Raw genomic sequence first — 201,192 nt, 5'->3', positions numbered from 1 at the left:
ATCTGCGTGGCGGTCAAAGCGTTGACTTGCACCGTCGTCAAATTACCGATCTGGTCGGAGGTGAGCGCACCGATTTGCTCGGTGCTCAGCCCACGCAGGGCGCCGGTGTTGAGGGCGCGCAGGTCATCGGAGACCAAGGCGGCGATCTGATCGGTCAGCAGGCCTGTCACTTGAGCGCTGCCCAGCGAGGCGGCTTGCGCCGTGGTCAGTGCCACGATTTGGTCTGTGGTCAAGGCAGCGGCTTGGGCGGCGGTGAGTCCCCTCATGCCGCCGGTGCCGATGGCGGCGAAGTCATCGGTCGACAAGGACTTGACCTGCTCGGTCGTCAGCGCGGCAATCTGGCCCGAGCTGATGGCCTTGAACTGTGTGGCCGTCAGCGCATTGAGGTCGTCCGTGCTCAGATTCTGGATCTGCGTGGCGGTCAAGGCATTGACCTGGCTGGTCGTCAAGTTACCGATCTGGTCCGAAGTTAGCGCACCAATTTGCTCGGTGCTCAGCCCGCGCAGAGCGCCGGTATTGAGAGAGCGCAGGTCATCGGACACCAAGGCGGCGATCTGATCGGTCAGCAAACCCGACACTTGGGCGCTGCCCAGCGAGGCGCTTTGCGCCGTGGTCAACGCCACGATCTGGTCGGTCGTCAAGGCAGCGGCTTGGGCGGCGGTGAGGCCCCTCATGCCGCCGGTACCGATGGCGGCGAAGTCATCGGTCGACAAGGATTTGACCTGCTCGGTCGTCAGCGAAGCTATCTGGCCTGAGCTGATGGACTTGAACTGCGTGGCCGTCAGCGCATTGAGGTCGTCGGTGCTCAGATTCTGGATCTGAGTGGCGGTCAAAGCGTTGACCTGGCTGGTCGTCAAGTTGCCGATCTGGTCGGATGTGAGGGCACCGATTTGCTCGGTGCTCAGCCCACGCAGGGCGCCGGTGTTGAGGGCGCGCAGGTCATCGGAGACCAAGGCGGCGATCTGATCGGTCAGCAGACCTGTCACTTGGGCGCTGCCCAGCGAGGCGGCTTGCGCCGTGGTCAGCGCCACGATCTGGTCGGTCGTCAGGGCAGCGGCTTGGGCGCCGGTCAAGCCCCTCAATCCCCCTGTGCCAATGGCTGCAAAGTCATCGGTCGTCAGCGACTTGACCTGCTCGGTCGTCAGCGCGGCAATCTGGCCCGAACTGATGGCCTTGAACTGCGTGGCTGTCAGCGCATTGAGGTCGTCCGTGCTCAGATTCTGGATCTGGGTCGCGGTCAATGAGTTAACTTGCACCGTCGTCAAGTTGCCGATTTGGTCGGAGGTGAGCGCACCGATTTGCTCGGTGCTCAGCCCACGCAGGGCGCCGGTATTGAGGGCGCGCAGGTCATCGGAAACCAAGGCGGCGATCTGATCGGTCAGCAGACCCGTCACTTGAGCGCTGCCCAACGAGGCGGATTGCGCCGTGGTCAGCGCCACGATCTGGTCTGTCGTCAGGGCGGCGGCTTGGGCGCCGGTCAGGCCCTTCAGGCCGCCAGTGCCGATGGCGGCGAAGTCATCGGTCGTCAGCGACTTGACCTGATCGGTGGTCAGCGCCGTGATCTGCCCCGAACTGATGGCCTTGAACTGCGTGGCCGTCAGCGCATTGAGGTCGTCCGTGCTCAGATTTTGAACCTGCGTGGCGGTCAAGGCGTTGACTTGCACTGTCGTCAAGTTGCCCAGCTGATCGGATGTCATGGCACCGAGTTGATCGGTACTCAGCCCGCGCAATGCGCCGGTGTTGAGCGAGCGCAGGTCATCGGAGACCAAGGCTGCGATCTGGTCAGTCAGCAGACCCGCCACTTGGGCGCTGCCCAGCGAGGCGGATTGCGCCGTGGTCAGCGCCACGATCTGGTCAGTCGTCAGAGCAGCAGCTTGTGCGCCGGTCAAACCCCTCAGTCCACCGGTGCCAATGGCCGCAAAGTCATCGGTCGTCAGCGACTTGACCTGATCGGTGGTCAGCGCCGCGATCTGGTCAGTCGTCAGACCAGCAGCTTGTGCGCCGGTCCAACCCCTCAGTCCACCGGTGCCAATGGCCGCAAAGTCATCGGTCGTCAGCGACTTGACCTGATCCGTCGTCAGCGCGGTAATCTGGCCCGAACTGATGGCCTTGAACTGTGTGGCCGTCAGCGCATTGAGGTCATCGGTGCTCAGGTTCTGGATCTGCGTGGCCGTCAAGGCATTGACCTGGCCCGTCGCCAAGTTACCGATCTGGTCGGAGGTGAGGGCACCGATTTGCTCGGTGCTCAGCCCGCGCAGGGCGCCGGTGTTGAGCGCGCGCAGGTCATCGGAGGCCAAGGCGGCGATCTGATCGGTCAACAAGCTCGTCACTTGGGCACTGACCAGCGAAGCGCTTTGCGCTGTGGTCATTGCCACGATCTGATCGGTCGTGAGGGCGGCGGCTTGGGCAGCATTCATGCCTCTCAGGCCCCCGGTTCCAATGGCCGCAAAGTCATCGGTCGTCAGCGCCTTGAGTTGCTCGGTCGTGAGCGCCGCCATTTGGACCGAATTGACGGCCTTGAACTGCGCGGCCGTCAGCGCGTTGAGGTCATCGGTGCTCAGATTCTGGATCTGCGCGCTGCCCAGGGCATTGATTTGCACCGTACTCAGCGAGCCCAACTGATCGGTCGTCAAATTGCCCAGCTGTGCATTGCTCAGAGTACGGATGGCAGAAGTGCCGAGTGCTCGCAGGTCGTCGGTCTGTATGAACGCAATTTGATCGCTGCTCAGCGAATTGATGGGCAAAGTGCCCAGCGAAGCGAACTGCCGGGTCGTCAACGCGATGATCTGATCGCTGGTGAATGCACCCCAGTCCTCCGACGTAAATCGGCTCAGTGTTTTCGTTGACAGTCCAGCAATTTGAGCTGTCGAGTAGCTTGCGATCAGAGTGGTCATGTTGAGCTCACTTGGTTTATTTCGTTTGCAACAACCTCGAAGAAGTGCTGCTTGCAGAATTCGGGTTTCTTGAACGTCATCCGTTCTAGCTTGCGCAAAACCAGCTCCGCATCCATAGCAAAGCTGGGTCGAAGTTGGTGGTCAGTGTTTCAAGCTAAGAGTGAATGCGGGGCGGCTTGAACCGACTCATATCTTTCTCATCGTCACTCTGATTTCGACGAGATCTGCGCAAACTTGAGGCAGTCACACGACGCGCAGCTCTTATGGCAAGCCAAGCGAGCAGATTTCTTGAGACTGGGCGCACGCACGAAACTCCCGGGCCAGGCCTTGGTCTTTGCGGTGGGCGAATTGATGTTTCGGGCATGTCGCCACCTCAAATCAAGGGAAGTAGGGGTGTTTCGCCTTCATCTGGAAGACGTTTCAAATGGGGCAAAAACATTGACAGAGAACTAACCATCGCTTGTGTATCCGGTGAGGCCATCAGCTTCTGGGCAGTCGCTTCAAGGCTTGTGTCCCGAACTTCTGCAAGTTGCTCGCCAGGACCATTGAGCACTTCGCCAAGCTTAGGGATTTGCGGCTGCCGCGAAGGCTCGATAAAACTGTCTTTTGCGAACCAAACATCGGCCATGGCGTGGGTCTGGCCGTCATTGGTTTTGTAGTCAGACACCAAGCCCAACAAATTGCCGTGGTCGGCCGAATGCCCGACTTGCGCCCGCAGATTCAACTCGGCAATGCCAAGATCCGGCAATGTCTTCAACTCACCCGCGTCGGTCTTGCCGTCGCCGTTGGCGTCGATCCAAACCCGCAAATCCTTGAAAGCCGGATCGGCACCGGACAGGCGCCCATCCAGGTTGAGGTCAAGCTCCTGCATGGCCAAGTAGCCATGTGCGGCCCGGCGTCCATCGGCCAGCAAGGTCCCCGAGCCAAATAGCTCACGGCCGCTGTTGATCAAGCCGTCGCCATTGCGGTCCATCACCAATAAACCGTCCTGTGGGCCAACCCATCCCCACTTTTGACAGTGGCCGGTGCCGAAAAGATCGAAATGAACCCCATTCGCTGCGGCTTGGGTGCTGACGCCATTGCCGTCCAGGTCCAAGACGATCGGAGAGGCCGCCTGCAGTCCGTCCAATTGCTCACTGCTGAAGACGGCGATGGCGGCGTCCGAGAAGGCCAAGACCTGTGCCATCGACATGGCCGCAAGGTCACTCGACTCAAAACCCGGGATTTGGTCGGTCGTAAAACTTTGGATCTGCTCGGTGGTCAACCCGGCTATTTGCGAAGTCTGCAGGGCTTCGATGTCTTCGGTCTGGAAATGAGTGATCTGGTCCGTACTCAGGCTGCCAAGCTGGGCCGAGCTCAAGGCCGCGATATGTTGCGTTCCCAAGGCCAAAATTTCTGTGCCATCCAGCGTGGCCAATTGTTCGGTCGTCATTGACCGGATGTGGCCGGTGGTGAGGGCGTTGATCTGATCGGTACTGAAGGCTGCGAATTGTTCGGTGGACAGACCCACCAGGGCTTGATTGCCCATGGCATGAATATCTTCCGTCTGTATTGCGGGGATGTCGGCCACCTCAATGCCGAGCATTTGTGCCGAGTTCAGCACCGCGAACTGATTGCTGCTCAAGGCCGAAATCTGCTCGGAGCTGAAGGCAGCCAGGTCCTCGGAGCCCAAGCCCCGCAGCGCGCCGGTCGTCAACGCGGCCATGTCTTCGGTCGCAAAGACCGAAAACTGCGCCGAGCTCATGACGGAGATTTGGTTCGCGCTCAATCCGGCGACTTGTGCACTTCCCAAGGCTTGAACGTCTTCGGTGGCCCAGTTCTGCACCTGCGCGCTGGTCAGCGAGCCCACCTGAGTTCGCGTCAAGGCAGCCACTTGCTCGCTCTGAAAGGCATTGAGTTGCGTGCTGCTGAAACCCTTCAAGGCAAAGATGCTCAGCGCAGCGACGTTGTCGGTGCTCAGGCTGGCCACCATCTCGGTCGAGAAGCCTTGCAACTGCATCGAGGTAAACCCGCGGATCTGTTCGGTGTCGAAGGCATTCAGCTCGTCGGTCCCGATGGTGGCCACTTGGCTTGAGGTCATGGCCCCGAACTGGGTGTTGGTCAACAACTTCAACTGATCGGAAGTCAGGGCCGTGAACTGCTGCGTCGTCAACCCTTGGATCGCAGCGGTCGACAGGGCGCGCAGATCATCACTTTGCAAAATCGATAGCTGTTCGGTGCCGATGCCGGTGATTTGGGCTGAGGTCATGGCCGCAGACTGGGCGCTGGTCATCGCAATGATCTGCTCACTGCTGAGAGCCGCAATCTGCGTCGAGCCGATGCCTCGCCAGGCGGCGGTACTGATGGCCGCGAAGTCCTCGGTTGTCAGGGTTTTGAACTGGGCGCTGCTCAGGGCTTGAATCTGCACCGAATTCAGGAAGCCGAACTGCAGGGTCGTGAGCGCATTCAGGTCCTCACTCCCAAGCCCCAGTACTTGTGTGCTGGTCAGCGCACCGATCTGGTTGCTAGCGAGCGCCTGCAACTGATCGGAGCCGAGAGCCGCCAACTGCGTGTTGCTCAGGGCACGCAAGGCGCTGCTGTTCAAGGCGCGCAGGTCGTCGGTTTCCAACTGCTGAAGCTGGTCGGTTTGCAAGCCTTGAACCTGACTGCTGCTCAGCGCTGCGGCTTGAGTCGTGGACAAAGCCTTGATTTGATCGCTGCCCAACTGCCCCATCTGCTGCGAGCCCAAGCCGCGCAAACCGCCGGTGCCGATGGCCGCGAAGTCCTCGGTGGCCAGCAGTTTGAGCTGATCACTGCTCAAGGCCGCAATCTGGCTGCTGGCCATGGCTTGGTACTGCTCGGTCGTCAAGGCCCGCAAGTCTTCGGAGGTCAAACCGAGCATCTGGGTGCTGGTCAGAGCGTTCACCTGGGCCGTGTTCAGCGCGGCGATCTGAGTCGAGTCCAAGGCCGCAATCTGAGCGGTACTGAGCGCGCGCAAGCTCAGACTGACCAAAGCGCGCAAATCTTCGGTGGCCATGACGCTGACTTGCTCGGTCGTAAACCCAAGCACCTGGGCGCTGCCGAAAGAGCCGAACTGTGCGCTGCTCAGAGCTACGATTTGCTCGCTGCTCAAAGAGCCCAGTTGCGTCGAGCTCAGGCCACGCAGACCCGCGCTGCCGATGGCCCCGAGGTCTTCGCTGCTCATGATTCTGAGCTGATCGGTGCTCAGCGCGGCAATTTGGGTCGAGCCGATCGCGGCGAACTGTGCCGTGCTCAGCGCATTCAAGTCCTCGCTGCTCAAAGCCCGGATCTGCGTGCTGGTCAAGAAGTTGACCTGCGCCGTACTCAGCGCCGCCCATTGCTCCGAGCTCAAGGCGGCCAACTGATCGCTGCCCAAATTCCTCAAAGCTGCACCGCTGAGTACGCGCAAATCGTCGGTCGCAAAGGCGGCGATCTGCTCGGTGCTGAAGCCCTTCATTTGACCGCTGCCCAGGGCGGCGACCTGAGCGGTGGTCAGGGCTCGAATTTCGTCTGTGCTGAGAGTTCCGAGTTGGTTTTGTGGCGCGGTCACCAGTGCCGCCACCTGAGCGGTGCTCAAGGCACTGATCTGCTCACTGTTCAGAGCTTGGAACTGTTCTGTCGTCAAGGCCCTGAGCGTGGCAGTGTTGAGCGCGCGCAGATCATCGGTCTGAAGCTTGAGGACCTGATCGGTACTCAAGCCTAAGATTTGAGCACTCGTCAATGAGGCCGCTTGGGCAGTGCTCAAGGCAATGATCTGATCGGAGCTCAGCGCCGCGAATTGGCTCGAACTCATGCCGCGCAGCCCTGCGGTGCCGATGGCGGCAAAGTCTTCCGTGCCCAGCGTTTTGAGTTGATCGGTGCGCAGCGCGACCACTTGCGCCGAGCCGATCGCTCCAAGCTGCGAAGAGGAGAGGGCGTTCAAGTCTTCGCTACCCAAACCTTGTATTTGAGCGACGGTCAAGGCGTTGACTTGAGTGCTGGTGAGCTGTGCGATTTGGCTCACGCTCAAAGCAGCCAATTGATCGGTGCTGAGCGCACGCAGGGCCGCACTGCCTATTGCGCGCAAATCCTCGCTTTCCAGCTTGCTCATCTGTTCGGTGCTGAAACCCATCACTTGCACGCTGGTCAACGAGGCGGCCTGGGCCGTGCTCAAGGCCATGATCTGATCGGTAGACAGCACCGCCAATTGCGCCGAACTGATGCCCCGCATGCCCGCCGTGCCAACGGCGGCGAAGTCCTCGGTGCTGAGCGTCTTGAGTTGATCACTTGTCAGTGCGGCAATCTGCGTCGACCCGATGGCGCGGAACTGCGCCGAAGTCATTGCGTTCAAGTCCTCACTGACGATGCCCTGAATCTGCGTGCTGCTGAGCGCATTGACTTGCGCGGTGGTCAGCGCCGCCCATTGTTCAGACCCCAAAGCCGCGAGCTGATCGCTGCGCAAGCTGCGCAGCGCGGCTGGGCCGATCGCTTGCAAGTCATCGCTGGCCAAACGGCCCATCTGCTCGGTGCCAAATCCCGGCACTTGAGCCGAAGTCAGTGAAGCCACCTGCGCGGTCGTCAGCGCAATGATCTGCTCACTGCTCAGGGCAGCGAGTTGGGTCGCGCTGAGGCCGCGCATGCCGGCGGTGCCGATCGCTGCAAAGTCTTCGGTGCTCAAGGCTCTCAATTGATCGGTCAGCAATGCTGCGACCTGCGTTGAATTGATGGCCTTGAATTGACTGGTGCTCAATGCCCCCAAGTCCTCGCTGCTCAGGCTCTGCATTTGCGTACTGGTCAGCGCATTGACTTGCACCGTGCTCAGGGAGGCAAATTGATCAGCGCCCAATGCGGCCAATTGATCGGTGCCCAAGGCGCGCAAGGCGGCGGTGTTCAGCGCCTTCAGATCATCGGTGGCAAAGGCGACGATTTGCTCGGTGCTCAAACCCCTGACCTGAGCGCTCCCCAATGCAGCGACTTGTGCCGTGGTCAAGGCGCGGATCTCATCGGTACTGAGTACGGCCAACTGATTGACGGGCGAACTCGTCAGCGCTGCGATCTGGCTGCTGGTCAACACAGCGATCTGATTGGCGTCAATCGCCTGAACTTGTTCACTGCTCAAGGACCGGATCACCGCGCTACCGAGCGCGCGCAAGTCGTCGGTCTGCAAATGGGTGATTTGCTCGGTACTCAAGCCGAGCACCTGTGCGCTGTTCAAGGTCGCGCTCTGTGCCGTGGTCAGCGCAATGATTTGCTCACTGCTCAGCGCCGCGACTTGGCTCGAGCTCAATCCTCTGAGTCCGGCGGTCCCGATGGCGGCGAAGTCGTCGCTACCCAGTGTTTTGATTTGATCGGTGGAGAGGGCGCCTGCTTGCGCCGAACTGAGGCTGCGGAACTGAGCCGTCGTCAGCGCGTTGAGGTCTTCGCTGCCCCAGTGCTGAATTTGGGCGCTGGTCAAGGCATTGACCTGGGTCGTGGTCAATATGCCGATCTGATCGGCGGTGAGGGCGCCAAGTTGATCCGAACTCAATGCGCGCAATGCTGCCGAGTTGATAGCCCGCAGGTCATCGGTGGCCAGCGCTGCGACTTGGTCTGTGCTCAGCCCCGGCACTTGACCGCTCGTCAGCGAGGCCGATTGCGCGGTGGTCAGCGCGACAATCTGCCCGCTGGAAAAAGCCCCAATTTGTGATGAGCCCAGGCCACGCAGGCCTGCTGTACCAATGGCAGCCAGGTCCTCGGTGCCCAGCGTCTTCAGTTGGTCGGTCGTCAGGGCGGCGACTTGGACTGAGGCGAAGTCGCGGAACTGGGTCGAGGTCAGCGCATTCAGGTCCTCGCTGCTCAGCGATTGAATTTGGCGGCTGCTCAAGTTGTTGACCTGCGCGGTCGTCAGCGCGGCGAACTGGTCCGACCTCAGCGCGGCCAATTGCTCGGTATTCAAGGCCTGCAACGTGCCGGTGTTCAAGGCCCTTAGATCGTCAGTGGCCAACTGACTGACCTGCTCACTGCTCAGGCCGCTAACTTGAAGACTGCTCAATGAGGCGGCCTGGGACGTGGTCAAGGCGACCAGTTGCTCGCTGCTCAAGACAGCCAGCTGTGCCGGGCCAAAGCCGCGCAGACCAGCCGTGCTGATGGCCGCAAAGTCCTCGGTCGTCAAGGCCTTCAGTTGATCACTCGAGAGCGCCGCGAGTTGTGCGGCGTTGAGCGCTCTGAATTGAGTCGAGGTCAAGGCGCCCAGATCCTCGCTCGCCAAACTCTGCACCTGGGCGCTGGTCAAGGCACCAACTTGCGCGGTGCTGAGTGCTGCAAACTGAACCGAGCCGAGGGCGGCCAACTGTTCGCTCGCCAGCGCGCGCAAGGCGTTGGTATTCAATGCACGCAAGTCGTCGGTTTGAAAGTGGCTCACTTGCGCGCTACTCAGCGAAGCAATCGCAAACGTGCTCAAGGACGCGAATTGCTGGGTGGTCAGCGAGATGATCTGGGCGCTGCTGAAGGCCGCCCAATCCTCGGTGGTGAACCGAGTGAGTGTGCGGGTATTCAGGCCTGAAATCTGTGTTGTCGACAGACTGGTGATCAGCGTGGTCATAGGTAGCCCGCCGAATGCAATGCACAAGCGCGATACCCAGCGCGAGGGACCTGAGAAGGCGCGCTCGTCGGGGCTATTGCTGAGTTGCTGGCTGGGCTGAACATCACGCTTGTGTTTCGAGGTGGTCCGATGGGTGAGCTACGGCCGCTGGGATCACGTGGGATCCCTGGCTTTCGTTCAAACTCGTCCGTAAAAACCAAAAATAGTTCTAAAGCTTTTGCTGGAGTTGCCGATGCTAGACATTTGCGGCCAAAGCAATGGAGGTAAAAGCGGGGGCATTTATCGGCTGTTCGCGGCGTATGGCGCTGGCCGGGTGGGCTGGATGGCTTGTGTCGGCCCGGTGGCAGAGTCCTTGGTCGGCGCCAACTCAATGAGTTAGCCGCCCGTCGGCGATCACGCCCTTTACACCAGACATCGGCGCCACTGTGGACAGGGCGCCCACCCGCGCGCCTACACGACGCCCGCGTTCGCTGGGCTGAGTGACCGCGAGGTCGCCGAGATTTTCAGCTTCGTGCGCGCAAGCTGGGGTGGCGGAGTTGGCCCGGTGGCCGAGAAGGACGTTGCTGCTGCGCGGGCCAGCCTCGATCCGGAGATTGACAAGTCCCCCTTCGAGAAGCCCCGCCTGGCCGAGTTGCTGGCGGCACCAAATGCCGGGCAGGTGGTGCGTGGCATGCGGCTGAATGCCAAGACTGTCACCTTGCCACCCTATACCTTCGGGCATCAAGCAGCAATTGAGCAAGCTATCGGGAGGAGCGAAAAACTTGACCGGGGCATCGGCTCGGCCAAGTGCAGCTGTTGCTGACCCCGTGGCGACTCCGCCAATGCACACATTCACCCGGTTTCCGCTGCATCCGGCCCCAGGAGTGATGGCTTAAACCACGCTTGATTGCTTGATCGATCAAGGGCTGCTGCAAAGAGAATCGAATGGTGATCGTCCGTCAGGGCGAGACCTGCCTGTCTTTGGACTTTCGGCCTGTTTTGGGTCGGCAAAATGAGTTCGGTGCGCAGACGAAGACCAGCAACCTGAGGTTAATGATAGTGTCCAGTTCTGTTGCAACAATGGTTCATGCCCTGCCAGCCGGGACGACGCTCGTTTTGGCTTTGCCCAAGTCGGCGATTGCCAAAGTCAGCGTATCCGGCACGGACCTGGTCTTGACGACGACCGATGGCACGGTCCATGTGCTGCAAGACTTCGCCATGCGCATGATGACCATGCCGGGTTTGAAGCTGAGCTTCTCCGATCAGTCAATTCTGGCCAGCGATTTGTTCAACGCCATTGGTCGTGTGGCAGTGGCTGATACGGCGGTTCGGGTAGCGCAGTCCTCTGGCGGTGAACAGAGCCCGTCGAGCGAGCCGTCCGCAGCACCGAAACCGCCGGATGCAGAAGACCCCAAGCCTTCGGCCGAAGCGGTCAGCGAGGCTCCGGCCGAAAACGCGCTGAAGGTGCCGGCCATTGAGGGCATTTCGGTACCGGCGGTGATTCCGGCCGCGCAAAAGCTCGCTGACTTCCAAAGCGATGCGATGCCGCCGCCGCCAAGCGTGGTGCTGATGAACCCGCCTGCATCTCCCAAGGCGGCGCCTGGCAACAACAATCCCCCGCCGCCGCCGCCACCGCCGCCGGACACCATCAATATCCAGGCCGCTTGGCACAATATTGCGGGCCAAACCAGTAGCACGCAGGGCAGTGTGACCAGCATCACCGGTGCGGGGGGAAGTGCCCGATCGGCAACCGACTTCAGCCCTCAGGTGCAGGCGGAACGAGAGTTGATCAGCGGCACCAGTGGCAATGACGTCATTGTGGGAGACAGCACCCAATTGCTGGGCAGCGGTTTTGCACGGCAACTGGACTTGCAACTGTCAGCCCGCCTGGACCTGACGGTGGAAGCGGTTCGCGTGACAGGCTTGCCCGCCAACTTTGTGGTGGTGGGCGGCGTACAGAGCGGCGCCGATTGGACCTTGACCTTGCCCGAAGGCTTTGCCGCCGGCGGGAACCGTTTGTCGGTGGTGATGCAGTATCCGGTAGCGGCCGACGATCTGGGTTTTTCGCCCAGCAATTTCACGATTGGGATCAGTGCCAACGGGCAGATGAACAGCCGCGACATTGCTGGCAGCCTGAGTGTTCCCGGCATCTTGCAAGACGTGCAAGGCGCTGCCGATATGAGCTACAGCGCCAATGGCAGCAAGGGCGTTGTGTTTGCCGCATTCGGCTTGGGCGATGAGATTCATGCCGGGGCCGGCAACGACAAGGTCAGCGCCGGCGTTGGCCATGATCTGGTCTTCGGGGATGAGGGTGATGATGAACTCGACGGCGGAGCCGGCAATGACATCCTCGAGGGTGGCTCGGGTGCTGACAAGCTCAGCGGTGGCAGCGGACGCGACACGGCCAGCTACGCCGGTTCTACGGACGGCGTTCACGTCGATCTTGCTGCGGGCACGGCAGTCGGCGCGGACGCGACCGGCGATACCTTCAACAGCATCGAGAATTTGACCGGTTCGGATTACGCCGATGTTTTGGGCGGCAGCAGCGCGGACAACGTGATCGATGCCGGTGCGGGCGACGACGTGCTTGCGGGGCGCGGCGGTTCGGACACCTTGCTTGGGGGCGAAGGCTTTGACATCGCCGACTATGCCGAGTCGGCAGCGGCGGTCAGTATCAATCTGTCGCAAGGCCAGGGCAGCGGTGGCGACGCGAGCGGCGACCTGCTCAAGGGCATCGAGGGCGTGGTGGGCTCCGCTTTTGCCGACCGACTGGTCGGTGATGCGCAGGACAACCTGCTGGACGGCGGCGCCGGTGATGATGTGCTGGACGGCGGTGTGGGCGCCGATCGCCTGTGGGGCGGCAGCGGCACCGACACCGCGACCTACGCCGGCTCTTCGGCTGCGGTATCGGTCAGCCTGGGTACCGGCCAGGGCAGCGGCGGGGATGCCGAAGGCGACCGCTTCCAGGACGTCGAGAACTTGACCGGCAGCCGCTATGCCGATGAATTGACCGGTAACGACGGCAACAATATTCTGAGCGGGGGTGGCGGCGACGATTGGCTGGAAGGCAATGAAGGTGCCGACCAGCTGATTGGCGGCGATGGCAATGACACGGCCAGTTATCTCGAGGCCAGCAGGGGCGTGCTGGTCAGCCTCGAGGCGCCGGCACAGAACACCGGCGATGCCGCGGGTGACACCTTCACCGGCATCGAAAACCTTGAAGGCTCGGAGTTCGATGACACGCTGATCGGCGACGGCGGGGTCAATACCTTGATCGGCGGGCCGGGCAATGACAGGCTCTATGGCCGCGCCGGCAACGATGTGCTGCTGGGCGGCGCCGGGCAAGATCTGCTGGACGGCGGCGATGGCGTCGATACCGTTTCCTATGCAATTTCGAACGAAGGCGTGCAGGTCGATCTCGGCCTGGGAATCGGACAAGGCGGGGATGCCGATGGCGACTCCTTCACCGGCGTCGAGAACGTCACGGGATCACGCTATTCCGATGTCTTGATCGGTGATGCGGCCGTCAACACCTTGCTCGGTGGGCGCGGTGCGGACGTGTTGAACGGCGGCGGGGGCGCTGACGTTTTGAATGGCGGTGATGGCTCGGATACGGCGGACTACAGCGGGTCGGTGCTCGGTGTGCAGGCTGATCTCAATACGAGTTCCGCCACCGGCGGTGATGCCACCGGCGATGTGCTGATCTCGATCGAGAACCTGGCCGGCGGCTTGAGCGACGACACTTTGCTGGGCGACAGCAGTGCCAACCGCTTGAGCGGCAATGAGGGCAATGACCTGCTGTCCGGCGGCGCTGGCAATGATCAATTGGACGGTGGCAAAGGCAATGACACCTTGACCGGCGGTACCGGCGCGGACCGCTTGACCGGCGGCCTCGGTATTGACACGGCCGTCTATGCCAGTTCGGCAACGGGGGTGAGCGTCAACTTGATCACCGGTTTCGGCAGCGGCGGCGAAGCCCAAGGCGATGTGCTGGGCGGTATCGAGAATCTGATCGGCAGTGATGCCAATGACAGCTTCGTGGGCGGCGCTGGCGTCAATCTACTCAGCGGCGGCAAGGGTGACGACCTGCTGGAAGGTGGCGCCGATGCCGATGTGCTGGACGGCGGCCAGGGGCAAGACACGGCCAGCTACGCCGGCGCCGCCGGCGCTGTCATTGCCAGTCTGGCTTCAGCGGCCTCAGCGGCATCAGCGGCCTCCAACAGCGGCGACGCCGCAGGCGATGTGTATATCAGCATCGAAAACCTGCGGGGCTCCGCCTATGACGACCAGTTGGCGGGCGACGGCGCGGATAACGTCATTGACGGTGCTGCCGGCAATGATCGCTTGATCGGTGATCAGGGTGCCGACTCGCTGATGGGCGGCGCGGGCTCGGACACTGCCGACTATCAGCTCTCTGCACAAGCAGTCACGGTCGATCTGCAGGCCGGCACCGGTGTGGGCGGTGATGCCGAGCAGGACACGCTGACGGATATTGAAAACCTCATCGGCAGCGCCGGTGCCGATTCCTTGTTCGGTAGCGCCGGAGCCAACAGCCTGTTTGGAAATGGCGGCAATGACTGGCTTGAAGGCCGGGGCGGGGCTGACGTTCTGGATGGCGGGGAAGGCATTGACACCGCCAGTTACGCCTCGGCGCGTGCCGGGGTGGCGGCCAGTCTGCAGTCGCCCGGCGGCAATACCGGCGATGCCGAGGGCGACAGCTATGTCTCGATCGAGAACATGGTCGGCTCTGCCTTTTCCGATGTGCTGGAGGGCGATGCCGGGGTCAATCGACTGGACGGCGGCGAGGGTGACGACAGTCTGCTGGGCGGCGCCGGGGCCGATGTCTTGGTGGGCGGTTTGGGGCAGGATTCGGCCTCCTATGCCACGGCCGGCGCGGCGGTGTACGTCAGCCTGGCCAGGTCGCAGCTCAATACCGGCGATGCGGCCGGCGACGTGTTCGACAGCATCGAGGGCCTGACGGGTAGCGCCTTTGACGATAGCCTGGTGGGTGACGCCTCGGCCAATCGGCTCGACGGCGGCGCGGGCGATGATCTCTTGATCGGTGGCGCTGGTGCTGACCAATTGATCGGCGGTAGTGGCGTCGATACGGTCAGTTATGCCGCTGCGCTGGCAGGGGTGAGCGTCAATCTGCTCTCCGGCACCGGCTCGGGCAGTGATGCGCAAGGCGACACGCTCAGCGGCGTGGAGAATTTGATCGGCTCGGCACTGGACGATGTCCTGACCGGCAATACCGCCAACAACCGTCTCGAAGGCGGCGAAGGCAACGATGTACTGGACGGCGGCATTGGTGCCGACACGCTCTTGGGTGGCGCTGGCAACGATGTCTATGGGGTCGATAACGGGGGTGACCTCATCACCGAACTGGCCGGTGGCGGCACCGACACTGTCAGGGCGAGCCTGAGCTACACCCTTGCGGCCGAGCTGGAGAACCTGGAACTTAGCGGCAACGCCGACATCAACGCGACCGGCAACAGCCTGAACAATCAATTGACCGGCAATACCGGTGCCAACCAGCTGGACGGCGGCCTGGGCGCCGACACGATGGCGGGTGGCGAAGGCGATGACAGCTATGTGGTGGACAACGCCGGCGACCGGGTCGATGAGGCCTTCAATGCCGGGCAAGACGGCGTCATCAGTTCCATCAGCTACACGCTGAGCGATAACGTCGAAGAACTGCGGCTCAGCGGCAGCGCCGATCTCAATGCCACCGGCAACGCGCTGGCCAATGTGATCGTCGGCAACGACGGCAACAACCGTCTCGACGGCGGGGCTGGCATCGATGTGATGAGCGGCGGCCTGGGTGACGACATCTATATTGTCGACAACAGCGCCGATCAAGTGCGCGAAAACACTGGCGAAGGCAGCGATCTGGTGCGCGCCAGCGTCAGCTACACCTTGAGCGCCAATATCGAAGCGCTGACTCTGACCGGCACGGCCAGCATCAGTGGCACCGGCAATGCGCTGGCCAACTTGATCACCGGCAATAGCGGCAACAACACGCTGGACGGCGGCGCTGGCGCCGACACCCTGGTGGGTGGCACCGGCAATGACATTTATGGCGTCGACAACAGCGGCGACATCATCACCGAGCTGAGTGGCGAAGGCGTTGACACCGTGCGTTCCAGCATCAGCTGGGTGCTGGGCAGCAATCTGGAAAACCTGAGCTTAAGCGGCAGCGCCGACATCAACGCCACCGGCAATGAGTTGGACAACGAACTCAGCGGCAATACCGGCGCCAACGTTTTGAATGGCGGACTGGGTGCCGATTCGATGGCAGGCGGCGCCGGTGATGACAGCTATGTGGTGGACAACGCTGGCGACTTGGTCATTGAAGATTCTGATGCGGGCACCGATCTGGTCAACGCCAGCGTCAGCTATGCCTTGGTGGACAACCTTGAGAACCTGACCCTGACGGGCAGCTCGAATATCGACGCCACGGGCAATGCGCTCGCCAACATCATCACCGGCAATGCCGGCAATAACCGCATCGATGGCGGCGCCGGCTCCGACCGCATGAGTGGCGGCTTGGGCGACGACATCTACACCGTCGACGCTGTCGGTGATCAGGTGTTCGAGAGCGCAGCCGAGGGCAGCGACACCGTGCGCTCCTTGGTCAGCTACACGCTGGCCAGCAATATCGAGAACCTGACGCTGATCGGCAGTGCCAGCAGCAACATCAATGCCAGCGGCAATGAGTTGGACAATGTGCTGATCGGCAATGCGGGCAATAACCGGCTGGATGGCGGCATGGGCGCCGACAGCATGAGTGGTGGCGTCGGCAATGACAGTTATGTCGTCGACGATGTTGGCGACAGCACGACCGAGAACGCCGGCGAGGGCAATGACACGGTGCGCTCATCGGTCGGGTGGACCCTGGCCGACAATACCGAGAATCTGATCCTCACCGGCAGCGCTGATATCAGCGCGACCGGCAATGCGCAAGACAACGCCTTGACCGGCAACGACGCCAACAATCAGCTCGATGGCGGGCTGGGCGCCGACGCCATGGCCGGCGGCATGGGCAATGACAGCTATAGCGTCGACAACAGCGGCGACACCGTCAATGAAGCCTCCGGCGCCGGCACCGATGTGGTCACCGCCAGCGTCAGCTATACGCTCAGCGACAACGTCGAGAACCTGATCCTGAGCGGCAGCGCCGACATCGATGGCACGGGCAACGCGCAAGACAATAGCTTGATCGGCAACGCTGGTGCCAATGTGCTCGATGGTGGTGCCGGCAACGACACCATGGCCGGCGGCGCTGGCAATGACACCTATTGGCTGGACAGCAGCGGTGACGTGGTGGTCGAAGCCAGCAGTGCCGGCACCGACACCGTGATTGCTTCCTTCGCCTATGTGTTGGGCGCCAATGTCGAAAATCTGATTCTGACCGGCACCGACGCCATCGACGGCAGCGGCAACGCGCTGAACAATGCCATCACCGGCAACGACGGGGACAATATCTTGGATGGCGGTGTCGGGATCGACATCCTCACCGGTGGCCTGGGCGACGACGTCTACCGCGTCGACAATGTGGCCGATCAGGTGATCGAGAACGCCGACGAAGGCATCGACTCGGTCATCAGCAGCGTCAGCTACACCTTGTCGGCCAATCTGGAAGCGCTCACCCTGACTGGCAGCGCCAATCTGAATGCCACCGGTAATGCCGGCAGCAATACGCTGACCGGCAACAGCGGCAACAACACCCTGGACGGTGGCGCGGGGGCCGACTCGATGGCCGGGGGCCAAGGCGATGATGTCTATATCGTCGACAACGGCGGTGACACGGTCTCTGAGGCCGTCGGTTCGGGCACCGATACGGTCCGGTCCAGCGTGGGCTGGGTGCTCAGCGCTTCGATTGAGAACCTGCTGCTGACCGGAAGCGCCAGCATCAGCGCCACGGGCCATAGCGGCGCCAACCTCATCACCGGCAATAGTGGCAGCAATTACATCACCGGCGGCGGTGGTGCCGACACCATCAGTGCCGGCGCCGGCAATGATGTCATCGGCGTCAGCGACATCAGCTTTGTCAGCATCGACGGCGGCAGCGGCTTGGACTCGCTCAAGCTCAATGGCGCCGGCCTCAGCAATATTTCTCAAATCAGCGGCAAAGTGCTGAACATCGAGCAGCTCGACTTCAGTGGCGGCACGGCAGACGCCTTCACCCTGCGCTCCAGCGATTTGCAGACCAGCGGCTTTGTCGGCAGCGAAGCCGGCGGCAAGATGGAGGTCCTGCTGGATGGTGCTGGCAGCGCGGGCGGAAGCGACACACTCTTGCTCAATGCCAGCGACTACAACAATGTGGGCAACTATTCGCTCGCTCCCGATGTGCTGCTCAGCAACGGCAATATCGGCAAACTGCTGACGGCGGTGGCGCCGGGCGGTATCAGCCTGGCCATCGACGTCAATGCCTTGGTGCTGCCCAGCGCGGCCGACCTGATGACTATTTGGGGCCGCGTCAGCGACCTGAGTAACAACCCGGCCAGCATTCAAGGTCTCAGCACCTGGCTGGATGCGGCCGACCTCGACGGCGACGGCGTCGCCGAAGGCCTGGGCGAGGCCGGCATCGTCAATGGCGCCGGCAATCTGAATGTCTGGACCGATAAGTCGGGCAAGGGCAATAACTTCGTGCAGGGAGGCAGCGTCAATGCCAATCCGACCTTGTCGCTGACAGGCTTGAACGGCGCCGCGACGGTCAGCTTCGACGGCAATGACTTCCTGACCTCGGGCACGACCTTTGGTCAGAACTACACCGTGATTGTGGTTGGCCAGATGGCGGGCACGCAGAACGGCCGCCTGGTGGCATCGAGCACCGACAACACCTTGATCGGCTGGTACAGCGGCAAGCAAGACCAGCTCTATGTGCAGAACTGGATCTCCAATCCGAACACGCCGGTGCAGGGCGGCGAGGCCAAGCTTTACTCGGTGACCAGTGTGGCCGGCAGCGGCACTTTGTTCAACGATGGCAGCGCGCTGACGCCGACCGGCAGCACGTCGGCTGGTTGGCTGGGCAAGGTGCAGCTGGGCGCCTACGGCGGCGGAACCGCCGAGGCCAGCAAGGGCAGCGTCAGCGAAGTGCTGGTGTTCGACCATGGTCTCAGCGACGGCGAGCGCCGCGTGGTGGAAGCCTATCTGCGCGCCAAATACGCGATCAATGGTGCCCCCAATTCGACCCCGACCGGCATCCTTGGCACCATCGGTCTCGACGCCAGTTGGACCGGCGCCAAGCTGGTGTTCGGCACAGCGGGCATCGACACCTTGAACGTCAACTACGGCATCGCACCGGTGCGCGGCTCGGGCCGGGTTGACTCGGTGGTCTTCGCTGGTGCGGGCAATGACACCCTCACCGGCCTGGACCGCGTGGACGCGCTGTTCGGCGGCGATGGCAATGACGTTATCAATGGCGGCCTGGGCGCCGACTGGATGGCCGGTGGCGCTGGCAATGACAGTTATGTGGTTGACAACACGGCCGACACCATCGTCGAAGAAGTTGGCGCGGGCACCGATCTGGTCACTTCCAGCGTGACCTACGCGCTGTCGCCCAATGTCGAGAACCTGACCCTGTCCGGCACGGCCAGCATCAACGGCACCGGCAATGCGCTGGCCAATACCATCACCGGCAACTCCGGCAATAACCGCATCGATGGCGGCGCAGGTGCCGACACCATGATCGGCGGTGCTGGCAATGATGTGTACTTTGTCGACAACGCCGGGGACATCATCAGCGACAGTGCCGGCACCGACACCGTCTACGCCGGCTTCAGCTACACGCTCGATATCAGCAGCGGCGTCGAGGAGCTGCGCTTGCTGACCACGGGTGCGGCCACCGGCACCGGCAACAGCGCCGACAACGTCTTCTACAGCAGCATCTACGGCGGCGCCGCTACCTTCATCGGTGGCGCCGGCAACGACACCTATTACCTGATCCCCGACAACAGCGGCAACTTCGTGCTGAATATGACGGTGCAGGAGAACGCCGCCGAAGGCACCGACACGGTGGTGCTGCAGCGCACCAGCTACAACGCCACCACGCTGACTTACACCTTGCCGGCCAATGTCGAGAATCTGAATCTCTACTCGAGCTACAACATCGCCGGCATCGGCGGCAGTGGCGACAATGTGATGACGGGCAGCGCCTATGCCGGCTCCAGTACCGGCAACCCGACGACGCTGACCGGCCTGGCGGGCAATGACACCTACATCGTCTACACCCCGCTGACCAGCTTGGTGGAAGCGGCGGGCGAGGGCAGCGACAGCGTCACAGCCTATATCGACTACAGGTTGCCATCCAATATCGAGAACATCAGCGCCGGCAATTCGGTCGGTTACCGGCTGTGGGGCAATGATCTCAACAACACGCTGACCGGCGGCACCGGCAATGACCGCCTGGACGGCGGCGCCGGCAACGACAGCATGGTTGGCGCCGAAGGCAATGACACCTTTGTGGTGGACAGTGCCAGTGACAGCGTGGCCGACACTTTTGGCTTCGACACCGTCGAGACCACGCTGGCCAGCTACACCCTGGGTGCCACGATAGAGCGCTTGAGCTTCAGCAATGCGATTGCCCACACCGGCAATGGCAACGCGCTGGACAACACCGTGATCGGCAATAGCGGCAATGACACGCTCAGCGGCATCGACGGCAATGACACGCTGTATGGCGGTGGCGGCGCCGATGTGCTGAACGGCGGCAATGGCAATGACAGCCTCTATTCGCTGGCGCCCACCACGCTCTTGACCGGCTTGCAGCAAAGCGGGCTGCGTGCCGAGTACTGGAACAACAGCAGCTGGAGCGGCGCGCCGGTGCTGGTGCGGCAAGATGCCGAGATCAACTTCAACTGGGGCGCAGGTAGCCCCGGCACCGGCGTCAATATCGACAGCTTCTCGGCGCGCTGGACCGGCAACTTGTCCATCGACGTGGCGGGTAGCTACGTCTTCTCGCTCAATGGTGACGACAACGTCAGCTTGTATGTGGACGGGCAGCTGGTCGACCAGGTCAATACCAGCAGCAATGTTCGCAGCCTGGGCCTGAACCTGACGGCGGGGCTGCACAGCATCTCGGTGATGATGAACGAGGGCGGTGGCAATGCCTATGCCCAGCTCGCTTGGCAAAAGCCGGGTGATGCGGGCTTCACATCCATTCCCGCATCCCAATTCACCTATGGCGAGCCAGCCTTGACCGATTCGGCCGGCGACACGCTCAACGGCGGCGCCGGCAATGACACCTTGTTCGGCGGGCCAAACGCCGACACCCTGGTGGGCGGCAGCGGCAATGATAGTTACGTCGTGGATGCGACGAATGACACCATCACCGAACTGGCCGGCGAGGGTACGGACACCGTGCAGGCCAGTGTCAGCTACTCGATCGTTTCGCTCGCCAATGTCGAGAACATCAAGCTCAGCGGCAGCAATGCGATCGACGCGACCGGCAATAGCGGCGCCAATGTGCTGACCGGCAATGCCTCGTCGAACATCTTGGATGGCGGCAATGGTGACGACAGCCTCAACGGCGGCGGCGGCGTCGACTCGCTGCTGGGTGGCGCCGGCAATGACAGCTTGGTCGCCGATGGCGGCAGCACCCTGGACGGCGGCGACGGCAACGACGTGCTGACGCTGGGCACCTTGAGCGCCTGGACGCCGGCGGCCTTGAGCGGCAAGGCGCTGTGGCTGGACGCTGCCGATCTGGATGGTGACGGCATCCAGGAAGGCGCCTTGGAATCGGGGCTGGTGAATGGCCTGGTCAATGTCTGGAAGGACAAGAGCGGCAACGCCCGCGACGCGGTCCAGAATACCTGGAACCAGGAGCCTACGTATGTGCTGAACGGCATGAACAATCTGCCGGTGATCCGCACCGATGGCTATGACGATGGCTTGAAGATCAGCAATCTGCCCACGCTAACCGGCAATGTCAACAGCATGTTCTGGGTGCAGAGCACGGCCGACACGCAGTACATGCCCTTTATCGCCGGCACCGGCAATGCCTGGATGCTGATTGGCGACAACGGCAGCGCCAGTGCCGACCCCGTCAACGCGGCCAACACCCATTTGGCCAACTCCTTCTACCGGGACGATGTGCTGGCCAACTGGACCACCCGCGGCACCGTGTTCAGCGGGCTCAATGGCGCCCCGCATGTGGTGGCCTCGGTGAACCAGCCCTTCAATTTCAACAGCACGCTGGTGATGGGCAATGGCTATGGTGGCACCTGGAACTTCAACGGCGACTACAGCGAGGTCCTGATCACGACCAATGCCCTGAGCACGGCGGACCGGCAGTTGATCGACGGCTATCTGGCCTGGAAATGGGGCACGCAGGCGGCGTTGCCGGCGGGCAGTCCCTATCTGAACGCCGCACCGACTCTGACCTTGGCAGCGGTGGCCGGCGGCACGCTGCTGGGCGGCAATGGCAATGACCAACTGACCGGCGGCAATGGCGGCGACTTGCTCGATGGCGGCAGTGGCAACGACGCAATGGCCGGGGGGCTCGGTGACGATACCTATGTCGTCGATTCCGCCAGCGACAGCGTGACCGAGGCGGCCAGTGCCGGCACAGACACGGTGCAAACGGCCCTGGCCTACACCTTGGGTGCCAACCTTGAAAACCTCTTGTTGACCGGCTCGAACGCGGTCAATGGCAGCGGCAACAGTCTCAACAACAACCTCACCGGCAATGATGCCGACAATGTCCTGAGTGCTGGCGCGGGCGATGACATCTTGGACGGCGCCGGCGGCAATGACACCTTGGTGGGCGGCACCGGCGACGACACCTACATCATCGATGCCGGCGACGGCATCATTGAGCTGCCCGGCGAAGGTACGGATACGGTCAAGGTCGGTTTCAGCTATGCCTTGGCAAATGATCTGGAGAATCTGGTCTTGACCGGCAATGCGGCCATCAATGGCAGCGGCAACGCGGCCGCCAACTCCATCACCGGCAATAGCGCCGACAACGTGCTCGATGGCGGCCTGGGCGCCGATGCCATGGCCGGTGGCGCAGGCAACGATACGTATGTGCTCGACAACATCGGTGATGTCGTCACCGAATTGCCCGGCGGCGGCGTCGACACCGTACAAGCCAGTGTCGACTTCACCCTGGGTGCCGAGATTGAGAACCTGATCCTGACTGGCAGTGCCTCCCTGAATGGCGGCGGCAATAGTCTGAACAACACCTTGACCGGCAATAGCGGCAACAACAGCCTGGACGGTGGCACCGGGGCCGACATCATGATGGGCGGCTTGGGCAACGATGTCTATGTGGTGGACAACGCCGGTGATGTCGTCACCGAGTTGGCCGGCGGCGGCACCGACACCGTGCGCGCCTCGATCAGCTACACCCTGGGCGCTACCTTGGAGAATCTGGTGCTGACCGGCTCGGCCAGCCTCAGTGGCACGGGCAATAGCGCTGCCAACAGCATCACCGGCAACAGCGGCAACAACCTGATCGACGGCGGCGCCGGCGCCGACAGCATGGCGGGTGGCCTGGGTAATGACAGTTATGTGGTCGACAACCTGGGCGACCTGATCATCGAAGCCGCCGGTGCTGGCACCGATACGGTGCAAGCCAGCGTCAACTTCACGCTGGCCGCAGAGGTCGAGAACCTGGTGCTGACCGGTTCGGCCTTCAGTGGCATCGGCAATGCCTTGGCCAATACCCTCACCGGCAATGCCGGTGCCAATCTGCTGGACGGCGGCGCAGGCGCAGACACCATGGTTGGTGGTGCCGGCAACGACACTTATGTGCTGGACAACGCCGGCGACGTGATCACGGAATTCAGCGGTGGCGGCAGCGACAGCGTGCAGTCCAGCGTCAGCTACACCTTGGGCGCCGAGCTCGAGAATCTGCAACTGACGGGCAGCGCCACCATCGACGGCAGCGGCAACACACTCGACAACAACCTCAGCGGCAACTCTGCCGACAATATGCTGGACGGCGGCGCTGGCGCCGATGCGATGAGCGGTGGTGCCGGCAACGACACTTACATCATCGACAACGCCGGCGATACCAGCCTAGAGCTGGCCGGCGGCGGCATCGACACGGTCCAGTCCAGCCGCTCCTGGACGCTGGCGGCTGAAGTGGAGCATCTGACGCTGACCGGCAGTGGCAATCTGAGCGGCAGTGGCAATGAGCTGGACAACACGCTGACGGCCAACGCCGGCATCGACTCGCTCTCCGGCGCCGGCGGCAATGACAGCCTGGTGTTCAACGGCATTGCCAATATCGGCAATGCCGACGGTGGTGCAGGACAGGACAGCCTGCGCATCGCCAGCACCGGCTTTTCGATTGACCTGAGCAGCTTGAACACCAAAGTTCAGAATATGGAGTCATTGCTGCTTGACGATGGCCTCGGCGGCATGACGCTGAGCTTGAACGCACTGAACGTTGTCAACATGACCGACGCGCGCCATGAACTCTCGATTCGCCTCGACAACGGGGACGTGCTGAATATCGGCGGCAACTACGAGTTAGTGAGCTCCACCAGCAACCTGGACGGCTCGGTGCATGAGGACTACAGGCTCTATAGCGGGGTCATCAACGGCAGCCCTGACAGCCTGATTCACGTGGACTACCTGCCGCACGCCTGAGGACAGAGGCTGAATTGGCAGATTGAGACCGGGGCTTGGCCTGGCGTTGGCTTGTCTATAGCTTGTCCATGGCAAGGTATTGGCAGCGGTATGCGCAGCATTTCAGCGCTTGGATTCCGCTGGCACTGGCCACAATGCGCTGTATGAGGCTTCTGTACGGAGCGGGCCTCCGTATTGCCTTTTCTTGCGTTCGCGTCTCAGTCGATGCGGCCGCCAAGCTTGCAGCCTATTTGATCTGACCCCTCGGGGTTGCCGAACCCGCCATGCGCCAGTCCTTGTTGCTGTTTTTGCGTGCCAACCGTCGCCATCTGGCTGAATTGCTGCTGGCCGGCTTGATGGTCAATCTCTTGGCCCTGGCCTTGCCGATGTTTTCGATGCTGGTCTACGACAAGGCCATGGGCAACCAGGTTCATGACACTTTGTGGGCGCTTGCCACCGGCATGTTGATGCTGCTGGCCCTGGAACTGCTGTTGCGAACGGTGCGGGTGCTGGTGCTCGAACATGCCGGCGCACGCTGGGACAGCTTCCTGGACGAGCGCCTGATGCGCGGCGTCTTGTCCGCGCCCTTGTCGCGCGCCATCGGCACCGCCGATGTGATGAACAAGTTGCGTGAAATATCGGCCACCCGCGATGTGCTGAGCGCCCAGGGCCTGTTGCCGCTGGCCGATCTGCCCTTCATGCTGGTCTTTGTGCTCGTCCTGGCGGCGGTAGGGGGCCATCTGGTCTGGATTCCGCTCGGTTTTGGGGTTCTGATGCTGCTTGCCGGCGTCGCGCTGCAGCATCTGAGTCAGGACCGTCAGCGTCTGGCGCATGGCGCCAATCGCCTCAAGATCAATACCTTGGTGGATGTGCTGGCCAGCCGTGAAAGCTTGCACGGCCGCCCGAATGCGCGCAGCGCCGAGCGGCGTTGGCGCGAGCAATCGCTGGCCGGCGCGCGTGCGGCAGCGCGCGCCCGTTGGTGGGCGCAAATGAATCAACAGCTGCTGCCTGTGTTGATGTCTGCGGCCTCGGTGGCGCTTTTGGTGGCCGGGGTGTTCCGGGTCGAAGCGCAGGAAATGTCGGTCGGTGGCCTGATCTCGGTCAATATGATTGCCAGCCGTTTCTTGGCGGTGCTGTGCTCGGCGGCGCCGCTGCGCACCCGTTGGGTCGAGTTCTCGCGTGCCTTGGGCAGCCTGGGTGAGACGGTGGAGCTGTCTGCCGCTCCGCTGAGTGAGGATCAAACTCCCATGGGTGCTTTTGCCAGTGAAGGCCTGCGGCTCGAAGAGCTGAACCTGACTTACCCGGCACAGACGCGAGCCGCCTTGGAGGGCCTGAATCTGCAGCTGCGTGCCGGCGAATTGGTGGCCGTGGTGGGCGCCTCGGGTTCGGGCAAGAGCAGCTTGCTGAAGGTCTTGGCCGGCCATTTGCCGCATGCTGGTGGCCGCTTGGTGGTGGCCGGCAATCTTGTGGCCGATGATGCCAGCCGCCATATGCTGTGTCAGCATGCGCAGTACAAGTCGCAAGACCCTTGCTTCCTGGGCGGCACGGTGCGCGAGATCGTGGCAGCGGGCGAGCCCGAGGTGCAGGACGCCAGCGTCGTGGAGGCCTTGCGCATGGCCGGTTTTGGACCGGCACTGGAGCGTGGCGATATAGCGCTCAACACGCCGGTCGGCACCAATGGCCTGGGCTTGTCGGGCGGCCAGCGGCAGATGTTGGCCTTGGCGGTGGCCTTTCATGGTCGCCAGCCCATCTTGCTGCTGGATGAGCCGACGCTGGGCCTGGACCGCAATGCCCAGGAAAAAATCTTGCAAACCCTGCCGGGCTTGAAGGCCGGGCGCTGTGTGCTGGTGGCCACCCATGCCGCCGAGCTGATCCAGCGTGCCGACCGCGTGATCGTGCTGGACCGGGGACGCTTGGTGGCCGACGCGCCACCGGATCGCCTGCTGCCCAGCACAGCGACCTGGCCGGGCCGTGCGCCCGCCGCACGTGCGAATCCTTCCAGTCCCGAATCGAGCGCTGCATGAAGGCCAAGCTGACTCGCGCACGGCTGCGGATATTGGCCGGGCTGAGCTTGAGTGCCAGCTTGCTGGGGCTGGCCTCACCGGCTGCCACGGCTCAAATGAATCCGCCGCAGACTGGCGCCAGCGCTGCAGGCGCTGCCGAGCTATCGGCGCAGGTCTTGCCCAGCGATTCCGACACAGCACAAGAGCCAGAGAAGACTGAAAGCCCGAACCCTGCGAGCCGCACACCTCGCATCGAGGAGCTGCCCGGCCTGCTCGGCCTGCCCGCCACCTTGCCTCTCGCGGACCGAGAGTTGCGGGCCAATAGCGGGCCGCTCACCTTGCATCAGGCCGTGGGCCTGGGTTTAACCAGCAGCCTGGATGTGCAGGCGGCGATGGCGCGCAAAGAGTCCTATGTGCAGACGGCCTTGGCCGCCCGTGGCGCCATGCTGCCGAAGATCGATGCACGGGCCGCGGTCGGGAAGGGGCGTCTCGAAAGTGTCGATCCGCAACTCAAGTTGGAGCGCAAAGAGGGCAATGTGACCTTGCGCCAGGCCTTGTTCGATGTGCCCTCGACACGCGAATACCGCCGCCAGCGCATGCTGGCCGTGGCAGCCACGGTGCAGGGCCAGCAGGCGGTCTCAAGTGCCACGCTTGAAGTCGCCTCAGCCTTTTTGCAAGCGACCCAGGCCAGTCTGAATACCGAGCTGAGTCGCAGTTATGAAGCCTCCTTGCTGGAATTGCTCGAATACGTGAATGCCCGGGCCAAGGCCGGCGGCACCAGCAATGCCGAACGTGATCGGGTGCGAGCCCGGGTGGCCAATGCACGCACCGGCATTGCCGACGCCAAGGCCGCCTTGCGCAGCTTGCTGCGCAATCTGGAAAGCCTGATCGGCGAAGTGCCGGGTCCGCTCAGTTTGGTAGGCATGGCCGGTCTGCAAATCCCGGTGCAGGTGTCCGAAGCACGCCAGGAAGCCGCCGCCGGCAACCATGATTTGCGCGCCGCTCGCGCCGAAGTGCTGGCCTCGGCCCTGGAGGCCGGTAGCGCCAGTGCCCGCGTGTTGCCGCGCATCGATCTGGAGCTGAGCCACAGCCGCGACCTGAACGGTTCTGGCTCGCCCAGCTATCTGCGTGACAACAAGGTGATGGTGGTGGTCAATTGGTCCTTGCTGAATGGCGGTACCGATCTGGCCCAAAGGCGCGCAGCCGACGCCCGCACCAGTGAAAAAAAGTTCCGCGCCGATGATGCCTCGCGCAAGATCGGCCAGGAGCTTGAAACCGCCTACGCCAGCCTGGACTCGGCCAATGAGCGCAATGCGTCCTTGCGTGAAGAATTGAACGCCAACCGTTCGGTGGTGGATGCCTTTCGCGCCCAGCTGGTGGGGGGCAACCGCCCGCTGCTGGATGTGCTGGATGCCTTGCAGCGGCTGCACCAAAGCCGGCTGGATCTGGTGCAGCTGTCGATCGGTGAGATGCAAAACCAGATCAAGGTGGCGCATCTGATGGGCCGTCTGGGTGGATCGCGCGGCGACGGCGATGGCAGCAACAACGACGGCCTCGCGCCTTGAGTCGAGGAGGCTCAGACCATGTCCAGCAGCGGTAAAGGTGATGCCAATTCTTATTGGCCCGGCTTCGTTGACGCCTTGACCAATGTGGTCATCGCGATGATTTTCGTGGTGGTGGTGTTGGCCATCTCGCTGTCTTTTGCGGCCCAGTTGATGGGCAAGAAGCTGGCCGAAAAATACATCAAGGAGCATGCCACCGAAACGGTCAAGCCGCCGCCCGGCAGCCCGGAGCAAGCGCCCTTGTCCGCCCAGCAAAAGCCTGTCGACACCCAACACATCACGGTGGCCGGCAATGAATCTGCCGCCAAAGGGGCCACGGCCAAGATCAGCCAGCGCCAGGCTACGGCCCTGCAACTCGACTACGCCGCCGGCGCCTTGACCCTCGACCCGGCTGCGCTGGATCTGCTCAAAAGCGCTTTGGCCGTGGTGCCGGACGCCGCCACCAAGCGCGTGCAGCTGAGTGCCAGCGGCCCCGATATGGCGCTGACCGAAAACCAACGTGCGGCTTTTTTGCGGGCCATGGCCGTGCGCAATGTGCTGCTGGATGCCGGCTTCACGCCCGCCCATATTTCTATGTCGGTCGATACCGCTCGTGTCACGACGGTCACGGCCGTCAACCTCAGTTTCTCGGACTCGCCATGACAGCCATTTTGAATCCCCCCCCGGCGGCGGCCACCAATCAGGTGCTGGTGCTGGATCTGCTGGCCGCCCACTTTGATGCTTCACTGGGCTTACAGCGGCGCCTGCGCCTGCCGCGAGCCCTTATCTACGGTGTGGCCTTCAGTTTGCTGGCTCTGCTGTTGTGGATGAGCCGGGCCGAGATCGACCGGGTCGTGCACACCCAGGGGCGCGTGATTCCTTCGACCAAGCAGCAACTGGTCCAGCATCTGGAGGGCGGCATCGTCTCCAAGGTGTTTGTGCGCGAAGGCGATGCGGTCAGCGCGGGGCAGAACCTGATTGCCGTGTCGGACTTGCAGGCCAGCTCTTCGCGCGGTGAAAAGCGCGCCCGTCTGGAAGGCTTGACGGCAAGGGTGGCCCGGTTGCAGGCCGAGGCCGGCGGCGCCAACCGCTTTGCTGCGGCCGGTTTGCCCACTGATTCGCCCGAGCTGCGCAATGAGAGCGCGTCTTTCGCCGCCCGCCAAGCCAAGCTGGCGCAGACCCTGCGCGTGATCGAAGAACAGCTGACCCAGAAGCGCCAGGAGGCCCGCGAGCAGGAAGTCCGCCGCAAGGGCCTGTCGGCCGAGTTGGAAGTGGCACGCCAGCAACTCGCGCTGGTGAGCAATATGCTGGCCAAGAATGCGGCCTCGCAGTTGGAGGTGCTGGATGCCCGCGCCAGGGTGGAGCGCCTGGCCACGCAGATCCGCGAGGCCGAGATGGCGGTGCCCCGACTGGAGGCTGCGGCCCAAGAGTTGCAAGCGCGCCTGGCCGAAGTGCAGGCGCAGTTTCGCAGCGAAGCGCGTACCGCCTTGGCCGAGGCGCAGATCGATCTGCAGCGCTTGCAGCAGGAGCTGGGCGCCGACGATGACCGCGTGCGCCGCACCGTGCTGACGGCCTCCGTCAGCGGCACGGTCAACAAAATTCTCAGCAACACCGTCGGCGGCGTGGTTCGCCCCGGCGACACCTTGATGGAGCTGACCCCGGCCGATGCGGCGCTGGCGATCGAATCGCGGGTGGCGCCGGCCGAGCGCGGTTCATTGGCCGTGGGGCAGAAGGCGGTCGTGAAAGTGGCGGCCTTCGACTACACCAGCTACGGTACCTTGAGTGGCAAGATCAACGAGATCAGCGCCGACTCGCTGGTGGATGAGCGCGGTGAGCGCTACTTCCGCATCGGCATCGTGGTGGACCCCGACAGCGTCAAGCAGTTCGGCCAGCCCGTCACGCCCGGCATGACCGTCACCGCCGATGCCGTGACCGGCCAGCGCACCGTTTTGCAATACCTTCTGTCACCCATTCGCGGCCTGGCCGCAACCGCACTCAGGGATCGCAAGTGAGTGAAATCACCGCAAGCAAGAAGCCGCACAAGCGCGGCCGCTACACCCGTGGCAGCCTCGGCAAGGTCCACGCCATCCTGATCTGGCTGCCGCCTTTTGCGATTGCTTTGGCGGCGATCTTTGCCTGGCATTTCGTCAGCTTTGCCTTCACCTCCAACCCGGCGCTGAATGGCCTGATTCTGGCGGTGATGGTGTGGGGCGCCATCACGATGGCGGGCCATGTGCGCCGGACCTATCAAGAGGACCGGGTCTTCTTCAGCGGCATCGAATGGCTGCGCAATGGCGCCTGGAGCAGCGAGCCGGATCCGCACCTCGGCCCGGATGCTTTTGTCTTGGGCATGTTGGGTCGGCTGGATAAATTGGGCCTGGGCCATCAGGTCTATGTGCAGAGTGCGGCGATGGAGCCGGAGCTGGAAGCGCTGGAGCATTTCTTCGAGCAAAAGCAAGAGCTGTCGCAGTTCTTGGTCGGGCTGATGGTGGGCCTGGGTTTGTTGGGGACTTTCATCGGTCTGTTGGAAACCTTGATCGCCACCAGCGAGTTGATCGGCACGATTGCCAATAGCGTCGGCGGCGCGGCGGCCGGTGGCGGCAGTAGTGGCGGCATGGAAGCCGAATTCGCGCACATCGTGGGCGGCCTGCAAAAGCCGCTGAGCGCGATGGGCACGGCCTTCTCGGCCTCGATGTTCGGCCTGATCGGCTCCATCATGCTGGGCTTCCAGATGGTGGTGGTGCGCAAGACCGTGGCGACCTTTGTCGACAATGCGCGCGAAGAAGTCTTGTCCTTGGCCGAGAAGACCAAGGTCAATGCCAATGTCGAGATCACCGAGCGCTTTTTGGCCACGCTGCTGGCCGATATGCTGGAACAGCACCGCCAGTCGGAGCAGCGCCTGGGTGAAGTGGTCAAGCAACTGGCCGAGCTGACGCCAGCTGTGGTGGAAGCAGCACGCTCGAGCGTGCAGTTAGCGGGCGCGGTGGCCGGCCAGCATGAGGCGCTGGACCGCACCACCGTGGCGGTAGGGCAGGTGCGCGACGTGGTGCCGCTGATTTCACAATTGGCCAATGCGTCTTCACAAACACTGAAAGACGGCGCGGTGACGCGCGACAGCGTGGATGTGATCGCCCAGCATCTGCCCGATCAGGTGGCGATGCGTGAAGAACTGAGGGCGGCGCTGCAAGCGATGAAGGAGCTGGTGCGCGAGGTGGGCGAAGCGCGCAACAGCACCCGCGACCTGACGACCGAGGTGCGCCTGCAAGGCTCGGTCGTCAAGCGCCTTGAAGGCGTGCTGTGGAATTTTGAAAAATCGTCGTTGCGCAAGATGCTCGACGCTGACCGCGACCCAGGATGAGCATGAACTTTATTGATGATGTGATGAGTGGGCGGGTGACCCTGCCGATGGTGCCGCGAGTGGTGGAGCATGTGCTGCGCAGCATTCGCAGCGACGATGTCAGCCTGCACAAGATTGCCGAAGAACTGGAGCAAGACCCGGTGCTGAGTTCGCGGGTCTTGCGACTCGCCAATTCCTCCTACTTTGCCGGCCGACGGTCCTTGTCTTCGATCAGTGACGCGGTCGGCATGATCGGCTTTCGGTCTTTGGAAACCTTGGTGGTGGCCAGTGGTGCGGTGGCAGCATTCAGTGAAGTGCCGGCAGTGAATTTGCGGCAGTTCTGGATGATGGCGACGATCACGGCGGCCTCGGGTCGCCAAATCGCCGCACGTCTGGGGGTTGACCGCGAGGCTGCTTACACCGCCGGGCTTTTGCAGGGGGTCGGCCATTTGATTCTGTGCCAATGCAAGCCCGCTGCGGCGCTGGCCGCCTTTCCGGGCTATCGGTCCTACTGGGGGCGCCCCTTGGCGGATCTGGAACGGCAGGCCTTTGGTGTGGCGCATCCGGCCATCAGCGCCCTGTGGGTAGACCGCTTGGCGATGCCGCCTGCTACCGTAGAGGCGATTGCCCATTCGCTGGAGGACGCCGATGCTGACGCGCCTCGCTTGGGGCGGGTGGTTCAACTCGCATGCAGCGTTGCGGCAGCGGTGTCGGCTGGCGCAAGTGTGGCTGAGGCGGTCGCCACCATAGACGCGGTCTTGTTGGAGATGCTGGCCCTGGAAGACTATGTGGTCGGGGCCGACTTTGCCGACGATTTCGCTGAACTGAAGGTCTTGCCATCTCCGCTATGAGCGCCATCAAGCTGTTTAGCGCTATCCGTGGCTCAGCGTCTCGATCGGTCCGGAGGGCGGCGCCATGTCGGTAGTGCGCCGTGCCTGGTTGCTGATCACGGGCGCCTATCTGGCCACCTTGCTGCTGTGTATCGGCTTGGCATTGCCCCAAGTGGCCAGCCATGTCGGGCCGGAGTTATCGGCCCGCAGCAAGGCGGCGGCCCAAGAAGCGGCAGGATTGATGGCCGGCGTCGCAGCCAAGGAAGGCGCGCCGCTCTATGCCTACACCAAGATGATGCGCGCCGGCGTCAGCCGCCACGCCTGGCTGCGCTTTGAGATCAGGGATTTGACCGGGGTGGTGGTGGTGCCAGCGCCCAGCGGGGTTTCGAATTGGGTCGAGCGGATCTTTGGCGCCTGGTCGGATGCGAGCGCGAGCGAAGCTGTCTTGCGCCAAGGCCAACCGTTTGGGCGGGTGCAGGTCTGGGTGTCGGCCGAAACCGCCAATCGCTTTGTGGCGCGCTTTGTGTTGACCATGCTGGCCATCTTCACGCTGGTGGGCGCTGTACTGATGGCATCACTGGCTTGGCTGGTGCGCTGGGCCAAGCACCCCTTGGGCGACTTCCACGAACAGATCCTGGGCTTGTCCGAGCGGCGTTTTGTCGAGCTGAAGGAGCCGCGGGTCAGTGAATGGATTGACCTGTCCAAATCATTGAATGTGATGGTGGCCCGGGTGCGCCGCATGCTGGACGAACGTGATGAGGCGGTCGATAGCCTGGAGGGGCGGCTCGCCAAAGATGAGCTGACCCAGACCGCCAGCCGGCCGCACTTCATGCAGTCCTTGGCGAGCCAATTGAAAGAAGGCACCACCGGTGGCGGCGTGGCGATTGTGCGGGTGCATGACTTGGAAGGCATCAATCGGCGCGCCGGCCGGAGTCGGGCGGATGAATTTTTGGTCGCCGTTGCGACCATGTTGCGCAGCCGCTTTTTGCTGGCAGGCCCGGATGACAGCTATGTGTTGGCGCGGCTCAATGGCGCCGACTTCGGCTTGCTGTTGCCGGGCGGCGATCTGGCTTCTTGGCAAACCCATTTGAATGAGTCCGCCGAAGGACTGGCCACCTTGGCCGATGACGGCTTGACCGACACCCAGCATGTGGCCTGGATTGGCGGCACCACCTTCATGCCGGGTGAAACGGTGTCTGAAGTGCTGTTGCGCGTGGACACCATGGTGATGGCCTCGGAGTCGCAGATGTTGCCGGTCAGTGTGACCGGTCCGACGCAGCGACAGCACGCCATCGCCGTGGCTCAGTGGCGGGTCATCATTGAGAACGGCTTGGATACCGGTCGATTCACGCTCGGCTTTTTGCCCATGGTGGATGGTCATGGGCAGGTGCTTTACCGCGAGGCAATGTTGCGCTTGACCGACTCCGATGGGCGCTTGCTGGAGGCCAGCGACATCAAACCGCCGGCGATTCGCAACGGGCGGATTTCCAATGTGGATCTGCGTGGCGTGCAGTTGGCCCTGTCGGCCTTGGGCGCCGCCGAAGGCCGGCTGGCGGTCAATATCACGCTGCAGTCGATGCGGCGGCCGATCTTCCTGCGCAGCCTGATGGAAATGCTGACGCGACATGCCGAGGTCGCGAGTCGCCTGACTTTCGAAGTCGATGAGCATGGCTTTGATAGCAGCACGCAACTGGCCGTTCAGGCCTTGGTACGCACCCTCGCGCCGTTTGGTTGTGGTTTGGGCATTGCGCAGTTCGGGCTGTCGGCCTCCTTGCTCCCTTTCTTGGAAACGCATGGGGTGGCCTACGTCAAACTGGCGGCCCGTCTGTTGCCAGGCATCGAAGGCAATCCGCGCCTGCAAGCCTTTGTGAAGCAACTTGTAGAACTTGGCCGCAGCCTGGGCGTACCGGTGTATGCCGGCGCGGCGGGGTCGGCCGAGGCGCAGGCCTTGCTGTTGCGCCTGGGGGTTCAGGCTTGCAGTGCCCAGTCCATTGAAGAGGCCCCGGCCGAGAGCGCGCCTGCAGTGGCGTGATGGCGTGATGGCTTGATGGCGCTGGCGCATTCAGCCGCTGCAGAAACTGGATAGATTGCTCGCTGAGCAACCCTCTTAGAAAGGCATGCTGGCCTGCAACCACATTTGATTGCGCGGCGCCGGGCTGTTCAAGTCCAGGCCCAACAGGGCATTGGGCGGTGCACTGCCGACGCGGCGAGCCAAAGTGGCCCGCACATCGATGCCTGCGGGCCCCGACCAGCTCAGGTTCAAACCAAGGCCTTGCATGCTTGCGCGATTGAGTTCCGGGCTCGCTGTAGGCGGTGTTGCCGGAGGTGTTGTAGCGGATTGCGCCGCGTCGCCGTTCACATTGAGTTGAATCCGACCCCAGTCATAGAAGACGGCGGCTCGGAAGTCGCTGGTCAGCTGCGAGCGCAGTTCCACACTCAGCAAAGAACCGGTCGAGCCACCGGCGCCACCAGCGGCATAGGCGCGCACCCCGTATGGGCCACCCAGGTAGAAGCGCTCGGAAGAATCCAAATTCTGCCGGCTGGACTGGACGCTCAGGGCGATGAAGCCTTGCAGGCTGTCGCTCAGTACCTGCTGGCGACTGACATGGAGACGCAGCTTGGTGAAGTTGCTGTTGACGCCTGAGCCGGTGGATCCGGCGGATGGCTTGCTGGGGTCGACCTTGCCTCGGCTCAACTCCATGCTGGCCGTGTTGCTGCCGCCGCGCCCTAGGGCATCGAACCAGTTGCCGGTGAGACCCAACTTGAACAGCAATGTCCGGTAGTCGCTGTCGTTCACCGTGATGCCGGGCAAGTTGTTGCCGTCGCCGCGGTCGCGCAAGCGTCGCCGCTCGAGTCCGAGCTGCAAGTTGAGATTGCGCTCACGCCGTCGAATCAGGGCGTAACTGGCATCCAGACCTATTTGCTCCGATTGGCCGCTGGCCAGGCCTGCGCTGTAGTCATTGCCGATCAAACGGTAGCGCAGCATCGAGATACCGGCCCCAAGTCTCCACCGGGCCAAGGGCAGGCTCGCGGCCAGGCGCAGATAGTCGCTGCCTTTGCTGTGACTGAAGCCGGCTGCGATGGTGTCGCTCATGCCGAGGCTGCCGTCCATGGTGAGCCCGGTATTGAAACGGAACTTCCCGACGGCACTGTCCACATGGTTGTCAACGCCGGCTTGCGCATTGATGTCCGGCAGGTCTGCCAGTGCCAGCAGCAGTTCCCTGTCGACGCTGTCGCTGCTGGCCAAGATGTCGGCACTGCTGCTGCGCCCTGGCAGGTCACCGAACAAAAGCATCCCGTCCTGAGGCGGGGGGCGCTGGGATTTCGCGTTGCTCGGTTGCTGCAGCAAGAAGATCGCATTGGCTCGATTGGCGTCATAGCGGGAAGTCGATCCGTCCAATCGCAAGTCGCCCAAATGCGCCTCGACAATTTGAATCCTGACCAATCCGTCGAGAAATTCTTGTGCAGGCAGGTAGCAGCGGGCCAACCAGCCTGCGCGGGCGTAGATGTTGCATACGCGGTCTGCTGCGGCCTGCAATTGCTGCGCGTCCAGTTTGCGGCCCAGCAGCGCTTTGATCCCCGCTTGCAAGCGTGCCAGTCCGATCTGCTGGTTGCCTTGCAGCTCAAAACTCAGCACCAGCACGGGGGCGTCGTTGGGTAGCTTCAAAGCAGGCCCCGAGCGGTCTGGGGCCACCCATGTTTGTGGGGCAAGACGGGTATCCTGGCCTTGCCAGGCTTGTTGTTGCTGTTGCAGCAAACTGCCAGCATCTGGCGCGCTCAACAGGGCGCTCACGCCAGCGGCCGGTGCTGCAGGGCTATGCAGCGAGGCCAGGCCAAGAGAAAGCGCCAGAAAGCACGCAGTTGTGTTGGGCTGCAGGCTGAAGGCGGCGGCTGCCGCAACCGGGCGGATGCGTAGAGATCGGATCAAAGGGGCTGAATGGCCAGTGGGCATGGGTGGGCTGCGAACGGGCGGGATTCCAGTTCTGCTGCCATTGTGTCGATCGCAGTCACCGGCAATGCCCCGAAGTAGCTGGCTTAGAGGCCGTTGATGCCGCTGGCGGCGGACCCGGCGACCTCTGTCGTTTGGACTGATTCGCTATTGGAGTTAGCTTTGATTGCGAAGAAATCACCCTGTGTTCGAATGCTGTACTTCGCGGAACTGGCCGATTGCGCGAGCAAGTAACGCTGAAGCGAATACCGTCCATGGGCGCGGAGTTGCCCCACGGTTCACTGCCGCGGATAGACAGGACTCGGCGCGCTCGGCCACTTCGTAGGTATCCGTCAATGCTTGGGCAGCCCGCCTTGGCGCTTGGCGCCTGGCGATGACGGGGCTCGCGCGAGATGCTGCAAGGCCGCCTCGGCGAGCGTACGCCACGCCGCTGCATAACTGCCTTGGTGATCGTCACCTTGACACAGAGTCCTGCATCCAGCGCGGATGTCACCGGCGCCGTTCAGCTGCCTTCTTCTTGCTTGTTCGCGCTGGTCTTTCGGCCTCACCTGCCGCCTGCACCAGCTCCAAGACCGCGATCGCGTCCATCTGCGTGAGCAGCCGGTGCAAATAGTCTGGCGCCAGCTGTTGAATCTGCTGGAGCATGCGCGTCGCCAAGGCCTGGCCATTGAGTGGGCCCAGATGCCCGGCGACCGGCGCATGGAGGTCGGCAATGTTGCGTGCGACGCGGAGCTGGCGCCAAGTGCTTTGGTGGATGCGCACTTGGCGCAACTCTTGGCTCGCATCAACTTGCAGCAAGGCGAGCAATTCGGCCAGCGGATTGCCGAGGGCCGGATAGTCCTGCTTCTGCTGCGCCAGTGGTGCTCGCGACGCACGCTGCCGTAAGGTCGCAATCAGCTTGTCTCGCAGAGCGCCCGCAGGCTGGGCTGCCGCACGCAGGGCGAGTGCGTGCAGCATGCGCCGGCGCACAGTGTCAGCTGGCTGCGCAGCGACCCAATTGACAGGATCCTCGATGTTGCTCACGGTACAGACGTAGATGCAGCTGCAGACGCAGCGGCCACAGCCGCAGCCGCCCGCCGTGGCCGCGGTGTGGGTGCGATTTCTACGCGGCGATTGAGCGCACGCCCGGCCGCCGTGTCGTTGCTTGCTACCGGCTGCTGCGAGCCGAATGCAGCAGAAAAAACCGCGTCCGGTGGAAGACCGTCCGCCAACAAGGCCCGCGTCACGTTCAACGCCCGCCTGGCAGACAGATCCCAGTTGTCCGCGAACTGCATGCCCGCCACGACCCCGCGGTCATCGGTGAAGCCGCTGACCATCAGGATCTCATCGCGTTGCGCGAGGTAGGTGCGCAGCGGCGTTGCCAAGGCCCCGAGCAGCGTACGCCCCTCGGCGAGCAGTTGGTCCGAGCCCGTCGCAAAGAGCACCGCGCTGTTGATGCCGATTCGACCTTCGACCAGCGTGATGCGGCCATCCGCCAGCGGGCCGGCCAGGGCGCGTTCCAGCGCTTCCCGCCGGCTCTGCTCGGCCATGCGCTGCTGCACTTCAGCTTGCAATTGGGTGGCGAGATCCAGTTGCCCAACCAGGGCAGCTGCAAGCACCAGCACAAACGCGCCCAGCACGCCGGCCATCAAGTCGCCAAAAGCTGCCCAAGCGGGAGCGGCAGTGCCTTCGTGCTCCATCTCCACCTGGTCATCCATTTGACGCGGCGCCTTGCAGCGCATCCAGGATTTGCTTCTGCGAGCCCAGGCACAGGTCGATGACTTCGCGCGCCTGGGCCACGTAGTAACCCAGTTGGTCGTCGCTGCGCGTGATCGATGCGGACAGGCGTTGCTCCAGCGCAGCCAGATGCTGCACGAGTTGGGCATTAGCCCCCTGGAATTGCTCAATGGCCGCGCCGAAGCCTTCGCCTACGCTGGCGACGTCGGCGGCGCTGGCTGCCAGATTGGTGGCCGCATCGGCAAGGGCGTGACCGGACGCCTCTGCAAGCGATGTGAATCGCTGGCCCAAGGCCTCGATCTGAATTGCAGATCTATCCACGAGCGAATCAATCGCGACGCGCTGCTCGCCAGCGGCTTGCTGCAGCGAGGCGAGCAGCGTCGATACCGTCCCCATCAGCTCGGCCCGCTCAAGCAGAGCCGCGCGGTCCTGCGCCTGGCTTTGGGCGAGCTGCTCGCGCAGCGCGACGACGACCTCGACGGCAGCGCGTGGCGCTTCACCAGCGGCTTGCAACACTGCGCCAGCCTCTGCCAGCGTCCGTTGAGAAGTGGCCTCGGCCTGAGTCACCAAGCTGCGAGTGTTCGCCAACAGGTCATTGGCCAGCACTTGCTGCTGCTGCAACTGCGTGGCTCCAATCGAGGCCAGCTCATTGCGCCATGCCGCAAGCTGCTGCGCGTCATGCGCTTGCTGGCTTGCCTGCAAGCGCGTGAATGCATCGGCCAGGCCAGTGACACCAGCCTGCGTCTGCTCGGCACAGAGGCGGGTGATCTCGGTCAAGGCCTGCTGAGCGCGGCTTGCGCTATCGCGCTGCAGTTGCAAGGCTTCCTCGCGCTGCGTGGCCAGCAACTGCTCGACGCCCTCGCGGTGTTGGCTCATGGCATTCGCATCGGCCAATACCTCGGCGCGGCGCTGAGCGTCGCGCTCAGCCAGCAAGCTGAGATGACGGCTATGCCCATCCGAGACTCGGTCCAGCAGGGTCTGTGTCTGCGCGGCAAATTGCTGGGCGGTTTGCGCAACAAGCTCTCGTGCTGAGGCCTGTTGCTTGGCGAGCGCGCCTAGGTGATCTTGCAGCGAGGCCCAGCGTGCCTGATCTGCCTGAGCTTGCGCTGCCTGGTGGCGGGTGGCCATCGTATCCAGCGCCGTGAGCATCGCTTGCGAATCCGCAGCCCAGCGCTGCCCCTGGAGTTCCATGGCGCGCTGCGAGGCCACGCCGGCATCTTCCAGCAGCTGCAGCGCGAGCTCTCGCTGCTGGTGCAGCGCAGCGGATTGCGCCTGGGCGGCTTCGCTATGCTGAAGTGCGATGCGCTCGGCACCCGCCTCGAAGCGGCTGCTCAGCGCGCTCAGCTGATCGGTCACCGTGTTGCCGACGCGCTCATGCAGGGCTGCGGCCTCGCGGGCTATTGCCCCCATCGCCGCCGTTGCGGCGGGTTGAATGGCGGCACCTGCCTCCCGCGCAGCGTCTGCAAGACTGTTGCGCAGGGTGGCGTCGACGCTGCTGGCCAAGGCGGCATAGGCTTTGCTGGTTTCGCCGTGGAAGAGGCTGTTTTGTGCGGTCAGTTGTTCCGCAATGCGCTCGGTGAATTGCTGGAGCTGGGCAACCATTTCTAGCTGCTTTGCCTTGTCGCGCTCGATCGCAGCCGAAGCAATAGCCTGCTGCTCGATCTCCCGCCGATGGGCAGCCGTCAGATGGCGCAGCCGCCCCAAAATTGCGGCGTCCAGCAGAGCGCCGGCGGCCGAACGTTCCCTGCGGGCGAGGGCCACCATCAGACCCAACATGGCTGAACCGGCGACGCCAGCCACACTGGCACTGAAGGCCAGACCAAGGCCCTGGATCGGGGCCCCCAGCGCATTGCGCAAAGCGGCCAGGTCAGCGGAGGCGCCAAGAGCGCTGGCCGTACTGCTCAAGGTGATGACCAAGCCAATGAAGGTGCCGAGCATGCCCAGCAGCACCAGCAAACCTGCAAGCGCTGGCGCCAATGCCAAACCGGGGAGGCCGACGCGCTGGCCATCCAGACGCATCTGCACAGCGCCGCGCAAAGCGAGGGGCACCGAGGCAATCCAATCGTCGGGCATATCGCCGGGTATATCGCCGGGTATATCGTCGGGCATTGCGGGCAGTTCGCGCTCTGTGGCCGCCGCCAAAGCACGGCTGTCCCGGCGAAAAGTCGCCAGCTCCCACGCGCCAATGGCATAAAAAACAGCAATCAGCCCCGCCATGGCCAGTGCGACGGGGTGATTCCTGGAGGCGGCCATGCCGGCGCCGGCAATGCCGGCCAGACCGGCAGCCATGGCGATGGGGTAGAGGGCGTTGAGAGATCGGTTCATGGGGGACTGTTGGTGTTCAAGGCCTCAATGAGGCCCAGCACAGGTTGAAGTTTTTGGTCCAGCTCGGCCCGCAGCAAGCGCTGCAGGTCTGACCAGAGGCGGGCGCGCCATTGACGCGGATCGGCGGCGTAGTGCTTGCTTGCTCGCGTCTCCAGCAAGGCGGAAAGCCCAGTCATGGCGCGCAATTGGGGCGGGGCCATCGCTCGCTCGATGTAGTCATCCAACTGAGCCAGCCGTGCCAGTTCGTCGCAGTCGCGCGTGAGGCAGGCTCGCAGACGCGTTCGGAACGCGGCAGTGCGACTTTCGATCAAGCGCTGCTGCTGCGCGAAATGCTGCAAATAGGGAACCAGCAGCTCCTTGAGCGCAGCGCCATCGGACATCGAATCGGACTCGCAGGCCAGCTCGGTGTGATTGAAGCTGGCAGCCAATTGGGCCTGGATGCGCGCCAGTTCAGCGTTCGCCCAACACATGGACTCGATTCGAGCAGCCTCACAAGAAAGGGAAGGGCCGCTCCGACCTTGTCCGCCCTCCTCGGAGGGCGGGCGACGAAGGTCGTCGGCCTGGGGGCGCTCAGAATTAGCTCTACCAGGGGATGTAGTCAAAACTTGAGATATCTCGATGGCATCCGCCCAGCAGAACCAAGAGCCCAGCCGTTCAGCTGCCGGTGGCGGGGAGCCTGGCGCGACGCACCATTGCCGCAGCAACCGAGACAGGGACTCGGGCGGGAATGACGGGACTGGCGAAAAAGGCGGTACGGGCTTGGAAATAGGTTGCATTCAGTGAAGCCGACGCCTGCGCTTTTGCTGCTGAAAATAGGGGATTTTAGAGAAGGACCTCGGCATCGCCCAATCGCGCTCAGCCGAAGGCCAGATTCGCACCAAGATTAAGCCGCAACTTGCACGACTGGACGGCCTCATCGCAGCGGCTCATCTGCGGCTTTGACGAACGGCGCGATCAGGGCCGTCCGTTCAGTGCAAGTCCCGGCTCGTGGTCGCCAGCCCGCCCCGCATGGACAACGGATCTTTCAGTCGACCGGCAATAGGGCAGCCTGTCGAGATGCTCCGCTCCTCGCCGGCAGGTGCACTTCACAGCCGCGCGCGACCGCTGAACTCGACCCGAGGAAGCGCCCCGACAGGGACTTCAGCGCTGAGCAGTCTTCTTGTCTGCGTCCGGTACAGGGTTCAGCAAGGAAACGAAGTCACCCGCTGCCTTGCTCACCGCAATCTCAGCCGGTGCCAGCTTGCTGAAGCGCGCCTTGAGCTCGCTGAGCGGTGCGAAATAGCCCAGCCGCAGCGCCGCCAATTGGCGTCCGGTCTGGAGATCAAGCGCCTCGATTTCAAGCGCCGCGCCGCCGCGATCCAAGGGGACGAACAACAGCAGGCTGCTGACTGTGTTGAGAGCAGGTGAGACGGTCTCCACCCGCGTGATGGCGGCACGGATCTGCACCGGCCGGCCCTGCGGCGAAGCCGGCAGCGCTAGCACGCCTTGCTGCAATTCGCGTTTGAGTTGCGCCAGCAGTGCGTCGCGCTCGTCCTTGCCGATGTCGGTGCGCGAATCGACCCGCCAGACGACTTCGGCAATCGACACCTGTATTGGGTCGATGGCCTGTGCCGAGGCCCGGCTGGCAGATGCTGCGTCGGGCGCCTCGACCAGGGCGCCGTAGTCGCTGAGATAGCCGCTCTTGGCGCTGGTCATGACGGTGCTGCAGGCCGACAGTAGGGCGATGGCGGCGATGGCGGCGATGGCGATGATGGTTTGGAAGGATTTCATGAAGGATTCCAGATTGAGGTGGTGGTGAACGGGGAAGAAAAGAGAAGCGCAAAGGAGAGCAGGGCGCAAGACGCGGCAGATTCAGGTGTGCACGAGCCGGCTCAGCGGGCGTCGCGGCGCCGGCTCAGGGCGCGCGGCGTAGCCCAGGCGCACGAACATCTGCACGCGCGCCGGCTGGGCCACGCCCACTACCGCGTGGAAGCGGTCGTACAGCGCCGACATCGCCTCGAACTCCTGCAGCACCTGCGAGTTCGGGTGGATAGCCAGCCCCAGTTGCGCCGCGGCGAGATCGGTGCGCAAGTAAGCTCGGCCGGCCTCGATCTGCGTGCGTCGGCTGTTGTCGGCGCTGCTCAGCCAGGCCCAGGCATGGGTGTGCGCGGCGGCTTCGGCCGAGCTGTTGATGGCTGTCCTGGCAGCCACGCCATCGGTCTTGCGCAGCGCCTCGGGACCGAGCATGCCCAGCTGCCGTCCGAACCAGGCCATGGTGCCCGTGACGGCAACACCCGAAGGCTCGGCCGCGACCGCCGCAGCACCAACTCGCATCAGCTTGGCGCTCTCGGCCCAGGTGGCCGCATTGCCAAACTCCACGCGATAGCCGGCGATAGCCAGCTCGCGCAAGCGCTGCACTTTGGCGGCGTCGGTACTGCTGTGCAACGTGATGCCCGGCCGCCCAGCCGCTTCGGCGAGCTGCGCCAGGGCCTGGGCGTCGGGCACCTGCGCGGTGAAAGGTGCGCGGTTGGTGCGGCGCAATGGCACGGCGGCGAACAGCGGGTCGGGCGGAACGCTGGCATCGGCCGTCAGCCGGACGGTGGCGAAGGGCCTCGCGTCCACGCCGTCGGCGACGTATTCGCCTTCGGGCAGCAGCGTCACCTCGGCGCGCTGGCCTTGCTGGGCAGCAGCCTGGCATAGCAGTTCCAGGAAAGCGCCGCATCCGATCAACACCTGGCGATTGGGCGGGTCGCTGGCCGGCAGCAGACGCTGCAGGTCCACCGACAGGCGGATCAGGCCGGGCTCGCGGATATCGGCCACCCAGCTCTGCAGGTTGTGCGGGTTAGGTGCCAGCAGTGCCCAGGACAGCGCGCGCAGCCGCAGATCGGTCTGCGAGGCGCCGGGTGCCGTCCACGGCGCAGTGGCCGAGGGCGGCATCTGGTCGCAGCCCGGCAGCGCAATCACCGCGCCGCCAGCGGCCAGCACCCGCATGAATGAACGTCGTTTCATGGCACTAAACTCCAGGTCCGTTGTCGATGGAGCCACTGTATGAATCGGTCATTCCGCTGGCTTGTCACGGCGCGCCAGTCTCTGAACATCTGGCGCCATGCCTGAAGTGCCGGCCCGATTGCCCGCGCTGACTCTGCGGCTGCAGTTGCAGGGCCTGGCCACACTGGGCCTGGACGTCGCGTGCCTGCATGCACGCCTGGGGCCGTTGCCGCAAGCGCCGGACGCGCTGGTGCCGGTGCAGGCCTACCTCGATATGTGGGACGAAGCCGAACGCCTGTACGGCCAGCCTGGCCTGCCCAGCGCGCTGGCCCACGCCATCCCCTTCGGTGCCTTTGGCGCGCTGGACTACCTGGTGGGCAGCGCCGACACCGTGGCCGGCTGCTGCGAGTCAGCGATGTTGCACTTCGCGATGGTTTCCGTCGACACGGCGCTGGAAATCGACCTCCTGGGCGACGGAGCCCACGCCTTGCGCGTGCGGGCGCTGACACCGTTGCCTGAGCAGGCGCTGGAATTCACCATCGCTGCATTGTTCAGCCGACTGCGCTATGTCAGCGGCGGCGGCTTCAAGCCACAGTTGCTGGGGCTGCCGCTGGCGCGGCCGACCAATGATGAAGTGCGGTCTCGCCTGTACGGCCTGGCGCCTGCGTATGGGCACCCGTGCGCCGAGATGCTGATCGACGCTGCGACATGGCAGCTGCCAACCCACAGTGCCGACGCCTTTCTGCACGCCACGCTCAAGGGCATGGCGGCGCAGTTGCAGCTGGCTCAAGCGGGCGATTCGACGCTGGAACGCGCCCTTCGAGTACGCCTGCGCGACGCGCTGGCGCAGGGCCGCGCCGACGCCGCACGCATGGCCGAATTGTTGGGCGTGTCAGAACGCACGTTGCAGCGCCGGCTGGCAGACATCGGCCGCAGCTTCAGCGATGTGGTTGAAGAGTTCCGTCGTGAGGAGGCCGCCCGACTGCTGGCCACGCCGGGTTTGCCTTTGGTCGAGGTGGCCAGCCGGCTGGGCTATGCCGAGCAAACTTCGTTCACGCGTGCTTTCCGACGCTGGACGGGCATCACGCCAGGGGCTTGGCGGACCGGACAACGGGTCTGAACTGCGGGCTTCAGAGCAGACAGGTAAGTGCGTCGCTCCTGGCTACTGGCAGCTTCCTTTTTGGGGTCGAAGTCACGAAAACGGCTCAGTGCTGGATTGACCAGGCCGAGGCTCAATACCTGGGTAGCATTTGGTCGTCGACCAGAACTGGGGTTTTCGCATGAAAACAAAAGGGTTGAAGTACCTAGAGTCTAGAGAACAGATCCCTGAGCCCTGATAACGCAACACCGCCACAAGTACCGGGATTATCGACAATGTGTATTATGTAAAATTAGACGGAAACGAATTAGAGCCAATTTGCCTCGTTGTCGGCCCCAAGGAATTTTGGTAACCGCCAGGATTGAGCGCCAAGCGGCAACACATTCAGTTCCTTGCGCGCTCCCCGCCACTGAGGCACAGGCAGATCAGACAACGCCACGAACCGGTTGCAGTGCGTCGGCTCCAGCAGACGCACCATCTCGTGTACCGCCACGTACTCAACTAAGTCCCTCGGGTTTTTTACCTACTCGGTGTTGAGTCGGATATTGCCGGCCTGATGGTTGCAGCTAAGCGCGCAACTCACATCGCCACCACCTGGGGCGCAGCCCATCCGCAGCGCGATATCGCACCGCGATATTTGATCGGCGCATTAGATCCTGCGCTTCCATTCCTTTGGCCAGCCCCTTCAGCCGACTAAGCTTCACAGCACAGCATTTGAATTCGATCTTCAAGGTCGACACAGGGGTAATTGCCATGAGCATCAGCGCCATCAACGTCCGCAACCAGTTTCGCGGCACGATCAAGGAAATCATCGAGGGACCGGTGGTGTCCGAGATCGACGTCATCACGCCCAACGGCACTTTGGTGAGCTCCGTCATCACGACGCGCTCGGTCAAGGAACTGGGCCTTGCCGTCGGCCGCGATGTGGTGGCACTGGTCAAGGCCACCGAAGTGGCTATAGCTACGCTTTAAGTCGGCCCCCAGCCCATCGCCGAGGAAATTCCATGGCCATCTACTCATCACCCCGACTATTGATCGTACCCGGCCTGCACGACAGCGGCGCTGCCCATTGGCAGAGTTGGCTGCAGCACCAGTTCCGCGACGCCAAGCGCGTGGTGCAGCGTGACTTCAGCCAACCTGACTTGGCGCGTTGGTCGGCGCGCATCAGCAGCACATTGGACGCTGCAGTTGGATCTTCGCCCGACGGCGAATGGATCGCCGTGGCGCATAGTTTTGGCTGCCTGGCACTCGCGCACCACTTGGCCGAACATCCCGACTCGCCGATTCGACAGGCGCTGTTTGTGGCGCCGGCCGAGCCCGACAAGTTCGGCCTGGCCGAGCTGCTGCCCCACCACAGGCTGCACATTCCCAGCACCTTGATCGCAAGCCAAAACGATCCCTGGATGAGTGCAGCGAGCGCCTTGCGCTGGGCCAGCCGCTGGGGTGCGAGTTTCACCAACTTGGGCGCCGTCGGACATATCAATACCGAATCCGGCTTCGGGCCTTTTCCGCTGGCCAAGCGCTGGGTCGATTCGGCCCGGGCAAAAGCCGCGCGCGAACGGCGCCCTCAGCACACGAGCTTCCAAGAATGGTCGTTCGCAGTTTGACCTCCACCAGCGTTGCCGCTGATCTCTTTTGAATTTCCACAAACATGGAATTTAGCCATGCCAAGCCTGCGCCTGGGCGATCTCGCCCCCGACTTTGAACAAGCCTCGTCCGACGGCCCTATCCGCTTCCATCAGTGGTTAGGCGACAGCTGGGGGGTGCTGTTCTCGCACCCGGCCGACTTCACGCCCGTGTGCACCACCGAACTGGGAAAGACCGCCAGGCTGAGCGAGGATTTTGCGCAGCGCAATGTCAAGGCTATTGCGCTATCGATCGACCCGGTCGAGTCGCATCTGCGCTGGATTGACGACATCAATCAAACCCAGGGCACAGAAGTGCGCTTCCCCATCATTGCCGACGCCGACCGCAAGGTCTCCGAGCTGTATGACTTGATCCACCCGAACGCTTCCACCACGGCGACGGTGCGCTCGTTGTTCATCATCGACCCGGCCAAAAAAATTCGGTTGATCATCACCTACCCTGCCAGTACCGGCCGCAACTTCGATGAGATCCTGCGTGTGATCGATTCGCTGCAGCTGACCGACAGCAACTCGGTGGCCACGCCGGCCAATTGGAAGGACGGCGACGATGTCGTGATCCTGCCCTCCATCCAGGATCCCGAGGTGCTGAAGCAGAAGTTCCCGCAAGGGTTTGATGTGGTGCGACCCTATCTGCGCTACACCTCGCTGCCCAAGCGCGCCGCCTAAGCTGCGCCGAAACACCGCGGGGAGCTTTAGCGCCCCTTGTGACAAGAAGACATTGAAGTTGCAAGGCAGCCGGGCGCAGACCCGGCTGCCTTTTTTGTTCATTGCAGCCCATCGTGCTGGACTGCATTTGGCGCCACTTGCGTGCCGCCGCTGCAATGCCTCTGTGCGACCGCTCGTCCCAAAAGCCAATAGGTGTTTTTCGCGTTTGGATAGAAGCAAGCCTTCGTTCGCAAATATGCGGGTCAACCCTAGGATGAGAACCATCAAAACTTCTTCTCGGACAGACTCTCATGACTCTCAATCGTCGCAGCTTCAATAAATCCAGCACCGCCGCTGCCCTGCTCGCTCTAACGGCCACTTTATTCGGTGTCAGCGCCGCCCATGCAGATCAGCTGGATGACATCAAAAAGAAGGGCGAGCTAGTTGTCGGCGTGCTCGGCACCGATGAACCCAATAGCTTCATCGACCCCAAGACCCGCGAGATCGTTGGCTACGAGGTCGATCTGGCCCAGGCCGTCGCCAACAAACTGGGCGTCAAGCTCAAGATCAAGCAACTCGCCGTGGCCGCCCGCATCCCCGAGCTGCAGCAAGGCCATATCGACCTGCTGGCCGCCTCGCTGACCCACAACAAGGAGCGCGAAGCCGTCATCGATTTTTCGCTGACCACTTTTGTCACCGGCCAAAAAGTGCTGGTCAAAAAAGACAGCGGCATCAAGAACGTCGCCGATCTGAACGGCAAAAAAGTCGTCACCATCAAGGGCGGCACGCAAGAGCCGAACATCCGCAAGGCGGTCCAGAATGTGGAGGTCGTGACCTTCGAGAACGGCCCGCAAGCCTTCCAGGCGCTGCAGCAAGGCAAGGGCGTGGCCTTTGTCAATGACGAGGTGTCGCTGCTGGACCAGCATGCCAAGCTCGGCGCCCTGCAAGCGCAGTATGTGATCCTGCCGCAAAACCTCAGCGTCGAGCCGCTCGCACTGGGCATCAAAAAGGGCGAGGCCAAGTTCAAACTGCTGATCGACGACACGCTGCGCGGGTTGGAGAAGTCCGGCGAAGCCGAGAAACTCTTCATCAAGTGGTACGGCCCCGACACGCGCCTGAAGTTCCCGGTGCGCAGCTTCAAGATCGAGACCGACAAGGTCGACGCCTGATTTCTGTCTGTTTGACCTTTCATTTCTTGCCTGAAAGGGGGCCGGCCACGCGCAAAGACTAACGCAAACCAACCATGCACAGACGCCCCGCTTGCGGGGCGTTCCCACATGGCCCGAGCCCGTCGCGCAACAAAGCCCGCCCCGGTCAAGCAAAACTGCACACTGCCTTTCAGCACCCACGCCCCTGCTCTCCCCTATGCCGCAACTCGATTTCCAACTGCTGCTGCATGGCCAGTTCTATGACTGGCTGCTCAGCGGATTTTTGTTCTCCCTGCAGCTCACCGGGCTGACGCTGGTGCTGGCCTTGCCGCTGGCCACCGGCGTGGCGCTGCTGCGCCTGGCGCCCTCGCGCATCGCGCAGGCGCTGGGCTTTGCCTATGTGGAAGGGATTCGCAGCGTGCCGCTCTTGGTGCATATGCTGTTCTGGTACTTCGCCGCGCCGGAGGCCTTGCCGGATGGCATCAAACAGTGGCTCTACAGAGGCAATGTCGAAGCGACGGCCGCCGTGATTGCCTTGACGCTCTACACCGCTGCATACATGGGCGAGGACATCCGCTCCGGCCTGCGCGCCGTGCCGCGCACCCAGTTCGAGGCGGCGCGGGCGCTGGGGTTCTCCTATCTGGCCAGCATGCGCCTGGTCGTGTTGCCGCAAGCGCTGCGCATTACGGTGCCGCCGCTGATCTCGCAAACACTCAATCTCTGGAAGAACACCAGCATCGCCACCGTGATCGGTGTGGCCGAGCTGATGTACCAGGCGCAGCGGGTCGAGACCGCCAGCTTTCGCGGCTTTGAGACCTTCGCGCTGGTGACGGCCGCGTACTTGAGCGTGTCGCTGCTGATCACGGCGCTGGCCTGGGCCTTCCAGCAGCGCTATCCGGTGAGGGCCGCCTGATGCTGGAGCTGATCGACACTTATTGGCTCTACTTCCTGGTCGGCCAATATCCCAAGGGCCCGCTGGGCGGCTTGGCACTGACCGTGGTCTTGGCCAGCTTGGGCCTGCTGCTGGCGCTGCCGCTGGGCCTGCTGCTGGGTCTGGGGCGCATCAGCCCGCTGGCCTGGGTGCGCCTGCCGGTCACAGGCTTTGTCTTTGTGGTGCGCGGCACACCCTTGTTGATGGTGGTGTTCTGGGCCTATTTCTTCTTGCCCACCATCACCGGGCACAAGACCGATCAATTCACCACCATGTTGGCCGCGCTGGTGATTTTCGACGCCGCCTATCTGGCCGAGATCGTGCGCGCCGGCCTGCAGGGCCTGCCACGCGGGCAGATGGAGGCCGCCCGCTCGCTGGGCCTGAATTACTTGCAGGCGCTACGTCTGGTGCTCTTGCCGCAAGGCCTGCGCCATATGCTGCCCTCGCTGGTCAATCAATTCATCTCCACCATCAAGGAAACGTCCTTGGGCACCATCATCGGCCTGTCTGAGCTGAGCTTCATCGCCAACCAGATCAATGGCCAAGTGCTGGTCAAGCCGCTTGAGGTCTATAGCGTGCTGGCACTGAGCTACTTCGTGCTGTGCTTCGGCCTCTCGCGCCTGGCCTATGCGCTGGAGCGCCATTTGAGCAAGCCACAAACGCCCACCGGGCCCGCCCCCATAACTTCGCAGGTCCCCGCATGATTGAATTCGACAAAGTCAACAAAAGCTACGGCAATTACAAGGCGCTGAGCGATATCAGCGAGCACATAGGCAGCGGCGAAGTAGTGGTGGTGTGCGGCTCGTCCGGCTCGGGCAAAAGCACCTTGATCCGCACGCTGAACCGTTTGGAGCCGATAGAGTCGGGCCGCATCTTGCTGAACGGCCAAGACATCCACCGCAAAGGCCTGGACGTGAACGCCTTTCGCTCTGGCATCGGTTTTGTGTTCCAGCAGTTCAATCTGTTTCCGCATTTGACGGCACTGGAAAACTGCAGCCTGGCGCCGATCCGCCTGCGTGGCTTGAGCCGCGACCAAGCGCATGAACGCTCACTAAGCTTGCTGCAGCGCGTGGGCCTGGCACACAAGGCCGACGCCCTGCCCGCGCAGCTGTCCGGCGGCCAGCAGCAGCGCGTGGCGATTGCGCGCGCACTGGCCATGCAGCCACCGGTGATGTTGTTCGATGAACCGACCAGCGCGCTCGACCCCGAGATGGTCGGCGAGGTCTTGCTGGTGATGCGTGACCTGGCGGCCGAAGGTATGACCATGATCTGCGTCACCCATGAAATGGGCTTCGCCCGTGAAGTGGCGGACCGGGTGCTGTTCTTGGACGCGGGGCGCATTTTGGAGCGCGCCACCCCGGAGGCCTTCTTCAACCGCCCTCAGCATCCGCGTGCGCAGGCCTTCTTGTCGGATATCCGTACCCCATTTGCCCGGGTCGAATAAGCAAAGCACTTTTCATTGGAGGACAAAGCGGCGGCGTTTGCCAATAATTGGAAAACGAATAAGAAAGCGCCTCTTCCAATGAATTTTCAACAACTCCGCTCCATCCGCGAAGCCCAACGCCGTAATTTCAATTTGACCGAGGTGGCGGCCGCGCTGCACACCTCGCAGCCCGGTGTCAGCCGGCAGATCCGTGAGTTGGAGGATGAGCTGGGCATCGAAATCTTCATGCGCGCCGGCAAGCGCCTGACCGGCCTGACCGAGCCGGGCGCGCATGTGATGCCCATCATCGAGAAGCTGCTCAGCGAGGCGGAGAATCTGCGCCGCGCCGGCGCCGACTACGCCCAGACCGGCGCCGGCAATCTGCGCATTGCCGCCACTCACAGCCAGGCGCGCTATGCGCTGCCACCGGCGGTGCGCGACTTTCGCAGCAGCCACCCGGATGTGGTGTTGAACCTGCACCAGGGCTCGCCGCAACAGGTCGCGCGCTTACTGCTGGACGGCGAGGCCGATGTGGGCATCGCCACCGAGGCCCTGACGCAATACCCCGAGCTGATCGCCCTGCCCTGCTACCGCTGGACCCATGCAGTGATCACACCGGTGGATCACCCTTTGGCGCGCGAGGCCGCCGAGGGTCAGGTCTTGACGCTGGAGCGGCTGGCGCAATTCCCCATCGTCACTTATGAGCTCGGCTACACCGGCCGCTCCCACATCGATGATGCCTTCCGCCAAGCGGGCCTGAACTTGAACGTGGTGCTGGCCGCGATGGACGCGGACGTGATCAAGACCTATGTGGATCTTGGCCTGGGCGTGGGCATCGTGGCGTCGATTGCCTATGACGAAGAGCGTGACCGACATCTGGCCGCCATCGATGCGCGGCATCTGTTTGCCGACAATATGACGCGCCTGGCGGTGCGCCGCGACGCTTATCTGCGTGATTATGTCTATGCCTTCATCGCCACTTTTGCCAGCCCGCTGACGCGCGCCGCCGTCGATGAAGCGCGCAGCGCGAGCAGAACAGAATAGCGCGCAAACCCGCACCCGCTCCTCGCAGGCTGACCTTTGAAGCCACCCTGCCGGCGCCTCATCGAGCGGCTTTCCCCTCCGTCTTGGTCGCCGCCTGGGCTTTGGCCTGCGCTTTGTCCTGGGATTTGGCCTGGGCTTTGGCAATACTGCCTTCCACCTGCGCCGCCAGCTCTGAACCTGGAGGCACCACGGCGAGCACCCGGCGCCAATACGCCACAGCCTCCTCATGATGCCCTTGCTCAAGCGCCACGCTGCCGGCCAGGGCCAAGGACTGCAGATGATTGGGTTGGGCGCTCAGGGCGCGCTGAATCAGCAGCTCGGGCTCGCCTATCAGGCTTTGCCGGCCCAAGCTCATGGCCAGCGTGACCGCATAGTCGCTGAGCATGTCGGCGTCATTGGGTGTGAGGCGCAGCAACTGTTCATAGGCCCGCACGGCATCGCCATAACGCTGCAGGTTCTCATAGGAGCGCGCCAACATACGCCAGCCCTTGGCGTCGTCGGGCTGGGCCTTGAGCTTTTCGGCCAGGCGCGCCACCATGGCAGCAATTTGCTCGGGGCCCACGCCCGCAGCGGCCTTCAGCTCGGGCGCTGGCGCCGCGCTCAGCAGTTCATCTTGCTGCCAGGCGTTGGGCTGGCCCAGCCAAAGGTAGGCGCCTACAACAAAACCGGCCAAACCCAGGGCCAGCAGGCTGCGAGGCCCCGCGCCCAGATCGGCCAGAGCGGGTGCCTGCGACGGGCTGCGCCTAAGCAGCAAGGTCAGCGTCAGCAGCAAAAGCAAAGCCGCCGCGCTGATGAAAACAAAGTTTGCATTCATCTTGATAGTTCCTCGTTCAAAGGCCCTGAGGTGCTGCGCCTTTGCTTTGCCAGTACCCGGTAAAGCCAGCCGCCGCCCAGGCCCAGCAAAAGCAGTGGCCCAAACCAAAGCGCCCAGGTACTGGGCTTTAGCGGCGGACGGTAAAGTACAAAGTCGCCGTAGCGCTGCACCATGAAGGCCAGCACCGCCTCGTCGCTGGCGCCCGCCAGTACCTGCGCTTGCAGCTCGCGCTTGATGTCCTGGGCCAACTCGGCTTGCGAATCGGCCAGGGTCTGGTTTTGGCAGACCACGCAGCGCAGGATTTCGCTCAGATGCTGGACGCGGGCCTGTGCGGCGGCATCAAGCTCGGCCGCGCGCAAGCCAAGAGACGCGAACAACAGGAGCAAGGCCACCGACCACATCTTTCCATCACGTCGCATCACGCAGTCTCCGAATCAAGGGCAGCAGCTCTTGCTGCAACCTCTCTTGGGTCAAAGGGCCGACCAGCTTCAGGCGCACCCGGCCCTGGCGGTCAATCAAAAAGGTTTCGGGCACACCGTAGACCCCCCAGTCCATGCCGGCCCGGCCGTCCAGGTCCAACACAGCGAAGCGAAAAGGGTTGCCCTGGGCCTGCAGCCACGCCGCGCCCTCGCGGTCCTTGTAGTTCAGGCCCACCAGCGTCAGCCCCGGCTCACGGGACAGCGCCAGCACCTGCGGGTGCTCCACCCGGCAAGGCTGGCACCAGGAAGCAAAGACATTGAGCACCCAGACCTGACCCAGCAACTGCTGCGGCGAGAAGCTGCCGCTGGCCCCATTGAGCTCAAGCAGTGGCAGCTCGAAGGCAGGAGCCGGCTTGTCCAGCAAGGGCGAAGGCAAAGTCTGCGGGTCACCGCGCCGCAGGCCCAGGGCCAGCAAGGCGGCCAGGCCCAGGAACAGCGCCAAGGGAATCAGACCCCGCCAGGAGCGGGCCATCACAGCCGCGCTCATGCGGCCTCCAAGGAGCCTGAGGGCGGGGTCTTCTGGCTTACCGTCACCGGAACCTTGCGATAGCGCCTGTCGCTGGCTGCAAGCGCGCCACCCAAGGCCATCAGCAGGCAGCCAGACCAGATCCACGTCATGAAGGGCTTGATCTGCACGCGCAGGCCATAGCTGCCGCCGCTGCTGCGCTCACCCAAGGAGATGTAGAGATCGCGGCTGAAACTGCGGTCAATCGCCGCCTCGCTCATCGGCATTTGCTGCACCGGATAGAAGCGCTTCTCGGGCCGCAGCGTGGCCACCAGCGTGCCCTCGCGGCGTACTTCGAAGCGCGCCTGCGCGGCGATAAAGTTGGGGCCGCTACGGCGTTCAATCGACTCAAAACGGAACTCATAACCGCCCAGATTCAGCGTTTGGCCCGGCTGCAGGCTGGCCTCCTGGCTTTGCTCCAGGCTCTTGACCAGACTGACGCCCAGCACAAACACCGCCAAGCCGCCATGGGCCAACCACATGCCCCATTGGCTGCGCGTGGTCTGGCCCCAGCGTGTGGCCCAGCTGACGGACGATCCCGGTGGCCGCTGCAAGGTGTGTGCGATATGCCAGCCGGTCGCCAACAAGACCCACAACCCCAAGCTCAGGCTGACAGCCGCCAACAGCGAATGCAAAAACGCAAAGCTCAGCAATGCACCGAGCAGAACGCTCGTTAGCAAGGGCAGGCGCAGCTGCTTGAGCAAGGCGCCCGCGCCCCGGCCGCGCCAAGTGGCAAAGGGGCCAAAACCCAGCAAGGCCAGCAAAGGCAGCATCAGCGGCGCGAACACCGCGTCAAAGTAAGGCGGGCCGACTGAAATCTTGGCGCCACTGAGGGCGTCAATCGCCAGCGGATACAGCGTACCCAGCAGCACCGTGCCGGCGCTGACCAGCAGGAACAAGTTGTTGATCAACAAAAGCGTCTCGCGCGAGGCGAGTGCAAAGCCTTCTTCCGCGTGGCTGCGCTGCTCCATCTGTGGCGCGCGCCAGGCGAACAGCGCCAAGGAGCCGCCAATCGCCAGCACCAACAAGGCCAAGATATATAGCCCGCGTTCAGGGTCGGTGGCAAAAGCATGGACCGAGCTGAGCACGCCGGAGCGAACCAAAAAGGTGCCCAGCAGCGACAGCGAAAACGCGCAGATCGCCAGCAACAGTGTCCAGTTCTTGAATACGCCGCGCTTTTCGCTCACCGCCAAGGAGTGGACCAAAGCGGTGCCAACCAGCCAGGGCATGAAGGACGCGTTCTCGACCGCGTCCCAGAACCACCAGCCGCCCCAACCGAGTTCGTAATAAGCCCAGAAGCTGCCCAGGAAAATACCGCCGGTCAGAAAAGCCCAGGCCGCCAGCGTCCAAGGTCTTGTCCAGCGCGCCCAGGCGGCGTCGAAGCGCCCTTCCAGCAAGGCGGCGATGGCAAAGGCAAAGGCCACCGCGAAGCCGACATAACCCATATAGAGCAGCGGCGGATGAAAAATCATGCCGGGGTCTTGCAGCAGCGGGTTCAGGTCGCGGCCGTCGGGGGCGGCCGGCAGCAGGCGCTCAAACGGATTGGAAGTCAGCAGCGTGAAGCTCAAAAAGCCCGCGCTGATCAGCCCCAGCACGGCCAGCACGCGGGCGCGCAGCAGCGTGGGCAGCTCGGCACTGAAACTGCGAACGGCCAGCGTCCACAGCGCTAGAATCGTGATCCACAGCAGCAGCGAGCCTTCATGGCTGCCCCAGACCGCGCTCACTCGAAATTGCAATGGCAGCCGTGAGTTGGAATGCGCGGCCACCAGCTTGAGCGAAAAGTCGTTTTGCGCAAAGGCCCAGACCAGGCCGGCAGCGGCCAAGAACACACACAAGGCCTGCGCCAGCGCCGCCTGGTTCGCAAGCTGCAGCCAGGCCGGCCGCTGCGGCGCCAGCAAGGGCGCCAAGCCTTGAATCACGGCCAGGCCCAGCGCCAAGATCAGCGCCAGATGGGCAAGTTCGGCCGTCATGGTTGCAGCCCCTGCTGCTGCTTGGCCTTGGCGGCAGCCTCCAAGGCCCGCGCCGCCTCGGGCGGCATATAGTTTTCGTCATGCTTGGCCAGCACCTCCTCGGCAACGAAGCCCAAGCTTTCGCTCAGCCGACCTTGCGCCACCACGCCCTTGCCCTCCTTGAACAGATCGGGCAGCAAGCCGCGGTAATGAATTTGCAAGCGCTGCTGCTGGTCGGTCACCACGAAGCGGTTGCCCAGTCCATCGGCCTCGCGCTGCAGGCTGCCGGCCTCGACCAGGCCGCCGACGCGAAAGCTGCGTCCCTTGGGCGCCTCGCCGGCCTGCACCTGGCTGGGCGTGTAAAAGAACACCAGATTTTTGCTGAAGGCCTGCAGCACCAAGGCGGTGGCCAGACCCAGACCGGCCAGGCCCAGCCCGAGCAGCAACAGGCGTTTTTGACGTGGGCTCATAGATCGTCAAGCTGTGCATGCAGCTGCCGCAAGATGCCCTGCCGCTGCCGTAGCAAGCTCCACAGCTCCAGCCCCAAAGCAGCGGCCACCACTCCGAAAGAACCCCAAACATAGCGGCCATAGCCGCCCAGCCATGCAGCGGCCAGCACGCTGTCCCAAACACCCGCATTCATTTCAATTTTCCTTCGCTATTGCGCAGCAGGTCCAACACCCAGGCGCTGCCGGCTTCCCGTTCAAGTATCTTGTTACGCAGGCGCAGCAACACCGCCGCGATCGCATAGGCCCATAGCGCCAAGGTGCAGACCAACATGCCGGCCAGCATGGTGTGTGCCATGCTGGGCGCGGCCGTCAGGCTGACCGAGGCGCCTTGGTGCAAGGTGTTCCACCAGCGCACCGAAAAATAGATGATGGGCACATTGACCACGCCCACCAGGGCCAGCAAGGCGCTGGCCTTGTCGGCACGGCGCGGGTCCTCAATGGCGGCCTGCAAGGCCATGAAGCCGATGTAGAGAAAAAGCAGGATCAGCTCCGAGCTCAGCCGCGCATCCCAGACCCACCAAGTGCCCCAGGTCGGCCGGCCCCACAGCGCGCCGGTCCACAAGGCCAGTACCGTCATCAGCGCCCCGGTCGGCGCCAAGGCGCTTGCCAGCAGCGAGGACAAACGCGTATTGAGCACCCAGCCCAAGCCCGCCCAAAAGGCCATCGCCAAATAGATCAACATGGACAGCCAGGCAGCGGGCACATGCACAAAGATGATGCGGTAGGCCTCGCCCTGTTGGTGGTCGGTGGGCGCCACAAAGAAGCCGATGTACAGGCCCAGCACACCCAGCAAGGCGGCGGCCAGCGCGAAGACGGGCCAGAGCCGGCCGGCCAGCGCATAGCCGCGCGAGGGTGCGGCGAATTGGCGCCAAGCGGCCACGGGCGCAAGGTTTCTGGGACTGGCCGATGCCGGGCCTAAGCTCAAGCTGCTCATGCCGACCTCCGCTGAAATTCACTGTTTGGCATCTTTCATCACTCCAAGGCAATACGCAGGGCCGCTGCCGTCGCCCAGGGCGAGAGCACGGTCACGGTCAAAAACAGGGCGGCCAGCAGGTACAGATGCGGCTCGGCCGACAGCCCCGCCTGCACCGCCGTCGGCGCGCCGGCGCCAAAAATCAAAGCCGGGATGTAAAGCGGCAAAACCAAGAGCGCCAGCAGCACCCCGCCGCCCGGGCCGCCGCGCGCGCCCAGGCTCAGCGCCGCCCCAATGGCACCGATCTGGCTCAGCACCGGCGTACCGAGCAGCAGGCTCAGCCAAAGCACGCCGCTGACGTCGCTAGCCAAATCAAATTGCAAGGCCAGCACGGGCACCAGCAGCAGCAAGGGCAGGCCGGCCAGCAGCCAATGCGCCAGGCCCTTGGCCAGCACCAGCAGCACGGTCGGCTGCGGCGTCAGCAGCAATTGCTCCAGCGTGCCGTCGGCCCAATCCGCCGCAAACAGGCGCGGCAAGGCGATCAGGCTGGCCAGCAGCGCAGCCACCCACAGCACGCCGGGGGCGATCTGGCGCAGCAGTTCCGGCTGAGCGCCGACGGCCAAAGGGAACAAGCTGGCCACCATGACAAAGAAGAACAAGCCGCCCAGCAACTCGGCCGGCCGGCGCCAGGCCAGCAGCAGTTCGCGGCGCAGCAAGAAGAAAAAGTAATTACTCATGCGGCCAATCGCAAGCGCAAAAGCTGCTGAGGCGCCAGCCTCAAGGTCTGCGTTTGATGGGTGGTGTAAACGAGCCGCGCACCTTGCAGCACCAGGTGCGCAAGCCTGTCCTTCAAGCTCAGGATGCCGGCGTCGTCAAGCGCATCAAAGGGCTCGTCCAGTAACAAGATTTGCGCTGCCGCTGGAGCTGCTGCTGCAGGCTCAGGGTCCACAAAAAGGCGCGCCAAGCTGACCCGCTTGCGCTGGCCTTGCGACAAAGCTCGCACCGGCAACAAGGCTTGGCGCGCCAGGCCTATGCGGGCCAGCGCGGCCACGGCCTCGGCTTGCGCGAAAGGCTGGCGCCGGGCACCGCTTAAATTAATCGTCAGGCAGAGGTTCTCCCAGGCTAGCAAATCATCCTTCAAGGCCGGCGCATGGGCGATATAGACCAGCCCTTCGCGCCAAGCGTCCAGCTGCGCCGACAAAGGCCGGCCGCGCCAAAGAATCTCGCCTTGATGCGGCCGACTCAGGCCCGCCAAGAGCCGCAAGAGGCTGGTCTTGCCACTGCCGTTGGCGCCTTCTACCAGCAGCGCCTGCCCGGCAGCAAGGCCAAAACTCAAGCCCTCAAACAGCGGCCGATGGCCATGGCCGAAGGCCAGCGCTTTTGCTTCCAAACCCACGCTCGCCTCCTTGATTGCCAATGAAAATGAATACCGAACCCCAAGAGTTCACCGAGCCCGCACTCTAAAAGTTCCAGTCCTGTACGGGAAGGAAGCGAATCGAGCTTGCATATACGCAGCTTGAATGACTGGATGAAGGAAGGACTGCTAGCGGGGTGGCTAGGCAACAGAAAAGCGGGCCTGCACCAAAGACTTGGCACAGGCCCGCTCAAACACGGCCCATCAGCCCATCAGGCCAAGACAGGCCGAGTCAGGCTCTCAATTTGGTGCGAAGCAGTACAGCAGACCAGCGCCGCCGGTGGACACCAGGTTCGCCTGGCTGCAACCCCGGCTGCCATGGGTGGAGTTCCACGAGGTGTTGCCGCCGCCAGTGCGGTCATGGTGACCCAGTTGCACCGAGCCTTCGGCGCTGCTGCTGTAGTTGCGGCAGGTCTTGTCGGCTGCATCGGTGAACGCGCGTCCGTCTGGCTGGGAGCCGGTCAGGATGTCATGTTCATTGGGGCGGTCACCCACACCTTTGACCGGTTCGTTCTTCTCGGTCAGCGCGGTGGCACGGGTCAGGTTGTTGCCCAGGCGGGCCTCATCCAGCGTGTCGCCGTGCAGATGCGAGAGATTTTTGGCGACGACCGCACCGCGCACATTGGTCCAGGGGCCGTTGCCGATGCGGTCGCGGGCGTTGACGGCCGGCTGGCCGTCCAGCGCCTGCGTGCTCAGATAGGCGCGCCAGGTTTTGCCGCCCTGCCCCGCCGCTGCGGCAAGCTTCTGGCAATGTGCATCGGCACCGGCCAGGCCGCCCAGGTTGGCGCCGTTACCGGCACCGCTGCTGGTCACGAAGAAGCTGAAGTCTTTGACCGCCGCGGGCGTGGCCGGCGCTGATGCTGGCGTCGCCGCAGTAGCCGGTGCAGTTTGGGCTTGCACAAAGCCGCAAAGACCCAGCAAGGCTGCGGCCAGCAGGGTTTGTTTGAGGGACATGTTCTTGCGCATCATCAGTCTTTCGCCTTGTAGTCATCGTGGCAGGCCTTGCAAGTGCGGCCCAGCTTGCCGAACTGCTCTTTGGTCTTGGCCGGGTCACCCAGCAAGGCGACTTCGGCCAGGGCATTGGCTTCGCGGCTGAAGTTGGCGGAATACTCGGCCACCTTGGAGCCGGCGGCCCAGAGCTCGGCCTTGGCTGCGGTGTAATGCCAGCCCTTGCCGGTGTCGGTGCCGGCTGGGAACAAGGAACCCAGACCGGAGTTGGCGAGAGCAGCGATGGTGTTGGCGGCCTTGATGACCTCGTCCTTGTTGTACTGGCCCTCAATATTGGCCTTGACGCGGCCGTTGTTCCAGGCGATCACCTGGTAGGCCGACTGGCGCCACTTGATCTGCTGTTCGGGCTTTGGCGCTGCTTGCGCGCTGGCGGCTCCGCTGGCAGCCAGGGCGCTGAAGGCCAGGCTGGCCAGCAAGGCGAGTTTGAAGGAGCTTGTTTTCATCTACGGGGTCCTAGGTGGGTTGAGGGAAAAAGGGGATTCAGAAAAAAACACGGGGCGCCATCATTTGGCCCGGCCGGCATAACCTGCCGTTTGCGTGGCAATCTTGTAAGCGGCGCCGCGGCCCACGACATACAGCGTGGACTTATCCTGCCCGGCGAAGGCAAGGTTTTGCGGTGCTCGCGGCAACGTGATAACGCCTTGCGCCTCACCCTTGGCATTGAAGACCTGAATGCCCACGGTGCTGGCGACGAAAAGCCGACCCTGGGCATCGACAGCCAGGCCATCGGCGCCGCTGCTGGTTTGGCCGTTGTCGAGCTTGCGCCAGCCTTCGAGCTTGGCGAAGTTGCGACGCGGGCCGATGCTGCCGTCGGCGCGCAAGTCATAGGCCAGCACATATTCGCCGGCGGTGTCGGCTACATAAAGCGTCTTCTCATCCGGGCTGAGCTGGATGCCATTCGGGCGGATGATGTCGGCCGCCAGGCGTTCCAGCTTGCCGGCCGCACTGATGCGGTACACGGCGGCGACCGCATTCTCGGGCTCGCCCGGTTTGGCGATGACCCCCGAGTCGGTGAAGTACACATTGCCTCGGCTGTCCAGCACCAGATCATTGGGTCGGCCAAAAGGCTTGCCTTCCCAGCTGTCGGCCAAGGTGCGGGCCTTGTCGAGCGGGTAGACGACGCCGACGCGGGGCTTGTCCACCTGCACTGCATAGAGCTCGCCGCTGGCGCTCAGCCCCAGACCGTTGGAGCCATTGCTGTTCTCCAGAAAGGGGCTGGTCTGGCCATCGGCCGCAATGCGGGTGATGCGTTTGTCTTGCGTCTCGGTGAAGATGAAACCACCGTCGGGCAGGCCCAGCGGGCCTTCGGTGCCCTTGAAGCCCTGCTTGATGAACTGCACCGGCGTGCCGGCCGCCACCACACCGGCGATGGCCGGGGTTTGGGTAGCCGTGTCGGCCGGCGGCTGATTGGCTGGAGGGGTTTGCTGGGCCTGGGTACTGGCCGTTAGGAGCGCGGCGGCTGCGGCCAGCAAATGTCGGGTGGGGCCAAAGGCAAAGAGAGTCATGGGGGAGATTTTCTTGTGGTTCAAAGGGCGGAGAGATGAGAGATCAAGGCGTCGATGTCGGCATCGCTGAGCTGGCGTGCCACCGGGCCCATCACGGCAGGGGCGACCTCGCTGCGCGAGCCATCACGCAGGGTCCAGAGCTGGCGCTTCAGGTAATTCAAGTCCTGGCCGGCCAGCACCGGTGCTGCTTGGCCAGCGATGCCACGCCCTTGTTCGCCATGGCAGGCGGCGCAGGCGGCGATGCCCTTTGCAGCGTCGCCCTGAGTGAGGAGTTGCTCGGCGCGCGCATTCAGGCCGGACCCCGCTCCGCTGCTGCCACGCATGGGCGGTAGCGACGCAAAATAAGCCGCGATGTCTTGCAAGTCCTCGGTGCTGACGGTGCGCGCCATCAAGGCCATGCTGGCGTTGTCGCGCTTGTTGCTGCGGAAATGCTCGATCTGGCGCAACAGGTAGTCGGCCGGCTGGCCCGCCAGCTTGGCAAAAATACCTTCGCTGTGATGAGCCGGGCCCTGGCCGTTCTCGCCATGGCATTCGAAGCAGCGCTCGGTGTCGCCCTTCTCATGGCCCAACTGGGCGCTGGGCTGGCGAGGCTGAAGCGCGACAGGAGCCGCCACCTTGGCCTGCACTTTCGCTTGCGCCTTGGGAACGGGCTTGGCGGCTGCCCAAGCCATGCCTGCGGGCAGGGCAAGTCCGATGCAGAGCCAGGCCGCCGCGTTTGCTAGGGAATGAATCATCAATGAGCGAAGCTGGAAAGGTTCGAAGTAAGTGAAGAAGGGTCAGGTCTTGCTTCCAGCATCAGCTCAGCGTTTCGAGGCCGACGACAGTTTTTGCACCGTCTGCAGCGCTTGGGCCACGTTCTCGGCCGGCGTCAGGCCGCCCAGCGTGGCGGCGATGCGGCCGTCCGGAGTGACCACAAAGGTGGTGCGCTCGGCAAAGCCATGGTCGATGTCTTGGCCGCGCGAGTCCTTGCGGCCGGCCGCCGCCTCGCGCACATTGAGCTCGTAAGCGCGGGCGATCTTGCCGTCGGCATCGCTGGCCACCGAGAGCTTGCCGGCGCAGTAATCCGGGTCGGCGGAGAATTCTTTCAGCCGGCCAATGCTGTCCAGTGACAGCCCGACCACCGTGGCACCGGCCGCTTTGAACTGGTCGATCTGGGTGGCAAAGGTATGGGCCTGAATATTGCACCCACCGGTATAGGCCGAGGGGTAGAAGTACACGACGACCGGGCCGGCTTTCAGCGCGTCTTTCAGCGCGTAGCTATAAGCCTTGCCGGCCAGCGCAGCCTCGACCTTGAAGTCAGGGGCGAGGTCGCCGGCCTTCAGTGCAGCTTGGCTGGGCAGGACGATGGCCAACAATGTGGTGAGCAAAGCAAGTTTGAGTTTCATGTTGAGGATCTTTCTCTTTTCAGGATTTTTTGTAGAAGGTGTGGCAGCTGCGGCAGGCACGCGAAATCGCGGTGGCCGAGTCGGTGGCGGCATCGAATTGGCTGGCGCCTACTTGCTTGATGATGGCGGCGCTGAGTTCCTTGCTTTTCTTGGCCAGCTCTACCGCATCCAGCGCGTCGCCCTTGGCGCTGAAATGCGCCTCGACTTGTGCGAACAGCGGCTGCAGTTCGCGCGCGTCCGAGCTGCTGGCCTTGACGTCGCGAAGCGCAATATTCGAGGCCAGGCTTTTGTTCAAGTCCTCGATGGTTTGCATCAGGTCAATGTCCAGCTCGCCCTCTGCGGAGCCGGCCAGGCCGCAAGCCAGGCTCAAGCCCAGGCTGAGCAATAGCCGAGGCGCCCAAGCGGCGAGCCCCGGGCGGCGAATTCTTGTGGATCTGTTCAACATAGTTATTGGATCGAAACGAATGGAGCGAAGCGAATAAAGCGAATTGGGCGAATTGAGCAAACAAAGGCAGCATGCGTAGAAATTAAAGGTTAGGCCCGCAGGCCATGTATAAGCACCTGCGGGCATCCCCCTACTTCCTCTCCTTCTTCATCTTCCTCCCCTTCTTCCTTCCTCTCGCTTCTTCCTTCCTCTCGCTTCTTCCCTTCCTCTTTGCTAAGCCAGCAATTCCTTGATGACCTTGCCGTAGACCACCGTCGGGCGCTCGGAGCGGCCGTTGTTCAGATAAGTGGTCTTCAGATGGTCCAGTCCCAGGAGCTGCAGCACGGTGGCATGCAGGTCATAGGTGTCGACCGCGGTGTCCTTGTCGGCCACTTGCAGGCCGATCTCGTCGGTGCCGCCATAGGTCGTGCCGGCCTTGACGCCGCCGCCGGCCAGCCAGGTCGTGTAGCCCCATGGGTTGTGGTCGCGGCCGGAGCCGCTTTCGCCCCAAGGCGTGCGGCTGAACTCCGAGGTCCAGACCACCAGGGTCGACTCCAGCAGGCCGCGCGACTTCAGGTCAGCCAGCAGACCGGCGATCGGCTTGTCCACCATCTTGGCCATCACGCCATGGTTCTCATCCAGGTTGTTGTGCGCGTCCCAGCTGCGGCGGTTCTCGTTTTCCGAACCCTTGGGATAGCCGGACACCACTTGCACAAAGCGCACACCGCGCTCGACCAGGCGGCGCGCGCGCAGCAGAACCTCGCCATAGCTTTCGCTGACCCTATCGTTGATACCGTCGATGCCGTAAAGCTTTTTGGTAGCGTCGCTTTCCGTCGCCAGGCTGACCGCATCGGGCGCGGCCTCTTGCATACGCTCGGCCAGCTCATAGGCACGCAAGCGCGCGCGCAACTCGCTGTCGTTCGGGTAGCGCGCCGCGCTGCTGGTGTTCAAGTGCTTGAGCAGGTCCAACTGGCTGCGTTGCTGCTTGGCCGTGCGCAGCTCGGGGCGATCCAGATAGAGGATGGGCGAATCGCCCTCGCGGAAGGCCGTGCCCTGGTAGACGGCGGGCAAGAAGCCCGAGTTCCAGTTCTGCGAGCCGGCACTGGGTTCACGGTCGCTGTTGTACAGCACCACGTAGGGCGGCAAATTCGGGTTGGCGCTGCCCAGCGCATAGCTGACCCAGGCGCCCAGCGAAGGCCGACCGGGGTTCAGATCGCCCGTGTTGAGCTTGAGGATGGAGATGTCATGCGTGGCGCCTACCGTCACGCTGGACTTGATGAAAGCGATCTTGTCGGCATGCTCGGCCAGATTCGGCAGCAGATTGGAGAACCAGGCACCGCTTTCGCCGTACTGCTTCCAGGTCCGCTCTTTCGACACCCAGAGCTTGTTGACGCCGCCCTGGGTGCTGGTCTTGATGCCCTTCATGAAGGAGGCCGGCACGGCTTGGCCGGCGAGCTTTTGCAGCTCGGGCTTGTAGTCATACAGGTCCAGGGTGCTGGGCGCGCCGTTTTGATGTAGCCAGATCACCGATTTGACCTTGGTGCCGAAATGCGGGCTCTTGGGCGCCAGCGGATCGGCTAGCTCGGAAGCCAGTGCCGCCTGGAATCCGCCCAGGCCGGGGATCAAGCCAGACAGAGCCAGGCCGGCGCCGCCGGTGCGGAGGATGAAGTCGCGTCTTGCGTTGTTATTGCTCATTGCTTTTTCTCGTCGATGTTTGTTGAATGAAGGGCGTTCAGAACCGGTACGCAAAATCGTTGGAATTGGCCACCGTGTGAACCAAGTCCACAAAGGCCGCGGCACGCAGCGGGTTGCCCGCCGCATCGGCCTGCTTCAGGCCGGTAGGCACGGCCACTTCAAACTTGCCGCCGCTCAGGCTCTTGCTGGCGATCAGCTTCTCCTGTTGGTCCAGGAAGGCCACCAGCGCCGCGCGTTCGGCCTTGGTCGGCACGCGGGCAAACAAGGTCTCGTACAAGCGGTCAAGCTGAGCGTTCTCGTCGGCCTTGCCGCCCTTGCTGCTCTTGATCGCTTCATTGATGACGCGGCCGGCCAGTGCTTGCGACCAGGCGAAGGTCACATCGCTGTTGAACAGCGTCAGCGCCTGCAGCGGCGTGGTCGTCACATCGCGCTTGTGATGCGGCTGCACCGGGTTGGCTGGGTCGAAGTTGACGGTCAAGGGGTAAGGCACGCTGCGGCGTACAAAGGTGTAGATACTGCGGCGGCGCGATTCGTCATCATTGCGCGGCTCTTGCCAGAGATTGCCGGCGCCGAGCTGCTTGGGCACGGGCGGGAACACGCCCGGGCCACCGACCTTGTCGACCAACTGACCCGAGGCAAAGAGCAGCGAGTCACGCAGCTCTTCCGCTTCCAGACGCTTGCGCGGGAAGACGGCCAGCAGCTTGTTTTCCGGGTCGATCTTGACCACTTCCTTGCGCTCGTCCGAGGACTGGCGATAGGCGCTGGACAGCAGAATTTCGCGGTGCAGCTGCTTGACGCTCCAGCCCTTCTTGACGAAGTCGGCGGCCAGCCAGTCCAGCAGCTCCGGATGCGTGGGCTTGGCGCCGGCACGGCCGAAGTCCTGTACCGTCGTGATCAGACCCTTGTCGAAATACTGGCTCCAGATGCGGTTGACATAGACGCGTGCGGTCAGCGGGTTTTTGTCGTTAGTCAACCAACTGGCCAATGCGGCGCGGCGACCCGAGCTTTTATCCGTGGGCACGATTTCGGGCTGAGCGCCACCGGCGAGCCACAAAGCCGGAATGCCGGGCTTGACCTCGTCGGTGGGCTTTTCATGCACACCGCCAAAGCGCACAAAAGTCGGCGGCACTTCCTTGCTCAGCTCCAGCGCGGTGGTGAAGTTATTGGTCAAGCCTTCGTTGGCAGGTTTTGGCTTTTGCTTATCGAACTTGGCCAGCTCGGCGCTCAGCCTTTGGTATTCCTTCCAGTCGGCCACGACTTCGGGCGTGTGCGCCTCGAAATTGCTGTCTTCGCCGGCCAGGCGCAAATAAGCCTGCGCCGCCTGTGTATCGGTGGAGACATGCTTGTGGCGGAAATTGACCCAGCGGTCCAGCGCCGTCCATTCCTGCTCGGGCTTGAACAAAGCATCGCGGGTGTCGGTCAGATAGCGCTCTTTTTGGTATTTGACGCCGGCGGCGGTGTACTTTGCCGTGAGCGCGCGCTGCTTGTCGCGGATATCCTTGGTCAGCGCCTGATAGGCTTTTTGCGCCTTGTCGAACTCGGGGTCGACGGCGGGCTTTTCCTTCAGCGCGGAGCGGTCCTCAAACGATGTGTTGGCAAAAAAGGCCTGCAGCTGGAAGTACTCCTTCTGGCTGACCCGATCGGCCTTGTGGTTATGGCAGCGGGCGCAACCGATGGTGCTGGCCAAGAGGGTCTCGCCGACCAGGTCGGTGATGTCGGTCTCGATCTGGTATTTGCGCTGCACCATATCGCGCGAATTGGCGTTGTCCGGATAACCGGCGATGAAGCCGGTGGCAATCTTGGCCTCCTGGTCATCCGGATAGAGCTCGTCACCGGCGATCTGCTCCTTCACAAAGCGATCAAAGGGCTTGTCCTTGTTGAAGGCATTGATCACATAGTCGCGGTACAGATAGTTATTGGGCCGCGTGGTGTCGTTCTGAAAACCTGAGCTGTCGGCATAACGGGCCAGGTCCAACCACCGTCGCGCCTGGCGCTCGCCGAAATGATGCGAGGCCAGCAGCCTGTCGGCCAGCTTCTCGTAAGCCTGCGGCGACTTGTCCTCGACAAAGGCTTTGACCTCTTCGGGCGTGGGCAGCAGGCCCCAGGCATCCAAGGTGGCGCGGCGGATATAGGCGCCACGCTCGGCATCCTTGCTGGGCTTGAGGCCGGCGGTTTCCAGCTTGGCCAGCACGAAGGCGTCGACGGGAGAGCGCACCCACTGAGCCGCTTTGACCGTGGGCACGGCAGGTGCTTGCACCGGCCCGTAAGCCGACCAGGCTTTGGCTGCGGCGGGTTTGGCGCTGGCGGCCGCATCCAGAGCAGCAGCTTTTTCCGGTGCTGCCCAGGCCGATGACAGCGCGAGCAAACCCAGTGCAAGCGAAAAATACAGTTCTTTTTTCTTATTCATGCGTTGACCTCAATCACCTATTTGAGTTTCAAAGATTGGATGGATAGACAGGCTGACAAAACTCTCTGTGACTGAGGTCTTGGTTAGCAAGCTCCGTGCCTGTTTTAAATATTCTGAAATCAAATGAAAAACCAAGCTAAGCCCTTGATTCATCAATATATTCAAAGAGCGCATGAGCTCATTTGATTTATGCAGCCAGTAATTCAACAGCATTCGCTGGTTTTTCAACACCTAGATGCGTGAGCTGCTGCCCTGGCAGCAGCGCTCACACAATGAATTTACCGAGGTCTTGCGAAAAATCGACTGCTGTTTTCTCAACAGCGAAACTCACTTTGCTGCTGCCGCGCTGTTGAATTTTCAGCAGCAGAAATCTCTGAGATTCATAGATTGACTCAGGGATTCAAGTAGCGGTCGAAAACAAGGCAAAAACTCAGATGTTTCTGGCCTGTTGCGCATATGTATATAAGCTTTTCTGCTAGGCACGGCCTGTGCTTATGAGTTCGTTGTACGCAGTTTCAAACTCGACAACAGCACAACCCATAACCAAGAGCAGGTCCTCAGTGAGCAACAAGCATTTCTCTATCCCGTCAAACAACCGCCGCGCCCAAGCCGGCTTCCGTCTGGCACCGATCGCCCTGGCCTTTGTGGGCCTGTTTGGCAGCGCCTCGGTCTTTGCACAAACGGCCGCGACCGAAGCCGCCAACACAGGCACCACAGGCAACACAGCCAAAGCCGCCGACACCGCCAAGGCGGCAGATGCAGCCAGCGGCAGCGATGCCCTGGCTCTGGACGGCATCACCGTACGCAGCCGCGTGCGTATCGAGCGCTTGCAAGATGTGCCCTTGTCGATCTCGGTCGTGCAAGGCACGGAGATCGAACGCCTGAGCGCCTACGGCATCGAGGCCGTGACCCGCCGCGCGGCCAATGTGTCCTGGAACCTGGGCAACCAGCGCACCAGCAGCATCGCAATCCGAGGCATCGGCAAGGTCGGCCAGACCGAGGCGCAAGACCCCAGTGTCGGCGTCATCGTGGACGGCGTGGCCTATGCCTACAACGCGCTGACCTCCAGCTTTGACTTCGTCGACATCGACACGGTTGAAGTTACGCGCGGCCCGCAGGGCACCTTGCTGGGCAAGAACAACAGCGTCGGTACGCTGATCTTCAATACCCGCAAGCCGTCCTTCACTTCGACGGCCGACTACAAGCTGGAGTTCCGCCAGGACCGCGGCCTGTTCGCCTCGGCCGCTGCCGGCGGCGCCGTCATCGATGACTTGCTGGCCTACCGGGTGGCCTTCTCGGTCAATCGCGGCGAAGGCGATATCAAGAATATCTACAACCCCGACGTCACCTACACCAACAAGGACCGCGTGTCCGGGCGCTTGCAATTCCTGCTGACGCCAACCCAGGATTTCAACGCCCGCTTGTCCTTTGACTTGCAGCCACGCGCCGGCGAGTCCACCAACGGCCGCAGCTTCAGCAAGCCCACCCCCCCGACCTATTTGAACGGCGAGCCGGTGGCTACAGCGGTTTCAAAGTTTGAGCGGCGCTGGTTCAAGGACAACAAGGCCTACTCGCCCGAGCTGGCTGACAACAACATCATCAACGACGCGGCTCGCCCGCTGGTCACCGGCAGCAAGGGCGCTACCGCCGACCTGAACTGGAACGTGGGCAGCCATACGCTGACCTCGATCACCGCTTACAAGGACTACCACTTCAACGCCTATAACGACGAGAACTCGCCGTTTGATATTGCGCGCAATGCCGGCGGCTACTGGAACGATTACAGCCAAGTCAGCCAAGAATTCCGCATCACCTCGGCCACCGGAGGCTTCGTCGACTATCAAGCCGGGCTGTATTTGCTGAGCGTCAAGAACGACGCCACCTATAACAAGGGCTTCGGCAACGACGCTGGCGCCAACCTGGCCAGTGACGCGCAATACGCCGCCCTCGACGCCGATGGCAATGGCCGTTATCTGCTGCAAAGCTCACTCGCTCATCTGCGCGGCGGCTTGAGAGATACCGGCGGCGTGCAGGCCATTCAAAACAAGAGTGCGGCGATTTTTGGTCAGGCCAACTGGAATCTCAGCCCGGCTTGGACCGTAACCACTGGCGCGCGCGTCACCCGCGAAGACAGGCAGAACACCGTCGGCTCGCGCATTTTTGAGAACGGCAGCGCGCCTGAGCTGAATGCTTCGTCCATCAATGGCGTCAAGCTCGGTGGCTTTGACTCGTTCTGGAACAACGGCAAGACCGACAAATGGGCCTTGAACGGCAATACGGTGGCCGCTGGCACCCCCGGTGCCACCCTGGTGGCAGCCGGAAAATACGCGCTGACGACCGACAGCCGTGACGCTGCAGCAGTCGCCACCGGCCAAAAGCAAGCCGACTTCGCGGCCAAGAAGTACTTCAACGCCGCCAACTGGGCCGCCTTGACCGACGCGCAGAAGAAGCAACTCTTTTACGCGCAAGCGATCCGCAAGGCTGCCGTCGGCGTGCTGTCCAATGATGTGGAAGCCACACCGTACAAGGCGACCCAGCCGACCCTGCTGCTGAGCCCGAGCTACAAGGTCAACCCGGATGTCACGACCTATGCCTCCTTCCAGCATGGCGAGAAGGCCGGCATCGCGCAGGTCTACAACGGCAAGCCTTACGCGGTTGAAGCCGAGAAAACCGACAGCTTCGAGCTCGGCGTGAAGTCGGCGCTGCTGGGTCGCAGCTTGATTCTGAATGCTGCCGTCTACCAGTCCAGGATCACCAACTACCAACAGTTGGTGCGGGTGATTGATGACTACGCGACCGAACAGGCGGTGGCCGCTGATCCGAAGGCGATTCCCGTCTACGCCGGCATCACCGGCAATGTGCCGCGCGTGAAGCTCTACGGTCTGGAACTGGACGGCTTCTACAGCGGCATCAGGAATACCACGCTGCGCTTCTCGGGCGCACTCAACAACGTCACTTACGACAAGTTCCCTAATGCGGGCTTCCCGGTTGAAGAAGGCAATGTGGCCGTGCCGGCGGGCAAGGATTTGAGTGGTCGCCAGTTGCCCGGCGCGCCGAAGTACAGCTTCAATGTCGGCGGCGACTACAACCTGCCGGTGGCGGGCGACAAGATTGTGCGCGGCAGCGTCAATCTGGCCTATAGCAGCAGCTACTACTCGGATAACGCTTTGTCGATCTATTCGGTGATCCCGTCCAGCTATGTGGTCGATGCCGGCATCGGCTTTGGTCGGCGCGACAAGGGCTTCGAAGTGATGTTGCTGGCCAAGAATTTGCTGAATGACAAGACGCCGCAGTCGCAGACATGGAACAGCACTTCGCCGGCGGTGCCGCGCTCCTTCGCGATCTCGTTCACCGGCAAGATCTGACCTTAGCCGTTTGAAGCCCTGCGCTGTTGCGGTCGCAGCAGCACAGGGTCACTCACTGCTCGAATAACAGCAGCCATCGCCCAATGTGCTGTTGAAAACGAAGCAAATCAGCGCAAGCGCCCAGCAAAAAAGCTGGCGCGGATTTTGCGTACAAGGCTTGAAGCCACCTCTAGCCATCCAAGGTTCAGCCATGAAAAAGACTTTCAGCGCCGCCGTTTTATTGGGTCTCTCGACCCTGTCCGTCCATGCGGCCGAAACCACTTCCGTGCCGGCAGAAGCCGCCGTCGCCAAAGCCCCTGCCGCCAAGGCCTGGGCCTATCAGCCCGTGCAGCGTCCCGCTGACCCTGAGGTCAAGCTCAAGGGCTGGGTGCGTTCACCGATTGACGGCTTTGTGTTGGCCAAACTGGAGGCCAAAAACCTCAAGCCCTCGCCCGAGGCCGACCGTGCCACCTTCATCCGCCGCGCCACGCTGGATGCCTGGGGCTTGATCCCGACGCCCGAAGAAGTCAAGGCCTTCGTCAATGACAAATCGCCCAAGGCACATGAGAAGCTGATCGACCGCCTGCTGGCTTCGCCGCGCTATGGCGAGCGCCAGGGCCGCCGCTGGCTGGACCTGTCGCGTTATGCCGACAGCGACGGCTACAACGCCGACGGCACCCGCCCGAATATCTGGCGCTACCGCGACTACGTGGTCAATGCCTTCAACCAGGACAAGCCTTTTGATCGCTTCATCAAGGAACAGATCGCCGGTGATGAGCTCTGGCCCAATAACACCGAGGCCCTGGTGGCGACAGGTTTTCTGCGCAACTTCCCCGACGAAGTCAATGCGCGCGACCTGAATCTGAAGAAGCAAGAAGTCGCCAACGACCTGACCGACACGGTCGGCTCGGTCTTCCTCGGCACCACCTTCAATTGCGCGCAATGCCACGATCACAAATCTGACAAGATCACGCAAAAAGAGTATTACCAATTCCAGGCCTATTTCGTCAATGCCAGCTGGCGCGATGACGTCAAGCCGCTGCAGGGCAAGGAGCTGGCCGACTACGACCTCAAACTGAGCAAATGGGAAGAGGCGACCAAGGACATCCGCGCCCAGCAGGACGCCTTGCTCAAGCCGGTGATCGAAAAAGCCGAGAGCGACCGCCTGTCAGGCTTTGTGCCCGCGACGCGCGAGTCCATCACCAAGCCCGCCGCCGAACGTAACGCCTATGACCGCTGGATCTATCACCGCAATCTGTGGACGCTGCAGGGCCGCACCCGCAATGCCGCCACCACGCTGAAGACCAAGGACAAGGAAGCCTATGCCAAGTACGAGGCGCTGGCAGCCGAGCTGAAGAAGTTCGACCATCTGAAGCCCAAGGACCCTGGCCAAGTCTCCACCATGACCGAACTCGGCCATGCCGATGCGCCGCCGACTTATGTGTTGTTCAAGGGCATTTTCGACCAGCCCCTGGCCGAGGTGCAGCCCGGTGTGCCGGCGCTGCTGAGCAGCAAGCAGCCCGAGATCAAGCCCTTTCCTAACTCATCGGGTCGACGTGCCGCCTTGGCCGACTGGCTGGCCAGCGCCGATAACCCACTGACCTCGCGCGTCTATGTCAACCGCCTGTGGACCGAGACCTTCGGCACCGGCATCGTCGACACGGTCAGCGACTTCGGCCGCATGGGCTCCAAGCCCACGCACCCCGAGTTGATCGACTACCTGGCGAGCAACTTCGTCAAGAACGGCTGGAGCGTCAAGAAGCTGCAAAAAGAGATTTGGCTGTCGGCCGTCTACCGCCAAAGCTCGCTGCCACGCACTGACACGCAGGTGATTGACCCGGCCAACAAGCTGCTGTGGGCCTTCCCGCGCCAGCGCCTTGAAGCCGAACAGCTGCGCGACTCGCTGCTGGCCGCCTCCGGCCTGCTGGAAGAAAAGCTCGGCGGCCCGGCCGTCTACCCTCCCCTGCCGCCGAATATGGACATCGGCGGCCAGCGCCAGGCCTGGCCCACCAGCGAGAACCCGCATGACCACCACCGCCGCAGCCTCTATGTCTTCGTGCGCCGCAACACGCCCTACCCGCTCCTGGACACTTTCGACTGGGCCAACCCGCAGCTGGTGCACAACAAGCGCGAAGTGACCACCACCGCGCCGCAAGCCTTGACCCTGTTCAACAGCGATCTGGTTTATGACTGGTCCAAGGCGCTGGCCGGCCGCGTGATCCGCGAGGCCCCGAGCAGCGAGACGGCGCAGATCGAGCGGCTGTATCAGATCCTCTATGCCCGCGCACCTGAGAAGGCCGAAGTGGCCCGTCTGCAAGGCTTCTTGAACGCCCAGGAGGCGATCACGCAGAAGCAGATCGCCGACGGCAAAAAGCTGCCCAAGCCGGAAGGTTTTGGGGTCAGCGAAGACGCCAGCAAGCAGATCGACAAGTTCTACCAGGCGATGCTGGGCCGCAGCGCCGACCGCTTCGAGCGCGCCTCCTTCGTCAAACATCTGGAGACCCAGCAGGAAAAACTGGCCAAAGCACAGCCTGGCGATGAAGAAGGCGATGACGCAGCCGCCGGCGGCACTGCCGCCAAAAAGGCCGGAGCCAACAAACTCAATCCGGCCCGCGCCGCCGCCTTTGTGGACATGGTGCATGCGCTGGCCAATGCCAATGAATTCACCTACCGCTTCTAAGCGATCCAAGGACATCAACATCATGAGCAACACGACCTCCCGTCGCAATTTCCTCGGCCAAGCCAGTGCCGCCGCAGCGGCCGCCAGTGGGCTGACCGGCCTGGGTATCTCAGGCGCCGCCTGGGCTTCCGAGCTTGACGACCCGCAAGCACCGAAGCAGCCGCATTTCCCGGCCAAGGCCAAGGCCGTCATCTGGCTGCATATGGCCGGCGCGCCCAGCTCGCTGGACCTGTATGACTACAAGCCCGATCTGATCAAGCTGAATGGCAAGCCGCTGCCGGACTCCTTCGCCAAGAATCTCAAGACCGCCACCGATGGTGGCGTGGGCAATCTCTTGGCCACCAAGCGCACCTGGAAGCAATACGGCGAGACGGGCGCCTGGGTCTCCGATTGGTTGCCCAATATCGCCAAGCAGGTGGACGACATCGCCTTCTTGAAGGGCAGCAAGACCGATGGCAGCACCCATGTGATCGCCTCGCTCAAGCTGCACACCGCCGGCCTGGTGCCGGGCCGCCCGGCTTTGGGCGCCTGGGTGCAATATGCGCTGGGCTCCAACAACCCCGACTTGCCCGCGTTTGTGGTCCTGCCCACCGGCAAGGGCGCGGCCGGTGGCGGCCGTGGCCAGGTGATCTGGAGCTCGGGCTTTTTGCCGGCGGTGTTCCAGGGCACGGCCTTCCGCCAGGGCGATTCGCCGATCCTGCATCTGGCCCGCCCGGACCTGGTCAGCGATGACGCGCAGCGCAATGCACTGAGCCTGCTGAAGGAACTCAATGAGCGCCAATCGGGTAAATACGCCGGCGACACCGAGTTGCAAGCCCGCACCAAGAGCTATGACATGGCTTACCGCATGCAAACCTCGGCGCCTGAGGCGGTGGACCTGAGCAAGGAATCGGCCGCCACCAAGGCGCTCTACGGCATCGGCACCAAGGAAACCGACGAGTACGGCACAGCGCTCTTGCGCGCACGCCGCTTGGTCGAGCGCGGTGTGCGTTTCGTGCATTGCATCTCCGGCGCGCCCGACAACTCGGTCGACAGCTGGGACGCACACAACGGCATCGAGCGCAACCACAGCGTGATGACCAAGCAGGTCGACAAGCCGGTGGCCGCCTTGCTGGCCGATCTGAAGGCGCTGGGCCTGCTGGAAACGACACTGGTGGTCTGGACCAGCGAGTTCGGCCGCACGCCGTACGGCCAGAGCGGCAACGGCCGTGACCACAACCCCTGGGGCTATACGCAATGGGTGGCCGGTGGCGGCATCAAGCCAGGCACCTATGGCGCGACGGACGAGGTCGGCCTACGCGCGGTCAGCGGCATCGTCGACACCTACGACCTGCAAGCCACCATCCTGCATCAGCTCGGCCTGGATCACAAAAAGGTCACTTTCACCTACCAGGGCCGCGCCGAGCGTCCCGCGACGGTGTTCGGCGAAGTGGTGAAAGACATCCTCGCCTAATTTTCAGCCACGCCATTGAAGCCCGGTGATGTTTCACCGGGCTTCGTTTTGTGGGCTTTACCAATTACAACTTTTGCTTGTTTGCTTATGCCTAGGTTTGCTGTATTTCTTCTCGTCACGCTGATGATTTTGGTCGGCCCCGCGGGCTCGGCCGGTTACGAGGTCGATGCCGACAATATGCGTGCCATCGAAGACACGATGAAGAGCCTGGATTCGCATGTCGCGCTGAAAGAGGCCAAGTTAGCCGCTCAAGAGGCCAAAGAATTGGTCGGCGCCTTTGAGCAGGTGCAGGCCTATTACGTCGGCAAGGGCGACGCCGCAGACGGTATCGAGATGGCCCGCAAAACCCATGCGCTGGCCAGGCAGATTCTGCAGTCGGTCGAGGCGGGCGATTTTGAAGCGGCCTCCGGCTCGGTCACCCAGCTGGTGCGCAGTTGCAAGGCTTGCCACGACGTTTACAAATGAAACGTCTCTTGCTGGCATGCATGGCCTGGCTTTGCTTGTGCTTTGCCGTGACGGCCAGCTCGGCCACGCAAGGCGGCAGCTTGCTGGACTTCGGCATCTGGATGCGTGCGATCGACAAGCTCAGCGTGACCAGCCAACAGCGTCTGGCGCGCGGCGAATTTGAAGCGGCCGCGACCGATGCCCGCCGCCTGGGCGAGCTGTATGCGCTGATGGAAACCTTCTACCGCCAGCCGGGCCGCCCGCTGGACGCCGCCGCAATCTCGCGCGAAGGCAAAGAGTTGGCCGCGCAGGCGGTGCTGCAAATCCAGGCGCAGCAGATGGATGCCGCCGCCGATGGCCTGCTGAAGATTGCGCGCGCCTGCAACGACTGCCACGACGAATACAAGCCGGTGCGCTGAAGCGCCGCAACTGCACTCACACGAACCTCATCTTTCTCCATGAACCCGTCCCCAAACAAGCCAGCTCCACCTAAATCAAGCGGGCAAAGAGCCCTGCCCTGGGCCATCGCCACCTTGCTGGCCTTGGGCGCTGGCGGCGCCTGGTGGGCCTATGCCCAACAACGCGGCGAATCGTCCGCTTCCTCAGGCAGCAACGCCTCGGCCAGTGGCGCGGCCAGCGCGCCAGGCAAGCCCGCCAGCGGCGCCCGCTTTGGCGGCGGCCGCGTCCAGCCGGTCAGCGTGGCGAGCGTGGCCAAACGCGATATCCAGGTCACGGTCAGCGCCATCGGCACCATCTCGGCCGCCAATACCGCCGTGGTCAAGGCCAAGATCGAGGGCGAACTCAAGCGCATCCATTTCAAGGAAGGCCAATGGGTGAAGGCCGGCGCGCTGCTGGCCGAGCTGGACGACCGGGCGCTGCAAATCAATCTGGCGCAGACCGAGGGCCAGCTGGCGCGCGACCAGGCCTTGCTGCAAAACGCAAGGCTGGACCTAGAGCGCTTCCGCGAGCTGTTGGCCAAAGACGCAATCGCCAAGCAGCAGGTCGACACCCAAGCCGCCCAGGTGCGGCAATTGCAAGGCACGGTGCAGATCGGCCAGGCCTTGGTGGACAACGCGCGCCTGCAACTGTCCTACACCCGCATCGTGGCGCCGATCGAGGGCCGGGTCGGCCTCAAGCAGGTGGACCTGGGCAATGTGCTCAAGCCCGGCGATGTGGGCGGGCTGATCAGCATTGCGCAGAGCAAGCCGGTCAATGTGGTGTTCGCCGTGCCCGACATCCATTTGCGCCGCCTCAATGAACAACTGGCCGCCGGCCAAAAGCTGCAGGTCGAAGCCTGGGACCGCGAGGGCCTGCGCCGCTTGGCCGTCGGTCAGCTAGGCAGCAGCGACAACGCCATCGATGCCGCGACCGGCACCATCAAGCTGAAGGCGGCGTTCCCGAATGCCGACCTGTCGCTGTTCCCGAACCAATTCGTCAATGTGCGCCTGCAATTGGCGACGCTGGAGAACCAGTTGGCCGTGCCCGCCGCAGCGCTCTTGCGCGACGGCCAAGGCAGTTACGTCTACCGCGTCGGCGAGGACAAAACGGTCAGCGTGCAGCGCGTGCAGGCCGGCGCGAGCGACCAGGGCTGGGTGAGTGTGCAAGGTGCCGGCTTGCAAGTCGGCGAGCGCATCGTCACCGACGGCGTGGACCGCTTGCGCGAAGGCTCGCAGGTCGAAGTGATCAAGCCGCAGTTCAAGGACGGACAGCCCGAGCGTGGTGGCGGGCGCGGCGGCAAGCGCGGGCAGCGCGGTGCTGACGCTGCCAGTGCGCCGGCAGCGGCCTCTAGCGCTGCACCCGCCGCTGACAAAGCGCCCAAGGAGACGGCTCGGAACGAGCACCAGGGCGGCGATGGCCGAGCCAGTGGTCAAGGTGGAGGCCAAGGTGCTGGCCAAGGCGGGCCGAGCGGCCCCGAAGGTTCTATCAGCCGCCTGCCGCCCGAGCTGGCCGAGAAGCTGCGCGCGATGAGCCCGGACGAGCGCCGCGCCTTCATCGAGCAGCGCCGTGCTGAACGCGCCAAGCGCGAGGCAGGTCAGTGAGATGAATCCTTCACGGCTATTCATCGAGAGGCCCGTCGCCACCACCTTGCTGATGCTGGCGGTGCTGCTGTCCGGCCTGCTGGCTTATCGGCTGCTGCCGGTCTCGGCCCTGCCCGAGGTGGACTACCCAACCATCCAGATCACCACCCTCTACCCCGGCGCCAGCCCGGAGGTGGTTGCCTCCGCCATCACCGCGCCGCTGGAGCGCCAGTTCGGTCAGATGCCGGGCCTGGCCCAGCTCAGCTCCAGCAGCTCGGGCGGCGCCTCAAGCATCACCTTGCGCTTCGCGCTGGAGGTCTCGCTCGACGTGGCCGAGCAGCAGGTGCAGGCGGCCATCAATGCGGCCAGCAGTCTGCTGCCGGCCGATCTGCCGATGCCCCCGGTCTATAACAAGGTCAATCCGGCCGATGCGCCGGTGCTCAGCATCGCCATCACCTCGCCCTCGCTGCCGGTGATCAAGGTCCATGACCTGGTGGAAAACCGGCTGGCGCAGAAGATCTCGCAAGTGCCCGGCGTCGGTCTGGTCAGCATCGCCGGCGGGCGCCGCCCTGCCGTGCGCATACAGCTCAACCCCGGCTCATTGGCCACGCTGGGCCTGAGCAGCGAAGACGTGCGCCAGCTGATCAATAACGCCAATGTCAATCAGCCCAAAGGCAGTTTTGACGGCGTGGCGCGGGCCTCGACCATCGACGCCAATGACCAGCTGCGCAGCACGGCGGATTACGCCAATCTGATCCTGGCCTACAGAGGAGGCAATCCAGTGCGTTTGCGCGATGTGGCCAAGCTGGTTGATGACGCTGAAAACGTCCGTTTGGGTGCGTGGGCAAGCGTGTGTGCCCCCACGGATGCTTCGCATCCTCCCCCCGAGGGGGCGCTCGACTGCCTTGGGGCGGCCCGGCGGCTGTCGATGACCCAAGGCGTCATCCTCAATGTGCAACGTCAGCCCGGCGCCAATGTGATCGAGACAGTGGACCGCGTGAAAGCCTTGCTGCCGGTGCTCAAGAGCACGCTGCCGGCATCGGTCGATGTGGCCGTGCTGAGCGACCGCACCGTGACCGTGCGCGCCTCGGTGGCCTCGGTTCAGCATGAGCTGTTCCTTGCCATCGCGCTGGTGGTGATGGTGATCTTTCTATTCCTGCGTAACGCCTCAGCCACGCTGATTCCGGCGGTGGCGGTGCCGCTGTCCCTGGTCGGCACGCTGGGCGTGATGTATCTGCTGGGCTTCTCGCTCAACAACCTGACCTTGATGGCCTTGACCATCTCAACAGGCTTCGTGGTTGACGATGCGATCGTGATGGTCGAGAACATTGCCCGCCATGTTGAGGCCGGCGAAAGCCCCTTGGCCGCCGCCTTCAAAGGCAGCCGTGAAATTGGCTTCACCATCATCTCGCTGACCTTCTCGCTGATCGCGGTCTTGATCCCGCTGCTCTTCATGGGCGATGTGGTCGGCCGGCTGTTCCACGAGTTCGCCATCACGATGGCGGTGGCGATCCTGATCTCGGCCGTGGTCTCGCTGACACTAACGCCGATGATGAGCGCACGCCTGCTCAAGCCCGAACATGACGCGGCGCAGCATGGCCGGCTCTTTCTGGCCGTGGGCCGCGGCTTTGATGCCTTGATTGCGCTGTATGGCCGCGCGCTCAACTTGACCCTGGCGCATCAGCGCATCACCCTGGCCGGCTTCGGCTTGACGCTGGCCGCCACGGTGGCACTGTACTTCTGGGTACCCAAGGGCTTTTTCCCACAGCAAGACACCGGCGCCATCCAAGCCATCACCGAGGCGGCGCCCAGCATCTCCTACCCGGCCATGGCAGCTCAACAGCAGCGCCTGGCAGCTCTGGTGCTGGCTGACCCGGCGGTGGAGTCGGTGGCCTCCTTCATCGGCGTGGACGGCAGCAATGCCACGCTCAACAGCGGCCGCCTGCTGATCAGCCTCAAACCGCATGATCAGCGCGAGGCCAATGTGGCCGAGGTGATGACGCGCCTGCAAGCGGCCAGCCGCGAGCTGCCCGGCATTGCGCTCTATATGCAGCCGGTGCAAGACCTCAGCATCGAGGATCGCATCGCCAAGACCCAGTTCCAGCTCAGCCTGAGCTCGCCCGACTTGGCCGAGCTGGCCAGCGCCAACACTCGCTTGCTGGAACGCCTGCGCCAGCTGCCGCAGCTGCGCGATGTGTCCAGCGATCTGCAGCAGAACGGTTTGCAAGCCTTTGTCGAGATCGACCGCGACGCAGCCGGCCGCCTGGGCGTCAGCGTCGCCGCCATCGACGCAGCGCTCTACAACGCCTATGGCCAGCGCCTGGTGTCCACCATCTACACCCAGTCGGCGCAGTACCGCGTGGTGCTGGAGACCGATCCGGCCTTGCGTAGCAGTGCATTCAGCCTGGACGGACTCTATGTGCCGGCAACCGGCGGCGCGCTGCTGCCGCTGAGTTCGGTGGCGCGTTTGAGCGAACGTCCGACCGCCTTGGCCTTGAACCGCTTGGCGCAGTTCCCGGCCGCGACGCTGAGTTTCAACTTGGCACCCGGCGTGGCACTGGGCGACGCCGTCGACGCGATCCGCGCGGAGCAGGCGGCGCTGGCCCTGCCGGCCACCGTGCAGAGCAAGTTCCAGGGCGCGGCGCTGGCTTTCGAGGCTTCGCTGGGCAATACGCTCTGGTTGATCCTGGCGGCGGTGGTGACCATGTACATCGTCTTGGGCGTGCTGTATGAGAGCTTCATTCACCCGCTGACGATTCTGTCCACCCTGCCCTCGGCCGGCGTCGGCGCGCTCTTGGCGCTCAAGGTGGCGAATCTGGAGCTGGGGCTGATTGCGGTGATCGGCATCGTGCTTTTGATCGGCATCGTGAAGAAGAACGCCATCATGATGATCGACTTTGCGATCGAGGCGCAGCGCGACGGCACGCTGTCGCCGCGCGAAGCGATCTACCAGGCCTGCCTCTTGCGTTTTCGGCCCATCTTGATGACCACGCTGGCGGCACTCTTGGGCGCCCTGCCGATGATGTTGGGCAGCGGGGTCGGCGCCGAGCTGCGCCATCCGCTGGGCGTGACCATGGTGGGCGGCCTGATCGTCAGCCAGCTCTTGACGCTATTCACCACGCCGGTGATTTATCTGCAGTTTGATGCGCTGACCAAGCGCTTCGGTCGCGGCCGAGTCAGCAAGGCGGTGGCATGAATTTTTCGGCGCCCTTCATCCGCCGGCCGGTCGCCACGACGCTGCTGACCTTGGGCCTGCTGCTCTTGGGCGGCTTGGCCTATCTGCTGCTGCCGGTGGCCTCCTTGCCCGAGGTTGACTCGCCCACCATCTCGGTCTCTGCCAACTTGCCCGGCGCCAGCGCCGAAACCATGGCCGCCACCGTGGCCACGCCGCTGGAGCGCGCCTTGGGCAGCATTGCCGGCATCACCGAGATGACGTCCACCTCGTCCCAAGGCAGCGCGCGGGTGACGCTGCAGTTCGACCTCAGCCGCAATATCGACGCGGCCGCGCGCCAGGTGCAGGCCGCCATCAATGTGGCACGCGCGATGCTGCCCAGCGGGCTGCCGGGCAACCCGGGCTATCGCAAGGTCAACCCGTCCGATCCACCCATCATGATTCTGGCGCTGCGCTCCGATACGGTGCCCGTCAAGCAGTTGTTTGATGTGGCATCCACCGTGCTGGCGCAGCGAATCGCGCAGGTGCGCGGCGTCGGCGATGTGGGCCTGGCCGGTGGCTCGCTGCCGGCGGTGCGTATTGCCGTGGACCCCAACAAGCTCAGCGCCCAGGGCCTGTCGCTGGAGCAAGTGCGCCAGGCGGTGGTGGCCAGCAACGCCAATCGCCCCAAGGGCTATATCGAGGAGTTGGATGGCAATGAAGAAGAAGGAGGCGGCCGCCAATGGCAAATTGCCGCTAACGATCAAGCCGCACGGGCGGCCGACTATGCACCGCTGGTTTTGAAGGTTCGCGATGGCGCCGTCGTGCGCCTGCAAGACGTGGCAGAGGTCAGCGACGCGACCCAGGACGTGCGCGCCTACGGCCTGGCCGACGGCGCGCGCGCCATCATCCTGCGCATCCAGAGAGCGCCAAATGCCAATGTGCTGGAGACGGTGGACGGCGTGCACGCCCTCCTGCCGCAGATGCGCGCCGGCCTGCCCGAGGGCGCCCGCCTCGACATGATGATGGACCGCACCTTGACCATACGCGCCTCCTTGCGCGAAGTGCAGATCACACTGCTGATCTCGATCGCCCTGGTGATCGTGGTGGTCTATGCCTTTTTGCGCAGCCTGCGCGCCACGCTGATTCCGGCCGTGGTGGTGCCGGCCTCGCTGGCGGGCACCTTGGCCGTGATGTACCTCTTGGGCTATACGCTGGACAACCTCTCGCTGATGGCCTTGACCGTGGCGACCGGCTTTGTGGTGGACGACGCGATCGTGGTGATGGAGAACATCAGCCGCCATCTGGAACGCGGCAAGACGCCGCTGCAGGCGGCGCTGGACGGGGCACGCGAAATCTGGTTCACGGTGGTGGCGATCAGCCTCTCGCTGATCGCCGCCTTCATCCCAATTCTGTATATGGGTGGCTATATCGGCCGGCTGTTCCGCGAGTTTGCGGTGGTGCTGTCGGTGGCGATTCTGGTGTCCATGTTGGTGTCGCTGACGGCCACGCCGATGATGGCGGCGCGTTTGATGCGCGCCGAGTCGGCCAGCCCCAAAGCGCCTGGATTCTGGCAACGCCTTCTGCGCCGCCTGCAGCGCGGCTACCGGCGCAGCCTGCGCTGGACGCTGCGCCATCAGCCTGTGGCGCTGCTGGCGCTGGCGGGCGTGATCGCGCTGAATGTCCACCTCTATCAAATCATCCCCAAAGGCTTCTTCCCGCAGCAGGATGTGGGCCGGCTGATCGGCGGCATCAATGCCGACCAGGGCAGCTCCTTCCAGGCCATGCAGGGCAAGATGGACGCCTTCATGGAGATCTTGCGCGCCGACCCGGCGATCGCCCATGTGACCATCAGCACCGGCGGCGGCCAGAGCAATGGCGCCCAGGTTTTTGTGGCGCTCAAGCCCTTGGCCGAGCGCAAGGAATCGGTTGATGTAGTGCTAGACCGGCTGCGCCCCAAGCTGGCCAAGGTGCCCGGTGCAGCGCTCTTCCTGCGTGCCGGCGCCGACATTCGCATCGGCGGGCGGCAGTCGGACTCCGAATACCAGTTCACCTTGCAGGCCGATGAGCTGAAGGAGTTGGCGACCTGGGAGCCGCGCATCCGGCGCGGCATGAGCGAGCTGAAAGAGCTCACCGACGTCAGCGGCGACCGCCAGGACCGTGGCCTGCAAACCAGCCTGGTGATAGACCGCGACGCCCTGGCCCTGCACGGCATCAGCATGCGCGATCTCAGCACCGCGCTGAACAATGCCTTTGGCCAGCGTCAGGTCAGCGTGATCTACAACCCGCAAAACCAGTACCGCGTGGTGATGGAGTTAGCGCCCGAGTATCTGCAAAGTGCGGAGGCGCTGCAAAACCTGTTCCTGACCGCGCGCGGCGGCGCGCAAGTGCCGCTGGCCGCCTTGGCGCGCATAGAGCCGACGCTGGCGCCGCTGTCGGTTGCGCATGACAAGGGCACGCCGGCCACCACCTTGAGCTTCAATCTCGCCACCGGCGTGTCGCTCTCGCAAGCAACCGCCGCGATCGACAACTTGGTGGCCGAGCTGGGCGTGCCGGTGGCGGTGCGCGGCGTTTACAGCGGCACGGTCAACGCGTTTCAGGCCACGCTGGCGGATCAGCCCTGGTTGGTGCTGGCAGCGATGATCACCATCTACATCCTGCTCGGTGTGTTGTATGAGAGCCTGCTGCACCCGATCACCATTTTGTCCACCCTGCCCTCGGCCGGCGTGGGCGCGCTGTTGGCGCTGATGGGCTTGGGTTTCGAGTTCTCCATCATCGCGATGATTGGCGTGGTGCTCCTGATCGGCATTGTGAAGAAGAACGCCATCATGATGATCGACTTCGCGATTGCGCGGCAAAAGCTGGCGGCGCAGCAGGGGCGTGAGCTGCGCGCCTCGGTGGCGATTTACCGAGCCGCGCATATGCGATTGCGCCCGATTCTGATGACCACTTTTGCCGCACTGTTCGGCGCCCTGCCGCTGGCCATAGGCATGGGCGTGGGCTCGGAGTTGCGCCAACCGCTGGGCATTGCGGTGGTGGGCGGGCTTTTGCTGAGCCAGTTGCTGACGCTCTACACCACGCCGGTGGTCTATATCTGCATGGACCGCTTGCGCTTGCGGCTGGCGCGGCTGCTGCGGCGCGCTCCTGGCCACCCAAGGGCCTTACCTGTCTCGATCTGAACCATGTCCTCTCTATTGAATTCTTCCCAAGCTCGTCTGGCGCTGTATGGCGCCCTCGGCCTGCTGCTGAGTGCTTGCAGCCTGCCACGCAGCGCCCAGCTGGCCGCACCGCAACAGCCAGCACAGTTCAAGCAAAGTGCCCCGGCAGTTGGTGCAGCAAGCACCACAAGCGACACCGAAGCCATCCCCGCCGCCTGGTGGCGCTTGTACCTAGACCCGACCCTGGATGCGCTGCAAGCCCAGTTGATCATCGGCAACGAGAACCTGAAAGCCGCGCTGGCCCAAGTTGACGCGGCCCGTGCCGCGCTGGGTCAGGTGCGCGCCGCGCAGCAGCCGCAGCTGGGCGGCAGCTTCAACGTCAACCGTGCCGACACCGGCAACGGCGCGCAAACCAATGCCCGCGCCGATCTGGCTGCCAGCTGGGAGCTTGATCTCTGGGGCCGCCTCAAACAAGCCAGCCTGGCCAGCGAGGCGCGCTTGCAGGCGAGCCAAAATGACTTGGCGGCGCTGCGCCTGTCGGCCCAGGCGACCTTGACGCAAAGCTATTTCAGCCTGCGCGTGGCCGAAGCCCAGCAGGCGCTGATCGCGCGCAATATCAGCGCTTTTCAGCGCTCGCTGGACATGACGGTGGCGCGCTACCAAGCCGGCGTCGTGGCAGCCACCGATGTCTTGCAGGCCGAAACTCAGCTCAAGAACGCGCAGGTGCAAAGCCTGGACACGAATAACCAGCGCGCGCTGGCCGAACATGCCATCGCCGTGCTCTTGGGCCAGGCCCCGGCGCAGCTGAGCCTCAAGGAAACCGCCAAGTTACCGCTGCCGCCCAGCACGCCCGAGCTGCTGCCGTCCACCCTGCTGCAGCGCCGCCCCGATATCAACGCAGCCGAACGCCGCGTCGCCGCCGCGCAATCCCAAGTCGGCGAGGCCGCGCTGGCCTTCTTCCCCAGCGTCAGCATCTCGGCCGGCGCGGGTTTGCGCGGCCCTGGTTTGCAAGACCTGTTCAATGCGCCGACGCTGCTGTGGTCGCTGGGCCCGGCCTTAGCACAAAAGATCTTGGACGGCGGCGCCCGCGACGCCGCCCATGCGCAGGCAATAGCGCAGGCCGAACAGGCCGGCGCCGTCTACCGCCAACTGGTGCTGCAGGCCTTTCAAGAGGTCGAAGACAACCTGTTCCTGAGCCGCCAGCTACAGGCCCAGGCGGGGCTGCAGGCCGAAGCGCTCAGCGCGGCTCTGCGCAATTTGGACATTACGCAAGAGCAATACCGCGTCGGCACGGTCAGCTTCCTCAATGTCGTGGTGGCGCAAACCGCCGCGCTCAATAGCGAGCGCAATCTGCTCGACCTGCAAAGCCGGCAACTGACGGCCAGCAACCAGTTGCTGAAGAATATTGCTGGAAGCTGGTAAAACCACACCCTTAGCCCGGAGACCTCCACAATGCCTCAATACACCCTCCAGATCAACGGCCAGCCCAGCAAAGTGGACGTCGCCGCCGACACGCCCTTGCTCTGGGTGCTGCGTGACAACTTGGACTTGACCGGCTCAAAGTACGGCTGCGGCATCGGGGCCTGCGGCGCTTGCACCGTGCACATCAATGGCGTGCCGACGCGCTCATGCATGACGCCGGTCTCCACCGTCGGGCGCAAGCAGGTCACCACCATCGAGGGACTGGACCCCAAAGGCGCCCATCCGCTGCAGCAGGCCTGGCAAGAGCTGGATGTGCCGCAATGCGGCTATTGCCAGGCCGGCCAGATCATGACGGCCGTGGCGCTGCTGAAAGAAAACCCCAAGCCCACGGACGCCGATATCGACGGCGAGATGTCGGGCAATCTGTGCCGCTGCGCCACCTATCTGCGCATACGCGCCGGCATCCACCGGGCGGCCGAAATCCAGGCCAAGCCAGCCACTGCCAAGAAGGTGAAAGCATGATGACTCGCCAAAACCTGACTCCACGCCAAGCGGATCGCAGAAACTTCCTGCGCCGCAGCGCAGTCGGCGGCGGTGGCCTGCTCTTGGGCCTGCAAATCGTGCCCAGCGGCGCGGCCGATCAGGTCGGCAAACCCACCGCGCTGGACGCAGCCGGCACGGCCGTCAACTTCCAGCCCAATGCCTTCATCAGCATCTCGCTGCAAGGCGTGGTGACGCTGATCTCCAAGCAGCCCGAGATCGGCCAAGGCATCAAGACCTCGCTGCCCATGGTGCTGGCCGAGGAGTTGTCGGTCAATTGGAAAGATGTGCGGGTCATACAGGGCGACCTCGATCCCATCTTCGGAAACCAGAGCGCGGGTGGCTCGACCTCGACGCCGAACAATTACAACAACTTCCTGCTGCTGGGTGCCACCGCGCGCATGCTGCTGATCGAGGCTGCGGCTCAGACCTGGGGCGTGCCGGCCTCGGAATGCCGGGCCGAGAACTCGGCCGTGCTGCACAGCCCTAGCAAGCGCCGCCTCAGCTATGCCCAGTTGGTCGCCAAAGCGGCCTCGCTGCCGCTGCCGGATCCGGCCACCGTCAAGCTCAAAGACCCCAAGGACTACCAATTGCTCGGCCGGCGCATCGGCGGCGTGGACAACTTGGCCGTCGTCACCGGCAAGCCGCTGTTTGGCATCGACATCAAACTGCCCGGCATGCTCTATGCCGTCTATGCCAAGTCGCCGGCCTTTGGTGGCAAAGTGATCAGCGCCAATCTGGACGCCATCAAGGCCTTGCCCGGCGTGCGCGATGCGTTCGTGATCGCCGGCACCAATGACCTGCGCGGCCTGCTGCCGGGTGTGGCCATCGTCGCCGATTCCACCTGGGCGGCCTTTAGTGCGCGCAAGCAGCTGAAGGTCCAATGGGACGAAGGCAAGGTTGCCAATGAAAGCTGGGACGGCTTTGTGCAGCAGGCGCAGGCGCTGTCCAAGCAGCCTGGCGCGCAAGTACAGCGAAAGGACGGCGACGTGAATGCCGCCTTGGCTAGTTCGGCCAAGGTGGTCGAGGCAGCCTACAGCTACCCCTTTGTCTCGCACGCCAGCATCGAGCCTCAAAATTGCACCGCCTGGTTCAAGCCCGACGGCAGCCTGGAGCTATGGGCGCCGACGCAGAACCCGGCCGCCGGCCAGAATCTCGTCGCCAGCACCCTGGGCCTGCCCAAAGAAAAAATCAGCCTGCACATCACGCGCAGCGGCGGCGGCTTCGGGCGGCGCCTGAGCGCCGATTACGTCGTCGAAGCGGCGGCGATCGCACAGCGCGTCAAGGCGCCGGTCAAGCTGACCTGGTCGCGCGAGGATGATTTGCAGCATGACCATTTCCGCGCTGGTGGCTTTCACTTTTTGCGCGGCGGCGTTGACGCGGCCGGCAAGTTGACAGCCTGGCACAACCATTTCGTCACCTTTGCGAACCGGGTCGAGCGCGACGGCAAATCGGTCTTGCAGCCCGGCAGCGGCGCCAACCTCTCGGGCGACGAGTTCCCGGGCCGCTGGGCGCCTAACTATCTGCTGGAGCAGACGCCGATCGAATGCGGCGTGCCCATGGGGCCTTGGCGCGCGCCCGGCAGCAATGTGTTTGCCTGGGTCTTCCACAGCTTCATCGACGAGCTGGCCCATGCGGCTGGGCGCGACCCGCTGGATTTCCGCCTCGATCTCTTAGGGCAGCGCGATCTGGTACCCGGCAGCGGTGAGCGCGCCGCGCCCTATGACGTGGGCCGCATGCGCGCGGTGCTCAAGGAAGTCGCGGCCAAGGCGCAATGGGGGCAGAAGAAGTTCGCCCGCGGCCAGGGCGCCGGCATCGCCTTTCACTTCAGCCACCGGGGCTATATCGCCGAGGTGGCCGAAGTGACGGTCTCCAAGGCCGGCGCGCTGAAGGTGGACCGCGTGGTGGTGGTGTCCGATATCGGCAGCCAAATCGTCAATTTAAGCGGTGCCGAGAACCAGGTCGAAGGCTCGGTGATCGACGGCCTGGGCACGCTGATGCATGCCGAGCTGGACATTCAGCGTGGCCGCATTGTGCAGAGCAATTTCGGCGACTACCCGCTGATACGCATCGGCGATGCGCCGCCCAAGATCGAGGTGCATTTCCTGCGCAGCCAGCAGCCGGTCACCGGCCTGGGCGAGCCCGCGCTGCCGCCCCTGGCGCCGGCCGTCTGCAACGCTATTTTTGCCGCCACCGGCAAGCGGGTGCGGCAATGGCCGCTGGCGCGGGTTGATCTGAGCTGGAGCTAATGGTTTGAAGGTTTGAAGTTCAGGCTGCCGCAAGTTGCGGCGCCTGCGCTTGCGCCCATGCCTGCGCGCGCCAGACCGGCTGGCCCTGCACAAAGACAAAAAACTCGCCCGCCGCCATCGCTTGCCAGGGCTCCTCATGCGTGAGCGGCTCGGTGGCCACCAGCACCATGCGGTCATTCGGGCCGTTAGCCCGGCTCAGGTCCAGGCTCAGCTCGGTGTCGATCAAGCGGGCTTGGGCGAAGGGGTGGCAGCGGCTGAGCCAATGCAGGCGCGTGCTGCAATGGGTGTAGACGGCCTCGCCGTCGCTGAGCACGATATTGAAGCTGCCATAACGGGCCAGCTCGGCGCACAGCTCGGCCAGCACCGGTGCCAGCTCGGCCCAGCTGGGTGCCTCAAGGGTACCGGCAAAGCGCTCTTCCAGTTGCTGCAAGAGCCAGCAAAACGCGGCCTCGCTGTCGGTGCTGCCGACCGGCTGAAAGCCCGATTCAAGCGCCGGCGCAAAGTTCTCCAGCGTGCCGTTGTGGCAAAACGCCCAATGCCGGCCGCACCATTGGCGCTGGAACGGGTGGCAGTTGGACAGTTGCACGGCGCCGCGCGTGGCCTTGCGGATATGGGCCAGCACCGAGTTGGCCTTGATCGGATGGCGGCGCAGAAACTCCGCCAGCGGCGATTGACTGGCCGGCTTCTCATCGATAAAGACCTGGCAGCCGCGCTCATCATGAAAGGCCATGCCCCAGCCGTCGACATGCTCACCGGTCGCACCGCCGCGGGCCGAGAAGCCGGTGAAAGAAAAGGTCACGTCGCTGGGCGTGTTGCTATTGAGCGCGAACAGTTGGCACATGGGAGCTCGGTTGGTCTAGGCCGCTACCTTAGGGCTTGCGCTCGCTGCGCAAAAGGACGGATTGCGCATTTGCTCATGCGCTGAACGAGCCAGCTGCCACGCAAAGGCCGCACTCGGGCGCAAGCAAAAAAAGACCCCATAGCGCCAAGACGCCATGGGGTCGAATCAAACCCATGACAGGCTTGAGGAGACAAGCTTCAGCTGCCAGTTCATGCACTGGCAGCTCCAATCTTTCGCGCAGTACAGGTCGGCTCGTTTGCCTTTGCCCAACTACTTTGCGCTTGGGCTCAAGCATAGGGTCTCAGCATTCGCTGTGGAAGGACGCAAATCGAGCTTGCAAATTCGAATAAGTTCTAACTTCGAACTCAGGCGGCGGGTTTGATCAACGCATATTGCGCCGCACCTTCCCGCAGATAGAGCAGGCTCAGCGGCTTGCGCTTGTCGCTATGGGCCAGCAGCAGCTCCAACTGCTTGGCGCTGGCGATATCGCTTGCGCCCAAGGCCAGCAAGACATCGCCCTCACGCAGGCCGGCGCGGGCCGCTGGACCTGCAGCAGCGGCCACCCGCAGGCCGTGGCCCAGCTTGAGTTCCTTGCGCTCAGTCGCGTTCAGCTCGGTCAATTGCAAGCCCAGCGCGGCGATAGGCCCGACTGCCGGTTTGGCCGCAGGTTCGGCCTGCGCCAGCACAGGCGCTTCGGGCTCCAGCTCGGCCACCTTCACCCGCAATACCAGCGGCTTGCCACGCCGCCAAACCTGCAGCTGCTGCTCGCTGCCCGGCGCGCTATTGCTGACGATGCGCGGCAGATCACTGGGCTTCTCGATAGGCTGGCCATTGAACTGGGTGACGATATCGCCCGGCTCCACACCGGCGGTCTCAGCCGGCCCACCGGGCTCCAGGCCACGCACCAAGGCTCCCTGCGCATTCGGCAGACCCAGTGACTCGGCCACCTCCTTGCTCAGCTCGCCAATGCGCAGACCGATGCGCCCGCGCACCACCCGGCCCTTGGCACGCAGCTGAGTGGCCACGCGCTCGACCTCGTCGACCGGAATCGCAAACGAGATGCCCATATAGCCGCCGGAGCGGCTGTAGATTTGCGAGTTGATGCCCACCACCTCGCCGCGCAGATTGATCAGCGGCCCGCCCGAGTTGCCGGGGTTGATGGCGACATCGGTCTGAATCAAGGGCAGCAGCTCACCGGTGTCGCGCGCCTTGGCGCTGATGATGCCGGCCGACACCGAGTTGTCGAAGTTGAAGGGCGAGCCGATGGCGATGACCCATTCACCGACCTTGAGCCGGCTCACATCGCCCAGCTTGACGGTTGGCAGACCGCTGGCCTCGATGCTCAGCACCGCCACATCGCTGCGCTTGTCGGCGCCGATCAGCTTGGCCTTGAACTCGCGCTTATCGCTCAGGCGCACAAAGATCTCGGCCGCGCCGTCCACCACATGGGCATTGGTCAACAAAATGCCGTCGGCGCTGATGATGAAGCCGGAGCCGACGCCGCGCTCTTGCGGCTCGTCATCGGCCGGACCACCCGGCAAAGCACCGCGAGGCGAGCGCCCGCGCGGCACCGGCAGGCCGTAGCGGCGCAGCAATTCGCGCGCCTCTTCTTCCTCGGCCCGCGCCTCGCTGGGCTTGGCTTTGGCGGTGGTGCGGATATTGACCACCGCCGGCCCCACGCGCTCCACCAGTTCGGTGAAGTCGGGCAGGCCTCGCGCCAGACTTGGCGCGACTGCGGAGGGTGCCAGGCTTGGCGCGACCGTGGAGGTCGACAAACTTGGCGTGACCGTTGCGGCCTCCTTGGAGACGGGCTGAGCCACGGCCGAGCTCGTATGCAGAGCAAGAGCGATTGCTGTCAAAGCCAGCGTGTTGCGATAGTGATAGCGGCACATGCGTTCTTTCCAGGTCTGATTCGAATAACTGTGTAGTCCGCAAGTTACGTACCACGCAGGATCGGCGGCTTCGCCTCGAGCCGGCGCGCCCAAGTGCATCAGCCGCAACAGTTGCAGCCCAGCGCTGCTGCCTGTGCAGCAATCCTGCTGGGTTCAGTGCCGCCAGTGCGGCAGAAGCCATGGCCCGGTAGTTGCTTTAGCAAAGCCAAACCTGACAACTATGAAACCCATGTACAGATCCACATTGCCGCCTAGCGGGCCCATTGCTCGCGCCCAATCCTTCGCTTCCTCCATGCTCGGCCTGGCGCTGACGCTGGCCCTGTCTTTTGCCTCGCCAGCCGACGCTCAAGCGCTGGAAGTGCTGCCGCGCCCCGCGGCCCCCTTCGCCGGCAAGATCGCGCCACGCGGTGACGCCGCCACGCCCGCCTTCCCGCAGGCCGCCAAGGCGCCGGCCGGTGCGCCAAATATCGTCGTGGTGCTGCTTGACGATGTGGGCTTCAGCGCCAGTTCCACCTTTGGCGGCCTGGCCAAGACGCCAACGCTGCAGCGCCTGGCCGATCAAGGTATCAGCTACAACCAGTTCCACGTCACCGCTTTGTGCGCGCCGACCCGCGCCGCGCTGCTCACCGGCCGCAATGCGCATCAGGCCGGCTTTGGCCAGGTGGCCACGGCCGGCTACCCCGGCTACAACTCGGTCTGGCAAAAAGACACGGTCGGCGTGGCCGAGGTGCTGCGCCAGAACGGCTACGGCACGGCGGCCTTCGGCAAATGGCACAACACGCCCGCTTGGGAAGTGACACCGGCCGGGCCGTTTGAGCGTTGGCCGACCAGCCTGGGCTTCGAGTTCTTTTTCGGCTTCCACGGCGGCGCCGAGAACCAGTATGAGCCGCGCATCTGGCGCAACACGCTGGCTGTTGAGCCGGATCGCACGGCAGCGCAGGGCTACCACCTGATTGCCGATATGGCCGAGCAGGCGCAGGGCTGGCTGCGCACGCAAGACGCCGTCTACCCCGACAAGCCCTTCTTCCTCTGGTTTGCGCCCGGCGGCACGCATTGGCCGCAGCATGCGCCCAGCGATTGGATCGCCAAGTACAAGGGCCAGTTCGACATCGGCTGGGACAAGTTGCGTGAACAGAACTTCGCGCGCCAACAAAAACTCGGCGTGATTCCCAATGACGCGGTGCTGACCGCGCGCCCGCCCGAACTGCCGGCCTGGGAAAGCCTCTCGGCCGATCAGCAGCGCTTGCTGGCGCGCGAGGCCGAGGTGGCGGCCGCTTTCCTGGCCTTCACCGACCACCAAGTGGGCCGCGTGCTGGACGAGATCAAGGCACTGGGCCGTGCGGACAACACCCTGGTGTTCTTTATTGCCGGCGACAACGGCGCCGCCATCGACAACCCGCTGACCGGCCGTGATGCGCAGGACGCGCAGGGCCGGCCGCGCACGCTGGAGGAGCGCCTCAAACTGATCGATCAGCTGGGCAGCAATGCCTTCGACAACAACTACGGCGCCGGCTGGGGCTGGGCCGACAACACGCCCTTCCAGTACGGCAAGGGCCAGCCCGCTTACCTGGGCGGCATCCGCAATCCGATGGTGGTGTCCTGGCCAGCTCGCATCCAGGCCAAGGGCGAAATCCGCAGCCAATTCGGCCATGCCATCGACATCGCACCGACCATTTACGAAGTCACCGGCATCAAGTTCCCGGATGTGGTCGAAGGGATTGCGCAAGTGCCGCTGGCCGGCCAGAGCCTGGCCTATAGCTTCGCCCGCGCCGATGCAGCGGCGCCGCAACGCGTGCAGTATTTCGAGATCAATGGCACGCGCGGCATTTACCAGGACGGCTGGTTTGCCGGGGTACGACATGTGCGCAAGCAGCCCGGCGCGCTGTGGAGCCAAGAGCCCTTCGGCGACCGCGCCTGGGAGCTCTACAACCTCAACACCGACTACAGCCAGGCGCGCAATCTGGCGGCCGAGCAGCCGGCCCGCGTGAAGGCATTGGAAGCTTTGTTCGACCAGGAAGCGCAGCGCAATGAGGTCTACCCGCTGCAACCCGGCGGCGAGGGGCGACCCAATCCGAGCGCCGGACGCCAGAGCTTCAGCTACCGCGCCGGCGTGCAACGCATTCCTTCCGGCAACGCCCCGCAAGTGGCGCAGCGCGCGCACCGCATCAGCGCCGACTTGCAAGTCGACGGCAAACGCAGCAACGACGGCGTGATCATCGCCAATGGCGGCCGCTGGGGCGGCTACAGCCTCTATGTGCAGGACGGGCGCCTGCACTATGCCGCCAATGCCCATGGACATGCGAGCGGCCATCTCGTCAGCGCCGCCGTCCTGCCGGCCGGCAAGGTGAGCGTGGCCTTCGAGTTCACGCCCGACGCGGCCCAGCCGGTCGCGAATGCAGTGGCCGGCCAAGGGCGGCTGTTTGTCAACGGCCAGCTCGCCGGCGCAGGCGCGATCAGCAAGATTGCTGTGCAAGCCTATGAGTCGCAAGACATCGGCGCCGACCTGGGCTCGCCGGTCACGAGTGACTACGCCGCGCCCTTCCGCTTTGGCGGCCAGATCGAGCGCGTGCTGATCGAGCTCCGCTGAGGTGACTCTGTGGGCATGGGTGTGCCTAGGCTGCTGCGGTAAGCAGCCAACAACGCATAAGCAAGCTCGAATTTCTAACTTCGAGTCACGCTGACTGCTGGCTAGAGTGCAGAGCTGTTTCAGATCCAGCGCGGAGCTGCTGTCCAGGCAGCAAGTTCCGACACTTTCCTGGCAAGCAGAGCTCCGCTCGCTTGCAGCGAACCCTGCCCCAACACCATCATGCCCAGCACCCTCTTGACCCTGCCGGACCCGCAAGCGCTGTCAATTCGCGCCAAGGCTCTGGTGTTTGAAGATCCGATTTCCAAGGCCTTGTTGGCCGAGGCCGAGCTGGTCGCGGCCAGCGAAGCCACTGTATTGATCACCGGCGAAACCGGCACCGGCAAAGAATTGATCGCTCGCCATGTGCACGCCTGCAGCGGGCGTGTGGGGCCCTTTGTGGCCGTCAACTGCGGCGCCTTCAGCGACAACATGGTCGAAGCCGAGCTGTTCGGCCATGAGAGCGGCGCCTACACCGGCGCCTTGCAAGCGCGCGCCGGCTGGTTCGAGACCGCGCGCGGCGGCACGCTCTTCCTCGATGAAATCGGCGATCTGCCGCTGCAGATGCAGGTCAAGCTGCTGCGCGTGCTGCAGGAGCGCCAAGTGGTGCGGCTGGGCTCGCGCAAAGCGATCGATGTCGATGTGCGTCTGGTCGCCGCAACCAATGTGGACCTGGCTCAGGCGGTGGAAGCCGGCCACTTCAGACGCGATCTGTTCTACCGTCTCAACATCGCTACTTTGCATCTGCCACCGCTGGCCCAACGCCCGGCCGACATCCGGGCGCTGGCCGAGCACTTCATTGCGCTCTATAGCAAGCGCCTCGGACGCGGGCCGGTCAGGCTGAGCGACGCGGCTTATTTGAAGCTCTTGGGGCATGACTGGCCCGGCAACATCCGCGAGTTGGAAAACGTCATTCACAGCGCCTTGATCACCGGGCGCGGCGATGAATTGCGACCCGAGGCTTTGAACCTGCACAGCCGGCTGGGTCGCTCGGCACCGAGCCCAAGCGCCCAAGCATCCAGTGCGACCGAAGTACTGACCCAGCAGCTTCCCGCCGCTGCGGATTCCTCCGACAAGGCTCCCCTCGACCTGCTGCGCGCTGCGCTGGAGGCGATCTACCTGTCGCCGCCGAACGACCTGTTTGCCCTGCTTGAACGCGAAATCGTACAAGCCGCCTTCACCCATGTGGGCCGCAACCAAGTTCATGCGGCCGAGTTGCTGGGCGTCAGTCGCAATATCTTGCGCGCCCAGCTCAAACGGGCCGGCTTGCTCGCAGACAGTGGCCGCAGTGCCAACCACGCAGCCCCGGCCTTCGAAGCCTTGACCGACGACGACTGCCAAGCGGCTTGAGTCAGCCGACCCCACTGTTGCTCCAGCAACAGTGGGTCGGCATGGCTTGATGCATCCGCAGCAGCGCTGCCCGCATCAGAGCAGAGATTCGCCAGCACAGAGCCCAAACGTGCTTGAGCAAGCACTTCTCCACACTGCTCAGCCTTGTTTTAAAGCTGGCACTGAACTTGCTGACTTCAAGACCAGAACGCGGACGATCGCTGCGTCATCGATGACGGTCACACAAGACCTTCAGGCGATCGTTCGCGCGTCAATTTGTACCGATGAACATTGCTATTAGGTCCAGGCTCTATAGCGCCACTCAACGCATAAGCATCTGCGAACTTCGTTCTTCACGATTTGACTCCGGCGCAGCAAACTGAGCCCCAAGCTGCCACTCCTTTCTAAGAGCGGTGCCTCCACTTTAACCACGGATTGATTACCTCCATGTCTGCCAAGAACTTCCTGCGCAATACCCTTCTCGTCGCCGCCTTGAGCGCCAGCTCTGCCCTGGCGCTGGCCAAGGACATTTCCCTGCTCAATGTCTCCTATGACCCGACTCGCGAGCTCTATCAGGAATACAACGCAGCCTTCTCCAAGTACTGGAAAGCCAAAACCGGCGACAACGTCGTCGTCAAGGCCTCACACGGCGGCTCCGGCAAACAGGCACGCTCGGTGATCGACGGTCTGGAGGCCGATGTGGTCACGCTGGCTCTGGCCTATGACATCGATGCCATCGCCGAGCAAGGCGGCAAACTGGTGAACGCCGACTGGCAAAACAAGTTCAAGAACAACAGCACGCCCTACTCTTCCACCATCATTTTCCTGGTGCGCAAGGGCAACCCCAAGGGCATCAAGGCTTGGACCGATTTGGTCAAACCAGGCGTAGCCGTGATCACCTCCAACCCGAAGACTTCGGGCGGGGCGCGTTGGTCCTATTTGGCAGCCTACGGCGATGCCTTGTTGCAACCCGGAGGCAATGACGCCAAAGCCACCGAGTTCATTGGCAAGGTCTATGCCAATGTGCCGGTGCTGGACTCGGGTGCGCGCGGCGCCACGGTGACCTTTGCGGAACGCGGCATTGGCGATGTGCTGCTGGCCTGGGAGAACGAGACCGGCCTGGTACTAAAGGAATTTGGCCCGGAGAAATTTGACGTGGTCTACCCGGCCTCCAGCATTCTGGCCGAGCCACCTGTGGCGGTGGTGGACAAGGTGGTAGACAAACGCGGCACCCGCGAAGTGGCGCAAGCCTATCTGGAATACCTGTACTCGCCCGAAGGCCAGGACATTGCCGGCAAGAATTTCTACCGCCCGGTTGATCCCAAGGCACAGGCCAAGTACGCCAAGCAGTTCCCGAATCTGAAGCTATTCAATATCAACGATGTTTTCGGCGGTTGGACCAAGGCTCAAAAAACTCACTTCGCCGACGGCGGCGTGTTCGACCAGATTTACACCAAAAAGTAAGTAAATAAGCGCCCGCAGCCAGCACTTGGACCTCGGCGCTCAACAACTCACCAAAGCTATGAAAACGAAAACACATAACTCTCATATAGCGCGCAATCTGAGCGCCGGACTGATGCTGCTGTGCGCTGCCGGCCTAACGCTGGCACAGCCGAGCACCGTCGCTGTCGACAACCCTTACGGCGTTGGCGCCTTGTGGGCCCAGAGCGACCTGGTCACCAAGACCGTGCTGCTGATCCTGGCTGTCATGAGCATTGGCAGCTGGTACATCCTGATCACCAAGCTGCTGCAGCAAGCCAAGATCGTGCGCCAAAGCCGCGACGCAAAGGACAAATTCTGGGCCGCGCCGACGGTGCGCGAAGGCGCCGAGGGTCTGGGCAAGGACAGCCCCTTCCGCTATCTGGCCGAGGCCGGGCTGGACGCCAGCGGCAAGCACACCAAGCTGCAAAAGCATATCGGCCTGCATGACTGGGTGACGCTGTCGATCGAGCGCGCCGTCGAAAAGGTGCAAGGCGCGCAGCAGCAAGGCCTGGCCTTCCTGGCTGCGGTCAGCTCGACCGCACCTTTCGTCGGCTTGTTCGGCACGGTCTGGGGCATTTACCACGCGCTGACCGCCATCGGTGTGGCCGGCCAGGCCTCGATCGACAAGGTGGCCGGCCCGGTCGGTGAAGCCTTGATCATGACCGCCATCGGCCTGGCCGTGGCCGTTCCCGCGCTGCTGGGCTACAACTGGCTGGCGCGGCGCAACAAGGCCGCCATCGACGAAGTGCAGAGCTTCGGCGATGACCTGCACACCGCGCTGCTGGCGCAGTCCGGTCACTGAAGACCGGCATAGCCCACAGCTCAGGAGCAGACAAAACATGGCCAAGAAATCGCGCCGCCTGGCGGCCGCAGACGAGGTGGTTTCGGCCATCAACACCACGCCCTTGGTTGACGTGATGTTGGTGCTCTTGATCATCTTTCTGATCACCATTCCGGTAGTCAATTACTCGGTGCCGGTGACGCTGCCCAAGGAACGCAACGAGGTGCGCGAAAGCAAGCCCGACAACATCGTCATCAGCGTGGATCCGCAAGGGGGCCTGTACTGGTTCGATGCGCGCGTCGCCGGCACCGAGGCGCTGGTCGAGCGTCTGAAGAAGGTCGCGGTGCAAGACCCGCAACCCGAGGTGCATATCCGCGCTGACCTGGATGCCAAATACAACGCGGTGGGCAAGATCGTCTATGCCTGCCAACGCGCCGGCATCGCCAAGGTCGGCTTCATCACCGAACCACCACCGCGCGGTTGAAACAAGCCGCCGAGGACAAGCCATGGGCATGCATATTCATCAAGCTCGCCGCAAGGGCGACCCCGACATCATCATCGACATCAACACCACGCCGCTGATCGACGTGATGCTGGTGCTCTTGGTGATGCTGATCATCACCATCCCGATACAGCTACACGCCGTCAATCTGAACCTGCCGGTGGGCAGCCCGCCCCCACCGGCGGAGGTCAGGCCCGAAGCGGTCAAGATCGACATCGACGAGCGCAGCACCGTCTTCTGGAACGGTGAGGCGATCGACGAAGTGGCCGGCAGCGGCAGCGGCGGGCGTCAAGTGCTGCAAGCCAAGCTGCAGGCCGCTGCGCATCAGGCGGTGCAGCCGGAAGTGCATCTGCGCCCCAACAAGGAAGCCAAGTACAACACCTTCGCCGAGGTGATGGTGGCGATCAATCAAGCCGGCTTGCAAAAGCTCGGCGTGATCGGCAGCGAGCAATTCATCGACAACTGAGGACTTATTGATCATGAGTGCAGTATTTCCACCCCAAGGCGGTTTTCCGTTCCACAGCAGCACGCCGCAGCTGCGCACACCGGGCACCAAGCGGGGACCGGGCCTGGTCATCGTGCTGGGCCTGCATGTGCTGCTCGCCTGGGCCTTGGCCTCAGGCTTGGCCAAGAAGGCCATCGAGATCATCAAAAAGCCGATCGAGATGTCGGTGATTCAGGAGGCCCCGCCGCCACCTCCACCGCCGCCCAAGGTGGTCAAGCTCAAGGAAGTCGTCAAGCAGCAAACGCCGCCACCTTCCTATGTGCCGCAGGCCGAAGTCACACCGACCGTGACGCCGCCGGCACCGGTGATCACCCAGGTGCAGTCTGAAGCACCGCGCGCGCCGGTGGAGATCGCCCCGCCGGTGATCGCCGCACCACCCGCTCCACCGCCCAAACCGGCCGTCATCAAACAAGAAATTTCGGCCGCCTGCCCGGGCTACCAGAACGTGCTGGCGCAGCACTTGGAGGATGTGTTTGACCGCGTCGGAATCACCGGCACCGTCACCACCTTGCTGAAGATTCGCGGCAACCAGATTGTTGACGTGTCGCAAGTCAGCGGACCGCCGGAGTATTTCAAGTACGTGCAAAACGCCGCCAAGCGGCTGCGCTGCAACGTCAGCGGCGCGGAAGAAGTGCAGGTCTTGCTGCCGGTCAATTTCCGCAAGTGATTCAAGATCAAGTAAATCGTAATTAGAACGGATAAGAAAATGAAGAAATCAATCTCCTTGACCACCTTGGCGCTCGGTTTGGCGCTGAGCCTTGGCGCGACCCTGAGTTTTGCGCAGAACCAGGCTGCTCCAGCCGCCAATGCCGCCCCGGCGGTTTGGAAATACAAGACCAAGCATCTGAACAAAGATGATGTCGACCAGCTCCTGAGCCAGCCCGAAAAAATCGTGCTGCTCGATGTGCGCCGCCCCGATGAGCTGATCAAGTACGGCAGCTTCCCGGTTTACCTGAACATCCAGAACAAGGATGTTGAGAAGTACCTGGCCTATTTGCCCAAGGACCGCGCCATCATCACCGTCTCCAACCATGCGCAGCGTGCCGGCGCCACCGGTGACTTGCTGAGCTCAAAAGGCTTCAATGTCGTGGGCGCCACCGGCTCGGAGGACTATGAGCAAGAAGGCGGCAAGGCCGTGGTGAAGATCACGCCGCCACCGCCGCGCGTTGCTGCAAATGCAGCAGCCACCGCTGCAGCACCCGTAGCCGCGGTGGCCGCAGTCGCCAGCCCCAAGTAAACCAGGCCCAGGCCCGGGAGCATCCTGCGGGTCTGGCCGCACGCTATCGTCTCTATGAACGCCGATTCTCCCTACCTTTCTGAAGTGCTGGCTGCGCAGCCGGCCCAATCTGCGCCCAAGCCAGAAGCCGCCCAGCCGCTTGAAGTCAGGCCCGCAGTGGCCGTGCGCTTATGGGATTTGCCGACACGCATCTTTCATTGGTCGCTTTTGCTGGCCGTGGCAGTGGCAATCACCACCGGCCTGATCGGCGGCAACTGGATGGACTTGCATGGCCAAGCGGGACTGAGCATCGTCGGCCTGCTGACTTTCCGCCTGGTCTGGGGTTTCGTCGGCAACCGGCACGCGCGCTTTCGCAACTTCGTGCCCAGTCCGCAGCGCTTGCTGGCCTATCTGCAAGGGCGCTGGCAGGGTTTGGGCCACAACCCGCTGGGCGCGCTGTCGGTGCTGGCTTTGCTGGGCTTGCTTGCGGCCCAAGCCGTGACCGGTCTGCTCGGCTATGACGAGATTGCCTTCAGCGGCCCGCTGGCCGCCTTGGTCAGCGAAGAAACCTCGCTGCGCCTGACCGGACTGCACCATCAAATGTCCAATGCCTTGTTCGTCTTGATCGGCTTGCACATCGCCGCGATCGCGCTGCACGGCCTGCTGAAGAAAGACAATCTGGTCGGGCCGATGCTGAGCGGCATCAAGCAGGTGCGCAGCAAGAATCTGCAAGCCCAAGCCGCTGCGCCGCGCAGCGCGCTGGCGAGCCTGGCCAGCTTCAGTCTGGCTTTGGCAGTGGCCGCAGCAGCCACCTACTTAGCCAGCGGCGCCACGCTGCATGCACCAACGCCTGCAAGCACTGCATTGACGGACAGCAGCCCTGCAGAGCCAGCTTTGCAAAGTAGAACCGCCCCGCCCGCAGCACCTGCCGCAAGCGCTGCCGTCCCCGGCAGTTGGTGAGTCGGTCGGCATGATGCGATCTAGCAAACAACAAGATTTTCGTTAGGCAGCGCGTGATTTCTAAGGAGTGTCAACGTGCCTTGATTCAGCAAATGGCAAAGGCCAACAAAAACAAAGACCGGCAAACGGTAGCCGCCTACCCCTTGCGCTGTAAGTCTTGGAGGCCATTGCGTTGGCAGGGTCGGATGCAGATGACGGGTCTGCAGCGATAATGCTGACGGTCGCGGCCATCGGCCGTGCGACTGCAAGGTGCCCAATGCTGCCGCTCATCGCGCGAGATCGCCCGCCGCTGGAAGGCTGGCTGCTGACGCTCGGATTCGGCGGTCCAGTGACCCCGCCTTCGATACCGGCCATTGGGCACTTCGTTGAACGGGTGTCAGCTATACCTCCAGAAGCTGCCGATCAACGAAATCCGGGCGCAAGATGGATTTCATTGATCAGGCTTGCCTTTCGAGAACTTCCGCTCGAAGCCGTTGGGAGTGAACCCGACCGTTTCCGCGCGTCGGCAGTAAGGGTGCTTGTCGCCTAGAAAAAAGCGCAACTTGGCCTAGCGAATCGGGCGCGACACCCGTTTTACTATGCAACAAACACCGGCCTCCTTGAGGTCTTGGAGCATGCGCGGGCTGCCATCCAAGCCGCCACTGTCTTCGTACGACCGGCGAATGCTGGTGGCCGCCTCGACGACGCCATCCCCGTGCTCGGTCACCTGTTTCACCGACTTGACCAATTTCCTCTCCTCCGTTTCAAGTTCAACCTTTTCAGGGGTCTACTGAAACGGATGAAATCCATCCCTAGCGAAACCCCAGTCAGAAAGCTAAGACCATCGATGAACAGGGGCGCGAATTTCGCAAGCTGACCGGCACTGCTCAGCGCCATGGGTCCTATTGAATTGCGATCTCGCGCGTACGGGAGCCTTCTCGCTTAGGCAGGGTCAGCTTGAGAACGCCATCCTCCAGCTTGGCCACAACTTCCTTGTCGTCAATCTCATGTCCCAGCGAGAAACCTCGCGAGGCGCTGCCGAAATAGGTTTCCTTGAGCAAGACGCGGCTGCCTGACTTCTCTTCGCGCTCGCGCTTGATGTCGGCGGAGATAGAGACAAAGTTGCCTTCGACCGCAACACGGATGTCTTCCTTCTTGGCGCCTGGTATTTCGGCGCGCACTACATAGTCATGGTCGTTCTCAACCACGTCGATTCGGATATCAGCCGGCGCATCCTCGCTCAATGACATGGGCCGAGCAAAGCGGCGAAACAGGTCGGGGAACATATCGTCAAAGCGTTGCATGCGAGTCAAGGCATTCATGATTGCACTCCAGGTTGGTTGATGTCTGAGGCCACAGCGGTGCCGATCTTTCAAGCATCGAAAAGTGCAGCCCGACAAGCGGAAGTCTAAAAACTGGACCGTGCTCCAGATTGAGCAAGCGCAAGCAAATAGTGCTCAGGCAGAGGAATCCGGATATGCGTGACCGGGCTGCGATTTCTCAATCGTCGGGGCCGCAAGCCGCACTACCTTTGCAGGCCCTATCCAAACCGATAGAACCAGCCCTAACTTGGAGAATGATGATGAGCACTACGGCAAAAACAAGCAGAGCCCCAGCACGAAAATCGCCGCCACCCCGTCAAAAATTGGGCGTGAAGGCTGCATCAGGCAATGGCGAAGCTGTCAAATCGACCATTAGCAAAGCGCGGACAAAGAGGCACAAGTCCGGCATTCCTATGCTCGGCCCTGCCGGCCAATCGATCAAGCAAGGCGTTGCGCTCAGCATGCAAGGCCTGGAAAAGATGGAGGTCGAAATCGCCGATTTGGTGCGCGCAACGGTCGCGCAGACCTTGCGGGCCGGGGGTCATATTGCCCAGGAGTTGAACAGCGTCGTTCGCGATGTCCTTGGCGGCGCCGTTGAGGCCGCAGAACAACTGGGTGCCGAGTTGGCAGTGTCTATCAAGGCGATTGCGCGTGGCGTGGTGAATGGCGTGAACGATGTACAGGGCGATGTCTCGGTGGCGGCCAAAGAAATCATCAAGACCTCGATGCGTCAGGCGCATCTCTTGGGCGCCGATGTCGCGACAGTCGCGCTGCGTGCGATGGGTGGCATCGTCCAGGCAGTCAGCGAAACCGGCGGCAATGTTGCGCTGATCAGCAAGGTGGTGGTCAAGAGCGCAGTCAAAGTGGCCGATGGCATCAGCCATATGACCGGAGACGCCTTGCGCAAGGTGATGGCCGGCACAGCCGAAGGGCTGCGCGATGCGGCTGCCAGCAAGGGCAAGGCCTTGCCCAAGGCTGCCATCGGCAAACCGTCAAAGCCTGTCAAAGCGGTGAAAGTGGTCAAGAGCAAAGCCCGCGCGATGGCACGAACTGCCGCCCAAACTGGCAATGGCGCAGACGGCAAGCGCAGCCTGCCCGCATCGCCAGCGATGTGAGATTGGCTCCATTCTTTGCGTTGATGCGTGCGCTCTGAGCGCTATCCCCATGTGGGCGCCGACTGCGCCGGAGTTGCTCCGTGTTGCCTGCGTTCACGCGGCGTCCTGTGAATTCTCTTAGAGCGCGTATGCATTGACGGTTCGCAATTTTTCCGGTGCTTGGACGGTTTCAATAGAGCTACGGGTCGCTACGCCTTGCCGCCAAGCGACACGACTTGATCGAATTTTGAAAGGACTTGATGCCATGACCCCCGAAAACGAAAAGCAGCTCTTGCAAGCTCTGTATGACCGCATCTTTGACGCGGTGTGCTATTCGCCCGACGGCAAGTCCGGCGTCTTCAATCCGCAGACCACCTTGCTGCAGTTTGCGAAAAACACGGCAATCTCGGCGGCCGATTACAAGCACCAGGCCACGCCGATGAATCCCAATGGCAGCCTCAATGCCGCCTATCAGTTCTCTGCGCTGGTGGACGATATCCCGCAGGTGTCGGTGGAGTTCGTGCCATCCACCGAGATGGTCAGCCTTACCTTCGAGAAAATCGCCCAAGGCGCCAACACCGACGCAAAGCAAGATCCAGCGCAAAAGGCTACCTATGACGCCGCCATGGCTTTCTTGCTTGAAACCAGCAGCATTCCTAACTTCAAAGGCCCACCTACTGTCAGCACAGGGCCGTCCGCCATCGCCAAGGCCTATGACGAGAACCAGACCGCCTATGTCAGCGCCTTCACCGGCTACCGGGTAGCGCAAAACGGCTATGACCTGAGCAAGCCCAAGGACCAGCGTGACTTCAATGCGGTAGCGCCGATGTTGCAGCTCAATATTGATAAAGCCTGGAACACCTGGGTCAGGCAGGGCAAGAACAATGTCGAGGAAGCCACCAACGCGATGGTGGCCACCATCAATGACGTGGTGACGGCCGTGATCGCCGATGCGCAAAAGTCGGTGGCGCCGGATAAATGGCAGACGCCACCTTTGGGTGGTTCGCGCTGGTTGCTTTCCTACCCGCTGCCCGGGGACTGGGCCGACGGCAATAGCGGTGCGAGTGAATTCAAATTGTCGAGCAACTATTTGAATACCAGCAGCGACTCCAAGTCCAATAGCTACGGTGCCAAGACCGCCTTTGGCCTTGGCCTATGGTCGGTGTCGGGCGGCGCCGAGCACAGTGACTCGGAGCAGAATTTTCATATGGATGCCAGCAATGTGTCGATCAGCGCCAAGCTCAAGCTGGTGCGCATCATGCGCCCTTGGCTGAATACGCTGCTGCTGCGCACCGACGGCTGGTGGTTAAAGGGCCAGCCGGCGGGGGCAATCTCGAACGGCGCTTTGGAAGGCAATACCAAGGGCATGCTGCCACTGATACCGGTCGCCTTCGTCGTAATGAGTGATGTCACCATCAAGGCCGACTTCAGCGCGGCGGACAAGAAGCACATCGAAAGTGCCACCAGTGGGGCCGCCAGTGTTGGTTGGGGCCCTTTCTCGGTCAGCGCGCATTACGCGCACAGCGATTCCAAGGACATGGCCAAGGCCAGTTTTGATGAAGGCGGCGTACACATCCCGGGCATGCAAATCGTGGCCTGGGTCAGCGCCATCACGCCCGCTTCGCCGCCAATGGGCACACCCAAGCCCGCATGATTCGGCTCAGCCCTTGCAGGCCCACCCTGCCCTGTGCAATGTCGGACGGAGATGAGGCTTGAGCATGCTGGGCGCGATTGCCGGCGCCTTGGGAGAGGCCCGTCGGCCTCGGCTGGCCCAGCTTGTGCGTCAAGCCCAGCCCCTGGGTCCGACGGACCTGGTGCTGTTTCAATGCAGCAAGGGGCGTGGCGCCAAGATGGCGCCTGCCGCTCCAAGCATCAAACCGGTCTTGCAACTCAATCCCTTTCCGGTGACGCTGCGGCCGCAGAACTACGCAGACCCCTTGTCCTCCGCCAATCCCGGCGGCAGCTTGGCGGCGCTGTGGGCATTCCGACAGTTGGTTGATCCGGTGCCCGTATTCGGTCCTTTTTATGCGGCCAGCCTGGCCTCGACCGAATCGGTCTACCGGCAAATTGCCAAGGGCGCGCGCATGGTGGGCGACAACCCCTTTGTCGCTTCGGTGATCGCTGAGGCCCAGCGGGCGGTGGCCGAGGCGCAGGCCTATACCAACCTGGATCGCACGGCCGGCAGTTGGCTACCGGTGCAGCCGATGCCGGGCGACTGGAGCATGGCGCGTGATGCCTATGATGATTTGGCGATTGACTTGTCGGGCCCTGATGCCGGCAACGGCGCTTTCACATTGCTCGGTGATGCGCACACCGACTTGAAATTGCATATTGGTGGCTCACGCGGCCGTGCGCTTGGGGTTTCGGGTGCGGGCGGCGGTGCGAGGGCAGGCAGCGTGGCGCGCTCCCAAGCGCTCGGGCCAGGCACGACCATGCGCGAAGTCAAGATGAAATATCTGACCGTCAGCCTCGGTCGGCCCTGGCTCAATGCCATGCTCTTCAGCACCAGTGGCTGGACACTTGCCGGTCAAGCGCCGGGCTTTTGTTCATCCGGCGATCCGCGGCAAAACGCCGGCATTTTGCCGCTGATCCCGACCGAACTGTTGGTGGCCGTAGAGGTGCAGGTCGACGGCGATTGGGGGGCGGCCGACAAACCCTTGCTGGCCGCGGCGCGAGCGGGCGATCATTCGCTGGCTGTGGGCCCTTTCCCCATCGGGCGTGAGAGCCATGACGAGTCGATTCACGTCATCGGCTGGATCAGCTCCTTTGTGCCGCGCTCGCCGCAGGCTTGAATCCGGTGGCGTCAAGACAATCGGAGCCGACTTGGAGCGACGCCAGATGTCCTCAGTCCTCAAGCCGGTATGGACAAATGATCGAGAAACCAGGCGCCGGCCAACATTGCGGCTGTGTGCAGGGTGCCGGCCTCCTCGAATAGATGGCTGGCGCGAGGCACCACTTCGATGCGTTTCTCACAACGCAGGTACTTGAACGCCGCCCGGTTCAAGGCCAAAACTTCGCTGTCAGCGCCGCCCACAATCAGCAAACTGGCAGCCCGCACATGCTCCAGATAGTCATGCGCCAGATCTGGGCGACCACCGCGTGAAACCACCACTCGCCAGATTTCAGGCTGACGAGCGGCCGCCACAAACGCCGCCGCCGCACCGGTGCTCGCGCCGAACAAGCCCATAGGCAAAGCCCTTGCCGCAGGCGGCAAGGACTCCGGCACGGCCTGCAGTCGCAGTGCCAGCAACTCGATGTCGAAGACCTGAACAACTTCGGCGGCCTCTGTCTCTGTCAATAGGTCGAACAACAAGGTCGCCAAGCCCAGGCGCTGCAAAGCTTGGGCCACCTGCAGATTTCGCCTGCTGTTGCGCCCGCTGCCGCGGCCATGCGCGAACACGACCAAGCCACGGGATTTTTCGCCCATGCACAAGTCGCCGGCAAGGCGATTGCTACCGATCAGTATCCTGGACTGGCCATTCATGGTGAGGACCTTCCAAAGGCGCCAAGGGCGCCAGCAAACTTGCTCCGATATTTGCAGCTTCGCGACTCGGCGGGTTGAGCTAAATCAGCGCACGATGCGATTGCGAAAAAGAGCCCAAGGCGACCGCCCGCTTGCAATCGAAAGGATTGATTGCGAATCAGCAATTGCACCGATCAGCGTCGCTGCAAACTCTGCTAACGCCTTATCGCCTGGATAGAACCCGGCCAAGGCTTGCTTCGATGCCGACCGTCGCCGCATCGAAGCAGCGGGTGAGCCCGTGGCATGAAGGCGGCGATTCAGCTGAACTCAATCATTCAATCATCAATGGAGATGCAATCATGACCAAGAAGGCATTGCTGGTGGGAATCAACGACTACGCTCCGGCTGGCGCCGGAGGGCCGGATTTGCGGGGCTGCGTGAACGATGTGCGCGATATGGCCAATACGCTTAACGTGCTGGGCATTGTGCCGGCGGCGCCCACCACCATGAGAATACTGACTGACGCTCGCGCCACCAGAGCGGCAATTCTGACCAGCTTTCGCTGGTTGCTGACCGGCGCCAAACGGGGCGATGTGCTGGTGTTCTATTACTCGGGTCATGGCTCGCAAGTGATTGACGTAGGCGGCGAAGAAGTCGATCAGCGCGACGAGACCCTCTGTCCGCATGACTACGCCACTGCCGGCATGATCAAGGACGACGATTTGCGCTCCCTGCTGGCCGCCCTGCCCCCGGGCGTCAACCTCGATGTCATTCTGGATTCCTGTCACTCAGGCAGCGCTACCAGGGAGATGCCGCCGAGCATGATGGCCGATGAGCTGCTGGGTGAACCCGCCTTCGCCACTCGCTACATCGAACCGCCGCTCGACTATGGCTTCTTCCTGGACGCCAACCCCTCGATACCGTTGCGCTCCTTGATGAAACCAGGCGGCATGGAGGGAGGCCGGCGTGACGCCGTCGCCGTGCCGGGCCTGAACCATGTGGTCTGGGCCGGTTGCCGCGACAACCAGACCTCGGCCGAGGCGCCGATCGGCGGTGTCTGGCGCGGCGTGTTCACCTATAACTACTGCAAGGCCTTGCGCGGCGCCGGCCTAGCAGTGACCCGGCGTCGCCTAGACGCTCAGGTAACTGTCAATGTGCGCGGCATGGGTTATGCCCAGGTGGGTCAGCTTGAAGGCACAAACATCGCCTTGGATGAACGCGTCTTCACCTGAGTCGAGCAGGCCGGGCTCGGCAGCTGCTGCCGCTGAGCCTACCGGCCATACCCGATCAGAAATGGCCCAAGTTCTCCCGAGAGGACTGTCTGCATGAGCAAGAGGGTGCCGCATATACGGACCATCGCAGGGCGAGGCAGTTGGCGCACCCGCGCCTTGAATGAGTGGCTACGCTGGGCATCGCGCAAGCCACTCGGCTTTGAAGACGATGTAGCGGCGCTCAGGCGGCGCTATGAGCTGCTTGATGCGCGCCACTTCAAACTTGACCCCTCGGTACGACGCGAAGCCGTGAATTGCAACGGCGTGGCCGCCGAATGGATCAGCGTACCGCAGACGCGGCCTGGTCGCACCATCCTCTATATGCACGGGGGGTCGTTCGCCTTTCGCTTTCCGAATGCCCACGCCAGCTTTGCGGCCCGGCTGTGCCGACGCTTGGGCGCAAGCGCCTTGATGCCCGACTATCGCCTGGCACCTGAGCATCCATTCCCTGCCGCACCGGACGACTGCCAGGCCAGCTATCGCTGGCTGCTCAGCCAAGGCTGCAGGCCCGAACAACTGCTTGTGGTCGGCGACTCGGCCGGCGGCAACTTGGCGTTGGTCACCTTGCATCGCAGTTTGCTGGCCAAGGAGCCGATGCCGGCCTGTGCGGTACTGCTTTCGCCCGCTGTTGATTGCACGCTGGACAGCCCCAGCATGGCGGTCAACGAAGCGCGCGATCCGATGTTCAGCCTGCGCAATCTCTTGGTGCTGCGGCGCCTGTACGTGCCTTCGCCGCAGCTTTACACCCACCCGGATGTGTCGCCCTTGTTCGCTGACTTTGCAGGCTTCCCGCCACTCTTTTTGCAAGCCGGTCAATCCGAAATGCTTTGCGATGAGGCCATCCGCCTCGCCCACAAAGCACATGACAGCGGCGTCGATGTTGAGCTGGAGCTTTGGCCCGAAACTCCTCATCTGTTTCAAATGGCTGCTTTCCTGCCCGAAGCTGCGCGCGCAATGGACGAGATCGAAAAATTCGTCTGCGCCCGCATGGCCTAGTGCTGCCAAGATCAATGCACTCGCTCCACAAGGCCTTGCTCATCGCGATCGCCGCGCCCAAATGAGGCGCACGTCGAGCAGCCAAGAACCATGAAAAGAAGAAACCCGCCTGCGGCGGGTTTCCGAACTTGAGCTTGGATCAGCGATTCGTCGCCGTCGCGCTGGCCTGATTGGACTGGCACAACTCATCCGAGTTGGCCGCCACCCGCCGCACGACATAGTGATAGCTTGTGCCATTCACAACCGTCGCATCCAGCCAGGTCGCATAGTTCGACAACGTCTTGCCGATCAGGCTATAGGGACCACCGTTGAGCGTGCTGCGATAGACGTTATAGCTGTCCACCCCGGCGACATGGCTCCAAGTCAGCTGAATCTTGCCGGGCTTTGCCCGCGCCGCCAGATTGGCAATGCAAGCAGCACAGGCCGGATCGCCTGCGTCGCGCACATTGACATCAGCTCTCGCCACCCCGCTCAGATTGCCCAGACCGCTTGACGGGAATGAGCTGGCGGTGGTGTCGGTGACCTTCAGTTGCACCACGTAGTTACCGACACCCAGACCCTGAAAATAGGCCTTGACATCGGGCTGCGGGCCTGTGGCGCCATTGAATTGGCCGCTACCGTTCAAGTCCCAGGCATAGCTTTGAATGGTGTCGCCGGGGCGGCCGGGCTCGCTTTGCCCTTGGTCGGGGTTGACGGAGCCGGTGCCATCCAGGAACCATTTCGCGGTCGCTGGGCAGAAGTTGTAGGGTCCATTGGCATTGGCGCTAGGTGCCAAGGGCGGAATCGATACCTGCACGACGACCGTGGTGGTGGCCGACTTTTCCGGCGTGGCGTCATCGGTGACGCGCAAATTGACTGGATAGTTGCCCAGCGCCGGGAAGGAGCGCGTGACGACCGGGCCGGTTGCATCCCAAATGCCGTCGTTATTGAAGTCCCATTGCCAAGACTTGATGCTGCGTGCGCCGTCTTGGTGGAAGGAGTCGGCACCGTCCAGGGTGATGGTTTGACCCACCACCGCAGGGTTCGGGATGGCCTTAGCGACGGCCACCGGAACGCCGGATTCGAACACCGTGCGGTTCAGCATCATGATGGCCCAGGCGGTCTCGAACGGATACTGCTGCCCTTCATAATTGTGCCCCGACCAGTAGCCCGCCCCGTTTTGATCTCGAATCAAGGTGCGGGCGATGCCGTCCGAGGTCGCGGCTTGGCCGCTGCAGCTGTCGATCTTGCCCTTCTCCGCGCCATACCAATCGGTCGGTGGCTTGTCAGTGCCCTGCCTGAATGAGGCCAGGCAGGCAATCGGATTCGGGATGCCGTCGCCGTCCGGGTCATGCAGCAGCATCGCCTTGGTGAAGGAGAACAGACCGTAGTAATAAGCCTTGATGCTGTAGTAAGGGTTGCCTGGGTAAATCAGGTCATTGCCCCAGTTCTCACGCATAAAGGTCTCGGCTCCCTCCCAGCTTGGACCGCCTGCGGGCGAGCTGCCGCGCCCAATGCCGTCCATCACCAACTGCACCATGCCGGACGCCGTCACGGCATAAGGCCCCCAGACATTGCTCACCCCCTGATAGCCGAAATAGCCACCGCCATTGTTGTAAGCGGGAGGATTGGCGGCAACTTGCGAGTTTCTGAGCCATACCTTGTTCCACTCCGGCACCACATTGGGAAGCGGTGCACCGCCATGCTGAGGCAGCTGAGCGCCAAAAGAACGAGCACCCAACAGGCCGATGGCCATCCATTGCGAAATCGAGTTGTCATCGTAGCCATTGCAGCTGTAGTACCAGCCGCCACCCGGGGCCGTGTCGAATTGGCAATAGCTGATGTTGTCGACGATGTCCTGGGCGATGTCGATGTACTTGCGGCCGAACACATTGGCAGGGCCGGTCGGCGCGATCGCGTTAGGTGTGCCACTGGCGACGATGGTACTCAGCAGCATACCGGTCTGGTAAGCCTCGTTTTGAGCGTTGTAGATGGCCAAGCCGTTGCCGTTGACATCGGGGTTGTAAGTCCCGCCATTGAGACCATCGGCTTGTGAGCCAATACCTCGCGCACTCAGTTGGGTGAACAAAAAGCGCATGCCTCGCGTGACCGTTTCCGCGTAAGGGTTGTCGGCAGAGCCAGCCACCTGATGCCCGTTCACCATGAAAGCATTCAAGTTTGCGGCGGTGACGCCGTGATAGCCGCTTGAAGCCGCGCCGCCCTGCTGCCAGTTGCTGCAATCGGAGCAAGCGCCGGGCGAGCGGAATTGGGTCTTGTGCAGGTACCACAAGCCCTCGTCGATCGCCACATTGGCCTCGACCTCCAGGCTCTTGGTCTTCATTTCAACGTAGTAGGTGCGGCTGGCCGCCTGACCCGTGTTCAGGTCCGTCACCGTCAGCCGTGCGGACCAGACCTGCCCGGCTGGCCCCGCATAGGTATGGCTGGCATCGATCGCGTTCATATCGCTGACCACACCCAGAGCCGGCGCACTGCCGTCACCGAAGTCCCAGGCATATTGAAAGTTGGCACCCTGTTGACTCGAAGTTCCCTTGAGTCGCACCGCCCTGCCCGGATAGGTGCTGTGCGGGATCTGCGGATGGGTCGCCACCCAGGGCACCGTCTTCACCACCGGCATGACGGCCTGAGCCGGCAGGACCGCGAAAGCCCCGAATGCCCCGGCGGCCAAGACCCCCAGGGTTGCTAAGGAGGCGCGCTTGGCGCCGGGTTTTTTCGAGTTCATTGTTGAATCCTTTTAAACAACAAATGGAGCGAGCAAAGCAACTCCCTGTGCCTGCGGGCTGGCCGCTTGGCACATCTGAGAAGCAGGCAGTGAGGAGCGGCCCGCAGCGCAAGGGCCGCGCCGAGACTCAGCGAGCGGGCGCGGAGGCCGGCAAGCGACGGCTGCTAGCCAGGGCCGCCAGCAAACCCAGCCCGACCAAGCCTAGCGAGGCCGGTTCGGGGATGTGTCCGTCTTGCTCGATAAGCAAGCTGCTGGACATATAGATGGCCGCTTGACTGTCTGGGTCGAACTGCTTCAAGTAGAAGCCTCCAACCGGGGCGATATCGGAAAACAGAAAGCTTATCGTGGCGGTCTCCCCAGCGTTGAGGGCAAAGTGCCAGTCGGTGGCCATCGAGACATCGTCTTCCGAGCCTGCGGGCACACCGTTGAGACCGTCCAGTTGGCCAGCCAGGAAGTTGCCGTAGATATTGCCGAACGTGAAGCCCGGTTCATCAATCTCCCAGCCTTGCCCGGCCGCGGCAATGCCCGAACTGCTGCCGCTTTCATTAAAGAAGGTATTGACGGTCTCATCGATTTCATGATCGACGAACAAACCGGCATAGCGATTGCCCGCGCCGCTCAGCTTGACAGAGATCGAGCCCAAGCCGCTGCTGGTGTTGAAGCCCGCGATATTCACGCCCGCTGGCGCTGCGCCATTGCTGACGGCACCATCGATATTGAAGGCGAATTCGGCCAAGCTGATAACCGCACTCGCTTGAACAGAGCTCATCAGCATCGTTGCCCAGACTGCGAGCCAACCGAAAAGGAATTTCTTCATTGCTGCCACCCTTCTTATGCATCACTTGGTTAGAAATTGCCTGGATTGGGCCGACAAGAAACAGCGAAAGCTCCTGCGGGTACTAACTCAGACATTGGACTGACAGCCTGCAAGGATTGATTGATCGCTCGCTGGGGCCGACGATTGATTGGAGCTTGTAGCTCGCGGTCGAACTTGAGTTTGAGCAACGGCGCATCAAGTCCGAAGCAAGGACTTGCTCAAACCAGCGCCGCGCGGATTGCGTCATCAACATCCTTGAGCCAAACAAACTGCAGGGCTTGACGAGTCGAGTCGGGTACCTCGCGGAGGTCCTTCTCGTTGCGAGCCGGCAGCATCACGACCGTCAAGCCGGCGCGCTGCGCAGCCAGGATCTTGTCTCTGATGCCGCCCACCGGGAGCACCATGCCGCGTAGGCTGATCTCGCCTGTCATGGCGACTTCATGGCGCACCACGCGGTTGGTGAAAAGGGAAGCAAGGGCAATGAACATCGCCACGCCGGCGCTTGGGCCGTCTTTGGGAATGGCTCCGGCCGGCACATGCACGTGGATATCGACGGCGTCAAATGCGCTGGCCGCAATCTCCATGCTGGCGGCGCGCGACTTGACCAGGGTCAGCGCGGCCTGCGCGCTCTCTTTCATCACCTCTCCAAGCTGGCCGGTCAAAATCAGTTTGCCGCTGCCGGCCACACGCATCGCTTCAACGAAGAGGATATCGCCGCCCACCGGCGTCCAAGCCAGTCCGGTCGCCACACCGGGCGAGTTGGTGCGCAGCCCCACCTCATGCTCGAATTGAATTGGCCCGAGGATGGCGTCGAGGTCGGCCGCCTCGATCTGCACCATGGCTAGCTCGCCGCCGGCTACTTGCATCGCTGCATGGCGCATAGTCCGGGCGATCTCGCGCTCCAATTGACGCACCCCTGCCTCGCGCGTGTAGTCGGCCACCAGCGCACGCAGTGCGGCGTCACTGAACTCGCATTGCTCGGCGCTCAGGCCGTTGCGCTCGCGCTGGCGCGGCAGCAGATAGCGGCGCGCGATCTGGATTTTTTCTTCCTGCGTGTAGCCGGGTAGCTCAATGACTTCCATGCGGTCACGCACCGCCGGCGGCACCTGATCGATGACGTTGGCGGTGGCAATGAACACCACCCGACTCAGATCAAAGGGTTGGCCCAGATAGTTGTCGCGGAAGCTTGCATTCTGCTCCGGGTCCAATACCTCCAGCAAGGCGGCCGACGGGTCACCATGTGCACTGGCCGTTATCTTATCGACCTCGTCCAGCATCATCACGCAGTTGCGTGCGCCGGCCTTGCGCAGGCCTTGCAAGATATTCCCCGGCATTGAGCCGATATAGGTGCGACGGTGGCCGCGAATTTCGGCCTCGTCATGCACGCCGCCCAGCGACACCCGCACGAAGGGTCGGCCCAGCGCCCTCGCAATGCTTTGCCCCAGCGAGGTCTTGCCGACACCGGGCGGGCCGACAAAGCACAAGATCGGCGCGCGCCCGCTTGGATTGAGCTTTTGCACCGCCAGGAATTCGACGATGCGTTGCTTGATTCTTTCCAGCCCATGATGATCGGCCTCCAGCACCGCGCGGGCTTCCTTCAGATCGATCTCGCTCGCTGTGGGCGCGCCCCAAGGCAGATCGGTCAGCCATTCCAAGTAGGTGAACTGCATCGAATATTCGCTCGACGCATCGGACATGCGCTTGAGCCGCGCCAGCTCTTTGCGTGCCTGCACTTCAACTTCGCTGGGCATGCCGGCCTTGGCGATCAAGCCTTCGAGTTTCTGCACGTTCTCATCGACGGTGTCATCCTCGCCCAACTCATGCTGAATCGTTTTGAGCTGTTCGCGCAGCAGGAATTTACGCTGCCTGTCGTCGAGCTGTTCCTTGGTGCGGTCGCCAATTTCCTGCGACAGGCGCAAGACCTCGATGCGCCGGGTCAGCATGAGCAAGACCTTGTTCAAACGTTCTTCAGGCTCCAAGGTTTCAAGCAGCGCCTGCTTTTCGGCCAGTTCGCCGTCCAGCAGGCTGGCGACGATATCGGCCAGTTGTGAGCCGTCACGGGTGGCCTGCAAGACATGGGCCAACTCGGCCGGAACGGCCGGCAGCAATTGCAAAATCTCGATTGCGCGCTCGCGCAACTGCAAGCCCAACGCTTCGGCCCGCGGCGTTGAGTGAGTATCCTCATTCACCATTTCCACCCGCGCCGCCAAGAACGGATAGTCGGGCAGCAACTCTTTGATGCGAAAGCGCTGCACCCCCTGGCAGACCGCGTGATGCATCTCGTCGCTGGAGCTGCTGTATTGATAAATCTTGGCCAATGTACCCACCTCGCACAACTCGGCCAGCGAGGGCTCGTCAATGCGAGCATCGCGCTGCAGCACAATCCCTAAGGTCCCGCCATGCTGACGCGCAAACTGCACGGCAGCAACCGACTTCGGTCGCCCGACTGTGATCGGCACCAGCACATGCGGAAACAGCACCACATTGCGCATAGGCACCAAGGCGATCACATCGGCCGGCAGTACCCCTTCAACGTTGGCATTTGACATGGCGCCTCCCACTTGAGCCTTAGTCTGCTCCCGGCATGCAAGCGGCACGCGCCGCCGCGCTATGCGCGGTCTGGCTTGTCATGCCTAGGATTGGCTTAACCTTTGAAACGCTGTCGGCCTTGCTCAAGTCTGGCGCAAGGTGGCCGGCGCCGGGCAATTGGCGCCCAAGCCGATAGAGGCTGGCGCTTGCGTCGCGGCCATGCACGCGGCCCAGCAACTCATCGACCGCACTGCGTGTGCAGTGGGAGAACGCTTTCAAGGCCGGCAAGTCGAGAATTTGGACCTCGCGGTTCTTGACCTGCAAATAGCCCAGCTCGGCCATCATGCTGAAAGAGCGGCTGACGGTCTCATGCGCCACACCAAGGTGGCTGGCGATGTCACGCCGACACATGCGCAGCAACAGGCGCAGTGGCGACTGGCCGCAAGCCTGCATGCGCGCCGACAAATCCACCAGAAAACGTGCCAAACGCACTTCGGCCGCCACTGCAGCCATCAAGTCGGCCACATCGCCTTGCCGGATCAACTGCCGGCTGACAGCCTTGTTCAGCATGCGCTCAAAGCCAGGCACGCTTTGACCAAAAATATGGGCATCCTGGAAACGCACCGCATAGACCGTCGAATCCTCGATTGCGACGGCCTCGGTCGGATGCCTGCCCTGGCAGAGTGCGTCATAACCGAGCAAATCGCCGGCGCTGGCAAAAGCGCGCACTTGCTGATAGCCATCTTCGCAGGTTCGAAAACATTTGAACCAGCCCAGGCTGACAAAGTAGAAGGCTTCGGCCGGGCTGCCCTCATGGAACAAGGTCGCTCCGACGCGCATTTGCCGGGTAAGCACCGGAATACTGTCGCAGCGCGCATTGATCTCGGCTTGCGCGCCCATCAGACGGAACAGGTCCGACAAGCTTTTGCGGCCGGCCGAGGCAGCCCGCGCCGGGCTGCACTCAGGTGCGCACCGGCCGGCGACGGTCAATTCGAGCCTTTGATTCATCATCTGTCTCCTAAGGAATAGTCCCGGTCCCAATGCTTGAAGCATCCAGCCTGAGCGCGTCGGCGGCAATCGGCGCACCGGCAGACAAGCTGTCGGAGTTTCAGCAGCCAGCCGGCGGAATTCCTAAGGCCAATTCGGAAAAGTCCTAACGCCTTTGCGGTACGCAATCCAATTAAGATCGCGAGAAGGCCGATCCGGCCCATACAGTCGCCCTGCAGACTTTCAGTGAAACGCATTCATGCACGAGCTCGAACCGTCCGATCACCCAAGCGAACTGTTGGCCAGCAATGAAGCGGGCTCGCGCGCGAGCCAAGCGGCAGCAGACGCGCTGTACCTTGTCGAGGCCACTTCGAATGAGAGCGCCAAGGCCAACGAGAGCGCGGTCAAGGCGGCCTTCGACGGCATCATCAGCGTCGACGAGCAGCAGCGCATCGTCTTGATCAATCCCGCTGCATTGCGCATGTTCGGCTGCAGTGCGCAGGAGGTGATTGGCTGCGACTTGGCCCGGTTCATTCCGGTCGAATACCGGGCGCGCCATGCCGAGCATTTCCGCAACTACGCGAAACACCCGCAGCCAGACCGCGCCATGAGCCAGCGCGGCGATCTCTTTGCGGTTCGTGCCAATGGTGAACGCTTCCCGGTGTCGGTGACCATTTCCCACTCCCATGGCGCGAACGATCTAGGGTTTCCGCGCATGCTTTCCACTGCCCTGGTGCGTGACCTCAGCGTCGAGCAAGACCTGCGGGCCGAGCTGGCCGGCATGAAGCTTCAGTTCCGGCGTCTGTTCGAACTCGCGCCGGTTGCAATGCTGATTACCGAGGACGACACCATCGTTTTCGCCAACCGCAGCTGCTTGGCGCTGCTCGGCGCCAAGCGGCCGGAGCAGATCCTTGGGCGGCCGGTCTTTGAATTGCTGCACAGGGATTCCCATGCCGTCTTGAAGCAGCAGATGCAAAGAGCCCTGAGGGTGCCTAGCGGCAGTCTTTGCATGATGTCCGAGCAGATCACACGTTTGGACGGGGAACTGCGCAAGGTCGAGATCGCCATTGCGACGCTGCCTGGCGCGCACAAGTCCACCATCCAGATGGTGCTCAGCGATATCACCCAGCAAGAACAGGCCAGCCAAGAACTGCATCACTCGCGCCACGAGTTGCGCCGGCTGTCGGCCAGCTTGATCGACGCCCGCGAAGAAGAGCGTCGCCGCATTGCGCGCGAATTGCATGATGAACTGGGCCAGCGCTTGAGCGCTCTGAAGATGGAGCTGGCGGATGTTGGAGAAGAACTCCATGGCCGTGCCATCCAGTTGCGAATGCACGGCATGCTGGCCATGCTGGACGAAACTGTCGCTTCGGTGCGCCGTATCGCCACCGATCTGCGCCCTTTGATGCTGGATGACCTGGGCCTCAATGCCGCGATCGAATGGCTGGCGCGTGAATACGCCCGCCGCATGGACATCGAGATCACGGTGCGCCTGGATGAAGAGGAACCGCAGATGGAGCCTCGCATGGCCACGGCACTCTACAGGATGGTGCAAGAAGCGCTGACCAATGTGGCTCGCCACGCACGTGCCACCGATGTGCAGATCGAATTGCGGGTTGAGGGCAAAGAGTTGGCGCTGACGATACAAGACAACGGCATCGGCTTCCCCATCAGCGCCAAGCGCAAAGAGAACTCCTTCGGCTTGCTGGGCATGCGCGAGCGGGCCTTGTTGCTGCAGGGCCAGATGCTGACCGACAACCCACCCGGTGGCGGCGGCCGCATCCGCATCCGCCTGCCCTTGCCGCCGCAATTGTCCAAGCAGCAACTGCTGGCGCAGCAACAGAAGGCTTTCGACCAGGAGTTGCATCATATGCAGGCCAGCCAAATCATCGGGCCGGACTCGCCATGAACTCGCCATGAACCCGCCTACATTGCCTACTCAACGCTTGCTGTTGGTGGATGACCATTCGGTCGTCCGGGAAGGCGTGCGGCGCATTCTTGAGGCTCACGAACAAAGCTGGTTGATCGACGAGGCCAGCAACGGCTTTGATGCGCTGGCCTTCTTGCGCCAAAACGAAATCAATTTGGTCATCGCCGACTTGTCAATGCCAGGGCTGAACGGGGTTGATTTGATACAGCGGATTCGCGCGCTATTGCCTCATGTGCGCATTCTGGTGCTGAGCATGCATGCGGAGGAGCAGTATGCGATGCGCGCATTCAAGGCCGGTGCAAATGGCTATTTGACCAAGGACAGCGCCGCCAAAGAGCTGTTGGTTGCCGTCCAGAAGTTGCTGAACGGTGGCACTTATGTCAGCACCACCCTGGCCGAACGGGTGGTGCAGCAACTCAACGGCGGGGTCGACATTCCCAGCCACGCCACACTCTCCAACCGCGAATTGGAGGTCTTGCGCCGCCTCGTCGATGGCCAACGTCTGACCGAGATCGCAGAGGACTTGCATCTGTCGATCAAGACCATCAGCACCCACAAAACCCGTATTCAAGAAAAGCTGCAACTGCCCAATCTCGCGGCTCTCGTGCGCTATGGTCTGGAGAACCAACTGGGCGAGCAGCCAGCGCCCACCGTGCCAGGCCTGCTGAACTGAGGAGGCTCGAAGCCCGCTCGGTCAAGCCAACTCAGCTGTTGCGCCGCCCCCCGGCTTGGCGGCGCAAAGCAACTTGTGCCGAAGCATCCTCCTGTTCGGGCTGCGGCTCGTTTGCGAGTAGTGCTGTGGGTGTCGCTTTCCGCCGATTCTCAAAATTGATCACCTGAGCTGAGACGCGCCGATCGACTACCAAGCCATTGACTTGGGACTGCGTCACGCTAGCGCGTTGACCCCAGGAGACAAAGGCATCGCAAGATTGACCGATGCAGTCGCCCTGCGCCCGCGACACGATGTCATGCCAACGACGAATACCGTCAGCAAGGCGTTCCGCGACGGCCGGGTAAAACATCCCCAGGCGCCAAGGTGCACCGAAGAAGCCGTCAATACTCAGGGGCGGCAGCAGCACCGGTACGCTGTCACTGAGCGTGTCGGCGAACAAGTCGCTTTGCAATTGAAACAATTGCTGCTGGGCGCCGACAACGCTGCCCAGCCAGCGGTCACGCTGGTCCAGCAGCGGTTTCATGGGTTTTAAAAAGGCCGGCAGATCGCCGGCTTGTTGAATTGCGGTCATTGGCGTCACCTGATGAAGCGGATAAGAATCACAAGCCGACTGTCGATGCAGCGCCAACGCCTCGAATTGCGTATCCTCAAGTTGAGCGCAACTTAGGCACACCTCAGGCGCCAATTTGGCGAAAACAGGCCACCTAGGCCGCTGCACCCAAGCTCTCGAAAGTCTGTCGCCTACGCCCGCCAAGCCAAGAGCGCCGGTCTTGCGTCAACTCAATGCCGGCAGCAAAAGTCGCCCTAGACTTGACCGTCGAAATACGGGCTTATGCCCCATCCGTCTTGCGTTGAGGAGCCTACATCTTGCGCGAACCCCGTTTGTCTTTTGTGCTGCTGCATGAGGCGATGGTCTGCATCACGCAGGACCAGATCATCTTGGCTGACCATCCCCCTCGGTGCCACGCCGACCCCGGGCTTTGGCCGCAGCTGCGCGCCCGTCTGCTGGGCCTACGCGCATTCATGGCGCCTCGTGGTGGTGCGAGCGGCGGCCTGGCAGGCGATCAAGCGCAGGGCGTGGCGCGACTTGCTTGCCCGCGTTAGCCCGGACAGCGGCGCCGGATTCGAGGCGCCCTAGGCGGCAGCACCTCTGGTCTGTTCGGCAGGTCCATCTGCCCCGGTTTGCTGGACTGGCAAATCCGGCCAGCCGTCACGATGGCGGGCCAACACCATCGTGGCTTGCGGCACGTTCAATGGCGCACCGAACAAAAAGCCCTGCACGATGTCGCAATGCTGCTCACGCAAGAAATCCATTTGCTCGCTCGTTTCCACGCCTTCCGCCACCACGCCCATGCCCAGGGTATGGGTCATCGAAATCATCGCGGCGGTGATCGCTTGGCTGTCGCCATCGAAGGCCAGATGGCGCACGAACATCTTGTCGATCTTGATCACATCGATGGGCAAATGTTTGAGCAGGCCCAGCGATGAAAAGCCGGTGCCGAAATCATCAATCGCGATGCGCACGCCCAAGCCGCGCAGCTTGCTCAAGACTTCAACGCTCTGCGGCATTGACTGCAAGAGGCTCTCGGTGATCTCGATACCGAGCTTGATGGAGTCGCCGGGCAGTTGGTTTTCGTGCATAGCCTGCGCGATCGAGTCCTCAATTCCGTTGTGCAGAATCTGCCTTGGCGAAACATTGACCCACAGATAGCCCAACTTGAAGCCTTGCTCACGCCAAAGTTTCGCTTGCCGGCAGCCCTGCAGGATGACCCAGCGCCCGATCTCGCTGATCAGGCCGGTCTCTTCGGCCACACCGATGAAGGCATCTGGCTGAACCAAGCCGCGCTCGGGATGGTGCCAGCGCAGCAAAGCTTCCATGCCGACGATGCGGCCGCTGGTCATGTCGACTTGTGGCTGGTAGAAAAGCTCCAACTGCTGTTCGCTCAAGGCCGCGCGCAAGCCGCGCTCAATCAGCACCCGCTCAACCGCGGAGGCCATGATCTCGGTGGAATAAAAAGCAAAGGTCTTGCGCCCGTGTTGTTTGGCGCGGTACATGGCAGCGTCGGCCGCACGGGTCAGATCTTCGATACAGGCGCCATCGGCCGGGTAGAACGCAATGCCAATGCTCGGCGAAATGGTGACCTGATTGCCTTCCAGCTGCATAGGCTCCGACAGCGCCGCGATGATCTTGTGCGCCATGCTCGCCGCATCGTCGGGCGAACCGACATCCTCCAGCGCCACCGTGAACTCATCTCCGCCAAGTCGAGCCACGGCGTCCTGCGCACGTACCGAGTTACGCAGGCGGCGGGCGATTTCATGCAGCAGCTTGTCACCCACCGCGTGGCCCATGGTGTCGTTGATCAGCTTGAAATGATCCAGATCCAGAAACAGCAAGGCAATGCTCTTGCCCCCGCGCTTGGCACGCTCGATCGAACGCGCCAAGTCGTTGGCGAACAACAAGCGGTTCGGCAACCCGGTCAGCGCATCGTGATGGGCTAAATGGTGCAGTCGCTCTTCGGCGTTCTTGAGCGAATGAATATCCGAGAACAGCGCGACATAGTTTTCCACTTGACCTGATGCATTTTTGACGGCGCTGATGGTCTGCCAACTGGGGAAGAGCTCGCCATTCTTGCGCCGATTCCATATCTCGCCTTGCCAATGCCCGCGCTCAGTCAGGCTTTGCCACATATGCGAAAAAAATTCCGCATCATGGCGGCCCGAGTTTTGAAAATGCGGGTTCAGGCCTATCACCTCATCAGCCGTGTAGCCGGTGATGGTGGTGAAGGCGGGGTTAACGGTCGTGACGCGGGCCTGGGCGTCGGTGATCATGATGGCTTCACGGGCATTGTCGAAAACGATGTCCGACTGGCGAATATGCTGTTGCGAACGCTGGCCTTCAGACAGGTCGCGCAGCAGCAACTGCCAGCGCTCGCCCGGCAGTGGGTTGATCACCAACTCAACCGCCAGCATCTGCCCATCTTGGCAGCGCATCTCGGTCTGCCGCAATTCGCCGGCAAGGACGGGCGTCGGTTTGTCACCGATGTCCTCGAACTCGGCCGCCGGCAACAAGTCGGACAAGGGGTGGCCGGATAGATCTAGCGCGCTATAGCCGCTCAAACGCGCCACCAGCGGACTGACCTCCAGCAGCAAGCCATGCGCGCTGAAGACCAATTCGCCGAGCCAGGGCTGTGCCAGCACACGCTGCAGACGCTGTTCGCTGCGCCGCAAACGGCCGGCAAACGTGCCCAGCCCCAAGCCCATCAAGGCCAGCAAGGCGGCAAAAAACAATGCCCAATCAGGCGGACCGAAAGGAGGATGAGGCAGCCATTGCAAGGCGAGCACCAACAAGGGCAGCAGCAATGCCACCACCCACAGCAAGGTGAGCAGCAAGCGCCCCTGATCTTGCAACTCGGTGGCATCGCCAAACGCCTCGCTATGGGCTTGAGCTTCAAAATTTGATAAGGGCATGGTCATCTGCCCATCCTCGGCCTTGCCGCATGACCTGCGTTGACAAGTCTCAATGACCTGCCAATTGGCCAATTGGCCAATTGACCGCTTGACCGATTGACCGATTGACCGATTGGCCAATTGGCAAAATTGGCCAGGCCAACTCCGCCTTAAATCAAACGGCCCCGCTTGAGCCGGACGACGCAGCGACTGGGCCAGCAGTGGCCGATGCATTCGATGCTGGTGCTCGCTGGGCAGCCTGAAGCTTGGCCTCCAATTGCTTGGAGGCACTGATATCGACAAAGGTGATGACCACACCGAGGATCTGATCGTTCAGATTTCGGTAGGGCATGATGCGCACCGAAAGCCAGCGCTGATCGGCGGTGGGCACCTGCTTTTCCGAGCTGGCGAGGCTGCGCAGGGTTTCTCTCGCATCGGTCTGCAGATCGGGAAACTCGAGCGTACTGCTGAGGTCGCCGAGCGGCCGCCCGACATCGCTGTCACGCAGCTTGAAAATCTTCTTCGCCTGCTCGGTGAAGCGCCGCACATTCAGCTCCTTGTCGAGGAAGAGCGTCGCGATCTCGGTGCTGTTGAGCAGATTTTTCATATCGCTCTGCGCCAGTTCCAGCGCATCCAACTTGGTCTGCAGCTCTACATTGATCGCCTGCAACTCCTCGTTCATCGACTGCAGCTCCTCTTTAGAACTGGTCAACTCCTCATTGGTCGATTGCAACTCTTCATTGGTCGATTGCAGTTCCTCGTTCGAAGCCTGCAACTCCTCTTGCGTGACCCTCATGTCTTCACGCAGCAATTGCAGCTCCTGCTTGGTGCGTTGCAGTTCGGCCTCGGACTCCATCAAGGCGGCGCTGCGCCGCCCATGCGTCGTTGGCTTGCCCGCCAAGGCCGTCGCATTGGCGGGCTCGGCTGCAGCCATTGTCGGCATCGGCAGCGCATTGAAGGCGACCAGCAACAGTGCTTGGCCAGCCTCGTCCGCGCCCGGCAGCTTGCGCAAGCTGATGTCAACGCTCAGCCGCAAGGCCCCGTCTTGGACGGACAAACCCTGCAACTGCACCGGGGCCTGCTGTGCCAAAGCCTGGCGTAAGCCGCCGTCCAAGGCACTGCGCAGGCCGTCACGCGCCATCACATGAATATTCCAGTTGGCCCGACCCGCGGCAGGCTCCAGGTATTTGCCGGTACGCCCGTTGATGAAGAGGATGTCGCCCTGCGCGTTGACGACCACGGCCGGCGGCGCGAACTCCTGCAACAGCAAATTCTCGGCCGCGGTTTGCAGACTGGGTGATTTGCGGCTGGCATCGTCGGTCAAAAGAGTCTCCTTGCTTCGGGGGGGCTTGTGCAGCTTGGCGCGAACCGGAAAATCCGCCATCACCTTGCCGCCAACATTGTCGCGCCGGCGATAGATCCGCAGTGATGCGTCCAGCGGCTCGAACAAGGCAGCAAAGCGGCCTATGCTTTCGGACGAGCCCAGCAGCAAGACGCCGCCCTGGCGCAGGCTGTAATGGAAGAGCTGCAACAAGCGATTCTGCAGCGGCGCGGTAAAGTAAATCAACAGATTGCGGCAGCTCAACAGGTCAAGCTTGGTGAAGGGCGGGTCGGCGTTCAAATCATGCTTGGCAAACACCAGCATCTCGCGGATCGAGCCAACAACGCGGTACTGGCCCTGCTCCAGCTTGAAGAAACGCTGCAAGCGCTGCGCCGACATTTCGCCGGAAATCGCCTCCGAATAGCTACCGCGCCTGGCCCGATCTATCGCATCAGCACTCAGGTCAGAGGCAAATATTTGCAGGCTGCTGGCAGAGCGCAAAGGATTGGCCTCTTGCGCCTCGGCGAACGCGATTGCCAAAGAGTAGGCTTCTTCACCCGTCGAACAGCCAGCCACCCAGGCGCGAAACTGATAACCATCCTCTTGCGCGGCCAGCAGCTGAGGAATAACCTCACTCTGCATTCGCTGCCAGACCTGCCGATCACGGAAGAAGCCGGTCACGCCGATCAGCAACTCATTCATCAGCAGATCAAGCTCCTGCGGCTGTTCACTCAAAAGCTTCTCATAGGCTGCGCATGAATCCAGCTTGTGCACATTGATACGGCGCTCAATGCGGCGGCTCAATGTGCTGCGCTTGTAGCGCGAGAAATCATGCCGGCCGGCATTCTTAAGCAAGGTCAAAATACCGTCCAAATTCCGTGCCGACAGCGCGCTCGGATCATGCGTTTGCCCAGCGCTGCCCAAGGGCTCTGTCGCCTCCTGCAGCAGATGTTGGGCCAGCTGCTCCGGGGCGCCCTGAAAGTCGACACAGCCGCTCTTGATAGCGCTGCAGGGCATGCCGTCGAACTGCGCCGATGCCGGCGCCTGCACCATCGTCAAGCCACCGGCTGCTTTGACCCGCCGCAGCCCGCTTGTGCCGTCTTCGCCCATGCCCGTCAACACAATGGCCACGGCGCGTGCCCCCCATGCCTGGGCCAGCGAATCGAACAAGATATTGATAGGCAGGCGCAGACCGCGCGGCTGCAGTGGTTCGGCCAATTGCAAGCGGTCGTCCGTCAGCGTCATCGACTTGTTGGGCGGAATCACGTAGACATGATCCGGCGAGATCCGCAGGCCCTGCTCGGCCTCCCTGACCGGCAAGGCCGTGACACGCTGCAGCAACTGCGCCAGCATCGCCGGCTGGGTCGGGTCCATATGGGTTGCGACCAGAAACGCCATACCGGTATTGGCAGGCAGTCCGGCGAAGAACTGCTCCAGTGCAGCCAGTCCTCCGGCCGACGCGCCCAGGGCCACCACGCGCTTCAAGCGGGCAGCGGCCGGTGCAAATTTTGGCGGCAGTTCGGTGCTCATGGGGCATGAATGTAGCTGCATTCGATGCACGACCCGGCCGCCCATTTGTATGGCTTCACTCCGTCGTGGCGCTAGGACATCAAGAGCACCGCCGCTCCTTGGACTTGACCCTGACACAAGTCGCACTGAGCCTGCTCGGCGTCCCGCAAGGCATAGCTTTTCGTATGCACTTGCAAGGGTATGCGTGCAGCCAGACGCAGGAAGTCTTCGCCATCAGCCCGGGTCAGATTGGCGACCGATTGCAAGCGCCGCTCACCCCACAGCCAGGCATAGGGGAACGAGGGGATATCGCTCATATGGATGCCGGCGCACACCACCGTGCCACCCCCGCGCACCGCCCGCAAAGCCGTCGGCACCAGACTGCCCTGCGGCGCAAACAGCAAGGCCGCGTCCAGCGCCTGCGGCGGGGGCTGCTCCGAGTCACCCACCCATTGCACGCCCAAGGCGCGCGCCAAGGCCTGCGCCCGCTTGTCGCCCGGCCGCGTGAAGGCGTATACCTCCAAGCCCTGCGCCAGCGCCAGTTGCGCGAGCAAGTGGGCAGCCGCGCCAAAGCCGTAAAGACCGAGCCGGCCGGACTTCGCCTCGGCAAGGCCGGACATCCGGTAGGCCCGGTAGCCGATCAGCCCGGCGCAGAGCAAGGGGGCCGCATGCTCATCGTCATACGCGGGTGGCAGCTCGAACACATAGCGCGCATCGGCCAGCATGTACTCGGCGTAGCCCCCGGCAACTTGCCAACCGGTGAAACGAGCCATCTCACAGAGGTTCTCGCGGCCCTGCAGGCAATGCGAGCATGCACCGCATGTCCAGCCCAGCCAAGGTACGCCGACGCGCGCACCCATTTCGAAACCACCCACGCCTAGGCCCAGCGCATCGACGCGCCCGACCACCTCATGGCCGGGAACTACCCCCTTGGCGCCCAAGTCCGCAGGAAAAGGCAATTCCCCATCGAGGATGTGCAGGTCGGTGCGGCAGACCCCGCAAGCCGACACCTTGATACGCAACTGCCCGGCCGCGGGCTGCGGCAAGCCCTGCTGCCAGACTTCGACCAAGCCGCGACCTGGGGCCTGCATGGCCATGGAAAGCCAGCGCCGTGCAGCTTGATCCGCCTTGGTGGGCATGTCGGCCATATCGGCCATATCAGCCATATCAGCCATATCGGCTATCGACCTCAGCGGCGACTGATCAGCATGCCCAATAGCAAGCCGATGCCGGCCGTGGCGGTAATGGCCTTCCAGGGATTTTCATGCACATAGCCATCGGTCGCTTGACCGGCGGCGCGCGCTTGCTCAAGCGCGAGATGCGGCAATTGCGCCAGGCTGGTCTTGGCGCGTTGCAAATTGCCCTGCATGCGCAGACGCAATTCGTGCATCTCTTCACCGGCCTGTCCAGAGGTAGCGCGCAAGACCTCCTCGGCGTCGGCGATCAAGACACGCAAATCGTTTTTCAATTTGTCGGTATGGATTTCATGAACTTGGGGCATGGCAAGGCTCCTGATGTGAATCTCGGTTTCAAATCTAAAGCAGGACTTGGGCTTGCCAATGAGCAGAATCAATCGCGCCCACAAATGAGCAGCCTCAATCTGCGAGCCAGGCCTTGGCCGCAGACTGTGCACCAGGCCTAGCGCCGTACCAGCACCGCTCTTAAAACAAGCCAGGGAGCAGCCCCCATGCCAAGCGTAGTACCGAATATGTCTGCGGACGACTCCCCTCGTCATCTGCTGGCCCTTGCCGGCGGGGGCTTTCTCGGGCTCTATACCGCAACGCTGCTGGATGCGCTGGAGGCAGGCGCTGAGCGCCCGCTGGCGCGCCATTTCGACCTGCTGGCCGGCAGCTCAATCGGCGCAGTGCTGGCTCTGGCGCTGGCATTTGAGCTGCCGATGAATCGGCTCGTCAGGCTGATCAGAGATCATGGCCCGGAGGTGTTCTCAAGCCGCCCATTGCCGGCAAGTACGGTCAGTCGCCTGCTCGACATGAGCCGCTCTGTGCTCGGGCCGAAGTACAGCGGTGCTCGCCTGCGCGAGGCACTTCAAGCTGAATTCGGCGACTTGAGGCTGGGCGAGGCCCTGCATCCGGTGGTGGTGCCCGCGGTCGACATTGGCAGTTGCCATGCCAAGATCTTCAAAACGCCGCATGCGCCAGGCTCGCTAGGCGATGGTGAGTTGCGCGCAGTGGATGTGGCGATGGCCGCATGCGCCGCACCAGCCTACTTCCCCTCGGTACGCATTGGCACGCGCTTGTATGCCGATGGTGGCTTGTTTGCCGTCGCGCCCGACCAAGTCGCTTTGCATGAGATCGAATATTTCGTCGGCATCGATCCGGCACGCGTGTCCATGTTGTCGATCGGCACGGCGGCCGCGCATTACCAGCCCAGCGAGGGTCTGGATGAAGCTGCCGGGGCTGTGGGTTGGCTGACCGATGGCCGCTTGCTGATGACCTTGATCAGCGTGCAACAGCAACATGTCAAAGCGATGATGGAAGACAGGCTTGGCGAGCGCTATCTGCATTTGGACGCTGACTGGCCAAGCGACGCCGGCTTGGGCATCGACGTGGCCACGCCGGCAGCCAGCAAGCTTCTGACGAAGCTGGCGCGCGAAACCTTGCAGCCCGAACTGCTGTTGCAACTGGACCGTTTCTATGCCCACCTTAGTGATTCGACGCCGTTCACGGCCGTGGATCGGCGTACATATGAGCCCGATTGAAGTGGTAATCGGACTGCGCACCGGGCAGCGCGGCGGCGGCGCTTGAGTCGGACTCGACCATCACCTTACCGTCCGCTTTGGCCGCCAGCAATTGGTAAAGCGATAGCCAACCCTGCTCGAAACTCATGGCCGAGCCGGCCAGATACAGACGGTAGGCGCGCACTTTGGCCTCGTCCGTCAACCGACGCGCTGCGTCCAGCTGACGCTCCAAACCATCCGACCAGGCCCACAGGGTGCGAGCGTAATGCGGACGCAGGTTCTCGACATCCAGCAGTTCCAGGCCGCCTTGCGCCAAGCTCTGCGTCACCGCTGCCACATGGACCAATTCTCCGCCCGGGAAGATGTGCCGCTCGATGTAATCGCCTATGCCCGCACCCAGGCTTTCATTGCTTAAACCACCCGCCGTGATGCCGTGATTTAGCACCAAACCGCCCGGGCGAAGATGGCGGCAAAGGCGGGCGAAATAGCTGGGCAGATGAGCATGACCGACATGCTCGAACATGCCGACGGAGGCGATACGGTCAAAAGTCTGCGCCTCGGGCAACTGCCGATAGTCGAGTAATTGCACCTCGACACGCCCGCTCAAGCCACGCTCGTCAATCAGGCGGGAGACGTAGCGGTGCTGGTTTTTCGACAAGGTGATGCCGGTCGCGTGCACGCCGTAATGTTCGGCCGCCCAAAGCAGCAGGCCGCCCCACCCGGCGCCCACGTCCAGAAAGCGCTGACCCGGAGCCAACTGCAATTTGCGGCAGATGTGCTCAAGCTTGGCCTCCTGCGCCTGCGCCAAGTCCATGGCAGGGTCGCTGAAATAGGCACAGGAATAGACCCTGCGCGGATCCAGCCAGAGTGCAAAGAATTCGTCAGACAGGTCGTAATGTGACTGCACCGAACGCGCGTCGCGCAACTGGTGGTGGCGCCAGCGTGAACGCCATTGCCGGATCGGCGCCGGCCACAGGCCGCGCTCGCCGCGCTTGACCGGATTGCCGACCAAATGTGCGGCGACCTTCATCACATCGGCAAGCGAGCCCTCAATATCCATACGGCCGCGCACATAGGCATCGGCCAAGTGACCGATTTGCCCACGAGCCAAGCCCAGCAGCAATGGTCGGTCATGCAAGGTCAGGCGAACATCGGCGGCCTTGGCCCCCAGACCGCCACCCGGCCAAGCCAGCGCCAACTTGCAGGGTAGCGATTCGAAGATTCGCGTGTCGACCATGCCCGCAATGCTGCGCGGACCCAAGCGCAGGCCAAGGCTTCGGCGCTCGCTCATGTTTCGACCGAGATCCGATTGATCACCCCGGTTACACCGGGTGCGGACCAGACAGCGCCCTCCACTGCGTTGCGCTCGGCCCAGGAATGCACCGGACCTTCCAGGGTCACCAAGCCTCCTTGACCGACCGTCAACTGCACACGTTTGGCCTCGCGCATCGCCTGCCGGGTCAGCGCGCCCTGAATCCGTTCAGACAGGTCGCTGGGCAAAGCACGTGGCCGGATGGTGATGCGATTGCTGATGCTGGTCACGCCGAGCAAGGGCCGGATGACCGTCTCGGCGCTGCGGCGCTGAAAGCCCCAGTCCAGCTCGCCCTCCAAGGTGACATGGCCGCCCTCCACTTTGACGGTCACCCGGTCATCCGGCACTTGTGTATTCCAACTCAAGGCGCTGCGCGCAGCGCTGGCGATCTCGGTGTCGCTGCGCCGGTGCGGCCCTGTTGGCGTCACCTCGACCTCCATAGCCAAGGCCTTGACGCCAAAGACCCGCTTCGCGGCCCGTTCAGCCGCAATTTTTTCAGCGAAGCTGTCCAGATGGCCGGTTAGGGTTACAACGCTGTCCTTGACGGCAACGCCGATCCGCGTTTCATCCACATTCGGATCCCAAGCCAACTCGGCCTGCACATCCTGCTTCAGTACTGCATCTGTTTTCATGTTGAGTCCTTTTCACCAAAAAAGCAGGCGCGCCAATTGCGCGTCCAACTTGAAGATAGGCGAGAAGTCCAGCAAGGACTTGAGCGGGCGCAACTCTTGGGTAGGTATGCACTGCGCTGCAAGGTTATGCCACCTACCTTGAACTACCTGCCTCTGCCAGGGCATTGAGTTCAATCAATTTTCTGGCGCGCCGGGCCATCAACATTTGGCTTGCAGCTTTGCACGAGAGCGCACTTTCAGCGCTCAGGTGACTTTGGCTAGGAGTCTTAGCTCGGGTCCAGTTTTTGCAAAAGGAAGGAAACCATGTCCACCAAGCTTTTACGCCCACAAGCCACCCGCATGATTGGAGCTGGCCTGCTCTTGCTCAGTTTGGCGGGCTTCAATCACGAAGCCCAGTCAGCGCCTGTGACCTTCAACTTTGCCGGCCAGGTCACTCAAACCGTATTCGATCCCTTCGACCCTTTGGGTGGAGCGGTTCAAGTCGGTAGCCCGATGTATTCATATATGAACTTCGATACGTCGGCAACCGACATCAATCCAGCAGCCAACATAGGAACATACGAATGGAGTGGCGGCACCTACGGCTTTGCCGCCTTGCTCGGCTCTGTCCTATTCCCGGTCATGCATTCGCTGAGCATTTCCGTCGTTGACGGCGCACCCGGCGGGATTGATCAGTGCTTGGTCTACGCGTGGGAGGGAACGCAAGGCGGCTTGAACGACTATTTCAGTATTTCAATGACGCTGCAAGACGACACCGGCACGGCCTTCAGCAGCGACGCCTTGCCCACAACGCGGCCGGATCCTGGCAAATTTTCAGTGCGTTCTTTTGTCATGAGCGGCCAATACACCGATCTGAATAACAACTTCATCCAGTATGAAGTTCAGGGCAATCTGGTGCCTGAACCCACCACGCTTGCGCTGGCCGGTTTGGCCTTGTTGGGCTGCGTCGGTTTCAGCCGGCAGGGGAAGAAGTTGCAATAAGGGCAGTCGGCCAGCAGGAATCCGGGAAGGCGAGCTGCTCGCTTGAATCGTTCAACTATTTACCAAAGGAGTTTTGAAAATGAATACATTGCGTTTGAAGACCATCTTTACGCTTTTGGGCGCCACGATGGGGCTAACAGTGACAAGTCAGGCTCTGGCTGTTGACGGGGTCATCCTGATTGACCAAGCTCGCGCGATGGCGGGAGGCGTGACAACAGACGACGCACCAGGCTTCCCAGTAACGATCGGTACTTCGGGCAGCTATCGCCTGGCGAGCAACCTCAACTTGGGTATAGGCGGGGGCAACACCACAGCGATCGAAATTCGGTCTCCGGCCGGCAGCGCCTTGAACGTAACCCTTGATCTGAATGGATTCATGATTTCTGGTCATCCCTACTGCGACTTCAACGGGCAGAGCGACAACACCTGCTTTCCGAGCGGTACCGGTGTGGGTATCCGGGTTGAGAACGGCGCGAGTGTCACTATCAGTAACGGGGGCATTCGCGGCATGGGCCTGCACGGCATATTTTGTTTGGGCGCATGCAAGGTGGACGGTATGACTATTGCCAACAATGGCGGCAGCGGCATGGCGGCTTCAGGCCCAGGTGCCGCCAGCTTCACCCTAACCCGCAGTACGGTCTTATTGAATCGCACCGGCATTTCGGGTAGCCGAGGCCTTGTCCAGAGCAATGTCCTGGAGTTCAATCTTGGCAATGCGATCGAAGCGAATAACAGCGCGCTGTTGAACAATTTGATCAGCGGCAATGGCGGGCTCGGCTTGGCTGGCACCGGCAATGGCTACGGTGCCAATGTCTTCACTTTCAACAACGGCGGCGATGGCCTGCCTCAGGTCAGCGCGGGCAATATCCAGACCGCCACCAATGTCTGTGGAGCCGGCCCCTGTTAAGACAGCGTTCACTTGCAGCCAGGTCAGCGCAAGCAAGCAAATGAAATGGCCCCATGAAAAATCACGGGGCCATTCATAGGCAAAGTTCAGGCTCTGTTCGCCCCTGCGCTTCAATGCAAGAGCCTAAGGCAGGGCCATCCTTAAGCAGGCATGCCGACGGTCTGCGCCAGCAGCAACTCTTCGTCTTGCGTCAAACCCATTGCCTTGGCCAAAGCGTCGCGATCTATCCAGGCCCGGATCACCGTGGCCAAGCCCGCTGAGGCGCAATACAAATAGGCGTTCTGCGCCATCGCACCGGCGGCCGCACTGGCATAGGCACTGCGCTGCTTGGCCGGCACCAGTTTCATGCGTCTATGGTCAGCCACGAAGATCAGATCGAGCGGCGCCGTATCGACAAAGTCTTGATAGCCAGTGACAGTCCGGACATCCTTGGCCTGCTGCAATTGCAATTGGTGCGCTACGGCCTCATAACGGTACAGCCCCTCGGGCAAGGCCACATACAGATCGACCTCTTGCGCATTCATAGCACTCGGTGCGGTCCGCCCGCCGAGCTTGGGTCGGTTGACGCCCGCAGTGGCCCAGAGCAGGTTGCTTAAGCTTTGAGCCGGCAAGGCGCTAGGCGAAAATTCACGCTGCGATTGACGCCGCTGCAAGGCCTGCATCAAGGGCAGGCCACCGTCGAGTTGCGGCGGTAGCAGAGTCAACGTTTCAAGCGCCTCGCCGGCGGCTGCTCTGGCCACGCTCTGCCCCATCAGGCCGAGAGCCAATTTGGTCAAGGTGTTCATCGGCAAGCCCTCACTTCGATGAAATGGCGAGGCGCTAGGCGAGCGGGCAACAGCCCGTCACATTGCGCCTCTTGCTATTCAGCCCGGCCGGTCTCAGGCCTTCTTCTTGTTGCCGCTGATGCAGCGCCGGCTATAGGCCAAACCAGCTAAGCCGGCAAAGGCCAGCGCAATGCCGCTGGGCTCGGGCACAACGCTGATGCGCACACCCATGTCCTGGAAGTCATGATCGCTGGCAGCAGGCGCGTCGGTCAGGCCGGCATAGACTGAGCTTCCTGACGTCTGATATTGCCCGGCGGCTTGGTAGGGGTCGACGCCGAGGAAGTAGCCAGGCAATTGCCCCGGCGCAGTGTCCGGGTTGCCGTTGCCGGCACCGGAGTTTTCCAGCAATACTCCGGAGCCGGTCATATAGGCAAACGAGATCCGCCCAGCTTTCAGGCTGAAGGTGAACTCGTTTCCACCTGCCACATTCTTTTTGTCGCAAGAGGGCGTGGTGCCACCGAACATGGCGCAGGAGGTGGTTACGCCGCCGCGGAACAGTTCTACATAGTTAACAATGTTGTCATCCGTTGCATCAACATAGAAATGGTTGGTCGATGTCGCATCCCCTTTTCCCATAAATTGGAAGGTCACATCGGCATCCTTGCTCACGTTCAGATAGGAAGCGTGCCAACCCGTCGTTCCCATGGATCCGCCGAAAGAAGGATCCGGTGCGAATCCTGGGCCGCCGGGCCACCCCGCACCGGCTGAGGGCAGGCCAGGACCGTTGAAAGTACCATAACCCACTCCATAGTTGGTACCGCCTGGATCTCCCGTCACTTCCTTGTGCGCCGGATTCGAGGCCGGATTATTGGCGGCGTCAACGATCGTCAGTATCGGTGCCGCCATGACCGCTCCGCCCATGCCCATGCCGGACATGGTCATCAAGCCCAGCATAGTGCCAGCCGCCATGGTTAGTTTGAATTTCAGTGGCTTCATGAAGAATTCCTTTTTAGGACTAGGTTGGTAAATAATGATTTAGGCCCCGGCCATCGGACGCGACCAAAATCACTCTAGAAGCGACATCCGGTCAAATATTGCGCAGGCTCAACGCTGCCGCTGCACTTAGAGTCGCCCCCCCTTGAACGAGGGGGCAGAAAAGGCATGCATTCGGTGGCTGGAGGCGCAGCTGCGCATCGGAATCGAAAATTGAGTTCGCTCAATCCTCTCAGCAAAAGCGGTTGACCGGCGCGGTCAGTCTGCAATCATGAACAATGAGTTCCAAACCCAGTACTTGTACCAGCACAGCTGCGGCTGTGGCTGTGGCTTGCTTCACATGGTCGAAAGGAGGGCGATGGTTCAAAAGCAATTTCTCCCCGCTTTTCCTGCTTACTTTGATGCTTTTGGGCGGCTGTGGTCAGTCGAGTGACGACAGTAGCGCCGGCCTGTTGGTCTCGGCCAAGTCCTACATCGAAAGGAAGGATCCAAAGGCCGCCGTCATTCAACTCAAGCGGCTGCTGCAAAAGAACCCCGAATTGGCCGAGGCGCGATTTTTGTTGGGGCAGATCTTGCTGAACAATGGTGACGCAGCTGTGGCGGAGGTAGAGCTTCGCAAGGCGCTTGAGCTCAAACACCCACGAGACTTGACGCTGCCACCATTGGCCAGGGCCATGTTGATGCAAGGCGCCAGCCTCAGAGTGATTGAGTCATATGCGTCAACTGAACTGACCCAGCCGACTGCAAGCGCCGACCTACAAACCTCGCTGGCCAAGGCCTATTTCAACAAGGGCGACAGACTGCGCGGGGAAGCAGCGCTGACCGCAGCGCTGAAGTTGGCGCCCCGGCACGCACCGGCACGCATGTTGCAAGCCCATCATCTGGCCGCCAACGGACAAAACGAGGCCGCCTTGGCCGTGGTAGCCGAGTTGATCAAATCCGTGCAAGAGGATGCCGACGCTTGGCTGTTACAAGGCGAATTGCTGGCCACCACCCAAGCCGTCGCCAGCCAAGTGGCAGTGGCCAAGGCGATTGAATCCTTCCAGCAGGCCTTGCGACTGAAAGCTGATCTGGTGGGGGCGCATACCGGCATCATCTCGACCCGGATGGCACAACAAGACTATGCCGCCGCGCAGACCGCTTTCAAGGCCATGGCGAAGGTCTTGCCCGCGCACAGGCAGACGCTGCACTATGAAGCCCTTCTAGCGCTGCACAACGGTGACTTGCGCGGCGCCCAACAACTGGCCGACAAAGTGTTGAGCACGGAGCCATCCAATCCGACCTCGATGCAATTAGCCGGCACGGTGGCTCTGCAGGCGGGCAACTTGAACAAGGCAGCGGCGCTGTTCGCCAACGCGCTGCAGATCACGCCGGGCAATCCGGTATTGCGCCGCCTGCTGGCCCGCAGCTATCTGCGCTCATCGCAACCGGCCTTAGCGCTGGCAACCTTGCAGCCACTGCTACTGAAGGGCGATGCGGATGCGGAGCTTTTGACTCTCTCTGGCCTGGCTCATCAGCAGTCCGGGCAGCCGCAACAAGCCAAAAAATTATTCGCCGCAGCGGCCAAACTCAAACCCGATGATTCGCGACTGCGTGGCGTCCTCGCCTACAGTCGCTTGGGCGAAGGTGAGGACGAGGCGAGTCAGGCGATCAAAGACTTGCAGGTCCTCGCTGCGGCCGACAAGGCCGGCGGCGAGTCCGACCAGGCTTTGATTACCGCGCTGCTGCAACGCCGAAAGTTCGAGACGGCCCTGCGGGCGTTAGATGCGCTTGAAAAGAAGCAGCCCGACAAGGCGCTGGCCTCTTTGCTACGCGGTCAGCTGGCACTGGCTCGCGGCGACATCGCCGCGGCACGCACAAATTTTGAGCGCGCAATTGTGATCGCGCCGAGCGACTTCCCAGCCTATGCAGCGCTGGCGGCGCTGGACTTACAAGACCAGGATGTCGACCATGCGCGCAAGCGTTTCGAAGCATTGTTGAAACATGACGCGCAAAGCCCGCGCGCGTTGGTGGCTTTGGCAGGCTTTCGCGCACGCGACTCCGGCAGCAAGGAAGATGTAAACAAGCTGCTCGCCGGCGCGGTCAGCGCCGACCCCACCAAGCCCGAGACCAGGCTGCTGCTGATCAATCAACACCTTCAAAACCAAGATCTCAAGCTCGCCTTGGCAGCAGCGCAAGACGGCGTTGCCGCATTGCCCAACGAGGCAATTATGATCGACGCCTTGGGCCGAGTGCAACTGGCCGCCCGTGACTTCAACCAAGCCGCCGTGGCCTTCAAGCAGTTGGCGGCTTTGCAAGCCAAATCGCCGCTGCCGCTGATGAGTTTGGCTCAAGTCAGCGTAGCAATGAAAGATCTGCCCGCTGCGATTAACCACCTGAACCGCGCCTTGGCATTGCGTCCCGGCTTCTTGCCCGCGATGCAGGGATTGATTGACTTGCAGCTTGCTTCTGGCCATGCAGAACAGGCATTAAAGCTTGCCCGCGAAATTCAAAAATTGCAGCCTCAGGAGGCTGTGGGCTACGCGGCCGAGGCCGCTGTGCAGACCAATTTAAAACAATGGGACGCCGCCGCAGCCACCTACCGTATGGCGCTGCTCAGGGCCAAGTTCGCCAATGGCTTGGCTATCAAGCTGCACACAGTCTTGGTGGCCGGCGGCAAGACCAGCGAAGCCGAAAAATTCGCGGCTGACTGGTTGAAAAGCTATCCCCAAGACGGATTCTTCTTGCTCTATTTGGGCGAATTGGCAATGACACGGCAAGACTACCCCTCGGCGGAAACCAGGCTGCTGGAAGTGGCGCGCCTTGACCCCGACAACGCGGCCGTGCAAAACAACCTTGCGTGGGTGCTGATGCAACTGAAGAAGCCCGGTGCCGCCGCTCACGCTGAGAAAGCCAACAGTTTGAGGCCTAAGCAGCCTGCCTTCTTAGATACCTGGGCTCAGGCCTTGGCCGAAGAAAAGCAATTCGCCAAGGCCGTGGCGGTGCAGGCGCAAGCTCTTGAGTTGCAACCGGACAACCCAATAATTAAGCTGAGTTTGGCTCGCCTCTATCTGAAGGCTGGCAACAAACCTATGGCCAAGGCGCAACTGGATCAATTGGCCGCTTTGGGCAATCTTTTTGCTGGCCAAAATCAGGTCGACGAACTGCGCAAATCGCTGTGACTTGAGGTGCCGGGCCTTGAAGTCGGCGGCGACCCTGAGCATGCTCAACTGTTCGACTCCATACTGCACCGATCCTGGCGGAGCGCTGGCTTCAGCCCGCGCCGGCGCACGGCAACCCCGTGGATGATGATGGATCGAGCATGTCTGCTGTTACATGGCAATCTCTGGCTGCGGGGTCAAAAGATAGCTGTTCAGTTGGAGCAGCGTTGCGCCCTCTCGGTGCCTGATTACTGCAGGCCTGCTCCAACGAACGGTGCGCCCTTGTTATCCGTTGTCGTATCGACCTTCAACGCGCGAGGCAGTGTTTCCAAGTTGGTCGCAGGCTCACCTTTGAGTTGCGGGAGTTAGCCCCGGACGTCTTCTTCGTCGATGTCGACTCGCCTGACGGCACGGCTAAACTGGCGCGCTTGGTGGCTTGCGCCGACTCGCATGTGCGTTGGCTGCCCCGACTGGGACGGCGCCGCCTTTCTTCGGCCTGCGTCGAAGGGGTGAGGTCTGGCAGCGCCCCTATGCGATCTGATCATGGGCGAAGAATTGCTGCATGACAAGTCTATCCACTGCGCATGATGCAGGCGCTGATCAGCGGCGAGGCCGATGTCGCCATCGGAAGGCGTTATGTTGAGGGCGGTAGCATCGGGCATTGGGACGGCAGCCGGGCCATGATCATCCGCTTCGCCACCCGCCTTGAAAGATCCAATGAGCTGCTTCTTCATGATGCGGCGCGAGGTCTTCCTGGCCAAGGCGCGAACTCTATTGTCAACGGGCTTCAATATCTTGGTTGATCCGTGCGCGTCTGGTCGAGAACCGCTGCGCCTTGTAGAGATTGCCTATCAATTCCGCAACCGCCAACAAGGCGAAAGCAAACTCGACAATCAAGCGGCATGGGGCTATCAGATGCTGCTGCAGGACAAGTTGGTCGGCCACCCACTGCCCGTACGCTTCATCGCCTTCACCGGCATCGCAGATTGCCCGGTTTCTACACCCACAATGGTTTGATCCCGGCCAGCAATCCTTTTTTTCCTTGCGTCTTGCCCGGCGGCCCGCCAAATGGCATGTACAACCCGCCGCCGGGCGCGCGTCGGGCGGCATTGCTCAAATGGGTCCACAGATACGCAGACGCGGCGACGCACCCCGCCCCTCTCCATCGCCGTGATGGAAGTCATGGCTGTCAAGTCGAACTCCAAAAACATTACCGTTGTGGCCTTCATAGATGAATATGTGCTGCGCCATGGCGCCTTGCTGATTCGGGATAAATCCGAAGGCGCTCCGGTTTCCACGCAAAATCAATGCCGCATCTGCCACGACGCCGACGGCCCGAGCTGCGAAGGCCTACCTTCGGCCAGGCAGGCTGACCTGAAAATCATCAACCTGTTTAGTGCATTGCCTCACCAGTAGCGACTGCATCTCATCAATGTTGACGACGCGCGACGCAACAGAGCTCCGAACGATGCTCCCCGCCGCGCCACGGCCATCGGTGCCAAGTACGATTTCAACAACCTCCGCTGGCGCGGCCACACGTCGATCTCGGGCGCGACCAGGTCGGGCCGTGCGCACGCGATCCTGCATCGTGAGGCTCGCCGCATTTAGACAATGCCAGGTCTTCCTCAAAAGCATTTAACTGTTTGAGGTGAACGGTGGCTTCTGTATGGTCAAAGGAATGTAGCGCCATTTCTCCTTAGAAGGTCAGAGCGGGTCGATCATTCAACAAGGTCCAGAGCAGGTGAATCGAGGCATCGGCGAGTTTGCCAACGGCCGCTCTGGCAAGTTTTGGCTTGGTTGGATCCTTCGACGGCGAACCTGATGATTGGCTCGCATTGGAGCTCGCTGAATTTGGTATGTTTCAGCGCAAGCGACCGCCTGGGCTGATTGCACTCAATCATCAAGATTCCGCTAGGTGCAAGCAGTCAAGACCAAGCTGCTGCACCCGCGCTCGTCACCGCCCCTGCCGTCCGGCGGCGGGAAGTCGATGACGATTCGGCCGACCGTAGTGCCAGTGCGTAGCCGCGCCACGCGGCTATTGCCCGCTCCAATTCGACCCCTGTGATGCAGCTCCTACATTCAACCGACTTCGATGTCGAACAGCGCGCGCTGCTCGGTCCCGCTGCCGAACGAGGGGATGACAGAACTGACTGGCAGCTGCAGCACCTCAGGCAGGCCGCTCGCGATTTTTTTCAGCGCCCTCCGGTAACGTCGCTGAGCCGCTGACGACGTTTACCGGATGGCAGTCAATTCGACAATGGCGGACACCCGGGGTTCCTCCACCCTCAAGGCAGAAGCCTTAATAGAGGCCCCCTCGTCGACCTAGCTGACCCTCCCATACAAGGGCCGCGGCCTGACCATGACGATCGCCTCGGCCACCGTCACTGGATGACAGGGGATTTCGGTCATCAGCGCAAATTGACTCGTCATCGTTCAGGCCTGGAATCCGTTTGTAGGACGGGAAGTCGATGCTGCCATGTTCGCGCGGCTGGAGAGTCATTTCGGTCTCGGAGACGCAGCTGGGTCGGTGGTCAGCGCAGTAAAAACACTGATGTGCGGAATGTCGAAATCGCCCAGAATTTTCAACTGCGTCGAATTGCCGCTGTGCGACACGCCGAGCAGCACAATTGATCCACCCGTCGCAATTTCCAGGCCGACCCCGGCGGATGCGGATACCTCCAAATTGTCTCCGCCGGAAACCTTGCAGGTGCCTTTGGCGCGGAAGACGCTTGACATGCCCAGCAGGCCGCTAACCTACAAACCGCACGCTAAGCTCGTTGCATGAACTCGCGATCGCGCCCGCCCCGCAGAGCTTCAGCCAAGTCACTCAGCTCGCGCGCCAAAAACTCCAGTACATCCTCCATTGCCACGATACCGACCAAACGTTCAGCCTTGTCGGCAATGACGAGGCGCCGCAGACGATGCTGACGCATCAGGAACACGGCCTCCATCAGGTCCATTTCAGGGTGGCCGAGTACCAAGTCCACCGACATGATGTCACCTGCAGTGAACAGCTCGGGGTCAAGCCCTTCAGCCATCAAAGCCAGCACCAGATCACGGTCGGTGACGATACCGATTGGCCGGGTCTGCTCGCTTGCATCAACCACGACCAGGGAGCCGATATGGTGTCTGCGCATCAGCTGCGCCGCCACCAAAGCTGGCGTTTCGGGTTCAACCACCGCCACGATTGAGGTCGCGATGTCCTTCAAGCACGCTTTCTTTTTGTCCATATTTTTCAGCCCTGCAGAGCTAGCTCCAATTGATGGTCTTAACTAGGACGATCGGCCAATCAATGACGCTCACTTGATCAACAGGACCGGCACGGTCGCCAAGTGAACAACGCGCTGTGCGACCGAGCCGATCAACAGGCTGCCGATTGCGCTCATGCCGCGTGTACCCAGCACGATCTGGTCAACCTGATGTTCTTCAGCAAATCGAACGATCTCCGGGGCAGGCAGTCCCTCCGAACGCAGACAGTCGCGCACCACCAGACCACATTCCTTGGCCCTATCCTTCGCTTGCGTCAGCAGTTGGTCTTGGCGCTTGAGCTGAGCCGCCTCGATATCGTCGGCACTCAAGGCCGTCAGCTCGCCGTAATAGACCGGGCCGTCTCGCACATTGAGCAGCAGAACTTCCAAGGACACCGTAGCCTGCGCCAGCTTGCCTACGGCATCAATGGCGTGCATCGATGTTTCAGAGCCATCTATCGCAATCAATAGTTTCAACATAACGATCTCCTTCACAGCCTGCCAATAGCCCATCGACCAACACTGCAAGCAGCTTGCCCAAAAAAGGTTTGTCTGCATTGAGCCGGCGCAACGTTGGGCAGTTCGGCTGACTGCCTCGACCTAGCCCGCCGCACGCCGACGAACACAAGGCGCAGTCACGCACACAGAACAGTTGCGCTCGCTCAAGTTCGGCGCTGCGCTTCGGCCTAGCATTGAAGACCACCTACTGCCGAGGAGCTGCGATGAACACAAGCACTCGTCCTGCGACCCAAAGCGGCTATTTCTATCCCGCCGAGCCGCAAGACTTGCGTGGCCTGCTGGATCGCCAGTTGGTCGCTGCCAGCCCGTCGAACAGCTCGCAACGGTGCCCCAAAATGCTGCTGGTGCCGCATGCCGGCTATGTCTATTCTGGCGAGGTGGCGGCAGCGGCATTTGCCTGCTTGCGCCGCTGGCGCAAGCAAATCGAGCGGGTGGTATTGCTTGGCCCCGCGCATCGTGTGCCGGTCCGCGGCTTGGCCGCGCCGACGGTCGGCGCATTCGAGACACCGCTCGGTCGCATACCTCTTGATCTGGAAGTTATGGCAGGGCTGAAGGACTTGCCGCAAGTCGAATGGCTAGACCTGCCGCATGCTCAGGAGCACTCACTGGAGGTGCAGCTGCCCTTTTTGCAAAGCGTGCTCGGAGATGGCTTCGAGTTGCTGCCCTTGCTGGTTGGCGGCGCCGGCCCGGCGCAAGTGGCCGAGGTGCTGGAGCGCGTCTGGGGCGGGGACGAAACGCTGATCCTGATCAGCAGCGACCTGTCGCATTTCTTGACATACGGGGAGGCTCAGGCGCGAGATCAGGTCACGGTCGAGCGCATTCTTCATTTCGCCACCGATTTGAGCGGCGAGGAGGCCTGCGGCGCGGCGCCACTCAATGGCGCGCTGGCAGTGGCGGCAAGGCATGGTCTGCAAGCGCGTCTGCTGCGGCAGCGCAATTCCGGCGATATCCAGGGCGGCGACCATCGACGCGTGGTCGGCTACGCGTCGATCGTTTTCGAAGCCGCCCCCGTCGCTGGCGACTTGCTGGAAGGCGAGCAAATGCGGTCCAACGATCAGGGCTTGGGCAAGCTGCTGTTGGCCGTTGCGCGCCAGACCATCGCGCACCGTCTTGGCGTTGGCCTGGGCCTGCCGAGCCTGCCAGCGCTGGATGATGACGCTCACCCGGCGCTTGCTCGCCCAGGTGCGAGCTTCGTCAGCCTGCATGATGCTCAGGGCCATCTGCGCGGCTGCGTGGGCAGCTTGCAGGCGCGACGACCCTTGATTGAGGATGTGCGCGCCAATGCTATTGCCGCCGCGTTTTGCGACCGCCGCTTCGCGCCGCTGCAAGCCGAGGAATGGCCAGGCTTGCAGGTGGAGGTGTCGCTGCTGGGAGCGGCCGAGCCGATGCGGGTCCAGAGCGAAGCCGAGGCCGTGGCCGCCTTGCGTCCCGGCGTTGACGGCTTGATTCTGGCCTGGCAAGGCAGACAAGCGACCTTGTTACCGCAAGTCTGGGAGCAATGCCCGCAACCCGCGCAGTTTCTGGCCGCACTCAAACACAAGGCCGGTCTGCCACCAGACTTCTGGGCCGCTGATCTGCGACTGTCGCGCTACCAGGTGCGCTGTTTCAAACAGTTAGCCCATGCCGACGGTGTCGCATCATGAGGCCAATGCCTGGCGAAGATGAGGACGTGCCAGCCAGCGACCCGCTGATGCTCGAGAACGGCGCGCCGGCGCGCTGGTGGCACCGACTGCCCGACGATCGCATCCAATGCGATCTTTGCCCGCGTGATTGCAAGCTGCACGAGGGCCAAGCCGGCATGTGCTTTGTGCGCCAACGCATTGGCAATGAAATGCGTTTGATGACTTATGGCCGCAGTTCGGGTTTTTGCATCGACCCGATCGAAAAAAAGCCCTTGAATCATTTTTTCCCCGGCTCCAGCGTATTCTCCTTTGGCACCGCCGGCTGCAATCTGGCCTGCAAGTTCTGCCAGAACTGGGATATTTCCAAGAGCCGCGAGATGGACAGACTGATGGATGCAGCCAGCCCGCGCCAAATTGCCGAAGCGGCCCGCGAGCAAGCAGCACTCAGCGTCGCCTTTACCTACAACGACCCGATCATCTTTGCCGAATATGCCCTGGACACCGCCGATGCCTGCCACACGCTGGGCCTCAAAACGGTGGCGGTGACGGCCGGCTATGTGCATGCCGAGCCACGACGCGAGTTCTTTGCCAAGATGGACGCAGCCAATGTTGATCTGAAAGCCTTCACCGATGAGTTCTATCAGCAGCAGACCGGCTCCCACTTGGCGCCGGTGCTGGAGACGCTGCTACATATCCAGCATCGCAGCTCATGCTGGCTGGAAATCACCACCTTGCTGATTCCTGGTCTGAATGACAGCACGCCCGAGTTGGAGGCGCTGACGGCCTGGGTCGCCAAGGAGCTGGGGCCGGACGTGCCGCTGCATTTCAGCGCCTTCCACCCCGACTACAAGATGAGCGGGATCGCCACCACGCCGGCAGCGACCCTGAGGCGTGCGCGCCGCATCGGGCTGGACAAAGGCTTGCGCTATGTCTATACCGGCAATCTGCACGATGCGGATGGCGGCACCACCTTCTGCCCCGGCTGCCAGGCCAAGCTGATCGAACGGGACTGGTATGACTTGCTGCATTACGAACTGGATGCCGAAGGCAAATGCCCCCATTGCGGCAGTCGCATCGCGGGCCATTTCGCCCCACAGGTGGAACGCGGCTTTGGCCGGCGTCGCATCCCGGTGCATATTGGCCGCGGCAGGCTGCCCTGAGCCTGGGTTGTGGCTGGCCATCGCGGCTTGGCGCCTAGCTGTTACGAGGCAAACAGGAGATCAAGTGCTGGCCGCACGGTCGAATTTTTCTTGTTTGCCCATAGGGGGTCGGGCGATGCCTGGCCGCAAAGTTGAATCCCTTTATCACCGACTCACTGAAAGGAAAACTGACATGCTGCCCATCCTGATCGCCTATGGCACCACCGAAGGCCAGACCCGCAAAGTGGCCGAATTCATCGCTGAGCGCGTGCGCATTCGCGGCCATCAGGCTGACCTGCTTGACACGGCCAGCGCTGCCGCCGATCAGGTACAGCCTTTTCAAATGGCCGTGATTGCCTGCGGATCTTTGCACCTCGACCGGCATCAGAGTTCGCTGGCGCATTTCCTGAAATCGAATCAGGCATGGTTGAAGACGCTGCCGATCGCCTTCTTCTCTGTCTCCCTGAGCGCTGCTATGCCCGATGCCGAGAGCCGCAAGGAAGCCCAACAGGCCGCCGCTCACTTCATGCAGCAGTGCGACTTGCAGCCACTGCTGACGCGCTGCGTTGCCGGCGCGCTGAGATACACGCAATACGACTACTTCAAGCGCGCGATGATGCGCTTGATCGCGAGCCACCATGGGCAGTCCAGCGACAGCAGCCATGACCACGAATACACCGATTGGCAGCAACTGGAAGCAGATGTCGATCAGTTTCTGAAGACTGCAGGGCTGGGGCCCAAGGCTCACTCTGCCTAATGAGTAGGCAGCTTGCAGCCGTATGAGCTGGAGGTGATGCTGCGGCATCACTGCATGCAGCAGTAGTTCAATCTAAGTGAACAGGCATGGCCGAAGCGCTGCACGACATGAACTTATTCCGCGACTTCGCGGGCCCGGCTGGCGGCGATGAATGGGTAGCGTCAATGATGTCACCGAGACAACGCGCTTTTGCAGGGTGACCGGACCGAAGTCTGCGCAGCCATGGGCGACCAAGGTGAAGACACGCGCCATCGATGCGAAGGCAACTATGCGCAGGAACACAGCGATGCGGCCCGGCACGCGCCTGCGGCTCGGCAGGCCGCTGACGACTCTTGCCAAGTCAACTTGTGCTTTCGCATTCGAAGCCCCACTGCTACGGCGTGAACAAGGAGAGCTTTCCAGCGCATTGCGTTGCGTCAATGTCGCCGGCTGATGCGCAACCGAACATGAACGAATTCATACCCCGGGCAGCGGGTCCGCGCCGCAATTGCTGCGGGTACCAGGCGACCAAAAGGCATATTCGAGGACTCCAACATGCAATTCAGATTCGGCAATCCTTGCGCCGCCACCGCTGACGATGCCGCTTTGGTTTGGACTTGCCGGCGAGCACTGGCTCTGGCGCTGGTCTTGACGCTACCCACGCTGGCCGACGCCGGTGGCCCACCGCAAAGCTGGAGCACCCGCAGCGCGCCCACGGTCGAAGATCTGGACGGCGTGGCCTTCGGCGACGGTATGTTCGTGGCGGTGGGCAACAAAGGCACGATCCTGACTTCGCCTGACGGCACGGCATGGACGCAGCGGGCCTCGGGCATTACGCAAAGGCTGCGCGGCATCACTTACGGCAGCGCCGGCCGCATCTTTGCCGCCGTGGGCTTTGGCGGCACCGTGCTGCACTCGACCGACCGCGGCCTCACCTGGACGGCCAACAATGTCTCGGCCGGCACCGATCTGCAGGGCATCGCGGCCGGGCCGGTGGTCAACGGCGGTACCCGCTTCGTGGCCATAGGCAGCAGCCGCAAGGTACTGATGGCCAACAGCCCGGTGCTGCCTTTCACTGAACAGGCCTTGCCCGGGACGGTGCCAGCCTCCGCCAGCTTATTTGCCGTGGCCGGGCTGGATCAGAACGGCAGCAGCACACCGTTCTTCGTCATCACGGGCTCGGCCGGACTGGTACTCAGTTCCACTGACGCCATGACTTGGACCAAGTTGGCCTGCGGCTATACCGGCAACATCACTGCAGTGGGGCGCCAATTGGGCCAGAACGCCGTGGCCGCTGGTGAGCAGAGCGGGGCCGGCGGCTTAACCAGCAAGCGCGTCACCGTCTCGGGCAGCGCCTGCAGCACCGCCGCCGCAGCAGCCAATGCACCCATAGCCGGCATCACTTTCGGCGACGGCTACGGCGTGGCAGTGGGCTACGGCAGTATTCAGTACAGCGCTCAGAACAGCATCAGTAGTTGGACGGCGATCAGCGCGCCCAACAACGCCGATTTGCACGCGGTGGCCTATGGCAACGGCAGCTTTGTGGCAGTGGGCGGGCGAGGCTCCATCGTGCAATCAGCCGGCGGCGTAGCCAACACCTGGGTGGGCTGCTACACCGACGACGAAGCCCGCGCTCTGCCGGTGCAGCTGATGAGCAGCGGCGCCACCCCGGCCAGTTGCATCGCAGCGGCCAAGGCGCGCGGCTTTGCCTATGCCGGCGTGCAGGCTGGCAGGCAATGTTTTGCAGGCAATACGCTGGGCCATGTCAAAAAGGACGACAGTTTGTGCAAGAAGGCTTGTACCGCTGCCGCCGGCGAATGGTGTGGCGGCGACTGGCTGAACGGCGTCCATGCCACCGGTCTAACACCCACTCCCTCGCCCGCTCCACAGTACATGGGATGCTTCACCGACAAGCCGCAGCGCGCCTTGCCGGTGATGCTCCAACAGGCCAACGCCACCCGCGACAGTTGCGTCGCCGCAGCCCGGGCCCGCGGCCTGCGTTATGCCGGTCTGCAGTACAAAGGCCAGTGTTTTGGGGGCAACACGGCGCAATACCTGAAGGAAAAAGACGACAAGCTGTGCAACACGGTGTGCAGCGCCAACCAGCAGCAGTCCTGCGGCGGCGAATGGCACAACAGCGTTTGGGCCACCGGCGCTACGCTGCCGCCTGCGCCGGCCCCAAGCAGCAAAGTTGGCTGTTACGCTGACCCCGATGCCTCTAACCGAATGCTACCGGTGATGTTGATGCCCTCGGGCGCTACCCCGGCCACCTGCGTGGCTGCGGCCCGTGCAGCCGGGCTGGCCTACGCTGGCACGCAATTCGGGGGGCAGTGCTGGGGCGGTGACAAGCTCAGCGGTACGTCAGCGCCGAACGAATGCACGATGAAGTGCACAGCCGATATCAACCAGCCCTGCGGCAGGGACTGGTTCAGCGACGTGTTTTCGACACGCTGAGCGACGTTGGACCCTACGGACGGCACAAGCGGGCGGGCATCAAAATGGTTTGAGTTGGATCAAGCAGGCAGTCTCGGGTTCCGGGTCTGTACATTTGCCGATGTCGAACATTTCAGCGTCCACGAATGCAGGCAGGCGCCATGAATCCATCCGATGCCCCTCAACGTTCATCGATTCGCGTTTCACTGACTGTGCCCTTCCGCTCCGTCGAGGTGGCCGATTACCTGTTTAGACCCGAGGTGCTGGTTTACTGGCTGGGCAAAGATTCGGTGTTGCAGCCCGAACCGGCCGCGCTCGCTCGATTGCCGCACGCTACCGTTGTCGGCAGAGGCATTGAATACAGCGAGCCGCTGAGCGGCAAGGTGTCTTCTCTCGCTTGGCCGGCTGTGGAGAAGGACGCAGCCAAGGAAAGTGCCACCGGCAAGGGCCAAACAAGCTCCGGCGCGCGCTTCGAGTTGCTCGTCACGCTGGACCCGCCCTTCGCAAACAGGCGCATCAGGTTCAGCTTGACGCCCCGGTCCAGACAATCCACACGAATCAGCATCGTACTTAGCGGGCTTGCCAACTGCGCTGAAGCACATGCCGGCGTCAAAGCCTGGCAGAGTGCTTTGAATCGGATAGCCCGATTGATGGCGCGGGCAGAGCAAGTTCGCCGCCGCGAACGCCAGGCCGTGATCGTCGTGCACGGAATTGGCGAGCAGCGCCCGGGCCAGTTGCTTCGGCAATTCGTCTTGAACGTGTTCGACCGAGACGGCGGCGAACTGCATCACGTCAAGCCCGACTACGTCTCCACGCTGTTCGAAATGCGCATGGCGACCGTGCCCCGCAATGAAGGCACGCGGCCGACAACGGACGTCTACGAACTCTATTGGGCCCACCTGATCCGCGACACCACAGTGGCGCAGGTGTACGGATGGATATTCCGACTGGCGACTTCGCCTAAGGACAAAATCCCGCGCACCTTGATCAACTGGGTCTGGGCGCTGAGGGCCAGCATCGTGGCTGCGCTGCTGGCCTTCGCTTGGCTGATGACGCAAGATCTGCCCGGCTGGCTCACGGGACTGGGCCTGGGTTCGCTGGCCGCCTTGCCGGCTTTGCTCGCTCTCGGTCTGAAGGCCTTGCGGGACCATTTCATCGTAGGCTATGCGGGCGATGCGGCACGCTATCTCGAGCCCAGGCCAGAAAACATCGCACGGCGACAGGAGATACGAGAGGCCGGCATGCAGTTGCTTGACGCTTTGCACGACAAGCATCGCTACTCGCGGATCATGGTCTATGGGCACAGCCTCGGCAGCGTTATCGCCTACGACATCTTGAGCTATGCCTGGGCGCAGCGCTCACGGCGCCACGGTGCGCAGTCGAAAACGAGCAGCCGCGCCCTGAGGGCGCTCGAAGACCTGCTCAATCCGCGCGCCGGGGCTGCCGCTGCTGTCAGCGCCGATAACGTGCAGCCTATGCAGCATGCCGCATGGAACGAGTATCGGCGCAACGGTTTCGACTGGCTGGTCAGCGACTTCGTGAGCGCAGGATCTCCACTCACCCACGCGCAATGGCTACTCAATCTGGACGAGAAGACCCAGTTTGCGGAACTCGTTCGCGATCGCTCATTCCCGAGCTGCCCGCCGCAAACCGAGGCCATCAAGAGCCCGGTGCCAGATGAGCAGCGCCGGGCCTTTACCTTCACCCATGCCTATGTGGACGAACAAAACCCGGCGGCAAAGCGTTCGGTCCAAGTGCCCCATCACGCCGGACTGTTCGCGCTCACGCGCTGGACGAATTTGTATTTCCCTTATTCTGGACTGATCGATGGCGACCCTATCGGCGGACCGCTCGCTCATCAATTTGGTACCTGGGTCCGGGATATCCGGCTCGATGAAACCAAGGGCTTCGCGCACAGCCGGTATACGGACCGAGACCTAGACCCGGAGGCTGTATTGCAGGTACGTGCCGCCTTGCACCTGCCCTTCCAGCGCCCGCTCGCCGCCTATGCGCCGGAGCGTCTCCACCCTTCGGTGTTGGAGTAGTTGCTGCCGGGGCGCCACGACATCGCGTCCCGCAGGGCACGAAACAGATGAGTCGAAACTCCAGGCTACCGTCGGCAGCAGCGGAAAGTCTAGCCGACCCGGGAAGCTGACTGTTTAAGTAGACTTTGGGCAACACAGGGCTCGGCGACCCAGCCAGTAGCCATGCTTGCTGTTGCATCAGGGCCAAAGCGCTAGTGCTGAGTATTGGGCGGCAACACCATGGTTTGCTATGCAACTTGAGCCCCGAGGAAAACATCCCGGGCCTTCAAATTGGCGAGGCCGCAGCCGGGCAGCTTGCTGTCGATGCCCACATTGAAGTGAGCGAATTCAAGCACTAGGTTCTCCATCTGAAGTCGAACACGAAGTGCCCAAATGTCCTTGAGCTTGAACCTTCCCTCTTGGCCGGTGATCTTGCACTTGTTTGACCTCCTATCTACTTGAGGGCTGATCAAGATGCGCCGGTGCGCTGGCCGCATCCTTCTTATCGGTTGATCCTGCCTCATAGCGGACTGTAGGACTGCAAGGTCAAGCAAGCGTTGGAGGCGACGGGGTGACTCACGCTCTCGGCCATCAGCCATCGCTGCCTTCGAGTAGCCGCCGGACATCTCGCCCAGCCATGCTCCAGCGCTTGGGCAAGAAGCGTGGGAGGGTCGCGCAGTGAAGTTGCACAGGCACCCAAGGGACCAGGTGCGGCCGAGATCGAAGGTGCACCGTTGACGCAGATCAGCACGCGGGTACGCGGTCATGCGGGTATGCGGGTATGCGGGCATGCGAGGATTCAGTCATTGCAAATGCGGGGATATGGCAATGACCGACCGTCCGGCGATGCTTGCTTGGTTTGGCTTGGCCTTGCTACTGTGCCTCTGCACCGGGGTGGTCACGTTCGCCTATCAGCGCGACATGCGTCACGCCTACGAACGCATCGGCGCGCGGGGCCAAGTAGTCGCGTCACCGTTGGGCGACATCGAGTTCGTGCAAGGAGGCCGGCAGGACGCCGCCACAGCCGTACTGCTGGTACATGGCAGTGGTGGCGGCTGGGACCAGGGCGAGTTGCTGGCGCGCGCAGCACTCGGCGAGGACACCATCCTGCGCTGGATTGCCCCATCCCGATTCGGCTACCTGCGCTCAACGTTCAAGCCTGCCGCCACCTTCGACGACCAAGCCCACGCCTATGTGCATCTGCTCGATCACCTCGGCATCAAGCGCGTAGCCGTGGTGGCGCTGTCGCACGGTGGCCCTTCTGCCTTGCTTTTCGCCGCGCTGCACCCGGAGCGGGTGTCGTCGCTGACGCTGGTGTCTGCTGGGGTCGCGGCGTCTGCTGCGGCCGAACAGTCGGCGGCGAGCGATAAGGGCTGCATGCTGACCGCAATCTTCCAGCAGGACTTCCGCTACTGGGCAATGACGAAGGCGCTGCGGCGCCAGTTCATGGAACTGATGGGCGCAAGCCCGGCCGTGAGCCAGAGCCTCACCACAGAGCAGCGCCGCCTTGCCGACGAAGTGATTGACTTCATGAACCCGGTGTCGCGCCGCGCTGCGGGCACGGTATTCGACAACCGTGCCGCGATGCCCAATGAACGTATTGCTGGGGTCCGTGCGCCTACGCTCATCCTGCACGCCAAGGACGATGGCTTGCAGCTGTTCCACAACGCCGAGTTCGCGAGCCGGCATATCGTGAACTCGCGCTTGGTCGCCTTTGAGCGTGGCGGCCACCTGCTGCTGGCGGTGGAGCAACCGAAGCTGCAGCGCCTGGTTGTCGAGCACATCTCCGCGCATGCGGGCAGCGATGCATACCGCGAGGAGCCTTGCACCGCACCTGCATTTGCGGCGGCGCGGCATTTCACCAAGCCCTGCGAAAGGTGTATCCGATAGAACAGTCAGCGCCGACACAGGGTGGGTTGCATGGCAACGAGTCGCTATATTCGACGGGCGCCGATGGGTCGACAGCGACTATTCGTCTGATCAAGCTGCAGCCTTTTGACCTCGATGTATCTGGGCCTCGTGAGCCGCCGGCCCCTATGACAGCTGCACACCCGGTACCCGACATTGGCGCTGCCAACTCTTTGCGAGTCAGTGACTGCTACAGGGCGGGCACAGTGAGTCCGATTCTTAGCCACGAAGGACTGCACCGAATGCTGCAGCGACCGTGAACGCTGGAGTTGAATTTCGGCTTTGGGCACATTGCCGCCTCACGACTGACGAATCCGAGCGACAGCAACCAGCCTTGAACCGCCACAACTTACTAGGTCATCGGGTGTGCTGCATTGTGCACATCGGCATGGTTCGCGACAATTTCCTTGGCTGGTCAAGCGCTTGGGGATTTCGGATAAGAGTTTGGATATGTGGATCAAGCAGCCCAAGGAACAGGACTTCGGTCCTGCGGCCACTGAGGCGACATCGCTGCGCAGCGAAATGGCCAAGCTCAAGGCAGCCTGCTGACCGAAAAAGAAGAAAAGGCCGACCCTTGGTTCGGCCTTTTCTTGCTGAAGGGATGACCTAGCTCAGAAGCCACCGCCTTCATGGTGATGATCGGCATGCGGCGCCTCGACCTTGGGCTCGGGCAGCTCGGCCACGATGGCTTCGGTGCTGAGAATCAGGCTGGCAACAGAGGCTGCGTTTTGCAAAGCACTGCGCGTCACCTTGGCGGGGTCCAGCACGCCCCGCTCGACCAGATCGCCATACGTGCCATTGGCGGCGTTGTAGCCCTCGTTGCCGCTACCGGCCAATACCCTGGCCACCACGACCGAGGCCTCGCCACCGGCATTGCTAACGATCTGCCGAAGCGGCTCCTCGATCGCGCGCAAGACCAGCTTGATGCCGGCGTCCTGATCGGCGTTGTCGCCCTTGAGCTCACCCTTGGCCAAGAGCGCCTGACGGGCGCGCAGCAAAGCCACGCCGCCGCCAGGCACGATGCCCTCTTCCACCGCCGCGCGCGTGGCGTGCAAGGCATCTTCGACCCGCGCCTTCTTCTCCTTCAGCTCCACTTCGGTGGCCGCGCCGACCTTGATGACGGCCACGCCGCCGGCCAGCTTGGCCACGCGTTCCTGCAGCTTTTCGCGGTCATAGTCGCTGGTGGCATCGGTGATTTGCACCCGAATTTGCGCCACCCGGCCCTGGATTTCTTCAGCCTGGCCGGCGCCGTCGATCAGCACCGTATGCTCCTTGCCGACCTCGACCCGCGCGGCCTGGCCCAGCTCGGCCAGCGTCACCTTGTCGAGCGTCAGGCCGACTTCCTCGGCAATCAGTTTGCCGCCGGTCAGCACGGCGATGTCTTCCAGAATCGATTTGCGGCGATCGCCAAAGCCCGGCGCCTTGACGGCCACGACCTTGAGCACGCCGCGAATGCTGTTGACCACCAAAGTGGCCAGCGCTTCGCCTTCGACATCTTCGGCAATGATCAGCAAGGGACGGCCGGCCTTGGCCACCGCTTCCAGCGTGGGCAGCAGCTCGCGGATATTGCTGATCTTCTTGTCGAACAAGAGGATGAATGGCTGCTCCAGCACCGCGGTCTGCTGCTCGGGCTGGTTGATGAAATAAGGGCTCAGATAGCCGCGGTCAAACTGCAAGCCTTCGACCACGTCGAGCTCGTTGTTCAAGCTCTTGCCGTCTTCCACGGTGATCACGCCTTCTTTGCCGACGCGGTCGATCGCATCGGCAATGATGCGGCCGATGTCGTGGTCGGAGTTGGCCGAAATCGCGCCGACTTGGGCGATCTCTTTGGACGTGGTGGTGGGCTTGGCGATCAGCTTGATCTCGGCCACCAAGGCGGTCACGGCCTTGTCAATGCCGCGTTTCAGATCGGCCGGGTTGAGGCCGGCGGCAACGTACTTAAAGCCTTCGCGCACGATGGCCTGGGCCAGCACGGTGGCGGTGGTGGTGCCGTCACCGGCGTTGTCGCTGGTCTTGCTGGCGACTTCCTTGACCAGCTGGGCGCCGATGTTCTCCAGGCGATCTCTCAATTCGATTTCCTTGGCGACCGAGACGCCGTCCTTGGTGACGGTGGGAGAGCCGTAGCTGCGCTCCAACACGACGTTGCGGCCTTTGGGGCCCAGCGTGACCTTGACCGCGTCAGCCAAGACATTGACACCGCGAACGATCTTGGCGCGGGCGTCGTCACCGAATACAACTTGTTTTGCTGCCATTTGTTTTCTCTCTTGAATCTCTAAAAATTAAGTCACTTACTCGATCACAGCAAAGACGTCTTCTTCGCGCAGCACCAGCAACTCGTCGCCGTCCAGTTTGATAGTTTGGCCGGCGTACTTGCCGAACAAGACTTGATCGCCGGCCTTCAGGCTCAAGGCCTGGCGTACGCCGTTGTCGAGCAATTTGCCAGGGCCGACGGCCAGCACTTCGCCCTGTTCGGGCTTCTCGCCGGCACTGTCGGGAATGAAGATGCCAGAGGCGGTCTTGGTTTCGGCGTCCCGGCGCTTGATCAGCACTCGGTCATTCAAGGGACGGATGGACATGCTTGAGGCTCCTTCAATAAATCGATAGTGGGAAAACCTGGATGCTGGCAGCGCGCCCGCCTCTCCACAAGGAAGCAAAGCGCGCAAGCATGTGCGGAAATCTTGTGAACCACGGCGGCCGGCCGGCAGCGGTTTGATATTCGCTTTTCAACTATGAATGGGCGCAATCGGCAGTTCCAGGCATGCCCTCAAGTTCTTAAGCTGACGACACTCTCACTTCAATTCAAAGCGCCCGCCGAAAGCTTGCTGGCCGGCGTGGGAAGGTTCTGTCACATCATGTCAGCCGTACTCGAAAGTCCCTTGCTCAGCCCCGAACTGCGTCAAGTCTTGGAAGCCGCCGAGCAACAAGCAGGCGCTGAGGGCCTGGCCTTTGCAGGCAGCCTGCCGCCCCAGCAAGCCTGGGCGCTGGTGCAAGCCGGTGCGGCCACGCTGGTGGATGTGCGCTCGCCCGAAGAATTCAAATTTGTCGGCCATGTGCCGGGCAGCTTGGCCGTGCCCTGGGCCAGCGGCACCAGTCTGACCCGTAACCCGCGTTTCACGCGGGAGCTGGAAGCCAAGCTCGGCGGCAAGCAATCGCTGGTCTTGCTGCTGTGCCGCAGCGGCAAGCGCTCGGCGCTGGCAGCCGAAGCCGCAGCAAAGGCCGGCTTCACCCGGGTCTTCAATGTGCAAGAAGGCTTCGAGGGCGAGCTCAACGAAGCCGGCCAGCGCGGCCATAGCGACGGCTGGCGCGTTCGTGGCCTGCCTTGGAGCCAAGACTGATGGGCGCGCAATTGCATAACGTGCAAAACGTGCAAGACCTGCAGGCCACGCCAAGAGCGCCCGCCGACGGCGATTTGCAACTCGGCGGCGTGGTCGCCGCGCTGCGCCGCGCCCGCCATGATTGGCGCGAACAGCAGCTGCGCCCACGCGAACCGGGCGGCCGCGAACTGCCTTCTGCGCAGGCATTGGGCACCATCGTTGAAGGCCTGCGCGGCGCGCTGTTCCCGATGCGCCTGGGGCCACCTGATTTGCGGCAGGACGGCGAGGACTTTTTCGTCGGCCATACCCTGCACACCCAATTGCATGCATTGCGCGCTCAGATCTTGCTGGAGCTGCGCTATGTCGACCGCCATTCAGGGCGGGCCGGCCCGGGCAAGCCGGAAGCCGATTTGGAGCATTTGGCCTCGGCGCTGACGCGCGAGTTTGGCCAGAAGCTGGCGCCGATCCGGCGCTTGCTCGACAGCGATGTGATGGCCGCCTTTGACGGTGACCCGGCCGCCCGCAGCGTCGACGAGGTGCTGCTTTGCTATCCCGGCATCACCGCGATGATTCATCACCGGCTAGCGCACGCGCTTTACGGGCTGGGCGTGCCGCTGCTGGCACGCATCGTGGCTGAGTTGGCCCATGCCAGCACCGGCATCGACATCCATCCCGGCGCTCGCATCGGCGCGGGGCTTTTCATCGACCATGGCACGGGCGTCGTGATCGGTGAGACCGCCGTGATCGGCGAGCGCGTGCGCATCTACCAAGCGGTGACCTTGGGCGCACGCAGCTTCCCCGTCGACGCCGAGGGCCATGTGCAAAAGGGTTTGCCACGCCATCCGGTCGTCGAAGACGAAGTGGTGATTTACGCGGGCGCCACGATTCTTGGCCGCATCACCATTGGGCGCGGCGCCACCATTGGCGGCAATGTCTGGGTCACGCGCAGCGTGCCGGCCGGCAGCCACATCAGTCAAGCCAACTCGCAAAGTGAGGCCCAAGCCTGAAATCGCCTGCTTGCCCTTTCAATAGACGTTTAGTTAACCATTTACCTACCACCACCCCAGGAGAAGCCCCATGGCCGAAAGCCAAGAAGCCCAATTGGCGCTCAGCGATTCCGCTGCGCGTCAGTTAGCCAATGCCACCAAGACCGTTCCGCAGCTGGAGACCATCAGCCCACGCTGGCTGGTGCATCTGCTGCAATGGCTGCCGGTCGAGGCCGGCATCTACCGCCTCAACAAGGTTAAGAACGCCAAGGACATCCGCGTTACTTGCGCCAAGCGCGACGAGAGCGAGCTGCCGCAGACCTTTGTCGACTACGAAGACAGGCCGCGCGAGTATTTCCTCAATGCCGTCTCCACGGTCTTGGACGTGCACACCCGCGTGTCCGATCTCTACAGCAGCCCGCATGATCAAATCAAGGAACAACTGCGCCTGACCATCGAGATCATCAAGGAGCGCCAGGAGTCCGAGCTGATCAACAACCCCGATTACGGCCTGCTGTCGTCCGTCGCACCGGATCAGATCATCTATCCGCTGACCGGCGCGCCCACACCCGATGATCTGGACGAGCTGCTGACCAAGGTCTGGAAAGAGCCGGCCTTCTTCCTGACCCACCCGTTGGTGATCGCAGCCTTTGGCCGCGAATGCACCCGCCGCGGTGTGCCGCCGCCGACTGTCAGCTTGTTCGGCTCGCAATTCCTGACCTGGCGCGGCGTGCCGCTGGTGCCTTCGGACAAGGTGCCTGTGGCCGACGGCAAGAGCAAGATTTTGTTGATCCGCGTCGGCGAAAAGCGCCAAGGTGTGGTCGGTCTGTTCCAGCCTGGCCTGGCCGGCGAGCAAAGCCCGGGCCTGTCGGTCCGCTTCATGGGCATCAACCGCAACGCGATCGCCTCCTACCTGATCTCGCTGTATTGCTCGCTGGCCGTGCAGAGCGATGACGCACTGGCCCTCTTGGATGATGTGGAGATCGGCAAATACCATGAGTATCCAGATACCTACAAGTGACAGCGCAAGTCTCAACTTGCCGGATGTGGGTCTGCTAAGCCGCCTGGCCGGTGAGTTCTTCTCCGCTTTGCCGAATGGCGAACCGGGGCCGAACTTCGCTGCGAAAACCTCGCCTAGCAAACCCGATCAGGACCTGGACTTGCGCGAGGACCTGACGCCGCAGCTTGAAGCAGCGCCGGCCGGCCAGGCCCATGCCGCTCAGGCGCCGCGTCAGGGCGGCGTGGCGCAGGGCGTGCCCGAGGCCTATGCAGCGGCGCTGCCGTCCATACTGCCTTCGACCTCGCACCCCAAGGAGCCGCAAGCGGGGGGCGCACCGGCGAGTTCATCGCCGGGCGGCTACTACTTCGTCAACGAGGCCACGCATCCGATCACGGCTGCGGCGGCTCCCTTGCCGGAGCCGGAAGACCGCATCAGTGCCCAAGCTTTTGGTCTGCCGGGCCAGGATACGCTGAGGGCCCTGCTTGGCAACGTGCACAGCAGCCAGCCTGGTACTACCGAACTGAGCGGCAAGCGGGATGAGTCCGGCGGCTACTACTTTGTGCAGCCCGGTCAGGTGCAGGCGCACGAGTCTCGCGCCGGTGCCCCGCAGACACAGCCTCGCAGCGCCCCAGGCGGCTTCGATGTGCAGGCAGTGAGGCGGGACTTCCCCATCTTGCAAGAGCGAGTCAAAGGCAAGCAACTGGTCTGGCTGGACAACGCGGCGACCACGCAAAAGCCCCGCCAGGTGATTGAGCGGCTCTCGTATTTCTACGAACACGAGAACAGCAATATCCACCGCGCGGCGCATGAACTGGCGGCACGAGCTACCGACGCCTATGAAGGCGCGCGCGACACCGTGGCGCGCTTTCTGGGGGCCGCCTCGAGCGAAGAAATCATCTTCGTGCGCGGCGCCACCGAAGGCATCAATCTGGTCGCCAAGAGCTGGGGCGCCAAGTACATCGGTGCCGGCGACGAGATCATCGTCTCGCACCTGGAGCATCACGCCAATATCGTGCCCTGGCAGCAGTTGGCGGCCGAAAAAGGCGCCAAGCTGCGGGTGATTCCGGTCGATGACACGGGCCAGATCCTGCTGGACGAGTACCGCAAACTGCTCAATCCGCGCACGAAGTTGGCGGCGGTGACGCATGTCTCCAACGCTTTGGGCACGATCACGCCGATCCACGAGATCGTGGCACTGGCCAAGGCCGCCGGAGTTCGCACGCTGGTGGACGCGGCGCAGTCGGTCTCGCATCTGCGTGTCAATGTGCAGAGCTTGGGCGCAGACTTCCTTGTCTTCTCGGGCCACAAGGTCTTCGCGCCGACCGGCATCGGCGTCGTCTACGGTCGACGCGAAGTGCTGGAGGAGACACCGCCTTGGCAGGGCGGCGGCAATATGATTGCTGACGTCACTTTTGAGCGCACGGTATTCAACCCACCACCCTCGCGCTTCGAGGCCGGAACAGGCAATATCGCCGACGCGGTGGGTCTGGGAGCTGCCTTGGACTATCTGCTAAAGCTGGGCCTGGAAAACGTCGCCAAGTATGAGCATGACCTGCTGGACTACGCGACTCACCAACTGCTGCAGATCCCGAAAGTGCGCTTGGTGGGCACGGCCTTGCGTAAAACCAGCGTCTTGTCCTTCGTGATCCCCGGTCACAAGACCGAAGACATTGGCCGTGCGCTGAACGAGGAAGGCATCGCGGTGCGCTCCGGCCACCACTGCGCCCAGCCGATTCTGCGCCGCTTCGGCCTTGAAGCCACGGTGCGGCCTTCGCTTGCTTTCTACAACACCAGCGAGGAGATCGACCATCTCGCGGCGGTGGTGCGAAGAGTCGCAGGGCGATAGGCCCAGCTAAGCCCAAAGCCAAAAGCCAAAAGCAGCAAAACCCTACAGGACGGCGAGTGCGAACTCAGCCGTCCTTTTCTTTTTAAAGGGCCAACAGCGTAGGCTGCTCTGTAAAGTTGAAGACCGATGACTGGGTGCTGTAGTCAACGCTGTGGCGCCAGCATTGCAATGGGGCCTCATCGGTCCAAGAGGCGATTGCTCTATCTAGTATTTGATAAATCCGACAAGCTAGCCCATTGTCTGAACCGCCAAATTACAAAGGTAGCAGGCTGTGGAAGCCTATGGAGTTGACCGCCGAAGGGCCAACCTACGGCTCTGGTGCCAGATTTCCATGCGGCGCAATCGACGGCCTCATTGCAGTTCGGTCCGCGCGTGCTCCATGATCTCAAAGAGGTTGGCGGTCGTTGCAGCGTCAAACGTGTGGCACGCCTGATTCGTAAAGCCAAACTGCGTTCCTTGCGGGGCAAGAAGCGCCCGCGTTAGCTACGCGGGGAGACCACCGAGGTCGTGCCAAGCCGAAACAAGCGCAGAGCCGGATCAAACGAATGAGGAGCTTGCTAAGCATTCAGCAAAACCAAACGCAACGCAACGCAACGCAGAGCTGGTGTCGCGAAATGCCACGGACTTGGCGCAGATTTCACCGTTTCTTCTGAGGCGGCCAACGCAGCAGTGAACCCCAAGTACCGGGCTTCGCCGATATGGCCACTTGTGGAAACGCTGAATCACCTGATGCTGAAGCTATTGGATTAAGCAGCAAGCGGTGCATACGCGCTCATGGGCAAGCCAAGGGCGGTACGTCGCCGCCGGTGTCGATGAAAGGAATCAGCGCTGCGGGTGCTGCCAAGGCGCCCAGTGCAATGGCAGCAATCAGCTTTGCGCCCAGAGCGCTTCCTTCCAAGGCCAGGTGCGGCATAGCCAGCGACCCTTCCACGCGCAAAGGAGCGCGCAAACTCAGCGGCGAAAAATCCTTGGGTTGAGCGACGACGCGCAAATGGATTTGTTCGGTCGCCAGGTTGATATTGCCGCTCATATCGATGCGGCTGTCATTGCTGTCAATCACCGCCCACTTGGGATGCACAACACCGGCACGCACACGCCCCTTGACGACGGCGCAGTTCAAGGCCAAGTTGTCGTCGCCGCGCAACCAGATACCCAGGCCTTGAGCGATATCCAAGCCCATCCCCTCGGTGATCAGATGTGACAGAGACCCTTTGCGGAGCACCGCATCGAATTCCCCGTCCAGCGTGGCCAATAATTCCGCCACACTACGGCCCCGGCCGCGCATCTGGGCATTGGCCTCCAACTGACCCGTGAGATAGCTTTTGGCCATGCCTGGCCCCGCCTGGCTGTGTTGCAGCACCGGCAACCAGCGGTCAATGGCCAAGCCTTGCATCATCAATTTGGCCGTCCACTGGGGCGGGCTGGTCTTGGAGTCAAGCGTCGTTTCCCCGGTCAGCACGCCGCCGCCCACACCGGCACGGAGTTGGCTGATGCGAAGCACGCCGTCGTCAAGCACCAGCACCGCGTCGACCGGCGTCAAGGGAGCAACCGCCGCAGTGCCCGAATCCAGCGATGTCAAGCTGACACTCAGCTGCGCATCCATGGCGGAGAGCGCCGGAATATCGAAGGGGCGATCGGGCAGGACCCGATCGGCTCGTTTGGGTTTTTCGTCGGTGCCAATGGCCGAGCCCAGATCGGCCAGCATCAAGGGTCCGCCGCGCAAGGTGCCGGTGAGTTTGGGGCGGGCAAGGCCCGGCATGAAAGCAAAATCTCCTGCCAGACGGCTGCGGCCCACGCGGGCCTGCGCAGCGGTGAGACGCCAAACCCCGGCTCGGTGCAGCAAGCCGCCTTGGAGCTCAAAAGCCTGGCTCCGCGGCAGACTCAGCCCCAAGGGTTTGCCCACAGCCGCCAGCGACGCCCCGGAGACCCGTATCTGTCCGTTGAGCTCTTGGGCATCGAGCAGCGAAGCTGCGGTACCGTCGAATTCCAGCGTGCTGCTGCCCTGCCTCAGGCTCGCTTTGAGCTGAACCGGCGGGCCGCCCTGATGGCTCAGCAGCGGCAAATTGGCACTGGCGCTCGCCTGCAGGCTCAGCACTTGTTGGCGCAAACTGCCCTGCACATCGGCATGCCAGCCGCCCTCGGTGCTGGTATGGAACTTGGCCGTCGCCTTCAGTTGGAGCGGTTGATCGTCGACGGTCAGACTGCCATTGGCAATGCGCAAATGTCCAATCTCTGGCAGGGCCAAGGGAGCATCTTCACTGCCCGCGCCCTGCTGCGGCCTGTTCCCTTGGCTGTGCCCTTGCCAATTGCCGCGCAAGGCAGCGTCGCGCGTCCAGCTCAGCTGCAAATGGTCAACCTCGACGGCCTGCAAACGCAGCGCTTGCCCGTGCTTTTTCCAGCGCCACACATCCGTCCAGAGCCACTCCAGCTCAAGCGCCTCGGCGACGGCCAAAGTGCCTGCCTCGCCGGGCCGTGCAAGGGTCAGGCCGATCGCAATCAAGCGGGGTCTGAGGATCAAATGGATGCGGCTGCCCTCCCCTAGCGCGACCTGGGGGCCAGCGCTGTCTTGCGAATTGAAGCGCTGAGCCAGCCAAGGCGCCAAACCGGGCCAACCCGCCCATTCCGCCAGGGCAATGCCGCCCAACAAGCTGGCGAATATCAAACCCACCACCAGCGGCCATCGCATCCGCCTCGCGCCGCGCGCGGCCATGCCTGCCGGCTCAGCCATGCAGCCCTGGCAAAGCTGCAGTTTTGCGCCCGTACAGCGGCTGCCGGCGTGGGCATTTGATTGGCATTGTCATGCTGCCATCTTGCCCCCAGCCAAGCTTCGCGCCCGTGGGAAAGGAGGCTTTGCCGGCGTAGGACGGCACCGCGCCAAGGGCCAGGCTACTCGAAGCTTGCTGCTGGAGGGGTAGCACTTGCGATGGACAGGCAAGGGCCTCCCTGAGCTCGCAAAGGGCCGGCAAGAGCCACCAAGGGCCGAAATTCACGCCACCGAAGGCACGGCGCCGCTGCATCACCATCGCCTCAACACCATCGGCGTGCGACAGGCAACCCATGCTGGGACATTTGCCAATGGTCAGGGCTGGGAACACTCGCTAAGCTACGCCAGCCTTTTCGTCCTGCACATCCACGCACCCTCAATTCGGCCCTTACCCTGGGCTCACTCATTCCATGCAAAAGAATATTCTGCTGCGCCATCTGGCCGCAGCGCTCACGGGCTTGAGCCTGTGCTCAAACGCTGCCTTCACTCACGCGGCCGAGGTGGCACCGGCAGCGTCAGCTGGGTCCACGGCGAATACAACAGCCACCGTAGCCGCAGCGGACAAAAAAGTCTGGAATGTCAATCAGCCGCCAGGCCAGGCCAAGCTAGTCAATATCGACACCCGCAGCGGTACCTGGATGAGTGTGGACGTCAGCCCGGACGGCAAACAAATCGTCTTTGACCTGCTGGGCGATCTCTATGTGATGCCGATTGAAGGCGGCGAAGCTCGCGCCTTGACGCATTCGATTGCCTGGGAGCAGCAAGCGCGCTTTTCGCCCGACGGCAAGCAGCTGGCCTTTCAGAGCGACGCCGGCGGCGGCGACAACATCTGGGTGATGAATGTCGACGGCACGGGTGCGCGCGCCGTCACCAAGGAAGACTACCGCCTGCTCAACAATCCGGTCTGGCATCCGAGCGGCAAATACATTGCCGCCCGCAAGCATTACACCGGCACCCGCTCGGCCGGCTCGGGCGAGATCTGGCTCTATCACGTCGACGGCGCGGCGGCTGGCAATAAAGGCGTGCAGTTGAACGAGAAACCCAACTGGCAAAAAGACCTGGGCGAGCCCGCGCTGTCGCCGGACGGCAAGTTCCTCTACTACTCGCAAGACACGACGCCCGGCCGATATTTTGAATACAACAAGGACGCCAATGGCGAGATCTTCAAGATCTTCCGCCAGGACCTCAGCGACGGCAGCGTCGAGCCCTTTGTGCAGGGCCCCGGTGGAGCGATCCGCCCTACGCCGTCGCCGGACGGGAAATACCTGGCCTTTGTGCGCCGCGTGCGTATGCAAAGCACGCTGTTTTTGAAAGACCTGCAGACCGGGCGTGAAAGCCCTGTCTGGGGCCATCTGGAGCGCGACCTGCAAGAGAGCTGGTCGGTCAACGGCGTCTACCCGGCTTTTGCCTGGACGCCCGACGCCAAGAGCGTGGTGCTCTGGGCCCAGGGCAAGCTGTGGCGGGTCGACCCCTTCAAGCAAAGTGCGGCCGAGATCCCGTTTCATGTGAAAGACCAGCGCGAGGTGCGCGAAGCGCTGCGCCAGCCGCAGGTGGTGGCGCCGGATCAGTTCGACGTCAAGCAACTGCGCTGGGTCACGGTGGCGCCCGATGGCAGCAATGCCGTCTACTCGGCGCTGGGCCATCTCTATCTGAAGGATCTGCGCGCCGGCAAAGAGGCTGCGCCGCGCCGTCTAACTCAGCAAGCCGACGGCTTTGAATTCTTCCCCAGCTTTTCGCGCGACGGCCGCGAGCTGGTTTATGTGACATGGCACGACGAGAAGCTTGGCAGCGTGCGCAAGCTCGATCTGGCCAGCGGGCGCGAGACTTTGATCACCAAAGCGCCGGGCAAGTACCTGTCGCCCAAGTTCTCGCCCGATGGCAAGAGCATTGCCTACAGCAAGGTCAAGGGCGGCTACCTGACCACGCCGTGGCATGGCTTGGACAACGGCATTTTCCTGGCCGCCGCGGACGGCCGCGGCGAGCCGCAACGCATTGCCAAAGACGGCGAATCGCCGCAGTTTGGCGCCCGCAATGACGCGGTGTTTGTGAGCCGCTTCAGCATGAGCAATGAGGTCGACTCGCGCCGCGCGCTGTGGCGCATCGAGCTGAAGGATCGCAGCGAGACCGAGGTCGCGCGCGGCGAGTTCGTCAGCGACTTCAGCCTCTCGCCCGACGGGCAATGGCTGGGCTTTGTCGAGCGCTCGCATGCTTATGTGAGCCCACTGCCGCTGGCCGGCAAGACCATCACAGTGGGGCCCAAGATGGACGCGCTGCCGGTGCGCCAACTTGATGTGGTCGCTGGTGACAATATGCAGTGGAGCGGTGACAGCCAGCGCGTGCTGTTCAGCTATGCCGATGAGTTGTTCAGCACCAGCTTGGCCGAGGCTTTCCCGCCGCCGACACTCGATGCCGAGGGCAAGCCGCTGCCGGGCAGCTTCAAAGCGGCGGAGGTGCAAAAAGCCGGCCGCAAGATCGGCTTCAGCCAGGCCAGCGACAAGCCGCAAGGGCGCATTGCCATCACCGGTGCGCGCATCGCCACGATGAAGGGGGATGAGGTGATCGAGGACGGCGTGATCGTCGTCGAGGGCAACCGTATTGCCACCATCGGTGCGGCTGCGCAGGTGAGCATTCCGCTTGACGCCAAGCGCGTGGATGCCAAGGGCAAGACCATCATTCCCGGCTTGATCGATGCGCACTGGCATGGCGGCATGGGCGAGAACGAAATCATTCCGCAGCAAAGCTGGATCAACTATGCCTCGCTGGCCTTTGGCCTGACCACGATCCATGACCCGTCGAATCGCAATGGCGACATCTTCACGCAGGCCGAGATGCAGCGCGCCGGCCTCGTCACCGGCCCGCGCATTTATTCGACCGGATCGATCCTGTATGGCGCCAAGGCCGGCGTGACGGCGGTGGTGAACAGCCTCGACGATGCCATCAGCCACTTGAAGCGCCAGCAGTCGGCCGGCGCCATCAGCGTCAAGAGCTATCAGCAACCGCGCCGTGAGCAACGCCAGCAAGTGATCGAAGCGGCACGCCAGACCGGCATGATGGTGGTGCCCGAGGGCGGCTCACTGTTTCAGCTCAATATGAGCATGATCGTCGACGGCCACACCGGCATCGAACATGCGATCCCCTTGGCCTCGGTTTACGACGATGTGCACCAGCTTTGGACGCAGACGCAGGTCGGCTACACGCCGACCTTGAACGTCGGCTATGGCGGCCTCGACGGCGAGCATTACTGGTATGCCCGCACCGAGGTCTGGAAACACCCACTGCTGACCAAGTACGTGCCACGGGCGATGTTGGAGGCCCGCGCGGTGAGGCGGCCGACCGCGCCGGACGAAGACTTCAACATCCTGCGCGTGGCCAGCACCGCGACCGCCTTGCAGCGCGCCGGCGTGAAAGCCAATATCGGCGCCCATGGCCAGCGCGAAGGCCTGGGTGCGCATTGGGAGATGTGGATGTTTGGCCTGGGCGGCATGACTTCGCTGGAAGCCATCCGTACCGCTACCGCCAACCCGGCCCATTACCTGGGGCTGGACAAGGATCTGGGCTCCTTGGAGGTGGGCAAATTGGCCGATCTGGTGATCATTGACGGCGACGTCTTGAAGGACATTCGCCAGAGTGACCGCATCAGCCATGTGATGCAAAACGGCCGCCTGTTCGAGGTCGGTACGATGAATGAGTTGCTGCCGCGTCAGAAGGCACGCAAGCCCTTCTTCTTCGACGGCGCCGACGGCCGCAGCATGCCGATTGATGCCGAAGGGCTAGGGGCCAGCCACGGCGAGGATTGAGCCCCGCGACTCCAAAATCCAAATTCGAACTAGTTTATTGATTTAATTCGACGGCGAACTTATACTTCCATCATCGCCAGCCCCCCGCTGGCCAAGATCTTTGGAGGGCCGTGCCATGGTTGCTTATGCTGCTTCACCATCGCTGACGCGCGAGGCTGGATTCGGGAGCGAACAGGGCCGCTTCAAACGGAGCGCCAATGGCGGACCGGAGCTTCAATCGCCAGAGGCCGCGGCGGCCGCTTTGCGCGGCTTCTTTCGCATTGCGCAGGCCTGGGGCTTGAGCAATGACGAGCAGCAGCGCCTGCTGGGCTGCGGGCGCACCACGTTTTTTGACTGGAAGGCCGGGCGCATCAAGAACGGCTTGGACGCGGCCACGCTGGAGCGGCTCTCGCATCTGTTCGGCATCTACGCCGGCCTGCAAATACTGCTGCCCGTGCCCGAACGTGCGGACGCCTGGATCAAGAAGCCCAATAGCGCGCCGCTGTTTGGCGGCAGCAGCGCCCTGGCAAGGATGCTGGGCGGCCAGGTGTCCGATCTATTCGTGGTGCGCCAATACCTGGATGCCCAGCGCGGCGGCTGGGCCTGAAGCCGCAATTGATGAGCGCAGCGAAGCGGGACGCCTTGCCCAGCACCGCCCTCTTCTGGGTGGATTCCTGCCGCCTGCTGCCGAGCCGCTATCCGCCGATTTCGTTGTTCGAACGGGTCGCCGACGCGGCGGACCTAGAGGTTATTTTCGCGATCGAATCGCTGGGCAACCCGCGCCTGCGCGACGAAATCGGCGAGCTGAGCTTGGTGCCTCCCGATCAACGCATCAGCGGCCCCGGCTGCAGCCCCATCATGGCGGCCTTCACCCACCTGAACCCGGAGGGCAGCCGCTTTTCCGACGGCAGCTACGGCGTCTATTACGCGGCCAGCGAGTTGGAAACGGCGGTGGCCGAAGTCAGTCATCACCGCGCGCTCTTTCTGGCCCGCACGGCCGAGGCCGCCATCGATGTCGATTTGCGCTGCTACCGGGTCAGCGTGAGTGCGAGCTTGGGCGACTTGCGCGGCCTGCAGCAGGCGCCGGCCTTTGCGGCTTTGTATGAGCCGAATTCCTACACCCACTCGCGGCCCTTTGCGGCCGCACAGCGCACGGCTGGCAGTGCCGGCTTGGTCTATGACAGCGTGCGTCGCGCTGGGGGTCAATGCGTGGCGCTGTTCACGCCGCAAGCCACCCTGCCGCCGGCGCGTCAGGCCGAGCATGTCACGCTGCGCTGGAATGGTGAACGTATCGGGGACTGGTATTTGAAGTCCGAGCTACATCAGCTCTGAACCTGCTCGGGCATCGGGCCCAAAATTTCTAGCCGGTGGGCCTTTTCGATGAACCACGAATTGACTACATTGCGACCTCACTCCGCCTTAGCCCGCCTTAGCTCGCAAACACATTGCCATGTACGTCCCACCCTATCATGCTCAAACCGAGCTCAACTCAGTGCAGTCCTTGATCGAGGCGCAGCCGCTGGGTGCCTGGGTCATCTCGGGTGCAGAGGGCTTGATCGCCAATCACATCCCTTTCATTCTCGACCGCAGCCGCGGTGAGTTTGGAACTTTGCGCGCGCATGTCTCCCGCGCCAACCCGGTTTGGCAGCAGCTTGCGGCCTCGACGGACTCCTTGGTGATGTTTCAAGGGCCGCAGTCCTACATCACGCCGTCCTGGTACCCGACCCGGCTGACCGAGGGCAAGGTCGTGCCAACCTGGAACTATGTCGTCGCACATGCGCATGGCAAAGCCAGGGCGGTCGAAGATCCGCGCTGGATTTTGCAACTGCTTCGTGACTTGACCGAGCACAGCGAGGCCCAGCAGGCGCTGCCTTGGAAAATTGAAGATGCGCCGCTAGACTTCATCTCCCGGCTGGCCCGGGCCGTGGTTGGGATTGAAATCCCCATCAGCAAATTGCAAGGCAAGTGGAAGCTCAGCCAAGACGAGGCGATGCCGGATCGGCTGGGCACGGCCGACAAATTGCTGGCGCTGGGCGATGCGAATTCGGTCGCGTTGGCAGGCTTGGTCACGGAACAAATCAATCACAGCAAACAAGGCCTATGAACACCCTCACGACCCGCCGAGCCGACTTGTCCGACCTTGATGTCCTCGCTCCGATGTTCGACGCTTACCGGCAATTCTATGAACAGGTGGCTGACTTGGAGTTGGCCAGAAATTTCATTGCATTGCGCCTGCAACGAAGTGAATCGCTGCTTTTTCTAGCCGTCAATTCAAGCGGACAGGCGCTGGGTTTTTGCCAACTCTATCCGAGCTTTTGCTCGGTCGAGGCCAAGTCCATCTGCACACTTTACGACCTGTATGTGCGTCCCGAGGCTAGGCGCAGCGGCGCCGGCAAAGCGCTGCTGCTGGCGGCGCATGACTATGCGAAAGCCGCAGGTGTAGCCAGGCTTGACCTCACCACCGCCAAAACCAATTTGGCGGCGCAAGCGCTGTATGAATCCTTGGGCTGGGTGCAAGACCAGATCTTTCTGACCTACAACAAGCGGGTCTAGATAGGCGGGACTAAATGAAAGTCTGAAAGTGCATTGGCCCCTAAGCCCCCTCACTCGGCAGCGGGGCCTTGAGCGGCAGATCCAGGGTAAACACCACACCGGCGCCGAGCTCACTGGCGACAGAAATCTCCCCGCCCAGAATCGAATGGACGAGGTTGTAGCTGATGCTCAGACCCAAGCCGCTGCCGCCTTGCCCCATCTTGGTGGTGAAAAAGGGGTCGAAGATGCGCTCAAGATTCTCGGGCGCGATGCCAACACCGTCATCGCTGAAACGGATGCGCAGCGCATCTGACCCGACCGGCACAGCACTGATGTGCATCACGCCGCCGCGCCGACCATCAAAGCCATGCAAGATGGAGTTCGTGATCAGATTGGTCAAAACCTGACCCAAGGGACCCGGATAAGCATCCAACTCTAAGCCTTTGGCGATATCCAGGCTGAGCCTGTGGCCCTTGTTGCGCAACTCGTTGGCGAGCGTGTCGGCGACCTCCTGGACGATATGCATGAGATCAAACACACGCCGCTGTTCGCTGCTGCGATCCACCGCCACCTCCTTGAAGCTGCGCACCAAATCCGCCGACCGCGTCAGCCCCCGCATCAACAGCACAGCAGCCTCTTCGGTCTCGCGCACAAAGGCTTGCAGATCGGACTTGCGCAAACCCTGTTGCTCAGCCAAGCGCAGGCCAAAGGCACTTGATTTTTCCAGCAAAGTGCTGGCCACCATCAGGCTATTGCCCAAGGGCGTGTTCAACTCGTGCGCGACACCCGCCACCAAGGAGCCCAGCGCGGCAAATTTTTGCTGCTGCACCAAATCTTCTTGAGTCTGTTTCAACAACAAATAGCTGGCCGAATTCTCCAAGGCGATCGCTCCGTAGGCGGCCAAGGTTAGCAACATATCGCACTGCCAGGGTTCGTAAGCTCTTTCTCGCCGGCTTTGCACCACCATCAGACCCAGCACACGCTCACCCACTTGCAGCGGAGCCAAGATCGCCGAACGTACCGCTTCGCCCAACGGGCCGACCATTGGCTCAAGCGAGGGGGAATCCGGCGTGCTCGTCAGCAGCATCGCTTGGCGATTGCGCAGGCAGCGCAGTTCGATCCGCTGGCTTGCATCCAAACTCAAGGCTTCAACGGAGCCGTTCTCTGAACTTCCTTCGCCGATGATGAAAGCAAACTCGAGTTGCCGCTGGGGGCTGTTGACAAAACCAATCGCAAAGCCGTCCACTGGCATCAATTGCTGTACGTGCAAGCACAGGCTGCGCTGTATCAAGTCACGGTCCAAGGATGCGGTGATGTGCCGGCCCATCTCACTGAGCGTGGAGATATTGCCATGGGCCCGCTCGACGATATCTTTTTGGCGCTCCACCTCGAGCTTTTGCTCCAGCAGCAAGTCACGGGTCTGCTCCACCACCTGCTTCTCGTGCAGCAATTCAGCGGTTCGCCCGAATACTTGGCTTTCAAGCTGCACGCGTTGGCGGGTCAAGACCATCACGCGGGCATAAAACAAGCCCCACAAGCCGGCCGCGAAAAGAGCCAATGCGCCCAGCCTGAACCACCAAGTCTGCCAATAGGCGGGCAGCACCCGCAGCGCCAATGAAGTGCCCTGCTCGTTCCAAACTCCATCTTTGTTGGCCGCCTTGGCGCGGAATACGTAGTTGCCTGGGGCCAGATTGGTGTACGACGCTTTGCGCTGGCCGGGCTCGGGCATGACCCAATCGGCGTCAAAGCCCTGCAATTGATAGGCATAGCGATTGCGCTGAGGATCGGCGTAATGCAGGGCCGCCAACTCGATCGAAACTGCACTGTGCTCGTGCCTGAGTTGAAGCTCAGTCAAGGACGCGATGCTTCCCTCGAGCTGCAAACCCTGGACTAATTTTCCGGGTCGCAAAGCCTCGTTATTGACTCTGATTTCAGTGATCTGCAGTGGCGGCGGGATGGGGTTGTCGCGGATCTCATCGGGATGAAAGCCGGTCAATCCGTTCAAGCCACCAAAATACATCCGCCCATCGGCATCCTGAAAAGCAGAATTGGCGAAATAGAAGCTCTCGATCATGCCGTCTTTGGCGGTGTAATTGCGCAGTTCCCGATTGGCCGGATCGAAGCGCGAAATACCGGCCGTGGTGCTGACCCATAAGCGGCCCTTGCGGTCCTCCAAGATGCCGCCAATGGGGTCCGAGCCCAAACTGGCCAAATCCGGGAACTGCTTGAAGCTGATGTCCCCATTGGCGGCCTTGTTCAGCTGATTGAGCCCCTGCGCGGTACCCACCCAAATGCGCGCCTGCGAGTCTTGAAACAGATACTGAACGCGATCGCTGCTCAAGCTGCCGGGACGCGCGGCGTCAGAACGAAAATGGCGGAAGCTCTCGGTCGCGGCATCAAATCGATTCAGGCCTTGCTCAGTGGCCACCCAAATGTCGCCGTCCAGGTCCGCCAACACCATCTTGATGATGTCATCGCTCAGGCTGCTGGCCTGATTCGCGTCATGCCGGAAGGTCTTCTTGCGCCCGCTGATGGGATCGAGCCGATGCAAGCCACTGCGCGAGCCCAGCCAGAGCAAGCCCTTGGTGTCGCTGGCGACGTGACGAATGACGTCGCCGAGCGGGTTGTCGGCACCAAACGAGGGCAAGCGCAACTGGCTGCTGCGCGAGTCCATATGCCGGTACAGCCACGCCAGCGCGGCTTTGTCCGACGCACTCGCGCGCGCGTCGGCGAAATTCATACTCTCTTGTTCACTGTGACCAAACTCGAACTGCTGAGCTTCGCCGGTGCGTGTGTCCAGCAAGGCCACAGCGTCGGTCGTGCTCAGCCAGAGCTTGCCCGTTGTTTGGGCAGCGATGCTGAAGACCCGCTGATCGCTCAGGTATTGCTTGCCAAAGCCCGCAGCACCGAACTTGTTAAAGCCGCCGCTGGCCAGATCGGCGCGATACACCCCCGACACCCAGGTGCCCAACCAGAGCGAGCCGCTGCGATCATGAAACAGGCTGGAGATATGTTCGGGCACACTGAACGGATCGTTAGCCCGGTGGGCGTAGTGGCGAAATTGCCGCTCGTCGGCCTGCCATTGCAAGAGTCCGTCGGTGCCGGTGCCCAGCCACAGTTGACCGTTGCGATCCACCAAGAGCGGCAGAAAGCCTTCATTGCTCTTGCGCGCATGGGCATAGATTCGCTGCACGGCGTGCCCCTGCGCATCCAAGCGCCAAGCTTGCACGCCGGCCTCGTTGACCGCCCACAGCAGGCCTTGCTTATCGAGCACCAGGCTCTTCACCAAGTTGAGCGGAAACCTGAGCAAAGCGCCACTCGGTGTGAAGCTGCTGAACTCCCTTGCGCCGATGAGCAGGGTTTGGATGCCGGCGGCAGTGCCGACCCACAAATTGCCGGCAGCATCGAGCGCCAGCGCCTGCACCTTGTCATGCGCCAGGCCATTCGTTGGGCCGCGATAGAAGGTCCTGAAGACCCCAGTTTTGGTTTCAAAATGCAGCAAACCATCATCGGTGCCCAACCACAGGCCGCTGCGACCATCACTGAGCAATACATTGATCTGCGCGTAAGCCTGCCCGATACGCCCAGTGGACGGCAGCTTGATGGTCTCGAAGTCGTCGCCGCCAGGGTTGAATCGTTGCAGGCCGTGCCTGGTGCCGATCCATAAGCCGCCGGCCGGATCGGTCAACAAGGCCTGTATCCAGTTGTCGGCCAAGCTGCGCGCATCACTCCTTGTGTGTCGGAAGTTGTGCACTCGCAGGCCGTCGAAGCGACTCAGACCGGCTTGGCTGCCTATCCAGATGAAGCCAAGGCTGTCTTGCTCAATGGCGGTGACGGAGTCGCGCGCCAAGCCTTGCGCTTCGGACAACCTTTCGAAATGAAAGTTGCGGGCGCCCGCCGCACCCACTGCCCCTGCGGCCTGGACCGGCATCTGCAGCAGACCCAACACCAGTGTCAGCGAGTACAGCCAGCAAGACATTGCAATGAAGGATGAATGATGAGGCTTCACGCCTCGAAGTCTCTCATCAAACCTGCATGTTTCGTGCCCCAAAACCACGCTGAATTGGCCCAACTGCCAGCCCAAGCCCTGGCTTTAGTGCCACTTCAAGCCGCCAAGCCTGTGGCTGGCGGCTCAATCGACAAACAACATCGCAGGGCTTTCCAATTGGGCCCGGATCGCCTGGATGAATTGCGCGGCAATCATGCCGTCGACCACCCGGTGATCAAACGACGACGACAGATTCATCATCAAGCGGCCCACCACCACGCCGCCCCGCATCATCGGCCGCTCGACGATTTTGTTGACCCCAACAATTGCGACCTCGGGGTAGTTGATCACCGGCGTGGTGACGATGCCGCCCAAGGCGCCCAGGCTGGTCAACGTCAGTGTCGAGCCGGTCAACTCATCACGGGTAGCGCGGCCGGTGCGTGCAACGTCCGCCAGGCGTTTGATCTGCGCCGCCGCTGACCATAGGTCGAGGTTCTGAGCATCGCGCAAGACCGGTACCATCAGCCCCGCATCGGTCTGCGCCGCCACACCCAGATGCACGGACGAATAACGCGTCAGCACGCCGGCATCATCATCAAGCCGCGCATTGACCTGCGGAAAATCGCGTACCGCCCGGGTGATCGCCCGCACCAGCAGCGGCAGCACGGTCAACTTGCCACGTGTGGCGCCCCAGCGCTGATTGAGTTGCTCGCGCAAGGCCTCCAACTCGGTGACGTCAACCTCTTCGACATAGCTGAAATGCGGGATCCGCCGTTTGGATTCCTGCATCTTCTGCGCGATTTTGCGCCGCAGGCCGGTGATCTTGATGACCTCGTCGGCGGCCAAAGCTTTGCTGAGCGCCGGAGCAGCCGCATACGCGTTGGTGGACTTGGGCTGCGCGCTGACGCCTTCCAAGTCGGCATGCATGATGCGCCCGCCGGAACCACTGGGCCGAACCTGAGCCAGATCGATGCCCAACTCCCAGGCGCGCCGGCGCACCGAGGGCGAGGCAATCGGCTTGTCGTTCGAGCTTAGATCCTGGGGACGATGGATGGCCGCGGGCTGTGGGGCCACTGGCGCAGCGGGATGTGCTGGCGCCTGCGCTGTCGGTATCGCCGAGAGGGGAGCAGGCGCTGAAACGGAAGTAGCAACAGGCACGGCCGCGGATGCCGGTTCAGCGCCCTGCCCGTCCAATTCCCCATCCACCGCGATGCGCACCAGGTCCGACCCCACGCGCATCACCTCGCCCGCCTCGCCGCCCAGCGCCAAGACGCGGCCATGCACTGGCGAAGGGATCTCCACCGTTGCCTTGTCGGTCATCACATCGGCCAGGATCTGATCCTCGGTAATGTTGTCGCCGACCTTGACCCGCCAGGCCACCACTTCCACTTCCACAATGCCTTCGCCGATGTCGGGCATCTTGATGATATGCAGTCCCATCATTTCTCCATCGCTCGTTGCAGCGCTGCGGCCACGCGGGCCGGGCCGGGGAAGTAGTCCCATTCCTGGGCATGCGGATAAGGCGTGTCCCAGCCAGTCACGCGCTCGATCGGTGCTTCCAGGTGATAAAAACAATGTTCCTGCATAAGCGCCACCAACTCGGCGCCAAAGCCACTGGTGCGCGTCGCCTCATGCAGCACCACACAGCGGCCGGTCTTTTTAACCGAGTTGACGATCGCCTGCAGATCGAGCGGCCAGATGCTGCGCAGATCAATGATCTCGGCGTCAATGCCGGTCTCCTTGGCCGCCGCCTCGGCCACATAGACCATGGTGCCGTAGGTGATCACCGTCAGGTCGCGGCCGGGCCGGAACAGCGTCGCCTGATCGAGCGGCAAGCTGTAATAGCCTTCGGGGACCAGCCCCAGGGGATGGCTGGACCAAGGCGTTGAGGGCCGGTCATGATGACCATCGAATGGGCCGTTATACAGGCGCTTGGGCTCCAGAAATATCACCGGGTCATCGCACTCGATGGCGGCAATCAACAGGCCCTTGGCGTCATAAGGGTTGGTCGGCATCAGCGTGCGCAGGCCGCAGACGTGGGTGAACAAGGCCTCCGGGCTTTGGCTGTGCGTTTGCCCGCCGTAGATTCCACCGCCGCAAGGCATACGCAGAGTCAGCGGCGCGGTGAAGTCGCCGGCCGAGCGGTAGCGCAAGCGCGCCGCTTCGGAAACGATCTGATCCGAGGCCGGATAGAAGTAGTCCGCAAACTGGATCTCGGCCACCGGCCGCAGGCCATAGGCGCCCATGCCGACGGCCACACCGACGATGCCGCCTTCAGAGATCGGCGCGTCAAAAACGCGCTGGTCACCGTACTTCTTTTGCAGGCCGTCGGTGCAACGAAAGACGCCGCCGAAATAGCCGACGTCTTGGCCGAATATCACCACATCGGGATCGCGCGCCAGCATCACGTCCATGGCCGAGCGCAGCGCCTGGATCATGGTCATGGGGACGCGCGTCTGGTCCTTGTCTATGTCAGTCATTCCCGGCCTCCAAAGCGGCGCGCCTCGGCCATCTGCTGCCGCAGATGCGCAGGCATTTCTTTATAAACATCCTCGAACATCGAGGCGATGCTGGGGATATGGCCATCGGCCAAGGTGCCAAAGGCTTCGGCCTCTTTTTGGGCCGTGATGATCTCAAGCTCCAACTCCTTTTGCGAAGCTTCATGTTGCACGTCCGACCACTCACCCAAGGCGATCAGATGGGTCTTCAGGCGCTCAATCGGATCGCCCAGAGGGAAGCGCTGCCATTCGTCGGCAGGCCGGTACTTGCTCGGGTCATCCGAGGTGGAATGCGGCCCGGCGCGGTAGGTCACCCACTCGATCAAGGTTGGCCCCAGATTGCGGCGCGCCCGCTCGGCCGCCCATTTCGACACCGCGTAAACGGCCAGAAAGTCATTGCCGTCAACCCGCAAGGAAGCTATGCCGCAGCCCGAACCACGCGCGGCAAAGGTGGTGCCCTCACCGCCGGCAATCGCCTGAAAGGTCGAGATCGCCCATTGGTTGTTGACCACATTCAAAATCACCGGCGCGCGGTAGACATGTGCGAAGGTCAAAGCGGTATGGAAGTCGGCCTCGGCGGTGGCGCCGTCGCCAATCCATCCCGAGGCGATGCGGGTATCGCCCTTGATGGCCGAGGCCATGGCCCATCCGACGGCTTGGATGAACTGGGTCGCCAAATTGCCGCTGATGCTGAAAAAACCGGCTCGTTTGATCGAATACATCACCGGCAACTGCCGGCCTTTGAGCGGGTCTCGCTCGTTCGACAGCAACTGGCAAATCATCTCGACCAAGGGCACGTTGTCGCGCGCCATCAAGAGGCTTTGCTGGCGATAGGTCGGGAAGCACATATCGCCCTCGTTCAGCGCCATCGCATGCGCGCTGCCGATCGCCTCTTCGCCCAGGCTCTGCATGTAAAACGACAGTTTCTTCTGACGCTGAGCGATCAACATACGGCCATCAAAGACGCGGGTCTTGAGCATCGTGCGCAGGCCTTGGCGCAGCTGATCCGGGCTCAGCTGCGGCGCCCAAGGGCCTTTCGCCTGACCACTCTCGTCGAGCACCCGAATCAAGCTATAGGCCAGATCTGCGGTCTCGACGGCGGCGATGTCAATGGCGGGTTTACGCACCGCGCCGGCCGGCGACAGATGCAAATAGGAAAAATCGGTGTGGCAGCCGGGCCGGCCGCTGGGTTCCGGCACATGCAAATGCAGACGCTCGTGGGCGCCTGAGGCTGGGGCTGATGAGCCCATGCCCTCATTCTCAACGGGCTTGTCGGTCTTCATGCGTCTGTCACTCCTGCGCGGATCTCGCGCCCAAGCAATCCAAAATCGTGACAAGCAGGCTCAGCGGTGCTGCGCAGCCCCTCGCACGGAAGTTGCGCCGGGGTCACCGCCGCACTGACAGTAGCGTAGCGGATCGCCGGCGCTCCTCGGCGATGAAAGGGAAATTTCGCCCTCGGACAAACCCTGTGACTGCAGCTGCGCGGCCAATGTCAGAGGCGCCTCGCCAATCCGCAAAGCGTTCAGGTGTCCCCTGACTCGGGGAGTTCAACGCTCGCTCGCGCCACCGGCGCCAACTTTTCGGCAACAATGGCCCTGTTCAAGGGAGCCAGAAGAAACTAGGCGAATGAACGATGGCGCATTGCTCGCAAGAACCGCAGGATCCGCACTCCGCCAAAGGCCCGCATCGCCGCGCGCTGATGGCCGCCCTCACGCACTTGACTCGTTTGGAATTGCCCCAAGCCAACGCTGCGCTGGCAGAGCTGGCCACAAGTGGCGCTGCAGCGGCGCTGTCGCCTGCCGACGCGCTGTTTGCACAGATCCTGGGCTTGCAGGCCGAATTGCGCTCTGATGTGCATGTGGCCGATATTGGCAATCTCAACCGGGCGATGGAGTTGGCGAGCCTGGCCTCCCAGTTGAAAGCCGAGCCCCTGATCGAAGCTACGGCGCTGCATGTGTTGGCAATATTGCAGAACCGCATGCGCATGCACCATGGGGCCTTGTCCCAACTCAGTCGCGCACTCGAACTGCTGCAGGGCCTGGGCGAAGATGAAGTAGCCGACAGCATTCAAGCCACGCAGTCAACCGTCATGACGCAAGGTGAGATGTATGAGGGCTTGCTGACCTTGGTCGATCAGGTTTTGAGCCAACGAGAACGCATCACACCGCTCAATCTGCACCGGCTGCTGGTCAGCGGCGCGACCGCCTGCTTCGTATTAGCCGACGAACAGATGGCACCGGCAGGCGCACCGTTGTGGCTGCGCTGCAAGGCCTTGCACCAAGATGGCTTGAGTGTGGCGCAGCGCCACGGGCTGGCGGCCAATGCCTTGGCCAGCCACCTCAATTTGTCTTTTGTGGAAAGTTTGGTCGGCGATACGGTCGAGGCACGCCTGCATCTCGATGCCTTGAACGACCCTGCGATGCAAGACATGAGAGCGCAGTTTGTTGGCGCAGGCTTGGGCGTCGAGCTATCGCGCCGGTTGATCGAATGGAGAGAGCGCGGCGCTGCCACTGCATGGCAACAGGTGTTGGACTATGAGCTTGAACTCCGCAGCCAGGGTGAAGCCACCAAGTTTGTCCGTGAGTACGCCTTGAGGGCCATCGCCCGACACGGCCAAGCCGCTGGCGACGCTGCTGCTGCCGTGCAAGCCAGCCACAGCTTGCTGGATGTCTATCGTCAGCGCATGCGGGCGATCTCGGCGACCTTGTCGAACGCGGTGCAAGACGTGGCGGCTTTGCAGCACAGCCGCATCGAAAACGAGCAACTGACCCGCCAAGGCAATCAGTTGGAACAATCTTTAGCCAACCGCAATGCAGAACTGAGCCAGACCTTGGCCCGACTACAAACCGAAGCAAGCATCCGGCGAGCTGCCGAAGCAGCCTTGCAACAAGCCAATGAAGATTTGGAGGCTCGCGTTGCGGCCCGCACCTTGGAGTTGGCGCAGGCCTCAAAGGCCCTGATGCAGCAGGAGAAGCAGCTGGCACTTGGCCGGGTCGTGGTGGGCATGGCACATGAGCTGAACACGCCGCTGGGCAATGCACGAATGGGCGCGTCGGTGATCCACGACCGCGCCGTCGAGTTGGAGAATTGGCTCAACGAAGGTCAGGTGCGCCGCCAGGCGCTGACTGAAACCGCCAGTTCGCTGCAGCAATGCTCTTCGCTCGTGGATCGCTCGCTGGAAAGCGCCACCGCGCTGGTGCAACGCTTGAAAGCCCTTTCCAGCGACAGTGCGCAAGAGACCGCTCAAGATTTTGATGTTTGCTGGCTGATGCGCGACACCTTGGCGCAGCAACAAGCCCGCTTGGACGCTGCCGGCGTCCGCTGCGAGTGCGACATGCCGGCCCAACTCCCTATGCGGGGCCCCATGCATGCCTTGAGCGATGTGTTGAAGGAATTGCTGGACAACGCCGTCGAGCATGGCTTGAAGCAGGCAAGAGACCCCAAACTCAGTGTGAGCTTGCAGGTTCAGCAAGACCGGCTGGTACTGCGCCTGCAGGACAACGGTTGCGGCATAGCGGCCCAGGCACTACCGCGCATCTTTGACCCCTTCTTCAGTGGGCAATTGGGCCGCTCGGGAGCCGGCTTAGGGCTTAGCGTTGTGCGCATGCTGGTGGAGGAGATGCTGCAAGGTCAGATTTCAGTGCATAGCCAAATCGGCCAGGGGACCGGTGTCACCTTGAGCTTGCCCTTGCGCTGATGGCAAGCCGGACCTAGGCAGTCAAGCGTGAATGTCCAGCAAGGTGCCGGAAGCATCCAACTGGGTTTGCAGCACCCGCAAATTGGCCACAAAAGCGTAGGTGGCGGATTTTTGAGTGATTAAATCGGCCTCGACCGCATTGCCGACCGAGTTGACTTGACGCAGTTGGCCTTTGACGCCGCCCGATTCCAAAGTTTGTGCTTCCACTTGCTGGCGGCGGAAATCCGTGGTCTGGGTATTGGCGATATTGTTGGCGGACGCGCGCAGGCGCTCATTGGCGACGGAGATGCCGGACAGGGCGGTGGACAGACCGATGGACATGGCGAAACTCCGTACTGCTGGTGAATGCCTGGATTCTGAAGACATCATCGGCAGCCGGCGCCAGAACTTTAGAAAAGAAGGGATATTTCCCGTCATTTCTTCACGCCGTACAAACCCTAGCCTTGATCAGTCGCAAAAAAGCCCACCTGGGCAAGGGTGGGCTGATCAAGAGACAGGGCCAGTCCAACTATCCCGCCAGTTCCTCGTAGCCTCCGGCGGAAATGAAGACGCGCACACTGTCGCCCCCGGCCGCTTTGGCCTCGGTGCAGGCCAATACGGCCGCTCCAATGACTGCATCAACGCTTTCCAGCGTCGCTTGCAACTGCACCACACCGACACAGGCCTTGACGCGAGTACGGTGCAAGCCCCAGCGCAACCGGAAACCGGCGATGCCAGAGCGCATTTTTTCGGCCACGATCTCGGCGTAATGCTGGTCACAATTGGGCAGCAGCACCGCGAAACAGTCGTTCTCGAGTCGCGCCACCAAATCAGAAGCACGCACCTTGGTGATCAACAATTGCCCCAGACCGTAGAGGAAATGGTCGCCCACTTCAACGCCCATGCCGGCGATGACCTCGGAGAAGTGATCCACATCGACCCACAGCACCGACACAGGCTCATGCCGGCGACTCCCGACATGCTCCGCCAATCGACGCTCGAATTCACGCCGATTCGCCAATTCGGTCAAGGCGTCATGTTTGGCCGTCCAGGTCGGCTGCATGCGCAAGGCCCGCGCCGCAGTGACATCATCCAGCAGCCAAAGCGCCTCGCCTGTCGGCGCATCCCAATGCACCGGCGTGGCCTGCAGGCGACCCCAAAAACGACTGCCGTCGCGGCGCACAAATTCGAATTCGTCATCCAAAGGACGCCCGCTGACAAAGGCCGCCGTCATGCGTTCTTGCACCGAGTGCAAGGCCGCGTCCGAGACATAGACGCCGCGTATCGATTGCCCGGTCAAATCGGTGTCATCGCCGTGGCCAAATAAGTGGTTGAAATGTTCGCTCACCAGCGCAAAGGTCCCGTCCTTGACGAAACCCACCGCCATTGGCGCACGCACCAATAAGGCCCGCATCCGTGCCGCGCCGAGCTCTTGTGCGCCCTCTGCACCTTCCCTTGAATTTGCCTCATGCATCTGCAACTCCTATGACGGTGGCTTCACCGAATCTCGACTATCGCAGGTGTAAGGCATTTAGGCCACGCAGAAAACCCCGAACAAGCCTTTGATTCAAGCTCTTTTGACCAAACCCAGGGGAATCTACCCTGGTGTGGGCTACAAAACACCGACAAACTGAGCCCATTAACCCAGCGCCTCGGAGGCTCATGAGTCAGCAGTTGCATCTAAAGAACAAGCCTAGACGCGTGCCTTCCTTTGGCCGTCAGATGCTCAACTCACTGGCAGGCGGCGCTTTGATTGGCATTGCGATCGGCACCATGCTCAGCCTGTTCGCCAACCCCAGTTCGGCCAAGTCCCAAGGGCAAAGTGCACAAAGCGCTCAGCACCCAGTAGCGCTCGGTTTTGACGCCGCACTTCGATCCGCCGCCGTCAAAGGGCTGGCCCGGTCGACCACCACTCGCCAGACGCCCGGCGATTCTTGACGCCAAACCGAGTTAAAGCGCATCAGCAGGCCGCCCTTGGGGTCTCGCACCAAACCGCTTGAATGCGCCAAGCTGCCGTCCGGGCTCACCACCACTTCATCCGGTGCCCAGGAAAATGGCGCAAGCTGCGCCTCAAAATAGGTCTTCCACCCCGCCAGCACGGCGGACTTGCCGAGCAGGGGATCAGCAGCGCCAAAGAAAATAGCTTGCTCTGACACTCGCTGCTCGAAGGCCGCGAAGTCGCGCTGCGCCATGCTGGCGGCGAAAGCGCACTCGGCGGCGGCGACCTCGGCCTGCCATCCTTTTGCAAGGCTAGGCTCCAACGGCGCAGCCTGCACGCTCAGCACAATTGGGAACGCGGCCCCAATACACAGTGCCTTCATTTTGTGCCCTTTCATCTGCCACTAAGCCAAAGGAGCGATTTGCTCGGCGTAGTCATAGAGCGCCCCCAGGATTTCCTGGCCCCGCTCATCGGCCGCTTCGCTGAGCTGATCAATCTGTTCGAAATGAGCTGACAGGGTCTGGGCGCCGCCCTGCCCTTCGTGGAGTCGCCCGGCGCAATGGGCGGTCCAGCGTTCTTGCTCAGCAGGGCTTAAGCTGGCGGGCCAGTTGCGCGCGCGGAAGCGGAACACCAATTCGTCCAATCGCGAATCTACAAAGCTCAGCTTGCCTTCGCTGGCGCGCTGCGTCAGTTGCTCGGGCGTCAGGCTGCGCAAGCGTGTCAGGGCGCGCCTATCATCCGGCCCGATAAAGCCACCGTACAGATCCTCATCCACATCCGGCGCGCTGCTCGCTTTGTCGCGTTGAAACACATCGCCCCACAGACCATCCAGCGCTCGCCCCTGCTTGCCCATCAAGGTTTCGGCATGGGCCAAGCACTGCGCCATATCCAAGCCCCATTGGGCGGCCAGCGCTGGCGACAAAGTCTTCAAATTGCTAATTACGATGGGAGATTTGTTGATGTGAATGGTTTTGATTGGCAGTCGCGTCAGGCCCTCGGCAAGATCCTCTTGCTTGACGAACATACGGCCGCGAATGTCCGCCGCACTCAAGCTCAGCAGTTCGGCAGGATCGGTGGACAAATCCCAGACGATCAACTCGTTCTTATTGGTCGGATGCGGCGCCAAGGGCCAGACCAGAGCAAGGCAGCCGCGCTCAGGCCCATACATGCCGGAGATGTGCAAAAAGGGTCGGCCCACCCCAATTTCGGCCCAGACCGCATCCTTCTTGCGCAAGCGAAGACAAAACTCGAACAGCTTGGGCTGCGCCGTCTTCAACAGCCTTGCCAGCGCGATGGTGGCGCGCACATCGCTGAGCGCGTCATGTGCCGCCTCATGAACCAAGCCGTTGGCCACCGTCAGATGCTCAAGCTTGAAGGAAGGTCGGCCGTCCTCATGCTTGGGCCACTGAATGCCGTCCGGCCGCAGCGCGTAGGCGCAGCGCACGACATCCAGAATGTCCCAGCGACCGCATTCGTTTTGCCACTCGCGCGCGTAGGGGTCGATCAAGTTACGCCAGAACAAATGGCGCGTCACTTCGTCATCAAAACGAATCGAGTTATAGCCCACACCAACCGTACCGGGCTCGGCCAAAGCAGCTTCGATCGCGTCGGCAAACTGATGCTCTAGAACGCCCTTTTCGAGGCAAGTCTGCGGCAGGATGCCAGTCAACAAACAGGCTTCGGGGTCGGGCAAGAAGTCCGGTGCTGGCTGGCAATAGAGCATCAAGGGTTCGCCGATTTCGTTCAGGTCGGCATCGGTACGCAGGCCTGCGAACTGCGCCGGACGGTCGCGCCGGGGGATGCGACCAAAGGTTTCGTAGTCGTGCCAGAAGAATGTGATTTCGTTCATGGCCGGGAGGTTAACGCATCGTTCGGTCAAGCCAAAGCCGTGAACTGTGGCCCGCGCTTATTGCGGGACCAGCAAAAACCGTGAATTAATACTCAAGCCGGTGTTTTCTTTGTCGATACCAGGCTGTTTGCCCCCGGGCAGATTTGGCTCGCTGAGAGCGCGATCAAAGCAAGACCTTGCCACCCCTTGGAGTCCTTTCATGAGTCTTCCATCAAAACCTGTATGGGCTTCCTCCAGCCTACTGAGGCATACAGCAACTGACTGTTCTGCACCTCCGAGCCATGGCCGCAACAAGTACCGCTCAGCGCTGAGGAAACGCCAATTCGTCGCTTGCCTCAGCGCCTGTTTCAGCGCCGGCTTGGTCGTGGCCCAAACGCCGAGTACGGCCAATCTGCCCAGTGGCGCCCAAGTGGTTGCGGGTCAGGCGCAGATTCGTACGCTAGGCAATGTGCTGACGGTGCAGCAAAACAGCGCCTTGCTGGCAACCGACTGGCGCAGCTTCAATATTGGTGCAGGCCATACGGTCAATTTCGTTCAGCCCTCAAGCAGTTCGGTAGCCCTGAACCGTGTGGTGGGCAACGAGGTATCGCGCATCCAAGGCGCTTTGAATGCAAACGGGCAGGTCTTTTTACTCAATCCCAACGGCGTACTGTTCACGCCGACAGCGCAGGTCAATGTCGGCTCGCTAGTGGCCAGTACCTTGAAGCTGGACACGCAGGACTTCCTCGCCGGCCCCTACCGTTTCAGTGGTGACAGTTCCAACGCCATCATCAATCAGGGACAGATTTCGGCCGCAGCGGGCGGCACGGTCGCGTTGATTGCTGCCAAGATCAGCAATAGCGGCAGCATCAACGCCAGCGGCGGCCAGGTGCTGATGGGCGCGGGCTCCAAGGTCATTCTGGACCTGGGCGGCCCGGTCAAGTTGAAGGTCGAGCAGGCCGCAGTAGATGCCTTGATTGAACAAGGCGGCGGCGCGCGTGCCGATGGCGGTTTGATCTATTTGAGCGCGAAAGCTGCAGGTGAACTCACCCGAACGGTGATTAACCATACCGGCGTTTCAGAGGCGCACACCTTGGCAAACGGGCAAGCCGGTGAAATTTTTCTGCTGGGCGACGCCGAACATGGCCGGGTGCTTGTGGGTGGGCGGCTTGATGCAAGTGCGCCCCAAGGCGGCCGCGGCGGCTTCGTGGAGACCAGTGCAGCCCAGCTTGAATTCCATGCGGGTCGGGTCGTCACAACGCTCAGTGCCAATGGTCAAAACGGCAATTGGTTGATCGACCCTAACGACTACACGATCGCAGCCAGCGGCGGCAATATCACCGGCGCACAACTGAGCACCGATCTGGGCAGTGGCAACGTGACCATAGCCACCGCCAGCCAGGGCACCACAGGCGGCAATGGCGACATCCATGTCAATGACACAGTCAGCTGGGCTGCCAACAAGCTGACCTTGACGGCAGAGCGACACATCAATATCAATGCCGACCTCAACGCCAGCGGCAGCGCAAGCCTTGCTTTTATCTATGGCCAGGCCAGCAGCAACGGCACTGGTGCCGGATACAACGTGGCCAATGGCGTCAAGATCCTGATCCCAAACGGGGCGGCCTTTACCTGGCAAAAAGGCAGCGGCGGAGTGAGCAAGAACCTGGTGCTGGACAACGGGCTACTTCGCTTCGGCAATGGAAGCCAGGACTCCATCGATACCAGTGGCCAGCTGCGTCAGCCCTTCTATTTCGACAACGTCACCGCCGGCCGTAACGGCTGGTACCAGATGACATACAGCAGCAATCCCTTGGATCTGGCTGTGGCTGTGGGTGGGGACGGCAGCAATAGCTGGAACTACAACGGGACAGTGAAAACCACGCAAGACAGCTTCAACGCTGCACTGAGCAACAAGTCCATCAACATTGCAGGCTATCGAGAGGGATTGGGCACCATCGTCAGTATGGCCACTTTAAATATGGGTGCCGGCCAATTGATTCGCGTACAGAACAGTTTCGAGTTGCTGACAGGCAATCAATACGCCAAGACCGAAACTCAGCTGACCAATTTGGGCGCAAACACACTCAGCAATCTACGTTTGTGGATAGGGACACGCGACGACTATGTGGGCCTGGGTGACTCCAGCTACAAGTCCAAGGGCAATATCGTCAGCAATGCGTTCGTGAGCCTGCCCACACAAAACACCGCTTCGAACGCGCTCAAGATTACGGAAAACAATGACGGCACTACCGGCGGAGCCGTGTTGTTCTATTCCACTTCGGACGGCGTGGACATGGCGCATGCTGGCTGCTGTAGCCTGTCCAACTCCACCAACAAGGACCCTCGAACCTCGCTGATCAACAGCGCCCGCGTGGACGGCTCCTACGCCATGTTCAAGCGCCTGAGCGATCTGGCCAGCGGCCAATCGGGCGGCTTTGTTTGGTATTACGCCGGAGCGCCGGTCAGCATGATCAACAACGCCATCACTTCGGTCGGACAGGCCGCCGGCGGTGGCAGCACGCCCATTTATCTGCGCCTGAACCCCGCCAGCAGCGTCTACGGCGCTCAGCCCAGTTTCAGCTATTCGCTCTTCGACGCCAATTCAGGAGGCAACCTGATCTCAGACGCTTCAGCCACCGGCACAGCGGTCTGGACGGGCGCGCCAAGCAGCACATCCAATGTCGGCACCTACAGCTTGAGCTATGCCAGTGGCGTCACCTTGGGCAATGCAGCCTACTCCTTGAACGCCGGCGCTGCCGCCAATTGGAGTATCACCCCGCGTTCGCTGAACCTGAGCGTCAGCAAGACCTATGACGGCAACAGTTCGATAGCGTCAGGCTTCGCGCTGACGGGCATGCTCAATGGCGACGCCAGCCCTACCGTAACGGGCTCGGCAGCGGTGGGCAGCAAGAACGTCGGTACCTACACGGCCTTCGCCAGCAGCAGTCTGGCTCTATCCAATAGCAACTACAGCTTAAGTGGCGGCACGGTGACGGGCAGCATCACAGCCAAACCCTTGACGGCCAGCTACACGGTCAGCAACAAGGTCTATGACGGCAGCCCTGTGGCTATCGCGGTCGGCGGCTCGACCGACATCGTTGCCGACGATGTGGTGAGCTTCGCACACAGCACCGCCAGTTTTGCCAATGCCAATGCGGGCAATGCCAAAGCGGTGACGGTCAGCGGCATCAGTATCAGTGGCGCCGACGCGACCAATTACGCCCTGCAAAACACCACCGCCTCGGCCACCGCCAATATCAGCGCAAGGCCGATCACGGTGACAGCGGACGCCAAGAACAAGGTTTATGGCAACGCCGACCCGGCCCTGACCTGGCAAGTCAGCAGCGGCAATTTGATCGGTGAAGATACGCTCTCGGGGTCACTCACACGTGCGGTGGGCAGCAACGCCGGCAACTTCGCAATCGATGCTTCGGCCTTGGCGAACGCCAACTACTTGATCACAGCCAACAACGGCACTCTGACAATCAATCCGCGCCCCATCACCGTGACGGCGGACACCAAGAACAAGGTCTATGGCAACGCCGACCCGGCCTTGACATGGCAAGTCAGCAGCGGAAACCTGGTCGGTGAAGATACGCTCTCGGGGACTCTCACACGTGCGCCGGGCAGCAATGTCGGCAACTACGCGGTCGATGCTTCGGCTTTGGTGAACGGCAACTATGTGGTCAACGCCAAAAGCGGTGTTTTGAGCATCAGCCCGCGTCCCATCACTGTGACGGCAGATGCCAAGGGCAAGGTCTACGGCAACGCCGATCCAGCCCTCACTTGGCAGGTCAGCGGCGGGAATTTGGTCGGAGAAGACACGCTGGCTGGGGGCCTGACGCGTGCGAGCGGCAACAATGTCGGCAGCTATGCCATTGACCCATCGGCGCTGGCAAATGCCAACTACGCCATCACGCCCGTCAACAGCATCTTCAGTATTACCCAGCGGCCCATCACAGTCACGGCCGATAACAAGTCCAAGACCTATGGCAACGCCGATCCCACCCTCAGCTACCAGGTCAGCGGCGGCACCCTCGTCGTTGGCGACAGCCTCGGCGGGGCACTCAGTCGTGCCGCCGGCGAGAGCATCGGCAATCACGTCATCAATGCTCAGGCCTTGAACAATAGCAATTACGCCATCACTGCCATCAACGGGGACTTGAGCATCACCCCGGCAGTCAATGCCAACGTGATTGCCGGCAACACACCGTCCGCCACAACTGTCGTGGCCATTCCCCCGTCGATAAGCGTACCCAAGTTCGATACCGGCGCCTTTGTCTTGATCGACGCATCGGCCACGCCAGCCGCAAGCTCGAGCAATGAGGCCGCCGGCTCTTCCAAACAAACGGCGCCGGCCGCGCCACTCACGAGCGATACATCGAACTCGATCGGATCCACCGGCGCCCTGCGAATGTTGGTACTCGCAGGAGGCATTCGATTGCCGGACTTGCGCGCCGCGCCAACTACGGGTCAAGAAGGAGGGAAAGAACAATGAATCAAGCCATGAATCGTCAGTATCGTTGCTCCACCAGTCCTCAATTCATGGCTCCATCTGAAACCCATGTCTTGCGCCTCGTGAGCCTAGCCAGTTTGACCTTGATCACCGGCATAGCGAGTCTGAGCGCAAATGCACAAACCCCACCGGATGCCGGGCAACTATCGCAAGAACTCAGACGCCTGCCTGAACCGCAGCGCCAAGCGCCGCGGCTCACGATGCCTGCCCCAAGCACGGAGATTGTGCTGCCCGGAGGCACGCAGGTGCTGATCAACTCGGTGCAAATTGGCGGCAATACAGTGATCGACAACGACTCGCTGGTCGCACTGCTGGCCGACGCTCAAGGCAACAAGTTTGACATGGCCGGCCTGCGCGGCTTGGCCGACCGGGTCGGCGAGTTCTACCAGCAACGGGGTTTTCTTTTTGCTCGCGCCTACTTGCCGCCGCAAGATCTACGCGACGGTATTTTGCGCATCCAGGTGCTGGAGGGGGAGTTCGGTCAGATCCGGACGAAGAGCAGCAACCCATCTTGGGCTGCACAGGCAGAACAGTTCCTGAGCGCGCTCCAAACCGGCGTCGTCATATCAAGTGAACCACTTGAGCGTGTGACTTTGATTTTGGGCGATCTGCCCGGAGTCCTGGCCGTTCCCTTGATGCAACCAGGGAGCAAAGTCGGCAGCGGCGATCTTGAGGTGGAAGTCACTCGCGCTTCGACCCTGCTAGGCAGCGTCGGCCTGGACAACCATGGCAATCGCTATAGCGGCCGCAATCGCTTGCAAGTCAATCTGGACTGGAACAGCCCCTTGCGCTTAGGCGACCAGATCAGCCTGCGCAGCCTCGTCAGTGATGAAAAACTTTGGCTGGGTAGCCTGACCTACAACACACCGCTGGGCAGCCAAGGCCTGCGTGCCACCTTCGGCTACGCCCACACTGACTATCAACTGGGCAAGGAATTTGCCTCGGCCGATGCCAGGGGGACTGCCAAAGTCAGCAATCTGGGGTTGAACTACCCCTTGCTGCGCACCAACAATGCAAATCTGAAAGTCTCGGCCGGATATCAGCATAAACGACTGCAGGATTCCAAAGCAGGCATCAGCGAAGGCAAGTCCAGCGATGCACTTGTGCTTGCGTTCGAGTTTGACCGCCGAGACAAGCTCGGACTGGGGGGCGTTAGCTTCGGCAGCCTTAGCTTGACACCGGGCAAGCTCAAGTTGGCCGAACCCCTCAGTTCGGTCGATGACAACCATACGGCAGGTCGCTTCAACAAAATCAACCTTGATCTTGTGCGCATGCAAAACTTGACGACAGGCCTGAGCTTCTTCGGCCGCCTCAGCGCTCAAATGGCGGACAAGAACCTGGATTCGAGCGAGCGCATCACCCTTGGCGGCGCAGGCGGCGTTAGAAGTTTCCCCAATGGCGAAGCAACGGGCGACCAAGCCTGGTTAACTCAGATGGAACTGCGCTACGCCCTTGGCACCTTGGCACCCTATGCTTTTCTTGACATAGGCAAGGTGCAAATTAACAAAGTGCCAGCGCCGCAAACACTGCAGAACAGTCGCAAACTGAGTGGTGCGGGCTTAGGGGCCAGGATGCAGATCAATACTTGGGAGTTGGACGCCGCTTTGGCTTGGCGAGGCAAAGGCGGTCCGCCGCAAGCAGACACCAGCACGCAAAAGAAGCCGATTGCCTGGATCAGCCTGATCTACCGAATCTAGTGGCAGGGTTGGCCGCGATGCAATGCTTGCCCCGCTTGTACTAGAAAGACCGACTAAAACCAGTCAGCCAAAATGAGAAACCCTCCGGGGCCAGAAGGCGGCGGAGGGTGGATGGCTTACGCCACCTTTGGGGCTCTAAGGCGATTTGCCGAAGGGCTCCTGGCGCGCAATGATTGCGCCAGAGGTTGTGCCTTAAACAGGCATTACAAATTTAGGCGAAAACTTCCAGACTTTCAAGCCCCGGGCAAACCCGATGCTGAAGTTCCGAACAGTTGCTCAAACAAGCGGTCGGCACTTTTTTGTACCTCCACCGTCATGGCGATGGGCACACCCCACTCCCGCGTGGACTCGCCTGGCCATTTATTGGTCGCGTCCAGACCCATTTTTCCGCCCAAGCCACTGACCGGAGAGGCAAAGTCAAGGTAATCAATCGGCGTGCTGTCAACCAAGGTGGTGTCGCGGACGGGATCCATGCGTGTCGTGATGGCCCAGACCACTTCTTTCCAATCACGAATATTGATGTCATCGTCAACCACCACAATGAATTTGGTGTACATGAATTGGCGCAAATAACTCCACAAGCCAAACATCAGCCGTTTGGCATGACCCGGATAGGCTTTCTTGATCGAGATCACAGCCATGCGGTAGCTGCAGCCCTCGGGCGGCAGGTAGAAATCGACGATTTCACTGAACTGCTTTTGTAAAATTGGTACGAACACCTCATTCAAGGCCACGCCCAAAATGGCGGGTTCGTCCGGCGGCTTGCCGGTGTAAGTGGAGTGATAGATCGGCTGGCTGCGCTGCGTCAGGCGGCGCACCTCAAAAACCGGGAACCAATCTTGCTCGTTGTAGTAGCCGGTGTGGTCACCGAACGGCCCTTCCAGCGCATGCAAGTAACCGCCCTTCTCTTTCAGGCGCACGCCGTCTTCACTGAGCCCGCTATAGCCAATTGCCGCAGCCGGTATGCAACCCTCCAAGACAATCTCGGCACTGGCAGGTACCTGCAGCATGCGTCCATTTTGACCGGCGCCGCTGTCCACTAACTCGGTACGCGATCCACGCAACAAGCCGGCAAATTGATATTCAGACAGTGCATCAGGCACAGGCGTGACGGCCCCCAAAATCGTCGCGGGGTCCGCACCTAGCGCCACCACCAAGGGGAATGGCTGACCTGGGTTGGCCAGCGCGAAATCGCGAAAATCCAGGGCGCCACCCCGGTGCGCCAGCCAACGCATGATCACTTGATTGCGGGCGATGACTTGCTGGCGATAGATGCCCAAGTTCTGCCTTGCTCGCGGCTGCGCGATGTTCTGTGGGCCACGGGTGACGACCAGCCCCCAGGTGATCAGGGGCCCAATATCGCCAGGCCAGCAAGTCTGGATCGGCAAGGCCTTCAAATTGACTTCCGAACCCTCGAATACCTCTTGCTGGCACGCCGCCCTGCGAACCACGACGGGCTTCATGTCCCACAATGACTTGAGCATCTGCAGCAATCGCCCGGCATCTTTGATGCCTTTGGGAGGCTCGGGCTCCTTCAAGTTAGCCAGCACATGGCCGACTTGGCGCAAGTCCTGCAAGCTCCGCGCGCCCATGCCCAGCGCCACTCGGTCGGTTGTACCGAAAAGATTCGTCAGCACGGCAGTTTTATGGCCGACTGGATTCTCAAACAGCAGAGCCGGGCCGCCAGCACGCAAGACGCGGTCACTCAGGGCCGTCATTTCCAATATTGGAGAGACAGGCTCAGTTATGCGCTGCAACTGGCCTACAGCTTCTAAACCGTCAATAAATTCACGCAGATCACGGTACTTCATAACTTTTGGTAATTATAAATACGGTTTATAAGCTTGACGGGTTATCTTTGGACCTTAGAATCCGCTCGTCCTGTTTATTCAGGGTAAACCCGTGTCTTTGCCTAGGGAGGGCGAAGACGCCCCGCTGCCGATGGACGGCAATCCTATGCAAATGCTACGACCTGGGTCGTTTCAGCTGCATACGGTCCGGCCCATTATCACTTCCGCAAGTCAGCCATCGCTCAACAGCGCAAGGCAGGCGAGCGGTAGAGAACAAAGGAGTCGCATGACAGCGCGTCTAGAAATTTTGTCCCTGGCACGCAATACCGGTGCCGCCTTGTCCTTGTTTGCTCGCGACATCGGCCAAGGATTGCTGGTGGTGAGCCACAACACCCTTGCCCTCGTTGGCTTGGCTGTGGTTGCGCTTGTTTTCACCTTCGCCAGCCAAGTCGACTTACAGCAGCGTCTCGAGGGCCACGCCCTGGGTTGGCTGCATGACCGCGAAGAAGCTCGCGCAATGGCGGAAGGAAACACGCTGTTCGCCAGCAATGAGCCCGATGCGGTGAACCGGGCCACGGCCTCGGACCCCAAGGATCTACCAAGGCAGCAGGCAGCGATTGCGCATTGGTTGGCCGGCAAGTACAGAGTGGCTCCCGAACCTATCAGCCGGTTGGTACAAGAAGCCTGGTCCGTGGGCCAGCGTGCGCAGGTTGAACCCACCTTGATCCTGGCCATCATGGCGATTGAATCCAGTTTCAATCCTTTTGCACAAAGCTCGGTCGGAGCGCAGGGGCTGATGCAGGTGCTGACCAGCGTGCACAACGACAAATACAAGGCCTTTGGCGGCAACCTCGCCGCTTTTGACCCGATTACCAATCTTCGAGTTGGCGTGCAAGTGCTCAAGGAAAACATTCAAAGAGCAGGCAGCGTGGACGAAGGCCTGAAACACTATGTAGGCGCGGCTAATTTGCCCGATGACGGCGGATATGCACAACGTGTGTTGGCCATGCATGAGCAAATGAAGGCCGTTGCGGCAGGCCGCAAGCCGATCGACAAGCCGCTGCGCGAGAGCCTGCCGACGAAGAGTGCACCTCCAGAGATCGAGGCCAGAGTCACCGATGAGCGTGTCGCACTGGCACGCTGACTGATAGGCGCGCCAACCGCCTGCATGCCCAATCAGCAGAGGGATCCCGGCAGGCGCTACACTCCAAATTCTGCGCGACTGGCGATCAAGGTTGCGTCCTGCAGCGGTCTTTGCTTTTTGGGCATCTACGGCCGAATCAGGGGCATCCCGAGGTGGTGGACCACCGGGAAGCGCGGGCAGCTTCGAGCTTTCAGAAGCTGTTTTCAGCCGTTCGCCTGGGCAGCCCCGTTTTTCCAAGCCAATTGAGGCCTGTCGAGATGGGGACTCCATTTTTTGAGCAATGCACCCATCTATGTTTGACCGTAGCACTTCCACTCTTGCGCTTGTCGACCCCGATTTGTGGGCCGCCGTTCAAAACGAGAACCAGCGCCAAGAAGACCATATCGAGTTGATCGCGTCCGAGAACTACACCTCACCTGCAGTCATGCAGGCGCAGGGGAGTCAACTGACCAACAAGTACGCAGAAGGTTATCCCGGCAAGCGCTATTACGGCGGCTGTGAATATGTCGACGTGGTCGAGCAATTGGCGATTGACCGAGTCAAGCAATTGTTTGGCGCCGAGAATGCCAATGTGCAACCGAATTCGGGCTCACAGGCCAATCAAGGCGTGTTCTTTGCGCTGCTGCAACCCGGCGACACCATCATGGGCATGAGCTTGTCGGAAGGCGGCCACTTGACCCACGGCATGCCGTTGAATATGAGCGGCAAGTGGTTCAAGGTGGTCAGCTATGGGCTGGACGCCAACGAAGCGATTGACTACGACGCGATGGAGCGCACGGCGCGCGAGCACAAACCCAAGCTGATCATCGCCGGTGCATCGGCTTACAGCCTGCGCATTGACTTCGAGCGCTTTGCCAATATTGCCAAGGAAATCGGTGCCTATTTCATGGTCGACATGGCGCACTACGCGGGCTTGATTGCCGCCGGCGTCTACCCCAATCCGGTGCCACATGCCGACGTTGTGACATCCACGACACATAAGAGCCTGCGCGGACCGCGCGGCGGCATCATCCTGATGAAGGACCACGTAGCCAAGCAAATCAATAGCGCCATCTTCCCGGGCATTCAGGGTGGCCCCTTGATGCATGTGATCGCGGGCAAGGCCGTTGCCTTCAAGGAAGCGCTGACGCCTGAGTTCAAGGCCTACCAAGAACAGGTGTTGAAAAATGCGGTTGTCTTGGCCGAGGAGTTGATCAAGCGCGGTTTGCGGATAGTGTCCGGCCGCACCGAGAGTCATGTGATGCTGGTTGATCTGCGTCCGAAAAACATGACGGGCAAGGAAGCCGAGGCCGTCTTGGGCCGTGCGCACATGACTTGCAACAAGAATGGCATTCCAAATGATCCTCAAAAGCCCATGGTCACCAGCGGCATTCGCTTGGGTACGCCGGCCATGACCACGCGTGGCTTCAAGGAAGAGCAAGTTCGCTTGACTGCAAACTTGATCGCTGATGTCTTGGACAATCCCAATGACGAAGCCAATCTGGCTGCGGTACGAGCCAAAGTCGCCGCGCTGACGCGTGACTTCCCGGTCTACCGTTGATAGACCGCTCCGTCCTCACAGCTCATGCGTTGTCCATTTTGTAGTCACGCCGAAACCCAAGTTGCAGAGACGCGGGAATCGGACGAAGGCGATGTGGTGCGCCGCAGGCGACGCTGCTTGGGCTGTGACAAACGCTTCACCACCTATGAGCGGGCAGAAATAGCCTTGCCCGTGGTGGTCAAAAAGGACGGGACGCGCGCCGATTTCGATCCGAAAAAAGTGCGCGCCTCGATGCAACTGGCGCTTCGCAAGCGGCCTGTAAGCATTGAACAAATCGATGCCGCACTGGCAAAGATTGAGGAAACTTTGCTGACCAGCGGCGCGCGCGAGTTGCCCTCCACGCGCTTGGGTGAGCTTGTGATGCGGGAATTGAAACGAATCGACAAGGTCGCGTACGTGCGCTTTGCGTCCGTCTACCGCAGCTTTGAAGATGTGGACGAGTTCAGGCAATTGATTCGGGAAATCTAAGTACCCCCCCCAATGGGGGATATGGAGCCCCCTCCAGAGGGACAGAAGTCGGGAACATTGCGGTCTAAATTGTGTTCAGTCGCAACTGAATATGAGAGGTCCGCCGTGCCCAAATTACTGTCCACTTCTTTGCAGTGCCGCGGCTTTAGTTTGGTTGAGCTATGCGTGTGCGTCGCCGTCCCCGCCATCCTGATGGCCATGGCGCTGCCCTCACTGGCCCAACTCAAACAGCGCCAAAGGCTTGAGTTGGTGGCTCAGACCATGATGGCCAATTTGCAAGAGGCACGCAGCGAAGCAGTCAGTCGTGCCGATGCCGTGCAGTTGAGATTCAGTCGCCATGCTGGCGGTAGTTGCTACATCCTGCACACGGGCGCATCCGGGCAATGCCAATGCGAAGCCAACGGCCAAGCAGTTTGTGCAGCAAACGAGCGAGTCTTGAAGCTCGAGTGGATTCCATCGGACCAAAATATTGCGGTCAGAGCCAATGTCGCCAATATGAGCTTTCAAGCTCGCCAAGGGGCTGTGACCAGCACGGGCAGCATAGACATCAGTTCGAACAATGGCGAGACCATCCGCCACGTGGTCAGTATTGCCGGTCGAGTCAGATCTTGCTCTCCGACAGGTGAATTACACCTTTTCCCGCGCTGCTGAGCCCACCCCCTTGAATGCGGGGGGATTCGATCAAAGGCCTTTTCCCAAGGACAAACGGCAAGACAAGGCCACCGCCGCCGGTCGCTGAATTCTCATAATCACAGCATGAGAATTGCCAAAACCAAATCCAGCTTTGCATTGTTCGAACGAACAAATTCTCCATCCTTGGTGACTGGATTTACCTTGGTTGAATTGATGTTCGTGGTGGTCATTGTTGCCATCTTGGCTTTGGTGGCCCTGCCCATATACCAAAAGCAAGTCGCCAAAGGCCGGCGCGCCGATGCCATCAACGCCCTGGCAGGTATCGCGCAGGCGCAGGAGCGTTGGCGCAGCAATCGCGGCAGCTACGCCTCGTCTTTGGGTGATGATGAGCTCAAGCTAGGAACCCAATCGCCTGGGAAACATTACAACCTTAGCCTTGCTGGCGTGCGCGATCCGGCCAGTTTCAATTACGGCTACATCGCCAAGGCAATGGCTGACTCCGCCAGTCCTCAGGGCCGCGATAGCGACTGCACCACGCTTTCCATGCGCATCGATGGCGGCAGTATTTACTATGAAGCCAAAGACAGCAGTGACCAGGATAGTTCAGCAAAATGTTGGCCAAAATGAGTCGGCGCCATTTCCGGGGTGTCACGTTGACAGAAGTGCTGGTTGTCGTGGCAGTCAGCGGGATTTTGCTGGGCTTGGCTGCGCCCTCTTTGGCCGACATGCTGAATCGCCGACGGGTTCAAATGGTGGCTGAAACTCTCAGCAATGACTTGGCCTATGCCCGAGCCGAAGCCGGATTGGGCCGCAACTTGCCTGTCTTTGTGAAATTTGCACAGCCATCGGACATGACTTGTTACACGATCTTCATCAACGGTTTGCTCGGAAATTGCCTTTGCAACCGCCCGTCCGGAACTGCCTGTAGCGGCACAAAGCTGGAGTTGAGAACTTATCAAGTGCCCACCAGCATGGGTGTCAGCATGAATGTCGTGGGACAGACCGACTTGATTTCCTTCGAGGCACCGCGCATGTCCAGTTCTGCGCCAGAAGGATTTGCCGTGACCGTGGCTGGCATGCGGGGTTCAAAGTTGCAAGTCCAGGTCAACGCCATGGGTCGGGTGTCTATCTGCGTGCCCGCAGGAGGAAATTTCAGTGGAGTACCGGCATGTCCCGCATAAAACGCGGTAGCCGAACAGGAATCCGTGGCGTCAGCCTGGTCGAGCTGATGGTCGGTATTGCCGTCGGCATGATCGTGGTGGCGGGTGCAAGCGTGATGATGACCAATCAACTGGCTGAGCACAGGCGGCTCACGCTGGAAACGCAGGTCCAGCAAGATTTGCGTGCCGCAGCCGATCTGATGCTGCGAGATCTGCGCCGAGCAGGGTCCTGGGCAGTCCCTCAGAACGGTGTTTGGTCACCCGGATCAGTACCGGCGCCAGTGGCGAATCGCTATGCCCCGACCAGCCTAGCTACAGAGCAAGGAAGTTCGATCCTTCAATACAGCTATTCACGCCACAAGGATAGATACAGATCCACCAACGTCGCGATCGCGGACCCGGAAGACAATGAGATGACTTCGAGCACCGAAAGATTCGGTTTCAAGATCGAAGACGGCGGCGTACTCAAGTTCAGACTCGGTGACAGATGGCAGCCGCTGACCGATATCAATGTCTTGGTCATCACTGCCTTTGACGTTGGTCTGAATGAGCAACAAGTCACCTTGGATGATCTGTGCAGTTCGGCATGCCCACCTGGCAGTGCGACCTGCCCGCCGCGCCAGATACTTCGCCGCTATGACATCAGTTTGACGGGCCACGCTGTCCATGACAGCAAGGTTGAACGAACGATTAAGGTGACCAGCCGAATTCGCAATGACGAGATCCTCGGAGCCTGCCCATGAATGTGCACTTGCACCGTGGCGAGCGTGGCGCGGCCACGCTGGTCGTCGTGATGGTGCTGTTCTTGATCATGGCCATGATGGCTGCCTATGCCAATCGAAACATGATTTTTGAGCAACGCATTGCGAGCAATTACTACCGAGCCGGTGTGTCGCTGGAGGCCGCAGATGCCGGCGCGGAATGGGCGCTTGGCATGCTCAATGGACTCAAGATTGATCAAGCCTGCTTGGCGGGCAACGCAGCGACAGATAGATTTCGTGACCGCTACCTGACTATCGCATCGACAAGCAGAGAGATTGCGCCCTCCGGCATCGTGATTACACCCAACATCGCAAACAGGAGAAGCGTTGCTGATTGCGTGCGCACAGAGGCACAGGGCCGCTGGGTCTGCAACTGCCCAACGGGAACTTGGTCCGCTGCTGCAGCGCCGGCTAGCGCAAGCAATATGCAGCCTAGCTTTAAAGTCAGCCTCATCTCGCCAGTTGGCAATCGAGCGGGCAACTTGCGCATAGAGTCTGTCGGATGCACCAGCAGCGTTGCGCAAAACTGCGAAGCTGACGCCATGTCCAGCGATATGACTCTGGCGCGCGCGGTAGTTCAATTGGACGCCGCGCTGCTGAGCGCCTTGAAGGTGCCACCCGCCACCGCACTCACTGTCAGAGGAAGCATCAATCTGGGCGCCAATGGGATTGGCCTGCACAACAGTGAGCCACTCAGTAACGGTTTGTTGCTGTTGACCAGTGACGACACTGTGCCGAATTTGCTGGAAGCTCGCCTGGACACCTTGCCGGGCACTCCCATCCAGCAAGCCTTGATATTCGCGGACCCGGGTTTGGGTTCAGCGACCCCGGAACAAATGTTCAAGTTGTTTTTTGGTATGTCGCTGCAGCGCTATGTAAACCAGCCCGCCATGCGCCAAATCACTTGCGCCCTTGATTGCGGGCCGAGCTTGGCTGCGGCCTACGCCAAAGGAGTCAGGCTTGCCTGGATCAATGGCCCACTAGATATTTTGAGTGCCACAGTCTTGGGGTCCGCCACCAGCCCGATGCTCATCGTTGTGGAAGGCCCTGTTCGCATCGATGCGGGCTTGCAATTGACCGGCCTTCTCTATGCGCGAGGCAACACCATTTGGACCAATACATCCGGACTGCCCGCCCTATTGCAAGGGGCACTGCTGGTCGACGGTGATTTGGCTGTCGACGGTACCGTCGACATCTGGTACCAAGCCAGTGTCATGGATGAATTGAAGAACCGTGCCGGAAGTTTTGTACGGGTACAGGGAAGCTGGTGGAACTGAAATGCAAAACCACCAACTCAAGTTGAATGACGTGCGACGTTTTGGTCGCGGCGTAGCCCTGATCGAGGCCATGGTCGCCTTGCTGATCATGGCATTTGGCATGCTGGCCTTGGTCGGGCTGCAAGGAAATTTGCGTCGCGGAGCCGACCTGTCGAAGCAGCGCGGCGAGGCGATTCGATTGGCTCAACGAGAGATGGAAAGTTTGCGAGCCTATTCGGTGTTGGCTCATCCCGACCCAGCCAACCCAGCCGCCGGGGTGCTGGCATGGGCTGATATCTCGACCCCGGCCGTCAATGCCAATGCCGGCGACCCCAACAGCAATGCGGTTTTTTCCTTGACGCGCACCGTCGACCCCTGGGCGGAAGCTCAGTCGGCACAAACTGCGGTGCGGGTCAGAGTTGACTGGCTTGACAGGGCCAGCGGCCCTCAGTTCGTACAGATCGACAGCATCATTTCACGCGCTGATCCGGGATTGAGCGCGGCGCTGACGATCGCGCCCGCTTCGCTCACTGTCCAAGGTCCGATGGGGCGCGAATCAAGCATACCGGTCAGCGCACATGATCTAGGCAATGGCACGAGCGTATTTGTACCGACATTGAACGACACCGTCGCTTGGGTGTTCGACAACCTGAGCGGTGTCATCGTCGGCAAATGCACGGTCGCGATGGGTACCTTGGCCACGGGCTTGAGCAAAGACGATGTAGCGGCTTGCAGCAACAACACCTTTGGCCTTTTACTCAGCGGTTTCGTGCGTTTCTCGCTCACCTCGCCACCTGATCCGAATTCACCCAACAGCCCCGCACAAACGCTCGATGCCGGCTTGGTGCCTGCCGCTCCATCGCATGAGTGCTATGACGACAGCGCTCAAGTAACAGCAAACGCGGGCTCTGCTGTCAGCTACTACTGCATCGTCTACCCGAACAATGCTGTGCCCAGGACTTGGTCTGGCCGCCTCAATTTGGCGGGCTTGCCGCTTGCTCCTGGCGACACCAACCAGCGCAAGATCTGCCGCTATTCGGCCGACTATGACGGCAACGGCAGTATCTCCAATGCCGAGCACCCGTTGGAATACGTCAATGTGAGTGGCGCCTTGACCCGGCAGAACTTTCTTGTCATCAAGGCCAGTGAAAGCTGCCCTGCCGGTCACGGCCTCAATCCGTCCGCGGGCTACTTCAGCAATACCGCCACCGTGCTGCACCAGCCCTGAGTCAACAAAACAGGCGCCAGCTGAGTGACAATCTACGCTTTGCCCGCTCAAGCATGAGGGCGGGTCCAGCGAACAAGGATTGTCTGCAGTGTTCAAGAACTTGATGGTGTACCGCGTAGGCCTTGATTGGCAGCCCACGGTCGAACAAATCGAAGACAGCCTGGCCAAAACGACTTTTGTGGAAACCGGCGCGACCCAGCAGCAGTCGATGGGTTGGGCGCCGCCGCGCGGCATTGAGCATGCCCCCTTGATTGAGGACATTGGTGGCCATTGGTTGCTCAAGTTGATGATCGAGCAGCGTGTGCTGCCCAGTTCGGTGGTGAAACGCCGCACCGATGAAATGGCCGAGCGCATTGAGGCCGAAACCGGCCGCAAACCCGGCAAAAAGCAGACCAAAGACCTGAAGGAGCAAGCGACGCTGGAGCTGTTGCCCATGGCCTTCACCAAGCAATCTGCCATACGGGTCTGGATCGCGCCGGCGCAGCACCTGTTGATGATCGATGCCGGCAGTGCAGGTCGGGCCGAAGAAGTGGTGACCTTGTTGATCAAGGAACTGCCGGGACTCAATCTGCATCTGATCCAAACCGCCGAGGCGCCAGCCAGTTGCATGGCCGCATGGTTGATGGACGGTGTTCCACCTGAGGGCTTCACCATCGATCGGGAATGCGAGCTCAAGAGCGTGGACGAGATGAAGTCGGTGGTGCGCTATGCGCGCCACTCACTCGATATCGAGGAGGTCCGCCAACACCTGACCGGCGGCAAGTCGCCGACACGCTTGGCCATGAGCTGGCGGGACCGGGTGTCCTTCATGCTCACCGACACCTTGCAGATCAAGAAGATCAGTTTCTTGGACGTGGTGTTCGAAGGCCGTGAGTCCGGCGACAAGGACGAAGCCTTTGACGCCGACGCGGCCATCGCCACCGGTGAGCTATGCAAGCTGATCCCCGAGTTGATCGATGGTCTGGGCGGTGAGCATGACTTTTTGGCCGCCGGAGCTGCCTTGGCTGAGCGACCTTCTACGCCGAGCGCCCCGGAACAAGAGCCTGAGCCTGAGCCTAAGTCGGCCGACGCCGAACCGGCCCCCTGGGACTGAGTTCTCATGCCAGCCAGCCCGATTTTTTTTGCCGATGATGTGAGCGCCATGCGCCACGCGCTGGCGCTGGCCGAAGCGGCAATCGGACTGAGCGACCCCAATCCGCGCGTCGGCTGTGTGATCGTGGCAGCAGACGGTCGATTGCTGGGCAGCGGTCATACCCAGGCGGCGGGTGGCCCGCATGCCGAGGTGATGGCGCTGCGAGACGCACAGGCGCGTGGCACCGACCTGCAAAGTCTGCAGCGGTTTGGGGCGACCGCCTTTGTCACGCTCGAGCCCTGCTCGCACCATGGCCGCACCCCACCTTGCTGCGATGCCTTGATCGCGGCCGGATTGTCCCGTGTGGTGGCCGCAATTGCAGATCCTAACCCGCAAGTTGCAGGCCAAGGTCTCGCTCGCTTGGCTGCGGCCGGCAAGCAAACCAGCGTTGGCCTTTTGGCGGATGAAGCTCGCGAACTGAATATCGGCTTCTTCTCCCGCATGCAGACCGGCCGACCCTTTGTGCGCATGAAGATCGCCACCTCGATGGATGGCCGCACCGCTTTGCCAAACGGCGTCAGCCAATGGATCACCGGCAGCCCTGCCCGAACCGATGGCCACGCTTGGCGCCGTCGCGCTGGCGCGGTGCTAACTGGCATTGGCACTTTGCGCGACGACAACCCCAGACTGGATGTTCGCCTGGTGCCGGCGGCCTTGCAGCCGCTGCGCGTCGTGATCGATTCGCGCCTGGAGACGCCCACCGACGCACGCCTGCTGGCCCCGCCCGGCGAGGTTTTGATTTATTGCGCTGTCGATCCTCAGTCCCAAGCCCAGCATGCCCAGGCGCTGCGCGTCGGCGGCGCCGAGTTGGTCAATCTGGCAGGTGCAGGAGCCAAGGTGGACCTCGGCGCCGTACTCGACGACCTTGGCGCACGCGGCATCAACGAACTGCACGTCGAGGCCGGTCACAAACTCAATGGCTCGCTGCTGCGCGAAGGATTGGTCAACGAATTGCTGGTCTATATGGCACCCAAACTATTGGGCGCAGGCCTTGAGATGGCTGCACTTGGGCCGTTTGAATCACTGCAACAGGTACAGTCCTGGCACTGGATCGACTGCAGCATGATCGGCGAAGACTTGCGGCTGCGCGCCCGTCCGCACCGAGATTAGCCCTCCCTTGCCGAATCACCGAGCGCCGCCCTTTACAATCGGGTTTATGCCCATATCACCTGTTTCCGAGCTGGTTGCCGAGATGGCCGCCGGCCGCATGGTTATCCTGGTTGACGAAGAAGATCGCGAGAACGAGGGTGACCTCGTTTTAGCTGCCGAACATGTCACCCCCGAAGCCATCAACTTCATGGCCAAATTTGGCCGCGGCCTGATCTGCCTGACCCTGACGCGCGAACGCTGCGAGCGCCTGCAGCTGCCTCCCATGGCCAGCCGCAACGGCACCAAGCATGCCACCGCCTTCACGGTATCGATCGAGGCGGCCACCGGCGTGACCACCGGCATCTCCGCCGCAGACCGTGCGCGCACCGTACAAGCAGCCGTGGCGCGCGGGGCCGAAGCGCGTGATTTGGTACAACCGGGTCACATCTTTCCGCTGCAGGCGCAAGACGGCGGCGTGCTGATGCGTGCCGGTCACACCGAGGCCGGTTGCGACTTCGCTCGCATGGCGGGTTTGGAGCCGGCCGCCGTGATCTGCGAGATCATGAAGGACGATGGCACCATGGCCCGTCTGCCGGATTTGATCGAGTTCGCCAAAGAGCATGGACTCAAAATTGGCACGATCGCCGCGCTGATCGAGCACCGCAGCCGCAATGAATCGCTGGTCACACGCCTGTCCGAGCGCAAGCTTTTGACGCATCAAGGCGAATTCAGCTGTGCCGCCTACACCGACCGCACCGGCGGCGTCCACCTGGCTCTCAGCCATGGCTCATGGAATGCCGAAGATGATGTACTGGTGCGGGTGCATGAGCCGCTGTCGATTTTGGACCTGCTGGACGCCGGCAACAGTGGCCACGCCTGGCCGCTGCAGCAAGCCTTGGCCGAACTCAAGCGCGCGCCCTGCGGCGTGGCCGTGCTGCTGAATTGCGGCGAAGAGGCGGCTGGCCTGCTGGCCCGCTTGAATGCAGAGCCGCAGCAGGCTGCGCCCAAGGTGATGGATCTGCGCACCTATGGTGTGGGCGCCCAAATCCTGCGTGATCTGGGTGTGCACAAAATGCGTTTGCTCGGCAGCCCAAGGCGCATGCCCAGCATGACCGGCTATGGCCTCGAAGTCACCGGCTTTGTGGCCCCCAACAACAAGAACTGAGGACGCGCAATTGCAAGCATCTGACCAAGGGGCACCTAAATCGCAGGCTGCTTTGAATGGGCAAGACCTGCGCATCGGCATCGTGCAGGCAAGATTCAATGACGCTATCACGAGTCGCCTGGCTGAAGCCTGCGTGGCGGAGCTGAGGCTGCTGGGCGTTAGCGCACACCATATTCGGCACGTCACCGTACCCGGCGCACTCGAAATCCCGATCGCACTCAATGCGATGGCCGATAGCGAGGACTATGACGCCTTGGTCGCGCTGGGCTGCGTCATTCGCGGTGAAACCTATCACTTCGAATTGGTCGCCAACGAGAGCGGTGCGGCGGTCACACGGGTTTCACTCGACAACCAGATTCCGATCGCCAATGCGATATTGACGGTCGAGAACGAAGAACAAGCCTGGGCGCGCGCCGAGGAAAAAGGCCGTGACGCGGCACGTGTGGCGGTCGAGATGGCCAATTTGATGGAAGAACTGCAGTGAGCACAAACGCCAAGAACATCGCCAAGACTGAAGATAAGGCGGCTGCAAAACCAAGCGCCAAGCGCCCGCAAGCCAAGTCAGCCCGCCGCCGCTCACGCGAAGCCGCGCTGCAAGGGCTCTACCAATGGCTGGTGACTGGAGACGATGTCGCCACCATCGACGCCCATATGCGCGAGTTGGATGAGTTCGACAAGGTTGACCGCGCCCACTTTGACGCGTTGCTCAATGGCTGCATTCTCGAAGCCGCCGATCTAGACGCCGTACTGGCCCGCCATGTGGACCGCAAGACCACCGAGCTATCGCCGATCGAGCATGGCGTGCTAATGATTGGCGCCTACGAGCTCAAGCATTGCATGGACATCCCCTACCGCGTCGTCATCAACGAAGCGGTCGAATTGGCCAAGTCTTTTGGCGGCACCGACGGCCATAAATATGTCAACGGTGTGCTCGACCGCTCAGCCGTGGATCTGCGGCCCGTGGAAGTGGCGGCCCGTAACGCCAAGCAAAACACCGTTCAAGCAGCGGCGCCCGACGCTCTGAAATGAAGCTGGCGGGTCGGCTCGACCAAATCGAGCCCTTTTATGTGATGGAGTGCGCCAAGTCGGCAGCAGAGATTGCCCGCGGTCCCTTGTGCGACGCCGCCCAGGGCGGGCGGCGGATGATTTACCTCAATATCGGCGAACCCGATTTCGTGGCGCCACCCGCCGTGCAAGCAGCCGGCCAGGCCTGCATCAAAGCTGGCCTGACCCAGTACACCGCTGCCACCGGCCTGCCGGTACTGCGTGAAGCCTTGTCAGCCTGGTATTTGCAAAGCTTTGGCTTGAGCATTGCACCAGAACGCATCGTCATCACCGCCGGCGCATCGGCCGCTTTGCAACTCGCTTGCCTGGCCTTGTTCGAGGGCGGCGACCGGGTGCTGATGCCCGACCCCTGCTACCCCTGCAATCGTCACTTTGTGGCGGCCGTTGATGCCTTGCCAGTGCTGCTGACCTGTGGGCCGGAACAGCGCTTTCAGCCAAGCGCCGAGCAAGTCATAGCCGCCTGGGACGTCAACACCCGCGCCGTCTTGCTGGCCTCCCCCAGCAACCCGACCGGCACCTCGATTGCCCCGCAGGAGTTGCAAGCGATCGTCGAAGCGGTACGATCACGCGGCGGCATCACCATCGTGGACGAGATCTATCTAGGGCTGAGTTTCGACGCACGCTTTCAGCGCAGCGCCCTGGAGTTTGGTGAGGACATCATCTCGGTCAACAGCTTTTCCAAGTACTTCGGGATGACCGGTTGGCGGCTGGGTTGGTTGGTGCTGCCGCCCGGCATGGTCGCGCCGATCGAGAAGCTTACGCAGAACTTGTTCATTTGCGCCTCCAGCATTGCCCAGTATGCCGCCCTGGCCTGTTTCGAGCCGGCCTCCATTGCCGAGTTCGAGCGTCGTCGCGAGACTCTGCGCGAGCGCCGCGATTTCATCGTGCCGGCCTTGCAAGCGCTGGGCTTCAAAGTGCCGGTCATGCCGGACGGCGCTTTTTATGTCTGGTTTGACTGCGCCGAGGTCTGTGCCAACAGCTGGGATTTAGCTTTCGAGTTGATGCACAAAACCCAGATCGCGCTGACGCCGGGACGTGACTTTGGCCGCGCCGGCACCGAGTCCTGGATGCGCCTGTCCTTCGCCAGCAGCATGGCCGACTTGCAAGAAGCCGTGGCTCGTTTGACATCCTTTTTGGCGGCGCGTTCATGAAGCCCCCATTCAAACGCGAGATGCGTGTCTATTGGGAAGATACCGATACGCGCGTGTTGGGGGTATGGACATGCTAGCAGCGTGATGAGCAATAAATCCGAGCAGAGACTGCCGGCACCGTATGCAGCGATGGACCTTGAGCTGAAGGTTCGTGACTACGAATGCGACATGGGGCATGTCGTTAACAACGCCGTTTACCTCAACTACCTGGAGCACGCTCGGCATGAGTTGCTTCAAAGCTTGGGCATCAGCTTTGCGGAACTGGCCAAGCGCAGCATTGACTTGGTTGTGACCCGCATCGAGGCCGACTTCAAAGCATCCCTGACAAGCGGAGATTCCTTCGTCGTTCGGACTGCGTTTGAGCGAAAGGGACGGCTCCGCCTCGCATTCAATCAGTCAATCTATCGTTTGCCGGACAACAAGTTGATGTTGAACGCAGTCGTGACTGGCGCAGCCTTGAACGAACGAGGTCGGCCTATGGTCCTGCCTGAGCTTGAAGAACCTTTCGGCTCGGGGGTCTAGATTTGCTCGGTATGAGTCTGGCCAGAACCGACCAGCGAGGCAACTAGACCCTCTTGCACGGGCTGACCTGCCAGCACAGCCTTCCGCTTTTGCTGCTTGTCGTTAGCGGCTTCAACGCCACGTTCAAAAAGCGTATCCGCGTCGGGATAGAAAGGGATTTGATCAAGTGTGCGGACAAGGCCCTCCCGCGTCATAACCAGAACCCCAAAGCCCTCCGCGCTCATCAATGCAGCCAAGACCTCTTCAAGGCCATCAGTAGCGCTGGGCAGTTCCCACTCGCCGGCCACAATGCGCCCGGCGCGAAAACTTCTCTTAGGAGTCTCGTCTCCGATGGCCAACAAGAGAATACGTGCGGCAACGATCAGAAGGTGCGGCCCCGACTCGACAGCAACAAAGTGAAGGCGCGCACGGTGATACGCGGAGCGCCACTGCTCAATTGAGGCAACAAAGGCGTCAATCTGCTGAGCCGAAAAGGAACTCATGCTCACCGCCCCTCGTACGCCATCATGATCAGAGGCTTCACTGCGTCCAGATCGGCCTGCGCCACCAGCGAGACCTCAAGATCACCGGTACCCCAATGCCCTATTTCACCCACGTCACGGGCGTTGGGCGGCAATGGCCCCAACTGTTTGGGCTTCAAATGCAGGTAAAGAAGCAGTCGGTTTTTTTGCAAAACAATCGTCGCAAAATTCTTGAGCCGTTTGAATGCAGCGTAAATCCTCAACTCCTTGCGCTGCACATCATCACCAAGAGACAAGATGTAGTCTTCGGTCGTGGCCAACAACTCGGTTAAGCGGCGATTGATCTTTGGTCGATCAAGTTCAAACATCCACGGCAAGTCCTGGCCCAATACGTCCCGGTACATGAATAGCAACGCCGCCAAAGCCAAGCGGTGTGTATTGGCTGCCACTTTTCGCTCATTGGACAACCAAGTTAAGTAAGCCACGACCTCCGCTTGGCCCATCTCGGCCGGATGTCGTTTGTGGTGAAAACGGACATAACTTAGAATCCAATGGACATAGGCCTCCTCGGTGCGGTCGCTGTAGTGCAAGTATCTGATTCGCTCACGAACTTGATCTAGGAGACGACTAGATAGCAACGGCGGCAAACTACGGCGGACTTTTACTTTGGAGAATCCAAATGTCGGGCTGGCGGAGGTAGACATGGGCTTAGACGCCAAGTTCAGTGACTGTATATTCATACAGTCTATGTGCCACAAAGTTATTCTTCAAGGAAAAGCTTTGCCGCGCACGATTGTGGAATTTGACGCCAAGCCGGTCTCCGCTGCGCCCACTGTCGGTTATGGGCGCATACCCAAGCAGTGCGCCCATAACCGACAGTGGGCGCACTACATTGAGCCTTTTATAGGCTTGGAATCGAATATGGGCGCACTGCGCCC

The 201,192-nt window shown here is 61.9% G+C and carries 146 protein-coding genes, 4 pseudogenes and 1 riboswitch; of the genes and pseudogenes, 88 read left to right on the top strand and 62 right to left on the bottom strand.

Annotation, left to right across the window (positions count from 1 at the left end):
- Nucleotides 1-2,894, bottom strand: a 2,894-nt coding sequence (locus LNV09_RS16330) for a beta strand repeat-containing protein (protein ID WP_263558123.1), incomplete at its 3' end; no start/stop codon positions are given.
- Nucleotides 2,895-3,267: 373 nt separating this feature from the next.
- Nucleotides 3,268-9,453, bottom strand: coding sequence for an SPM autocatalytic domain-containing protein (locus LNV09_RS16325; protein WP_263558122.1), 6,186 nt, complete (start codon nt 9,451-9,453; stop codon nt 3,268-3,270).
- A 511-nt stretch (nt 9,454-9,964) separates the two neighbouring features.
- On the opposite strand from LNV09_RS16325, the gene LNV09_RS16320 reads away from it, so the two are divergent.
- From LNV09_RS16320 to LNV09_RS16280, 9 genes are all read left to right on the top strand, one after another.
- Complete coding sequence (locus LNV09_RS16320; protein ID WP_263558121.1) at nt 9,965-10,255, top strand: hypothetical protein; 291 nt, start codon at nt 9,965-9,967, stop codon at nt 10,253-10,255.
- 257 nt (nt 10,256-10,512) lie between these two features.
- Complete coding sequence (locus LNV09_RS16315; protein ID WP_263558120.1) at nt 10,513-24,033, top strand: PA14 domain-containing protein; 13,521 nt, start codon at nt 10,513-10,515, stop codon at nt 24,031-24,033.
- Between the two features lie 263 nt (nt 24,034-24,296).
- Nucleotides 24,297-26,036, top strand: a complete 1,740-nt coding sequence (locus LNV09_RS16310) for an ATP-binding cassette domain-containing protein (RefSeq protein WP_263558119.1) — start codon at nt 24,297-24,299, stop codon at nt 26,034-26,036.
- Nucleotides 26,033-27,580 carry a TolC family protein gene (locus LNV09_RS16305; RefSeq protein ID WP_263558118.1) on the top strand — a complete coding sequence of 516 codons (1,548 nt, stop codon included), beginning with the start codon at nt 26,033-26,035 and terminating at the stop codon, nt 27,578-27,580. The genes LNV09_RS16310 and LNV09_RS16305 overlap by 4 nt, the downstream gene beginning before the upstream one ends.
- Nucleotides 27,581-27,598: 18 nt before the next feature.
- A complete protein-coding gene (locus tag LNV09_RS16300; protein ID WP_263558117.1) occupies nt 27,599-28,219 on the top strand; it encodes a hypothetical protein in 621 nt (206 codons plus the stop codon).
- Nucleotides 28,216-29,568 (top strand): HlyD family type I secretion periplasmic adaptor subunit, encoded by a 1,353-nt coding sequence (locus LNV09_RS16295; RefSeq protein WP_263558116.1) that lies wholly within the window; start codon nt 28,216-28,218, stop codon nt 29,566-29,568. Before LNV09_RS16300 ends, LNV09_RS16295 begins: the two co-directional genes overlap by 4 nt.
- Nucleotides 29,565-30,914: a methyl-accepting chemotaxis protein gene (locus tag LNV09_RS16290; RefSeq protein WP_263558115.1), complete on the top strand. Its 1,350-nt coding sequence runs from the start codon at nt 29,565-29,567 to the stop codon at nt 30,912-30,914. The genes LNV09_RS16295 and LNV09_RS16290 overlap by 4 nt, the downstream gene beginning before the upstream one ends.
- A 2-nt stretch (nt 30,915-30,916) precedes the next feature.
- A complete protein-coding gene (locus tag LNV09_RS16285) occupies nt 30,917-31,744 on the top strand; it encodes an HDOD domain-containing protein (protein ID WP_263558114.1) in 828 nt (275 codons plus the stop codon).
- A 64-nt stretch (nt 31,745-31,808) separates the two neighbouring features.
- A complete protein-coding gene (locus tag LNV09_RS16280; RefSeq protein WP_263558113.1) occupies nt 31,809-33,755 on the top strand; it encodes an EAL domain-containing protein in 1,947 nt (648 codons plus the stop codon).
- A gap of 75 nt (nt 33,756-33,830) precedes the next feature.
- Here the strand turns inward: LNV09_RS16280 and LNV09_RS16275 are convergent, their stop codons facing one another.
- The 7 genes from LNV09_RS16275 to LNV09_RS16245 form a co-directional block, all read right to left on the bottom strand.
- The gene (locus LNV09_RS16275) at nt 33,831-35,651 is read right to left on the bottom strand and encodes a ShlB/FhaC/HecB family hemolysin secretion/activation protein (protein WP_263558112.1); all 1,821 of its coding nucleotides are present in this window, start codon (nt 35,649-35,651) and stop codon (nt 33,831-33,833) included.
- A gap of 510 nt (nt 35,652-36,161) precedes the next feature.
- Nucleotides 36,162-36,629, bottom strand: coding sequence for a DUF2894 domain-containing protein (locus LNV09_RS16270; protein WP_263558111.1), 468 nt, complete (start codon nt 36,627-36,629; stop codon nt 36,162-36,164).
- Between the two features lie 62 nt (nt 36,630-36,691).
- Nucleotides 36,692-37,369: an OmpA family protein gene (locus tag LNV09_RS16265; protein WP_263558110.1), complete on the bottom strand. Its 678-nt coding sequence runs from the start codon at nt 37,367-37,369 to the stop codon at nt 36,692-36,694.
- A complete protein-coding gene (locus LNV09_RS16260; protein WP_263558109.1) occupies nt 37,362-39,713 on the bottom strand; it encodes a coiled-coil domain-containing protein in 2,352 nt (783 codons plus the stop codon). Before LNV09_RS16260 ends, LNV09_RS16265 begins: the two co-directional genes overlap by 8 nt.
- The gene (locus LNV09_RS16255; RefSeq protein WP_263558108.1) at nt 39,710-40,489 is read right to left on the bottom strand and encodes a DUF3348 family protein; all 780 of its coding nucleotides are present in this window, start codon (nt 40,487-40,489) and stop codon (nt 39,710-39,712) included. The genes LNV09_RS16260 and LNV09_RS16255 overlap by 4 nt, the downstream gene beginning before the upstream one ends.
- 364 nt (nt 40,490-40,853) lie before the next feature.
- Nucleotides 40,854-41,483 (bottom strand): DUF3313 family protein, encoded by a 630-nt coding sequence (locus LNV09_RS16250; protein WP_263558107.1) that lies wholly within the window; start codon nt 41,481-41,483, stop codon nt 40,854-40,856.
- Between the two features lie 81 nt (nt 41,484-41,564).
- Entirely contained in the window at nt 41,565-42,701 is a 1,137-nt protein-coding gene (locus tag LNV09_RS16245) for an Acg family FMN-binding oxidoreductase (protein ID WP_263558106.1), read from the bottom strand.
- A 97-nt stretch (nt 42,702-42,798) separates the two neighbouring features.
- Here LNV09_RS16245 and LNV09_RS16240 point away from each other — a divergent pair, with 97 nt between their 5' ends.
- Nucleotides 42,799-43,800 (top strand): AraC family transcriptional regulator, encoded by a 1,002-nt coding sequence (locus LNV09_RS16240; protein ID WP_263558105.1) that lies wholly within the window; start codon nt 42,799-42,801, stop codon nt 43,798-43,800.
- A 286-nt stretch (nt 43,801-44,086) separates the two neighbouring features.
- Here LNV09_RS16240 and LNV09_RS24830 read toward each other — a convergent pair.
- Nucleotides 44,087-44,290 (bottom strand): annotated as a pseudogene (locus LNV09_RS24830) (YgjP-like metallopeptidase domain-containing protein); the annotation flags it as partial.
- Between the two features lie 242 nt (nt 44,291-44,532).
- Here LNV09_RS24830 and LNV09_RS16235 point away from each other — a divergent pair.
- The 8 genes from LNV09_RS16235 to LNV09_RS16200 all read left to right on the top strand — a co-directional run bounded on the left by LNV09_RS16235 (nt 44,533) and on the right by LNV09_RS16200 (nt 50,616).
- On the top strand, nt 44,533-44,751 hold the full coding sequence (locus LNV09_RS16235) for a TOBE domain-containing protein (protein ID WP_263558104.1): 219 nt from the start codon (nt 44,533-44,535) through the stop codon (nt 44,749-44,751).
- Nucleotides 44,752-44,783: 32 nt separating this feature from the next.
- The gene (locus tag LNV09_RS16230) at nt 44,784-45,386 is read left to right on the top strand and encodes an RBBP9/YdeN family alpha/beta hydrolase (protein ID WP_263558103.1); all 603 of its coding nucleotides are present in this window, start codon (nt 44,784-44,786) and stop codon (nt 45,384-45,386) included.
- A 57-nt stretch (nt 45,387-45,443) separates the two neighbouring features.
- A complete protein-coding gene (locus tag LNV09_RS16225) occupies nt 45,444-46,091 on the top strand; it encodes a peroxiredoxin (RefSeq protein WP_263558102.1) in 648 nt (215 codons plus the stop codon).
- A 290-nt stretch (nt 46,092-46,381) separates the two neighbouring features.
- Complete coding sequence (locus LNV09_RS16220; RefSeq protein ID WP_263558101.1) at nt 46,382-47,239, top strand: ABC transporter substrate-binding protein; 858 nt, start codon at nt 46,382-46,384, stop codon at nt 47,237-47,239.
- A gap of 196 nt (nt 47,240-47,435) precedes the next feature.
- On the top strand, nt 47,436-48,131 hold the full coding sequence (locus LNV09_RS16215) for an amino acid ABC transporter permease (protein WP_263558100.1): 696 nt from the start codon (nt 47,436-47,438) through the stop codon (nt 48,129-48,131).
- The gene (locus LNV09_RS16210) at nt 48,131-48,853 is read left to right on the top strand and encodes an amino acid ABC transporter permease (RefSeq protein ID WP_263558099.1); all 723 of its coding nucleotides are present in this window, start codon (nt 48,131-48,133) and stop codon (nt 48,851-48,853) included. The genes LNV09_RS16215 and LNV09_RS16210 overlap by 1 nt, the downstream gene beginning before the upstream one ends.
- On the top strand, nt 48,850-49,593 hold the full coding sequence (locus LNV09_RS16205) for an amino acid ABC transporter ATP-binding protein (protein WP_263558098.1): 744 nt from the start codon (nt 48,850-48,852) through the stop codon (nt 49,591-49,593). The genes LNV09_RS16210 and LNV09_RS16205 overlap by 4 nt, the downstream gene beginning before the upstream one ends.
- Before the next feature lie 78 nt (nt 49,594-49,671).
- Nucleotides 49,672-50,616 (top strand): CysB family HTH-type transcriptional regulator, encoded by a 945-nt coding sequence (locus LNV09_RS16200; protein ID WP_263558097.1) that lies wholly within the window; start codon nt 49,672-49,674, stop codon nt 50,614-50,616.
- A gap of 58 nt (nt 50,617-50,674) precedes the next feature.
- Here the strand turns inward: LNV09_RS16200 and LNV09_RS16195 are convergent, their stop codons facing one another.
- From LNV09_RS16195 to LNV09_RS16115, 17 genes and pseudogenes are all read right to left on the bottom strand, one after another.
- Nucleotides 50,675-51,430 (bottom strand): tetratricopeptide repeat protein, encoded by a 756-nt coding sequence (locus tag LNV09_RS16195; RefSeq protein ID WP_263558096.1) that lies wholly within the window; start codon nt 51,428-51,430, stop codon nt 50,675-50,677.
- Nucleotides 51,427-51,849, bottom strand: a complete 423-nt coding sequence (locus LNV09_RS16190; RefSeq protein ID WP_263558095.1) for a cytochrome c-type biogenesis protein — start codon at nt 51,847-51,849, stop codon at nt 51,427-51,429. Before LNV09_RS16190 ends, LNV09_RS16195 begins: the two co-directional genes overlap by 4 nt.
- Nucleotides 51,839-52,396 carry a DsbE family thiol:disulfide interchange protein gene (locus LNV09_RS16185; RefSeq protein WP_263558094.1) on the bottom strand — a complete coding sequence of 186 codons (558 nt, stop codon included), beginning with the start codon at nt 52,394-52,396 and terminating at the stop codon, nt 51,839-51,841. The genes LNV09_RS16190 and LNV09_RS16185 overlap by 11 nt, the downstream gene beginning before the upstream one ends.
- Nucleotides 52,393-54,384 (bottom strand): heme lyase CcmF/NrfE family subunit, encoded by a 1,992-nt coding sequence (locus LNV09_RS16180; protein ID WP_263558093.1) that lies wholly within the window; start codon nt 54,382-54,384, stop codon nt 52,393-52,395. Before LNV09_RS16180 ends, LNV09_RS16185 begins: the two co-directional genes overlap by 4 nt.
- Nucleotides 54,381-54,833 (bottom strand): cytochrome c maturation protein CcmE, encoded by a 453-nt coding sequence (gene ccmE / locus LNV09_RS16175; RefSeq protein WP_263558092.1) that lies wholly within the window; start codon nt 54,831-54,833, stop codon nt 54,381-54,383. Before ccmE ends, LNV09_RS16180 begins: the two co-directional genes overlap by 4 nt.
- On the bottom strand, nt 54,830-55,006 hold the full coding sequence (gene ccmD, locus LNV09_RS16170) for a heme exporter protein CcmD (protein WP_263558091.1): 177 nt from the start codon (nt 55,004-55,006) through the stop codon (nt 54,830-54,832). The genes ccmE and ccmD overlap by 4 nt, the downstream gene beginning before the upstream one ends.
- Nucleotides 55,003-55,806 (bottom strand): heme ABC transporter permease CcmC, encoded by an 804-nt coding sequence (gene ccmC / locus LNV09_RS16165; RefSeq protein ID WP_263558090.1) that lies wholly within the window; start codon nt 55,804-55,806, stop codon nt 55,003-55,005. The genes ccmD and ccmC overlap by 4 nt, the downstream gene beginning before the upstream one ends.
- Before the next feature lie 38 nt (nt 55,807-55,844).
- A complete protein-coding gene (gene ccmB, locus LNV09_RS16160; RefSeq protein WP_263558089.1) occupies nt 55,845-56,522 on the bottom strand; it encodes a heme exporter protein CcmB in 678 nt (225 codons plus the stop codon).
- Entirely contained in the window at nt 56,519-57,181 is a 663-nt protein-coding gene (gene ccmA, locus LNV09_RS16155; RefSeq protein WP_263558088.1) for a heme ABC exporter ATP-binding protein CcmA, read from the bottom strand. The genes ccmB and ccmA overlap by 4 nt, the downstream gene beginning before the upstream one ends.
- Nucleotides 57,182-57,439: 258 nt before the next feature.
- Nucleotides 57,440-58,168, bottom strand: a complete 729-nt coding sequence (locus LNV09_RS16150; RefSeq protein WP_263558087.1) for a lectin — start codon at nt 58,166-58,168, stop codon at nt 57,440-57,442.
- A complete protein-coding gene (locus LNV09_RS16145; RefSeq protein WP_263558086.1) occupies nt 58,168-58,650 on the bottom strand; it encodes a c-type cytochrome in 483 nt (160 codons plus the stop codon). The genes LNV09_RS16150 and LNV09_RS16145 overlap by 1 nt, the downstream gene beginning before the upstream one ends.
- Nucleotides 58,651-58,710: 60 nt before the next feature.
- Nucleotides 58,711-59,712 (bottom strand): SMP-30/gluconolactonase/LRE family protein, encoded by a 1,002-nt coding sequence (locus tag LNV09_RS16140; RefSeq protein WP_263558085.1) that lies wholly within the window; start codon nt 59,710-59,712, stop codon nt 58,711-58,713.
- 20 nt (nt 59,713-59,732) lie between these two features.
- Nucleotides 59,733-60,446: a c-type cytochrome gene (locus tag LNV09_RS16135; protein ID WP_263558084.1), complete on the bottom strand. Its 714-nt coding sequence runs from the start codon at nt 60,444-60,446 to the stop codon at nt 59,733-59,735.
- 207 nt (nt 60,447-60,653) lie between these two features.
- Nucleotides 60,654-61,097, bottom strand: a pseudogene (locus tag LNV09_RS16130) (redoxin domain-containing protein); the annotation flags it as partial.
- 19 nt (nt 61,098-61,116) lie between these two features.
- The gene (locus LNV09_RS16125; protein ID WP_263558082.1) at nt 61,117-61,542 is read right to left on the bottom strand and encodes a hypothetical protein; all 426 of its coding nucleotides are present in this window, start codon (nt 61,540-61,542) and stop codon (nt 61,117-61,119) included.
- A 213-nt stretch (nt 61,543-61,755) separates the two neighbouring features.
- The gene (locus LNV09_RS16120; protein ID WP_263558081.1) at nt 61,756-63,216 is read right to left on the bottom strand and encodes a DUF1501 domain-containing protein; all 1,461 of its coding nucleotides are present in this window, start codon (nt 63,214-63,216) and stop codon (nt 61,756-61,758) included.
- A gap of 37 nt (nt 63,217-63,253) precedes the next feature.
- Nucleotides 63,254-65,623: a DUF1549 and DUF1553 domain-containing protein gene (locus LNV09_RS16115; RefSeq protein WP_263558080.1), complete on the bottom strand. Its 2,370-nt coding sequence runs from the start codon at nt 65,621-65,623 to the stop codon at nt 63,254-63,256.
- A gap of 235 nt (nt 65,624-65,858) precedes the next feature.
- On the opposite strand from LNV09_RS16115, the gene LNV09_RS16110 reads away from it, so the two are divergent.
- The 12 genes from LNV09_RS16110 to LNV09_RS16055 all read left to right on the top strand — a co-directional run bounded on the left by LNV09_RS16110 (nt 65,859) and on the right by LNV09_RS16055 (nt 86,082).
- Nucleotides 65,859-66,014 carry a hypothetical protein gene (locus tag LNV09_RS16110; RefSeq protein WP_263558079.1) on the top strand — a complete coding sequence of 52 codons (156 nt, stop codon included), beginning with the start codon at nt 65,859-65,861 and terminating at the stop codon, nt 66,012-66,014.
- A gap of 169 nt (nt 66,015-66,183) precedes the next feature.
- On the top strand, nt 66,184-68,988 hold the full coding sequence (locus LNV09_RS16105) for a TonB-dependent receptor (protein WP_263558078.1): 2,805 nt from the start codon (nt 66,184-66,186) through the stop codon (nt 68,986-68,988).
- 190 nt (nt 68,989-69,178) lie between these two features.
- Complete coding sequence (locus tag LNV09_RS16100; protein WP_263558077.1) at nt 69,179-71,647, top strand: DUF1549 and DUF1553 domain-containing protein; 2,469 nt, start codon at nt 69,179-69,181, stop codon at nt 71,645-71,647.
- Between the two features lie 22 nt (nt 71,648-71,669).
- Nucleotides 71,670-73,100 carry a DUF1501 domain-containing protein gene (locus LNV09_RS16095; RefSeq protein WP_263535515.1) on the top strand — a complete coding sequence of 477 codons (1,431 nt, stop codon included), beginning with the start codon at nt 71,670-71,672 and terminating at the stop codon, nt 73,098-73,100.
- Between the two features lie 87 nt (nt 73,101-73,187).
- Nucleotides 73,188-73,565, top strand: a complete 378-nt coding sequence (locus LNV09_RS16090) for a hypothetical protein (RefSeq protein WP_263558076.1) — start codon at nt 73,188-73,190, stop codon at nt 73,563-73,565.
- The gene (locus LNV09_RS16085) at nt 73,562-73,963 is read left to right on the top strand and encodes a hypothetical protein (RefSeq protein ID WP_263558075.1); all 402 of its coding nucleotides are present in this window, start codon (nt 73,562-73,564) and stop codon (nt 73,961-73,963) included. The genes LNV09_RS16090 and LNV09_RS16085 overlap by 4 nt, the downstream gene beginning before the upstream one ends.
- 39 nt (nt 73,964-74,002) lie before the next feature.
- Nucleotides 74,003-75,583 (top strand): MdtA/MuxA family multidrug efflux RND transporter periplasmic adaptor subunit, encoded by a 1,581-nt coding sequence (locus tag LNV09_RS16080; RefSeq protein ID WP_263558074.1) that lies wholly within the window; start codon nt 74,003-74,005, stop codon nt 75,581-75,583.
- Nucleotide 75,584: 1 nt separating this feature from the next.
- Nucleotides 75,585-78,758: an efflux RND transporter permease subunit gene (locus LNV09_RS16075; protein ID WP_263558073.1), complete on the top strand. Its 3,174-nt coding sequence runs from the start codon at nt 75,585-75,587 to the stop codon at nt 78,756-78,758.
- Nucleotides 78,755-81,892, top strand: coding sequence for an efflux RND transporter permease subunit (locus LNV09_RS16070; protein WP_263558072.1), 3,138 nt, complete (start codon nt 78,755-78,757; stop codon nt 81,890-81,892). The genes LNV09_RS16075 and LNV09_RS16070 overlap by 4 nt, the downstream gene beginning before the upstream one ends.
- Nucleotides 81,893-81,895: 3 nt before the next feature.
- Entirely contained in the window at nt 81,896-83,293 is a 1,398-nt protein-coding gene (locus LNV09_RS16065) for an efflux transporter outer membrane subunit (protein WP_263558071.1), read from the top strand.
- A gap of 30 nt (nt 83,294-83,323) precedes the next feature.
- Nucleotides 83,324-83,815 (top strand): (2Fe-2S)-binding protein, encoded by a 492-nt coding sequence (locus LNV09_RS16060; protein WP_263558070.1) that lies wholly within the window; start codon nt 83,324-83,326, stop codon nt 83,813-83,815.
- Nucleotides 83,812-86,082: a xanthine dehydrogenase family protein molybdopterin-binding subunit gene (locus LNV09_RS16055; RefSeq protein ID WP_263558069.1), complete on the top strand. Its 2,271-nt coding sequence runs from the start codon at nt 83,812-83,814 to the stop codon at nt 86,080-86,082. The genes LNV09_RS16060 and LNV09_RS16055 overlap by 4 nt, the downstream gene beginning before the upstream one ends.
- 19 nt (nt 86,083-86,101) lie before the next feature.
- On the opposite strand, the gene LNV09_RS16050 is transcribed toward LNV09_RS16055, so the two are convergent.
- Both LNV09_RS16050 and LNV09_RS16045 read right to left on the bottom strand, forming a co-directional pair.
- Nucleotides 86,102-86,923, bottom strand: a complete 822-nt coding sequence (locus LNV09_RS16050; RefSeq protein ID WP_263558068.1) for a class II glutamine amidotransferase — start codon at nt 86,921-86,923, stop codon at nt 86,102-86,104.
- A gap of 365 nt (nt 86,924-87,288) precedes the next feature.
- Nucleotides 87,289-88,815 (bottom strand): Do family serine endopeptidase, encoded by a 1,527-nt coding sequence (locus tag LNV09_RS16045; RefSeq protein WP_263558067.1) that lies wholly within the window; start codon nt 88,813-88,815, stop codon nt 87,289-87,291.
- Nucleotides 88,816-89,044: 229 nt separating this feature from the next.
- Between LNV09_RS16045 and LNV09_RS16040 the strand changes: the two genes are divergently transcribed.
- The 9 genes from LNV09_RS16040 (at nt 89,045) to LNV09_RS16000 (ending at nt 98,213) form a co-directional block, all read left to right on the top strand.
- On the top strand, nt 89,045-91,402 hold the full coding sequence (locus tag LNV09_RS16040; protein WP_263558066.1) for an arylsulfatase: 2,358 nt from the start codon (nt 89,045-89,047) through the stop codon (nt 91,400-91,402).
- 219 nt (nt 91,403-91,621) lie between these two features.
- Entirely contained in the window at nt 91,622-92,788 is a 1,167-nt protein-coding gene (locus LNV09_RS16035; protein WP_263558065.1) for a sigma-54 interaction domain-containing protein, read from the top strand.
- 426 nt (nt 92,789-93,214) lie between these two features.
- Nucleotides 93,215-94,231: a sulfate ABC transporter substrate-binding protein gene (locus LNV09_RS16030; RefSeq protein ID WP_263558064.1), complete on the top strand. Its 1,017-nt coding sequence runs from the start codon at nt 93,215-93,217 to the stop codon at nt 94,229-94,231.
- 58 nt (nt 94,232-94,289) lie between these two features.
- On the top strand, nt 94,290-95,051 hold the full coding sequence (locus LNV09_RS16025; RefSeq protein ID WP_411969300.1) for a MotA/TolQ/ExbB proton channel family protein: 762 nt from the start codon (nt 94,290-94,292) through the stop codon (nt 95,049-95,051).
- 37 nt (nt 95,052-95,088) lie between these two features.
- The gene (locus LNV09_RS16020) at nt 95,089-95,514 is read left to right on the top strand and encodes an ExbD/TolR family protein (RefSeq protein WP_263535499.1); all 426 of its coding nucleotides are present in this window, start codon (nt 95,089-95,091) and stop codon (nt 95,512-95,514) included.
- Nucleotides 95,515-95,536: 22 nt separating this feature from the next.
- Nucleotides 95,537-95,998, top strand: coding sequence for an ExbD/TolR family protein (locus LNV09_RS16015; RefSeq protein ID WP_263558063.1), 462 nt, complete (start codon nt 95,537-95,539; stop codon nt 95,996-95,998).
- 13 nt (nt 95,999-96,011) lie between these two features.
- Entirely contained in the window at nt 96,012-96,704 is a 693-nt protein-coding gene (locus LNV09_RS16010; RefSeq protein WP_263558062.1) for a hypothetical protein, read from the top strand.
- A gap of 39 nt (nt 96,705-96,743) precedes the next feature.
- Nucleotides 96,744-97,274 (top strand): rhodanese-like domain-containing protein, encoded by a 531-nt coding sequence (locus tag LNV09_RS16005; RefSeq protein WP_263558061.1) that lies wholly within the window; start codon nt 96,744-96,746, stop codon nt 97,272-97,274.
- A 54-nt stretch (nt 97,275-97,328) separates the two neighbouring features.
- Nucleotides 97,329-98,213 carry a cytochrome b/b6 domain-containing protein gene (locus LNV09_RS16000; protein WP_263558060.1) on the top strand — a complete coding sequence of 295 codons (885 nt, stop codon included), beginning with the start codon at nt 97,329-97,331 and terminating at the stop codon, nt 98,211-98,213.
- A gap of 881 nt (nt 98,214-99,094) precedes the next feature.
- On the opposite strand, the gene LNV09_RS15995 is transcribed toward LNV09_RS16000, so the two are convergent.
- Nucleotides 99,095-99,514: an Hsp20/alpha crystallin family protein gene (locus LNV09_RS15995; protein ID WP_263558059.1), complete on the bottom strand. Its 420-nt coding sequence runs from the start codon at nt 99,512-99,514 to the stop codon at nt 99,095-99,097.
- Nucleotides 99,515-99,927: 413 nt separating this feature from the next.
- Between LNV09_RS15995 and LNV09_RS15990 the strand changes: the two genes are divergently transcribed.
- From LNV09_RS15990 to LNV09_RS15980, 3 genes are all read left to right on the top strand, one after another.
- Nucleotides 99,928-100,629, top strand: a complete 702-nt coding sequence (locus LNV09_RS15990; protein ID WP_263558058.1) for a hypothetical protein — start codon at nt 99,928-99,930, stop codon at nt 100,627-100,629.
- Nucleotides 100,630-100,873: 244 nt separating this feature from the next.
- Nucleotides 100,874-102,262: a hypothetical protein gene (locus tag LNV09_RS15985; RefSeq protein WP_263558057.1), complete on the top strand. Its 1,389-nt coding sequence runs from the start codon at nt 100,874-100,876 to the stop codon at nt 102,260-102,262.
- A gap of 58 nt (nt 102,263-102,320) precedes the next feature.
- Nucleotides 102,321-103,400 carry a hypothetical protein gene (locus LNV09_RS15980; protein WP_263558056.1) on the top strand — a complete coding sequence of 360 codons (1,080 nt, stop codon included), beginning with the start codon at nt 102,321-102,323 and terminating at the stop codon, nt 103,398-103,400.
- 59 nt (nt 103,401-103,459) lie between these two features.
- Here the strand turns inward: LNV09_RS15980 and LNV09_RS15975 are convergent, their stop codons facing one another.
- On the bottom strand, nt 103,460-104,092 hold the full coding sequence (locus LNV09_RS15975; protein ID WP_263558055.1) for a dienelactone hydrolase family protein: 633 nt from the start codon (nt 104,090-104,092) through the stop codon (nt 103,460-103,462).
- Between the two features lie 338 nt (nt 104,093-104,430).
- Here LNV09_RS15975 and LNV09_RS15970 point away from each other — a divergent pair, with 338 nt between their 5' ends.
- Nucleotides 104,431-105,303 carry a caspase family protein gene (locus LNV09_RS15970; RefSeq protein ID WP_263558054.1) on the top strand — a complete coding sequence of 291 codons (873 nt, stop codon included), beginning with the start codon at nt 104,431-104,433 and terminating at the stop codon, nt 105,301-105,303.
- A 93-nt stretch (nt 105,304-105,396) separates the two neighbouring features.
- Complete coding sequence (locus LNV09_RS15965) at nt 105,397-106,338, top strand: alpha/beta hydrolase (protein WP_263558053.1); 942 nt, start codon at nt 105,397-105,399, stop codon at nt 106,336-106,338.
- 139 nt (nt 106,339-106,477) lie between these two features.
- Here LNV09_RS15965 and LNV09_RS15960 read toward each other — a convergent pair whose 3' ends face one another.
- The 4 genes from LNV09_RS15960 to LNV09_RS15945 all read right to left on the bottom strand — a co-directional run bounded on the left by LNV09_RS15960 (nt 106,478) and on the right by LNV09_RS15945 (nt 113,411).
- On the bottom strand, nt 106,478-109,057 hold the full coding sequence (locus tag LNV09_RS15960) for a PKD domain-containing protein (RefSeq protein ID WP_263558052.1): 2,580 nt from the start codon (nt 109,055-109,057) through the stop codon (nt 106,478-106,480).
- 127 nt (nt 109,058-109,184) lie between these two features.
- The gene (locus LNV09_RS15955; protein WP_263558051.1) at nt 109,185-109,874 is read right to left on the bottom strand and encodes a PEP-CTERM sorting domain-containing protein; all 690 of its coding nucleotides are present in this window, start codon (nt 109,872-109,874) and stop codon (nt 109,185-109,187) included.
- Nucleotides 109,875-110,092: 218 nt separating this feature from the next.
- Complete coding sequence (lon, locus tag LNV09_RS15950; RefSeq protein ID WP_263558050.1) at nt 110,093-112,423, bottom strand: endopeptidase La; 2,331 nt, start codon at nt 112,421-112,423, stop codon at nt 110,093-110,095.
- A 19-nt stretch (nt 112,424-112,442) separates the two neighbouring features.
- Nucleotides 112,443-113,411: a Crp/Fnr family transcriptional regulator gene (locus tag LNV09_RS15945; RefSeq protein WP_263558049.1), complete on the bottom strand. Its 969-nt coding sequence runs from the start codon at nt 113,409-113,411 to the stop codon at nt 112,443-112,445.
- Between the two features lie 238 nt (nt 113,412-113,649).
- Between LNV09_RS15945 and LNV09_RS15940 the strand changes: the two genes are divergently transcribed.
- Together LNV09_RS15940 and LNV09_RS15935 are read left to right on the top strand one after the other, a co-directional pair.
- Complete coding sequence (locus LNV09_RS15940; protein WP_263558048.1) at nt 113,650-115,299, top strand: PAS domain-containing sensor histidine kinase; 1,650 nt, start codon at nt 113,650-113,652, stop codon at nt 115,297-115,299.
- Between the two features lie 7 nt (nt 115,300-115,306).
- A complete protein-coding gene (locus LNV09_RS15935) occupies nt 115,307-115,993 on the top strand; it encodes a response regulator (protein ID WP_263558047.1) in 687 nt (228 codons plus the stop codon).
- Between the two features lie 31 nt (nt 115,994-116,024).
- On the opposite strand, the gene LNV09_RS15930 is transcribed toward LNV09_RS15935, so the two are convergent.
- Nucleotides 116,025-116,564, bottom strand: coding sequence for a hypothetical protein (locus LNV09_RS15930; RefSeq protein WP_263558046.1), 540 nt, complete (start codon nt 116,562-116,564; stop codon nt 116,025-116,027).
- Nucleotides 116,565-116,860: 296 nt separating this feature from the next.
- On the opposite strand from LNV09_RS15930, the gene LNV09_RS15925 reads away from it, so the two are divergent.
- Nucleotides 116,861-117,097 (top strand): hypothetical protein, encoded by a 237-nt coding sequence (locus tag LNV09_RS15925; RefSeq protein ID WP_263558045.1) that lies wholly within the window; start codon nt 116,861-116,863, stop codon nt 117,095-117,097.
- Between the two features lie 30 nt (nt 117,098-117,127).
- Here the strand turns inward: LNV09_RS15925 and LNV09_RS15920 are convergent, their stop codons facing one another.
- From LNV09_RS15920 to LNV09_RS15905, 4 genes are all read right to left on the bottom strand, one after another.
- Nucleotides 117,128-119,461 carry a putative bifunctional diguanylate cyclase/phosphodiesterase gene (locus LNV09_RS15920; RefSeq protein WP_263558044.1) on the bottom strand — a complete coding sequence of 778 codons (2,334 nt, stop codon included), beginning with the start codon at nt 119,459-119,461 and terminating at the stop codon, nt 117,128-117,130.
- 154 nt (nt 119,462-119,615) lie between these two features.
- Nucleotides 119,616-122,291 (bottom strand): chemotaxis protein CheB, encoded by a 2,676-nt coding sequence (locus tag LNV09_RS15915; protein WP_263558043.1) that lies wholly within the window; start codon nt 122,289-122,291, stop codon nt 119,616-119,618.
- Nucleotides 122,292-122,362: 71 nt separating this feature from the next.
- Nucleotides 122,363-123,367 carry a zinc-dependent alcohol dehydrogenase family protein gene (locus tag LNV09_RS15910; protein WP_263558137.1) on the bottom strand — a complete coding sequence of 335 codons (1,005 nt, stop codon included), beginning with the start codon at nt 123,365-123,367 and terminating at the stop codon, nt 122,363-122,365.
- 92 nt (nt 123,368-123,459) lie between these two features.
- Complete coding sequence (locus LNV09_RS15905) at nt 123,460-123,771, bottom strand: ElaB/YgaM/YqjD family protein (protein WP_263558042.1); 312 nt, start codon at nt 123,769-123,771, stop codon at nt 123,460-123,462.
- A 186-nt stretch (nt 123,772-123,957) separates the two neighbouring features.
- Here LNV09_RS15905 and LNV09_RS15900 point away from each other — a divergent pair, with 186 nt between their 5' ends.
- The gene (locus LNV09_RS15900; protein ID WP_263558041.1) at nt 123,958-124,989 is read left to right on the top strand and encodes a CBASS cGAMP-activated phospholipase; all 1,032 of its coding nucleotides are present in this window, start codon (nt 123,958-123,960) and stop codon (nt 124,987-124,989) included.
- Here LNV09_RS15900 and LNV09_RS15895 read toward each other — a convergent pair.
- Nucleotides 124,952-126,205: a class I SAM-dependent methyltransferase gene (locus tag LNV09_RS15895; RefSeq protein ID WP_411969302.1), complete on the bottom strand. Its 1,254-nt coding sequence runs from the start codon at nt 126,203-126,205 to the stop codon at nt 124,952-124,954. The two genes, LNV09_RS15900 and LNV09_RS15895, sit on opposite strands and share 38 nt — an antisense overlap.
- 50 nt (nt 126,206-126,255) lie before the next feature.
- Nucleotides 126,256-126,912, bottom strand: a complete 657-nt coding sequence (locus LNV09_RS15890) for a BON domain-containing protein (protein WP_263558039.1) — start codon at nt 126,910-126,912, stop codon at nt 126,256-126,258.
- Between the two features lie 405 nt (nt 126,913-127,317).
- Between LNV09_RS15890 and LNV09_RS15885 the strand changes: the two genes are divergently transcribed.
- A complete protein-coding gene (locus LNV09_RS15885) occupies nt 127,318-127,893 on the top strand; it encodes a PEP-CTERM sorting domain-containing protein (protein WP_263558038.1) in 576 nt (191 codons plus the stop codon).
- A gap of 79 nt (nt 127,894-127,972) precedes the next feature.
- Nucleotides 127,973-128,800, top strand: a complete 828-nt coding sequence (locus tag LNV09_RS15880) for a right-handed parallel beta-helix repeat-containing protein (RefSeq protein ID WP_263558037.1) — start codon at nt 127,973-127,975, stop codon at nt 128,798-128,800.
- Nucleotides 128,801-128,940: 140 nt separating this feature from the next.
- Here the strand turns inward: LNV09_RS15880 and LNV09_RS15875 are convergent, their stop codons facing one another.
- Together LNV09_RS15875 and LNV09_RS15870 are read right to left on the bottom strand one after the other, a co-directional pair.
- On the bottom strand, nt 128,941-129,585 hold the full coding sequence (locus LNV09_RS15875) for a nitroreductase family protein (protein ID WP_263558036.1): 645 nt from the start codon (nt 129,583-129,585) through the stop codon (nt 128,941-128,943).
- Nucleotides 129,586-129,678: 93 nt separating this feature from the next.
- Nucleotides 129,679-130,560: a PEP-CTERM sorting domain-containing protein gene (locus tag LNV09_RS15870; RefSeq protein ID WP_263558035.1), complete on the bottom strand. Its 882-nt coding sequence runs from the start codon at nt 130,558-130,560 to the stop codon at nt 129,679-129,681.
- Between the two features lie 275 nt (nt 130,561-130,835).
- Between LNV09_RS15870 and prsT the strand changes: the two genes are divergently transcribed.
- The 3 genes from prsT to LNV09_RS15855 all read left to right on the top strand — a co-directional run bounded on the left by prsT (nt 130,836) and on the right by LNV09_RS15855 (nt 135,113).
- Entirely contained in the window at nt 130,836-133,718 is a 2,883-nt protein-coding gene (gene prsT / locus LNV09_RS15865; RefSeq protein ID WP_263558034.1) for an XrtA/PEP-CTERM system TPR-repeat protein PrsT, read from the top strand.
- Between the two features lie 696 nt (nt 133,719-134,414).
- Nucleotides 134,415-134,714 carry a glycosyltransferase family protein gene (locus LNV09_RS15860; protein ID WP_263558033.1) on the top strand — a complete coding sequence of 100 codons (300 nt, stop codon included), beginning with the start codon at nt 134,415-134,417 and terminating at the stop codon, nt 134,712-134,714.
- Nucleotides 134,715-134,867: 153 nt separating this feature from the next.
- A complete protein-coding gene (locus LNV09_RS15855; RefSeq protein WP_263558032.1) occupies nt 134,868-135,113 on the top strand; it encodes a hypothetical protein in 246 nt (81 codons plus the stop codon).
- A 1,080-nt stretch (nt 135,114-136,193) separates the two neighbouring features.
- Here LNV09_RS15855 and LNV09_RS15850 read toward each other — a convergent pair.
- The 3 genes from LNV09_RS15850 to LNV09_RS15840 all read right to left on the bottom strand — a co-directional run bounded on the left by LNV09_RS15850 (nt 136,194) and on the right by LNV09_RS15840 (nt 137,425).
- On the bottom strand, nt 136,194-136,433 hold the full coding sequence (locus tag LNV09_RS15850) for a hypothetical protein (RefSeq protein ID WP_263558031.1): 240 nt from the start codon (nt 136,431-136,433) through the stop codon (nt 136,194-136,196).
- Between the two features lie 32 nt (nt 136,434-136,465).
- Nucleotides 136,466-136,927 carry a CBS domain-containing protein gene (locus LNV09_RS15845; protein WP_263558030.1) on the bottom strand — a complete coding sequence of 154 codons (462 nt, stop codon included), beginning with the start codon at nt 136,925-136,927 and terminating at the stop codon, nt 136,466-136,468.
- A 69-nt stretch (nt 136,928-136,996) separates the two neighbouring features.
- The gene (locus LNV09_RS15840) at nt 136,997-137,425 is read right to left on the bottom strand and encodes a universal stress protein (RefSeq protein WP_263558029.1); all 429 of its coding nucleotides are present in this window, start codon (nt 137,423-137,425) and stop codon (nt 136,997-136,999) included.
- 242 nt (nt 137,426-137,667) lie between these two features.
- On the opposite strand from LNV09_RS15840, the gene amrB reads away from it, so the two are divergent.
- From amrB to LNV09_RS15810, 6 genes and pseudogenes are all read left to right on the top strand, one after another.
- The gene (gene amrB / locus LNV09_RS15835; protein WP_263558028.1) at nt 137,668-139,107 is read left to right on the top strand and encodes an AmmeMemoRadiSam system protein B; all 1,440 of its coding nucleotides are present in this window, start codon (nt 137,668-137,670) and stop codon (nt 139,105-139,107) included.
- Entirely contained in the window at nt 139,104-140,246 is a 1,143-nt protein-coding gene (gene amrS, locus LNV09_RS15830) for an AmmeMemoRadiSam system radical SAM enzyme (RefSeq protein ID WP_263558027.1), read from the top strand. Before amrB ends, amrS begins: the two co-directional genes overlap by 4 nt.
- Before the next feature lie 172 nt (nt 140,247-140,418).
- Nucleotides 140,419-140,982: a flavodoxin domain-containing protein gene (locus LNV09_RS15825; RefSeq protein ID WP_263558026.1), complete on the top strand. Its 564-nt coding sequence runs from the start codon at nt 140,419-140,421 to the stop codon at nt 140,980-140,982.
- Nucleotides 140,983-141,000: 18 nt separating this feature from the next.
- A pseudogene (locus tag LNV09_RS15820) lies at nt 141,001-141,140 on the top strand (transposase); the annotation flags it as partial.
- 376 nt (nt 141,141-141,516) lie between these two features.
- Nucleotides 141,517-143,415 (top strand): WSC domain-containing protein, encoded by a 1,899-nt coding sequence (locus LNV09_RS15815; protein ID WP_263558025.1) that lies wholly within the window; start codon nt 141,517-141,519, stop codon nt 143,413-143,415.
- A gap of 140 nt (nt 143,416-143,555) precedes the next feature.
- The gene (locus tag LNV09_RS15810) at nt 143,556-145,439 is read left to right on the top strand and encodes a hypothetical protein (protein ID WP_263558024.1); all 1,884 of its coding nucleotides are present in this window, start codon (nt 143,556-143,558) and stop codon (nt 145,437-145,439) included.
- Between the two features lie 230 nt (nt 145,440-145,669).
- On the opposite strand, the pseudogene LNV09_RS15805 reads toward LNV09_RS15810, so the two are convergent.
- Nucleotides 145,670-145,915 (bottom strand): annotated as a pseudogene (locus tag LNV09_RS15805) (hypothetical protein); the annotation flags it as partial.
- A gap of 325 nt (nt 145,916-146,240) precedes the next feature.
- On the opposite strand from LNV09_RS15805, the gene LNV09_RS15800 reads away from it, so the two are divergent.
- A complete protein-coding gene (locus LNV09_RS15800; RefSeq protein WP_263558023.1) occupies nt 146,241-147,308 on the top strand; it encodes an alpha/beta fold hydrolase in 1,068 nt (355 codons plus the stop codon).
- A gap of 629 nt (nt 147,309-147,937) precedes the next feature.
- Here the strand turns inward: LNV09_RS15800 and groL are convergent.
- Both groL and LNV09_RS15790 read right to left on the bottom strand, forming a co-directional pair.
- Nucleotides 147,938-149,578: a chaperonin GroEL gene (groL, locus tag LNV09_RS15795; RefSeq protein WP_263558022.1), complete on the bottom strand. Its 1,641-nt coding sequence runs from the start codon at nt 149,576-149,578 to the stop codon at nt 147,938-147,940.
- 36 nt (nt 149,579-149,614) lie between these two features.
- Nucleotides 149,615-149,902 carry a co-chaperone GroES gene (locus tag LNV09_RS15790; protein ID WP_263535488.1) on the bottom strand — a complete coding sequence of 96 codons (288 nt, stop codon included), beginning with the start codon at nt 149,900-149,902 and terminating at the stop codon, nt 149,615-149,617.
- Nucleotides 149,903-150,178: 276 nt separating this feature from the next.
- Here LNV09_RS15790 and LNV09_RS15785 point away from each other — a divergent pair, with 276 nt between their 5' ends.
- The 4 genes from LNV09_RS15785 (at nt 150,179) to LNV09_RS15770 (ending at nt 154,472) form a co-directional block, all read left to right on the top strand.
- Entirely contained in the window at nt 150,179-150,661 is a 483-nt protein-coding gene (locus tag LNV09_RS15785; RefSeq protein ID WP_263558021.1) for a rhodanese-like domain-containing protein, read from the top strand.
- Nucleotides 150,661-151,647, top strand: coding sequence for a serine O-acetyltransferase EpsC (epsC, locus tag LNV09_RS15780; protein ID WP_263558020.1), 987 nt, complete (start codon nt 150,661-150,663; stop codon nt 151,645-151,647). Before LNV09_RS15785 ends, epsC begins: the two co-directional genes overlap by 1 nt.
- A gap of 70 nt (nt 151,648-151,717) precedes the next feature.
- Nucleotides 151,718-152,647, top strand: a complete 930-nt coding sequence (locus LNV09_RS15775) for a family 2A encapsulin nanocompartment shell protein (protein WP_263558019.1) — start codon at nt 151,718-151,720, stop codon at nt 152,645-152,647.
- On the top strand, nt 152,622-154,472 hold the full coding sequence (locus tag LNV09_RS15770) for a family 2A encapsulin nanocompartment cargo protein cysteine desulfurase (protein WP_263558018.1): 1,851 nt from the start codon (nt 152,622-152,624) through the stop codon (nt 154,470-154,472). Before LNV09_RS15775 ends, LNV09_RS15770 begins: the two co-directional genes overlap by 26 nt.
- Before the next feature lie 772 nt (nt 154,473-155,244).
- Here LNV09_RS15770 and LNV09_RS15765 read toward each other — a convergent pair.
- On the bottom strand, nt 155,245-157,200 hold the full coding sequence (locus LNV09_RS15765; RefSeq protein WP_263558017.1) for an AsmA family protein: 1,956 nt from the start codon (nt 157,198-157,200) through the stop codon (nt 155,245-155,247).
- 446 nt (nt 157,201-157,646) lie between these two features.
- Here LNV09_RS15765 and LNV09_RS15760 point away from each other — a divergent pair, with 446 nt between their 5' ends.
- The 5 genes from LNV09_RS15760 to LNV09_RS15740 all read left to right on the top strand — a co-directional run bounded on the left by LNV09_RS15760 (nt 157,647) and on the right by LNV09_RS15740 (nt 163,565).
- Nucleotides 157,647-161,033 (top strand): amidohydrolase family protein, encoded by a 3,387-nt coding sequence (locus LNV09_RS15760; RefSeq protein ID WP_263558016.1) that lies wholly within the window; start codon nt 157,647-157,649, stop codon nt 161,031-161,033.
- 115 nt (nt 161,034-161,148) lie between these two features.
- Nucleotides 161,149-161,619 (top strand): MbcA/ParS/Xre antitoxin family protein, encoded by a 471-nt coding sequence (locus LNV09_RS15755; RefSeq protein WP_263558015.1) that lies wholly within the window; start codon nt 161,149-161,151, stop codon nt 161,617-161,619.
- 11 nt (nt 161,620-161,630) lie between these two features.
- Nucleotides 161,631-162,344: an RES family NAD+ phosphorylase gene (locus LNV09_RS15750; protein WP_263558014.1), complete on the top strand. Its 714-nt coding sequence runs from the start codon at nt 161,631-161,633 to the stop codon at nt 162,342-162,344.
- 118 nt (nt 162,345-162,462) lie between these two features.
- A complete protein-coding gene (locus tag LNV09_RS15745; RefSeq protein WP_263558013.1) occupies nt 162,463-163,116 on the top strand; it encodes an FMN-binding negative transcriptional regulator in 654 nt (217 codons plus the stop codon).
- Nucleotides 163,113-163,565: a GNAT family N-acetyltransferase gene (locus LNV09_RS15740; RefSeq protein WP_263558012.1), complete on the top strand. Its 453-nt coding sequence runs from the start codon at nt 163,113-163,115 to the stop codon at nt 163,563-163,565. The genes LNV09_RS15745 and LNV09_RS15740 overlap by 4 nt, the downstream gene beginning before the upstream one ends.
- 40 nt (nt 163,566-163,605) lie before the next feature.
- On the opposite strand, the gene LNV09_RS15735 is transcribed toward LNV09_RS15740, so the two are convergent.
- The 4 genes from LNV09_RS15735 to LNV09_RS15720 form a co-directional block, all read right to left on the bottom strand.
- The gene (locus tag LNV09_RS15735) at nt 163,606-167,523 is read right to left on the bottom strand and encodes a sensor histidine kinase (protein ID WP_263558011.1); all 3,918 of its coding nucleotides are present in this window, start codon (nt 167,521-167,523) and stop codon (nt 163,606-163,608) included.
- 153 nt (nt 167,524-167,676) lie between these two features.
- Nucleotides 167,677-168,972 (bottom strand): dihydrolipoamide acetyltransferase family protein, encoded by a 1,296-nt coding sequence (locus tag LNV09_RS15730; protein ID WP_263558010.1) that lies wholly within the window; start codon nt 168,970-168,972, stop codon nt 167,677-167,679.
- The gene (locus tag LNV09_RS15725; RefSeq protein WP_263558009.1) at nt 168,972-170,012 is read right to left on the bottom strand and encodes an alpha-ketoacid dehydrogenase subunit beta; all 1,041 of its coding nucleotides are present in this window, start codon (nt 170,010-170,012) and stop codon (nt 168,972-168,974) included. Before LNV09_RS15725 ends, LNV09_RS15730 begins: the two co-directional genes overlap by 1 nt.
- Entirely contained in the window at nt 170,009-171,280 is a 1,272-nt protein-coding gene (locus LNV09_RS15720; RefSeq protein ID WP_263558136.1) for a 3-methyl-2-oxobutanoate dehydrogenase (2-methylpropanoyl-transferring) subunit alpha, read from the bottom strand. Before LNV09_RS15720 ends, LNV09_RS15725 begins: the two co-directional genes overlap by 4 nt.
- 383 nt (nt 171,281-171,663) lie before the next feature.
- On the opposite strand from LNV09_RS15720, the gene LNV09_RS15715 reads away from it, so the two are divergent.
- Complete coding sequence (locus tag LNV09_RS15715; RefSeq protein ID WP_263558008.1) at nt 171,664-173,727, top strand: sensor histidine kinase; 2,064 nt, start codon at nt 171,664-171,666, stop codon at nt 173,725-173,727.
- A 21-nt stretch (nt 173,728-173,748) separates the two neighbouring features.
- Here the strand turns inward: LNV09_RS15715 and LNV09_RS15710 are convergent, their stop codons facing one another.
- The 4 genes from LNV09_RS15710 to sbcB all read right to left on the bottom strand — a co-directional run bounded on the left by LNV09_RS15710 (nt 173,749) and on the right by sbcB (nt 177,494).
- A complete protein-coding gene (locus tag LNV09_RS15710; RefSeq protein WP_263558007.1) occupies nt 173,749-174,048 on the bottom strand; it encodes a flagellar basal body rod protein in 300 nt (99 codons plus the stop codon).
- A 187-nt stretch (nt 174,049-174,235) separates the two neighbouring features.
- Nucleotides 174,236-175,180, bottom strand: coding sequence for a GGDEF domain-containing protein (locus LNV09_RS15705; RefSeq protein ID WP_263558006.1), 945 nt, complete (start codon nt 175,178-175,180; stop codon nt 174,236-174,238).
- 361 nt (nt 175,181-175,541) lie between these two features.
- Nucleotides 175,542-176,027 (bottom strand): YybH family protein, encoded by a 486-nt coding sequence (locus LNV09_RS15700; RefSeq protein WP_263558005.1) that lies wholly within the window; start codon nt 176,025-176,027, stop codon nt 175,542-175,544.
- A 21-nt stretch (nt 176,028-176,048) separates the two neighbouring features.
- Nucleotides 176,049-177,494 carry an exodeoxyribonuclease I gene (sbcB, locus tag LNV09_RS15695; protein ID WP_263558004.1) on the bottom strand — a complete coding sequence of 482 codons (1,446 nt, stop codon included), beginning with the start codon at nt 177,492-177,494 and terminating at the stop codon, nt 176,049-176,051.
- A gap of 364 nt (nt 177,495-177,858) precedes the next feature.
- On the opposite strand from sbcB, the gene LNV09_RS15690 reads away from it, so the two are divergent.
- On the top strand, nt 177,859-181,974 hold the full coding sequence (locus tag LNV09_RS15690) for an MBG domain-containing protein (protein WP_263558003.1): 4,116 nt from the start codon (nt 177,859-177,861) through the stop codon (nt 181,972-181,974).
- 8 nt (nt 181,975-181,982) lie between these two features.
- Entirely contained in the window at nt 181,983-183,689 is a 1,707-nt protein-coding gene (locus LNV09_RS15685; protein WP_263558002.1) for a ShlB/FhaC/HecB family hemolysin secretion/activation protein, read from the top strand.
- A gap of 233 nt (nt 183,690-183,922) precedes the next feature.
- Here the strand turns inward: LNV09_RS15685 and LNV09_RS15680 are convergent, their stop codons facing one another.
- Entirely contained in the window at nt 183,923-185,500 is a 1,578-nt protein-coding gene (locus LNV09_RS15680; RefSeq protein WP_263558001.1) for a UbiD family decarboxylase, read from the bottom strand.
- Between the two features lie 265 nt (nt 185,501-185,765).
- Here LNV09_RS15680 and LNV09_RS15675 point away from each other — a divergent pair, with 265 nt between their 5' ends.
- From LNV09_RS15675 to LNV09_RS15600, 16 genes are all read left to right on the top strand, one after another.
- The gene (locus tag LNV09_RS15675; RefSeq protein WP_263558000.1) at nt 185,766-186,623 is read left to right on the top strand and encodes a lytic transglycosylase domain-containing protein; all 858 of its coding nucleotides are present in this window, start codon (nt 185,766-185,768) and stop codon (nt 186,621-186,623) included.
- Nucleotides 186,624-186,687: 64 nt separating this feature from the next.
- A riboswitch (ZMP/ZTP riboswitch) is annotated at nt 186,688-186,851 on the top strand.
- Between the two features lie 64 nt (nt 186,852-186,915).
- Nucleotides 186,916-188,163 carry a serine hydroxymethyltransferase gene (gene glyA, locus LNV09_RS15670; protein ID WP_263557999.1) on the top strand — a complete coding sequence of 416 codons (1,248 nt, stop codon included), beginning with the start codon at nt 186,916-186,918 and terminating at the stop codon, nt 188,161-188,163.
- A gap of 24 nt (nt 188,164-188,187) precedes the next feature.
- Complete coding sequence (gene nrdR / locus LNV09_RS15665) at nt 188,188-188,631, top strand: transcriptional regulator NrdR (RefSeq protein ID WP_263557998.1); 444 nt, start codon at nt 188,188-188,190, stop codon at nt 188,629-188,631.
- A 12-nt stretch (nt 188,632-188,643) separates the two neighbouring features.
- Nucleotides 188,644-189,282, top strand: coding sequence for a GspH/FimT family pseudopilin (locus tag LNV09_RS15660; protein ID WP_263557997.1), 639 nt, complete (start codon nt 188,644-188,646; stop codon nt 189,280-189,282).
- A gap of 105 nt (nt 189,283-189,387) precedes the next feature.
- Nucleotides 189,388-189,891: a type IV pilin protein gene (locus LNV09_RS15655; protein WP_263557996.1), complete on the top strand. Its 504-nt coding sequence runs from the start codon at nt 189,388-189,390 to the stop codon at nt 189,889-189,891.
- Complete coding sequence (locus LNV09_RS15650) at nt 189,876-190,445, top strand: pilus assembly FimT family protein (RefSeq protein ID WP_263557995.1); 570 nt, start codon at nt 189,876-189,878, stop codon at nt 190,443-190,445. Before LNV09_RS15655 ends, LNV09_RS15650 begins: the two co-directional genes overlap by 16 nt.
- Complete coding sequence (locus LNV09_RS15645) at nt 190,433-191,167, top strand: PilW family protein (RefSeq protein WP_263557994.1); 735 nt, start codon at nt 190,433-190,435, stop codon at nt 191,165-191,167. The genes LNV09_RS15650 and LNV09_RS15645 overlap by 13 nt, the downstream gene beginning before the upstream one ends.
- Nucleotides 191,164-192,462, top strand: a complete 1,299-nt coding sequence (locus tag LNV09_RS15640; RefSeq protein WP_263557993.1) for a pilus assembly PilX family protein — start codon at nt 191,164-191,166, stop codon at nt 192,460-192,462. Before LNV09_RS15645 ends, LNV09_RS15640 begins: the two co-directional genes overlap by 4 nt.
- A gap of 1 nt (nt 192,463) precedes the next feature.
- Nucleotides 192,464-193,669: a type IV pilus modification PilV family protein gene (locus tag LNV09_RS15635; RefSeq protein WP_263557992.1), complete on the top strand. Its 1,206-nt coding sequence runs from the start codon at nt 192,464-192,466 to the stop codon at nt 193,667-193,669.
- Nucleotides 193,670-193,757: 88 nt separating this feature from the next.
- Nucleotides 193,758-194,762, top strand: coding sequence for a recombination-associated protein RdgC (locus tag LNV09_RS15630; RefSeq protein WP_263557991.1), 1,005 nt, complete (start codon nt 193,758-193,760; stop codon nt 194,760-194,762).
- Nucleotides 194,763-194,768: 6 nt separating this feature from the next.
- Nucleotides 194,769-195,911 (top strand): bifunctional diaminohydroxyphosphoribosylaminopyrimidine deaminase/5-amino-6-(5-phosphoribosylamino)uracil reductase RibD, encoded by a 1,143-nt coding sequence (gene ribD, locus LNV09_RS15625; RefSeq protein WP_263557990.1) that lies wholly within the window; start codon nt 194,769-194,771, stop codon nt 195,909-195,911.
- A 46-nt stretch (nt 195,912-195,957) separates the two neighbouring features.
- On the top strand, nt 195,958-197,055 hold the full coding sequence (ribBA, locus tag LNV09_RS15620) for a bifunctional 3,4-dihydroxy-2-butanone-4-phosphate synthase/GTP cyclohydrolase II (RefSeq protein WP_263557989.1): 1,098 nt from the start codon (nt 195,958-195,960) through the stop codon (nt 197,053-197,055).
- A 10-nt stretch (nt 197,056-197,065) separates the two neighbouring features.
- Nucleotides 197,066-197,539, top strand: coding sequence for a 6,7-dimethyl-8-ribityllumazine synthase (ribH, locus tag LNV09_RS15615; RefSeq protein ID WP_263557988.1), 474 nt, complete (start codon nt 197,066-197,068; stop codon nt 197,537-197,539).
- Nucleotides 197,536-198,084 carry a transcription antitermination factor NusB gene (gene nusB / locus LNV09_RS15610; RefSeq protein WP_411969297.1) on the top strand — a complete coding sequence of 183 codons (549 nt, stop codon included), beginning with the start codon at nt 197,536-197,538 and terminating at the stop codon, nt 198,082-198,084. Before ribH ends, nusB begins: the two co-directional genes overlap by 4 nt.
- Nucleotides 198,081-199,271, top strand: coding sequence for a pyridoxal phosphate-dependent aminotransferase (locus LNV09_RS15605; protein WP_263557987.1), 1,191 nt, complete (start codon nt 198,081-198,083; stop codon nt 199,269-199,271). The genes nusB and LNV09_RS15605 overlap by 4 nt, the downstream gene beginning before the upstream one ends.
- Nucleotides 199,272-199,355: 84 nt before the next feature.
- Nucleotides 199,356-199,793 (top strand): acyl-CoA thioesterase, encoded by a 438-nt coding sequence (locus LNV09_RS15600; RefSeq protein WP_263557986.1) that lies wholly within the window; start codon nt 199,356-199,358, stop codon nt 199,791-199,793.
- Here the strand turns inward: LNV09_RS15600 and LNV09_RS15595 are convergent.
- Nucleotides 199,790-200,275, bottom strand: a complete 486-nt coding sequence (locus tag LNV09_RS15595) for a hypothetical protein (RefSeq protein ID WP_263557985.1) — start codon at nt 200,273-200,275, stop codon at nt 199,790-199,792. The two genes, LNV09_RS15600 and LNV09_RS15595, sit on opposite strands and share 4 nt — an antisense overlap.
- Before the next feature lie 2 nt (nt 200,276-200,277).
- Complete coding sequence (locus LNV09_RS15590; RefSeq protein WP_263557984.1) at nt 200,278-200,958, bottom strand: phage integrase N-terminal SAM-like domain-containing protein; 681 nt, start codon at nt 200,956-200,958, stop codon at nt 200,278-200,280.
- Between the last annotated feature and the right edge of the window lie 234 nt (nt 200,959-201,192).

Origin of the sequence: Paucibacter sp. B2R-40, from assembly GCF_025717555.1 — a bacterium.
GTDB lineage: Bacteria > Pseudomonadota > Gammaproteobacteria > Burkholderiales > Burkholderiaceae_C > Paucibacter_A.
This window is presented reverse-complemented; position numbering and strand designations above follow the sequence as displayed.

Bases quoted from the DNA above. Each gene is read 5' to 3' on its own strand.
- LNV09_RS15685 (WP_263558002.1), top strand. From the start codon at position 181,983: ATGAATCGTCAGTATCGTTGCTCCACCAGTCCTCAATTCATGGCTCCA.
- LNV09_RS15890 (WP_263558039.1), bottom strand. From the start codon at position 126,912: ATGAAAACAGATGCAGTACTGAAGCAGGATGTGCAGGCCGAGTTGGCT.
- LNV09_RS15995 (WP_263558059.1), bottom strand. From the start codon at position 99,514: ATGAATGCCTTGACTCGCATGCAACGCTTTGACGATATGTTCCCCGAC.
- LNV09_RS16220 (WP_263558101.1), top strand. From the start codon at position 46,382: ATGACTCTCAATCGTCGCAGCTTCAATAAATCCAGCACCGCCGCTGCC.
- LNV09_RS15880 (WP_263558037.1), top strand. From the start codon at position 127,973: ATGAATACATTGCGTTTGAAGACCATCTTTACGCTTTTGGGCGCCACG.
- ccmD (WP_263558091.1), bottom strand. From the start codon at position 55,006: ATGAATGCGGGTGTTTGGGACAGCGTGCTGGCCGCTGCATGGCTGGGC.
- LNV09_RS16070 (WP_263558072.1), top strand. From the start codon at position 78,755: ATGAATTTTTCGGCGCCCTTCATCCGCCGGCCGGTCGCCACGACGCTG.
- LNV09_RS15755 (WP_263558015.1), top strand. From the start codon at position 161,149: ATGGTTGCTTATGCTGCTTCACCATCGCTGACGCGCGAGGCTGGATTC.
- LNV09_RS15840 (WP_263558029.1), bottom strand. From the start codon at position 137,425: ATGTTGAAACTATTGATTGCGATAGATGGCTCTGAAACATCGATGCAC.
- LNV09_RS16255 (WP_263558108.1), bottom strand. From the start codon at position 40,489: ATGCAACCTATTTCCAAGCCCGTACCGCCTTTTTCGCCAGTCCCGTCA.
- LNV09_RS15705 (WP_263558006.1), bottom strand. From the start codon at position 175,180: ATGCATGAGGCAAATTCAAGGGAAGGTGCAGAGGGCGCACAAGAGCTC.
- LNV09_RS15975 (WP_263558055.1), bottom strand. From the start codon at position 104,092: ATGAATGGCCAGTCCAGGATACTGATCGGTAGCAATCGCCTTGCCGGC.
- LNV09_RS16035 (WP_263558065.1), top strand. From the start codon at position 91,622: ATGCCCAGCACCCTCTTGACCCTGCCGGACCCGCAAGCGCTGTCAATT.
- LNV09_RS15960 (WP_263558052.1), bottom strand. From the start codon at position 109,057: ATGAACTCGAAAAAACCCGGCGCCAAGCGCGCCTCCTTAGCAACCCTG.
- prsT (WP_263558034.1), top strand. From the start codon at position 130,836: ATGAGTTCCAAACCCAGTACTTGTACCAGCACAGCTGCGGCTGTGGCT.
- LNV09_RS15900 (WP_263558041.1), top strand. From the start codon at position 123,958: ATGCCAAGCGTAGTACCGAATATGTCTGCGGACGACTCCCCTCGTCAT.
- ccmC (WP_263558090.1), bottom strand. From the start codon at position 55,806: ATGAGCAGCTTGAGCTTAGGCCCGGCATCGGCCAGTCCCAGAAACCTT.
- LNV09_RS16265 (WP_263558110.1), bottom strand. From the start codon at position 37,369: ATGGATGACCAGGTGGAGATGGAGCACGAAGGCACTGCCGCTCCCGCT.
- LNV09_RS15845 (WP_263558030.1), bottom strand. From the start codon at position 136,927: ATGGACAAAAAGAAAGCGTGCTTGAAGGACATCGCGACCTCAATCGTG.
- LNV09_RS16215 (WP_263558100.1), top strand. From the start codon at position 47,436: ATGCCGCAACTCGATTTCCAACTGCTGCTGCATGGCCAGTTCTATGAC.
- LNV09_RS15765 (WP_263558017.1), bottom strand. From the start codon at position 157,200: ATGGCTGAGCCGGCAGGCATGGCCGCGCGCGGCGCGAGGCGGATGCGA.
- LNV09_RS16055 (WP_263558069.1), top strand. From the start codon at position 83,812: ATGATGACTCGCCAAAACCTGACTCCACGCCAAGCGGATCGCAGAAAC.
- LNV09_RS15930 (WP_263558046.1), bottom strand. From the start codon at position 116,564: ATGACCGCAATTCAACAAGCCGGCGATCTGCCGGCCTTTTTAAAACCC.
- LNV09_RS16010 (WP_263558062.1), top strand. From the start codon at position 96,012: ATGAGTGCAGTATTTCCACCCCAAGGCGGTTTTCCGTTCCACAGCAGC.
- LNV09_RS15715 (WP_263558008.1), top strand. From the start codon at position 171,664: ATGGCGCATTGCTCGCAAGAACCGCAGGATCCGCACTCCGCCAAAGGC.
- LNV09_RS15740 (WP_263558012.1), top strand. From the start codon at position 163,113: ATGAACACCCTCACGACCCGCCGAGCCGACTTGTCCGACCTTGATGTC.
- groL (WP_263558022.1), bottom strand. From the start codon at position 149,578: ATGGCAGCAAAACAAGTTGTATTCGGTGACGACGCCCGCGCCAAGATC.
- LNV09_RS16030 (WP_263558064.1), top strand. From the start codon at position 93,215: ATGTCTGCCAAGAACTTCCTGCGCAATACCCTTCTCGTCGCCGCCTTG.
- LNV09_RS16270 (WP_263558111.1), bottom strand. From the start codon at position 36,629: ATGCTGCACGCACTCGCCCTGCGTGCGGCAGCCCAGCCTGCGGGCGCT.
- LNV09_RS16045 (WP_263558067.1), bottom strand. From the start codon at position 88,815: ATGTGCCGCTATCACTATCGCAACACGCTGGCTTTGACAGCAATCGCT.
- LNV09_RS15735 (WP_263558011.1), bottom strand. From the start codon at position 167,523: ATGTCTTGCTGGCTGTACTCGCTGACACTGGTGTTGGGTCTGCTGCAG.
- LNV09_RS16185 (WP_263558094.1), bottom strand. From the start codon at position 52,396: ATGAGCGCGGCTGTGATGGCCCGCTCCTGGCGGGGTCTGATTCCCTTG.
- LNV09_RS15675 (WP_263558000.1), top strand. From the start codon at position 185,766: ATGACAGCGCGTCTAGAAATTTTGTCCCTGGCACGCAATACCGGTGCC.
- LNV09_RS15815 (WP_263558025.1), top strand. From the start codon at position 141,517: ATGCAATTCAGATTCGGCAATCCTTGCGCCGCCACCGCTGACGATGCC.
- LNV09_RS15970 (WP_263558054.1), top strand. From the start codon at position 104,431: ATGACCAAGAAGGCATTGCTGGTGGGAATCAACGACTACGCTCCGGCT.
- LNV09_RS16285 (WP_263558114.1), top strand. From the start codon at position 30,917: ATGAACTTTATTGATGATGTGATGAGTGGGCGGGTGACCCTGCCGATG.
- LNV09_RS15745 (WP_263558013.1), top strand. From the start codon at position 162,463: ATGTACGTCCCACCCTATCATGCTCAAACCGAGCTCAACTCAGTGCAG.
- LNV09_RS15945 (WP_263558049.1), bottom strand. From the start codon at position 113,411: ATGAATCAAAGGCTCGAATTGACCGTCGCCGGCCGGTGCGCACCTGAG.
- LNV09_RS16315 (WP_263558120.1), top strand. From the start codon at position 10,513: ATGGTTCATGCCCTGCCAGCCGGGACGACGCTCGTTTTGGCTTTGCCC.
- LNV09_RS15655 (WP_263557996.1), top strand. From the start codon at position 189,388: ATGAGAATTGCCAAAACCAAATCCAGCTTTGCATTGTTCGAACGAACA.
- LNV09_RS16195 (WP_263558096.1), bottom strand. From the start codon at position 51,430: ATGAATGCAAACTTTGTTTTCATCAGCGCGGCGGCTTTGCTTTTGCTG.
- LNV09_RS15895 (WP_411969302.1), bottom strand. From the start codon at position 126,205: ATGGTCGACACGCGAATCTTCGAATCGCTACCCTGCAAGTTGGCGCTG.
- LNV09_RS15985 (WP_263558057.1), top strand. From the start codon at position 100,874: ATGACCCCCGAAAACGAAAAGCAGCTCTTGCAAGCTCTGTATGACCGC.
- ccmE (WP_263558092.1), bottom strand. From the start codon at position 54,833: ATGAGCCCACGTCAAAAACGCCTGTTGCTGCTCGGGCTGGGCCTGGCC.
- LNV09_RS15935 (WP_263558047.1), top strand. From the start codon at position 115,307: ATGAACCCGCCTACATTGCCTACTCAACGCTTGCTGTTGGTGGATGAC.
- LNV09_RS16020 (WP_263535499.1), top strand. From the start codon at position 95,089: ATGGCCAAGAAATCGCGCCGCCTGGCGGCCGCAGACGAGGTGGTTTCG.
- LNV09_RS15640 (WP_263557993.1), top strand. From the start codon at position 191,164: ATGAATGTGCACTTGCACCGTGGCGAGCGTGGCGCGGCCACGCTGGTC.
- LNV09_RS16135 (WP_263558084.1), bottom strand. From the start codon at position 60,446: ATGATTCATTCCCTAGCAAACGCGGCGGCCTGGCTCTGCATCGGACTT.
- ribD (WP_263557990.1), top strand. From the start codon at position 194,769: ATGCCAGCCAGCCCGATTTTTTTTGCCGATGATGTGAGCGCCATGCGC.
- LNV09_RS16150 (WP_263558087.1), bottom strand. From the start codon at position 58,168: ATGATGCGCAAGAACATGTCCCTCAAACAAACCCTGCTGGCCGCAGCC.
- LNV09_RS16180 (WP_263558093.1), bottom strand. From the start codon at position 54,384: ATGACGGCCGAACTTGCCCATCTGGCGCTGATCTTGGCGCTGGGCCTG.
- LNV09_RS15790 (WP_263535488.1), bottom strand. From the start codon at position 149,902: ATGTCCATCCGTCCCTTGAATGACCGAGTGCTGATCAAGCGCCGGGAC.
- LNV09_RS15850 (WP_263558031.1), bottom strand. From the start codon at position 136,433: ATGTCAAGCGTCTTCCGCGCCAAAGGCACCTGCAAGGTTTCCGGCGGA.
- LNV09_RS16295 (WP_263558116.1), top strand. From the start codon at position 28,216: ATGACAGCCATTTTGAATCCCCCCCCGGCGGCGGCCACCAATCAGGTG.
- LNV09_RS16080 (WP_263558074.1), top strand. From the start codon at position 74,003: ATGAACCCGTCCCCAAACAAGCCAGCTCCACCTAAATCAAGCGGGCAA.
- LNV09_RS16140 (WP_263558085.1), bottom strand. From the start codon at position 59,712: ATGACTCTCTTTGCCTTTGGCCCCACCCGACATTTGCTGGCCGCAGCC.
- LNV09_RS16120 (WP_263558081.1), bottom strand. From the start codon at position 63,216: ATGAGCAATAACAACGCAAGACGCGACTTCATCCTCCGCACCGGCGGC.
- lon (WP_263558050.1), bottom strand. From the start codon at position 112,423: ATGTCAAATGCCAACGTTGAAGGGGTACTGCCGGCCGATGTGATCGCC.
- LNV09_RS16200 (WP_263558097.1), top strand. From the start codon at position 49,672: ATGAATTTTCAACAACTCCGCTCCATCCGCGAAGCCCAACGCCGTAAT.
- LNV09_RS15700 (WP_263558005.1), bottom strand. From the start codon at position 176,027: ATGAAGGCACTGTGTATTGGGGCCGCGTTCCCAATTGTGCTGAGCGTG.
- LNV09_RS15750 (WP_263558014.1), top strand. From the start codon at position 161,631: ATGAGCGCAGCGAAGCGGGACGCCTTGCCCAGCACCGCCCTCTTCTGG.
- LNV09_RS16250 (WP_263558107.1), bottom strand. From the start codon at position 41,483: ATGAAATCCTTCCAAACCATCATCGCCATCGCCGCCATCGCCGCCATC.
- nrdR (WP_263557998.1), top strand. From the start codon at position 188,188: ATGCGTTGTCCATTTTGTAGTCACGCCGAAACCCAAGTTGCAGAGACG.
- LNV09_RS15860 (WP_263558033.1), top strand. From the start codon at position 134,415: ATGAGCTGCTTCTTCATGATGCGGCGCGAGGTCTTCCTGGCCAAGGCG.
- LNV09_RS16325 (WP_263558122.1), bottom strand. From the start codon at position 9,453: ATGACCACGCTGATCACCAGTCTGTCGACAACACAGATTTCAGGCCTG.
- LNV09_RS15710 (WP_263558007.1), bottom strand. From the start codon at position 174,048: ATGTCCATCGGTCTGTCCACCGCCCTGTCCGGCATCTCCGTCGCCAAT.
- LNV09_RS15645 (WP_263557994.1), top strand. From the start codon at position 190,433: ATGTCCCGCATAAAACGCGGTAGCCGAACAGGAATCCGTGGCGTCAGC.
- LNV09_RS15605 (WP_263557987.1), top strand. From the start codon at position 198,081: ATGAAGCTGGCGGGTCGGCTCGACCAAATCGAGCCCTTTTATGTGATG.
- LNV09_RS16005 (WP_263558061.1), top strand. From the start codon at position 96,744: ATGAAGAAATCAATCTCCTTGACCACCTTGGCGCTCGGTTTGGCGCTG.
- LNV09_RS15660 (WP_263557997.1), top strand. From the start codon at position 188,644: ATGGGGGATATGGAGCCCCCTCCAGAGGGACAGAAGTCGGGAACATTG.
- LNV09_RS16260 (WP_263558109.1), bottom strand. From the start codon at position 39,713: ATGAACCGATCTCTCAACGCCCTCTACCCCATCGCCATGGCTGCCGGT.
- LNV09_RS15770 (WP_263558018.1), top strand. From the start codon at position 152,622: ATGAGTATCCAGATACCTACAAGTGACAGCGCAAGTCTCAACTTGCCG.
- LNV09_RS16210 (WP_263558099.1), top strand. From the start codon at position 48,131: ATGCTGGAGCTGATCGACACTTATTGGCTCTACTTCCTGGTCGGCCAA.
- LNV09_RS16015 (WP_263558063.1), top strand. From the start codon at position 95,537: ATGGGCATGCATATTCATCAAGCTCGCCGCAAGGGCGACCCCGACATC.
- LNV09_RS15785 (WP_263558021.1), top strand. From the start codon at position 150,179: ATGTCAGCCGTACTCGAAAGTCCCTTGCTCAGCCCCGAACTGCGTCAA.
- LNV09_RS15650 (WP_263557995.1), top strand. From the start codon at position 189,876: ATGTTGGCCAAAATGAGTCGGCGCCATTTCCGGGGTGTCACGTTGACA.
- LNV09_RS16145 (WP_263558086.1), bottom strand. From the start codon at position 58,650: ATGAAAACAAGCTCCTTCAAACTCGCCTTGCTGGCCAGCCTGGCCTTC.
- LNV09_RS16280 (WP_263558113.1), top strand. From the start codon at position 31,809: ATGTCGGTAGTGCGCCGTGCCTGGTTGCTGATCACGGGCGCCTATCTG.
- LNV09_RS16110 (WP_263558079.1), top strand. From the start codon at position 65,859: ATGCGTGAGCTGCTGCCCTGGCAGCAGCGCTCACACAATGAATTTACC.
- LNV09_RS15915 (WP_263558043.1), bottom strand. From the start codon at position 122,291: ATGAGCACCGAACTGCCGCCAAAATTTGCACCGGCCGCTGCCCGCTTG.
- LNV09_RS16190 (WP_263558095.1), bottom strand. From the start codon at position 51,849: ATGCGACGTGATGGAAAGATGTGGTCGGTGGCCTTGCTCCTGTTGTTC.
- LNV09_RS16305 (WP_263558118.1), top strand. From the start codon at position 26,033: ATGAAGGCCAAGCTGACTCGCGCACGGCTGCGGATATTGGCCGGGCTG.
- LNV09_RS15725 (WP_263558009.1), bottom strand. From the start codon at position 170,012: ATGACTGACATAGACAAGGACCAGACGCGCGTCCCCATGACCATGATC.
- LNV09_RS16125 (WP_263558082.1), bottom strand. From the start codon at position 61,542: ATGTTGAACAGATCCACAAGAATTCGCCGCCCGGGGCTCGCCGCTTGG.
- LNV09_RS16235 (WP_263558104.1), top strand. From the start codon at position 44,533: ATGAGCATCAGCGCCATCAACGTCCGCAACCAGTTTCGCGGCACGATC.
- LNV09_RS16245 (WP_263558106.1), bottom strand. From the start codon at position 42,701: ATGAAACGACGTTCATTCATGCGGGTGCTGGCCGCTGGCGGCGCGGTG.
- epsC (WP_263558020.1), top strand. From the start codon at position 150,661: ATGGGCGCGCAATTGCATAACGTGCAAAACGTGCAAGACCTGCAGGCC.
- LNV09_RS16300 (WP_263558117.1), top strand. From the start codon at position 27,599: ATGTCCAGCAGCGGTAAAGGTGATGCCAATTCTTATTGGCCCGGCTTC.
- LNV09_RS16100 (WP_263558077.1), top strand. From the start codon at position 69,179: ATGAAAAAGACTTTCAGCGCCGCCGTTTTATTGGGTCTCTCGACCCTG.
- LNV09_RS16310 (WP_263558119.1), top strand. From the start codon at position 24,297: ATGCGCCAGTCCTTGTTGCTGTTTTTGCGTGCCAACCGTCGCCATCTG.
- LNV09_RS16225 (WP_263558102.1), top strand. From the start codon at position 45,444: ATGCCAAGCCTGCGCCTGGGCGATCTCGCCCCCGACTTTGAACAAGCC.
- LNV09_RS15775 (WP_263558019.1), top strand. From the start codon at position 151,718: ATGGCCGAAAGCCAAGAAGCCCAATTGGCGCTCAGCGATTCCGCTGCG.
- LNV09_RS15590 (WP_263557984.1), bottom strand. From the start codon at position 200,958: ATGTCTACCTCCGCCAGCCCGACATTTGGATTCTCCAAAGTAAAAGTC.
- LNV09_RS16115 (WP_263558080.1), bottom strand. From the start codon at position 65,623: ATGAATAAGAAAAAAGAACTGTATTTTTCGCTTGCACTGGGTTTGCTC.
- LNV09_RS15910 (WP_263558137.1), bottom strand. From the start codon at position 123,367: ATGGCCATGCAGGCCCCAGGTCGCGGCTTGGTCGAAGTCTGGCAGCAG.
- ribBA (WP_263557989.1), top strand. From the start codon at position 195,958: ATGCCCATATCACCTGTTTCCGAGCTGGTTGCCGAGATGGCCGCCGGC.
- sbcB (WP_263558004.1), bottom strand. From the start codon at position 177,494: ATGAACGAAATCACATTCTTCTGGCACGACTACGAAACCTTTGGTCGC.
- LNV09_RS16090 (WP_263558076.1), top strand. From the start codon at position 73,188: ATGCCTAGGTTTGCTGTATTTCTTCTCGTCACGCTGATGATTTTGGTC.
- LNV09_RS16065 (WP_263558071.1), top strand. From the start codon at position 81,896: ATGTCCTCTCTATTGAATTCTTCCCAAGCTCGTCTGGCGCTGTATGGC.
- LNV09_RS16075 (WP_263558073.1), top strand. From the start codon at position 75,585: ATGAATCCTTCACGGCTATTCATCGAGAGGCCCGTCGCCACCACCTTG.
- glyA (WP_263557999.1), top strand. From the start codon at position 186,916: ATGTTTGACCGTAGCACTTCCACTCTTGCGCTTGTCGACCCCGATTTG.
- amrS (WP_263558027.1), top strand. From the start codon at position 139,104: ATGAGGCCAATGCCTGGCGAAGATGAGGACGTGCCAGCCAGCGACCCG.
- LNV09_RS15595 (WP_263557985.1), bottom strand. From the start codon at position 200,275: ATGAGTTCCTTTTCGGCTCAGCAGATTGACGCCTTTGTTGCCTCAATT.
- LNV09_RS15955 (WP_263558051.1), bottom strand. From the start codon at position 109,874: ATGAAGAAATTCCTTTTCGGTTGGCTCGCAGTCTGGGCAACGATGCTG.
- LNV09_RS15800 (WP_263558023.1), top strand. From the start codon at position 146,241: ATGGCAATGACCGACCGTCCGGCGATGCTTGCTTGGTTTGGCTTGGCC.
- LNV09_RS16240 (WP_263558105.1), top strand. From the start codon at position 42,799: ATGCCTGAAGTGCCGGCCCGATTGCCCGCGCTGACTCTGCGGCTGCAG.
- LNV09_RS15920 (WP_263558044.1), bottom strand. From the start codon at position 119,461: ATGCCCTTATCAAATTTTGAAGCTCAAGCCCATAGCGAGGCGTTTGGC.
- LNV09_RS16000 (WP_263558060.1), top strand. From the start codon at position 97,329: ATGAACGCCGATTCTCCCTACCTTTCTGAAGTGCTGGCTGCGCAGCCG.
- LNV09_RS15965 (WP_263558053.1), top strand. From the start codon at position 105,397: ATGAGCAAGAGGGTGCCGCATATACGGACCATCGCAGGGCGAGGCAGT.
- LNV09_RS15635 (WP_263557992.1), top strand. From the start codon at position 192,464: ATGCAAAACCACCAACTCAAGTTGAATGACGTGCGACGTTTTGGTCGC.
- LNV09_RS16230 (WP_263558103.1), top strand. From the start codon at position 44,784: ATGGCCATCTACTCATCACCCCGACTATTGATCGTACCCGGCCTGCAC.
- LNV09_RS16040 (WP_263558066.1), top strand. From the start codon at position 89,045: ATGTACAGATCCACATTGCCGCCTAGCGGGCCCATTGCTCGCGCCCAA.
- LNV09_RS16085 (WP_263558075.1), top strand. From the start codon at position 73,562: ATGAAACGTCTCTTGCTGGCATGCATGGCCTGGCTTTGCTTGTGCTTT.
- LNV09_RS16095 (WP_263535515.1), top strand. From the start codon at position 71,670: ATGAGCAACACGACCTCCCGTCGCAATTTCCTCGGCCAAGCCAGTGCC.
- LNV09_RS15600 (WP_263557986.1), top strand. From the start codon at position 199,356: ATGAGCAATAAATCCGAGCAGAGACTGCCGGCACCGTATGCAGCGATG.
- LNV09_RS16205 (WP_263558098.1), top strand. From the start codon at position 48,850: ATGATTGAATTCGACAAAGTCAACAAAAGCTACGGCAATTACAAGGCG.
- LNV09_RS15810 (WP_263558024.1), top strand. From the start codon at position 143,556: ATGAATCCATCCGATGCCCCTCAACGTTCATCGATTCGCGTTTCACTG.
- amrB (WP_263558028.1), top strand. From the start codon at position 137,668: ATGAACACAAGCACTCGTCCTGCGACCCAAAGCGGCTATTTCTATCCC.
- LNV09_RS15875 (WP_263558036.1), bottom strand. From the start codon at position 129,585: ATGAACACCTTGACCAAATTGGCTCTCGGCCTGATGGGGCAGAGCGTG.
- LNV09_RS15940 (WP_263558048.1), top strand. From the start codon at position 113,650: ATGCACGAGCTCGAACCGTCCGATCACCCAAGCGAACTGTTGGCCAGC.
- LNV09_RS15720 (WP_263558136.1), bottom strand. From the start codon at position 171,280: ATGGGCTCATCAGCCCCAGCCTCAGGCGCCCACGAGCGTCTGCATTTG.
- LNV09_RS15760 (WP_263558016.1), top strand. From the start codon at position 157,647: ATGCAAAAGAATATTCTGCTGCGCCATCTGGCCGCAGCGCTCACGGGC.
- LNV09_RS15870 (WP_263558035.1), bottom strand. From the start codon at position 130,560: ATGAAGCCACTGAAATTCAAACTAACCATGGCGGCTGGCACTATGCTG.
- LNV09_RS16050 (WP_263558068.1), bottom strand. From the start codon at position 86,923: ATGTGCCAACTGTTCGCGCTCAATAGCAACACGCCCAGCGACGTGACC.
- LNV09_RS15680 (WP_263558001.1), bottom strand. From the start codon at position 185,500: ATGAAGTACCGTGATCTGCGTGAATTTATTGACGGTTTAGAAGCTGTA.
- LNV09_RS15990 (WP_263558058.1), top strand. From the start codon at position 99,928: ATGCTCGGCCCTGCCGGCCAATCGATCAAGCAAGGCGTTGCGCTCAGC.
- LNV09_RS16060 (WP_263558070.1), top strand. From the start codon at position 83,324: ATGCCTCAATACACCCTCCAGATCAACGGCCAGCCCAGCAAAGTGGAC.
- LNV09_RS16025 (WP_411969300.1), top strand. From the start codon at position 94,290: ATGAAAACGAAAACACATAACTCTCATATAGCGCGCAATCTGAGCGCC.
- LNV09_RS15825 (WP_263558026.1), top strand. From the start codon at position 140,419: ATGCTGCCCATCCTGATCGCCTATGGCACCACCGAAGGCCAGACCCGC.
- ccmB (WP_263558089.1), bottom strand. From the start codon at position 56,522: ATGAGTAATTACTTTTTCTTCTTGCTGCGCCGCGAACTGCTGCTGGCC.
- LNV09_RS15730 (WP_263558010.1), bottom strand. From the start codon at position 168,972: ATGGGACTGCATATCATCAAGATGCCCGACATCGGCGAAGGCATTGTG.
- LNV09_RS15905 (WP_263558042.1), bottom strand. From the start codon at position 123,771: ATGCCCCAAGTTCATGAAATCCATACCGACAAATTGAAAAACGATTTG.